Genomic DNA, 225,101 nt, shown 5'->3' on the forward strand with positions numbered 1-225,101 from the left:
GGAGATGGTGACGGCCTGTGAGCATCAGGGCCGAATACTCTGGGAGCGCCTCGGATGACACCACGACGACGGTTCTCGCTGCCATGGACGGCTGCGGCAGTGTCGGCCTGCTCGCTCGTGGTGGTCACCGTGATCGCCGCCGCGATGTGGCTGGGGCGCGAGGACGGGGCGGCGAACACGCGGTGGACGCCGGGCGCACCGATCGACACCCCGACCTCGCGCAAGTACCGCGAGCCGGAGCAAGGGAATTATTGCGAGCTGATGGATCTGGCCGAACTCACGCGTCGCGGCAGCGCCGGGTGGCAGCAGGAGGATGAGGAGCCCCTCGGGTCGACCGGCTACTGCTCCGGCGCTTTCGGTGACCTCACTGTGTCGCTGAGCTTCGATGTCACGCGGGCGGGAGACGACCGGCGAGGGGAGCACGACAGTTTCAAACATCTTGTCGGAGACCGTGTCTCGGATCCGAATACGAGCTTCGAATACCTGGCCGGGCTCGGCGAGGACGCCTTCGTCCAGGAGGAGGCCAACTGGGCCGGGCATCCGGTGACAAAAGTGCGGATCGGCGTGCTCGACGAGAACCTGCACCTGGACACCACACTGACGATCGATGGCAACCGGATCAGCCGCGCCGAGCTGCGACAGCTGACCGAACACCACGTGCGCGTGGTGATGCGCAACCTGCTGGCCTGACAACGGCGAACGCCGGGCGGATCGTGATGATCCACCCGGCGTTCGCTGTTGTGCCGGAAGAACTTACGCGGTCGGCTCGAAGGCCTCGGCGATGATCTCGGCCTGCTCCACGGCGTGGACCTTCGACGAACCCGAGGACGGGGCCGACATGGCGCGACGCGAGATGCGGCGCAGTTTGCCCAGGCGGTCGGGGAGGACCTCGGGGAGGTTCAGGCCGAAGAAGGGCCAGGCGCCCTGGTTGGCCGGTTCCTCCTGGACCCAGGCGATGTCGGTCGCGTTGGGGTACTTGGCCAGGGCCTCGTTGAGGCGGTAGGTCGGGATCGGGTAGAGCTGTTCGACCCGGACGATGGCCACGTCCTCGCGCTTGTGCTTGGCCTTCTCGGCGGCGAGCTCGTAGTAGAGCTTGCCCGAGGTCAGCAGGATGCGCTTGACCTTGGCGGTGTCGCCGACGCCCGACTCGTAGGTCGGCTCGTCGAACACCGAACGGAACTTCGACTCGGTGAAGTCCTTGATGTCGGACACCACGGCCTTGTTGCGCAGCATCGACTTCGGGGTGAAGACGATCAGCGGACGACGGATGCCGTCGAGGGCGTGGCGGCGCAGCAGGTGGAAGTAGTTCGCCGGGGTGGACGGCACCGCGACGGTCATCGAACCCTCGGCGCACAACTGCAGGAACCGCTCGATGCGGCCCGAGGTGTGGTCGGGACCCTGACCCTCGTGGCCGTGCGGCAGCAGCAGCACCACATCGGAGAGCTGACCCCACTTGGCCTCACCGGAGGAGATGAACTCGTCGATGATCGACTGCGCGCCGTTGACGAAGTCACCGAACTGCGCCTCCCACAACACCAGTGCGTTGGGGTTGCCCAGCGAGTAGCCGTATTCGAAACCGACAGCGGCGAATTCGCTCAGCGCCGAGTCGTGCACCGCGAACCAGCCCGGGTTCTCCGAACCGATGTTGTGCAGCGGGGTGTACTCCCGCGCGTTGATCCGGTCGATGATGACCGCGTGGCGCTGGGTGAACGTGCCGCGACGCGAGTCCTGACCGGTCAGGCGCACGTCGTGGCCCTCGTCGATCAGGGTGCCGAAGGCCAGCAGCTCGGCGAAGGCCCAGTCGACCTTGCCCTCGTAGGCCATCTCGCGACGCTTCTCGAGCACCGGCTTCACGCGCGGGTGCACGTTGAAACCGTCCGGCGGGGAGTTGAAGGCGTCGCCGATGCGCTGCAGAACCGACTTGTCGACCGCGGTCTGCACGGTGGCAGGCACCTTCTGGTCGTCCTCGACGGACTCCGACGGCTCCGGAACGTACTTCTCCAGCTCGCGGACCTCGTTGAACACGCGCTCCAGCTGACCCTGGTAGTCGCGCAGCGCGTCCTCGGCCTCCTTCATGGAGATGTCGCCACGGCCGATCAGCGATTCGGTGTAGGCCTTGCGGACCGAACGCTTGGTGTCGATGACGTCGTACATCTCCGGCTGGGTCATCGAGGGGTCGTCGCCCTCGTTGTGCCCGCGGCGGCGGTAGCAGACGAGGTCGATGACGACGTCCTTGCGGAACTTCTGGCGGAAGTCGACCGCCAGGCGCGCGACCCAGTCACAGGCCTCGGGGTCGTCACCGTTGACGTGGAAGATCGGCGCGCCGATGAACTTCGCGATGTCGGTGGAGTACTCGGTGGAGCGGCTGTTCTCCGGCGCGGTGGTGAAGCCGATCTGGTTGTTCACCACGATGTGGATGGTGCCGCCCACGCGGTAACCGCGCAGACCCGACAGGTTCAGCGTCTCGGCGACCACGCCCTGACCGGCGAACGCGGCGTCACCGTGCAGCATCAGCGGCATCACCGAGAAGCCCTCGGGGCCGTCGCCCTTGTTCAGCAGGTCCTGCTTGGCGCGCACGAGGCCCTCGAGCACGGGGTCGACCGCCTCCAGGTGCGAGGGGTTCGCGGTGAGCGACACCTCGATCTCGTTGTCGCCGAACATCTGCAGGTACTGGCCGTGCGCACCGAGGTGGTACTTCACGTCGCCCGAGCCGTGGGTGGCGGCCGGGTTCATGTTGCCCTCGAACTCGGTGAAGATCTTCGAGTACGGCTTACCGACGATATTGGCCAGCACGTTGAGGCGGCCACGGTGCGGCATGCCGATGACGACCTCGTCGAGCCCGTGCTCGGCGCACTGGTCGATGGTGGCGTCCATCATCGGGATGACGGCCTCGGCGCCCTCGAGCGAGAACCGCTTCTGACCGACGTACTTGGTCTGCAGGAAGGTCTCGAACGCCTCGGCGGCGTTGAGCCGGTTCAGGATGTACTTCTGCTGGGCGACCGTCGGCTTGACGTGCTTCTGCTCGACCCGGTCCTGGATCCACTTCAGCTGGTCGGTCTCGAGGATGTGGGTGTACTCCACACCGACGTGGCGGCAGTAGGCGTCGCGCAGGATCGACAGCACATCGCGCAGCTTCATTCGCTCCTGGCCGTGGAAACCGCCCACGTCGAAGGTGCGGTCCAGGTCCCACAGGGTGAGGCCGTGCGAGGTGACGTCGAGGTCGGGGTGGCTGCGGAACTTGTCCTTGACCAGGCGCAGCGGGTCGGTGTCGGCCATCAGGTGGCCGCGGTTGCGGTAGGCCGCGATCAGCTCGAGCACGCGGGCGCTCTTGTCGACGCCGCGCTCGCTGATGTCCTTGCGCCAGCGGATCGGCTCGTACGGCACGCCGAGGCCGTGGAAGATCTCGTCGTAGAACTCGTCGGAGATCAGCAGGTTGTGGATGGTGCGCAGGAAGTCGCCGGACTCGGCGCCCTGGATGATGCGGTGATCGTAGGTGGAGGTCAGCGTCATCAGTTTGCCGACGCCGATCTCGGCCAAGCGCTCGTCGCTCATGCCCTGGAACTCGGCCGGGTACTCCATGGCGCCGGCACCGATGATCGCGCCCTGGCCCGGCATGAGGCGTGGCACCGAGTGGACGGTGCCGATGGTGCCGGGGTTGGTCAGCGAGATGGTGACACCGGAGAAGTCCTCGGCGCCGAGCTTGCCTTCACGGGCGCGCCGGACGATGTCCTCGTAGGCGGCGTGGAACTGGCCGAAGCTCATCTCCTCGGTGCCCTTGATGGCGGCGACGACCAGCGTGCGGTTGCCGTCCTTGCCCACGAGGTCGATGGCCAGGCCGAGGTTGGTGTGGGCGGGGGTGACCGCGTTCGGCTTGCCGTCGATCTCGGCGAAGTGCCGGTTCAGGTTCGGGAACGACTTCACGGCCTGCACGATCGCGTATCCGAGCAGATGGGTGAAGGAGATCTTGCCGCCGCGGGTGCGCGCCAGGTGGTTGTTGATCACGAGGCGGTTGTCGATCATCAGCTTGGCCGGGATCGCGCGCACCGACGTGGCGGTGGGGATGGTCAGCGAGGCCGACATGTTCTTGGCGATGGCCGCGGCGGGGCCGCGCAGCACCTTGGACTCGTCGGTGCCCGCGCCCGTGCTCGTCTTGGCGGGCGCGGTGGCCGGGGCGTTCGACACCGGGGCGGGCGTGGTCTGCGGTGCGCGCACGTTCTCCCGCTTCGGGGCCGGGGCGGGTGCCGGAGCCGGAGCGGGTGCCGGCTTGGGCGCCGTCGCGACGGCGGTCTTGGAGGCCTGCGGTGCGGCCTTCGGAGCCTGCTGCGGCGCCGCTTGCGCGGTGGCGGCGGGAGCCTGCTCGTTAGCGGAGTCGGTGGCCTCGGGGGTGTAGTCGGCGAGGAACTCGTGCCAACTCGCGTCGACCGAGGAGGGGTCCTGTTTGAACTTCTGATACATCTCGTCGACTAGCCACTGGTTCTGTCCGAACTGGGAAGTTGAGCTGCTCACAGCTGGTGTTCGCCTCATTTCGTTCTTCGCGCTGCGACGTTTGTGACGTGCCCGGCAGGGGTATCAGCGGATGGCTGCCGATGCGCCCTCACCGAGCATATGCCCCGTGGCATGTCGGCGTAGCTAGTGGCCCGAGACTATTCGCTCCTCGTGCAGTCCCGCCGACCAGAGTCGCGCGTAACTCCCGCCTCGGGCGAGCAGTTCCCGGTGGCTACCGAATTCGACGATACGTCCTTGTTCGACCACGCCGACGAGATCGGCGCGGGCCGCGGTGGCCAGCCGGTGGGCGACCACGACGGTCGTGCGGCCCCGGGCCAGCGAACGGCTCGCTACCAGCACCGATGCCTCGGTCTCCGGGTCGAGGGTGGAGGTCGCCTCGTCGAGAAGCAGCAGGTCGGGGTCGACGAGGTCGGCGCGGGCGAGGGCGACGAGCTGACGTTGTCCGGCGGATAACCCACGCCCTCTTTCACCGACCGGTTGGTTCATTTTCCGGGGTAATCCGGCGATCATTTCGGCCGCACCGACGTTGCTCGCCGCCTGTGCGATGTCCACCGATGTGGCGAAAGGTTGTCCGAATGCAATGTTGCTGGCGACGTCACCGCTGAACAGGTGAGCTTCCTGGGGCACAATTCCCAGCCGCGAGCGGTACTCGGTGAGCACAAATTTACGTAAATCGACGCCGTCGACCCGAATCTCACCCGCCGCCGGCTCGGCGGGCAGATCGTAGAGCCGGGCGAGCAGTTTCACGATCGTCGATTTGCCCGCGCCGGTCGGCCCCACGAGCGCGAGGGTTCGCCCGGCCGGGAGGGTGAAGGACACGCCGTCCAGCGCCGGGAAGTTCGCTCCCGGATAGCGGAAGTGGACATCGTCGAAGACGACCTCACCGCGCAACCGGTCGATGTGCACCGCGTCGGGTGGGTCGGCCGCGATCGACGACTGAGTGCGCAGCAGGTCACCGATGCGGCGCAGCCCGACCCTGGCCTGCTGGTAGCCGTCGAACACCTGCGACAGTTCCTGGATCGGGCTGAACAGCAGGCCGAGGTAGAGGACGAAGGCGACGAGCGTGCCGGTGGTGGTTCGTCCGTCGGCCACCGCGTTGGCGCCCAGATAGACGACGACGGCCAGGGCGAGGTCGGCCCAGGCCATGCCGAAGGAGAAGTAGCAGGCGATCGCGCGCTGGGCGCGGATGCGGGCCTCGCGGTAGCGGTGGGAGTACTCGGCGAAGCGGCGCGCGGCCACCGGTTCGTTGCGGGCGGCCTGCACGGCCCGCAGGCCCGCGATGTTCTCCTGGAAGTCGGCGTTCACGGCGGAGACCCGTTCGCGCGAGACGGTGTAGGCCGCGGTCGACACGCGCCGGAACAGCAGGGTCGCGATGAGCATCGGCGGCACGGTGGCGAGCACGACCAGCGCGAGCCCCGCATCGATGACGACCAGGCCGACAGCCACGCCGACCAGGGTGATGACCGCGACCAGGCCGGTGGCGACACCGGTCTGCAGGAAGGTCGACAGCGCGTCGACATCGGTGGTCATCCTCGTCATGATCCGGCCGGACAGTTCGCGCTCGTAGAAGTCGAGGCCGAGCCGCTGCAACTGGGCGTAGCTGCGCACCCGGAGCTCGAACAGCACGCGTTCGCCGGTGCGCGCGGTGAGCACCGTGACGGCGGCGCCGACGATCAGGCTCGCCAGCACCAGCCCGATCCCGATCACCGCCGACACCGCGAGCGCCGAGTTCTGTCCGCCGGTGACACCGGTGTCGATGGCGTAGCGGACCAGCGGCGGGAAGGCGATGCCGATCATGGCGTCGAGGATCAGCAGCCCGACGACCAGTCCGACCAGGCCGCGGACCGGACGCAGCAGTGCGCGCAGACCGAAGTCGGGCTGGGGAGCACGCGGGTCACCGGGTAGATCGGGTGTCTCGGTCGCCGGAGGGAGGGCGTCGACGGCGGCGCGCAGCTCGGGTGTTTCGCTGAGGTCGGCGGAGGCCGACGCCATGGAGCGCGGCCGGTCGCCGGTCGGTCGCTTGCCGAGGCGCACGGTGGCCGGGGCGGTCGCGTCGGCCGGGACGACCGAGCCGGTCGGGGCAGGCAACCGGATCACCCGGTCGGCCTGGGCCAGGGTCGACTCGCGGTGGGCAAGGATCAGCGTGGTGCGCCCGCCGGGGTCGGGCAGCCGCCGGAAGATCTCCGCCTCGGTCACGGCATCGACGGCGGAGGTGGCGTCGTCGAGGACGAGTACGCGCGGCCGGGTGAGCAGCGCGCGGGCCAGCGCGATCCGCTGCCGTTGCCCGCCGGAGAGGGTGAGGCCGCGTTCGCCGATGACGGTGTCGTACCCGTCGGGCAGTTCGGCGATGAACTCGTCGGCGACGGCCGCGGTGGCCGCCGCCCGGATCTCGGCGTCGGTGGCCTCCGGGCGGCCGAGGGCGATATTGGCCGCGATGGTGTCGGAGAACAGGAACGGGTCGTCGAAGACCACGCCGAGGGCGCCGCGCAGATCCTCGGCGCGCAGGTCGGCCAGGTCCACCCGGGTGCCGTCGGTGCCGACGAGGCTGATGGTGCCCGCGTCGGGTGCGTAGAAGCGGGGTAGCAGCAGTGACAGCGTCGACTTGCCGGACCCGGCCGGGCCGATGATCGCAACCGTCTCACCGGGCCGGATCGTGAGGTCTAGTTCCGAGAGCACCGGTTCGTCTGGGGTGAAACCGAAACCAACACCCTGGAATTCGATGCCGAGCGGGCCGGGTGGCAGCTCGGTCGGCTTGTCGGGGTCGACGAGGACCGGCGCCGCGTCGATCACCTGGAACACCCGGTCGGCGGCGGATTTGGTGAGCTGGCTCATGATGACCACCGAGGTGATCGTGCGCGCCGAGGACGTCATCGTGGCCAGGTAGGCGGTGAAGGCGAGGAAGGTGCCGATCCCGATCGCGCCGCGCGAGGCGAGCAAACCGCCGACGATGATGACGGCGACCAGCCCGGCCTGCGGCAGCGCCGACACGACGGGGGCGAAGCGGGCGTTGATCCGCGCGGCGCGCAGGCGTTCGGCGTAGAGGGCGCGGCCGTGGTCCTCGAGCTGGTCGACCATCCGGGCCTCCTGCCCGAAGCCCTTCACCACACGCACGCCGGTGACCGTCTGCTCGACGTGTTCGGCCAGCTCGGCGGCCCGCTGCTGCGCCGACCAGGTGGCCGCGTACAGCCGGGGCCGCATCCGTAGCACCACCACCGCCATCACCGGCGCGACGAGCAGCGCGGCGAGTGCGAGCGGCGGGCTGAGCCACACCATCACCACCGCCGAGGCGACGAACTGCAGCACGGCGAGGCCCGACCACGGCACCATCGCCAGCAAGCCCTGCACCAGTTGCAGGTCGGTGATGGAACGCGACACCACCTGGCCGGTGCGGATGGCGTCCTGGCCCGCTCCGTCGAGGCGCTGCAGCGCGGCGAGCAGGGAAACACGCAGGTCGTGTTGCACTTCCAGCGACAGTTGACCAGCCCACAACCGCCGGGCGAAGGTCACCGCGAACCGGCAGACCGCGAGGACCGCGAGCAGGGCGGCGGCACTGCCGATCACCGAGGTATCGCCCGCTTCGGCGGCGTCGACGGCGCGCTTGGTGGCCAGCGGTGCTGCGATCGAGACGGCCGCGCCCGCCAGCACCGCCCCCGCGATGACGGCGAGCAGCCGCGGATGCCGCAGGCACAGCCGCCACAGCCTGCGGATCCAGCCGGGTCGGTCGGCGCGCCGCGTCATCACAGCGGGCTGTGTCATCGCAACGGGCTCGGGCACTACAGGTCGCGGTTGCGCAGGTCCCACCACCCGGCGGCGCCCACGGCGATGGTCCACAGGAGCAGAACGACGAGCGCGGCGGGCGTCGGCGCGAACACCTCGGCCTCGTCGAACGAACCGGCGCTCACCCCGGCAACGGTCGAGGACACCGGCAGCACGGCCGTGAGACCACCGGCCCCGAAACCCTTGGCCACCAACCAGATCAGCGGCTCGAGCACGAATGCCCAGCCGAGCACCAGCCACACCGCCGCACCGGTCGTGCGCAGCAGTAGCCCGATGCCCGCACCGAGCACCGCCCAACACATCGCGACGAGCAACCCGGCGCCGAGCACTTCCAGCAGCGGCCAGCCGAACTCGAACTTGCCACGGCCCGCGGCGGCGAGCACGAGCATCGCGACCACCTCGGCGATGACGGCGACCACCAGCGCGATACCGGCCACCGCGGCGTATTTCGCGATGACCAGCCGGTCGCGATCCGGGGCGAACAGGGCCGTGAGCGCCATGGTCTTGCGCTTGTACTCGCCACCGGTCACGCCGATGCCGAGCAGTGCCGCGGCCACGAACACCGCGACGAGCGCCAGGTACAGGCCGATGGTGGCCGCCCCCGTCACGGGTTGTCCGGTCGGGTCGTAGCGGCCCGACATCAGCGCCGTGATCAACGTCGCGACCAGTGCCACCGCGATCGGGCCGACGAGCAGCAACCGAGTGGGCCGCAGCGTGAACACCTTGCGTGTTTCGGCGTCGAGACCGGGAAGCAGATCCTCGGGCAGCACAGTGGTCATCGAGTGATCCCCTCCGAAGTCATGACCGAAATGGATTCGCGCACCAGCCCCGGTCGGAGTCCGGCTGCCCGGACATCCCTGCGAAGGCCGGAGCCGCACGCGGCGCGCTGAGCCGGCGATAACGGGCGACGGCTTCGGCACGCGGGTCGCACCGGTAGACCTGCGGGCGACGGCGTCATCGGGACACCCCGAACGACGGCGGGGCCGGCGCGAAGGTGGTGTTCGACGGCGTGGGCAGGCGGTGCTGATGCCTGCGGGGTTTGGTCAGGGAGGCCAGGACCCGGTCGGGATGGATGGGGTCGGCGACGATGCTGCCGATCCGCACCGAGGCCGCCTCGGCGATCGAACGGATCGTCGCCTCGTCGGCCTCGGCGACGGCCAGGCGCCCGTCCGGGCGCATCACCGCATCGGTGAAGCCCCGGGTCGCCAGGGCCGTGGCCAGGGCAATCGACGGGGAGGAGGCGACGACGAGCCGGTCGGGATGGCCGCGCCGCAGCTTGGCGGGAGTGCCCTGCCAGACGACGGCGCCCTCGCTCAGCACCACCAGGTGGTCGGCCGCCGACACCACGTCGGCCAGGCTGCCCGCGCTCACCAGCACCGTGCCGCCCCGCCCGACATGACCGCGCAGCACCTCCTGCAACCAGCCGCGTTCCATGCCGTCGGCATCGGCGAACAGGTCGTCCAGGACGAGCAGCGGGGGATCGGCGAGCAGCGCCGTGGCCAGCGCGAGGCGGGTCTGCTGACCCGGGTTCAGCTGGGCTACAACGGTATCGGCGAGAGTGCCGAGACCCGTCGTCTCGAGTACCGCCTCGACCCGCCGACCGCCGACGCCCGCGACCGGGGCGTAGCACGACAGCTGATCGCGCACCGTGCGCGCCGGATGCAGACCGCGCGGATGCAGCACCGCCCCGACCGCCGCCGGTCCGTGCCCCACCGTCACCTCCACCCGGCCGGTGCTCGGCCGCTGCAGCCCGAGCACCATTCGCAGCACGGTGGTCTTGCCCGCCCCGGTGGGCCCGACCAGCGCGGTCACCGCACCGGACGGCACCGCGAAGTCGATGCCGTCGACGGCGCTGACCTGGTCGAAGACTTTTCCGACGCCGCGCACCAGCACGGCGTCGCCCCCGGCTTTCCTCACTGCTTACGGGCCGGGTCGGTACCGATCGCGGGCAGCGGATCGGCGTCGATCACGTTGTGCAGCGGGGTCGGCCACAGTGCGGGCGCGGGCCCGAAGGCCTTGTGCGCGTTCTCGATCGTTGCCTTGCCGAGCGCCCGGTTACCCGCGCCACCGATGGCGGCACCGATACCGGCGGGCAGCACCTTGCCCGCCATCAGCGCGGCCCGCTTGGTGATGAACCGCTTGATGAACTGCTGCAGCAGTTTGCTGTTGATCGCGCCCATGCCGGTCGCCTTGCCCGCCAGCGTGTTCGCCCAGTTCTTCGACTGGGTGCGCAGACCCTTCTGCACGATGGCGATGCCCGCGTCACCGAGGACGACCGCGAGCACCAGCGCGCGCCGGGCCTCCTGGTCATGCGGCTCGATGCCCTGGACGGCGGCCCGTGCCAGCGTGAACAGCGCCGAGGCCTCCATGAAGAACGCCGTCTCCGCGCCGACCGCGCCGAGGGCGGCCACCGTGCCGATGCCCGGCACGGCCGCGGTGGCGCCGACGGCGGCACCGCTGCCGGTCACCGCGAGCAGGTACTGCTTCTCCAGCCGTTCGGCGATCTGGGCCGGGCTCTCCCCGGGATGACGTTCCCGCAGGTACTGGACATAGCGCCGCACGGCAGGGGCCTGCAGCTTGGAACCGGTGTCGAGAACATCGACTACGGCCTTCTCGATCGCACTCTTGAACACGGCGTCGTCCTCCTCTTCGACCGACGAGTCGAACTGTAGGGCACCTGTGGTCCCGACAGCCCATCATGCCAACGACTACCGACACCCCTGTGGTTCCGCGATGTGGGCACGCTCTCCACTCCCACGACCGGTGCCCGGGTTCTACGCTGACCGGATGAGTGAAACGAACCCGACCCGACTGACGCGCGAGTTCACCGAAGCCGGTGCCGAGATCGCCACGATCACCATCGATCATCCGCCGCTCAACCTCTTCGACCGGCCCCTGATCGACGCGCTGATCACCGATCTCGCCGCGCTCACCGCGCAGCCGCCGCGCGCCGTGCTCATCCGCGCCGAGGGCAAAGTGGTCTCCGGCGGTGTCGACGTGCACGTCTTCGAGGGGCGAAGCGCCGAGCAGGGCGCGCAACTGTGGCGCGAACTGTTCGACCGGATCATCCATCCGCTCGAGGCCCTGCCGTGCCCGGTGGTGTTCGCCGCGCACGGGCTCACCCTCACCGCCGCCTTCGAGATGTCGCTGGCCTGCGACATCATCCTGGCCGCGCCGAAGGCGAAGTTCGGGCTGGTGGAAACGGTGGTCGGCCTGACGCCGTCGATGGGCGGCCCGCAGCGGCTGGCCGAGCGCGCGGGGTCGGGCCGGGCCCGCGAGTTCGTGATGACCGGCGACCTCTACGACGCCGCGACCATGGCCGAGTGGGGGGTGGTCAACGCCGTCCACGACGACGTCGACACCGCCGCCCGCGCGCTGGTCACCCGCCTCGCCGACGGACCGACCCGCGCGCACGCCGCGACCAAGCAGATCATCGAGGCATGGCGTTCCGGCGGTGTGGCACACGCGGATTCGGTGACGCCGGAGGTGTCGGGCGCCCTGTTCGAGACCGCCGACCTGCGCGGTGCCGTCCGCAGTTTCCTCGATGTCGGCCCAGGTAAGGCGACCTACAAGGGGGAGTGAAGGCCGAGCGGCTGACAGCGATGTGATCCACGTCATATAGTCGAAGGTGCATGCCGGGCGAGGACGTGGAGGTCTTGATGGGTCAGCCGGAACCGGACACGACCGTCACCGCACACTCGGCGGCCGGTGACCTCGGCCGGGCGACGGGCCACGGCACCGACTCCGCGGTGCCGTTCATGAGCGAACTCGGGTCGGGTTCCTGGCGCAGGGACCGCACCGTCGCGCCGGAGACCACCATCACGGCGGGGCCCGAGTTCCGGGCGTACCGGTCGTCCCCGGTCGGAACCGGCGTTCTCGGCTGCGGACAGCTGCGGCGCGGCCCCGACGGCGTGCTCCGCTACGGCGACCTGCACCCCGCGCTCACCGAACTGCTCGACCTGCGCGTGCACTCCTTCACGAATCGGGAGGCCGTCGTCGAGGTCGGCGGCCCACGCCTGACCTACCGGGAGCTGTGGCACAGCGCTTCCCGCATTGCGGGCGGCCTGCAGGGGCACGGCATCGGCTACGGCGACCGGGTCGCGGTGCACATGCCGACGGGCGCGCGCTGGGTGCAGGCGTTCCTCGGCGCTCTGCTCTCCGGTGCGGTACCGGTCCTGATCCCCGACGGGCTCGGCGCCGACCTGACGGCGCGCGTGATCGCCGACAGCCGCGCCGACTTCGTGCTCGGCCCCGACGGGCCACTGCCCGACAGCACCGCCTACATCGATGACGGTGCGGCACTGGGAGATCCGGCCCTGCTCTGCTACACCGGCGCCGCCGCGCGCGGTCCGGTGCCCGCCGGGGTCGAGCTCACCAACGAGAACCTCTTGTCGGCGGTGTCGTCGATGGTCGGCGCGCTCGGCCTGCCCGCCGACGGCGTGCGCAATCTGGTGCTGCTGCCGCTGGCCCACGCCAGCGGATGCGTCGACCAGTTGCTGCCGACCTTCGCCGTCGGCGGAACCGTCGTCCTCGCACCGGGTGCGCGCAGCCTGGCCGACGTGCTGGTCAGCGAGCGGATCGACACCGTCTCGGCCACCCCGCGCATCTTTGCCGACCTGCTGCCCGCCTTCGCCGAGCGACGCTCGGGTGCGGGTGTGCGGCGCGTGAGCAAGGCCTGTCACCGCTCCGTACGCGCCGCCGCCCCGGCCTCGGCCCCGCTGACCGCCGCCTTGCGCGCGCTGTTCCCCGAGGCGCGGCAGTGGTCGGTGTGGGGCGCCACCGAGACCAGCGGCATCGGCCTGCTCGTGGACGACACCGATCGCACCGAGGCGGCGCTCGGGTTCGCCTTCGGTGGAACGGAATTGGCGCTGTCGGGCCCGCAGGCTCGCCAGGGTCGCGGCGAACTGCTCTGTCGCGGACCGAATGTCAGCCGCCGCTACTGGAACAACCCCGACGCCACTGTCGCCCGGTTCAGCGGAACCTGGTTCCACACGGGCGATTTCGTCCGCATCGACACCGACGGCCTGGTCTACGCCGAGCCGGCCGGCTGACTCACACCAGCTTGGCGCGCAACGCCGCGCGCAGGTCGCCCGTGAGGCCGATCTCGGTCAGGTAGCCCTCGGTGTCGCCGTAGCGTTCGCGCACGGTGGCATCGGCGGTGCGCAGGTACTCCTCGCGCACGCCGAGGATGTCGACCGACAGTGCCTCGCCACCGCCGATCTTCGGTTCCAGCAGGACGCGCAGGGGTTCCACCGCCGCATTGCTGGCCAGGAAGTCGGTGTAGATGTCGTCCTCGTGCACGCCGACCGCGCGCAGCACGGTGGCCACCGCCCAGCCGGTGCGGTCCTTGCCCGCCGCGCAGTGCACGAGCACAGCGCCGTCGCCGTCGACGATCGAGCCGGCCAGCCGGGTGATGGCCTCGCCCGCCTCGGGCAGCAGCGGGAACTGCCGGTACACCTCGACCATGTGCGCGTACGCGCTGACGGTCGCCGCCTCGTGCGGCGGTGCCTCTTCCATCCGCGAGTCGAACGGGGTGACGTGCAGGCGCACGTCCTCGGGCAGGGTGTCGTGGCCGATGTGGTCGATCTCGACCGGGCCGCGCAGATCGTGCACATCGGTGACCCGCAGCTCGCCGAGTGTGGCGAGACCCTGGTCGTCGAGGCCGCTGAGCTGTGCCGAGCGCAGGAGCACGCCGGGGCGGACGGTGCCGCCGTCGACGGTGCGCAGCCCGCCCACATCGCGGAAATTGAAGGTGCCGCTGAGGGCGAACTGGTCGGCGCGAGGCGAGAGAGTCACCCGTCCAGGTTATCGGCGGTTCGACCGGGCGTTGACGGAGTCGGCCGATCGGTCACGAAGTGTGTGACGTGCGCTTCCCCGCGCGACACGTGTGTGCTCACCCACAGGAACGTGAGTGCGGCTACCACGACTTGTACCATCGACCAGTAAGCGATTACAGCGGGGGCAGCTATTCGAGCGCGAAAACAAAATCGAGCCGTATGGTCGGTTTTTATCAAGGTCGCATTCGGGTAACAAAACAATCTTTCAGTCTGAAAAGGATGGCTGAACCAGTTCGTGAATCCAGAAAACCTTCTAAGATCGTGCTTGCGGGATGTGGTTAACCTCGATGAGGACCCTTCCCGACCAGCTCGCATCGCCGCGGGCAGCGAAATTTGTTGCCGAGGAGTTGTCGTTGAGCGCCAGTCGTGAACTAACCGAAACATCCTTGCGACCCGTCGTTCGCCGGGCCGTGGAAGCAGCCGCCGCGAGTTCGGATACCGCCGGGCTGCGGGCACTGCGAATCTGCCTCCATGCGGGGCTCAGTGCGTATTGGCCGGTGGTGAAGGCCGCCCCGGCGAAAAGCATCAGGTCCTACGAGACCGCGCTGCGGACCCTGCGGGAGCGGTGGATCGAGCCCGGTGACAACGTGGGCGATCCGTCCGCGATCGTGATGTTCCGTGAGATGGATGCCGAGGCGACCGAGTTCCTCGAGCTGTGTGCCGAGCTCTCGGGGACCCAGTGGCTCGAGCCGGTCGACTCCATCGCCAGCTACCTCGTCTCCGTCTTCCACGGCGCGGTGCTGCGCTGGCTCGCCGACGGCAACGACGAGACCATCCTTGTCGTCACCGACGATCTCGTCGGCTGTCTCACCCTCAAGGCCGTCGAAGCCTGAGATTTACTGGACGAGTGACCAGATAGGTGGTTCAGTAGACGGGTGACCGAGACAACAGCGCTGCACCACCTGCACGACGCCACCGCTGAGCTCGACCCGCCGCTGGCGGCACTGGACCTGTCCCGGCTCGACGCCAACGCCGCCGATCTGCGCCGCCGCGCGAACGGCGTCGCCATCCGGGTGGCGAGTAAATCGGTGCGCTGTCGGGCCGTGCTCGAGCGGGTCCTCGGCACCGACCTCACCGCGGCCGACGGCTTCGCGGGCATCATGGCCTACTCCCTGCGCGAAGCCATCTGGCTGGCTCGCCTCGGCGCCCGCGACATCCTGCTCGGCTATCCGACCCTCGACCGTGCCGCGCTGGCCGAACTGGCGGGCGCGCCGACGCTGCTGCGCTCGATCACCCTGATGATCGACGACGTCGCCCAGCTCGACCTGGCCCGCGCCGCCCTCGGCACCGACACCGTCCACCCACGTGTCTGCCTCGACGTCGACGCCTCGCTGCGCATCGGCCCGCTGCACCTGGGCGTTCGCCGTTCCCCGATCCGCACCCCCGGCGAGGCCGCCGTCCTGGCTACGCAGGCGCGCACCCGCGGCTTCGAGGTGGTCGGCGTGATGACCTACGAGGCGCAGATCGCGGGCCTGCCCGACAACAATCCGGCCGTGCGCGTGGTCAAGCGGCTCTCGGCCGCCGAGATCGCCCGTCGCCGCACCCAGGTGCTCGACGCGGTGCGCATGGTGACCGGGCCGCTCGAGATCGTCAACAGCGGCGGCACGGGCTCGATCGAGGTCTCGATCAGCGATCCCGATGTCACCGAGGTGACCGCCGGTTCCGGTCTCTACGTGCCGACCCTCTTCGACCACTATCGGTCCTTCACCCCTCGGCCTGCCCTGTTCTTCGCCACGCCGGTGCTGCGCAAACCCACCCCGAGCATCGCCACCGTCTTCGCGGGCGGCTACATCGCCTCCGGTCCCACCGGTCCCAGCCGGGTACCGCTGCCGGTCTGGCCCGCGGGCCTGAAGCTGCTCGGCGCCGAGGGCGCGGGCGAGGTACAGACCCCGCTCGCCGGCGGGTCCGAGCTCGAGATCGGCGACCGCGTCTGGTTCCGCCACGCCAAGGCGGGCGAGCTGTGCGAACGCTTCGCCGAGATCCACCTCGTCGACGAATCGGGAACCCGCACAACCGTTCCCACCTACCGCGGCGAAGGCCAGTGCTTCGGCTGATCAGCGCAGCAACTCGGTGACCTCGTCGTCGGTGAGCTGGTGGAAGTCGTGGTAGGCGCCGCCGACGCCGCCCAGGTCGTCGGGGGTCCAGAGGCAGACCAGCTCGTCGCATTCGGGGCGGACCCGGTGGGCCGCCTCGGGAGCCGAGACGGGCATCGCCACGATCAAGCGGGCGGGTCGCTGTGCGCGGGCGACGCGGCACGCGGCGGCCACGGTGGCGCCGGTGGCCATTCCGTCGTCGACGATCACCACCGTCCGGTCGGTCATGGAGACCGGCTCGCCGTCGCGGAGCAGGGTTCGCCTGCGGGCCAGTTCGGCGCGTTCCGCGCGCTCGACCTCGGCGAACGCCGCCTCGCTCACCCGTCCGCGTGCCACCACGTCGTCGTTGAGCACCAGCACGTCGTTCTCGCCGAGCGCACCCATCGCCAGCTCCGGATGCTGCGGCAGCCCCAGCTTGCGCACCAGCAGCACATCGAGTTCCCCGTCGATCGCGTCGGCCACGGCGGCCGCCACCGGCACACCGCCGCGCGGCAACCCGAGCACCAGCGGTTGCGTGCCACGCAGATGTTCCAGGGCCGTGCCGAGAGCGCGGCCCGCCGCAGCGCGATCGGGGTACACCATCGCTTCGAACGCTACTCCGCGGCGGCGTCGGCCGAAACTGTGAAGCGGCGCAGCGACAGGCTCGGGTTGGCGGTGCGCACCCTGGCCAGGTGGGCCGGGTCGATCGACGCGGTGAGCACTCCCGGCTCGTCGCCGAGTTCGGCGAGCACGGTGCCCGCCGGGTCGACGATCATCGACGCGCCCGCCCCGAGCGGCGCGCACTGATCGGCCGCCGCCACGTAGACGGTGTTCTCGATGGCCCGCGCGCGCAGCAACGTAGTCCATTGATCGACCTTCGCCGGGCCGGGAATCCACTGCGCCGGCAGCAGCAAAACGTGCGCCCCCGCAGCAGCGACACGCCGACATCCCTCCGGAAAACGCAGATCGAAGCAGGTCTGCATGCCGAACATCACACCGTCGACAGTGAATGTGGCGGGCGCCACCAGCGGACCGGCCGCGACGACATCGGATTCCAGGTGCCCGAAAGCGTCGTAGAGATGCACTTTGCGGTAGAGCGCGAGCCGTGATCCGTCGGGCCCGTGCGCCACGAGCGTATTGCTGATCCGTTCCGCGCCCGGTGTCGGCAATTCGACGACACCGGCCACCAGATGCACCCCGAATTCAGCGGCGAGCGCGGCGAGTCCGGTGGTGAACGGCCCGTCGAGCGGCTCGGCGGCGGCCACCACCCGCTCGTCGAGACGGGTCACCGCAAACATCGAGTATTCGGGTGCGACCACGACGCGCGCACCCGATTCGGCAGCGGTTCGCACGTGTTCGCGCAAGGCGGCCAGGTTGGCCGACGTGTCGGTCTGCGGGGCGAATTGGACGACCGCGATCGGCACCGTCGTCGCGGTGTGTTCCTGATGCGATGACCCGTTGTGCAGCTGCATAGGTCACACCGTATTCACCCGGTGGCCCGATCAGCTACCGCCAGGCAGTAAACTCGTGGTCAATGAACACAAATGAGGTCGACAGCGTTCCTGCCGACGACGACAGGCACGACAACGGCCCGACCTTCGCCGATCTCGGGATCGATGACCGTGTCCTCGCGGCCATCGCCGACGTGGGCTACGAGTCGCCGTCGCCGATCCAGGCGGCCACGATTCCCCCACTGCTCTCCGGCGCTGACGTCGTCGGCCTGGCCCAGACGGGCACCGGCAAAACCGCCGCATTCGCGATCCCGATCCTGATGAATCTGGACACCGCGCAGAAGAAGCCGAGTGCGCTGGTGCTCGCGCCGACCCGCGAACTCGCGATCCAGGTCGCCGAGGCGTTCGGTAAGTACTCCTCGCACATCCCCGGTCTCCACGTGCTGCCGATCTACGGCGGCCAGAGCTACGGCGTGCAGCTGTCGGGTCTGCGCCGCGGCGCGCATGTGGTCGTCGGTACGCCCGGCCGCGTCATCGACCACCTGGAGAAGGGCACGCTCGATCTCACCGAGCTGCGCTACCTGGTGCTCGACGAGGCCGACGAGATGCTCAAGATGGGCTTCCAGGAGGACGTCGAGCGCATCCTGCGCGACACTCCGCGCGACAAGCAGGTCGCCCTGTTCTCGGCCACCATGCCGGGCGCGATCCGCAAGATCTCCAAGCAGTACCTCAACGACCCGGTCGAGATCACGGTCAAGTCCAAGACCACGACCAACACCAACATCACCCAGCGCTATGTGCAGGTGTCGCACCAGCGCAAGCTCGACGCGCTCACCCGTGTCCTCGAGGTCGAGGACTTCGAGGCGATGATCATCTTCGTGCGCACCAAGCAGGCCACCGAGGAGCTGGCCGAGAAGCTGCGCTCGCGTGGTTTCTCCGCCGCCGCGATCAACGGTGACATCGCGCAGAACCAGCGTGAACGCACCATCGGTCAGCTGAAGTCGGGTGCGCTCGACATCCTCGTCGCCACCGATGTGGCCGCGCGTGGTCTCGACGTGGACCGCATTTCGCACGTCGTGAACTACGACATCCCGCACGACACCGAGTCGTATGTGCACCGCATCGGCCGCACCGGTCGCGCGGGCCGCTCGGGTCAGGCGCTGCTGTTCGTCGCGCCGCGTGAACGCCATCTGCTCAAGGCGATCGAGCGGGCCACCCGGCATCCGCTCATCGAGATGCAGCTGCCGAGCGTGGACGACGTCAACGCGACCCGTGTCTCGAAGTTCGGCGACATGATCACCGAGAACCTGGCCTCGGACAATGTGGCGCTGTTCCGCAAGCTGATCGAGGACTACGAGGCCGAGCACAACACCCCGCTGGTCGACATCGCGGCGGCGCTGGCCGTCGGTGGTTTCGACGGTGACAACTTCTTCATGGAGCCCGAGCCGGAGCCCGCGCCGCGTCGTGACCGGGATCGGGACCGCGATCGCGAGCGCGCCCCGCGTCGCTACGACGACGAAGACCGTGATCCGCGTCCCCCGTCGTTCTCCCGCGAGAGCGGTGCGGAGCTGGCGACCTACCGGATCAGCGTCGGCAAGCGGCACCGCGTGGTGCCCGGCGCGATCGTCGGCGCCATCGCCAACGAGGGTGGGCTGCGGCGCAGCGACTTCGGGCACATCAGCATCCGGCCCGACTACAGCCTCGTCGAGCTGCCCGCGAACCTGCCGAACGAAACGCTGGAAGCGTTGCGGCGCACCAGGATCAGCGGTGTGCTCATCCAGCTGCAGCCGGATCAGGGCCCGCCGTCGCAGCGGCTCAACGCCCGTGGTCCCCGGCGTGACCGTGAGGCCCGTCCGCGTACCGAACGGCGTAAGCCGCGCACGTAGCGCACCACCGCACGTAGACAAGTCCATGGGTCGCTCCATGGGCTGTCTCGGCGCTGGCTAAGGTGTTGCCGTCGGGTGTGCGTGAACACAGGAGGGCCGCGTTTGTTCGTCTCCGGTGATCGGGTGATCGGTGCTGTCGGCGATCTCGTGCGCGCGGCGGACTGCGAGTTCGCGCTGCTGCGCGCGGTCGACGCCGCCCTCGGCAACCTTCCCGGCACCCGCGACGCCGCCGCGAACCTCGTGCGCGCCGTCGACGTTTCCCCGGAGTTGCTGCGGCACTTCGGGGACGGGTCGATCCACATCCCCACCCCCGATCCCGTCGACGCCACCACCCTCACCGAAGCCGCCGCACGCACCACCGACGCTCTGCGTGCCGGTGCCGAGGCGATCGCCGGTGCGGTCTTCTTCGACGGTCGATTCGTCTGCCAGGCAGACCTTCTCGTGCGCGACGGTGCGCGGTACGTAGTGCACAGTGCCGTCGCACCTGCGCGAGTGGGGGCCTTGGGCGATGGGCCTCGGCATGACGACGGCGGGTCTTCGGGTATCGGCTTGCCCAGGCGTTCACGTGGAAATGACGACGCGCAGGACCGCGACGTGGATGGCGAGTCGCACTGGGACCAGGGCGCCGAGGCTGACCGTGACGCGGACAGTGGCGTGTCGCCCGTGCTCGCTGAGTCCCGTTCTGGTGCCGCGGGGTTCGTTGATGCCGACGACCACAGGGTGTTGCGGCGTGAACTCGCGGCGGGGCGGACGCCGTTCGAGCGGGTTTCGGCGTCGGTGCGGTCGGTGGGGGTCGATCCGGTTCGGCTGGAGCTGTGTGCTCGGGTCGAAGTAGCCGCGTGCGTCGAGGCATCGGCGGCGGCCGGGGTGGATGTCGACCCGGTGGCGCGAATTTCGACGCCGACCGGTGAACGTGGCGTGGTCGCAGCGGAACTCGCGCCGATCTACCGGGCGCGGCGGGCGCGGGTGGAACACGTCGTCGAGGAGAAGCTCACCGAATTGCTGCCCGTGCAGTGGGGTGACCCACGCTATCTCGCGTGTGGACACTGCCCGACGTGCCGTGCGGCGGCCGCGACCGCACGGGACTTGCTGCTGGTAGCGGGGATTCGGCCCACCCAGCGCGCCCGGCTGCGCGAAGCAGGCGTGCTCACCGTCGACCGCCTCGCCGCCACCACCGTTCCCGTCCCCGGCCTCGCCCCGCGCACGGTCACCGAACTGCGCCGCCAAGCCGACATCCAGCTCACCCGCGAACGCACCGCAACCCCCACCTACGCCCTGTGCGACGCCACCGCCCTCGGCGCACTGCCCACCCCGCGCCCCGGCGACCTGGCACTGCTCATCGACCTGGACCGCCGGGGAACCATCACTTCGGTAGAACTCGCCGACGCGACAACCACCGTCTTCCGCCCGGACCCCTCGCCGATCGCGTCGACCGATCCGAGCTACGCGCAGACGAGCGACTACGGACCATTCGCCAGGAACGGTGGGCTCGGGTCCGACGAGGCGAACGGTGGCGCTCTCGGCGCTTTCGCGAGGGGCGCCGAAGGGCTCGGAACCTCAGCGACGGGCGGGGGCGAGTTCGGGCCGTCGACACAGGACGGGTACGGCCCGGACGTGCTCGAGGAACTGCTCGACATCATCGGTGATTATCGGGCCCTGGACCCGGATGTGCGGGTCTATCACTACGGGTCGGCGGTCCGGACGGCGCTGCTCGACTGGTCGGGGCGGTTCGGTGTGGGAGCCGATCAGCTCGACGAACTGCTCGCCGACGGGGCACTGGTCGACCTGGCACCCGTGGTGCGGACCGCATTGCTGATCGGTGAGCAGTCCTACGACGTGGCCGGATTGGCCGCCCTGGTGCCGGGCGCACACGGTCGCGCGGCCACCGTGCTCGGGATCAGGGACTGGTTGCTCGAGCGGGCGGCCGAGGCGGGGATCGAGGTGCCCGGCCCACGGTTCGCGGTGGCCGAGACCGACATCCCGCCGTCGTTGCGCACAGGTTCGCTGGAGGCCGCACTGGCCGAATTCGCCGCCGACGCCCACGGCGACGCGGCACGGGCGGCCGCGCTCACGGCCGCGGTGCTCGGGTACCACCGACGTGAACGGCAGCCCAGATGGTGGGCGCACATCGACCGGCTCGGCCACCCGGTGGGCGAGTGGGCCGACGCACCGGGCGTGTTGGTGGCCGAGTGGGGCACCGTCGACACCAAATGGCATCGCACACCCCAGCTTCCGACGATGCGCCGCTACCTCACCCTCACCGGCCGCCTCGGCACCGGTGCAACGCTGACCCCCGGCACCCAGATGATCACCATCTACGACGGTGCGGCGGCAGCGGGCATGACGCAGACGCTCGGCAGACGCGCCACCGCCACGGCCACCGTCCTCGGCTGCGCGGTGGACGCCGATTTCGACGACACCGTGCGCCTGGAAGAGCTGCTCCCGGCAGGCTGCCCGCCCTACGACGACCTACCCGCCGCCATCGCCCCCGGCCCGCCCGACGGCGAGGCCGACCTCGAGGCGGCCCTGGAAGCCACCGCCCAGGACCTGCTGGTGACGTTGCCGTCCGTGCCCGCGAACGCGGTCTACGACCTGCTGCTGCGCCGCACGCCCCGCGTGCACGAGGGCGCACCGTTACCGCAGGTCGACGGCGATATCGCACACGCCTTGGCCCAGGCGGCGGCCGCACTCGACGCCTCCTACCTGGCTGTGCACGGACCGCCCGGCACCGGTAAGACCGGGACGACGGCCCGTGCCATCGAGCGCCTCGTCACCCGTAAGCGGTGGCGGATCGGGGTGGTCGCACGCTCGCACGAGGTGATCGAGCGGATCTTCGACGCGGTCGTGGAGGCCGGGTTGCTGCCCGAACTCGTCGCGAAGAAGGACGTGGCGTCGGTGGGCCGCGAATGGTCGGCGATCGAGGGCAGCCGGTATCCCCGATTCCTCGACAACGCGGTGAACGGGTGCGTGATCGGCGGCACCACCGCCGATTTCGTCGACGAGACCCTCATCGCCCCCGGCTCGCTCGATCTGCTGGTGATCGCCGACGCGGGCGAATGCTCGCTGGCCGACACCGTCGCCGTCGCGGTGAGCGCACGCAACCTGCTGCTCGTCGGTGATCCCGAACCCGCGCTCGCCCAGGCCGAACACCCTGAGCCGATTCATGTTTCGGCCCTCGAGTGGCTGTGCGACGGCGCGGCCACCTTGCCGCCGGAGTACGGCTACTTCCTCGACCGCACCTGGCGGATGCACCCGGCCGTGTGCGCGCCGGTGTCGGTGAGCTGCTACGACGGCAAGCTCACGGCGGTCGAGGCCGTCACCCTCGGTCGCGATCTCGCCGGGATCGCGCCCGGGGTGAGTACGGTTTTCGTCGAACATCGTGGCAGCGCGACCGAATCCGATGCCGAGGCCCGAGAAGTGGTGCGCCGCGTGCGCGCGCTGCTCGGCGAAACCTGGACCTCCGGTGGACGCACCCGCAAACTGCACCCGCACGACGTCTTCGTGGTCGCCCCTTACGCCGCGCAGGTGGCGCGCATCCGAACCCTGCTGGCGCGCGCCAAGATCGAGGACGTCCTCGTCGGCACCCCCGACCGTTTCCGGGGTCGTGAAGCCGCCGTTGTCGTGCTGTCGATGACCACCTCCACCCCCGACGACGCTCCCTTCGGTATGCGAGCACTCCTCTCGCGCACCGTCATCCACGCCACCCTGTGTCGTGCCATGTGGAAGGCGATCATCATCCGCTCGCCGCTGCTCACCGAGTACCTCCCGGACACTCCGGAAGAACTCGCCGCCCTGCGCGGCTTCCTCCAGCTCGGTTGAAACACCCGGCGGCCCACCACCCGTCGCGCGGCGCAGCCGCCCGCACTCGATCGACAACTCGCCCCACGAGCTGTGATGTGCTACGCCTCGATCCGATGCCGCCCACCAACTCCGACCGATTCACCGCCTGCCCCCTACGAACCCAGCAGCCGCATGGACCGCACCGTCACACGTGGCTGGCGAGGGCCCGGACCGAGCGCTGCGGCTCAAGCGGCCCGCAACAGCCGCCGCAGCCAGTCGGCGGCGGTGTCCGGTGTCGCCGGGGCGACCGACACCTGGTGGCCGGAGTGGATCAGGTACCGGCCGTCGCCGGTGACGTCGATCCAGGACAGGACGCCCGTGGCAGGTTCGTCGGCCCCCGGGGCGACGAGGATCTGGCCGATGCCGGTGCGCGGGCGCTGGAGGAGTTTGCGGATGCGGGCGGCGTCGGAGGGGCCGGCGACGGGGACGGTGACCAGGTCGCGGCTGTCCTCGCGCACGCGCGCCGCCAGTGCGGCGATCCGCGGACCGGTGCCGACCGGTTGGCGCGGCATCCGGGAAAAGACCTGGGGCGCGAAGCGTTTCGTCGCACCGACTTGAACGTGCAGGTCTCCACCTCGGTCGGCCGCAGTGCCGGGCGACTGCACGGCGAGTACCGCCACGTCCCCCGCGACGGCGCCGAGCATGCGCACCGGCGCGGGCGCGTGTCCGCACACCTCCACCCGGATCTCCGGTTTGGCCAGCACGCGCAGCGCCGCCGAGAGGTCGGGGTCGAGAGTGCGGGCGCACCACGCGTCGAGTGCCGGTTGCGCGGCCGCCCGCTCGGCGGTGTCGCGGGCAGACGCGCGAACGGCGAGCGGATACGGGATCCGATCGCCGTCGGTACGCGCCCAGGCCAGCGCGAACTGGTCGGGCGTGAGGTGCCAGTTCACTCCTGCTCGGTCCACTCTCCGAGCACGGCGGGACTGGTCGGTTCCAGCTTCCCGATCAGCGGATTCACCTCGTCGGCGGGTTCGAGGAAGGTGGGTTCTTCCTCGAGGAAGCGCAGGAATTCGTCGTCGTCGTCCTCGATCTCGGGCTGGGCGGGCGGGCGCGGGCCGCCGGGTGCGCGGGTGTGGTCCGCCGCGACCATCGCCCCACCCATGAGCCCACCGATCGCGCCCGCACTCATCCCGGCAGCCGCTTCGCCACCGGCCACCGTGGGATCCTGGCGGACATCCTCCGACGACGCCGATCGCGTGGCGGGAGAACCGGATTCGCCGAGCGAAGCCGCCTGGGTCGACGGAGATCCGGATTCCTTCCGCGAGGCGTTCGCGCGTTTCCCGGTGCGCCCGAGTGTGCCGGCGGGAACAGGACCCGCGACGGGCACCCCACTCGCGGCGACGGACCCACCCGCGCCGGGCACGGCATTCGACGTACCGGCACCGGACGCGGTCGCCGCCGGAGCGACCGCTGCGGAACCGCCTGTGAACAGGGAAGTGCTCGCCGTCGAGCTGCTCACACTCGCCGCTGAAACCACGGCACCGGAGCCGTCGGCTGTCGATCCTGCCACCGCATCGCCAACGGCGCTCCCTGCTGCCGCACCGGTGACCGCGACATCGGACCCCTCGCCGGAAACCGCCGTGACCGCCGACGAAGGCACCGCACCGAACGCACCGCCGACTGCTACATCCGTTGTGCCCGAAGCTATCTCGCCGAACGCGGGCACCCCCGACCCGGTGGGCACGAAAGCCCCCGCGTAGATCGTCTCCATCGCCTGCACCGCGTCCAGCCGGGCGTTCTCGGCTTCCCGCGAAATCGTGGCGTTGTCCGTGGCCTGCTGCGGGTCGAGCAGCGCGCCGTCCGGATCGGGCTGCGCCGCAGCGGGTTCGGCGACAGCGGCCCGAATCGACTCCGCCGCGTCGCCCGCCTGGCACAGCCGGACACCGACAGCGGTCAGTACATCCGCGATCTGCCGACCCACCTGCTCGAACGTGCGAAGGGCATCGACGGCGGACTGCGCCGCCGACCCGCGCCACCCGTCGGCGATCGCGGCCCGGATCTCGGCATGCGCGTTGTCGACCTCGTCGCCCACGGCGGTGGCCGCGGTGAGATACAACTGCCCGCCACTGCTCAAGGCGGCCGGGTCGAGTTGCTGTACCGCCGTGTGGATTTCGGAATGTGACAGGCTGTCGAACACCTCGACGACGGCCACGTAGTCCGGGTCGGTCCCCGGTGCACCGGAAATGCTACGCATGCCCATCACCCGTCTCGATCGCCCGGACCGCGCTCGCCATCGCCTGATCGCTCTCCTGGTAGGCGGCCCCGGCGGCCCGCAGCACGGCGGCCAGCTGACGCGCCGTCGCGGCGTAGGCACGCAACTGGTCGAGGGCATTACCGGTCTTGGTCTCGAAGCCGGTGCGCAGCGCGGCACCCGAGGGCAGCCCGCCGAAACCCGGCAGCGTCGTGGCCTGGGTCAAGGCCTGCACCTGCGCGTCGACGGCGGCGGCGAGACGTTCGTAGCGCAGCGCGCACCGTTCGGTTGCGCCGTCGGCGACGAGCACCCCGTCGACCCACAGTCCGCCCTCCTCGACGGCCTGACCGAGCGCCGCCGTATTCGGCAGCCCCGTGCGATTCGATTGCACCGCTTCCCCCTTCGTCGTTCAGTCCGCCGTGGCGAGTATCCACCGCGCGATATCGTCGGCCACGCGGTCCCGCACCGGCTCGTGCAACAGGTCGTGACCGGCGTCGGCGTACTCGCGCAAATCTACCGATCGATACCGCTGTGTCCATAGCCGCATCGCATCGATCGGTGCCCGGCGGTCGTCGATTCCGTGCACCGCGAGCGTCGGCAGGCGCGGGTCGGGCGCGGTCTCGGTGGCCCGGCGCGGTGTGCCGCACAGGACGAGTCCGCGCAGGTCGGCGGCCTGATCGGCGGCGACGGCGAGCGCGGTGACGGCGCCGAGGGAGTGGCCCATGAGTACCGGCGCGGAGGTGGTTTCGGCGCACACCACCTCGAGCAGGCCCCTGGCATCGGCGACCAGTTCGTCGAGGGTGCCCGGCGCGTGCGGATCGCCTTCGCTCAGGCCCTGTCCCGCGGTGTCGAGGGTCCACAACTCGATGCCGGTGGCGGCCAGCGCGGCACCGAATCGGTGGTAGTGCCCACTGTGCTGACCGGTGCCGGGCAGCAGCACGACGGTCGCGGCGACCAGGCCGGGTGACCTGCGCCGGTAGTGCAGACGGCCACGCGCGCTGTCGAAGTAGGGCACCGGCCGATTATCCGCACCTGCCAAAGCATCGCGCCAGCCGTTACACTTCGCCAGTCCACCCGGTTCAGAGTCGAGGTCGTCCATGTTGTCGTTGCGTCGTTGTGTGGCAAGCATTGTCGTCGGTGCGGCAGGCGTGAGCACCGCGGTCACCGGCGTCGCCGGTGCCGACCCGGTCGCCGCCTGCGGGCGGGCCGGTCAGGAGATCGCGATCCACTCGACGGTCCCGCTACTCGACTGGTCGGAGAATTTCGGCATCGACGAGCGCGGTGACGTGTGGGTGTCGCGCGTGCTGCGCGGTGAAGTACAGCGCTACGACAGCGCCGGAAACCTCACCGCCACGGTGGATATCGCCGCTCCCGGCGCCGTCCGACTCGGTCCAGACGGTCTGCTCTACGTGGTCACCGGCAATTCGCCGCTGTCGGATTCCGGCGGTGTCGTCCGATTCGACCCCACCGCCGCCGACCCGGTGCCCGAACCCTTCGCCACCGGTTTCATCCACCCCAACGGCGCCGCCTTCGACGCCCAGGGCAACCTGTACGTCACCGCCCGCGACGGCGTGCACCGCCTCTTTCCCGACGGCACCGAGGACATGACCTGGTGGTCGAACGCCACCGTCGAGGGACCCAATGGTGTTGTGGTCTCCGGTGATTCGGTCTACGTCACGGCGAACTACGTCGACAGCACAGCCGGTCCGGTCGGCCGAGTGCTCCGCTTGTCGCGCACGAATCCGGCGGTGAGCACAACCATCGCCGATCTGACCTCGTTCGGTTCGCTGCCCGATTTCGTCGACGATCTGGTCCTGCGTGACGGCGCCCTGTACGTGACGACCCTGACCGGACAGTTGGTGCGCGTCGACCTGTCCTCGGGCGGTGCCTGCACGATCGCCGCCACCCAGCCGCTCACCGCCGTCGTCGCCGATCCGGCCGACTCGTCGGCGCTGCTCGCGGGCACCGAAGAGGGAACCGTCCTGCGCATCCGCCCGCGCGGCTGACCGAACCCCTTCGCACGACGAACGGCCGCCGACATCAGTCGACGGCCGTTTCGAATCCTGGCGCCTCGGGCGCCGAATGATCAGCCGCCGACGCTCAGCGCCGAAGGCGGAGCCGGGGGAGCGGGCGCGGGAGCCGGCTGCGGCGCCTCCGCCGGGGCAGGGGCCGGAGCGGGCGTTTCGGGGGCGGGCGCCTGCGACTGGGCAGCACCGGCACCGGGCGCACCCGAACCGGGGGCGGGAGCCTGCGGTTCCGGCGCGGGCGGGGCGGCCGGTGCTTCGGGAGCCGCCACCGGCAGATCGGGAACGACAAACGTGCCGACGGTCGGCGTCATCACGCAGCGCGCGCCGGGGTAGTCGATGGTGCCCCACATGGAGGCGACCACGGTGCCCGCGCCGCTGGTGATCGTCTTCGACAGCGACGGTAGCTGGTATTCGGTGAGGTCGTCGAGGGCGGCGATACCGCTCTGCCCGTTGTTCACATTCACCCAGGCCACACTCAGGCCCGAGGACAGCGGCACACCGGTGTGGGCCGGACTGGCACTGAACCGGACATCGCCCGGGGTCAGGCTGGTTCCGGTGCGCGGGCCGGGGCCCTCGACGGTCGCGGCGGCGATGATGGTGGTGATGGGTCCGTTGCTGCCGCAGCCGAAGGTGGGGGCGGCGTAGCCGAGCGGAATGAATTGGGCCGAGATGTCACGCAGGCGGTCGGCGCCGACCATGCCGGTGAAGTTGGCGACCGCGTCGACACCGGCCTTGGTGCTCACGTCCTCGCCGGCGAGATCGCGCAAGTGGGTGATGGCGTCGTCGAGAGGAGACGCACTCGCGGTCGAGGCGAGCACGACCACAGCACCGATGCTCGCCGCGGTCACCGCCGCCGCCCTACCTGCGATGGATCTGCCGTTCACCCGTAACTCCCTGCTGCTCGCCCACCGGTTCCCCGGTCCGTGTGGCAACGTACCAGTTCGACGGGCCGGTGGCAGCGTGGTGGTGTCGCGGCGTCGCCGTGCGGGGTAGGTTTCTCCAGGACGGCTACTAGAGACGCTGGGAGACCCCGTATGAAGCTAGCCCTGTCCCCGGAAGAGGTCGCCTTCCGCGATGAGCTCCGGCACTTCTATCACACCGAGATCCCCGTCGAGATCCGTGACCGTGTGAAATACGGACACGAGCTTTCCCGCGAAGACATCGTCACCGCCAACAAGATCCTCAACGACCACGGGCTCGCCGTGCCGAACTGGCCGGTGGAGTGGGGCGGCAAGGACTGGACGCCGATGCAGCGTCACCTGTGGCTCGACGAGATGCAGCTGGCCTCGGTGCCCGAACCGCTCACCTTCAACGCCTCCATGGTCGGCCCGGTGATCGCCCAGTTCGGTTCCCAGGAGCTCAAGCAGCGTTTCCTGCCGCCCACCGCCGCCCTCGACATCTGGTGGTGCCAGGGCTTTTCCGAGCCCGACGCCGGTTCCGACCTGGCCTCGCTGCGCACCACCGCCGTCCGCGACGGTGACTCCTACATCGTCAACGGGCAGAAGATCTGGACCACGCTCGGCCAGTACGCCGACTGGATCTTCTGCCTCGTGCGCACCGACCCGTCGGCGCCCAAGAAACAGGCGGGCATCTCCTTCCTGCTCTTCGACGTGAAGTCGCCCGGTGTCACCATGCGCCCGATCAAACTGATCGACGGCAGCTACGAGGTGAACGAGGTGTTCTTCGAGGACGTCCGGGTGCCCGCCGACCAACTGGTCGGCGAGGAGAACCAGGGCTGGACCTACGCCAAGTTCCTGCTCGGCAACGAGCGCACCTCCATCACCGGCGTCGGCAAGACCAAGGTCAAGATCGGGCTGGCCAAGGACCACGCGCGCTCGATCCGCACCGGCCACGGCACCCTGATCGAGGACCCGGTCTTCGCCGCGCGCATCGCCGAACTCGAGAACGAACTGCTCGCCCTGGAGCTCACCCAGCTGCGGGTGGTGTCCAATTCGGCCGACGGCAAACCTAACCCGGCCTCCTCGGTGCTGAAACTGCGTGGCACCGAACTGCAGCAAGCGGCCACCGAGCTGCTGCTCGACATCGCGGGCGCCGACGCCCTTCCCGTCGACGCCGACGACATCGCCTCACCCACCTGGGCCCAGCACACCGGCCCCGGCTACCTGAACTACCGCAAGGTGACCATCTACGGAGGCTCGAGCGAGGTCCAGCGCTCGATCATTTCCTCCACGATCCTCGGATTGTGAGGCGCTGACATGGATCTGGCACTGACCGAAGAACAGACGATGCTGCGTGACACCGTGCGCGAACTGCTGCACCGGTTCTACGACAGCGAGGCCATCACCAAGGCGGGTGACACCGATCCCGGCTGGAGCCGCACGGTCTGGAAGCAACTCGCCGACCTCGGCGTCCTCGGCCTCACCATCCCCGAGGAGGACGGCGGCGTCGGCGCGGGCCCCGTCGAGGCGATGCTCGTGCAGGAGGAACTGGGCCGTGCGCTTGCCCCCGAACCGGTGCTCGACGCCGTGGTCGTTCCGGCCGAGCTGATCCGGCTCACCGGCAGCGCCGATCAGCGCCACCGGCTGCTGCCCGCGCTCGCCGAGGGCACCGTCCTGCTCGCCTTCGCCCATGCCGAACCGGGGCAGCGCTGGCCGTCCACCGAGGTCACCACAACCGCCGAGCAGCAGGGTGATTCGTACACCCTGACCGGTGTGAAGAACCCGGTCCCGCGCGGCGATTGCGCCGATCAGCTGATCGTCAGCGCGGTACTTCCCGGCGGCGGTGTCGGCCTGTTCCTGGTCGACCCCACCGGCTCCGGCGTGCAGCGCCGCACCTACCGCACCTTCGACGGCCGCCGCGGCGCCCAATTCGATTTCGCCTCGGCCCCGGGCGAATTGCTCGGTGACACGGTCGACGCGGCCGAACAGATCGCGCTCGCCCAGGGCTACGCACAGGCGGCGCTGTGCGCGGAATCGGTCGGCGCTATGCAGGTAGCCCTCACCCTGACCACCGACTACCTGAAGTCGCGCAAACAGTTCGGCGTAACCCTGTCGAAGTTCCAGACCCTCACCCAGCGCGCTGCCGACTGCTACGTCTCCCTGGAACTGGCCCGCAGCATGAACCTCTACATCACCGCCGCCCTCGCCGACGGTTCCAACGACCCGATCGTCGCCTCCCGCGCCCGCCTGCAGATCGGCAAATCCGCCGCCCACATCGGCCGCGAGGCCATCCAGATGCACGGCGGAATCGGCGTCACCGCCGAATACCCGGTGAGCCACTACGTCGCCCGCCTCACCGCAATCGGCCAAACCCTCGGCGGCGAACTGGAACACCGGCGGGTGCTCGCCGACCGAGTCGGCAGTTACGATCTGCCGGAGTTGTAGACAGACCGAGAATGGTGCGTGCCCGCATGGGTGAGCACCATTTTCATGTCCGCCTGACCTACTTCGTTTTTTCCGCCTTCGTCGACAATAAGCAGGCTCATTGCCTCTACAGAGAGAGGCTCATCGATTGTTCCCAATCCCTCGCGTCGCGTAGCAGTGGTCCCACCACCGCGCATGCACCGCACAAATAGAACATCCACCGCAATTCTTCACACTTGTAGACCGCTTCTTCATGCGAGTCCACCCAGACGCACACAATATTTCCGAAAACCTTGGTCACGTCCCACCATGCCCACTCGCGCTGGCGTGGATCGAAGGAGAACAACATATCTTGGATCGTCCACTCTTCGTCACCTCGGTGCGCTGCGTAACGTAGGCCGGCTGATTCCCAGGCTTCTCGCATCCACGGCAGGATATCCGCTTCTGAAATGTATTCGGCGTCGAAATCGGCCTTGAGTGATGCGTTGGATCCGGCACTCATGCACTCACGCAGTCGGCGGCCGAATCGATCGATATCTTCAAACGTCACTACCTCCACGTAGAACGCCGACAGCTGTCCGTGGGCGTCCGAAGGACGGTGGAAGATCCTGGTCAACTCCGTCGATGTCATCTGATCACTCTCCCAGATCCAGGGATAACGGCGTCGAGAAGGGCCGAGAAATTCGTGCCGCCGAACAGATCTGCAGGGATACCGTAGAGGTCGGGACCGACTTTGGGGTCATCGATCTGCGGCTTTCCCGAGGACGAGATGTTCCATTCCCTCCGGCTCACCCCGCTAGGTCGACGCTGCCCAATAGCTGTATTGCGGATCTCGTCCAGGAACGAACGCGGCACGTCGAAGGCGACAATCTGGCTTCCTGGTCCTCGGAAGGACTCTGAATGTGCGATGTTGTTACTCATATTCACATGTAGCATGTTGTCGCCAGAGATGCTGATACTCCCGTCGGCGCCGACCTGCACCCGCTCGCTATGGCCCCCCTCCCTCTGGGTCCGATATATGGTGACGCGGCATTCTTCCGCTACAAGCCCTAGAGGGTCTATCCAAGTTAGTGAATTGTGTGGATAGGCAAAGGGGTTCGGTGCAGGCAGGAGGCCGAGCGGGTCTGGCGTCAGATAACGGCCAGTAGCGGGTTCGTAGACTCGGTGGAAATTGTAATATAGTGAACTTTCGGGGTCGTATATTTGACCGGCGAATCGTAGGGGAGTTTGCGCATCTCCGTGCCAAATGGTTGTTCCCCAAAGATCGCTGGTTTTATAGGCGTTCTGTTCAGCGTTCGTCGGGTTTACTAGTTCGAGTGGTGTTCCGACTAGGTCGGTAATGATCGCAACGAATTCGCGGTCGATGGCAACTTGGTCGGTGGTTTGGGTGAGGGGGGTGTGGGTGCCGGGTTGGTAGTGCCAGCGGGTGGTGGATTCGGGGGTGGTTTGTTCGGTGAGGGTGGTTGCGTCCCAGGTGTAGTCGGTGCGGTCGAGGATGGTGCCGTCGGTGGTGCGGTGTTGTTTGGATGTGCGGCGGCCAAGGGGGTCGTAGGTGTAGTGCCACCATCGGTGGTCGGGGGTCCAGACGTCGGTGAGTTGGTCGAAGCTGTTGTAGCGGTAGTGCCAGGTGGCGGGTTTTCGGGAGAGGCGGATGATGGTTTTTCGGATCAGGCGGCCGGCGCTGTCGTAGTGGTAGGTGGTGCGGCCGTTTCGGATCAGGAGGTTGTTGCGGTATTCGCGGCGGCCGGAGTTGGTGGCATGGGCGGGGGCAGTCGTCGAGTCCGGGGTGTCGTTGCTGGTGATGTTGCTGAGAGGGTCGTAGGTGTAGCGCTCGGTGACCTGGTTGTTGCGGGTGAGGGTGGTCACCCGCCCGATCGGGTCGAGTTCGTAGTTGCGGCTGATCGATGCGCTGTCGTGGTGGTGGGTGGTGTGGTTGGTGACGTACCCGTCTGGGCGCCAGGCGTACTCGTCGGCGCGGAGGGTGCTCGGTGGGGTACGGGGGGTGGAATCGAGGCCGATGTTGAACAGGCGGTGTGGGTGGGCGGTGACGGTTCGGCTGGTGGGGAGGCCGATCGGGTTGTAGGTGGTGTCGATGGCGAGTTCGTCGAGTTGCCAACGGGTGAGGCGGCCGGTGAGGTCGTAGGTGAAGTCGATGTTGTGGCCGTCGGCGGTCATCCCGCCGGGGCGGCCTGCGTAGTCGAAGGACCAGTGGGTTTGGGCGCCGCTGGGGGTCGTGCGGCGGGTGCGGCGGCCGAAGTCGTCGTGGTCGAACCGCATCGGCGGTTGGTCGTCCACTTGCTGTGAGGCGAGCAGGCCGGACTCGGTGTAGGTGAACTGAAGTGTGTGAGAGAGGGTTTCGCCGGTGCCGTTGGTCGCGGCGAGTAGACGACCCGACACGTCGTGGGTGTAGTGGATCCAGTCGCGGGAGTCGGTGGTGATCGCGGTCAGGCGGCCGAGGATGTCGTAGGCGTGGTGTCGCGTGATGCCGGTGGCGGGCGTGACCGTGGCGGTGCGCCCGGCTGGGTCGTGGCCGTAGTGGGTGGTCGCGCCCGTGTAGTCGGTTTGGGCGATCAGGTGACCCGCGGGATCGTAGACGTAGCGCCAGGTTTCACCGTTGGGATTCGTGACGGAGGTGAGGCGGCGTTCGGTGTCCCAGGTGTAGGTGGTGGTCGCGCCTGCCGGATCCGTGCGGGCCGCGAGGAGGTCGAAGGCGGTGTAGCTGAATCGGGTGACCCCACCGGCAGGGTCGGTGTGGGTGAGGAGGTTGTCCTCGCCGTCGTAGGTCCAGGTTTCGCGGTGACCGTCCGGGAGGGCGCGTTCGAGTAGTTGACCGGTGGGCGAGAACCGGTGGGTGGTGGTCGCGCCGAGTGCATCCGTGATCCGGTGCGGGCGGCCGAGCCCATCGCGTTCGATGGTAATCACCGATTCCAGCGCGTCGGTGATCCGGATCGGTAGACCCGCCGAGTCCACGTCGATCGTCGTGGTCGCACCGTTCGGTTCGGTGATGGACGCGACGGCGCCGCAGGGGTGGTGGGTGAAGGTGGTGCGGGCGCCGGTGGGGGCGACGACGGCGGTGAGATTGCCGTTGGTGTCGTATTCGCGGCGGAGTTCGGTGCCGTCGACGTCGGTGATGCGGGTCGGGCGGTTGCGGAACAGATATTCCAGACGGATGGTGTTGCCGTCGGGCCGGGTGACGGACGCGACGTCGCCGTCGTCGGTGTAGGTGTAGCGGGTGACCGCGCCGTCGGGGGCGGTGACTGTCAGCGGGTTGCGGTCGGTGTTGTAGTCGGTGTGGGTGCGGGCGCCGTTGGGATCGCGGACGTCGCGCGTGCGCAGGTCGGTGTCGAAGCCGTAGGTTGTCGGTGCGCCGAGGGAATTGGTGTGCGTGGTGACTCGACCGGTTCCGTCGGGGAATGAGGAGTAGTCGAATTCGGCGTCGAGGACTCCCGCGATGCCGCGCTGACGAGTGACTCGGCCGGCCTCGTCGTAGGTAGTGACCATGTAGTTGTCGTTGGAGTCGGTCCACGACGTCATACGGTCGGCGTGATCATAGGTGTACCGGGTGGTCGCACCTACACCATTGGTGACGGCGACCAACTGGCTTGCGGTGTAACCGAATTCGCGGATCGTGGCAAGGTGGCCGCCGGACGGACCGAGGATGTCGAGTCCGGTGACGCGGCCACCGGCGGTGCTGACGGCCACGCGGTAGCCGCCGGTGTGGGTGATCTCGGTCGGCGCACCGTCGCTGTCGTAGTGGAACCGAATGCGGTTGTGGTGGCGGTCGGTGATGGCCGAGATCGCATAGTTGCCGAGGGCGACATCCAGGCCGGCCCGGACGGGTTCGGGGGCGAAATGCCAGATCAGTTCGCGTTCGGGATCCCAGACCCGGTACCCGCCGACGTCGGTCCGGGTCAACGTCCAGCGCGACGCACCGGAGAGCGGCGACACCGGTGCATCGGGTTCGGCGTGGGGATAGAGGAGCGTTACGCCGTCCTCTCCGACGAAGATGACGCCATGGTCGTCGACGATGACTCGCATGTCGAGGGTCGCCGACCAGGACGGGCCGAACCAGCGGCCGAAGCGGTAGTTCGAGCGGTGCCGACGCTTCAGGATCAGCGGCAGGACACCGGGCAGGTTCAGATCGAGTTCGGGGAGGAGGAATTCACCGGTGGCCGCGTCGACGGGGTCGTTGCATTCTTCGATGTCGTCGTCGGTTCGGTTGTGCTCGACCGGATTCTCTGTGGTGGATTCGCGGATCTTCTCGGGATCGTCGACATGTTCGGAAGAGTCCGACTCGTCAGCTTCGGACTTGTCGACTTCTTTGTCGCTCTTGTCGTGGTCGCCGTTCGAGTTATCGGTTCCGCGCTCTCCGGAATCCGGATCGGAGGAGGAATCACCATCGCCGCGCGCGGGAGACGGCGTGGCGGGGGTGTCGTCGTCGGGTCGATGGCTCGTACCGGAGTCGTGGTCGGGCGCCGATCGTGAATCACCGTGCCACTGAGGTGCGTTCGAATCCGGCGTTGCGCGTGGTGAAGGGCTGGGCGTGGCTCTGTCTTGGTCCGGTGCATTGGCGTGCTCGTCCGGCTTCTGCTGGTTCCGGTCGGTTTCGGTATCGCCGGCCTGGCGGTTGTCAGGTGTGGCGGCGGGGCGCGGGTCCGGTGTCCGGGTGGTCGCGGTTGATTCCGGCGCGCGGGTATTCGGCGTCGGAGACAGGGTCGCCACTGGAGTGAACGAATCCCGTTGGGGGCCCGTTGCATCCGAGCGGGCCGGGGTAGCCGGATCGGATCGGTCGTGATTCGATGCCGAGCCCGCGTCACCGCCTGTGTCGGCCCGGGCAGGTGGCTGCCGAGTCGAGTCGGACTCGGGACCGGGTTGGTGCGGAGTCGATGTCGACCCGGTGTCGCCGTCCGCGTCGGTCCGGGCGGGCGGTTGTCGAGTCGAGTCCGAGGCGGGGGTGGAATCGACCGATCCAGGGGCGGGCCGGGTAGTGCCCGGATCCGGCTCGCCGACTCGGGTCGGCGGCTCTGCCCGGGGTGCATCGGCAGTGGTCTGTGTCGGGTTTTGGGTGGTCGGCGGGTCGTTGCCTGGGTTGCCGACCGGAGAATTGGAATCCTGGGCTGGGCGGGTGGGGTTGGGATCGGTGCCGGGTTGGCGGGGTGCCTCGACAGTTTTGGCGTTGTCGTCGGGATCGGGTTCCGGGCCGTCGGTATGGACCGGAGTGCTCGGCCGATCGTCGGCGTCGGTTCGAGCGGGGGTCGGGTTGTCGGAATCTGGTCGTGGCGGCGGGGTTTCGGTGTCAGGGCGTGTGGTCGGCGGAGCCGCACGCGGTTCCGGGGTGTTGTGTAGCGGAGTGCCGGGAGCGTTTTCCTCCGGCGCTTCCTGGCGAGTATCGGGTCGCTGTACCGGCGATTCCGGCCCAGCGTCGGGCCGAGCCCCGGCGTCGACGCCCGATTGCGGACCGGCGTTGGACCCGTCCGGCCCGGCCCGGGGCGCTGGGGCGTGCGAAGAGTTCTCGCCGTCGCGATCCGCGGTTTCGGTACTGCCGGACTGCTCCGGTGTAGCCCCGTCGGGGCTGTCTCGATCACCCCCGGGCAGGCGGCGACCGACGTCGCTGAGCTTGTCGATCGCCGACAACACCGGCTTCGCCGCGCCTCCGCCGCCGGTGGCAACCGTGACCAGAAGATCGCTCGTGATAGAGCCTGCGAACTCGAACGGGTTCGCGCGCGCTTCCGAAAGGATCGCATCGACAGCTGCACCGGGGTCTGCGGCCGCGACCACCAACCCGGTCCCCAGATCCGACATCTTCGACAGGTAGTCGGCGGGATGGGTGATGTTGTAGGCATCTCCTGGATTCACCTGCCGGACGAATTGCACGAGCCCCGTCAGGCCGGTCAGTACGCCGGACTCGAAGCTCAACTTGGCGTGCTCACCGATATCGGCCAGATCCGACAGGTTCGCCGCCATTCGCGACGTGAACGGCGGCGTGGTCGGCGCCTTGCCGGTGGCTTCGGCGATCTTGGCGCTCGCCTCGCTTGCGGCGTTATCGCGTTGGGTTCGAGCGAAATTGAGGATCTGGCGTGCGTTGTCTCGCAGCGCGGTCCAGGTATCGGGCAGCGGGCCGACCTGTTTTTGCTGATCGCCGGTGAGCGAGTTCCACCAGTCCTTCTTGGTGCGTTCCTCGGTCAGGGCCCGTTCCCATTCGGCGATCGCATCCGCGGCACGGGCTTGCGCGGCGGTGACCGCTGCGGACCAGCTGTCGAGGACACCGGCGGTCACGGTGAACGATTCAGCGGCATCCCACCACAACTTCGGCTGCTGGTCGTAGACGGCATTGAACGCGTCCGCGCCCGCCCCGGTCCAGTCCGCGGCGTCGATCGTTTTCAGTGCGTCGCCGGTTTTGGCGATCTGGATCGCCATCTCACGCAGCGTGGTCGCGGCATCGGTGATGACTGTCGGTTCGCCGCGGATCAGTTCCTTCGGATCCTTCGTCTCCCCGAGCGCGCGCTCTTCGACTTCACCACCGGCGGCCGAGACGAGTTGGTCTCCGAGATCGTCGAGTGACTCCGCCAGACTGTCCATGCCGAGCTTCTGCGCACCGGTCGAGGCGACGTCGAGGACGTCGTCGGCGAGTGCCCCGGCTTTCTCGACAGCACTTTCCACCCCCCGGCCGAACAAGTCGCCGAAGCTGTCGAACACCCCCACCGATCAGCCCGAGGGATCCAGAATCGCGCCCGCTTGCTCGGCGGCCCCGGTGTTCCAGCCTGCTTCGGGTAGGCCATTGTCGCCGGGGGCGGCGTAGGAGTACGGGTCGAGCGTCGAGAGATTGGCCATGGCTTGCGGGCCGACGGCCTGCACCACCTGCCAGTTCTTGTCAGCGTGCGCGGCCGCGTCTTCGAAGGACTTGGAGCTGTAGTCGGCGTTGAGCGCCATATTGATCGGATTGTCCGCAAGGGTTTCGCCCCACGTCCGCTCCTTGATCTCCGCGCTGGACAGGTGGGGATTGCCGAGCAGGTGGGTATACATCTGCTTGAACGTGTCGGAGCCCTGCTGCTCCATCATGTAATACCGGCCCGCCGCCAATCCCACCGCTTCGGCGATCGAGTTGCCGGACTGCACCAGATACCGCACGCCCCATGACCAACGCTCGGTGAACTCCTCGAACCCCCTCTGCACCACGGCTTTCCCGGCCTCTAAGCCGGACATGGTGAGCAGCGCGAAGCCGCGCCCCGAGGACGCGGTCTCCTTGACCCCGATCTCCGACAGCTCGCTGATGATCCCGGTGATCCCCTGCGCCGCTTGAATCAGCACTTCCGGTGAGACTTTCAGTTCATTCGCCACGACCGCCCCGCTTCGTCGCCTGACATCCGGGGCTCGCCATCGAAGACGGTTGTGGGAACGCTGCCGGCGCGTTGTCCACCGTGCACGACTCGCATAGAGCGGACGGGTGGCCGAATCCGGCGTAGAACGAGTCGATCGATCATGAAATCCCGCCTCCCCCAATGCTTCTGGCGATCGCGCCCCCCGCGGGCGATCAATCAGCAGCATAGCGAGGTGGGAGCTACTCTGCCAGTGGTGGCATCGCAGCCGCAGAATCCTTCGCCTAGCTACGGCCTCGGCAGCTCTAGTCGAAGCCCCCGCTGAACAAACCGAGGACCCCTTATGGTTGATCGCGACTATCTGTTGTCGCGGGAAGAACTTCCCATTCGTTTCGACTTCAAATTCAGGCCTTGGCGCTACAAACTATCGTTATCGGAACTGGAATTGCGAAGCTTCGACAAAGGTGCAACTCCGGTATTCGTATCCATCAGGTTCCACGCAGTCATCGCCATGCAGTTGAAGACGGTCTTCACTTCGCTCACTCTCTCCAACGCCGATACCTCGCAATCTGCCGAGCTGCGACGAATTGCAGACATCGATGACAGCAGGTGGTCTCGAGTGCGGTGCTTCGCGCTGACCTCTACAGGAGTGGATAGCCTTGTCGCGTGTACCGGCTACGCGGTCCGTATCTACCCGTCCGGGTTCCCGGCAGACGGCCGGGGGAACTTCGGTCGGTGAGCGAGAGTCGGTGGATTCACATCGTGCCGGCCTAGCGGCGGCGCCGAAAATGCATGTGGAAGTTGTCGTGTTCAGTCGCGAGTGCGGCGATTGCGGTTCGTGGTCAGCCGTCGGCCTGGGTGGTTGTTGGTGCGGACGACGTGGGGGAAGGGGCGCGGGTGGTGTTGTCGTGGGCGTTGGTGGTGGGGAAGTCGGAGTCTTCGAACTCGCCCTCGTAGGTGGGGCGGGTGCGTGGCGGGCTCACCGTGCGGGTGGGGGCTGTGGTGCGCGGCGGGCGGGTGGTGGTCGGTGTCGAGTCCTCGGTGGTGGTCTCGGGGGACTCGGTGGTCGTTTCCGGCGGACGGGATTCGGTTGTCGCCTCGGTGGGGTGGCTCTCGCTCGTCGGATCGTCCGGTGCGGGGGTTTCCGAAGGGGAGGTCTCGGTGGAGCTGAGGCTGAAGGGCTTGCGCGGCGACATGTACGGGGCGATACGCCAGGTCGGTGACGGCGGGATCGAGACGCGGACCGTGGTGGAGGTCGGGTCGTCGGCGACCTGGCTCGGTGCCGCGGCCAGTCCGGCCTGCAGCGGTGGCGGCGTCACGTAGACGTCCTGCTGTCCGACGCCGCACGCACCGATCACGATCAGTCCGAGCGACACCGCGCCAACAGCGATTGCCGGACCTACGAGCTTGGCCCTGCTGTCTTCCATCGCCTTGTACTCCTCGTCGGCTTCGGGTCGCCTCACAGTAGTGCAGCCCCGGAAAATCGGCTCATTGTAAACATGAATGATTCAGATATCGGATTGGTCTCGTACGCGTGTCGTGGTGACGTGTCGCGGGCTTTCGTAGCGTGAGGGTCGTAGCGTGTGTGAGCAAAGTTACGCATGAGACGCCCGGACCGAAACCCCTGACGCGCGAGGTTTGCGCGACGCAAGAATCAGATCGGCGTCATCGAGGAGAGTCTGATGGGAGCTTATTCGACACCCCGGCTGGAAACGGCCGAGGCGAACCCCGATCCGGCCACCGAGGCCACCGAGACCCCCGACACCGCAACCCCGCCGGGCAACGGCGCGTTCGCTGTCGTGGCCCGGGTACTCGGCTGGTTGTTCTTCGTCGGCGGACTCGTCGGCGCCGGCCTCGGCATCGCCGGGCTGCACGTGGAGATCACGGTGGCGGGCCTGATCCTGGCCTGCACGGCGGGGCTGATCCTGCTCAAGCTGCGCGCCGATCAGGAGCCGCGCGAAACCGCCTGAGCCACTGCATAATCCGATTCCACCACCGACGGGTAGGCGCTACCGTCGATGTGGTGCGAATCGATATCACCGGTGACGCCGCCCGGTTCCTGCCCGAGGCCGAAACCTTCCTGCGCCGTGATGCCCTGCGCAACACGGTGATCGCGAGCAGCGTCGTCAACCAGATCAACGGCAACTTCTCGGGCACCCGATTCCTGGCGGTGCGCGACGAGGACGTCGTCGGGCTCGCCCAGTGCACCGACGACGGCCGCGCCTACCTGGGCGACCTGCCCGCCGCGAGCATCCCGGCCGTGGTCGACACCCTCGTCGAGCACATCGAGAGCCTGCGCAGCGTCGAGGGTTCCAGCGCCGAAGTCGAGGCATTCCTCGCCCACTGGTCGGCGGCACACCGCGGCACGCACCGCCTGGACTACACCGCGCGGCTCTACCGGCTCGAAACCCTGCACGCACCCGAGGTTCCCGGCCTCGCCCGGCAGGCCACCGCGAACGACGTGGAGCTGTGCCTGGCATGGTTCGCCGACTTCGACCGCGAGATCGGTGCCGTGCGTGCCCTCGACGAAGAACGGGCGCTGCGGCTGATCGGACGCGGGTGGTGGTGGCTGTGGGAGGTCGACGGTGCCCCGCGCAGCTTCGTCGCCCGGCAGACCGGGGTGTTCGGCTGGGCGCGAATCGGGCCGGTCTACACCCCGGCCGCATGGCGCGGCAACGGGTACGCCAGTGCGCTCACCGCGGCGGTATCGGCGGCGATCCGGGCCGAAGGTGCCGACGTGTGCCTGTTCACCGATCTGGACAACCCCACCTCGAACAAGATCTACGAGAGAATCGGATTCCGGCCCGTGCGTGACTTCCTGAACTACGAACTCAGCCGCTGAGCGCGGCGACGATCACCCAGCCGACGGCGACGAAGAGCGCGATCAGCGACAGCCAGCCCATCACCGAGCCCTGCCAGCGCGAGGTCCGCTTCGGGCCGAGATAGGCCTCCGCGACGGACTTCTCCGGCTTCTTCCTCGGCACCTGCTGAGGCGGGGCTTGCCACTGCTGTGGTGGGGGATAGCTGGGCCGATACGCGGCGGGCGTGGGCGCCTGGTGCACCGGAAAACGCGGTGCGGCGACGGGAGCGGTGGGCACTCGGCCGGCGGCGACGGGAGCGGTGAGCGCTCGGGCGGCGGCAGCGGCGAACTCCGCGCAGGTGGCGTACCGGTGTTCGCGGCGCTTGGCCATCGCGCGCGCGAGCACCGCGTCCATCGCCGGTGACAGATCGGGACGCAAGGCGCTCGCACGCGGCGGCGGCTGTTGCAGATGACCCTGGATCACCGACACCGGATTCGGCGCATCGAAGGGGGTGGCCCCGGTGAGCAGCCGGAACAGGGTGCAGGCCAGCGAATACTGGTCGGCGCGACCGTCGAGCGCGACACCGGTGAGCTGCTCGGGCGAGGCGAAAGCCAGGGTGGCGGTGAAGCTTCCGGTCTGAGTGAGCTTCGCGGCATTGTCGTCGTGCAGGCGGGCGATGCCGAAATCGGTGAGATACACCCGCTCGGCGCCGTGCACCGATTCGATCAGGATGTTGGCCGGTTTCACATCGCGGTGCAGCACGCCACGGCTGTGCGCGAAGTCCAGCGCCGCAGCGGTTTCGGTGACGATGTGCACCGCCCGCGCCGGGTCGACCGGATCGGGCAGCGACGCGGCGTCGGCACCGTCGATGTAGCGCATCGAGATCCACAGCTGGTCGTCCTCGACACCCCGGTCGTACACGGTGACGATATTCGGGTGCTCGAGCTGGGCGACCAGATCGGCCTCACGTTCGAACCTGGCCCGGATCTCGTTGTCGAAGAACAGCTCCCGGTTCAGCAACTTCATCGCGGTGCGCCGGGGCAGGCGCGGATGCCTGGCCAGATACACCGAACCCATGCCACCACGGCCGAGTAGCCGCTCGATGGTGTACCCGGCGAAGACACCCGTCGTTTCCCGCATCAGTTCAGCGGGGCCGAACGCCACCAGCGCAGCACGTCCTCGGGCTCGCCGTAACTGTCGGTGAACATCAGGAACTGGGCCCGATCCGGGTCGCCGGTGAACACGGTGATGATCTTGTTGCCGTTGTCGGAGTACTTGTAGTTGGTGTACTGCTTGCCGCCGTTGGTGTCGGTCGACTTGGTGTTGGCGGGCAGGCCGTCGATCACCGCCTGCACGTCGGCGGCCGAGTTGTACACGTAGAAGCGGTAGAACGGGTCGTTGTCCTGCTCGTCACCGCCGCCGTAGCAGCGCCACTGCCACGCCCACGAACCGAACTGCGGATCGCCGTCGTTGTCCGTCGGGGTGTAGCTGGGATCGGTCTCCCAGCAGGTGGCGCCGTTGTAGCCGGTCTCGCTGTCGGCATCGGGCGGAACCATCCGGCTGAACTCGGCGCTGATCGCGGCGGCGTCGGGGGTGACGTGCTTGGCCGCGGTGGTCGAGGTCGTCGACGTGGTCGCCGTGGTGCTCGAATCGCCGCCGCTCGCCGCGACACCGATGCCGATCAGCAGGGCCAGCACCAGCACGACGGCGATCACGATGCCGACGATCAGCCCGGTGTTGGACTTCGACGGCGGCCGCTGCGGGTACTGGGTGTAGTTGCCGCCCGTGGGCTGACGCGGCGCCGCGAACTGCGGGTGCGACTGCTGGCTGTAGGCGCCGCCGGTGTGTGGCGCGGGTGTCTGGTTGCGCATCGGCGGCGCGGTCATCGGGCCCTGGGTGTGCGCGGCCGTACCCATCGGACCGGCCGTCATCGCGTTGCCGGTCATCCCGGCGCCCGTCATCGGGCCCTGTGCCGCAAGGGGATACGGCGAACCGGTGTGCGGGATCGCGCCACCCGTGGTGGGTCGGGGGCCGCCGGTGATCGGCATCCCCGGTCCCGTGCTCGGACGGGCGAGCGGCAGCGCGGGTGAGCTCGGATTGTTCAGCGCGGCGATCGCGGCGGCGGCGAAATCCGAACACGACGCGAACCGGTCGTCGGGGCGCTTGGACATCGCCTTGGCCAGCACGCCGTCGAGCGCGGGCGGCAGCCCCGGACGCACACTGCTCAGCGGCGGCGGCGGTTGCTGTAGATGACCCTGGATCACCGCGGCCGGGTTGGTCGCCGCGAACGGGCCGGACCCGGTGAACAGCCAGAACAGCGTGCAGGCCAGCGAATACTGGTCGGAACGGTGATCGAGGGCGGCGCCGGTGAGCTGCTCGGGGGAGGCGTAGGCGAGGGTGGCGGTGAAGGTGCCGGTCTGGGTGAGATGACCGGTGTCGTCACGCAGGCGGGCGATGCCGAAGTCGGTGAGGTACACGCGTTCGCCACGGCCCGCGCCCGAGCGGGCGAGCAGGATGTTCGCGGGTTTCACGTCGCGGTGCAGCACACCCATGCCGTGCGCGTAGTCCAGCGCGTCGGCGGTCTCCTTCACGATCTGCAGTGCGCGCGCCGGGGGCAGCGACTGCGGTTCCACCGAGGCGGCATCGATACCGTCGATGTACTGCATGGAGATCCAGAGCTGCTCGTCGTCGAGGCCCCGGTCGTACACGGTGACGATGTTCGGGTGATCCAGGCGCGCGACCAGGTCGGCCTCACGTTCGAAACGCGCACGCACTTCCTGGTCGAAGAACATCTCGCGGTTGAGCAGCTTCAGCGCGGTGAGCCTCGGTAGGCGCGGGTGCTTGGCGAGATAGACCGAACCCATGCCACCGCGGCCGAGCTGCCGTTCGATGACATAACCGGCGAAGACATCTCCGTTGGCCAGCATGTCTGCTCCACTTCCCGCCGTGCGCCGGGACCCACCAGCGCACGCGCGTACCGAAAATCATCGAAACCATAGCAGTCGGTGACCACACCGACGGGGCCCGCGAACAGCGGGCACACGATCACGGTGGGCGCCGGTGCTGCGGCGGCACGATGTAACCGGGATGGTTACGGCCACCGGGGAAGTCGATGGTTCCCGGCCGGGTGGCCGGTCGCCGCGGCGGGATCGGATTCCCACCCGTCGACGGGCGCTGGGTATGCGGCTGTGCGACGTGCGGATACGGCTGCGCGGGCGTCGGCGGTCGCGGCGTCGGATAGGGCCGCGGGGTTTCCCTGGCGCGCAGCACCACCCCGCTCGCGGTGTACTGCGGCTGGTGATGCCACGGTCCCGGCACGGCGAACAGCGCCGCCCTGGCCGCCTCGGCGAACTCGGTGCAACTGGCGTACCGGGCCGCCGGGTGCTTGGCGGTCGCCCTGGCCAGCACCGCGTCCAGCGTCGACGGCAGGTCGGGGCGCAGGCTGCGCAGCGGCGGGACCGGGGTGCTCATGTGCGCCTGGATCACCGCCGCCGGGCTCGGCCCGGGGAACGGCACCGAGCCGGTGAGCATCCAGAACAGGGTGCAGGCCAGCGAGTACTGGTCGGCGCGATGGTCCATCGGGCCACCGGCCAGATGTTCGGGCGCGGCGTAGGCGAGGGTGGCGGTGATGGAGCCCGCCGAGGACAGGGTGGTCTCGCTGTCGCGCACCGCCGCGATGCCGAAGTCGGTGAGAACCACTCGCTCCGGTCGGCCGATGGGCGGTTTGGCGAGCAGGATGTTCGCCGGTTTCACGTCGCGGTGCAGGACCCCGCTCGCGTGCGCGAAGTCGAGCGCGGTGGCGGTCTCGGCGGCGATCTGGACGGCGCGCCCGGGGGTCAGCACGTTCACATCGGCGGTCGCCACATCGGTACCCGCGACGAACTGCATGGAGATCCACAGCTGGTCGTCGTCGGTGCCGCGGTCGTAGACGTTGACGATATTGGGGTGTTCGAGCTGGGCGACCAGGTCGGCCTCGCGTTCGAACCGGCGGCGGATCTCCTCGTCGGACGACAGATCGCGGCTGAGCAGCTTCAACGCGGTGAGGCGTGGCAAACGCGGATGCCGGGCCAGATACACCACGCCCATGCCACCGTGGCCGAGCACACGCCGGATCGTGTAGCCGGCGAACACGTCGCCTTTGACCAACACGCGAAGTCACCCCCTCCAGGGCAGAGCACCCGTCGAAATTCTACCGATGTATCTCCTGCCGCCTCCCACACGCAACATCTTCCGACCTTGTCGGTGCCGCGGATTAGGGTGTCAGCTATGCGCATTGGAGCACACGTTCGCGACGAAGGCGATCCGATCGGATTCGGCGAGAAGCTCGGCGCCGAGGTCATCCAGATGTTCGTAGTCGATCCGCAGAGCTGGGACAAACCGCAACCGCACCCGAAGGCGGCCGAGATCCTGGCCAGCCCGATCGACGTGGTCGTGCACTCGTCCTATCAGATCAATGTGGCCAGCCTGAACAACCGGCTGCGGATGCCCTCGCGCAACGCGGTCGCCCAGCAGGCGAAGGCAGCCGCCGAACTCGGCGCGTTCGGCCTGGTCGTGCACGGCGGGCACGTGCGCTCCGACGCCGAGATCGACACCGGAATCGACAACTGGCGCAAGCTGTTCGAACGCCAACAGGACAAGGGCGGTTTCGCCGTGCCGATCCTGATCGAGAACACCGCGGGCGGCAACCACGCGATGGCACGGCACTTCGACTCGATCGCCCGGCTGTGGGACGCCGTCGGCGACTACGGTGCCGGATTCTGTCTCGACACCTGTCACGCCTGGGCCGGTGGTGAGGAACTCGTCGGCGTGGTCGAGCGGATCAAGGCCATCACCGGCCGGATCGACCTGGTGCACCTGAACTCCTCGCGTGACGAGTTCGACTCCGGCGCCGACCGGCACGCCAACTTCGCCGACGGCACCATCGACCCGCAGCTGCTGGCCGAGGTCTGCCGCACCGCGGGCGCCCCCGTCATCCTCGAAACCCCCGTCGACGGTGTCGCCGACGACCTGGCCTACCTGCGGGAAACCCTGGGCTGAGGACGTTTCGGATCAGCCGGAGAGAAAACCTGTCTGTTCGAGTGCGTTCGCGGTGTGCTTGACGCCTACCCCGAATCCACAACAGACAGAGGTGATCCCCCATGACGGTCGACCAGGCCACCCTGACCGTGACCAAGCTCGGCGCCCACATCGGCGCCCAGGTCGACGGTGTGCGCCTCGGCGGTGCGCTGGACGCGGCGACCGTCGCCACGATCCGGCGCGCACTCAACGAGCACAAGGTGATCTTCTTCCGTGGTCAGGACCACCTCACCGAAGACGGTCAGCACGAGTTCGCACAGCTGCTCGGCAGCCCGACCACCCCGCATCCCACGGTGAAGTCGCAGGGTGTGAAGAGCCTGGCCATCGACTCCGAGAACGGGCGCGCCAATTCGTGGCATACCGACGTGACGTTCGTCGACCGGATCCCGAAGGCGTCGATCCTGCGGGCGGAGTACCTGCCCACCTACGGCGGTTCGACGACCTGGGCGTCGACGGTGGCCGCCTACAACTCGCTGCCCGAGCCGCTGAAGCTGCTCGCCGACAACCTGCGCGCGGTGCACACCAATGTGTACGACTACGCGGCGAAGAATGTGGAGCCGCTCCGGCCGAAGTCCGAGCAGTACCGGGCCGAGTTCCAGTCGACGTACTTCGAGACCGAGCATCCGGTGGTGCGCGTGCACCCGGAAACCGGGGAGCGTGCCCTACTGCTCGGGCATTTCGTGAAGAACTTCGTCGGTTTGTCGACCAGCGAATCCCAGGCATTGTTCCGCTTGTTCCAGGATCGGGTGACCCGGCTCGAGAACACCACCCGCTGGAACTGGGCCGACGGCGACGTCGCCATCTGGGACAACCGCGCCACCCAGCACTACGCGATCGACGACTACGACGACCAGCCGCGCCGCCTCACCCGGATAACCCTGGCCGGCGACATTCCGGTCGGTGTCGACGGACAGCCCAGCAAGCCACTGCAGGGCAACGCCGAGCACTACTCGATCATCGAGGAAGTCGAGCTGCTGGCCAGCTGAGCCCGACGGCCGGGCGACACGCTAGAGTCGGCGGGGTGGCGGATAAGTGTATTCGGCCGTTGGACGGTGTTCGGGTCCTGGAACTCGGCAACTACGTGGCCGCTCCCACCGCCGGTCGTATCCTCGGTGATTTCGGTGCCGAGGTCATCAAGGTCGAACGGCCCGGCACCGGCGACGAACTGCGGAATTGGCGGCTCTACGGCGGCGACACCTCCATGCTGTATCGCACGGTGAACCGCAACAAGAAGTCGATCGTGCTCGACCTGCGCACCCAGGCGGGCCGCGACGTCGTGCTCGACCTGCTCGCGCACTGCGATGTGCTGCTCGAGAACTTCCGGCCCGGAATGCTGGAGAAGTGGGGACTCGGGCCCGACGTGCTCGAGCAGGTGAATCCGAACCTGGTCATCACCCGGATCTCGGCCTACGGGCAGACCGGTCCGATGGCATCGCGGCCGGGTTTCGCCGCCGTGGCCGAGGCCGTGGGTGGGCTGCGTGAACTCGTCGGCGATCCCGATCGGCCGCCGGTGCGCGTCGGGGTGTCCATCGGTGACTCCATCGCGGGCATCTACGCCGCGTTCGGCACCGTCATGGCCCTGTTCCAGCGCGAACGCATCGGCCGGGTGCCCCAGGCCGAACGCATCATCGACGTGGCGCTCAACGAGTCGATCCTGTCGGTGATGGAGTCGCTGGTGCCCGACCATCTGGCCTACGGCATCAACCGGGAACGGGTCGGCGGCCGCATGGAAGGCATCGCCCCGAGCAACGCCTACCCGACCAGCGACGGCTTCAGCATCATCATCGGTGGCAACGGCGACGCCATCTTCCAGCGATACATGCAGGTCATCGACCGTCCCGACCTGGCCGCCGACCCGGAACTGGCCGACAACGCGGGCCGCTGGCGCAATCGCGAGCGCCTCGACGCGGCCATCGCCGAATGGACGGTGCGCCACACCAGGGACGAGGCGCTGAAATTGCTCGACGCCGCGGCCATACCGTGCGGTCCCATCTACACCGCGGCCGATATCGTGGCCGACGAGCAGTACCGAGCAAGAAACATGATCCAGTCGTTCCCGGTCGAGGTGGGCGAGCCCGAACCCAAACAGGTGGGTTTCACCGGCATCGTCCCCGTGATCGGGGGTGAGTCGCTGCCGATCCGCAATGTCGGCCCCGACCTCGGCGAGCACACCAGGGAGGTGCTCGGTGGGCTGCTGGGGATGACCGACGATCAGATCGACGCGCTGGAGGCATCGTGACCAGACGAGTACACGGTCGGCGCCGCCCGCCGGTGCGCAGCAAGTGGGAACCGCGCGGCCCGGGCCATGTGCGTCCGACGGTGCACCCGACTCCGGCAAGTGTCGGTGACAAACCGTGCGGCGGGGTGATGTGCGTGCCGACGCAGGAACCGGAGCACCGGCGATGACCGCGCTGCTGCGCGACGTCACCCTGCGTGACGGGTTGCAGCTCACCGGCAAGGTGCTGCCGGTGGAGTACAAGATCGACGTGGTGCGCCGGTTGCTGGCCGCCGGTGTGACCGCGCTCGAGATCGGTTCGATGGCCCGCCCCGATCTGGTCGCGCCGATGGCCAACTCGCTCGAGCTGATCGCCGCCCTCACCCCCGACGAGCTGGCGAAATGCTGGGTGTGGGTGGCCACGCCACGGCATGTGCAGAAGGCCGCCGAGGCGGGGGCACGCAACTTCCAGTACTGCTTCTCGGTGTCGGACGCCCACAACAAGGCCAATATCGGGCGCGACACCGAGACCTCGGTGGCCGCCATGCCCGACGCCATCCGGCTGGCGCAGGAGGCGAACGGCTCGATCCAGCTGTGCCTGGCGACCAGCTTCACCTGCCCGTTCGACGGACCGGTCGATCCCGAACGGGTGCTGGCCATCGCCCGCGACCCACGCACCGAAGGCGCCACCGACATCGTCCTCGCCGACACCCTCGGCCAGGCCGCGCCCGGCCAGGTGAGCGCGCTGGTCGCAGCCGTGCGCGACACCACCCCGCCGCGCCGCATCGTCTTCCACGGGCACGACACCTGGGGCATGGGCGTGGCCAACACCCTCGCCGCGATCGAGGCGGGCGCGGGGATGGTCGACGGTGCCCTCGGAGGCCTCGGCGGGTGCCCGTTCGCACCGGGTGCCAGCGGCAACACCGCCACCGAGGACATCCTGTTCGCCACCCGCCCGTCCTGGTTCGGCCCCGAGAAGCTGGCGCGGCTGGTCGGACTGACCGAGGAGTTGCTCGGCGAACTGGGCGAACCCAACCGCTCGCGCACCGCCGAGGGCGCACGGTCGAAAGCCGACGCCTTCGAGTGGGTCATCCGGTAGGTATCGGGGGGATCCCGGATGGCGCCGGTGACGGTCGGCCGCCAGACTGGACACCATGACTTCACACCCCATGGGGACCGAGGCCGTCGAGTCGGCGGCCGCTACCGAGATCGCCGCTGCAGCACAGGACCTGGTGAAGCTGTACGGCTCGGGAGATACCCAGGTCAAGGCCCTCGACGGGGTGTCGGCCGACTTCGCGCGCGGCGAGTTCACGGCCATCATGGGACCGTCCGGTTCGGGCAAATCGACCCTCATGCACTGCCTGGCCGGCCTCGACAGCGCCAGCGAGGGCGAGGTCCGCATCGGTGACACCGCGCTCACCGGTCTGTCCGACAAACAGATGACCGCGCTGCGCCGCGACCGCATCGGATTCGTCTTCCAGGCGTTCAACCTGGTTCCTACGCTCACCGCGCTGGAGAACATCACCCTCCCGCTCGACATCGCGGGCCGCAAGGCCGACCAGGACTGGCTCGACACGGTGGTGAAGCGGCTCGGGCTCGCCGACCGGCTCACCCATCGGCCGAGCGAACTGTCCGGCGGTCAGCAGCAGCGCGTGGCGTGTGCCCGCGCCCTGGTCGGCAAACCGGAGATCATCTTCGGTGACGAACCGACCGGCAACCTCGACTCGCACTCCTCCGGTGAGGTGCTCTCGATCCTGCGTGCCTCGGTCGACGAGTTCGGCCAGACCGTCGTGATCGTCACCCACGACCCGCGCGCGGCGGCCTACGCCGACCGGGTGGTGTTCCTCGCCGACGGCCGCATCGTCGACGAGCTGCGCGATCCGACGCAGGACTCGATCCTCGACCGGATGAAGGCGCTGGAGACCAAATGAGTAGCCCCATGCGCAAGGTTGCCTTGCGTAATCTTGCCGCGCACAAGGTGCGGTTGGCCTTGACGGTGCTGTCGGTGGTGCTGGGCACCGCGTTCATCTCCGGGTCGTTCGTGTTCACCGACACCCTGCAGCGCACCTTCGACGGAATTTTCGCAGGCCAGGCCCAGGGCGTCGATGTGCGCGTGGGCCCGAAGGACCAGCAGTCGCTCGGCGTGCCGAACAATATCGTCGCCGCGCTGGCCAAGGCCGACGGTGTCGAACGCGTCGCCCCGGCGGTGAACGGCCCGGTCGTGCTGCTGCAACCCGACGGCAAGAAGGCCGTCCAGACCGGTGGCGCACCGAGTTTCGGCCTGTCGTACCTGCCGCCGGACCAGGCCGTCGAGGAACCGGAGAAGTTCGTCGCGGGCGCGCCGCCGTCGCAGACCGGCGAGATCGCGCTCAACACCGGCGGTGCCGAGAAGGCCGGGCTGAAGGTCGGCGACAAGACCAAGGTGCTCGTCCCGTCCAAGGGCGACCCGTTCGAGGTGACGCTCACCGGCATCTACGAGATGCCGGGCGCCGAGGGCGGCGGGGTGGTCGCGGTGATGTTCACCGAACCGCAGGGCCGCAAGCTGTTCACCGACGGCAACTACGTGGCCTACGCCGATATTCGTGCCGCACCGGGTGTTTCGGCCGACGACCTGCGCAATCGGCTCGCCGTCGGCCTGCCGAACCTGAAGGTGCAGAACTCCGACGAGGTCCGCGAGGACATGAAGAAGGAGATCTCCGAGGCGCTCACCTTCATCAACTACTTCCTGCTGGCGTTCGGTGCGATCGCGCTGATCGTCGGCACGTTCATCATCTACAACACCTTCTCGATGATCGTCGCGCAGCGGTTGCGTGAACTCGCGTTGCTGCGCGCGATCGGGGCCAGCCGTCAGCAGGTTGGCCGGTCCGTGGTCGCCGAGGCCGTCGTGATCGGGCTGATCGGCAGTGCGATCGGCTTGGCGGCGGGTATCGCGCTGGCGTTCGGGTTGTCGGCGTTGCTCAATGCCTTCGATCTCGGTCTGCCGACCGGTTCGCTGACGGTGTTGCCGCGCACCGCGATCGTCGCCCTGCTCGTCGGGTTGCTGGTGACGGTGGCCAGTGCCTACGCACCCGCCCGCCGCGCCGCGAAGGTGCCGCCGGTGGAGGCCATGCGGTCCGAATTCGCCAGCGCCGGTGAGTCGTTGCGGGTGCGTACCGTCATCGGTGCGGTGCTCGCCGTGGCGGGCGGTGTGCTGGTGTATCTCGGTGCGCAGGGCACGGGCAAGAGCGCGGCGATCACCGTCGGAGTCGGTGCGCTCGGCTTGATCCTGGCCGTACTGCTCGCCGCGCCCGCGCTGTCGCGGCCCGTGGTGGTGGTGCTCGGTGTGCTGACCCGGCCGTTCGGGCCGATGGGCCGGATGGCGCGCAACAACGCGGTGCGCAACCCGCGCCGCACCGCCGCCACCGCCTTCGCCCTGACGCTGGGTCTGATGCTGGTCTCGGCCATCGGCATCCTCGGCGCGTCGGCGAAGACCAGCGTGGACGTGCTGATCGACAAGGGTGTGAAGGCCGAATACGTGCTGGCCGGTCCGCCGATGATCGGTGCGGCGATCGGCGCGGTCGACGCGGTGCGCCAGCAGGTTCCGCAGGTCAGTGATGTCACCGGCATCCGGGCGGTCGGGTTCCGGCTCGGTGACGAACGGGCCGGGGCGACCACGCTCGACGGGCCGATCGACCCGGTGATGGACATCGAGATGCGGGAAGGCTCGAGCACCATCGCGGAGAAGGGCATGCTGGTCGGCGAAACCGAAGCGGCCGACCGTGGTTGGGAGCTCGGCGAGAAGGTGACCATCACCAGCCTCGACAACACCCAGCTCGAGTTGACCGTCGGCGGCATCTACGCCGACTCGCCCCTGCTCGGTTCGATGGTCGTCGACCCGCGCCTCTACGAGCAGTTGATGCCGCAGAAGTTGCGCACCAACGTGATCGTGCTGGTGAAGGCGGTGCCGGGCGCCGATCTCACCGCCATGCGGGCCAACCTCGAGAAGGCCACCGAGCCGTTCGCCGTGGTTCAGGTGCAGGACCACGAACAGTTCAAGGGCGCACAGGGCCAGCAGATCAATACGCTGCTCGCCATCCTCTACGGTCTGCTCGCCTTGGCGGTGGTGATCGCGGTGCTCGGCATCATCAACACCCTCGCCCTGTCGGTGGTGGAACGTCGCCGGGAGATCGGCATGCTCCGCGCCGTCGGCACCCAGCGTTCGCAGATACGCCGCACGATCTACCTGGAATCCATGTTGATCGCGATCTTCGGCGCCATCGTCGGACTGCTTCTCGGTGTTGCCCTCGGCGTCGGATTCCTGCGCACCTTGCGCGATATGGGCATCGATCAGATCGATATCCCGTGGTCGCAGTTGGTGGCGATGTTGATCGCCTCGGGTGTGGTCGGTGTGCTGGCGGCGGTGTGGCCGGGTGTGCGGGCCGCGCGCACGCCACCGCTGGCGGCTATCGCGGATCTGTAGGAGCAGCAAGCATTTTCGGGCCTTCGGAGACACTTTCCGGAGGCCCGAATGCTGTGGCTGCACGCTCGGCTCCAGGGGACCGGCTCAGTGGCATGCAGGTCGGCGACGCATGCTGGTCTGCACTCCGAGCGGCCGCTGGGGCTCGACCACCGCGTCCGTGCCGAGCCGACGCCGGTGCCGTGTCGTCCGCGATCGCCTGCGGTCAGGCCGGGTAGGTGGTGGACCAGTCGCGGGTGGGCCGGCCGTGTTCGTCTCGTGGTGGGGTGAGGCCGAATTCGGTGCAGTAGTCGGTGGCCAGGCGTTCGAGGACCGGGCGGGCGTCGACCGTGCGCGACCAGCGATGCGGCAGGGCGCCGCGGCCGTAGCGCGCGCCGAGCAGACTGCCCGCGATCGAGCCGGTGGCGTCGCTGTCGCCGGAGTGGTTCACCGACAGCAGCAGCCCGGTGCGGACGATCACGTGCCCGGGTCCGCCGACCGTCTCCGCCGCCAGCATCGCGTACACGGCGATCGCGAGAGCCTCGGGGCCGATCCAGCCCTCGCCCAGGGTCTCGAGGTCTTCGGGCCTCGGCACGCGCGCGGGCCGTGCGGTGCGGGTGGCCAGGGTGATCGCCGCGTCGAGGGCGGCCGTGGTCTCCTCGTGGTGCGGGTAGGTCGCGAGTTCGGCCAGTGCCCGGTCCAGCGCGGCCTTGGTGCCGACTCCCCGGCTCATCTGGTAGACCAGTGCCGCCAGCACGCCTGCGGGCAGCCAGCCACTGGGGTGTCCGTGGGTGAGAGCTGCCGTGTCGCAGCCCAATTCGAAGATGGCGGTGAGGGCGGCACCGGAACGGTCGGCGGCGTAACCGAATCCGCACGGAGCCGACCGCATCAGCGCGCCGCTGCCCTTGGAATTGTTGATCGGCCGGTCGCGGGTGCCCAGCGGGTTCGTCGGCTCCCGCCGCTCGGCCACCGCGCGCAGCGAGGTGTACACCGAATTCGCGACGCCGCGCTGTTCGACCAGCTCGCGATGACCGGCCAGGGAGCTGTGCAGGGCGGTCGGTTGTTCGGGCAGTTCACCCACCTGCCCGCGCAACCACACGAGCATCCCCTGCTGCAGCAGACCGAGCGTCGCACCCCCGATGCCCTTGGCCCGCGCACGCACCGAACCCCGGATGAGGGCCTCCACGGTGAACGCGGTCAGCTGCGTCTCCTCGGAGATCCGGAGCTGGTCGGCCTCGTCGGTCACCCCGAGGTAGCCGTACTCGTCGCGGATCGTGCGCAGGGACATGGTCTCGATCGGCGCACCGAGCGCGTCCCCGATCGCGCCACCGATCAGGCAGCCGTGCACCGCGTTCAGCCATTCGGCCGGACCTTGCGACCGAGCGGTACCGGTGCGCTGCGCGTTGCCACTGTCCGAGTGCGGTTTTTGCTGGGCAGGGGATGCGTGCGATCGCGATGGCGAACCATCGGCGGTGCCGGGGTGGATCACCGGGGACACGATCGGGTTTGCGGTGGGTGTTTCCGTTCCGGTGGCGGGGCGAGCGGCCGCGTGGTGCACGGGCCTGCTGACGGCGGTGGGGTCGCTGCGACGGTGTGTCTGCGGGTAGTCACCGGTGTGCGGCCGCACTGCCGGTTGCTGACCCGTGTGCGGGGGTCGGCGGAGTGCTTCGGTGAGCGCGGTCGCGAAGGCGGTGCAGGTGGGGAAGCGGTGGGCCGGGTTCTTCGCGAGGGCTTTGGCCAGGACCGCGTCGACAGCGGCGGGGAGGCTGGTACGCCGCGAGCTCGCCGACGGTGGTGGGGCGTTGAGGTGGCCGAGCATGACGGTGGCGGGGTTGGGCGCGTCGTAGGGGCCGGCGCCGGTGAGTAGCCGGAAAACGGTGCAGGCCAGGGAGTATTGGTCGCCGCGTCCGTCGAGTGGTTCGCTGCTGAGCTGCTCCGGGGAAGCGTAGGCGATGGTGGCGGTGAACTGGCCGGTGCGGGTCAGGCCGCCGGTGTCGTCGAGGAGCTTGGCGATCCCGAAATCGGTGAGCACCACCCGTTCGTCGAAACCCGCGCCGACGCCCGCCGTGCGTGAGAGCAGGATATTGGCCGGCTTCACATCACGGTGCAGCACACCCTGGCGGTGCGCGTAGTCCAGCGCGCCCGCCGTCTGGGTGACGATCTGGGCGATGCGGTCGGTCCCGAACTCCGCCGCCGGAACCGCCGCCGCGTCCGTTCCGTCGACGAACTGCATGGCGATCCAGCACCGTTCGTCCTCGACGCCACGGTCGTAGACGGTGATGATGTTCGGGTGATCGAGCTGGGCGATCACATCGGCTTCACGCTCGAACCTGGCCCGGATCTCGGTGTCGGCGAACAACTCCCGATGCATGAGCTTGAGCGCGGTGAGGCGTGGCAGCCTGCGGTCCTTCGCCGCGTACACCGAGCCCATCCCGCCGCGCCCCAGCTCTCGTTCGATGACGAAACCGGCGAAAACCGCCCCGCGCCGCACCATCGCTCACCCCGTTCACCGAATCCGATCGTTGGCAGCCTAATCGGTCGCGTGCCTTCGCCGAGTCGTTGTCACACCGCCGGTGCGTGGGTGTGCGCCCACCGGGTGATGTCGCCGCGGTCGAGCGCGGTGGCGAGCAGGTCGGGGAATTTGTCCGGTGTACAGGCGAAAGCCGGGATGCCGAGCGCCGCGAGCGCCGCCGCGTTGTCGTGATCGTAGGCAGGCGCGCCTTCGTCGGAGAGCGCGAGCAGCACCACCACCTGCACGCCCGACTCCTTCATCGCATTGCACCGGCGCAGCATCTCCTCGCGCACCCCGCCCTCGTAGAGGTCGGAGATGAGCACGAACAGGCTGTCGGTGGGCCGGGTGATGAGCGATTGGGAGTAGGCGATGGCGCGATTGATGTCGGTGCCACCGCCGAGCTGGGTGCCGAACAGCACGTCGACCGGGTCGCTGAGTTGCTCGGTGAGATCCACGACCTCGGTGTCGAACACCACCAGGGAGGTCTTCAGCGACCGCATCGAGGCCAGCACCGCGCCGAACACCGAGGCGTAGACCACGCTGGCCGCCATCGACCCCGATTGGTCGATCGCGAGCACCACGTCGCGCTGGATCGCCTGCGACTTGCGGCCGTACCCGACGAGTCGCTCGGGCACGATGGTTCGGTGTTCGGGCAGGTAGTTCGTCAGGTTCTTGCGGATGGTCCGGTCGAAGTCGATATCGCGCAGTTTCGGGCGGTGGGTGCGCGCGGCCCGGTTGACCGCGCCCGACACGGCCGCCACTGTCTTGGCCGCGATGCGTCGCTCGATCTCGCGCACGACCTTCTCCACCACCATGCGGGCGGTCGCCTTGGTGGTCTCGGGCATCACCCGATTGAGACCGAGCAACGTACCGACCAGGTGCACGTCCGGTTCCACCGATTCCAGCAGTTCCGGTTCCAGCAGTAGCTGGGTGAGGTTGAGCCGCTGCACCGCGTCGCGTTGCATCACCTCGACCACGGTGGCGGGAAAGTAGGTGCGGATGTCACCGAGCCAGCGCGCCACCCGGGGCGCCGAACCGCCCAGCCCGCCGGACCTTTTCGCCGACGTGCCGGCCTCACCGGTGTTGTACAGAGCGCTCAGTGCCTGATCCATGGCCTGATCCGCCCCCGACCCCAGTCCGCCGAGTTGTTCCTCGGCGGCCGAGCCGAGCACGAGACGCCAACGGCGCGCATGAGTTTCGTCGTTACCGGTCATGGTTGACGCTCCTGTTGATCGAGCCGGGTTCGTCGGGCGGGGTGAGGGATCGCGCCTCGAGACGCGATGTCCGGAGATCGTGGAGTGGTGGCCGAAGCGACGCGCGTACCCCGCTCGTCGTACGGGCGGCTGTTGCCGGGAAGACGAAGACTGCGCTCATCCGGCGGCGCCGAGAATGGTCGCGGCGGCGCGCAGGGCCAGCTGTCCGCGTGCCGGGTCGACAGCCGTGGCGTTCGCGGCGGTGGCCGGTGCGGGGCCGGTGTCGCGCAGGGCTTGACCGATGGCGCGGCGTTCGCCCGATTCGAAGGAACCGAAGGTGCGGCGCAGCAGGGGCAGGGTGGCGACGAACTGGTCTTCGGGGAGCTCGCGCAGCCAGTCGTCGATGCGGCGCAACAGGTCTCGGTCGTGGACGAGCAGGAGTCCTCGGCCGCCGAGGAACCCGTCGATCCAGGCGGCCTTGGCCGCGGGGGTGTTGCCCACCGACAAGGCGGCCGAGAGCCGGCGCGCCGAATCGGCGTCGTCGATGCGTTCGGCGTCGCACAGCAGCCGAACGGCGCGCCCGCCGATGGCGCCGTGCACGTCGTCGCGATCGGCGATGCGGTGCAGGGTGGCCAGCCACTCGGTGGTCGAGCGGGCGTCGTCGCGGGTGCTGACGGCGGTGTGGGCGGCATCGATCTGACGGCGCAGCGCCTCGGCGGCGTCGGTGTCCAAGCCGGTCACCGCACCGGGGAGACCGGCACAGATGCGCACGAGCAGGCCGTCGGCCACGTGCTCGAGCGCCTTGGTGTCGGTGCCGCGCACGTCGCCGTAGCGCAGGGTGCGGGTCAGGCCGGGCAGGGCGCCGAGCAGGTGGGTGACGTCGTGGTCGAGGGCGGCGGCCGCCTCCAGGCGGGCGATCAGGCCGTCGGTGGCGCCGCCGAGGTCGGCGAGCAGCGCCGTCTCGAGCGCGTCGGCGAGTTCGGTGACCGACACACCGTCGCGGCTCGCGGTGTCGAGGATCTTGGCTTCCGCCGCCGTGCGCAGGGTGGTGCCCCACACGGCGGCTTCCACGATGCGCACCTCGAACTCCGGTTCCCAACGCAGCGACCAGGTTTCGCGGAAGGTGCCGGTGCTGCGCACCTCACCGACGGTCGGGGTGCCCCACTCGATGCCGAGCAGCCGCAGCCGGTGCAGCAGGTGCGAGCGTTCGACGTCGCGTTCCTTGCGCAGATCGAGGTCGACCGTGCGGATGAGGGCTTCCTGCTTGAGCCGAAGGGTTTTGATGCGCGCCCGCAGATCGGCGGCCAGCGGGACGGTCGGCGTGTTCTCCGGCACCGCACCGAGCGTTTCGCCGACGACGAGCTCGTCGACGACCAGCCGCAGCATGGTCTCGTCCCCGCCGCACATCACCGACCGCACGGCCTCGGTGACCTCCGACAATCCGGCCAGCGGTCTGCCGCGCAGCGCGGCGAGCGTGTCGGCCAGGCGAACCGACTCGATGATGTGCGCGCTCGACACCGGCAGATCGTGTGCGCGCAGCACCCCCGCCACCTTCGTCAACCACCGCGCCACCGGCCGCTCGGTCTCGGTGAACAGGTGGTGATACCAGCCGGGTGAGGTGACCCCGGCCCCGTACCCCGAGCCCGATGCCAACCGGGAGTGCGTCCACGGCACCCAGGTCAGAGCGGCTTTCGTCTTCGGAAGTCCCTTCAGCAGACGCATGTCCGGCGCCGCCGGACCCAGCGGCCCTACCAGCGCGGGCGCATGCCATGCCCCGCACACCACCGCCACCCGACGAGCCCCGCCCTTGAGCACCTGCCGCATCGTCTGGCGCATGTACGCCTCGCGTCGCAAGGTGTGCTCGTCGACCACCAGCGGCCCGGCGCCCACCGCTTCGGGCAGCAGGTGCTCGAGCCCCGCACTCTCCACCGATTCCCTTTCCGACGACGTCAGCGGATCGGTCGATGTCGCCAGGTCGTCCGCTTCGGTGCGGGTCGCGGGCTGGTCCGAGCTGATCGGCGTGGCGGGTTCGGTTCGGCCTGTCGGCGTCTCGTGATCGTCCGAATCGGTCCCCGCTGCGCAGTCGATCGGAGGTGTTGATTCGTCTGTGCCTGCCGGTGCATCCTGGTCTGCCGAGCGGGTCGGCGCCGTGGGTGCGGCCGGGTTCGTGCTCGTCGGGGCGTCTTCGCGCAGGGCCGCCATGGCTTCGGTGATGGCGTCGAAAGCAGCGGTGTCGGGGACGGATTCGACGACCGCGTCCCACCAGCGTTCGGCGTCGTCGAAGCCCGCGGCCGAAGCGAGGGCCGCCAGGGGGTCGGTGCGGTCGACGCGGGTGTCGTCCTCGATGGCGAGGACATTGGTGGCGGGCAGATCACAGAAGCGGACCGGGACACCGTTGTCGACGCCGTAGCGCATGGCCTGCCACTCCGGGGAGAACACCGCGAAGGGCCAGAAGGCGGCTCGGGCGGGCGAATCCGGGACGTAGGCCAGCAGGGCGACCGGTGGGCTCATCGTGTCGGCGGCGACGAAACCGACGAGCGGATCGGCGTCGGCGGGCCCCTCGATGAGAATCGTGTCCGGCCGGAACTCCTCGAGCGCCTGCGCCAGCGACCGTGCCGACCCCGGCCCGTGATGACGGATACCGAACACCCGCGTCACGGGTTCACCGGCCGCCGGCTCGTCCCGTGCGTGATCCGGCCGGGTACCGCCTATTTGTTCGCTCATCGAAAACCCCATGTGTGCTGTGTGATCCGTCCTCCCCGTCGCGCGGGTGTCAGCCGGCGATGTCGCGGCAGGCGCGGTAGAAATCGGCCCAGTCGGGGCGTTCACGGACAACGGCCTCGAGGTATTCGGTCCAGATCACCGCATCGGCGACCGGGTCCTTGATGACCGAACCGAGGACGGCGCCCGCGATGTCGGAGGCGCGAAGCACACCGTCACCGAAGTGGGCCGAGAGGGCGAGACCGTTGGTGATCACCGAGATCGCCTCGGCGGTGGACAGCGTGCCCGACGGCGACTTCAGCTTCGTTCGCCCGTCGGCGGTGATGCCCGATCGCAGCTCACGGAACACCCGGACCACGCGCCGCACCTCCTCGGCGGCGGCCGGGACCGTCGGCAACTCCAGTGCCGCACCGAGCTGCTCGACCCGGCGGCTGACGATCGCCACCTCGGAATCCTCGTCGGCGGGCAGCGGAAGCACGACGGTGTTGAAACGACGCCGCAGCGCCGAGGACAGATCGTTGACACCCCGGTCGCGGTCGTTGGCGGTGGCGATCACATTGAAACCCTTGGCCGCCTGCACCTCCGCACCGAGCTCGGGGACGGGCAGCGTCTTCTCGGACAGGATGGTGATGAGCGCGTCCTGCACATCCGAGGGGATGCGGGTCAATTCCTCGATCCGGGCGATCGCGCCGGTACGCATGGCCGTCATCACCGGCGACGCGACCAGCGCCGCATCGCTCGGTCCCTCGGCGAGCAGCCGTGCGTAGTTCCAGCCGTATCGGATGGCTTCCTCCGCCGTGCCCGAGGTGCCCTGCACCAGCAGGGTCGACTCGCCACTGATGGCCGCCGAAAGATGCTCCGACACCCAGGTTTTCGCGGTACCGGGCACACCGAGCAACAGCAGCGCGCGATCGGTGGCCAGCGTCGCCACGGCCACCTCCATCAGCCTGCGGGGACCGACGTACTTGGGGGTGATGACCGTGCCGTCGGCCAGCGTGCCGCCGAGCACATAGGTGACCACCGCCCACGGCGACAACTTCCACGACGGCGGACGCGGCCGGTCGTCGACGCGCGCCAGCGCGGTGAGCTCGTCGGCGAAGGCCTGCTCGGCGTGCGGGCGCAGCAGGGTGGTTGCGGATTCGGTCGTCGTCATGACAGCTCCTCGAGCATGGTGGCGCGTTCGGTGAGATCGGTGGCGAGGGTGCGGAAGGCCTGATGCCAGGCGGGGTCGTCGGTGGCCTCGGCAAGCGCGGTGACGCGCGCGGCGAGGCCGACGGGGAGGTGCACGCCTGCCGCGGTGAGCAGGGCGCGGTCGGTGTAGACACCCGCACCGGAATGCGGGTGACGTGCCGTGGTGCGGGCGCGTTCGCCGAGCAGTCGCAGTATGTGGGTGGCGACCCGGTCCGGCCAGGGATGTTCGAGTCCGGGCAGGATCGCGTGTAGTTCGGTGAGCTGGTGCGCGTCCAGGTCGAGCACGTGCTCGACACGGTCGGCGGGATCGAGCAGCGTGAACAGCTCCCGGCGGCGTAGCACCGCCTGTTCGGTCGGGGTCGCCCCGGCGAAAAGCTCACGCGCCCAGATGGTGTCGCGGGCGGCGAGGGTGGCGTCGACCCAGCCGTCGACGATCGCCTTGGCATAGCGCACAGGCAGTGTGAGTGCGAGTGCCGTCGCGGCGGTGGTCTCGGGGCTGGTGCCAAGGATCCGCGTCCACGCCGACAGCGGTGCCGCGGCGATCACCTGGTGCAGGGTCTGCACCGATGCGTCGGAGGTGTCCCAGCGCAGCTTGGGCTGTTCGGTGCCGTCGGTGATGCCGTCGCGGCGGGCTTGCGCACCCACGTCGGCGGGGACATCCACCTCGAGCCCACCGTCGGAGCCGACCCGGACCCACGCCGTGAGCAGCGCGGTCATCCTGGCGCCGTAGGCGGAATGGGGAAGCCTGACGAGCAGACCGGCGGCAGTCCGGCGTACGTCGCCGCGCCGGTCGTCGAGCGCCCGTTCCAGGAGGTCTTCGTCGGCGGCGGTCGCACCGATGCCGAGCAGGCCGAGGAGTTCGGCTTTGATCGGCCCCGATTCCTTGGGCCACGCGCTGGTCAGCACCTCGAGCCCGCGCGCCGGGTCGACCCGGCGAAGGTTGGCGAACCAGTCCTTGCGCTCACCCGGAGTGCCGAACAGCCACACATCGTCCGAGGCGGCGACCTCGACGGAATCGCCGTCGACCACAGGCGAATCCGCAACGGTTGGATCATCGGTCGACGATTCGTGGCGGGACGCGCCGCTCTCACCGGAAAAGGCTCGGTCGACGGGAAACTCGTCGACCAGCTTCGACCAGGCAGGATTACGCGCCGCCAGCCACCGCCCCCGTCGCCCGGCCAACCGCAGTAGCGGATCCCGCAGCGCGGGATCCGAGGCCGCCGACAAGGCCTGCACACACAGCACCTCGGGCAATCGGAAGTCGAACGGCTCGGCAGCGGCGAACCATTCGGGAAGGAACGCCGACTTCTCCCGGAGCAGGCGGCCGAGCCGATCGGCCGACCGCCGCGGCAGCAGTGGACGCGGATCATCCAGCGCGGGTTCCGGCTTCGGCGCCGTACCGGGTAGGCGCCCACCTCGCAGGTACAGATCCTGCAAGGCGGCAGTCTCGAGGAGTTTGGTCGCGGTATCCCCACCACGCTGCGGCACCGCGCCCGCGACCGCCGGATCGAGATGCACACCGTCGAGTCCACGGCGAGCGGTACCGAGCAAGGCGATCGAAACCAGTTCGGCCAGTTCGGGACTCGCGGCGGAACCGGTGGGGAACTCGGTTTCCAGGTCGTGCACCTCGCCGGCGCTGAACACCGACACCGGGTCGAAACCCTCGGCCGACCATTGACCGGTCACCGTCACCGGATGACCACCCGACACCGCGGCCAACCGCCACGGCCGGACCCCGGTGGGCAGGGGCAGCGCGGTGCCCTCGGCATCGACCAGATGCCAACCGTGCTCATCGATGGCAGGAACCACATCGGTGAGCAGCGCCGGAACAGAACGCACCAGCGGGTCCTCGCTCAGCGCGGTGGCGTAGGCGTCGAGCACATCGCCGATCGTGGTACCGGCGGCCGGGACGGTCGTGAACGGTTCGGGCGCACCGTGGCGGGCGCCCCATTGCACCCGCAGCGGTACAGGGCCGGGGTAGTAGTGCAGTTCCGCGTCGACCTCGTTGCCCGGTGCGGGCACCTCGCCGGTGAAATTCGGTGTGCCGAAGGAGTGTTCGATCAGCAGCGCCCAGCGGCCGCCGGCACGGCCACGCAACCAGGTGCGTCGCGCGTAGAGCCGTTCCTCCTCGCTCACCCGCATGCCGAGCACCTGCCAACGGTCGCGCACCGCCGGTTCGGCGAGCACGGTCTCGGCCTGCACCGGATAGCCGATGTGGGAGCGGATGCCGGCCTGCAACGGTTCCGGCAACGCGTCGAGGGTGCGGTGGGCGAGGACGAGCAGATGCAGCCGGGCGTATTCGCGCAGCAGCAGCTCGGGCCAGTGTTCGGTGGTGGCCACCGCCGTGGGCAGCCTGCGCAGTGCCTCCGCGATCCGGGGTGCCTGGGCATCGACCATGCGCGCCGCCACGGCCTCGTAGGCGGCATAGGAGCGGTCGGTCTGGGCGAGGCCGGTGCGAATCTGGTCGGTGAGCCACACCTGCAGCTCGGCCAGCCCCGCCGACACCCGACCGCGCCGCTGCTCGACAGCCGCGGCCGACGGCGCCGACTTGGCCTTCGGCGCTGCGGTGGCTTTGGCGGCCCGGCCCGCGAGCCACTCGGCCGCGAAGTCGGCGGGCGCGTCCCGCGTGGGCACCGCGCCGCTCGACCACGCCAGCAGCAACGACAGGGCGTGCTTGCAGGGAAACTTCCGGCTCGGGCACGAACACTTGTACGCGGGGCCGGAGAGATCGACGATCGTCTGGTAGGGCTTGGCCCCGCTGCCCTGGCACAGCCCCCACACCGCGTTCCCCTCGGCGCCGGTGTCGCGCCAGCGACTCGCCAGCTTGCGCGCGGCAGCCACCGAGCTCGCATCGGGTGCGAGCGCACGGACCTGGTCCTCGGTCCACAGCGCGGATGTGTCGGTCATCGGTTCCCCCGTTCTCTGTCGCGGAAATATCTACCCGAGCCCACCGACAACTTCGCCCGTTCACGGTGAAGGACCTGGAAAACCCTGGTGCCGTGGAAAATTCGCGCCTCACCTCTTGCTGTGTGGGGTGAACTCTGGCATTCTGACCTGTTCGGCTCGACCGGACCGCCCGGGCCGCTCAACGCAGCGTAGCGCGGGTGAGAGCACCTCATCGAGCTGCCCGCCGGGGTGGGCGAGGGGTGGACATCGAGGGCCGGTCGCGGCGCCACGATGGCCATTCCACTCCCGCGGGCAGATTCGCTGGGGCGCAGCGCATCCCCTGGGCGAACGCCCGGCGATCGGGTAGCGTTTCGGGCACAGTTGCGCTCGGGGCGTGAAGGGGGGTGTCGCCAGTGTGCTCGGACCGCATCACCGAGGTGGTCGCGCGCGAGCTCGCCGCCGACCCGGCTGTGGAGGACCGGGTCGCCGATTGCGTGCTCGCGGCGCTCACCGAGGTCGACGATGCCGCCGACACCGCCGATGCCGGTGACACGGGCGTCTTCCTTCGCGCCGTCACCGTGCACGGCTTCCGCGGCATCGGCCCCACCGCCACCCTCCGGCTGAATCCCGGACCCGGTCTCACCCTGGTGGTCGGCCGCAACGGCAGCGGGAAATCCAGCTTCGCCGAGGCCGCCGAATTCGCGTTGACCGGCGGCAATCGCCGCTGGGACGGCCGCACCAGCGCCTGGCGCGAAGGCTGGCGCAACCTGCACGAACCCGATCTCGCCCGGATCGAGGTCGAGCTGCTCACCGGCGGCGGTGCGGTCACCGTCGCGACGCACTGGGCACCCGGCGCCGAGCTCACCGACGCGCAGTGGACCGAACGGCGCGGTGACGCCCCGCCCGCCGTCGTCGACCCGGCGAGCAGGCGCCAACGCCTCGACCTGTATCGCCCGTTCCTGTCCTACAGCGAGCTCGGCGCCCTCGTCGACGGCAAACCGAGCGACCTGTTCGACGCGCTGCACCGCCTCCTCGGCCTCGACCAGCTCGCCGCGGCGGCCGAGAGCATCCGGCTACGCAAACTGGAACTCGAACGCGCCGTGAAGAACTCGCGGCAGGACCGCGTCGACCTGCTCGACGAACTCGTGCAGGTCGACGACGAACGTGCCGACCGCGTGGCCGAGCTGCTACGTGACCCGGATCCCGACCTCGACGCCATCGCCGCCGAGGTGGCCGGATCGGTCCTCGGCGCCGAAGGACCCGACGGCCTGCGCGCCATCCTTCGCCTGTCCCTGCCCGACTCCGCAGCGGTCGAAGGCGTAGCCGACCGACTCGCTCGTGCGGCCACCGACCTGGCCCGTCATGCGACAACCGACGCCGAGTCCGATCTCCGTGTGCTCGAACTACTCACCCGCGCACGCGAACACGCCACCGCCGCGGGTAGCTGCCCCTGCCCGGTCTGCGGCCGAGGCGATCTCGACGCCGACTGGCTGGCCGCGGCCGACTCGGAGATACTCAGGCGCAGTGCGGATCTCGATGCTCTGCGATCGGCCCGAACGGAACTCGAGTCCGCCCTGGCCGAGGCTCGCGCCCTTCTCCGGCCGGTTCCCGACGAGCTGATCTACACGGAATCCACGTTCGCGCAGGACTCGAACACGGCGTCCGACGACGCACCGATTCCCGCGTCGTCGCTGCCCGTACCCGACCGAGCGCAACGGGCCGACTCGACCGGGGACGGACGTGCTCTCGACGCACCGAGCGCGAGGCCGGGGACTTACGGAGCGCAGGCTCGGGCCGGTTCGTTGAGCGAGCGCCGCCAGGCCGTCCTACGACGGTGGGCCGCGTGGGCCGCACTCGCCACCGTCGACCACGACGAGCTGATCGACCGCCTCCGCACGACCCACCAGGACCTCGCCGCCGAACTCGCTGCCCTGCAACGCGATGCACGCATCGAACTCGAACGCTTGGACGCGGTGTGGTCGCCGCTGGTCCCACGCATACTTGCCTGGCTCGACCCGGCCCGCGCCGTCGCGGCCGACGCGGGCGAGCTGCGAATAGTGCGCAAAGCCGCCGAGTGGCTCAAGTCGGCGACAACCACCATCCGTGGCGAACGGATGCGGCCGCTGGAGGCGACGGCGCGGTGGGTGTGGAGCACCCTGCGTCAGCAGAGCAATGTGGAGCTCGGGGCGATCCGGTTGCAGGGCAGCGCGGGCACGGCGCGGCGGGTACTGCTCGATGTCACCGTCGACGAGGTGGACGGCGCCGCGCTCGGCGTGATGAGCCAGGGCGAGCTGCACGCGCTCGGGCTCTCGCTGTTCCTGCCGCGAGCCACGGTGGCGCACAGCCCCTTCCGGTTCGTGATGATCGACGACCCGGTGCAGGCGATGGACCCGGCCAAGGTCGACGGACTGGCCCGGGTACTCGCCGAGGTCGCCCTCACCAGGCAGGTCGTCGTCTTCACCCACGACGAGCGCCTCGCCGAAGCCGTGCGCCGCATGCAGCTCGACGCCACCGTGCTCGAAGTACAGCGCCGCGAACGCTCCGTCGTCGAGGTCCGGGTGACCGGCGACCCGGTGCGCCGTTACCTCGACGACGCCCGATCCCTGCTGCGTACACCGCAACTACCGCCCGCGATCGCCGACGAACTCGTCGCCACCTGCTGCCGTTCGGCCATCGAGGCCGCCGGGCTGGCCAAAGCGCGCCACGAGCTGCTCGCCGCCGGGCTCGCGCACGGCGAAGTGGAGCGCCGGGTCCGCAACGCGCACACCACGCGCGCCATGATCACCCTGGCCATCATGGGGCCCCGTGCCCGCGTGGACGACCTGAACAAGCACCTCAGCGCTGTCGGTGGGCGCTGGCTCGTCGGGGTGTTGCGTGACGCCACCGCGGGCGCCCACGTGCCGATCGACCGGCCGATGCGCGAATTGATCAGCGATACCGAACGATTCATCGCCTGGCTGCGCGCCCACGAACCGGCGATGGTGCGGTCGTGAACGGGGATCCGGTCCGGCCTGGTCGCGCATTCGACCACCTCCTCGGTGTAGCGATGCGGCTACACCGTGCGCGCCGCCGGGGACGACCCCAGCTCGGGCGCGGCGTCGCCCCCAGGTGCCGGGTGGCCGAGAGTCGTGCGGCAAGGCCGGCCGGGAGGCGTTGTGCGGCAAGGCTGGTCGGGCCGTGGTGAACCGTCGTGGCAGGCCGCGGCGGGCCGAATTCACCCCGCGTCCTTCCGTCGTCGAGCGGTTGGCGGCCGCCGACGACCTGCTGAACGGGTCGGTCTCGGACGCCGGGGGAGTGTGGTCGCGGGCCGTCGCCTGGATCCTGCGGTTGGCATTGGAGCAAGCCGTGGACGAACTGTGGGCCCAGATCGCACCGGAACTCATGCGCTGCCCGATGCGCGCCCAACTGCTCGCCCTTCGGGTCTATGCCGGTCCCGAAACCGCAGGTCAGGTGGGTGCGCTCTGGGCGGCGCTCTCGCGCGCGGCCCACCACCTCGACTACGAGATGGCGCCGAGTGTCACCGACCTGCGCCGCTGGCGCGACCAGACGACCGAACTGTGGCGGGCCCTGGAACTGGTCCCGTTGACGCACCAGACCTTCGGCTGAGCACGGTCGGCGATCGGCCGCCCGCACGCACCCGGCAGGATGACCCCATGGGTGAAGCGAAACCATGTCCGTGCCGGCGCGGCGAACCGTTCGATGCCTGCTGCGGCCCGATCCTGGCCGGTGCGCGCGCGGCGGCGACCGCTGAAGCCCTCATGCGCTCGCGCTACACCGCCTACGTCGTCGGCGACATCGACTACCTGCTGCGGTCCTGGCACCCGGACACCCGCCCGAAGGACCTCGAACTCGATCCCGACCAGCGCTGGTTGTTCCTCGAGATCGTGCGCACCGAACGCGGCGGACCGTTCGACGACAACGGCATCGTCGAGTTCATCGCCCACTACCGGCTCGACGGCACACGCGACAGCATGCACGAGGTGAGCACCTTCGTCCGCGTCGACGGCGCCTGGGTGTACCTCGACGGTGTGTTCGCGGCCTGAACCGGGGATACTGCACCGGTGGCCCGCATCGCGATCGAATACTGCACCCAATGCCGCTGGCTGCTGCGCGCGAGCTGGATGGCACAGGAACTGCTGAGCACCTTCGGCACCGACCTCGCCGAGGTGGCGCTCGTGCCGGGGGAGGGCGGCGTCTTCCGGATCACCCTCGACGGCGATCAGCTGTGGGAACGCAAGGCCGACGGCGGCTTTCCCGAGATCGCCGTGCTCAAGCAGCGGGTTCGCGACCGGATCGCACCCGAACGCAACCTCGGGCACGTCGACCGGCGCGACTGATCAGCAGCAGCCGCCCCCACCACAGCATCCGCCACCCGCGGGCTGTGCCGCGGGCATCGGCGCGGCGCCGCGGCTCACGGTGGCGAAGGTGGTCAGCAGTTTGACGGTGTCGTCGTGGCCCGCCGGGCAGGACGCCGGATCCGAGGACTGCGCCATCGGCCGGTTCACCTCGAACGTGTCGCCGCAGGAGCGACACCGGAAGCTGTAGTTCGGCATGCGGCAAGTGTAGGTCGCCACGGCCGCACCGACACCCGCCCGGTCAGCACACTCCCAGCTATCGAATTCCGGTGCGGTGCGGTTCGCCGCGCACCGCACCGACATCGATCGAAGGCATGCTGCCCGAACGCGGCTCCGGCAGCCCGGATCGCCCGGCGACGACACCGTGAGGAGCCCGAAGCTGTACCGCCGAGTAACTGTAACCTGCGGAAATGGTGCGTTGGCGCCGTGCCAGTGGCCTGCCGACGTACTCTCGTAAGGAGTCACCAGGTGCTGCGGCCCACGGGAGCAAATGCACAGGCACTCGTGGATCGCGCCGGCTAGGAGGTGTGCGATGAGCATTCAGCCCGATCTCGACCAAGGCACGTGGACCCACGAAGCCGAACCACTGGCGCACACCGAGTACGGCACGGTCAGCGGAATCTGGGAGGGGCCGGTCGCCGTGTGGCGCAGCGTGCCCTACGCGAAAGCACCCGCCGGCCCGGCTCGATTCCGCCTCCCCGAGCCGCCGAAGCCCTGGGAGGGCGTGCGCGACTGCGCGGTCTTCGGTGAGATCGCACCGCAGGCGATGGGCGCGATGGTGCCCGTCGACTCGGATCTGCGGATGGGTGAGGACTGTCTGTGGGTGAACGTGTGGTCGCCCCGGCCCCAGCCGAGCGAGGACGAACCGCGCCCCGTGATGGTGTGGCTGCACGGCGGCGCCTACTGCCTCGGCACCGCCGCGCAGACCATCTACAACGGGCGCAGACTCGCCGAAGCGGGCGACGTGGTGGTCGTGACAGTGAACTACCGGCTCGGGGTCCTCGGTTTCCTCGACCTGTCGTCCTTCGGCGACCAGTTCACCCCGAACCTCGGCCTGCACGATCAGCTGGCCGCCCTGGCCTGGGTTCGCGACAATATCGCCGCGTTCGGCGGCGACCCCGACAACGTGACGGTCTTCGGGGAATCCTCCGGCGCGGGCTGCGTCACCGCGCTGCTCACCGCCCCGGCCGCCGACGGGTTGTTCCACAAGGCGATCGCCCAGAGTCCGCCCGCCACTACGGTTTTCGGGCAGGAACGCGCCGCCGTCGTCGCCCAGCGGTACCTGGAACTGCTGGAACTCGGTGCGGGCGAGACGGATCGGCTGCTCGAGCTGCCGATCGAGCAGCTCGTGGAGGTCGGCGCGGTTCTGCTCGACGAGGTGCCGACCAAGGAACCGGGCAGGCTGGCCGCCGCTCCGGTCGTCGACGGGGACCTGTTGCCCGCCTATCCGATCGACCGTTTCCAACAGGGCCTTTCCCATCGGGTGCCGTTGCTGATCGGCAGCAACAAGGACGAGGCCTCCCTGTTCCGGGTGCTCAAGTCCCCGATCATGCCGGTGACGCCCGACGCCGTGAACGCCATGCTGCAGGACGTCGCCGCCTCGCACCCGGAGATGTCGCCGGAACGGATCGCCGAGATCACCTCCGCCTACCCGGATCTCACCAAGATCCGTGGCGCGCTCGCCATGTCGACCGACGCCGCGTTCCGTATGCCCGCCGCGTGGGTCGCCGAAGGACACGCCCAGCACTCACCGACCTGGAAGTACCGGTTCGACTACGCGACACCGATGTTGAAGGCGGCCCGGGTCGGTGCCGGCCACGCCACCGAATTGCCCTATGTGTTCGGCAATTTCGGCACGCTCAACCACGACCCCACCTTCTGGCTCGGCGGTCGCAAGGTCTCGCTCGCGGTCTCGGGCCGGATGCAGCGGCGCTGGCTGGCCTTCGCCGAACACGGCGTGCCAGCGGCACTGGACGGTTCCAAGCACTGGCCGCGCTATCTGCCCACCGACCGGACCACTTTGCTCATCGACACCATCGACCGGGTCGTCGACAATCCCGACGCCGAACTGCACACCGCCTGGGGCGACCACGCCGTCGGCTTCAGCTGAGCAGTCCTGTCACACGTCGGTGGAGAACCGGATGCCACCGTCGGGGATCTCCACGCCCGGCCACACCCTGGCCCCGCGCAGCAGTTCGCAGCGGGCACCGACCTGGGCGCCGTCACCGATCACACCGTCACGCACCAGCGCACGCGGACCGATCCGGGCGCCGAAACCGACGATCGACCGTTCCACGGTCGCGCCCGCCTCGACGACCGCGCCGTCGAAGATCACCGCACCGTCGAGTCGCGCACCCGCGCCGATCTCGGCACCACGCCCGACCACGGTGCCGCCGATGAGCAGCGCGCCGGGAGCCACGCCCGCACTGGGGTGCACCAGCGACTCACCGCGCTGACCCGGCAGGGCGGGGGAGGGAGCGATGCCGCGGACCAGGTCGGCCGAACCGCGAACGAAGTCCTCCGGGGTGCCCATATCGCGCCAGTAGGAGGCATCGACGTGACCCTGCACGCGGGCACCCTCGGCCAGCAGCGCGGGGAACACCTCGCGCTCCACCGACACCGGGCGACCGGTCGGGATCTTCTCGATGTACTCGCGGCGGAACACGTAGCAACCGGCGTTGATCTGGTCGGTCGGCGGGTCCTGTGTCTTCTCGAGGAACGCCGTGACCCGGCCTTCCTCGTCGGTCGGCACACAGCCGAAGGCGCGCGGATCGCTCACCCGGACCAGGTGCAGGGTCACATCGGCGTTGGTCGACTCGTGGGTGTCGAGGATCGCGCCGAGGTCGGTGCCGCCGAGCACGTCGCCGTTGAAGACCATCACATTGTCGGCGCGCAGCTTGGGCAGCACGTTGCGGATGCCGCCGCCGGTGCCGAGCGGTTCGGTCTCGGTGACGTACTCCAGGTCGAGTCCCAGCTCCGAACCGTCAGCGAAGTGCTCCTCGAACACCTCCGCCTTGAAGGAGGTGCCGAGCACGACGTGGGTGATCCCGGCCTCGGCGATGCGGGCCAGCAGGTGGGTCAGGAACGGCAGCCCGGCCGTCGGCAGCATCGGCTTGGGCGCCGAGAGGGTGAGCGGACGCAGCCGCGTGCCCTGTCCGCCGACGAGGATGACCGCGTCGGTGCCTGCATTGCCTGCCATCGAGTTTCCCCTGTTCACAGTGGACCGCCGCCTACTCAGGCGCCGGTTCGCGCTTTCTCACGCAGCGCCGATCGAACCGCAATCCGGGAGCGAACCGCAAGTCCGGCCCGCAAGGCGAGCCGCAGCGGCGCCTGCCACCAGTGCGGATGCCGGTCGGCCTGGAAGCGGTAGGCGCTGGCGTGGTGGGCGGGCAGCATCAATTCCGGGTGCTTGCCCGCGGCGTGGCCCTTGGCGTGGGTCACCTCGGCGTCCGGGACGAACACATTGTGCCAGCCCGCCTTGCCCATGCGGTCGCCGAAGTCGACGTCCTCCATGTACATGAAGTAGCGCGAGTCGAAGCCGTCGATGGTGTCGAACGCGGCGCGACGCACCAGCAGGCACGAGCCCGACAGCCAGCCGACCACCCGCTCCGACAGCTCCTCGTTCTCCTGCCGGTAGCGCACCGACCAGGGGTTCTTCGGCCAGATCGCGCCGAGGATCGCGTGTCCCGCACCGTCGGCCAGGCCGGGCACCCGCCGCGCCGAGGGGTAGACACTGCCGTCGGGTTCGCGGACCATCGGCCCGAAGGCGCCCGCGCGCGGCCAGCGCTGCGCGGCCTCGAGCAGCTTGTCGATGGAGTCGACACCCCAGCGGATGTCCGGGTTGGCCAGGATCACGAATTCGATCGACGGATCGATCTCGGCGACGGCCCGGTTGATGGCGCCGCCGTAGCCGATATTGCCGCCGGTACGCAGCAGCCGCACGTGCGCGTTGGCCTCGGCCACCAGCTCGGGCACGCCGTCGGTCGACCCGTTGTCGGCCAGGATCACCTGCGGCTTCTCGCTGGTCGCGTCGGCGAGGGTGGTGATGAAGTGCTCGAGGTGCTCGCCCGGTGAATAGGTCACCGTGACGACGGCCAGACCGGCGGGGGCGGGGGATTCGGCTGCGTTCACGAGTGCGCAGCCTAGTCGGACAACCGGCGAAGTGTGTCGGTGAGTGCGGAACGCCAGGGCCGCATCGGGGTCAGGCCCGCGTCGTTCCAAACGCGGGGTGAGAGCACCGAATAGGGCGGGCGCGGCGCGGGTCTGGGGAACGCGCTCGAATCGCACGGCAGCACCCGGGCCGGGTCGGCGCCGAGCTCGGTGAAAACGGCGACGGCCAGGTCGAACCAGGTGGCGGTGCCGGAGTTGGTCGCGTGCAGCACCCGGGGCGCGTCGGGGCGGTCGGCGAGCTCGAGCAGGGCGGCGGCCAGGTCGATCGCGCTGGTCGGTGACCCGAGCTGGTCGTTCACCACGGTGACGGTGTCGCGTTCGCGCTCGAGCCTGCGCATGGTCGCGACGAAATCCCCCTCGACACCGGCGTACACCCATGCCGTGCGAACGACCTGCGCGTCGGAGCAGCCGTCGAGCACGGCCCGCTCACCCGCCAGTTTCGACTGGCCGTAGACCGTCGCCGGCCCGGTGGGGTCGTCCGGTTCGTAGGGTGTGCTCGCGGTGCCGGGGAACACATAGTCGGTCGACACGTGGATGAGCCGCGCGCCGGTGGCGGTACAGGCGGCGGCGAGTACGGCCGGACCGGTGGCATTGGCGGCGAACGCGGCGTCGCGGTCGGTTTCGGCGGCGTCGACGGCGGTGTAGGCCGCGCAGTTGAGCACCACCGCGCCGGGTGTGAGCATCGCCTCCACCGCCGCGCGGTCGGTGATGTCGACCTGAGACCGGCCGAGGCCGCGTGCGTGCGGGGCCAGACGCAGGATTTCCCGCCCCAGCAGCCCACCGGCGCCGGTTACGATCAGGGAAGCTCGAGTGGGGAAATCGGCATTCACGCGGCCAGTCTGGCACGCCGCAACACCTGCGGGTCGGCCCGACTGTGGTAACTGTTGGTTAGCCTGTGTTCACGACAGTGGGGTTTGCGGGGAGGCGTGCAGGGCGGGGCGCCGCGAGGTCGAGAGGAAGCACGAGTGCGAGAGTCGACAGGATCACCGTCGGCCACCACGCCTGCGGGACCGGCGAAGGTGATGGTGGCGATCGCGGCGGTCCTGGTGCTCGCGATCACCGGGTTCGCCTGGCGCAGCGTCGACAATCTGATCGCCAATATCGAACGCATCGGTGGGCTCGGTCTGGGCGGCGGCCGCGACGGCGCCGTCGACATCCTGCTCGTGGGTGTCGACAGCCGCACCGACGCCCACGGCAATCCGCTCACCAGCGCCGAACGCGCCATGCTGCACGCCGGCGACGAAGTGGGCACCAACACCGACACCATCGTGCTGGTCCGCGTCCCCAACGACGGCCGCTCCGCCACCGCCATCTCCATCCCCCGCGACTCCTATGTCGATATCCCCGGTCAGGGCAAGGCCAAGATCAACTCCGCCTACGGCGCGACGAAAGAGACCGAACGCGCCAAGATGCTCGCCGACGGCGACGCCGAGGTCGACGCCGAACGCGACTCGACCAAGGCGGGCAGGCAGGCGTTGATCAAGTCGGTGGCCAATCTCACCGGTGTCACCGTCGACCACTACGCCGAGGTGAGCCTGCTCGGATTCGTGCTGCTCACCGATGCCGTCGGCGGGGTGGAGGTGTGCCTGAACAACGCGGTCGACGAATACATGTCCGGTGCGCAGTTCCCGGCGGGCAATCAGCGTCTCGACGGTGCGCAGGCATTGAGTTTCGTGCGGCAGCGCCACGATCTGCCGCGCGGTGACATCGACCGGATCGTGCGTCAGCAGGTGTTCATGGCCCAGCTGGTGGGTCAGCTGCTCAATGCCAGGACGCTGGCCGATCCCGGCAAGCTCAGCGAGATCAGCGAAGCCGTCGGGCGCACGGTCGTCCTCGACGACGACTGGGACGTGCTCGCCTTCCTGCAGCAGCTCAAGGACCTCTCCGGTGGCCAGGTCGAGTTCGACACCATTCCCGTCGCCGACCTCAACAGCATGACGGCCGACGGCGAATCGGTGGTTCGGGTGGAACCGAAGGCCGTGCAGGACTATGTGGGCGCGCTGGTCGGCGAGGAGAAACCGGCCGAGGAGAAGAAGGTCGACCCATCCACGGTGACGGTGAGCGTGTTCAACGCCGGTGGCGCGACGGGCCTGGCGGCCAAGGTCGCGGCCGCGTTGACGGGTAAGGGTTTCCGCGAGGGTCTGGTCGGGAACTATTCCGGGGGGAGTGTGAGCTCGAGCCGGGTGCTCGCCGCCGACAGCGCCGATCCCAAGGCCGTCGCGGTGGCCGAGGAACTCGGCGGCCTGACCGTGGTCGCGGATCCGTCGCTGTCGGCGGATTCGGTGAGCGTGGTGTTGGCGAGCGACTACTCTGGTCCCGGCTCGGCCGCGGCAGGCATGTTCGATTTCGACGGAACATCCTCGGCGACCGCCACGCCAGTACCGCCCGCCCCGCCGATCGACGCAGGCCAGAACGGACCGAAATGCGTGAATTGACCTATGCGTGAGCCCCATTCGACACTGACCGACGCCCTCCTCGACCCGATCCTCGAACGCGATCCCGCCGGACCGCGCGTCACCTGGTACGACGACGCCACCGGCGCCCGCATCGAACTGTCCGGGCTGACGCTGGCCAACTGGGCGGCCAAGACCGCCAACCTGATCCGCGACGAGTTCGCGCTCACCCCCGGCGCGCGGGTCGCGGTGCTGCTGCCCGCGCACTGGCAGACGGCCGCGGTGCTGCTCGGCTGCTGGTGGGCCGGAACCGAAGTGGTGCTCAGCCCCGATCCGGACGCCGACCTCGCCCTGGTGACGCCCGACCGGCTCGACGACGCCGACGGCGTCGGCGAGGTCGCGGTGCTGTCGCTGGACGCCATGGGCACACCCGTGCGCGACCTGCCGGTCGGTGTCACCGATTTCGCCACCGCGGTGCGCGTGCACGGCGACCAGTTCCTGCCCGGTGGTTTCCGGGCCGCCCTCGACGGTATGTCGGTGGGCGAGGTACTCGACGCGGCGAAGAAATCCGCGGCGCTGCAGGGCATTTCCGCCGGTGACCGGGTGCTGTCGAGCGCGCCGTGGGATACCGCGGCCGAGCTGATCGACGGGTATCTCGCCGTTCTCGGCGCCGGTGCGTCGCTGGTGCAGGTGGTCAATCCCGACGCGACCGCCACCGAGCACCGCGCCGAGACCGAACGGGTGACCGTACGGCGCTGAGTCGCTCGTCTCCTACCTGGGTATAGGTAGGTCTCCGCCCGAGGAACGTGGTTTCTGTCACACCCCGTCCGTACTGTGGAAGACATCTTCTGCAGTACGGCGCAAAGGGGCGGCTATGAACGTCGGGTACTGGATCCGCTGGTCGGCACAGCACGGAATTCCCCGTGCCTTCCTGCGCTGGCGTGCGCGGCGTGGCGATACCTTCGCCACCCTGCTCGCCGGCGAGCGGGGACTGCACGATCCGTACCCGCTCATCGAGGAATTGCGCGGCCCCGGTCTGCGACGCACGCCGTTGGCGTACGCGTGCTTCGAGCACGCGAAGGTGCGAAGCATCCTGCGCGACAACAGATTCGGTGTCTTCCCGGCATTGGGTCCCGAGGTGCCACCGCCGTTGCGCAAGTTGGCCGAACGAGTGGTTCCGCCGCCGAGCCCGGTCGAGCCGCCGTCGATGCTCGTGCTCAATCCGCCCGAGCACACCAGGATGCGCAAGCCGGTGGCGTCGGCCTTCACCCCGCGTGCCATCGGCAGGCTGCGCGACCGGGTCGAAACCGTCACCACCGAACTGCTCGACGCGATGCCCGCGCACGGCTCGATCGACCTCGTCACCGATTTCGCGGCCCAGGTGCCGATCGCGATCATCGCCGAGATGCTCGGGTTCCCCGCCGCCGACCGCGAGCTGTTCCTGCGCTGGGGCGACCGCGTCACCCCGCTGCTCGACATCGGCACCTCCTGGCGCTCCTACCGGGAGGCGATGGCCGCCACCGACACCCTGGCCGACTATCTGGCCGAGCACATCGAGAACCTGCGCGACGAACCGGGCGACGACATCCTCTCCAGCCTGGTCACCTCCGGCGACCTCACGATGCGCGAACTGCAGGCAGGCGCGGGACTGCTGATGGGCGCGGGCTTCGAGACCACGGTCAACCTCATCGGGAACGCGGTGGCCGCGCTGTCGGCCAACCCCGACCAGCTCGCCATCGCCCAGAACGACCCCGACCGCTGGCCCGACGTGGTGGAGGAGACGCTGCGGTTCGACCCGCCGGTGCAGACCACCGCCCGGGTGGCGCTCGAGGACGTCGAGGTCGACGGGATGACGGTGAAGGCGGGCGCCACCGTCATCCTGTCGCTGGCCGGTGCCAACCGCGATCCCTCGGTCTTCGCCGATCCGGACCGCTTCGACATCGACCGCCCGAATGCCAAGGAGCACGTGGCCTTCAGCAGCGGCATCCACGCCTGCCTCGGCGCGAGCCTGGCCAGGATGGAAGCGGTACACGCCCTGCGCGCGCTCTACGCCCGCTACCCGGATCTGCGCTTACGCGGAGAACCGGTGCGCCGCAACCTGTTCACCCTGCACGGGTTCGAGCACATGCCGGTCGATCTCGGTCCGGTGGCGCGTACCGGGGCGCCCGACAATCTGGCGGGCGCCACCACCCAGGGCTGAGCTAGGTCGAAACCCGCCAGCGGTAGCGGGTTTTCGGCCGCCCGGCCCGGCCGTAGTCGGCCCGGCGTTCGGCGAGGCCGTCGTCGGCGAGTTTCTCGAGATACCGCCACGCGGTGATCCGGGAAACGCCGACGGCAGCGGCGGCATCGGTGGCGGTGATGCCCGCCTCGGCCGCGCGCACCGCCCGCGACACTTCCTCGAGGGTGTGCTGCACAACGCCCTTCGGGGCGCCGGCGCGCTGGTCGGCGGTGCGCAGCGCGCCGAGGGCCCGGTCGATGTCGTACTGCGACAGCGCCGCTTCGCCTGCGGGCAGGGCGGTGTCGAAATCCCGGTAGCGTTCCAGCTTCTCGCGAAAGGCGGCGAAGGTGAACGGCTTGAGCAGATACAGCACCACCCCGTGGGCGACGGCGCTGCGCACCATGGTCAGCTCGCGCGCCGAGGTGATCGCGATGACATCGGGACGCGGGGAGAGTCCGTTGAGCGCGGCGGCCACCTCGAGGCCGTTGATGTCGGGCAGCCCGATATCCATCAGCACCAGGTGGAACGGATTGCCGTCGGCGATCGCCGACGCGGCGAGATTGAGCGCGTCATGACCGGTATGGGCGACGCCGCCGGTGACGAACCCGTCGAGCCGTTCGAGATAGGCCCGGTGTGCCTGGGCGATCAACGGTTCGTCCTCGACGATCAGGACGCGGATCATGGGTTCTCCCTCAACGGAATTCGGACGGTGACCGCGCTGTGTGGTGCGGCCGTTGTGGTGATGGCACCGCCGTGTCGATCGACGAGACGGTGCACGAGTGCCAGGCCGAGGCCGGCATGATCGGATTTGGTCGTGTAGCCGCGTTCGGCGGCGCGCTCGAACATCTGCGCCGACATACCGGGGCCGCTGTCGGCGACCCGCACGCACAGGTGCCCGTCGCGGTGACTCACCGACACCTCGACCCGCTTGTCGATGGTGCCCGCCGCCGCGTCGATGGCGTTGTCGACCAGGTTGCCGACCAGTGTCACGGTTTCCTGCGCCGAGAGCGGGTCGGTGGAATCGAGCGCGGTGTCCTCGCTGATGGCGAGACTCACCCCGCGCTCGGCGGCCTGGTCCACCTTGCCGAGCAGCAACGCCGCCAGCGCCGCGTCACCGACGGCCGCCAGCAGCCGGTCGATGAGCACCTGCGAGAGCGCGAGCTCGTCGGTGGCGAACGCCACCGCCTCGTCGGGCCTGCCGAGCTCGACCATCGTGACCACGGTGTGCAGTTTGTTGGCCGCCTCGTGCGCCTGGGCGCGCAGCGACTCGGCGAAATTGCGCACCGTGTCGAGCTCGCCGAGCACCGCGCGCAGTTCGGTCTGGTCGCGGATGGTGAGGACGGTGCCGATCTGCTCGCCCTCCCAGGTCACCACATCCTGGTTCACCAGCAGCACGCGGTCGGTGGTCACATGCGTTTCGTCGCGCACCACGCCCGGGCGCTCCTGGCGCAACGAGACGGGCAGGTCGTCGCGATACACCGGACCCTGCGGCAGATCGAGCAGGGTGCGCGCCTGATCGTTGACCACCTCCGCGGGCCCCTGGCCGGTGCCGAACACCACAAGACCCTCGTGGACCGAATGCAGCACCGCGTCGTGGTGCTCGTAGAGCGCGCGCAGTTCGTCGGGCGCCAGGCCGTGGGTCTGCCTGCGCAGCCGCCTGCTGAGCAGGAACGAGGAGAACGCGGCGAGCGCGAGCCCCGCCGCGCTCACCCCGAGGATCAGCGGCAGCTGCGAGGCCACCTGGGTGCCGATCCTGGCCCTGGTGACCCCGGCCGACACCAGGGCGACCACCCGGCCGCGGTCGTAGACCGGCGTCACCGCCCGGATCGACGGGCCGAGCGTGCCGGTGAACGTCTCGGTGAACGTCTGCCCGGCCAGCGCCCGGTCGATGCTGCCGGAGAACGGCTTGCCGATCATCTCCGGATTCGTGTGGGTGTAGCGGGTGCGGTCCGGCGCCATCACGACGATGAAGTCCATTCCGGTATCGGCCCGGATCCGCTCGGTGGTGGGTTGCAGCAGCCCACTCGGATACGGCGAGCTCACTGCCGCCAGCGTCGACGGCGCCCTGGCCACCGACACGGCGACGTCCCTGACCTGAAGTTCCGTGGCCACATCGTGGTCGCGTCTGGCGTCGAGCACGGCGAGCACCGTACCCGTGCCGATCATCAGCGCCAGCACCACCAGCTGCCACACGAAGGCCTGTCCGGCAAGCGACAGTCGTCCTCGTCGCATCCTGCCCTCCGACCTCGAACTGAACGTTATGTACCTAAAGCACGTTATGTACCAAACGTGACGGCGATCACACTAGCGGTGCATGCTCGCTGCCATGAGCACAACCACCGCGCGAAAACGAGACCATACCCACTGGCTGTACATCGCGGTGATTATCGCGGTGCTCGCGGGCATTCTCGTCGGCAGGCTGGCACCGGAGTTCGGTCAGTCACTGGCGCCGCTGGGCACGCTGTTCGTGAATCTGATCAAGATGATGATCGCGCCGGTCATCTTCTGCACCATCGTGCTCGGCATCGGTTCAGTGCGGGCGGCGGCCACCGTCGGCAAGGTGGGCGGCCTGGCCATCGCCTACTTCCTCGCCATGTCGACCGCCGCGCTCGGTATCGGTCTGGTGGTCGGCAACCTGATCGAACCCGGCTCCGGACTCGGCGAGGCCAAGCCAGGTGCGGGCGCCAAGTATGCCGAGCAGGCGCACGGTGCGGGTGGTACCTGGGACTTCATCCAGAACATCGTGCCGACCACGCTGGTGTCCTCGCTGACGGCGGGCAGCGTGCTGCAGGCGCTGTTCGTCGCCCTGCTCGTCGGATTCGCGGTGCAGGCGATGGGCGCGGCGGGCGAGCCGATCCTGCGGGCGGTCTCGCTCGGGCAGAAGCTGGTGTTCCGGATCCTGTCGATGATCCTGTGGCTGGCGCCGATCGGTGCCTTCGGTGCGATCGCCAATGTCGTCGGGCGCACGGGCTGGTCGGCGGTCGTGGAGCTGGCGACGCTGATGATCGCGTTCTACCTGACCTGCCTGGTGTTCGTCTTCGGTGTGCTCGGCGCGGTACTGCGGATCGTGTCGGGTGTGTCGATCCTGAAGCTGTGCCGGTACCTGGCCCGGGAGTACCTGCTGATCGTGGCGACCTCGTCGTCGGAGTCGGCGCTGCCGCGGCTGATCGCCAAAATGGAGCACGCCGGTGTGGAGAAGACCACGGTCGGTGTCGTCGTGCCGACCGGGTACTCGTTCAACCTCGACGGCACGGCCATCTACCTGACGATGGCCTCGATCTTCATCGCCGACGCCCTCGGTCAGCCGCTGAGTATCGGCGAGCAGATCGGCCTGCTGCTGTTCATGATCATCGCGTCCAAGGGCGCGGCGGGCGTCACCGGCGCGGGCCTGGCAACGTTGGCGGGCGGTCTGCAGAGCCACCGCCCCGAACTCCTCGACGGTGTCGGCCTGATCGTCGGCATCGACCGGTTCATGTCCGAAGCGCGTGCGCTGACCAACTTCTCGGGCAACGCCGTCGCCACCCTGCTCATCGGCACCTGGACCAAAACCGTCGACGCCGACCGCACCCGCCGCGTCCTCGACCGCGAACTTCCCTTCGACGAGGAGACCATGGTCGACGACGAACACGGCGCCCCCGAACCCAAGCCCGCCACCGACCCTGCCCCTGTCGCGGTGCAGTAGAACAGCGGACCGGCCCCGTCTCGCTCGGGACCGGTCCACTGTTCCGGTGTTCAGGCGCGGGCCCACTTCCCCGGGTTGAGGTGGAACTGCACCAGCGCGGTCGCGTGCCCGTGCCCGAGGCCGTGCTCGGACTTCAGCCAGTTCACCAGCACGCTGTGGGAGCCGTCGGTGGCGGCGAGCATCGTGAGCCATTCGTCCACGGGCCGACCGTATTTGGTCTCGATGGTGGGGAAGTAGGACGCGGGGCCGTGCGGTGCGTTTGCCATGAATCTCTCCTCGTGCTCGTTACCGGTGAAGACGGCGTGCACCTTCCGAAATCATCGCCGTGTGCGCGGCATCACACCCGGGGACCGGGGCACACCGACGGGCCCCGGTCCGGCCCGGGACGTGACGCGCCACTCGCCCGCAGGCGCGGATTCGCCGCGTAGGTTGGAGAGAAAGTCGGTCGGCGAAGGGACGGCGATGGCCGAAGTCGTAGTAGTCGGTTCGGGGCCGAACGGGCTCGCCGCGGCGGTGATCGCCGCGCGTGCCGGGCTGTCGGTGCGGGTGCTCGAGGCACAGGAGCAGCCGGGTGGCGGTTCACGTACCGCCGAGCTGACCCTGCCGGGCTTCCACCACGATGTGTGCGCTGGCGCGCATCCCATGGCCTTGGCCTCACCGTTCTTCCGTGCGTTCGACCTCGCCGCGCAAGGCGTGGAACTACTCGCCCCCACCGTCTCCTACGCGCATCCACTCGACGGCGGCGTCGCCGGACTGGCCTGGCGCAATCTCGAATCCACGGTGGCCGATCTCGGCCGCGACGGTCCGGCGTGGCGTTCGCTGTTCGCCCCGCTGGTCGAACACTGGCCCGCGGTGGTGGAGCTGGCGATGTCGGACCTGCGGCACCCGCCGCTGAACGTCCCGACGGGTGTGCGATTCGGGCTGCGGGTACTCGAACAGGCATCACCGCTGTGGAACAACCGTTTTCACGAGGACGCGGCCCCCGCCATGCTCACCGGGGTGGCCACCCACGCCATCACCCAGCCGCGCGCCATTCCCGCCGTCGGCGCCGGACTGCTGCTCGGCACCCTCGCCCACGCGGGTGGCTGGGTGATCCCGCGCGGCGGCAGCCAGGCCATCCCCGACGCGCTGATCGCGGAGCTGGAACGCCTCGGCGGCGAGGTGGTCACCGGTCATCGCGTCGACGATTTCGCCGAACTCGCCACCGCCCGCGCCGTCCTGTTCGACACCTCACCCGCCGAACTGCTGCGCATCGCGGGTGACCGCCTGCCCGAGCGCTACCGCAACAGCCTCGGCCGTTTCCGCTACGGCGGGGCGGCGTGCAAAGTCGACTTCGCCCTGTCGGGCCCGGTGCCGTGGACCGCACCCGGCGCCGACCTGGCAGGCACCCTGCACCTGATCGGCACCCGAGCCGAGGCGATGCGGGCCGAAAAGCAGATCGCCGCAGGGCGATTCGCCGACCGCCCGTATGTGCTCGCCATTCAGCCCGGCGTCGTCGACAGCACCCGCGCCCCCGAGGGCAAGCACACCTTCTACACCTACGCCCACGTCCCCAACGGATCCGATCGCGATATCAGCGAGGACGTGATCGCCCAGGTGGAACGCTTCGCTCCCGGCTTCCGCGACCTCATCCTCGCCAAGCATGTGCGCCCCGCCGCGTTCATGCCCGCCCACAATGCCAACTACATCGGCGGCGATATCTCCGCGGGCGCGATGACCCTGCGCCAGACCGTGTTCCGGCCCCTGGCCCGCTGGAACCCGTACGCCACCCCGATTCCCGGCACCTACCTGTGTTCGTCGTCGACCTCTCCCGGCCCCGGCGTGCACGGCATGTCCGGACTACACGCGACACACCACATGTTGCGCACCCGGTTCGGCATCGTCACCGATCCGCTCGACCTGTTGCGCGGTGAGGAACCCGCCTATCGGTGACTGCCGGTGGCACCGGCCTTCTCGGGCCGGAACACGTCGGGCTCGAGATAGACCGTGCGCACACTCGGCGCCGCCTCGCGGATGCGGGCGTCGGCGGCGTCGATCGCGGCACCGACGCGGCTGATGTCGAGTTCGGGCTGCATGGCGATCTTGGCGTTCACCAGCAGGTCCTCCGGACCGAGGTACTGCGTCTGCAGGCGAAGCACCCGCACGATGCGCGGATCGGCGAGCAGCGCGTCGCGGATGGCCCGGTCTTCGGCGGCGGTGGCGCCCTCACCGATGATCAGGCTCTTGGTCTCCACGATCAGCACGATGGCGTTGAAGCCGAGCAGCAGGCCGATGAGCAGCGTGCCGATGCCGTCCCACACCCCGTTGCCGGTGAGCACTGTCAGGCCCACACCCGCCAGCGCGAACATCAACCCGACCAGCGCGCCGAGGTCTTCGAGCAGCACCACCGGCAGCTCGGGATTGCGGCTGTTGCGGATGAAATGCCACCAGGAGTGCTTGCCTTTCAACGGCTCCGATTCCCGGCGCGCGGTGCGGAAACTGAAGCCCTCGAGCAGCATCGACACCAGCAGGATCGCGATCGCGACCCCGGGCGACTCGAGTTCGTGCGGGAACCGGATCTTGTGCACCGCCTCGTTCAGTGCGAACAGGCAGCCCATCGTGAACAGCACAAGCGCAACGACGAACGAATAGAAGTACCGGTTGCGCGTGTAACCGAAGGGGTGCAGCACGTCCGGCGCCTGCTCGGCCCGATTACGTCCGACCAGCAGCAGCGCCTCGTTGCCGGTGTCGGCCACCGAGTGCACGGCCTCGGCAAGCATGGACGACGAGCCCGTGATGAACGCGCCGATGAACTTCGCGACCATGATCCCGGCGTTCGCGCCGAGCGCGGCCAGGATCGCGATCTTGCTGTCTCCACCTTCAGCGGCCATACCGGGGCACGCTACCGTCCCCGCCCACCAACCCGCGCGACCCGCGACGTCATGTTGCCGGCGGGCCGAGCACCGGGTCGGCTGCCGCTAGGACACCGACTGCCGGTACAGGTCGGGCTCGAGGTAGATCAGGCGGGCGAACGGGACGGCGGTGCGCACGCGCGTCTCGGCGGCATCAATGGCCTCGGCGACATCGGAGATCCCGAGGCCGGGCGCGATGGCCACCTTCGCGGCGACGAGCATTTCCTCCGGACCGATGTACTCGGACTTGAGGTGGATGACGGAGGTGATCTTCTCGCCGTCGATCAGGTTGTCGCGGATCGCGCGATCCTGTTCGGGGGTGGCGGCCTCGCCGATGAGCAGGCTCTTCATCTCGATGATGAGCACCACCGCGATGATGCCGAGCAGCACGCCGATGCACAGGGTGCCGATGCCGTCGTAGACGGGATCGTCGGTGAGCATGGTGAGTCCGACCGCGCCGAAGGCCAGGATCAGACCGATCAGGGCGCCGGTGTCCTCGAGCAGCACCACGGGCAGCTCCGGGCTGCGGGAGGTGCGGATGAACCGCCACCAGCTGGCGTCACCCTTGAGGGGGCGCGACTCGCGCACCGCGGTGAGGAAACTGTACGTCTCGAGGCCGATCGCGATACCGAGGATGACGATCGCGACGATCGGCTGACTCAGCTCCTCGGGATGCTGGATCTTGTGGATGCCCTCGTAGATCGCGTACACCGAGCCGAGGGTGAACAGCACCAGCGCCACGACGAACGAATAGAAGTACCGGTTGCGCCCGTAGCCGAACTGGTGCAGCTCGTCGGCGTCCTGCGCCGCGGCACGCTGACCGAACAGCAGCAGACCCTGATTGGAGGTGTCGGCCACCGAGTGCACCGCCTCGGCCAGCATCGACGCCGATCCGGTGATCGCCGCGCCGACGAACTTGGCCACCGCGATCCCCGCATTGGCCGTCAATGCGGCGATGATCGCCTTCTTGCCGCCACCAGCCGACATCTTGTCCCCGTCCTCCCGCTTCGCCGAACACGCTTTGCTCGCAACAGCCTAAGGGGAGTGGCGCGAAAAGTTCGCCCCGACGCTAGTTCCCGTCGCCCACGCAGGCGCTGAACAGCTGCGCGGCACCGCCGAGTGCTCGCGCGCGGATGTCGGTGTCGGCCGCCGAGATCCAGGCGGCGCTGCCCGGCGCCAAGGTGAGTTCGCGCCCGTCGTGACGCAATTCGATCGTTCCGTGCGTGCACAGCACGATGCCGGGTCCGGCGTCGGCGAGGGCGACGGGTTCGGCGTCGGGCGCCAGATCGAACCGGCACAGCGCGAATTCGGGAGCCGGGGTCTGGTAGCGGACGCTGCCGTCGGGGCCGGGTTCGGGTTCGATCACCGGCAGGTCGATCGGTTCGAAGTCGAGCACGCGCAGCAACTCCGGCACGTCGACATGCTTGGGGGTGAGCCCGCCGCGCAGCACATTGTCGGAGTTGGCCATGATCTCCACGCCGACGCCGCGCAGGTAGGCGTGCAGATTTCCGGCGGCGAGGAACAGGCCCTGGCCGGGTTCGAGGGTGAGCCGGTTCAGCAGCAGCGCGGCGAGCACCCCCGCGTCACCGGGGTACACCTCGGCCAGTTCCAGTGCGGTGCGAACCTCGGCGGTGAACTCGCGTGGTCCGGTGCCCGACAGGTACCGCACGCATCCCTCGAGCACCGTGGGCAGCAGGGTCGCGAGGGCGGCGGGCGGCAGGGTGATCCAGGTGGTGAACAGCGTGCGCAGGCCCGCCGAATCGGGTTGGGCGGCAAGCAGTTCGGCGTACACGCTGAGACCGGGCACGTTCAGGGCGCGCAGCAGGTCGACGGTGCGCTGCGGGTCGCGGAAACCGGCAAGCGCCTCGAAACGCTCCAGCGCGACGACGAGTTCGGGTTTGTGGCTGTCATCGCGGTAGTTGCGCAGCGGCGAGTCGAGCGGCACACCGACCCGGTTCTCCCGCTGGAAACCGGCAAGCGCCTGCGCCGAACTCGGATGCGCCTGCAGCGACAGCGGTTCCTCCGCCGCGAGGATCTTCAGCAGGAACGGCAGCCGAGGACCGAAACCCTCGGCGACCGGGCCCAATTCGCGCACCGGATCGGCGGCCAATACCTCGAGCAACGAACGCGAACTGCCGTTGGACTTCACGTGCGCCGGGTCGGCGGGGTGCGCGCCGAACCACAGTTCGGCCTCCGGATGCGCCGAGGGCACCGGCCTGCCACACAACCGAGCGAGCGCGGTGCGCGATCCCCATGCGTAAGAACGCAGCGCACCAACGAGTTCCTGCACTAGTAGCGTCCCCCGTCGTGATATCGGTCCTGGTCGCTCGCGGCGCCGCCGTGCGAGCCGAGGCGAAGGTAGGCCGCGGCCATATCGAGCCGCAGTGCGAGCACCGCCAGTTGCACGAGCTCACTGCCGTGCCCGCCCCCTGCGGCGGACGTGGCGGTAGCGCTTTCGGACGAAGGTTCCGAGCCGGGTTCGGCGAGCTGGGACTGGAGTACGTCGACATCGGCGTGCACGAGATCGGCGTCGACGAGCCCGCCGCCCGCACCCTCGAACACGGCCAGCTTGCGGCGCGCGGCCGCCTGATCGGGGTGCACGCTGAGGGCGAGCACACGCACCCGGTCGACCGGGGCCGGACCGTCGAGTTCCTCGTCGTGGAACAGCGGGTCGAAACCGGGCGCGGCGCCACCGGCTGCCTGGGCGAGCCTGCCGACGGCGGCGACCGTGTCGGCCAGATCCGCGGCCGAGGCCAGCTTGCCCGCCGACTGCAACAGCACCTCGGTGCCGTGCCCCGCCAGTTCGACCGCGGCGGGAGAGTCACCGGCCAGGACGACGCCGACGCCGTGCATGCGGGTCGCGAGGGTCTTGGCCGGGTTGTGGAACACCTCGTTGTGCGGTCCGTCGCGCAGGGCCTCGGCGTCGAGCACGTCGGCGAGCGCGGTCAGATCGGGGGTGGCGGGGACGCTGCGCTGGGCGTCGATCCCGCGCAGCACCGCGATGCCGACGGCGAGGAAACGCAGCAGCCGGTTGTGGTCGAGCACGGGCACGCGGGGTTCGAGCACGATCGCGCGACCGGCGGCGACCGCCCGCAGCGGGCCCTCGTTGGGGGCGGCGATCACCACTTCGGCACTGCGGCGCACGGCGCGGTCGACGGCGTCGATCAGGCGCGGGTCGCCCGCGTCGTCACCGGCGACGAGCACCACGTCCAGCGGCCCGACCCACGGCGGCAGTGCGGTGACGGGCACGATCGGCAGTCCGGCACGGTCACCGAGGGTGGCGACCAGCAGTCCGGCGGCCCGTGCGGCGCGGCCCGATCCGGTGACGAGCACCAGGCTGCGCGCCCGCAATTCCGACAGCCGTTCGATCAGTGAGGTCTCGGCGACCGCGGCGGCGGTGGCCCGTACCTGGGCCCCACCCGAGGCCGCCGACCGTAAGAAGCCGCCGGTGTCGGCCGCCTCGAGCGACGCGGCATCATCGAGGTCGAAAACCGGTGTTCCAGCGATCATCGCCGAGTCCACCTCCCCTCATCGCGCTGTGTGCTCCACGGCCGTCTGGTTTCCATGTTCCCAGTCAGGCGCGGACGATGCTCAGGATCGTTCTGCCGGTCCCCGATCATGTGGTTCCGCATCCTGGTTTCCATGTTCCCAGTCAGGCGCGGACGATGCTCAGGATCTCGGTCACGAGTGCGTTTACTTCGGCCTGCGATCCGGCCTCGACGTTGAGTCGGAGCAGGGGTTCGGTGTTGGAGGCGCGCAGATTGAACCAGGTGTGGTCGCCCAGGTCGACGGTGACGCCGTCGAGGCGGTCCACCGACACGGTGCGGTCGGCGAACGCCGCGAGCACGGCAGCGGTGCGGTCGGCGGCGTCGGCGACGGTCGAGTTGATCTCGCCCGAGGCCGCGTACACGTCGTAGGCGGCCATCAGTTCCGACACCGGCCGGTCGCCCTCACCGAGTGCGGCGAGCACGTGCAGCGCGGCGAGCATGCCCGAGTCGGCACCCCAGAAGTCGCGGAAGTAGTAGTGCGCGGAGTGTTCGCCACCGAATACCGCGCCGGTGGCGGCCATCTCCTGCTTGATGAACGAATGACCCACCCGCGTGCGCACCGGCTTGCCACCGAGTTCCTCGACCAGCTCGGGCACCGCACGGGAGGTGATGAGGTTGTGGATGACGGTCGACCCCGGCTCCTTGGCCAGCTCCCGCTGCGCGACCAAAGCCGTGATCGCCGACGGCGACACCGGCTCGCCCCGCTCGTCGACGACGAAGCAGCGGTCGGCGTCACCGTCGAAGGCCAGGCCGATGTCGGCGCCGCTCGAGCGCACCAGCGCCTGTAGGTCGACCAGGTTCTTCGGGTCGAGGGGATTGGCCTCGTGGTTGGGGAAGGAGCCGTCGAGCTCGAAGTACAGCGGCACGATGGTGACGGGCCCGAGCGTTCCGAGCACAGCGGGGACGGTGTGCCCACCCATGCCGTTGCCCGCGTCGACCGCGATGGTGAGCGGACGGACCTCGTCGAGATCCACCAGTTCGCGCAGGAAGCTCGCGTAGTCGGCGAGCAGATCGACGGTCGAGGCGGAACCGGTCGCACCGTCGTACGCGGGCACACCCGACACGACCTCGGCCGCGATGGTGGCGAGACCGCTGTCCTGCCCGACCGGCAGCGCGTTGGCCCGGCACAGCTTGATGCCGTTGTACTTGGCGGGATTATGGCTGGCGGTGAACATGGCGCCCGGACAGCCGAGCCTGCCGGAGGCGAAGTACAGCTGATCGGTGGAGGCGAGCCCGATGTGCACCACATCCAGACCCTGACCCTGCACGCCCTGGGCGAACGCCTCGGCCAGCTCGGGGGAGGACTCCCGCATGTCATGGCCGATGACGACGCGCGCGGCGCCTTCGGCACGCATCAACCGGGCGAAAGAGGCACCCACATCGCGCACGAACCCGGCGTCGATCTGCTCGCCCACCACCCCGCGGACGTCATAAGCCTTGATCACGGCGTTCACGAGTTCGCCAGAGCGCGCGAGGGTCGTCATGCCGCAAAGCCTAGCTCACCCGCCTCGCTCCTCCGCTTCCCCGCGACTCTGGCCAGACTCGTGCACGGGGAGATTTGGGAACGCGGCAAGCTTAGGAAATGTGGGCAGGTCAGCCCGTTCCCGGTGAGTTACCCATGTGCTTGCGAGATCAGGCTTTGCCGAACTGCCCCTACGGGGCTTTGGCCGGACTCGGGCACGGCGGGGGCGTCGGCGGGTACACCGAGTGGTGCTTGGCCCGAATTCACAACGCCGGGATCTCGCAAGCACATGGGTAACTCCCCGGGCACGGGCTCCGGTGACCCGGCACGTAAGTCTGGCCGCCAACGCAGGTCTCTCCGCGCTCGAGTCTGGCCTCAAGTCGCGGGGAGGCGGTGGAGCTTATGGGTCGGGGAGGACTCGTAGGTGGCCTCGGCGGCCGGTGCGGGTTTGGCGGGGGGCCGGGGTGGCGGTGTCGCGGTAGCCGGGCTGGTCGGGTTCGGCGGGGCGGCGGCGTAGGCCTGCTTCGCGAACGGCTTCGGCCAGGGCGGTGAGATCGTCGTCGTCGGGGGTGCTGGAGGAGAAGCCGCCCTCGTGGCGCACCAGTTCCCAGCCTTTGGGGGCGGTGATGCGGCAGGCGTGGGTTTCGCACAGATCCCAGGAATGCGGTTCGGCGACGGTGGCCAGGGGTCCGACGACGGCGGTCGAGTCGGAGTACACATACGTCAGCGTCGCTACAGCCGGGTTCTTGCAGCCGGGTCGGCAGCAACGACGCATAGGGATCACGACGTCGAGATTAACCCTCCCGCCCACAAAAGTGGATACGGACACGCGGTGACGAGGGCGTCGTTCTACTCCGGTTCCGGATCGATCAGGTCGGGATCGACACCCAAATAGGTCGCGATCTGCTGCACCAGTACCTCGCGCAACAGCTCGACCAGATCGTCGGGATCGGCGGCGCGCAGTTCCAGCGGCTTGCGGAACAGCACCACACGCGCGCGGGTGGCGGCACCGTGGCGGTCGACGCCGGCGGGGATGAGCCGGGAGAGCGGGACCGGCCCGTCGGCGACGACCTCGTCCGGCCAGGTGACCGAATCGGGATGCAGTGGACGGATTTTCGGCACATCGTCGACGGCGATGTCGAGTTTGGTGAGCCGGTCGTGCCAGCGGGTGTCCAACGGTGCGAAGGCCTCGAGCACCAGCCGGTCGAATTTCTGCCCGCGCGTGCGCCAGGCGGGCACCGTCGGCGGGAGCATGGGGCCACGGACACCGCGACCGCGGCGGGTCACCGAACGAGCGGTCGGCGCCGGAAGATGTCGCCGGGAACGTGCCATGGGTACTTCGCCTCTCTCGCCTGACCGGTAAACGGGCGTTCGCCCGGAGACACCGACGTACTGCGCCTGCGTGGCTCCGGGCCAGGCCTGGAGAGTCTACTTTCGAACAGTCACTTATCCGATTCCGCGCTTCAGCCTGCGACGCTCTCGTTCCGAGAGACCGCCCCAGATGCCGAAACGTTCGTCATGCGCCAGCGCGTATTCCAGGCACTGGTCACGTACTTCACAGCCCAAGCAGATGCGCTTGGCCTCACGGGTCGAGCCGCCCTTCTCCGGGAAGAACGCCTCGGGGTCGGTCTGAGCGCAGAGGGCACGTTCCTGCCACTGCTCTTCGATCGACTCGAACATTTCGTCGAAGCCCGTGACGACCAGACTCAGCCGGGGGGCCGCGACTTCGCTTGCCGCGTCCGGTTCCGGCCAGCTCGTTTCAGCGCAGACAGCGTGAGCTGCGCCTGCTGTGGAATCGGTCGGCGAGACCAGGTTTTCGGTCATCGTTCCGCCTCCTCACTATGTGTTAGCGCAGAATGATTTCCGTCGGACCAACTAGAACCCCGACGGCCCAACACCGCGACGTAGTCTCGCGGGCTTCCCCGAGCCTGCCTTCCGGCGCGCCGGCACCCTCCTGCAAACGCCCCCGCGCTATGTCTTCTCGCGGTGACCGGAATGACATGTCTGTGATTAGACACGCCGCACTTGCCGGTGGTCAACCCGCCGTCACCCTTCCGTTACACTCCGGACCCGCCTTTCGTGTTGATCTTGTTATGTGCCGTGGCAAATGACCAGCAACTTTGTTCTTCAGCACGGGGAAACAACCCGGCAACCGGCACCACATAGGCTGTGTCCCTGTGACTGCACAACACGCGGTGCGCGAGCCCAAGATCGCCGTTCTCGTCGGTGGTGTCGGGGGTGCACGGTTCCTCCTCGGCATCAGGCAGCTGCTGCCCGACGCTGATATCTCGGCCATCGTCAACGTCGGTGACGACGTCTGGATGCACGGCCTTCGCATCTGTCCCGACCTCGACACCTGCATGTACACCCTCGGTGGTGGCATCGATCCCGAACGTGGCTGGGGCCACGCGAACGAGACCTGGCACGCCAAGGAGGAACTGGCGAAATACAACGCCAAGCCCGATTGGTTCGGGCTCGGCGATCGCGATATCGCCACTCACCTCATTCGCACCGAGATGTTGCGCGCCGGATTTCCGCTGTCCGCGGTCACCGAAGCGCTGTGCAATCGGTGGCAGCCGGGCGTGAAACTCATTCCGGCAACCGACGACCGCTGCGAAACACACGTGGTGGTCAGCGATCCCGACAATGCTGGCGAACGTCGCGCGATCCACTTCCAGGAATGGTGGGTGCGGTACCGCGCGGCGCTTCCGACACACGGATTTGCCTCGATCGGCGCCGAACAAGCCTCTCCCGCACCAAATGTGACCGATATCATAGCGTCGGCTGACGCCGTGTTGCTCGCCCCCTCGAACCCCGTCGTGAGCATCGGATCGATCCTCGCCGTGCCCGGTATCCGTGGCGCGTTGCGCACCACCGAAGCCAAGGTCGTCGGCCTGTCTCCGGTGATCGACGGAAAGCCGTTGCGCGGCATGGCCGATGAGTGCCTGAAGGTGATCGGGGTGGATTCGACGGCCGAAGGAGTCGGCAGGCATTACGGCGCCCGCTCGGCCACCGGCATCCTCGACGGCTGGCTCGTCCACTCCACCGACACCGCCGAGGTGCCCGGTGTGGAGGTGCGCAGCGTGCCGCTGCTCATGTCCGATCCCGAGGCAACGGCCGAAATGGCCCGTGCCGCACTCGAACTGGCGGGGGTGAAGGCGTGAGCACGCCGACCGACCACGCGGCGGGCGAACTGCGGATCCTGCCGGTCACCGGTCTGCCGGAGTTCCGGCCCGGCGACGACATCGCCGAACACCTTGTGGCACAGGCGCCCTGGCTCGCCGACGGCGACATCCTCGTGGTGACGAGCAAGATCGTCTCCAAGGCCGAGGGCCGCATCGTCGCCGCCCCGACCGACCCCGAGGAACGCGACGCCGCCCGCCGCGAGCTCGTCGACGCCGAGGCGGTGCGGGTACTCGCGCGCAAAGGCCGCACCCTCATCACCGAGAACCGGCTCGGCATCGTGCAGGCCGCCTCCGGTGTCGACGGCTCCAATGTCGCCGAGGGCGAATTGGTGCTGCTCCCGGTAGATCCCGACGCCAGCGCCAAAGCGCTGCGCACGGCCGTCGCCCAGCGGCTCGGCGTCGACGTGGCCGTGGTCGTCACCGACACGATGGGCCGCGCCTGGCGCAACGGCCAGATCGACGCGGCCATCGGCTCGGCCGGCCTGCGCGTGCTGCACGACTACGCGGGCGCGGTCGACGGGCAGGGCAACGAACTGCAGGTCACCCAGGTGGCCGTCGCCGACGAACTCGCCGCCGCCGCCGACCTGGTGAAGGGCAAGCTCGGCGCGGTGCCGATCGCGGTGGTCCGCGGCCTGCCGACCGTGGACGACGGCTCCACCGCGGCGTCGCTGCTGCGCGGCGGGGTGGACGACCTGTTCTGGCTCGGCACCGCGGAGGCGATCGAACTCGGCCGCAAACAAGCTGTGCCCCTTCGCCGTTCGGTGCGCGCGTTCAGCGACTCGCCGGTCGACCCGGCACGGCTCAGGGCCGCCGTCGCCGCCGGTCTCACCGCCCCGGCCCCGCATCACACCCGGCCGGTGCGCTTCGTCTGGCTGCGCGATCGGGACGTGCGTGCCCGGCTACTCGCCGCCATGGCCGACAAGTGGCGCGCCGATCTCGCGGCCGACGGCCTCGACCCGGAGCGGATCGAACGTCGCGTCGCGCGCGGGCGGATCCTGGCCGACGCGCCGGAGGTGGTGATCCCGTTCTGCGTGCCCGACGGTGCGCACGACTACCCGGACGCGCGTCGTCAGGCGGCCGAGCAGACGATGTTCACCGTCGCCGTCGGTGCCGCCGTGCAGGGTCTGCTCGTGGCGCTGGCCGCCGACGGTCTCGGCAGCTGCTGGATCGGCTCGACGATCTTCGCACCGGAGGTCACCCGCGAGGTCCTCGGTCTCGCCGCGGACTGGAATCCGTTGGGCGCCATCGCGATCGGTCATCCGCAGGAGACACCCGAGCCGCGGACGGTCGGAGACCCCGGCCCCGGTCTGGTCGAACTGTGAACCGCACATCGACGGCGCGCGGCCACGGTCAGCGACGCCGGCCCGTATCGGGTCGAACTGTTAGCCGTTCGGCGGCGGCACGCGGCCACGGTCAGCCACGGCGGCCCGTATCGGGTCGAACTGTGAGCCGTTCGGGGGCGGCACGCAGCTATGGTCGGCGCGCTGTCGCCCGCCCGACCGTGAGCAGGCCGGTGACGGCGCGGCGCCCGGTGCGACCCGGTGCGGTCGGCTCGACGGGGCGCCGGGCCGGTGCGGAGACGCCGTCATGAGCGCCGAATCGCTGCACGCCTCCGCGACCGAACTGCTCACCTCCTGGAAACCACCCACCGACGCGGATTCCGCACTGCGCGAAGCGATGCTGGCGTTTCTCGGGTCGGCACCGCGCGGCTGTCTGCGCGAACACGCGCCCGGCCACATCACCGCTTCGGCGATCGTGCTGTCGCACGACCGCCGCGAGGTGCTCCTCACCCTGCATCCGCGCGTTGGACGCTGGATCCAGTTGGGCGGCCACTGCGAGCCCGGCGACGACACCGTCGCCGACGCCGCGCTGCGCGAGGCCGTCGAGGAATCCGGTATCCCCGACCTGTCGCTGGTGGCCGGTCTCTACGGCGCGCAGGCGCATCCGATCACCTGTTCGCTCGGTGTGCCGACGCGTCATCTGGACCTGTTGTTCGAGGTCATCGCGCCGCCCGGTGCGGTCCCGGTGCGCAGCGCCGAATCCACCGATCTGCGGTGGTGGCCGGTCGACGGGCTACCACCTGGCGCCGACGTGGCGCTGAAAGCCTGACCCCTCGCTGACCGGCGATCGTGGCGGCCGCATCCGAACGGATGTGGCCGCCTTTTCCGTTACCTCCCCGTTATCCACTTTACAAATTCACGAATTTGTCTAGACACCGACCGGTGGAGCGGCCTATCGTCTGTGACAGAGAGTTACGCACATCACAGGTGTGAGATGTGCCTCAGGATGGAGACAACGATGTCCACCGACGCCAACCCGTCCGAACGGACGGCAGCGCCACCGCAGTGGCGCGATTCCAAGCGATATCTCTGGCTGTGGGGCCTGTTCGCCCCCACCGGGCTGTTCACGATCGCGATTCCGATGATCTGGGGAATCAACCAGCTCGGCTGGCATCGTCTGGCCGAAGTGCCGTTCTGGCTCGGCCCGATCCTGATCTACATCGTGATCCCGCTGGCCGACCTGCTGTTCGGCCCCGACGGCGACAACCCGCCCGACGAGGTCATGGAACAGCTGGAGAACGACAAGTACTACCGCTACCTGACCTACCTGTACCTGCCGTTCCAGTACGCCTCGCTGATCTTCGCCTGCTACATCATCACCGCCGACAACCTGCACTGGCTCGGCTTTCCCGGCGGCGCCAATGTGGTCGACAAGATCGGCATCGCGATCAGCGTCGGCATGATCGGCGGCATCGGGATCAACACCGCGCACGAATTGGGCCACAAGAAGGTCGAATTGGAGCGCTGGCTCTCGCGTATCGCGCTGGCCCAGTCGTTCTACGGGCACTTCTACATCGAGCACAACCGTGGTCACCACGTGCGGGTCGCCACCCCCGAGGACCCGGCGAGTTCGCGTCTCGGCGAGACCTTCTGGGCCTTCTGGCCGCGCACCGTCTTGGGCAGCCTGCGCTCGGCCTGGCACCTCGAGAAGGAACGGCTCGCCCGCCTGGACAAGGGCCCGTGGACGCTGCGCAACGACGTGCTCAACGCCTGGGCCATGTCGGTGGTGCTGTGGCTCGGCCTGATCCTGGTCTTCGGTATCGAGGTGCTGCCGTACCTGATCCTGCAGGCGGTGATCGGATTCAGCCTGCTCGAGTCGGTGAACTACCTCGAGCACTACGGCCTGGTCCGGCAGAAGACGCCGAGCGGGCGCTACGAGCGGCCCGCCCCCGAGCACAGCTGGAACAGCGACCACCTGGTCACCAACATCTTCCTCTACCACCTGCAGCGTCACAGCGACCATCACGCCTACCCGACCCGTCGCTACCAGACGCTGCGCAGCTGGGACGGCGCGCCGAACCTGCCGAGCGGTTACGCCAGCATGATCCTGCTGAGCTACTTCCCGCCGATCTGGCGCAAGGTGATGGACAAGCGGTTGCTCGCGCACTACGGCGGTGATGTCACCTTGGCCAATATCGAGCCCAAGCGCCGCGAGCAGGTGCTGGCGAAGTATGGAACGGAGGCGCCGTGAGTGCGTACAAATGCCCCGTCTGTGATTATGTCTACGACGAAGCCGAAGGCGCTCCGCGCGAAGGTTTTCCGGCGGGTACCCCGTGGTCGGCGGTGCCGGACGACTGGTGCTGTCCGGACTGCGGAGTGCGGGAGAAGATCGATTTCGAGGCGGTAGGAGTAGCGCGATGACCGAATACAAGCTCTACCAGTGCGCCCAGTGCGGATTCGAATACGACGAAGCGCAGGGCTGGCCCGACGACGGCATCGCCCCCGGCACCCGCTGGGACGACATCCCCGACGACTGGACCTGCCCGGACTGTGGTGCCCGTAAATCCGATTTCTTCATGGTCGAGATCGAACGTTCGTGAGCGCGACGCGCTCACGTGCGCGTCCGCCGTACCAGGAGGCCGCGCGCGATCTACTGCGCACCTCGGTCCTGGATTCCATGCGCGAGCTGCTCACCGAACGGGACTGGTCCAAGATCACCCTCGGTGACGTGGCCGCCAGGGCCGGGGTGAGCAGGCAGACGCTCTACAACGAGTTCGGGTCGCGCGCGGGCCTTTCCCAGTCCTACGCGCTTCGCCTGGCCGACTCCCTCGTCGACCAGGTGCGCGACGCGATCCACCGGCACGTCGGCGACGCGCACGAGGCCATCCGCGACGGCATGACCGGCTTCTTCTTCGCCGCCGCGGCCGACCCGCTGGTCCGATCGCTGCTCGCCGGGGAGATGAAGCCCGATCTGCTGCGGCTCATCACCCTCGACGCGGGCCCCCTGCTCGAACACGCCACCGCGCGCCTTGCCGACGTCTTCCAGCACAGCTGGGTGAATGCCACCGACACCGAGGCCGATGTCCTCGCGCACGCGCTGGTGCGTATCGCGCTGAGTTACATCCCCAATCCGCCGGTCCCCGAGCGCGACGCACCGGCCGAGATGGCGGCGTTGCTGAGTCCCTATGTGGAGGCGATTGTTCAGGCACGCGGTATTCGCCCCTAGACGGAGTGGGACGGATCACTATAAGGGGTGATCAGCTCTTATTCGCGGTGATGTAACCATCACCACGTTTGAGGAGCGGCCGCTGTGTAACGTGCCCCTGGTCTGTCAGTATTCACATCCGTCGGCAGTTGGTCTTTTTGTAGCGGAGCGGGTGTGCAAACGGTTGGCAAACCGGGGGGTTTTCGTGATCCCAAACGGTATCTCTGGGCTCTCGGGCTGATCGCGCCGGCGTGCGCGCTGCTGCCCTCCCAGCTCGTGTACCGCACCGGCGCCGAAGCGTTCTGGTGGATCGGTCCGGTCATCGTGCTGATCGCGATTCCCGTCCTGGACTGGATCGTCGGCGAGGACGGCAACAACCCGCGCGACGAGGACTACGAAGCGCTCTCGCGTGACCGCTACTACCGCTGGTGCACCTATCTGTTCCTGCCCATCCAGCTCATCGGCCTGCTGCTGGCCTGCGCGATGTGGGCGGGCAACGACCTCGATGTCGTCGACAAGCTCGGCCTGGCCACCACGGTCGGCTTCGTCAGCGGCATCGGCATCAACGCCGCCCACGAATTGGGCCACCGCGTGGAGCGTGCTGAAAGATTGCTGTCGAAGATCGCGCTCGCCCAGTCGGGGTACGGCCACTTCTTCGTCGAACACAACCGGGGCCACCACGCGCGGGTCGCGACACCCGAGGATCCGGCGAGCGCTCGCATGGGTGAGTCGCTGTGGGAGTTCTTGCCGCGCAGTGTGATCGGTGGCTTCCGCTCCGCCGTCCAGCTGGAGCGCGCACGCCTGGCCAGGAAGGGCCTCGGCTGGTGGAACCCCGGCAACCAGATCCTGCAGGCGTGGTCGATGTCGGTGCTGCTGTTCGGTTCGCTGGTGCTGGTCTTCGGCCCCGCGATCGTGCCCTGGCTGGCGCTGCAGGCGGTGATCGGGGTGATGCTGCTCGAGACCGTGAACTACGTCGAGCACTACGGACTGCTGCGCGCGCGCAAGCCCAACGGGCGCTACGAACGCTGCTCCCCGCGTGACAGCTGGAACTCCGATCGCCTGGTCACCAACATCTTCCTGTTCCATCTGCAGCGCCACAGCGACCACCACGCCAACCCCGGCCGCCGCTATCAGACCCTGCGCAGCACCAGTGAGTCACCGCAGCTGCCCGCCGGGTACGCGACCATGATTCTGCTCGCGGCCGTGCCACCCCTGTGGCGTGCGGTGATGGACCCCCGGGTGGCCGCCCATTACGGCGGTGATCTCAGCCTGGCGAACGTGGCGCCGGTCAAACAGCGACGGTTGCTGGCCAGATACCGCGCCCCCGCCTGACTCCGACCTGGGCGGAGGCGGGAACAGGGGCGGCCGCAGACGGTAGCCTTGCCTGCGTGACGACCTCAGAACTCTCCCCGCGCACCGAGCTCACCGCTGACGTCCGCAACGGCATCGATTACAAGGTGGCAGATCTGTCGCAGGCCGAATTCGGCCGCAAAGAGATCCGCCTGGCCGAGCACGAGATGCCGGGCCTGATGGCGCTGCGCCGTGAATACCACGACGTGCAGCCGCTGAAGGGCGCCCGTATCTCCGGTTCCCTGCACATGACGGTGCAGACCGCTGTCCTGATCGAAACGCTTGTCGACCTCGGCGCGCAGGTTCGCTGGGCGTCGTGCAACATCTTCTCCACTCAGGACCACGCCGCCGCCGCGGTCGTCGTCGGCCCGCACGGCACCGTCGACGAGCCCAAGGGTGTGCCGGTCTTCGCGTGGAAGGGCGAGACCCTCGAGGAGTACTGGTGGGCCGCCGAGCAGATGCTCACCTGGCCGGGCGAGCCCGCCAACATGATCCTCGACGACGGTGGTGACGCCACCATGCTCGTGCTGCGCGGCGCGCAGTTCGAGAAGGCCGGGGTCGTCCCGCCCGCCGACGAGGACCACTCCGCCGAGTACACGGTGTTTTTGAACCTGCTGCGCGAGAGCCTCGAGCGCGACAAGACCAAGTGGGGCACCATCGCCGACTCGGTCAAGGGCGTCACCGAGGAGACCACCACGGGTGTGCTGCGCCTGTACCAGTTCGCGGCCGCGGGTGAGCTGGTGTTCCCGGCGATCAACGTCAACGACTCGGTCACCAAGTCCAAGTTCGACAACAAGTACGGCACCCGCCACTCGCTCATCGACGGCATCAACCGCGGCACCGATGTGCTCATCGGCGGCAAGAAGGTGCTGATCTGCGGTTACGGCGACGTCGGCAAGGGCTGTGCGGAGTCGCTGGCCGGTCAGGGTGCGCGCGTGCAGGTCACCGAGATCGACCCGATCAACGCCCTGCAGGCGCTGATGGACGGCTACGACGTGGTCACCGTGGAGCAGGCGATCGGCGACGCCGACATCGTCATCACCTCCACCGGCAACAAGGACATCATCACCCTCGACCACATGAAGGCGATGAAGGATCACGCGATCCTCGGCAATATCGGCCACTTCGACAACGAGATCGATATGGCCGCCCTCGAGCGTTCGGGCGCCACCCGGATCAACATCAAGCCGCAGGTCGACGAGTGGACCTTCGAATCGGGTAAGTCGATCATCGTGCTGTCCGAAGGCCGCCTGCTCAACCTGGGCAACGCCACCGGCCACCCGTCGTTCGTCATGTCGAACAGCTTCTCCAACCAGGTCATCGCCCAGATCGAGCTGTGGACCAAGCCGGAGGAATACGACAACGAGGTCTACCGCCTGCCCAAGCACCTCGACGAGAAGGTCGCCAAGATCCACGTCGAGGCCCTCGGCGGCACCCTGACCAAGCTCACCAAGGACCAGGCCGAGTACATCGGCGTGGACGTGGAAGGCCCGTACAAGCCGGACCACTACCGCTACTGAGTCGACACGCGGTGGCCCGTCGACCGTTCCGGTCGGCGGGCCACCGTCGTCTCTACCCCAGCGGTGGGGTGTTGCAGATATGGATGCCGTCGGCGTCGCTGATGCTGATCAGGCCGCACAGCAGGGCGCCGGCGAGGTCGCTGGATCCGGTCGAGGCGGCGGTGTCGTTGCTGCCGGTCGACAGGGCAGGGCCGGAACCCGTGGTGACCAGGCCGGTGACCAGCCGACTCAGGTCGGTCGAGCCGACGGCGTCGCCGGCGATCGGTGCGGCGGTGGCGGGCCCGCACGTTACGGCGGTTACAGCGGCGAAGACTCCCGCTGCGAGGGCAAGTGTGCGTGTGTTCATGATTGGCCGTTCGATCGCTGGTCGGTTGATTCGTCGACTGTCGTAGTCGGGTGAGCGTCGCGACAGACCGCAGTTTCGGGGGGTGCGGCCTGCGTGAGCCACGGGCCGCACCCGAAAGGTCAGCTCAGCAGCAAGCAGAGGGGCAGTGGTACGACGACTTCCAGCAGGAGGCAGCCTGCCAGTTCGGCCGAGCCGCGGGCGGCCGACCCCGCGGCGGCGGAGCCCGCGGATGCGGAGCCGGAGAGCAGACCTGGGTTGTTGTGGTGACCGTGGCGGATCGGGTCGACGGGGGCGGCCGAGGCGGTGCCCGCGCCGGCGAGGGCGAGTCCGAAAGCAGTGGCGGCGACGGCGGTGTGCAGGGCGATGCGTGAGCGCATGGTGACTCCTGGGTAGAACAGACTCTGAAATGAAAACACCTCACAATCTCGGAATGGGCCGGAATCGCCGGAGCGGCTCGTGTCGAAGGGCGTGGCAGGCGGCGCGGTAATCTCACGGCATGGGTGTGTTGATCGCGGTGGAAGGGCTCGACGGAGCGGGTAAACGCACGCTCATCGACGGGCTCGTCGACGAACTGTCCGCGAAAGGACTTCGCGCGGGCAGTCTCGCCTTCCCGCGATACGGCCGATCGATACACGCCGACCTCGCGGCCGAGGCATTGCGCGGGGCGCACGGCGATCTCGCCGGTTCGATCAACGCCATGGCGATCATGTTCGCCCTGGATCGCGCCGACGCGAGCGCGGAGCTGTCGAACCTGTTGGACGCCAACGACATCGTGATCCTCGATCGCTGGGTCGCCTCCAACGCCGCCTATTCCGCTGCCCGCGCCGTGCAGGACGCCGACGGCGAAATCGTCGCCTGGGTGGGCGATCTGGAATACGGCAGGCTCGGGCTCCCGGTGCCCGACCTCACCGTGCTCATCGATGTCGGCACCGACGTGGCCGCCGAACGTGCCCGTCGCCGTGGCGAACTCGACACCGCGCGTGCCCTCGACGCCTACGAGAAGGACAGCGGTCTACAGCAGCGCACCGGCGAGGTCTATCGTGAACTGGCCGACCGCGATTGGTTCGGCCGGTGGTGGACATACCGATCCGAACACGACCGGCCCGCCCTGCTCACTGTGTGCACGGAAATTCTTGCCGGATAAGGTTGGATAAGCGACGGGTTCACACCATTAATGGCGTGGCGGCCCGATCCTGGCCTGGAAGATGACAACATAGGATTATGAAGCCCAAGATTCTGGTCGTCGACGACGATATGGCACTCGCTGAGATGCTGACCATCGTCTTGCGCGGGGAAGGGTTCGACCCGCACGTGGTCGGCGACGGCACGCAGGCCCTGTCGGCGGTGCGGGAGATCCGCCCCGACCTGGTTTTGCTGGACCTGATGCTGCCCGGCATGAACGGCATCGACGTATGCCGCGTGCTGCGGGCCGATTCCGGCGTTCCGATCGTGATGCTCACCGCCAAGACCGACACCGTCGATGTGGTCCTCGGTCTCGAGTCCGGTGCCGACGATTACATCGTCAAGCCGTTCAAGCCCAAGGAACTCGTCGCCCGCGTGCGTGCGCGCCTGCGTCGCACCGAGGACGAACCGGCCGAGCTGCTCTCGATCGCCGACATCGTCATCGACGTGCCCGCGCACAAGGTGACCCGCGGTGGCACACAGATCTCGCTCACCCCACTGGAGTTCGACCTGCTGGTGGCGCTCGCGCGCAAACCGCGTCAGGTGTTCACCCGCGAGGTGCTGCTCGAACAGGTGTGGGGTTACCGGCACGCCGCCGACACCCGCCTGGTGAACGTGCACGTGCAGCGGCTGCGCGCCAAGGTCGAGAAGGATCCGGAGAACCCCGAGATCGTGCTCACTGTGCGCGGCGTCGGATACAAGGCCGGACCGCCGTGATCGGTCGCTGTGAGGCGCCGCGGTGACCGACGGGCTCATCGCGCGGCTGCGGCGGTGGGCGACCCCGGTGCTCGACTGGTTCCAGACCATCGGCACCGCGCTGGGTCACCTGTGGCGTCGGTCGCTGCAATTGCGGGTCATCGTTTCCACGCTGACTCTCTCCCTCATCGTGATCACGATCCTCGGGGTCGTGCTGACCGGTCAGATCACCGACCGGCTCCTCGAAGCCAAGATCAACGCGGCGGTCGAGGAGATGGATCGTGCCCGCAGCACGATCGAGAACGAACTGAGCGGTGTCGAGGGCGCCAACAGCCGCCAGCAGCAGCTGGCCGACGCGCGCAGTGCGCTGTCCAGCCGGGGCGGCACGGGGCAATCCACGGGCGCCGCCGGTAGTTTCGACTCCGCGCTGGCCATGGTCGGTGGTACCCCGCCGCAGGAGATCACCACCGATCTCATCTCCGAGGTGCCACAGGAACTGCGCCGTTTCGTGCAGCGCAGCCAGGTGTCCTACCAGTTCACCACCGTCGCCGACCCGGACGGCTACCGTGGCCGCGCGCTGATCATCGGCAGCCCGAGCGCCGAGATCGCGACCCTCGAGATCTACCTGATCTTCCCGCTGGCCAGCGAGGAGTCGAGCCTGTCGCTGATGCGCGGCACGATGCTCATCGGTGGCGTGGTGCTGCTGGTATTGCTCGCCGCGATCACCGCCCTGGTCACCCGGCAGGTGGTGCTGCCGATCCGTTCGGCCGCGCGCATCGCCGGCCGCTTCGCCGACGGCAGGCTGAAGGAACGCATGCTGGTGCGCGGCGAGGACGACATGGCGCGGCTGGCGCAGGCGTTCAACGAGATGGCCGAGAGCCTGTCGAACCAGATCACCCAGCTCGAGGAATTCGGCAATCTGCAGCGCCGGTTCACCTCCGATGTCAGCCACGAGCTGCGCACCCCACTCACCACGGTGCGCATGGCCGCCGACCTCATCCACGGTTCCAGCGACGATCTCGATCCCGCGCTCGCGCGCAGCTCCGAACTGCTCGTCAACGAACTCGACCGGTTCGAAGGCCTGCTCAACGACCTCCTGGAGATCTCCCGGCACGACGCCGGTGTGGCCGAACTGCAGGTGGAGTCCCTCGACGTGCGGATGTGCGCGCGGGCCGCGATCACGACCGTGCGGCATCTGGCCAAGGACGCCGGGGTCGAGCTGGTCGTCGACCTGCCGGAGGAACCGGTGGTCGCCGAGGTCGATCCGCGCCGCGTGGAGCGGGTGCTGCGCAATCTGCTCGCCAACGCGATCGACCACTCCGAGGGCAAACCGGTCCTGATCCGGATGCGCGGCGACGCCGAGGCCAATGCCGTGGCGACGGTCGTGCGCGATCAGGGTGTCGGTCTGCGACCGGGCGAGGAGAAGCTGGTGTTCAACCGGTTCTGGCGCTCGGACCCCTCGCGGGTGCGCCGCTCCGGCGGCACCGGTCTCGGCCTGTCGATCAGTGTCGAGGACGCCAATCTGCACGAGGGCCGACTGGAGGCCTGGGGCGATCCGGGTGTCGGCGCCAGCTTCCGGTTGCTGCTGCCGATGGTGCGCGGCCGCAAACTCGGCCCGAGCCCGCTGGCGCTGGAACCGATGCTGCGCAAGGTGCCCGCGTTACCCGAGGCCGAGCCGGAACCCGAGGTCCTCGACATCCAGCGCGACAACGCCGCCGACGACAACGAGGAAGCCGCAGCGACCGAGACCGGAGACCGAGAGTCATGAGCAACGCGGGTGGTGTTCGCAAGGGTGTTGGGCTGTTCGCCCTCGTCTGCCTGCTCGTCCTCACCGGGTGTGCGAGCCTGCCCGAATCGTCGGCGCCGCAGGCCCTCGGCACCATCGAGCGCGAACCCACGTCGGCGGGTCCGCCGCCGCCGGAGCCCGGCCGCGATCCCGACCTGCTGGTCGGCGATTTCCTCGGTGCCAGCGCCGACCCGGCCAACCGGCACGCCGCCGCCCGCCAGTACATGCGCGACGACACGGCGGGGGAGTGGAACGACGAGGCGAGCATCACCATCGTCGATCGGCCCGACACGCTGCGCGAATCGCGCACCGGCGACCGGGCGACGTATGTGGTGCGCGCCCGCAAGGTCGGCGAGCTGAGCCGCGACGGGGTCTACCGCGCCACCGACGGCATGCTCGAGAACAAGATCGAGATGAGCAAGGTCGACGGGGAATGGCGCATCACCGACCTGCCCGACGGTGTCGTGATGGCTTCGGCGTCGTTCGCGAGCACCTACCAGCGCTACATCCTGTATTACTTCGACAGCACCGCCCAGCTGCTCGTGCCGGATCCGCGCTGGCTCTCGGTGCCACGAGGTCAGCTCACCGAGCGGCTCGTCGGCCTGCTCAGCGGCGGCCCACAGTCGGCCATCGCCGGGGTGGTCCGCAATCTGCTCGCCCCGCCGACCGCCGTGCGCAGCCCGATCGCCAAGGCGGAGAACGACCCCGGCGAGGTGGGTGTCGGAATCGGCGGGGTGCGTATCGATTTCGGCGGGCTCGGCACGCTCGATCAACGTGGTCGCGAACTGCTGGCCGCCCAGGTGGTGACGACGCTGTCGCGCGCCGACATCCTCGGCCCGTATGTGTTGCTCGCCGACGGCAAACCCCTCGACGAACGCTTCGCGAGCGGATGGTCGGTCGCCGATGTCGACCAGTTCAGTGCGGCGGCGCCCGGCAACAAGATCGGGCTGCACGCACTGCGCAACGGCACCCTGGTCCAGGTGACACCGGACGGGATCGTCGCGCCCAGTGGGGCCTTCGGTGAGGCGACCAACCTGCAGTCGGTCGGCATCTCGTCGGACGGCCAGTTCGTGGCCGCCGTCGCCGACACCGGACGGCCCGCACCGGAGCCGGGCCGCACCCTGCTGATCGGCAACTACGGCGCGGGCGCGTTCGGTGTGGTCGAGGCGGCGAGTATCGCCCGGCCGTCCTGGACCATGGACGGTGGCGCCGCATGGACCGTGCTCGACGAGCAACGCGTGGTGCGCGCGGTCACCGATCGAGCCACCGGCAATGTGTCGCTGCAGGACGTGGACACCTCGGCGCTGTTCGGGGGCGCGGGTGCGCCGCGACTGCCGATCACCGAGGTGGTCGTCTCGCGGACCGGTGTGCGGGCCGCGCTGATCGCCGACGGCAAAGTGTACGTGGCGGTGATCGAACGCAGGCCGGACGGCAAGTACGCGCTCACCTCCGCGCTGCCGGTGGCGATCGGGCTGAGCACGCCCGCGGTGTCGCTGAGCTGGATCACCGGCGACACCCTCATGGTCGCCCGGGAAGGCAATGTCGACCCGGTGTTCACCGTGTCCATCGACGGCTCCCAGTTCACACCGGTGACCTCGCAGAACCTGACTCCGCCGGTCCGGGTGGTCACGGCGACGCAGTCGACCCAGTACGTCGCCGATTCCCGCGCGGTGCTGCAACTGCAGACCGCCGACCCCACCCGGACCGACCGCTTCTGGCGCGAGGTGCCCGGGCTCACCGGCGAAGGCGTGGTCCCGGTCCTGCCGACCTGAATCTGTCGGTACCCGCTGTCATGCTCACCGGCTATGAAGGCTCTGCTCGATCTCGTGCTGCCGGTCCGCTGCGGCGGCTGTGCGCTGGCAGGCACGCCCTGGTGCGGCGCGTGCGCGGCCGAGTTGACGGCGGGTCCGGTGCGGGTACGCCCACGAACCGACCCCGGTGTTCCGTGCTGGGCGCTTCGCCCCTATCGCGGTCCGGCCAAGCGCGCGGTGCTGGCGGCCAAGGAGCACGGCCGACGAGACCTGGCCGACCCGCTCGGCGCCGCACTCGCCACGGCATTGGCACGGTTACGGTGCGCTGACCGCCCGCTGGTGCTGATCCCGGCGCCCACCCGGACGTCGGCAGCCCGCAGCCGCGGCGGCGATCCCGTAGCCCGTTCCGCGGCCTGCGCGGCAGGGTGGCTGATCGATTGCCGGACGGTCGGTCTGCTTCGTCTGCGGCCCGGTGTCCGCGACTCCGTCGGGCTCGGCTCGCGCGAGCGCGCGCACAATCTCGCGCACAAGATCATCGTCGTGACCCCGGCCACCGCGCGGGCGCGAATTCCGGCGAATGCCGAGGTAGTGCTGGTCGACGACGTGTTGACCACCGGCGCCACCGCCACCGAATCGATACGTGTTCTTAGCCGGATCGGCATACATCCGTGCGCTGTTTTGGTGACCTGTGCGGCTTGACTCAGCGAAATTTGCGTGAACAGTGGCGGACTCGTCTGTGGCGGACTAGCGTCGCGAACACACACCGAACCACAGCTTCTGGGAGGTGGCGCCGCGAACTCTGGTGTCGAGCGATTCCCGATCGGCACAGCTCAATCCCGCCGCACTCGCTCTGGTGTGCGGCCATATCCGGGAGGTACTCGCGTGACGACTTCTGCACGGGCATCAGTGCACGATGCTGACCCTTCGGCACTGGAGGACAGTGCCACCGACTCGACTCGGACACCCCACTCGGAAGTGGTGGTCTCCGGTCGCAATGTCGAAGTACCCGACCACTATCGAATCTATGTCTCGGAGAAGCTCTCCCGGCTGGAGCGCTTCGATCCGTCGATCTTCCTCTTCGATGTGGAGCTGTTCCACGAGCGCAACCGTCGTCAACGCAAGGCCTGCCAGCGCGTCGAGATCACCGCACGCGGGCGTGGCCCGATCGTGCGGGCCGAGGCGTGCGCCGACAGCTTCTATGCCGCGTTCGAGTCGGCAACACAGAAGATCGAGAGCAGGCTGCGCAGGTCCAAGGACAAGCGCCGGGTGGTGCACTACGGAGACAAGACGCCCGTCTCGGTAGCTCAGGCCACCGCGTCCCTGGTCGACGATTCGCTGTTCGCCCAGGCCAACGGGCACGTGGCGCACGAACACGACGAGGAACCCCAGGACGAGGGTCCCGGCCACATCGTGCGCACGAAGGACCATCCGGCTACGCCGATGACGGTCGACGACGCCCTGTACCAGATGGAACTGGTCGGGCACGACTTCTTCCTCTTCCACGACAAGGAAACCGACCGGCCGTCGGTGGTCTATCGCAGACACGCCTTCGACTACGGTCTGATCCGGCTGGTCTGACCCATCCGGAACTCCGGGCACCCGCGGGCGCGGGTGCCCGGATCGCGTTCAGCCACCGAACTTTTCGTAGTGCACGGCCTCGGTGAGCGCCCGCCGGGCCCGCCAGCCGAGGCGTTCGAGATCCGGCACTTCCTGGAACTCGCGTACAGGTCCGACGCACAGCCAGGCGATGGGTGTGATGCCCTCGGGCAGGCCGACGAGATCGCGCAGGAACCCGGGTTCGTAGAACGACACCCAGCCGACACCGACCCGTTCGGCAGTCGCCGCCAGCCACAGGTTCTGGATGGCGAGCACGGTCGAATACACACCCGTCTCGGGGACACTGGCCCGGCCGAGTACCTGCGGTCCGCCGCGCCGGTCGTCGTGGGTGACCACGATCCCGGTACCGCTCTCGACGATCCCTTCGATCTTGATCGGGTCGAAGGTCGCGGCCCGGTCGGCGGGCAGCACGTCACGGAACTCGACGCGCTTGCCGGCCACGTGGTCGGCGAAGCGGCGCAAGGTCGCCGCTTCGCGGACCACGACGAAGTCCCACGGCTGGGAATTGCCGACGCTCGGCGCCCGGTGGGCAGCGGACAGAATCCGCCACAACGTGTCGTCGTCGACGAGTTCGCCGGTGAATTCGGCGCGCACATCGCGACGCAGACGGATCGCGTCGTAGACGCTCAGTTGCTCAGCACACACCGGTGCAGTGTGGCATTGCGGCTGGCGCCACAGTTCTCGGCCCTGTTCCCCGCCTCTTCCCTCCCTGCGGGCACTCCTTCGTCGCGCCCTCCGGTCGGTCCAGAGGCGGGCGGGCCGAGAACTGTGGCATTGCGAGGTCAGGCCGACCTACGCGCCATCCGTCGTCCGGCGGCCAGCGCGGTGCGCAACCCACGCCTGCGACCGGTCACCGGATCGATCGTCGGCACGGCCTTACCCTCGAACAGGCGCTCCGACTTGGTTTCCGGTGCGTCGTCGGCGGTGTGGCGCAGGTACTTGTTGGGCAGCGACAGCTTGAGGATCGTGCGCCACGACTTGAAGTACTGCACCGGCAGCGACCCGGTGGTGTAGGGCAGGTCGTACTTGTCGGCCAGCTCGCGCACCCGCACCGCGATCGCGGCGTAGCGGTTGCTCGGCAGGTCGGGGAACAGGTGGTGTTCGATCTGGTGGCTGAGGTTGCCGGTCATGAAGTGCATGACAGGGCCGCCGCTGATGTTGGCGCTGCCGAGCATCTGGCGCAGGTACCACTCGCCCTTGGTCTCGTTCTCGATGTCGGCCTTGGTGAACTTCTCGGCACCGTCGGGGAAGTGCCCGCAGAAGATCACCGCGTTGGTCCACACATTGCGCACCACATTGGCGGCGAGGTTGGCGGTGAGCGTGGAGAAGAACGACGGACCGGTGAGCAGCGGGAAGATCACGTAGTCCTTGGCGGCCTGCTTACCGATCTTCTTGAGAACCAACTTGCGGTCGGCGTCGAACTGCTTCCACTCCGGGGAGTCCTTGTCCCACTTCTTCTTCGCCACCTTGCCCAGCTCGAGGTGCTGGATCGCGACGCCGTACTCGAACAGCGCCTGCAGCAGGAAGTTGTAGATCGGGTTGCCCAGGTAGAACGGCATCCAACGCTGGTCGCGGGTGACGCGCAGCAGGCCGTAGCCGATGTCGTCGTCCATGCCGAGGACGTTGGTGTACTTGTGGTGCAGGAAGTTGTGGGTGATCTTCCAGTGCGCCGACGGGCCCGCGTTGTCCCACTCCCAGGACGTGGAGTGGATCTCCGGATCGTTCATCCAGTCCCACTGCCCGTGCATGACGTTGTGCCCGATCTCCATGTTCTCGATGATCTTGGCAGTGCCGAGCAGGGCGACGCCGGCCAGCCAGGCCGGGGGCAGGAAGCTGGCGAACAGGACAGTGCGGCCGCTGATCTCCAGGGCTCGCTGTAACCGGATGACGTTGCGGATATACCGGGCGTCGGCTTCGCCTCGCGAAGATTCGATTTCGCGGCGGATCGCGTCGAACTCCGCACCGAGAGCTTCGACATCCGCGGCGGTGAGGTGCGCGTATTCCTTGACATCCGAGATCGCCATGGCGGTTACAGTACCGTAGGTTACGAGAGCGTAGGTTGGTGATTTCCGCGATGGATTGTGGGATGTGTCCTATTGCGCAATCGAGACACAGATGTTATCTGAGACCGCGCGCCCTCTTCCGGAGGGCGGCCTTCTCCTGCCGCGCCCGCTTCTTCAGCGCCACCTTGGCCTCGCGCAGTACTTCCTTCTCGTGCCGCGCCTTCGCCTCGAGGCTCACCTTCGCGTCGTGCAGCGCCGAACGCAGGCCGAGGCGCTTGCCGGTCTCCGGGTCCACGCGCAGCGCCTCCGGCAACGAGATGCCGTGGAACTTGCGCTCCGACGACGTCTCGGGTGCGTCGTCGGCGGTGCGCTTGAGGAACCGGTCGGGCAGAGCGAGCTTGTGGATGGTGCGGAAGGCCAGCAGGTACTGCTTGCCGAGCGAACCGGTGGTGTAGGGCAGGTCGTACTTGTCGCAGAGCTGACGCACCTGCGCGGCGACCTCCGGGTACCGGTTGCTCGGCAGGTCGGGGAACAGGTGATGTTCGATCTGGTAGCAGAGGTTGCCGCTCATGAACGCCATGACCGGGCCCGCCTTGAAGTTGGCGCTACCGAGCATCTGCCGCAGATACCACTCGCCCTGGGTCTCCCCGTCGAGCTGTTCGATGGTGAATTTCTCGGCGCCGTCGGGGAAGTGCCCGCAGAAGATCACGGCGTAGGCCCACAGATTGCGCACCAGGTTGGCGGTGGTGTTGGCCTTGAGCGTCGACTTCCAGGCCGGGCCGGTGAGCGCGGGGAACAGGACGAAGTCCTTGACCACCTGGCGGCCGGCCTTACGCGCGAAGTCCTTGTTGGGTTCGGAGAACACCTGCTTGGTCGGGATACCCGCCAGTTCCTTCTCGATGCCCAGATCGTGCAGGGCGATGCCCCACTCGAAGGTGGCGGCGAGCAGCAGGTTGGCGGCCGGCTGCACCAGGTGCTTGGGATGCCAGGCTTCGTCGCGTGTCATCCGCAGAATGCCGAAACCCAGGTCCTCGTCCTTGCCGAGCACGTTGGTGTAGGTGTGATGGGAGTAGTTGTGCGCGCGCCGCCACTGCGCCGACGGACCCGTCTGATCCCACTCCCAGGTGGTGGAGTGGATTTCGGGGTCGTTCATCCAATCCCACTGCCCGTGGCTGACGTTGTGCCCGAGCTCCATGTTCTCGATGATCTTGGCGACCGACAGCAACGCGGTGCCACCGAGCCACGCCCAGCGGTTGCGGCTGCCGAACAGCACCGCGCGGCCCGCGACCTCGAGGGCGCGCTGGGCGGCGATGGTGCGGCGGATGTATTTGGCGTCGCGCTCACCGCGCGAGGTTTCGACAGATCGTCGGATCGAGTCGAGTTCTTTGCCCAGGGTCTCGATGTCGGCCGCCGTCAGATGGGCGAAGGCCTGGATATCGGTGATGGCCACCGGGGTCCTCTCTTGTTCGGTTGACGGCCTGCACGCTCGGTCCACACACGAGGGGCCCGGCGGTGACGCTACGGCGTCACTGCCGAGACCAGCCGCTGCCGGTCAGCCATATGACCGGCGCATGATTCGAGGATACCCGTAACCGAAGCGTGACGGTGGGATCAGATGTCGAGTGTGCAGTCACCGGCCGCGGCGGAGATGCAGGTCTGAACCTTGTCGCCCGGCTGGCGTTCGTCACCGTTGCGCAGGTCGCGGGCGTGCCCGGCCGACAGCGTGACCACGCAGGTCTGGCAGATTCCCATCCGGCAGCCGAACGGCAGCTGCACGCCAACCGACTCGCCTGCCTCGAGCAGGCTCGTCGCGCCGTCGACGGTCAGGGTGCGTCCGGTGGTACCGAAGGTCACCGTGCCGCCCTCGCCGACCGCGGAGCGTTCCACCTCGAAACGCTCGACGTGCAGCTTCTCCGGGATGCCGGCAGCCTTCCAGTGCGCTTCGATGGCGTCGAGCATGGGCGCGGGACCGCACGCCCACGTCTCGCGCTCGCGCCAGTCGGGGTAGAGCTCGTCGAGGCTCGACAGCGCGAACAGGCCCTGTTCGTCGGTGAGTTGCAGGTGCGAGACGAAGCTCGGGTGCTTGTCGTGCAGGGCGCGCAGTTCGGCGCCGAACATCACGTCGGCATCGGTCGGCGCCGAGTGCACGTGCACCACGTCGTGCACACCGTCGCGGCGGTCCATGGTGCGCAGCATCGACATCACCGGGGTGATGCCACTGCCCGCGGTGAGGAAGAGCACCTTCTCAGGGACCGGCTGGGGCAGCACGAACCCGCCCTGCGGTGCGGCGAGCCGGACGATGGTGCCCGCGGCGACCCCGTTGACGAGGTGGCTGGACAGCTTGCCCTCTGGCATGGCCTTCACGGCGATGGAGATGAGCCGCTTGCCGCCCTCGCCGGTCCAGTCCGGCGGGCAGGTCAGCGAGTAGGAACGCCAGTTCCAGCGGCCGTCGATGAGGATGCCGATGCCGATGTACTGACCCGGCTGATACTTGAAGTCGAAACCCCAGCCCGGTTTGATGACCAGCGTCGCCGAGTCGGCGGTCTCCTTGCGCACGTCGACGATGCGCCCACGCAGTTCCCGCGCCGACCACAGCGGATTGGCCAGGTGCAGATAGTCGTCGGGCAGCAGGGGTGTGGTCACCCGGGCGACCGCGCCGCGTAGCACGTTCAGCTTGCCGCCGCGATCGGCGACCTGCGCCGCCGGTGCCTCGAGCCATTCCCGGAACTTGTTCAGGACCATTGCTTCGCCGTTACTCCCTGTCGCGCATCCCAGCCACCCGCGGTGGCTCACTCGCAGCAAGGTTACGGCATCGTAGGTTCGGCGCCAGCCGAAGGACTGGGCGTTCTCGGCGCGCCTCCGTCGCTGGACTGACCGGAGGGTGCGACGAAGGAGTGCCCGGAGGGAGGGAAGCGACGGAGTCAAGCGCCGAGAACCGCGGCGCCAGCCGCCAGTGTTACAGCAGATCCAGGAGGAACGGCAGTTCTTGGGTGGCGTACCAGGCCAGCTGGTGGTCTTCGGCGTCGCCGAGGACGAACTCGGCGTCCGGGTCGCCCATGTCGGCGACATCGATCACGTCGACGGCCTTGGCCACCTGAGGTTCGGCTTCGGCCAGGTCGACGTGCACCGAGGCCACCTGGTCGTAGGTGATCGGCCCGGCCAGCTTCACCACCGCGTCGTCGAGGTCGGGGCGCAGTTTCGCGCCGGTGACGTCGGCGGCGATCACGCAGCGCCGGTAGGTCGGGCTGCCCGGGGTGGCGACCTCGTCCGGCGCGGTGGTGTCGTCGTCGGCGTCGTCGAGACCGTCGCGTTCGGCGGCGATCAGCCGCAGCGAGGCACGCGCGGCCTCCGACATCGCCACCTCGGCGAGTTCGTCGTCGTCACCCGCGGCGTAGGCCTCGCGCAGCGCGGGCGTCACCGCGAACGCGGTCGCGCCGAGCGGGAACAGTTCGCGCTCGTCGACCAGTTGCCGCAGCATCGGGATCGTCGCCGGGATGTAGACGCGCATCTTGGCGTTCTCAGAGACAGGCACCGAGCAACTCCTCCATCGATTCGTGCACCGACGCCGCGAGGACGTCGAGATCGGCCATGGCGTCGCGGTCGGCGTTGAGTCCGTAGAAAACCTGACCGTCGTACGAGGTGAGCCCGAAGCTCAGGGTCTGATTGCGCAGCAGCGGCGACACCGGATACATCTCCAGCATGCGCGCACCGCCGATGTACATCGCGGTCTGGGGCCCCGGCGCGTTGGTGATCACCAGGTTGAAGGTGTTGTCGGCGAAGGTACTCGCCGCCCGCACACTCATCGCGTGCAGGCTGGCCGGTGCGAAACCGGCCAGGTGCACGAGGGTGCGCGCCCGCACACCGCGGCGCTGCCTGCCCGCGGCCTCGGTGGCGTGCGAGATGTGCGAGAGCCGCATCGTCGGATTCGGTTCGCCCACCGGCAGATCGATGAGGAACGAGGACACCTCGCTGGCCGGTGTCAGCTGGTTGTCGCCGTCGACGTACACCGACATCGGCACCACCGCACGCAGATTCGTCGATTCGACGAGGGCCTCGTTGCGCGAGAGCAGCCAATTGCGCAGGGCGCCGGTGACGACCGCGAGCACGGTGTCGTTGATCGAGCAGTCGAAATGTCTGCGGATCTTGCGGTAGTCCTCGAGGTCCGTGCGCACCACATCGAAGCGGCGGCTGCGCGAGGTGCGGGCGTTGAGCGGGCTGTCGGGTGCGCCCGAGGTGGCCGCGCGGACGGCATTGGCCGCGGCGTGCACCGCCATCCGGGCGCCGCGTACCACCCCGAACGCGTTCGAGCCCGCGTCGCGCACCGCCGAGTAGGCCTCGCGTGGTTGCGCGGCCAGTTGCGACAGCGCGCCTGCGAGCAGTTCCACATCGGTCGGTTCGCGTGGTGCGCGCCAGGCGTCGTCGGCCAGTTCGCGTGGCAGGGGGCTGTTGTCGAGGATCACGTGCCCGATCTCGAGCGCGGTGTCACCGTCGACGAGCGCCGAATGCGATTTGGTGAACACCGCGCTTCGCCCGTCGGACAGCCCTTCGATGAGGTACATCTCCCACAGCGGCCTGCCCTGGTCCAGCGGCCGGGAGGCGAGCCGGGCGACCAGGTCGTAGAGCTGTTCGTCGGTGCCGGGGGCGGGCAGCGCGGAGCGGCGGATGTGATAACTGATGTCGAAGCGGCTGTCCTCCACCCACACCGGACGGCCGAGCGCGAGCGGGATCTCGCGGACTTTGCGGCGGTAGCGGGGAACCAGCGGCAACCGGGATTCGACCAGCTCGATGAGCTGTTCGTAGTCGAGGACCTGGCCGGAGCCGTCGCCGGAGGAGTTCTGGAGGATCGCGAGAGAGCCGATATGAATCGGATTACTGCTCGACTCGAGCCGGTAGAACGCCGCGTCTTGCGGCGTCAATCTCGTGATCACGCGCTCCGATGCTCCTTCCGTTGCACGCTTCGCGCGCCTTGGAGGCGCAGATCGGGCACCGGCTACATCCTACGGCACAGTAGGTGAATCGTGATGCCGGGCAAGGCGCCTCACCGGATGCCGTGACCTGGGCGGATGTGAGCACCCGGTACACCGGGCATCGGTACGCGCGGCCGGGTACGGTGGTCTGCGGACTACCATTGCCACAACACTGTGGCTCACTAGCCCGAACCCGACTCCGACCAGAGGACTGACGAGACCCGTGCCTGCGCTGACACTGACGAGGTTGCTACGGATTGGTGAAGGCCGCATGGTCAAGCGGCTGTCGAACCTCGCCGATGAGGTCATCGCGTACGGCGACGAGATCGAGGCGTTGACCGACGAGGAACTGCGCGCCAAGACCGACGAGTTCCGTGAGCGCTACGCCGCGGGGGAAACCCTCGACGACCTGCTGCTCGAGGCGTTCGCGGTGGCCCGTGAGGCCTCGTGGCGCGTGCTGAACCAGAAGCACTACAAGGTGCAGATCATGGGTGGCGCGTCGCTGCACCTGGGCAACATCTCGGAGATGAAGACCGGTGAGGGCAAGACCCTCACCTGTGTGCTGCCCGCCTACCTGAACGCCATTTCCGGCGACGGCGTGCACGTGGTCACCGTCAACGACTACCTCGCCAAGCGCGACGCCGAGTGGATGGGCCGTGTGCACCGCTTCCTCGGCCTCGAGGTCGGCGTGATCCTCGGTGGCATGACCCCGGCCGAGCGCCGCGTGGCCTACGCCGCCGACATCACCTATGGCACGAACAACGAGTTCGGCTTCGACTACCTGCGTGACAACATGACCCACTCGCTGGACGATCTGGTCCAGCGCGGGCACAACTTCGCCGTGGTCGACGAGGTCGACTCCATCCTCATCGACGAGGCGCGCACCCCGCTCATCATCTCGGGTCCGGCCGACGCCTCCTCCAAGTGGTACGCCGAGTTCGCGCGCATCGCGCCGCTGCTGAAGAAGGACGTCCACTACGAGGTGGACATCAAGAAGCGCACCATCGGTGTGCACGAGGCGGGTGTGGAGTTCGTCGAGGACCAGCTCGGCATCGACAACCTCTACGAGGCCGCGAACTCGCCGCTGGTGAGCTACCTGAACAACGCCATCAAGGCCAAGGAGCTCTACCAGCGCGACAAGGACTACATCGTGCGCGACGGTGAGGTCATCATCGTCGACGAGTTCACCGGCCGCATCCTGGTCGGGCGCCGCTACAACGAGGGCATGCACCAGGCGATCGAGGCCAAGGAGAAGGTCGAGATCCAGCCGGAGAACCAGACCCTGGCCACGATCACCCTGCAGAACTACTTCCGCCTCTACAACAAGCTGTCCGGTATGACCGGTACCGCCGAGACCGAGGCCGCCGAGCTGCACTCGATCTACGGCCTCGGCGTGGTGCCGATTCCGACGAACAAGCCGATGGTCCGCAAGGACCAGGCCGACCTGATCTACAAGTCGGAAGAGGCCAAGTTCAACGCCGTCGTCGACGACGTGGTGGAGCGTCACGAGAAGGGCCAGCCGGTCCTGATCGGTACCACCAGCGTGGAGCGCTCGGAGTACCTGTCCAAGCAGTTCACCAAACGCGGTGTGGCACACAGCGTTCTGAACGCGAAGTTCCACGAGCAGGAAGCCCAGATCATCGCCGAGGCCGGTCGGCCCGGCGCGGTCACCGTGGCGACCAACATGGCCGGTCGTGGTACCGACATCGTGCTCGGCGGCAACGCCGACATCATCGCCGACATCCTGCTGCGCAAGCAGGGCCTCGACCCGGTCACCACCCCCGACGAGTACGAGGCCGCCTGGCATTCCGCGCTCGAGCAGGTGAAGAAGCAGACCGAGGAAGACGCCGAGACGGTGCGCGAGGCCGGTGGCCTGTACGTGCTCGGCACCGAGCGTCACGAGTCGCGCCGTATCGACAACCAGCTGCGTGGTCGTTCCGGTCGTCAGGGCGACCCGGGCGAGTCGCGGTTCTACCTGTCGCTGGGTGACGAGCTGATGCGCCGCTTCAACGGCGCCGCGCTCGAGGCGATCATGAACCGCCTGAACCTGCCCGACGACGTGCCGATCGAGGCGAAGATGGTCTCCAAGGCCATCAAGAGCGCCCAGACCCAGGTCGAGCAGCAGAACTTCGAGATCCGCAAGAACGTTCTGAAGTACGACGAGGTGATGAACCAGCAGCGCACCGTCATCTACGGCGAGCGCAACCGGATCCTGCGTGGCGAGGACATGGAGGGCCAGGTCCAGAACATGATCACCGACGTGATCACCGCCTACGTCGACGGCGCGACCGCCGAGGGTTACGTCGAGGACTGGGACCTGGAGAAGCTGTGGACCGCGTTGAAGACGCTGTACCCGGTGAGCCTGGACCACAAGGAGCTGGCAGGCGAGACCGCCACCGGCGAGGCGGGCGAACTGACCCGTGACGAACTGCGTGAAGCTCTGCTCGAAGACGCGCACAACGCCTACGAGAAGCGCGAACAGGAAATCGACGGTCTCGCCGGCGAGGGCGCCATGCGCAACCTGGAACGCCAGGTCCTGCTCTCGGTCCTCGACCGCAAGTGGCGCGAGCACCTCTACGAGATGGACTACCTCAAGGAGGGCATCGGCCTGCGCGCGATGGCCCAGCGCGACCCGCTGGTCGAGTACCAGCGCGAGGGTTTCGACATGTTCGCGGCCATGCTCGAGGGCCTGAAAGAGGAGTCGGTCGGCTTCCTGTTCAACCTGCAGGTCGAGGTCCAACAGCCGCAGCCCGAAGGCGTCTCCATCGACAAGGGCCTGCGTTCCCCGGTCGGCGCCCCCCGCCCCCAGGACGCCGCCCCGCAGAACCAGGCCCCGCCCGCCCTGCGCGCCAAGGGAATCGACGAGTCCACCCCGCGCGGCCTGAACTACTCGGGCCCCGCCGAGGACGGCCGCGCCGAATCCCACTCCGACGCCCAGGAATACGGCGGCCGCCAGTCCACCGGCACCCGCCGCGAACGCCGCGAGGCCGCCCGCACCGAAACCAAGGGCAAGCGGCGCCGCTGACCTCTTGAACAACGAAGGCTCCCACGGTTATTAGTGGGAGCCTTCGTTGCTTCCGGGACGCGTTGCCCGGCTGTCCGCGCCGTCAGGAGGGTGGGGCGGCGGTAGTAACGGTTGACGTGGTGGTCGTCGGCTTGCGGGTCGTGCTCGTCGGGATCGGGGCGGTTGTTGTGGTGGTCTTCTTCGAGGTGGTGGTCGGCACCGGTCCCACCGTCAGCGACCTGGCCCGCCCCTGCCATTCCTCGGGCAGATTCCCCTTGGTCGACACCGCGATGGTGTAGCTGTCGCCTTCGTGTCCTGCGGTGTCGAACAGGGTGACCGTCTTGCCGGTGCGGTTGAACACCGAGACGGTGGCGGCGTCGATGTGCTGGCCGCTCAGGTCGGGGGAGCCGATCTTGAACAGCGACATCTTGCCCGCGCCGTCGTGTCCGGTGAACACGCACACATACGAGGTGGGGCAACGCTCGAAGCCGGTGCAGCCGCCGGTCTTGTTGCACCAGTCCTCGGTGACACTGGTGAACGTCTTGGCACTGACTGTCGTTGTCTCGCTACCGTTTCCGCTTTCGAGCTCGACGGTGTGTTCCTCGTCGGGCGCCGCGCCGAGCCGGTCGATCACATACTCACAGGCCGCGCTCAGCGCGATCCCGGTAGCCGCCGTCACCAGCGCCGCCGTCACCGTCACACCCGCCCGCAGTTTCAGCGCGATGACCTCGACGACCGGAACCACCATCTCGCACACGACATCCTGTGTCGTCTCGGTCGCCTTCTCGTGGTCACACGCCACCGCACCGAACCCGACAAGCATCGCGAGTATCACCGTGAACACTGTCCGCACGGCGTCAGAATGCGCCCGGAAACCACTCTCCCGCAGCCGGTTCCGCCCGCAACGAAACCCGCGCTCGGGCGTGGTTCCGATTGCTCAGCACAACGAACTTCTCGGCTAGGACGGCGGCATGCGCGTCAGCGTCCGTCACGAGCGCATCGCCACAAACCAATCATGCATGTACAATTGCATGCATGGTTGCCTTGCAGATTCGAGACGTTCCCGAGCCTCTGCGGGATCAGTTGGTCGCGTTGGCTCGCCAGCGCGGGCAGTCTTTGCAGGCATTCCTCTTCGACCTGGTGCGCGATGAAGCCCGGCGTCAGGACAACATCGCGGTGCTCAAGCAGTTCAGTCCGGCCACCTGGGATGTCGCGTTCACTGCTCAGGACGTAGTAGTGGCCTTGGACACCGAACGCTTCGAGCGGGACTCGGCGTTGGACGGTCCGGGGGCTCGCGAGTGATCGTGGTCGACGCTTCGGTCTTCGTTCATGCGCTTCTGAATCCCGACCCACTCGGTGCGGTCTGCCGCGATGCCTTGGAAGCCGACAATCGCTGGATCGCCCCGCAGCATTGGACTGTCGAGGTTCTGTCCGTTATCCGCCGTTTCGCCCGCGCGGGCACCATCACCACCGAGCAGGCCGCTCGGGCTGTCACCGCGTTGGAAAAACTTGACCCCGAAGTTCCGGTCACGCGCGTACTCGTCCCGAGAATCTGGGCACTGCACGACAATCTAACCGCCTACGACGCCGCCTATGTCGCCGCGGCCGAGGCTTATGGTTGCGATCTGCTCACCACCGATTCGAGGCTGGCGAACGCGCCGGGCATCACCTGCGCGGTGCGTGTCCTGACGGCCGCGAATACTGCGCCGATCCAGTAGGGCCGTTCAGCTGGCTCGGTGGATGGGGTGGACTCGGGAGAGGGCGCGTTTGGCTTCGGCCAGGGAGATCATGTGGTCTTCGTCGTCGATTTCGGCGACGGCGGCCTCGGCCCATTCGCGCAGTAGCGTCGATACTCCGACGCGCCGTTCGTCGGCCAGATCCTTGAGGCGGGAGTGCAGGCCGAGCGGTAACCGGATCGAGGTGGTCACCATGATGTCCTCGTTGGCCGGCAGTCGGGGTGGCGCGTCGGCAGGCTCGTCGGAGAAACTCAGCCGGTCCATGAAATCGGCGAGTTCCTCTCGGCTGGACGGAAAGTCCTGATCGCTCATGATGGATTCCCACTTTCCCACTGCTCGAATTGCGCCAGCTCCTCGGCACGCATCGTCCGTGCGCCGATGATCACCCACGTCCAGTCGTCGCGCTGCCGTGTGACCACGATCAACGGACGCCCGGCCGTGGTGCGCCCCCACACCGTCAAGACGGTCACCTGGCCGTCGAAGGCCGGGCGCGGCCACCGTCGTGACGCTGCGAGGACCTGCCGAACCTCGCTGGGTTCGATGCCGATCAGGTGAGCGATCGCCCAATCAGGCCACTCGAAACCCATAAGTCCATAATACGCACGTAGTAACGGACCGTGAAAGAGCTGTGTATCGAACCGGCCGCTGTTCGTTAGGCTCGCCGTGACCCGATTTTCCGACGAAGGGTGGGTGCGACGGTGCGCACGGATGCGGTGGAGCGTGCGTTGTCGGCGTCGGAGCGGTGGTTCTGGTTGGTGGATCAGTTGTCGCCCGCGAATTGTGTGGTGCGGATCCGGGTGCGGGGGCCGATCGGGGCTTATCGGCTGGAGTTCGCGGCCGAAGCACTTGTCGCGGAGTTTCCGTTGTTGCGGTCGGTGGTGGGGGAGGGGCCGTGTTTCGTCGCGTCGGCGGACCCGCATCTGCCGGTGTTGCATCGCATCGTCGCCGGCCTCGATGACTGGCGCACCGTGTTCGACACTCAGCTCGCGACGCCTGTCGACTCGGCGACCGCACCGGGCAGGATCGTCGACCTGGCTTTCCAACCGGGCACCGACGACGAGCAGCACGACCTGATCGTGGTGTTCTCGCATGTCTATCTCGACGGGCGTTCGATGGTCGCGCTCGTCTGGCGACTGCTCTCCTACGCCTTCGGTGCCCAACCGGTGGTCACCGCCCGCCCGGCGATTCCGGCGCCGGACGACCTGATCCCGTCCGCGCAGACGCGGATGTGGCGCTGCCTGTGGACGAACGTGTCCGCCCAGCTCACCGCGTTGGCCCGGCGCGCCGTAAGCCTGCCAGGATGCCCGCCACCGCTACCGATTCGCCGCACCCGCACGGTCGTTCGCACGATCGCGGGGGAGAGGCTCACTGCGCTGCGCGCCCGCTGTCAGCGCGAAAGTGTCACCGTCAACGCACTGTTGGCAGCAGCGTTGGCCGAGGCGATCGGCGGCTATGTCCCGAAAGAGACCGGCACGGTGGGCATCGGCATCCCCGCCGACATCCGCTCCCGCCTGAATCCCCCTCCCGCCGAGGACGAACCAGGCATGTTCACCGCCGTAGTCCCCACCTTCGTCCCCTTCGGAACCGATCTACCCGACGCCGCGCGATCCGCAAAAGCGCAGCTGGACAGGGGAATCGCCCGCCACGCCGATCTCCGCTCATTGGCGGCCATCCGCTACGGCTGCCCCCGCACCCTCGAATCAGGCAGGCGCACCATCGAACTCATCGACCGCCGCGCCCCCTGGAATGTCACCCTCAGCAACCTCGGCCTGGTCACCCCGCCGAAAACCCCTGAGCCCCTGTACATCACCGACGTCACGGTGGCGGGAACCAACTCCTGCGCCAGCGCCCTCACCGTCGGCGTAGCCACCTTCGACAACACCATGTCGATCACCTTCTGCTACGTCGACACCATGCTCCCCCGAACAACAATCGAAACCCTGGCCGACACCATGATCGCCGCTGCCGCACCGTAACGGCTGCCTCCCTGTACTCGCCAGGCGTCGAGTTGCTCGATCACTGTCGGGGAATGTGTGGATCGATCACCTAGTGCAGGACAGCGCGCACCATCTCCCGCAGGGCGTTTCGGTCGGGTTTGCTCGTACGCCCGGTTACCGGGATGCGGTCGACGACCACTATGTCGTCCGGCAGGGCGGAGGTGTCGATGAGCTGCGGTAAGACGCTGCGGAGACGGCCGACCACATCGCCCGCGCCGGGCTCGGGGACGATCGCGAGGACGATGCGTTCGTCGCCGATCTCGTCGGGCAGCCCGACCAGCACGGCCTCGCGCACCCCGTCGACGCCGGCGATCGCCGGTTCGTAGAGTCCGGGGTAGATGTTGGTCTTGCCCCGGATCATCATGTCCTTCTTGCGTCCGGTGAGGACGAGGCGGTCGCCGTCGAAGCGGGCGAGGTCGCCGGTCGCGATCTCGGTCAGCGGTGCGGAACCGAGGTAGCCGCGGCACAGGTTCGGTCCGCTCAGGACGAGTTCGCCGTCGTCGGCGATGCGTGCCCGGACGCCGCGAACAGGCGTGCCGAGCAGGTCACCGTCGTGCGCGAGCTTGTCGGCGCCGGTGGCGACCGCGACGGGCAGGATCTCGGTCATGCCGTAGACGGCGAGAAACTCGGTGTCGGGCAACGACTTCTGTGCCCGACGCAGCAGCGCGGCCGTCACCGGCGCACCACCGAGCGCGACCTGACGCAGGTACTGCGGCGAGGCGATCTTCCCCGCCTCCAGGGCATCGAGGGCCACGGCGAGGTCGGCGGGGGTGTAGAAGGCGTGGGTGGCGCTGCGCAGGTCGCGGGTGAACCGCACCGGATCGATGTGGGTGCCGAAGCGGGGATACTTCGGCATGGCCCAGCGCGCACCCGACATCAGCGCGGGCAGACCCATCATGAGCTGTTCGGTGTGCAGGAACGCACCGGGCGCGAGGCTGGTCTGCCCACCCATCGCTGCCAGCCCGGCACTGAGCGAAGCACGGGTATGCACAACGGCTTTCGGCTCGTCGGTGGTGCCCGAGGTGAAGACGATCAACGCTTCCGATTCCGGATCACCCTGAGGCAGAGACGAATCCGGTGCGTCACCGAAAACGCGGCGCAGCGGTAGGGATCGCAAAGGTGTGCCGGGCAACCACACCCCGCTGTGCAGGTGCCGAACCTCGAGCTCGCTGAACCGGGGCAACGCCAACCCACGCTTGCGCCCGAATCCGGCCAGCGGCCCACTCACCGCATAGAGCAGCGATTCCGTTGCCGCCCAGCGTGGTTCGACCAGCGCGATGCGCTTGGCGAACAACTCCGGCCCCACGCCGGGATCCACGAACACAATCGTCCCGCCCGCGGCGATGGTGCCGAAGATCAAACCGACCGAACTCACCGACGGCCGGATCGAGAACAGCATCCGATCACCCGGCCGCAAGCCGGCGACCCGCAGATTGTGTGCCACCCGGCCGATCGTGTCGACCAGCTCGCGATAGGTGAGCGCCCGCTTGCCCACGGTTCCGAGCGCCGAGGCGTCCGGAATGCGGGTGGCATGGGTGGCGAGACGGTCGAGAAAATCGGGAAACAACGAGCTCACCGGATGTCGACCACCTCGGGCCGGTACCGGTGATCGGCGTACCAGGCCAGCGTCTTGCGAATACCCCACGCGCGCACCCGCCGGTTCGACCCGTACACCCGCACGTCACGGCGCAGCCCGTAATCGGTGGTGATGGTGCGCACCGCGTTCACCAGGGCACGGTCCTCGTGCAGGTCCTCGATGGCGGTACGCGGGAATCCGCCTGCGGCCGAATAGAGTTCGGCGGTGATGGCCATATTGCACCCCGGTGTCATCACATACGGCCCGAGATATCTCGGGTCACGATTGCCCGAGCGCACCTTCCCGAACAGCGACGCCACCTCGAGCGCGACGCGGATGATCGTGCGGTCCCGCCACGAAACCCCCTCGTCGGTCCGGGGAATCAGCTGCCCGCTCACCAGGCGCAGACCGGAGTCGAACCCGGCGCGGATCCGCTGCGTCCAGTCCGGCGCGGGCAGGCAGTCGGCGTCGGTGCGGGCCAGCAGTTGCGCGCCCTGTGCGATGGCGTACCGCATACCGGTGTCGGCCGCCGCGCCGGTGCCCTTCTGCGCCTCGTCGATCACCTCGATCACCGGAACGGGGTTCGCCGCGGCGAATTTTCGTACCACCTCGACGGTGCGATCGGTGGAATTGTTGTCGACGACGACCACCGTGAAATCGGTGTCGCGTTGGGCGGCAAGAGCGTCCAGCGTCGCCTCGATCCCGCGTTCCTCGTCGAACGCGGGGATCACCACCCACAGCGGCTTTCTCACGGGCGCCGGTCGGTCATGGCTCGCCCAGGGTCTTCCACCAGGTGGCGCCGAGCAGCATCGTCATCAGCGCGGCCCGGCCTGCCGGGATACCGCGTTCGGCGGCCACCCGCCGCGCGGCCGGGATCTGCGCGGCATGCACGCCGACACTGAGCACCACATCGATCCAGAACGCGACCCGCAGCAGCTTGGTGCGGAAAGGGCGGACCACACCGAGGATCAGGAACAACCACCCGAAAACCGGGATCGCCCGCACGGCGAGCACCGCCTCGCGGCTCGGGGCACGCGGGGGTTCGGCCCGGTGACGGCCCGGTTGGGGCACACTCACCTGCCAGAAATCACCCTCCGTAGAGACCGCATGCAACGGACGACTGCTCACCGCACTCCCTGTCCTCGGTAGGTCACCGCCGCCGCCGTCGGCCCGCCGTCGGCGGCGACGAACAGCAGCGCACGATTGTCGTGTCCCGCCGCTCGCGCGGCGACGTAGGCGCCGGTGAGGGCGGAGGTATGGGCGTCACCGGCGAAGTCGTCGGTCACCACCGCCGCGACGCCGAGTTCGCGCGCCAGTTCGGAGGCGAATTCCGGCGTCGGCTTACCGCACACCAGTACTGTATCGGCCGCGTCGAGGCCGTCGGTGGTCAGTGCGTCGCGCGCCGCGATCACGGCGTGCTCGACGAGTTCGGCTGTGCCGGTGGCGAGTTCGACGGTCAGCGCCGAGCGTCCCTCGGCGCCCATTTCGGCGAGAGCCACGTACCCCTGCGCATCGGGCAGGGTGTCACCGGCGCTCACGTGGACGTCACCGAAACCGGCCACGTCGGCCCGGTTCTCGAGAACGAACGCCGCACCGACGGGCTGGAACGGGAAGTGTGCGTCCGCGCTCATCGACGGATGCGCGTCACCGGAGACGATCACCACGTGCCCGTTGGGCAGGTCGGCCAGCAGCGAGGCGGCCACGCCGATGGCGTTCACCGGCCCGCAGGCGCCGTTCATGAGGTCGAACGACAGGCACGGCACATCGCCGGGCCGGTACTCGAGGCCCACACCGGCGGCCTGCTGGATGAGCGCGGCCACCGCCGGTTCCACCAGGTTGGCGTCGCGGTACACCCCGACATTGATGAGCGCGTCGACCTGCTCGTGCGGACAGCCCGCCGCGTCGAGCGCGGCGCGGGCGGCCTCGGCCGCCTGACCCACCGAGCTGACGCCGCCGGTGCGTGTGATCGCCGCCGAAATGATAATTCCCATACTGTCCTATACCCGAAGATCGCCCAGTGTCACCGACAAAAATCCCGCGACCACCCCGGAGGCGGCGGGCACGAGCAATACCTTCGACCCCGGTGCGATCCGGCCGTCCCGCAGCGCGTCGTGCAGAACGACGAAATGCGAAGTCGAGGCGGTGTTTCCGTACTTGTCGAGCACGGCGAGTTTGGTTGGCATCACCGAGTCGAACTCGCGCTCGGCGATCTTGTCGATCAATTCCACTGCCGGGCCACTGAATTGGTGGTGGATCAGGTAGTCGTAGCCCTCGGCGGCGAAACTCGAGTCGCGTTCGGTGAGGAACCGCTGCTGACGCGAGGTCCACAGCAGGTACCGCGATTCGTTGTGCATCGCCCGGTTGTCGGTGTAGAGCGCCACACCGGCGCTGCGGTCGCTCGGCATACCGAGACACAGCTTCGCGTAGGCGGCGCTGGTATTGAGTTCCACATAGTCCAGGCCGGGCCCGTCGGTGGCCTCGAGCAGCACGGCCGCGCCCGCGTCGCCTACGGTGAGCGAAGCGAATTGCGGGTCGTACTTCTCGGAGATCTCGCGGACCGCGGTGTCGGAGATCGGCGTGATGCACTCACCGGAGACCACCAGGCCGCGTTTCACCGCGCCGGACCGGATCATCCTGTCCAGCACCAGCACTCCGGTCAGCATGCCCGCGCAGGCATTGGAGACGTCGAAATGTATCGCGCGGGTGGCGCCGAGAGTGTTGCGCAGCATCAGCGCGAACGACGGTTCCAGGCAGAAATCGGTGCCACGGGTGCGGGTGATCGAACACGAGATCACCACATCGAGGTCGGCGGCCGCGTAGCGCGAGTTGTCCAGTGCGGTGCGGGCCGCGGCGAGGGCGATGGTGAACGAGTCCTCGTCGTCACCGCGCACCCGGCGGGCCCTGACCCCGCTGACCTTCTCCAGATCCAGCGGCGCCTCGACGGCCAGCCTGCTCATCAGTTCCGTCGTGGTCAGCTCGTCCGGCGGCAGGTACGCGCCGATCGCTTCGATTGTCGATCTCACCATGTGTGTCACTTCCAGCTATCGCGCGAAGGCCGACTCCGCCACCGCGCGTCTCGCCGATCCTAGTCACAGACCTTCACTAATCGGGCCTGGTCAGCTAGATTCTGCCGGGGTGTGGAGTACTGCTCGTCGCCGTGAACTCACCCTACTAGCCGCAGGTCAGCCCTGGTTACCGGGCTTATTGCTGCTGGGACGGGTCGCGCGGCCGGTGCGCAAAGTGCCCGCACTCGGTTGGTTCGTCGCCGATCCCGTGATCGCCCGGCAGATCTACAACGACAGCACCCACTTCAGCATCGTCTCCGAGGGCGCGGCCGGGCACTGGTGGTCGCAGGTGATCGGTGACTGGGTGCAGGACCTGTTCGAAGGCCCCGGGCACACCGAATTGCGTACCAAGGTGCGTGACCTGTTCACCCTCACCCACACCGACGCGCTGGTCCGACGCGTCATCGGCCCCGATCTGCGCGACCTGCGGGAGCGGCTGGCGGCGGGCGAGACCGTCGACATGGCGGCCCGCGCGCAGATCCTCGTCGGCCGCAGCGTCTCCGACCTGGTCGGTATGCGACCCGAGGACATCGCCGCGGCCATCGGCGGCGATCCCGACGCCGACCAGGACGCGCTGTTCCTTCGCCTGTTCCATCATGTGGAGGAGCTGGTCAACCTGGGTTTCGGCACCATGACCTCCACCACCCTCGACCCCGTCGCGGTGGCGCGGGCCAGGGAGCTGGCCACCCGGCTCGCCGTGAATGTTCCCGCCGCCTACGAGCGCGCCGACCCCGACACCACCCTCGGCCGCTGCCGCGAGCTCGGCCTCGCGGTCGAACACGCGGCCGGGCTGGCGATCCTCATGGCGGTCGCGGGCACCGACACCCTGGCCAGCGCCATGACGAGGATGGTCGCGATCATGCACGACAGCGACCAGCACCGCGCCCTGCTCGCCGCCCCCCACCGCCTACCCGACGCGGTCCGCGAAACCCTGCGCGTGACGAGCCCCGCCTACCTCGTCGGCCGCTCCGTCACCGCCGACGTCCGCGTCGCCGACCGCGATCTGAAAGCAGGCGATCACGTCAAGATCCTCACCTGGACCATCAACAACGCTGCGGGCGATTTCGACATCCACCGCGACTACAACCCCGAAACCCGCCAGCTCTGGTTCGGCGGCGGCCGCCACCTGTGCCTGGGCGCGCAACTGGTCCACTCCGAACTCACCGCCCTGCTCGAATCCCTCACCGCCGCAGGCCGGCCCTGGGAAATCGTCGAACGCCGCTACCGCCGCAAAGTCTTCATCCCCACCTACGAATCCCTGCGCATCCGGCTCGCCTGAGTCAGCCGAGGAGACGCAGGCGGCGGGCGAGATCGGAGGCGAAAACACCCTCCGGGTCGATTCGGTTCCGGGTGCGCCGCCACTCGTCGAGGCGGGGGTACATCGCTTCGATCACCCCCGGGGTGGTGCGGGAGTCCTTGGCGAAGTAGAGGCGGCCGCCCGCGGCGAGTACCCGCTCGTCGAGTTCGGCACAGAACCGGCCGAGGCCGTCGGTGAAAGCGAAATCCAGGCTGAGCATGTAACCGGGGTGTGGCCAGGACAAAGGTGCCGGGTTGCTCGCGCCCATGCGTTTGAACACATTGAGGAACGAGTGATTGCCCGATTCGGCGATGGCGCGGACCGCATCGGCCAGGTGTTGTTCGGCGCCGAAGGGCATCGAGAACTGGTATTGCAGGAAACCCCGTTTGCCGTAGGCGCGATTCCATTCCCCGAGCAGATCGAGCGGGTGGTAGAACTGCGTCAGATTCTGGATCCGGCCGCGTGCCCGGCGGGGAAACATCCGGTGCGCCGCCTCCCCGGCGATGCGCGTGGTGACTGCGTTGACCATGCCATTGGGGAAGATGTCGGGCACCGTGAACAGTTGTGGCGCAGCGAAAGTCAGCGGCTTGGCGCGCAATTTCGGAGGTAGCTGATCGAGCGTGGCCAGCGACCCACGACTGAAACCCGCGCGGCCGAGCCTCGCCCCGGTGGAAATGGTGTCGGGCACCGCCATCGAATAGTCGTAGCCGTCGTCGGACCCACCCGTGAGCAATTCCATGGTCTCGTCGAGATCGCGGGTGCGGTCGTTGTCGACGAGGAAGTACGCGGTTTCGGTGTGCTTCAACCGGATTCGCGCACCGGTGACGATTCCGGTGAGTCCCATCCCGCCGACGGTGGCCCAGAACAAATCGCGGTCGTCACCGTCGGGTGCCAGGGTGCGGAGGTCGCCGTCGGCGGTGAGCAGGTCGAGCGAAAGCACGTGGTTGCCGAAGCTGCCCTGCGAATGATGATTCTTCCCATGGATATCCGCGGCGATCGCGCCGCCGACGGTCACCTGGCGCGTGCCGGGCAGCACCGGCACCCACAGGCCGTAGGGCAGGGCCGCGCGCATGAGCGCGTCCAGGCTCACGCCCGCGTCCACGTCGACCATCCCGCTGTCGGGGTCGATGCGATGGATCCGGTCCAGGGCGGTCATATCGACCACCAGGCCGCCGCCGTTCTGGGCGGGGTCTCCGTAGCTGCGGCCGAGCCCGCGGGCGATCACCCCGCGCGCGCCCGCCGTGCGCACCCGTTCGGCGATCAGGTCGAGGTCGGGTGTGCGCAGCACCTCGGCGACGGTCGGCGCGGTGCGCCCCCACCCGCTCAAACGCCGTCGCGTTGCCGTGCATGTCCCCTGCGTCGATGTCACCCGGTCACGCTAAATCGGTTCGCTGAGCCCCGACTGAGGGAGTTGTGGAGAAATTGTGCCCTTGTGCAGGGTGTGCACGCGGGTGCATGCCACCTCGAGGAGGGCGGGGTCGTGGCTGATGAGGAGGACGCCGAGGGTGGTGGCATGTTCGACGACCAGGCGGATGACGGCGGCGGTTGTCGCCGCGTCGAGCATGGCGGTCGGTTCGTCGAGGAGAAGGTAGCGCGGGTTCTGGGCGAGGGCGCGGGCCAGGCAGGCGCGTTGGAGTTGGCCTTCGCTGAGGGTGTGGGGGCGGCGGTCGAGGAGGTCGGGGGTGAGGCCGACAGCGGTCGCCAGGGCGGGGATATCGATGGGGCGGCGGTGGATTCGGGCGGGCTCGGCGATGATCTGTGCCACGGTGAAGTGAGGATTGGTCGCGGCGCGCGGGGATTGGAAGACCATGGCTGTGATGCCGCGTGCGCGTCGGGGTGATACGCCGTCGACGGTGACCCGACCCGCATCGGGCGTGCGCAGTCCCGCCAAGGTGGCGGCGAGAGTTGTTTTGCCCGAACCGGATTCGCCGCCGAGTCCGACGATCTCACCGGGCGAGATAGTCAGCGTCACGTCCTCGAGTACGGGGCTGCCGTAGCCGACAGTGATCGATTCAGCGATGAGCACCATCGAGACCCTTCCGAATCATGCGTTGCCGCTGCGGAACCAGCGCAGTAGGTCCACCCGCGTAGGGGCAGATGTCGGACAGATTCGTCAGCTCGAGCGGTGGATGGGGGAGTGGGTGCAGACCGTTCTCCGGCAGCGCGGCGAGCAGATCGCGCGTGTAGCCGTGCCACGGATCCGCGAACACCTCGGCCGCGGGCCCCACCTCCATCAATCGCGAGGCGTACATGATCGCCACCGTGTCGGCGATCCCCGCCCGCAGCAGATGACTCAGATCGTGGGTGATGAGCAGGACGGCCGCACCCGCGTCGGCGCACTCACGCAGCAGGGCGCCGATCCGATCGGTGTGGTCGCGGTCCAGCCCGGCCGTCGGTTCGTCGGCGACGATCACCGCCGGATCACCGGCCAGCGCCGCCGCGACCGCCGCCCGCTGCGCCATTCCGCCGGACAGCTGGTGTGGATAGAGGTCAAGTGCTGTGGGTTCGAGCCCGGCGCGGCGCAGCAGGTCTGCCGGTGCGTGCGAGGTCCCCAGCACCGCAACGGTTTCCGCGAGTTGCGAGCCGATCGTGCGAACCGGCGTGAAATGTGTGCTCGCGGACTGAGGGACCAGGGCGATATGACGACCACGGTACGGTTCGACCCGGCGACGACGCGCCAACCATCGGGATGCGCTGCCCCTGCCCCTATCTGTGCCGAGTAGCTCCGCAGTCCCCGGAATCGGTGTGCTGTCGGATTGTGAAGGGTCAGGATCAGTTCCATCGCTCGCCGGCGAGCGCGATCCGACGCGATCGCCGACGATGTGCACGCTCCGACCACGAAGATCGAGTTGAACAGACCCACTCACCACCGCCGCCTGCGGCAATACCCCCATCACCGCACTCGCGACAATCGACTTCCCGCAACCGGATTCACCGACGAGCGCCGTGACCGTGCCCGCCGCGACCTCGAGCGACACCTCACTCACCGCATGCACGACACCGCCACGCCGCACGGGAATCCGCACCGTCAGCCCCTCGATCCGCAGCCCCTCACGGGGGCTTACGCCGACCCTGCTCATCGCGGAATCCGGGAAGGCTTGGGCGGCACCAGAAGCCCCCGGAGCGACGACCCGGCCACAGCGACCGCGATGGTCGTCACCACCAGGAATCCCGCCGGGAACACCAATGTCCACCACCCGCCGAGCAACAGCGAACCCCGCGCCTCCTCCAGCAGCGTGCCGAGACTCGGTTCGTGCGGCGGCAACCCGAACCCGAGGAACGACAGCGTCGACTCATGCCAAATCGCGTGCGGCAGAAGCAGAACCACCGCGATCAGCGCCTGCGGGGTCACGGCGGGCAACAGGTGCCGGGTGAACAGATGGGTGCGTCCGGCCCCGGCCAGCACTGCGGCAGCCACATAGTCGCGTTCACGCAGGCTCAGACTCTCCGCCCGCACGATCCGCGCCACCTGAACCCAATGCGTGAGTCCGATGGACAACACCACGGCCACGGTATTGCCCCGGAACAGCGCGACGATCACGATGCCGAGCAGTAGATGCGGCAGGGCATTGGCGGTGTCGGCGAACCGCATCAGCACCCGGTCGACCCGCCCGCCTGCCAGCGCCGATACCGCACCGACCAGCACACCGAGCACCGTCGACACCGCCGCCGCGCACACCGCGACCACCAGCGAGGTGCGCAGCGCCGCCGCGATCCGCACGAACAGCGACCGTCCCGCCGCATCGGTACCGAACCACCACTGCGCCGAGGGCGCCTGCCGGGCCTGGGCGAAATCGGTGAGCCGGTCGTCGACGCCACCGAGCCACGGCACGACCAGCGCGTAGATCAACACGGCGACCAGCACCGCGACCGCGACGACCAGCCGTCGCCGAGCGAGCTCACCCATCGGCTCGCACCCGGGGATCCAGCAGTACCACCGCGATGTCGGCGAGCAGCGAACCGAGCAGCACCGCACCCGTCGTGGCGACCGTCAGTGTGGCCAGCAACGCCATATCCAGGTCCTTCGCCGATTGCACGAAGGCGCCCGCCACGCCCGGCCAGGAGAAGATCTCCTCCACCAGCACCGCACCGACCACCACTTCGGGCAGTCGCGCACCGAGGATCGTGACGAACGGGGCCAGCGAGGAAGGCAGGATGTGGCGGCGGGTGATGGTCGCGGTGTCGATGCCGCGCGTCACCGCGCCCACCACGAAGTCCTCACCGCGATTGGCGGCCACCGTTTCCCGAACCGCGAGCAACAACCACGGCAGCTGCGAGAGCGCCAGGGCGGCGGCGGGCAACACCAGATGACGCGCGACCTGCGCCGCATCGACCTCGGCGCCCGCATCGGTGAGCCCCGCAGGCGGCAACCAGCCGAGCCCCACCGCGAACACCCCGATCACGGCCAGCGACACCACGAACGGCGGCAGCCCCTGCAGGGCGACGCAGACAGCACTCACCACCCGGTCGAGCAGGCCACCGCGGCGCATCCCCGCGACCACCCCGGCCACGAGCGACACGCCGACCGCCACCGTCATGGCGACCACCACCAGCAGCATCGTCCACGGAATGCGCTGGGCGAGAAGCTCACCCACCGGCTGAGCGAAGCTGCGCGACACCCCGAGGTCGCCGGTGCACAGGTCGGCGGCCCACCGCGCGTAGAGCCGGTACCAGGGCACGTCGAGCCCCAACTGCCCGGCGAGCACCGCGCGATCGGCGGCGCCGGTGGTGACGTAGCGGTCGCCGAGGTACCCGACGAGCGGGTCGAACGGTGACACCGCGGCTGCCGCGAACAGCGCCGCCGACACCGCGACCAGCACCGGAATCATCGTCAGCACCCGCCGCCGCGTCATCCGCGCGATGCCACGCCCCCTCACGAGCCGCGCGTCCAGGTCTGCAGCGACCACCACGGCCCCCACGTCACGCCGTGCGCGTGTGGTTCGAGCACCGGTCCCGACATCGTCCACCCCGAATCCTTCACCACATAGGTGTGATCCAGGTGGACGAGGAAAACGTGGCTCGGGTCCTCGGCGTATCGGGCCTGCACCGCACGGTAGGCGGCCGCCCGGTCCGCCAGATCGAGGGTGCGCCTTGCCTTTTCGAGCAGGGCATCGATAGTGGGATCGGAGTGGCGGCTCGCATTGTCGTACGGGCTGCCCGCACCCGGATCGACGGTGTGCAGGGTGTTGTAGGCCTGCGTATCCGGATCGAAGGGCTCGCTGCCGCCGCCGAGCAGAATGCCCGCCCGTTCGATCCGGGGTTCGATCCGATCCCAGGACAACGCTTCGAGGTCGACCTCCACACCGACCCGGCGAGCGTCGGACGCGAACGCCATGGCGAGGTCACGGCGCAAGGTATCGGTGGAGTTGTACATCACCGTGAACCGGGCGCGCACACCCTGTTTCGCGCGCACGCCGTCCGCACCGCGCGGCCAGCCCGCCGCGTCGAGGATCTGCTCGGCACGCGCCCGGTCGAACGCGAAAGTCGCGGAGGGGTCGTGGGATTCGCCGTATACCTCCGGAACGGGGGTGTAAGCGGGCCGCCCGTATCCGCCGAGGATGTTGTCGATCATGGCCTGCCGATCCACGGCGAAATTCAGCGCGAGCCGGACCGCGGGATCACCGGCCACCGGATCACCGGCGGGCAGGGAGACACCGCGCCAATCGGCAGAGGTGTTGGCGTGCACCGACATCGGCGCGCGGTCGGCGAAGGTGGCGGCCAGCAGCGGCGGCAGCGAGGTTCCGTCCAGCTCGCCGCTCGCCATCCGCTGTGCTCGGGTGTTGTCGTCGGGGACGTGGAGCACCGTGAGCCGCTTCAGGGCAGGTGCACCGCCCCAATAGTTCTCGTTCGCCACGAACACGGCTCGGGTCGGTTCGAGGGTCGTCAGCCGGTAGGGCCCCGTGCCGACCGGCTTCGTATTGAGCGTCGACTCGGTGGCGGGTCCCGGTTCGGCCACCGCCTCCGACGGCACGATCCCGATGAGCAGCTTGGTGGGGAACGCGGCATACGGGTGCCGAAGCGTGAAACGCACAGTGGCGGGATCGATGGCCTCGACCCGCTCGATCATCGAGAACGACGAACGGACCTCCGAAGCCGAGGCAGGGTCGAGGATCGCGCGATAGGTGGCGACCACATCGGCCGCGTCGAACGTGGTTCCGTCGCTGAACCGCACGCCCGTGCGCAGCGGCACCGTCCACACGGCGGCACCGGGTTCGGCTCTCGGCAACTCGGTGGCCAGCGCGGGTGCGAAACCGGGCATCCCGGAACCACCGGTGAGCCGGAGCAGACCGTCGTAGATCTTCGCCTCGCCTGCCGCGCCGTAACCGGCGATCGGGTTGTATCCGCCCAGTTCGGCGGCATCCGCTAGGACCAGCGAGTCGGTGGTCGTGGCGGTCGGCGCACCGCAGGCGGTGAGTACCAGCGCGAACGCGGCCCCCGCGACGGTCCGAATTCGCATCATGATGTTCCTAGCTGTTTATCTGAACAGATGGACAGATGATAGTCCGGTGCCGAACCCGGCGACTAAGCTGAGGGCGTTATGGGAGAGCCACGCACACTGGACGGGTCGCCGGTCGAGCTCGGCAGGCGCGCGATCGGTGATGTCGAGATCCGCGCCTGGGCGCAGCGATTCGACCTGCTCTCGGACCCCAACCGACTGGAGATCCTGCTCTGCCTGCACCGCACCCCCGGTATCAGCGTGGGTGAGCTCGCGGCCGCGATCGGGCGCACGGAGAACGCGATCTCCCAGGCGCTGCGCGTGCTGCGGCACGAGGGGTGCGTCGTATCGAGCCGGGAAGGGCGGTCGGTCACCAACCGGCTCGCCGACCCGGTCATCCACGAGATTCTGCACACCATCGGCGCCAAACACACCTGACGTCGATCGGCCCTGCTCGGGAGGCGATGATGGCGAAGATCCTGTTCGTGATGACCGGTGCCGACCGCTGGAGTCTCACCACCGGCGCCAAGCACTACACCGGCTACTGGGCCGCCGAATTCACCATCGCCTACCTGGCCTTCCGTGAGGCGGGACACGAGGTGCTGGTGGCGACGCCCGGCGGGGTGGTGCCGCCCGTCGACCTCGGCAGCCTCGCACCGAATGCCAACGGCGGCAACGACAAAGCGCAGGAAGTCGCCGAAACGATCAAGGGCGCGACGGTTCTCGAAAAGCCCGTCGCACTCGGCGAGATCTCCGCCGCCGACATCGACGCCCTCTACTACCCCGGCGGTTACGGGCCGATGGAAGACCTCGCAGGCAACGCCGATTCCGCCGCGTTGCTCGTCGACGCCCTCCGCGCGGACAAGCCGACGGCGCTGATCAGCCACGGCCCCGCAGCCCTGCTCGCCACCGGCGACGACTTCGCGGGCTACCGCGTGACCGCCTTCAGCAATGCCGAGGAAGCCCTCAACGGGCTGGCCGATCGGGCGCGTTGGCTCCTGCAGGACCGGCTCACCGAACTCGGTGTCGACTACCGCTGCGCCGAACCCTTCGCGCCGCATGTGGAATCGGATCGCTGCCTGCACACCGGCCAGAACCCCGCCTCGACCCCCGACCTCGTCGGCGTCTTCCTCGACGCGCTCAGCCGCCCGGGCGCACGATCATGAGGACGACGACCGCCGTCCACAGCAGGTTGTAGATCCCCGCGAGCATCGACAGCATCCGCAGGCGTTTGCCGTCGTCGGGCTCGTCGAGTGCCTCGCGTTGCATCGGATGGATCTGCACCGCGAGCAGGCCGCCCGCGATGGCGGTGGTGATCATGGCCGAGGTGATCCAGATTTCGTTCATCCGGCCCTGGATGGTGGCCAGGATGATCCCGACCACCGGCACGATGATCGCCAGTTTCGCGTAGTTGCCGGTGATGCGGTGCATCGCGACGGCCACCGACCGGCTGCGCACCGAATCGGGTTCGGGCGCGGCGATCGGCGCGTAGCGGGGGAAAAGACTGGTGGCGACCGCCGAGCCACCGACGAAAACGATGCCCGCGAGCACATGCACCGACAGCAAGAAATGTTCCACTACCGACCTCCAGCCTTCAACATGCTTGAAGCGTAGCGCAACCTTCATGGTTGTTGAAAGTGCTAGGGCGAGGCGCCCGAGAATGCCTCGAGGATCGCCGCGCCCACCTGTCGCTGGATCGGATCCGCCTCGGGGCCGAAGAGCTGAATATCGACCTGCGACACCACTTCTCGTGCCGCCGCCAGCAAGCGGGCCCCGTCTTCGGTGAGTTCGATGGTCGACGCCGACCCCGCCCGCGCGGTCCTGTCCCGCACCAACCCCGCCCCGACCAGCGCCTTCACCGAGGTGTGCACGCTCTGCACGCTCGTCCCCGACATCCGCGCCAGCTCGCTGAACGAGGCCCCCGGCACACCGTTGATATGCCCGAGCAGTCCCAACCGGGCCACCGTCAGATCCAACGGCGCCAGCCCCGCTCCCAGCGCCGCCTCCACCCGCCGGCACAGGGTGATCACCAGGATGCTCGGGCTCATAATCGGCGGTCCGGGTCGCCCGTCGTCAGTGGTCATACCCCGCATTTTCCCGTACGCGCACGGCTCGGTGCCCGGCGGATACCGCCGGGCACCGAGCCGAGTGATCGCTTACTTCAGCGCTACCCGCGCACCGTTGGAAAAGGCCGAGTCGTGGAATTCGACCGCCGCCGGGTCGGTGCCGGTCGGCACGTCGAACACCAGGACCACCGAGATCTTGTTGCCCGGATTGATCTCGGCGACGAGCTCGTCGTTGACATTGATCTCCGCGGAGGTGTCGTTGGCGAACTCGCGACCCTGAGCGTCGATCAGTTTCTGATTCGCCCCGAAGTACTGCTGGGCGACATCGCCGACATTGGCCACCTCGACGTGCACGAGCACGAATTCGCCCTGGGCGGTCTTCTGCAGGTACGGGTTGTCGCCGACCGTGCGGACCGGCGGGTCGACCTGCGTCACCGTGAACGCGAACTTCCCGTCGCGGACCTCGGTTCCCGCGGGTGCGGCCACCGACCGTGCCTGCTCGCTCTTGGCCACCTCGTTGGCGGCCCCGCCGATGAGGGCCACGCAGCCGCCGAAGAGGGCGAGAACCGCGAGCAGGAAGCCGCCGAGCACCCACGGCCAGACCTTGCGCTTCTTCGGCAGCTGCGGGTAGTAGGGCTGCTGCGGGGCACCGGGATTGGTGTGCTGGGGGTGGGACATGGCTGGCTCCTCGTCTGGAAAAGGTCAGGCGTGATCGCGCCGGGACGGACTGTCCGGCGTCATGGGGATGCGGTTGCCCGGCTGGATGCCGAAGCGTGAATGTGTTGCCGCGCAATGGAATTGCGCCTCGGAAGCGGTTCCGGGTCGGTTGCCGCTCCGTTGAGAAGGACGCTACACCGAACATGCGCCCTTGGCAACAGAACAACAATGTTTTCAAGCTTGACGAATCTGGAATGTGTACGACAGAACGGGTAAGTAACCAATCCATGTAAGGTTTGACCTTGACTACCTGGCCGGTAGGGCCGGGGGCCGAGAGGAGACCCATGCCAGACTCGACGCCCACCGTGGCCGCCGCCGAGATCTCGCGGTTGGCAGGCGTCACTCGTGCGACCGTCAGCAATTGGCGACGCCGCCACGCCGACTTCCCCGCGCCCGTGCCGGGAGGCTCGGAGAAACGGCCGCTGTTCGACCTCGCCGAGGTGCAGCAGTGGTTGCGCGGCCATGGCGTCACCGCCGCCGATTCCCCGGTGCAGCGGCTGCGTACCCTCTTGCGCTCCGAGGTCTCTCCCGACGAGGTCGTCGCGCTCATGGCATTCGTCGCCGACAAGCGTGCGAAAGCCGCCGATCCGGTGCGCAAGGCCATCCGCGAGACGATCGACGAAGTCGGCGTCACCCAGACGCTCGCGGTGCTGTTCGAACGTGGCCTCGACGGGCCGAGTACCGGCGTCTACCCGACCGACCAGCCCCTGGCTGCCCTCATGGCCGACCTGCTCGCCGCCGCGACCTCACCCACCCCGAGTTCGGTCCTCGATCCCGCCTGCGGTGGTGGCACCCTCCTGCTCGAAGCCGCGCGAATCGGCGCGACCCAGCTGAACGGGCAGGACATCCTCCCGGTGCAGGCCGGCCGCACCGCGGCCGCGCTCGGCGTCCTCGTCCCGCAGGCGAAGTCCGACATCCGCGCCGGTGACGCCCTGCTCGCCGACGCCTTTCCCGAGACCGAATTCGATGCGGTCATCTCGAACCCGCCCTACTCGCAACGTGATTGGGGTGCCGACGAGCTCGCGCTCGACCCGCGCTGGGTGTATTCGGTGCCCCCGCGCGGTGAATCCGAACTCGCCTGGGCGCAGCACGCCCTCGCCCACCTGCGCCCGGGCGCGACCGCGGTGCTTCTCCTACCGCCCGCCGTCGCGGCACGCTCCTCGGGCCGGCGGATCCGCATGGAACTGTTGCGGGCCGGTGCCCTGCGCGCGGTGATCGCGCTGCCGCCGGGCGCGTCGACGCCGCGTCAGGTGGGGCTGCAACTGTGGGTGCTGCGCCGCCCCGGTGTCGGTAATCCCGGTGACACGTTGCTGTTCGCCGACACCACCCGCCTGCCGAATCGCGGGGACCAACCGGACTGGCAGCACCTGGCGACCACGGTGGTCGAGTCCTGGCGTGCGTTCGACGCCGGTGACGCGCAGGCCGCGACCGTCCCCGATGTCACCGCCGTGGTTCGGGTGATGGACGTCCTCGACGACGATGTGGATCTGACGCCCGCCCGTCAGGTGCGTGCGGCGGTCGACCCGGGCAACGCCTCGGCCGCCGCGCACACCGCGATCGGTGCGCTCGGTGACCACCTCGGCGAGCTGCGAGCGGGGGCCGAGGCTGTCCGCGAATGGGATTCGGCCCCCGGCACGGACTGGCGTTACGTGGCGGTCGGCAACCTGATCGCCGGTAAGGCGGTGCGGATCGTCACCGCGACCACCGACCCGGCCCCCGCCGACGACGCGCGTCCGGTCCTCACGGGCCACGACCTGCTCGGCAGCCGCAACCCGTCGGGCATCGCGACGCCCGGGTCGCCGGTGGGGGAGCCGATCGAAGAAGGCGATGTCCTGGTGTCGCGGCTGCGCGACGACCACGGTGCCGCCCAGGGCGCCCGCGTCGCCGAGGGCGCCGATATCGGTGCTGTTCCCGGGCCGGGCGTGCTCGTCTTCCGCACCGATCCCGCCCGCGTTGACCCCTGGTTCTTCGCCGGCTTCATCGGCAGCCCCGACAACGCGGCCGCCATGTTCGGCACCACCACTATCCGCCTCGATCCCGCCCGCCTGCGCATCCCGCTGCTGCCGATCGCCGAACAGCAACGCTACGGCGCGGCATTCCGCCGGCTGCACCAACTCCGGGTGAGCGCCCGCACCACCGCCGACGCCGCGCGCACCGCCGCGGACCTCATCGCAACCGGCCTGACGGCGGGCGCGCTCGAGCCACCGGCGAAGTAGTCGAGGAGCCGCCGACGACATCGCGACCGGCCCCGGCGGAGTAGTCGAGGCGGTGCCGATCGGTGCCGGGCAGTATCGTGCTGGCGTCCGGTACCGGTATCGAGCTGGGGGTAGTGGTGGGCGAGATCGTCGACGGGCGGTACGAGATCACCGGGGTGCTCGGTGCCGGTGGGATGGGGGAGGTGCTGGCCGGCTACGACACGGTGCTCGACCGCCCTGTCGCCGTGAAACGGATCGCGGTGCGCCAGTTCGCGTCCCGTGCCGATCTGGTCGACGAGTTCGTCGCCCGGTTCCGCCGTGAGGCCAGGGTGACGGCCCGGATCAGGCATCACGGCGTGCCCCAGGTGTTCGACGCCGTGCTCGACGCGCAGGCCGACAGCGTGTATCTGGTGATGGAGCACATCGACGGCGTGACGCTGCGGGACTACCTGGCCGAGATCGGTGAACTGCCGGTCGGCTGGGCCGTCGCGATCGCCGCGCAGATCGCGACGGTGCTGTCGCATGCCCATGTGCTGCCGGTGGTGCACCGGGACCTGAAACCGGCCAATATCGTTGTCGCACACGACGGCACGGTGAAAGTGATCGACTTTGGGATCGCGGCACTGCTCGACGGGAGCACCGGGCGGATCACCAGGACCGGATCGGTTCTCGGCACCGCCGCCTACATGCCGCCCGAACTGGTGAACGGGCAGGAGGCGGGTCCACGCGCCGACTTGTACGCGCTCGGCTGCGTGATGCACGAGATGTTCAGTGGACGAAGGGTTTTCGAGGCTCGATCGGAGTTCGACACCCACAACCGGCACCTGTCCGACCCGCCGACACCGCTGCGCGCGCTGCGCCGGGACGTGCCCGCCCCGATCGAACAGCTCGTCCTCGAGCTGCTGGCCAAGGACCCGGCGCAGCGACCGTCGAGCGCGCAACTCGTCTACGAGCGGCTGCTGGCGTTCCTGCCCGCGCCGGGCGCACCGGAGCACCCCGCCGCGCGGACCCATCCCGACCCGACGCGGCTCTTCCGCCGACCCAACCCGCCCGCCGACACCGTGGTGGAACCGCTGCCGCCCAAGCCTTCCCATGAGCTGCCCGCCGTCGCCGGTCTGTCCGAGGCCGCCGCGCGGTATCGCGAACTGTTCGCGCTCGGCCGGGCCGCGCAGGCGGCCGACGTGCTGCTCGGCGTCGTCGATCAGGCCGAACAACGCTTCGGGCCCGACAGCCCGCAGCTGGGCGACCTGCACCGCGATATCGCCACCGCGCTCGAGCACTCCGGTGAACAACGCCGGGCGCTGGCACAGTGGCAGCGGGTCGAAGCGATCGAGGAGCCCACCGGCACCAGGGGCAGGCGGGCGCGGGTAGCCGCGATCGGTTGCCGCGCCGCGCTCGGCGAGCTCACCGCCGCGGCCGCGGTCGACGAGCTGTACCGAATGCTCGGTGAAATACGTTCGGCAGACAACGAATTCGGTGACGACGCGCTGCTGGTCCGGCTCGCGCTCGCTGAGCACCTGACCGCCGCGGGCGACCACGCCCGGGCCGCGAGGTTCGTCGCCCGGTTACGGGACGACCTCGCGGTGCTACGGCCACCCGAAGACCCGATGCGCCGGAAGATCGAAGCGCTGGCGGCCGAACTCCGCTGCTGAGGTGCGTCCGGGGCATTCCCGGCGGAGTAAGCTGCTCGCATCGCTGACAGGGGACGGTGTCGGCCGTCGGAAGTGGAGATCGTGCCGTGCAGTGGGTCGGCAGAATCGGGTGGGTCGTCGGGCTGCTGGCCGGGGCATTCGGGGTGCTGCTCGGCAGCGTCGGATATTTCACGGGCATCGGCAACAGCAGCCCGTTCGAGATCACCCTGGCTGTGGTGTTCTTCGGCTCCGGGTGCGCGCTCGCGGGAGTGTCGATCTGGCAGCTGGTCGTCGGCGACCGCCATAAAAGGCGCGGCTACCCTGGGCAAACCTGGCACGCCCCGCCTGCAGGCGTCCCGCATGCGGGCGGCTCGGGTTCCTCGCAGGTACGCACCGGCCACCCGCACGTCGGCCCGGTCGCCTCGGGTCCCGCCTATTTCGGGTCGCCACCGGCAGGCCACGCACCCGACGGACAGCCACTCCTCGGGCCCGAACCTCCGGTCACGCCGCCGAAACCGCTCCCGCACGCCGCCTACACCCCGCCTTCGGCGCCGATCGCCGCAACCGTCGCCCAGACGCCCGAGTGGGTGACGAGCACCCGGAGCATCCACCACTGGCTGCCAACCGGAATCCCCTACGCGAGCGCACCGACCAGCGTGCTCGGTTCGCCCGTCGACCTCGACCGCGACAGTGCCGCGACCATCCCCGTCCGGGTGCGTGATGCGGTCCGCGAGCTCATCGCCATCGAGGGCCCGATCGAACGCGGACGCCTGGTGACACTGGTCGCCCAACGCTTCGGCGTGCCGAAACCCTCCGAGAAACAACAGATCTGCGTGCTCGGTCAGGTCCCCGAGGAGCTGGTGCGCGCGACCGCGCTCGGCGTCTTTGTCTGGCCGTCCAACGTGGACCCCGGCACCTGGCGCGGCTTCCGCTTCACCCCACCCGGCACCACCCGCCCCATCGAGACGATCTGCGGCGAGGAGATCGCGAACGCGATAACCCATGTCGCCCAGCACAACCGCCCCACCTTCGACGACCTCGTCTGGTCCACCCTCACCCAGTTCGCCCACGAACGCACCGGCATCGCCGAAGACCGCATCGAAGCCGCCCTCACCTTCGCCATCCGCCGCGGCAGGCTCACCACCGACCCCGACGGCCGCTACCGTCCGCTCACCTGATCAGCGAAGGCTCTCGGTCCCCGCACGGCGGTGGTGACGGGCACGTCGACGGTGGCGATGCCGGACGGCGACGGCTCGTCCCCTAGGCGGGTAAGGCGGGGGCGGTGCGGGTGTGGGTTACCTCGGGGGCGACGGTGACGATGTCGCAGGCGGCGAGGAGGGTGTGGGGGAAGTCGTCACCGAGGTGGGCCAGGCTCGGCATGACGACGGCCGCGGCGGAGGTCGCGGCGACCACGTCGAGCAGGCGGCCGAGCGGATCGGTGGTGCGGTCGCTGAAGGCCACCGTCTTGGTGAAGCGGTAGCCGAGGCGTTCGGCTAGGGATCGGATCTGCGTTTCGTCCCAGGACTGGGCGACACCCGAGATGTCGCGGCGCAGATATCCGATCGCCGGTGGCTTCATGGGCATGACCGTACCGGCGCGGAGTGTCGCAGTCGTGAACGCGAGCGAACGCGAGTCGAATTCGCAATCCGACCGAGACCCATTCGCGCGCTGATCGAGTGCTACCACGCCTCATTGGAGATCAGCGCGGTGAGCAACTGGCGGATCGCGGCGACCCGTCGCTCGACACCGGGCAGCTGATCGAGGGCGCATTCGGGGTCGGCGGGCGGCCCGAGATGGGTGCAGCCGCGCGGGCAGTCCTCGATGGCGTCGGCGAGATCGGTGAACGAGGCGATCACGTCGTCGGGCGTGATGTGGGCCAGACCGAACGACCGCACGCCCGGTGTGTCGATCACCCAGCCACCACCGGGCAGCGGCAGCGCCACCGACTGGGTGGAGGTGTGCTTGCCCTTACCCACGCCGGACACCTCGCCGACCGCCCGATAGGCATCGGGTACAAGGCGATTCACCATCGTCGACTTGCCGACCCCGGAATGCCCGATGAGCGCGGTGAGCCGGTCGCGCAAGATCTCGACCACCGGTTCGATGGGGTCGTCGATCCCCGCGTACAGGATCTTCAGGTCCAAACCCTCGAAGGCCGACGCGAATTCGGACTCGGCCACGAGATCACGCTTGGTGAGCACCAGGATCGGTTCCAGCCCACCGGCATACGCGGCGACCATGGTCCGTTCCACGAAACCCGTGCGCGGCGGCGGATCGGCCAGGGCGACGACGATGAACAACTGCTCGGCATTGGCGACGACGATCCGCTCGAACGGATCGGTGTCGTCGGCGGTGCGCCGCAACACCGTTCGCCGATCGGCGACCCGGACGATCCGGGCAAGACTGTCGGGCTTGCCGGTGAGATCACCGACGACGCCCACCCGGTCGCCGACGACGATCGGCGTGCGGCCGAGCTCACGGGCCCGCATGGCGACGATGCGCCGGTCGGGGTCACCGTCGAGGACACACCCCCACCGGCCCCGGTCGACCGCGACGACCATGGCGTCCTCGGCGTCGTTGTGCTGCGGCCGGGTCTTGGTGCGCGGGCGGGAGGAGGCTTTGCCGGGGCGAACCCGCACATCGGATTCGTCGTAGCTGGCCGCGCTGCGTCCTCGGCGACTCAGCGCGCCACTCCTTCACCCGATAACGCAGGCGCGAGCATCTGCTCCCACAGCGCGACGAAGGTCGGCAGGGTCTTGGCGGTGGTGCCGATGTCCTGGATCTCGATACCGGGCACCCGCAGGCCGAGAATCGCACCGGCGGTGGCCATCCGGTGATCGGCGTAGGAATGCCACTGTCCGCCGTGCAGCGGGGCAGGCACGATCTCGAGCCCGTCGGCGGTCTCGGTGACATTGCCGCCGAGGCGGTTGATCTCGGCGCAAAGCGCTGCGAGACGGTCGGTTTCGTGCCCGCGCAGATGCGCGATGCCACGCAGCACCGACGGCGAATCGGCCAGGGCGGCGAGCGCGGCGACGGTGGGGGTGAGCTCGCCGACGTCGTGCAGGTCGATATCGATGCCCGCCAGCCGTTCCGGCCCGCGCACGGTGAGGATCCCGTCGAAGACGCGGGCCTCGGCACCCATGCGGACCAGGATCTCGCGGATCACGTCACCTGGCTGGGTGGTGCCGCGCGGCCACATCGGCACGCTCACCTCGCCGCCGGTGACCGCGGCCGCCGCCAGGAACGGCGTCGCGTTGGACAGGTCGGGTTCGATCTCCCAGTCGACGGCGCGGATCGGGCCGGGCGCCACCGTCCAGGTCTGCGCGCCGCGCACGTCGCTCGGGGTGGTGACGGCGACATCGGCGCGGCGCAGCATCTCCACCGTCATCTCGATGTGCGGCATCGACGGCAGCACACCACCGCTGTGGTTGACGGTGATGCCCTGCTCGAAACGGGCGGCCGAGAGCAACAGACCCGACACGAACTGCGAGGACCCGGAGGCGTCGATGGTGACCTCACCGCCGCGCAGCGTCCCGGTGCCGTGCACCACGAACGGCAGCGCGTCGCCCTCGATGTCGAGGCCGAGGCTGCGCAGCGCGTCGAGAATGGTCGACAGCGGCCGGTGCCTGGCCTGCTCGTCGCCGAAGAAGGCGACATCGCCGGTGGCCAGGGCGGCGGCGGGCGGCAGGAACCGCATGATGGTTCCCGCGAGGCCGCAATCCACGGCGGCACTGTGCAGCGGTGCGGGGGTGACCTCGAGTGTTTCGGCGTCGCCGACGATCTCGGTGCCGAGGGCGCGCAGGGCGGCGATCATCAGGTCGGTGTCGCGGCTGCGCAGGGCACCGGTGAGGGTGGACGGCCCATCGGCAAGTGCGGCGAGGATGAGCGCGCGATTGGTGATGGATTTCGAACCGGGCAGGGTGACGGTCGCGTGGACGGGGACCTCGATGTGGGGCGCTGGCCAGAAACTCACCTGCCCATCCTCCCTCATGTGCGGACCGAACACACCGGTGGTGCGCGAACTCGCGTCGCCGCGTCGGCCGAACTTGTCGGACGTCGGTGCCACCATGGTTGCTATGTGCGGACGATATGCGACTACGACCAACCCCGGTCGCCTGGCGGCCGAGCTCGACGCGATCGACGAAACCGACCTCGACAACCCCGACGAGACGGTGAGCTACAACGTGGCCCCGACCAGCCAGGTGCTCACCGTGGTCGAACGCCACGAGCACGACCACCCCGACGACGATCCGCGCCTGCGGATCCGCCGGATGCGCTGGGGGCTGATCCCGCACTGGACCAAGGCAGCCGAGCCGGGTGTTCCGGCCAAGGGCAAACCGCTGTTCAACGCCCGCGCCGACAAGATCGTCACGGCACCGTCGTTCCGTGACTCGGCCAAGTCCAAGCGGTGCCTCGTCCCCATGGACGGCTGGTATGAGTGGCTCGTCGAACCAGCTCCGACCGGCAAGGGCAAGGCGGTCAAGAAGCCGTTCTTCATGTCCCACGCCGACGGTTCGCAGATCTACATGGCCGGACTGTGGTCGGTGTGGCGCGACCGGAGCAAGCCCGACGCGCAACCGCTGATGTCGTGCACCATCCTCACCACCGACGCCGTGGGCGAGCTGGCCCGTATCCACGACCGCATGCCCTTACCGATGCCGCGTGAGCACTGGGACGCCTGGCTGGACCCGGACCATCCGGCACCCGCCGAATTGCTCGGGGGGGCTGCGGCGGACGAGGTGGCGAATATCGTCGCGCGACCGGTGTCCACCCTGGTGAACAACGTGCGCAACAACGGTCCCGAACTGCTGGTTCCCGACGAAGAGGCCGGGCAGACCACACTGCTGTGATCGTGCCCGGCCGCCGGGAATGTCAGAGCGGGCAGGGCACCGAATCGGTGGCGATGTTCAGGCCACACTTGATGGCGCCGGTGACCAGGTCGATGATCTCGGTGGCCACTCCGCCGCCGAGGTTCTCGGTCTTCTCGGCCTGTTCGTTCTTCTCGGCTCCCGGCGCGTTCTTCGGGCTGGTGCCCTGGCCGTTGAGCGGGTAGTCGCCGGGCTCGGTCGGCGCGGTCGGCGCCACCGGTGGAATCGCGGCGGCGGGCACGGCGGCCTCCGCGGCGCCGAAGCCGAGTATCAGGGCAAGGGACAGGGTGGCGATCGTCGAGCGAGTGGACATTTTTCGCATCACATCCTCGGGTCGAATCGGTCGTACCGGGCGCGGAATGCGTCGGTAGTGGATTCGGAACGAGACTGTGATCGGATTGCTACGCCGTGATCGGCGCCGTCACCGCGCCCGCAGCGCGCACCAGATCGCCGGGGGCGAGCTCGATCTCCAGACCCCGTTTACCCGCGCTGCACAGCACCCGGTCCCACTCCAGTGCCGAGGCGTCGACGACGGTTGCCAGCCTTTTGCGCTGCCCCAGCGGGGAGACCCCGCCGAGTACGTATCCGGTGGTTCGTTCGGCCTTGGTCTTGTCGGCCATGCTCGCCTTCGGCGCACCGAGCGCGGCCGCGGCGGCTTTGAGCGACAGCTTGGCGGGCACCGGAAGCACCGCCACGGCGAGCGCGCCGGTGGAGAGCTCGATCACCAAGGTCTTGAAGACCTGTGCCGCCAGCACCCCCAGTGCGTCGCCGAGCGCGTCGACAGCTTCCGCGCCGTAGGAGTCCGCACGCGGGTCGTGGGCGTAGGAGTGGACCTCGTGCGCGATTTTCGCAGCGGTGAGCACCTTGATCGCGGGCGTCGACGCGGCAGCCATGAGCACACCCTAAAACCGGCCGATCGGGAACACAGCCGGGGGAGTGCCTGTTGCACAGCAGTGACACCCCCCGAGACAACGTGAGGAGAGATAGTGACACTGCTGCTCGAGGAGCGTCCCCTCGCGTCGGGGGACGTGCGATTGCCCATCGACACCGTGCTGCCGGTAGATTCGGTGGCTACGGCGATCGAAGGGATTGGTGTGACGAGCGACGATGACGTGGTGCCTACCGAGGCGTCCGGCGCGCAAGTCGACGAAGCCGAGCTGGCGGCCCGGTTCGAGCGCGACGCGCTGCCGATGCTCGACCAGCTCTACGGCGCCGCCCTGCGGATGACCAGGAATCCGGCCGACGCCGAAGACCTGGTGCAGGAGACGTACGTCAAGGCGTTCCAGGGTTTCAAGTCCTTCAAGGAGGGCACCAATCTGCGTGCCTGGCTGTACCGGATCCTGACCAACACCTACATCAACTCCTATCGCAAGAAGCAGCGCCAGCCCGCGCAGTACCCGACCGACGAGATCACCGACTGGCAGCTGGCCGCCACCGCCGAGCACAGCTCGACCGGTCTGCGTTCGGCCGAGGTCGAGGCCCTCGACGCCCTGCCCGACGACGAGATCAAGGCCGCGCTGCAGGAGTTGCCTGAGGAGTTCCGGATGGCGGTGTACTACGCCGACGTCGAAGGCTTCCCGTACAAGGAAATCGCCGACATCATGGGCACCCCGATCGGTACCGTGATGTCGCGGCTGCACCGCGGCCGCAAGCAACTCAAGGGTCTGCTCGCCGGGGTGGCGCGCGACCGTGGATTCGACCGTGGGGAACGCCAGGAGGTTTCGAAGTGAGCGACCCCGATATGGAGATGGACTGCACCGCCGTACTCGCGGATGTGTGGCTCATGCTCGACGGCGAATGCGACGAGGCCACGCGCGCGCGGTTGCAGGAACACATGGACCACTGCAGCCCCTGCATCGAGGCCTACGGCATCGAGGAGAAGATCAAGGGCCTGCTCAACCGCAAGTGCGGTGGCGAGCACGCACCCGAGGGTCTGCGTGAACGGCTGAAGGTGGAGATCCACCGCTGCATCACCGTCACCAGGGTCGAGTCGACCGAAGGCTGACGGCAGCAAAAAAGGGGCACCCGACGGGTGCCCCTTTTTCGTGTCCCGAGCCTGGCTCAGGCGTTGGGCCGCTTGCCGTGGTTGGCTGCGTTGCCCTTACGGCTGCGCTTCTTACGTCCGCGCTTACCCATAGGTAGCTCCCTTCTCTGGGTCCTCCCCGCCGCAGCGCGGAGCACAATCTGATCGAGAGCCATTGTTTCACGTGTGGTTGGCTGTAGCTTCGGCGGATACGGCCACGGCCGCGAGCGCGGTGGCCGACACGACTACGAACGGGGTGTCATGGTGGAAGAAGTGCGCGCGGAGATGGTCTCCACCGTGCTCGCTGTCGAGGTGGCGGTGGGTGATCACGTGCACGTCGATCAGACCCTTGTGCTGCTCGAGTCCATGAAGATGGAGATCCCGGTGCTCACCGAGGTGGACGGCGAGGTCACCTCCGTCGACGTCACCCCGGGCCAGGTTCTGCAGGCGGGCGACCTGATCGCCACCATCGCCTGAGTCGCACGAGAAACGAAGCGGTAGATCCAGCGTGGCAACACTGAGCGAGCTCCTGGCCGAACACACCGACCTACCCGGCACCGCCGTGGACCATCTGCAACGAGTGGTCGGCGATTGGCAGTTGCTCGCCGATCTGTCGTTCTCGGATCTGCTGCTGTGGGTGGGTGCGGGCCCGGTCGCCGACGGCGCCGATGTGGTGTGCGTGGCCCAGATCCGGCCCACTACGGCACCGACGGTGCACCTCGACGACAAGGTGGGCACCACCGCGTCGCGCACCGACTTTCCGCAGGTGTTCGAGGCCCTGCTCTCGGGCTCGGCGGTGCGTACCGACACCGAGGTACCGGTGAGCGGTGCCGCGGCGGCCGACACGGTGCACGCGATACGCGAGGCCATTCCGGTGCGCTGCGGGGAGGACGTGATCGCCGTGCTGAGCCGCGACGGCGACCTGCAGCGCTCCCGGGTGCGTTCCACCCTGGAGACGGCCTATGTGTCGGCCGCCGACGACCTGTGCCAGATGATCGCCGACGGCAGCTTCCCCACCCCGGAGGACCGGGCGGCCACCCATTCCAGCCCGCGCGCGGGTGATGGCTTCATCCGACTCGATACCCAGGGCCAGGTGGTCTACGCCAGCCCGAACGCGCTGTCGGCGTATCACCGGATGGGTTTGCAGGCCGACCTGGTCGGCCAGGATCTGGCGGTGACCACGCGCTCACTCATCACCGATCCCTTCGACGCGCAAGAGGTGGTCGCCGATATCCAGGCCGCGCTCGCGGGCCGCACGGGTCGCCGGATGGAGGTCGAGGCGCGGGGTGCCACGGTGTTGCTGCGCACCCTGGTGATGCGGCCGGGTGGGCAGCTGGCCGGGCCCGCGGTGCTGGTGCGCGATGTCACCGAGGTGAAGCGCCGCGACCGCGCCTTGCTCAGCAAGGATGCGACCATCCGTGAGATCCATCACCGGGTGAAGAACAATCTGCAGACCGTCGCGGCGCTGCTGCGGTTGCAGGCACGTCGCACCGAGAACCCGGAAGCCCAAGTGGCACTGACGGAATCGGTGCGGCGGGTCACCTCGATCGCGTCGGTGCACGAGATGCTGTCGATGTCGGTGGACGAGGAAGTCGACCTCGACGAGGTCGTCGACCGGCTGTTGCCGATCATGGCCGACGTGGCCACGGTGCACACCGCACGCATCAAGGTGCGCCGCGCGGGTTCGCTCGGGGTGTTCTCGGCCGAGCGGGCGACCCCGCTGGTGATGGTGCTGACCGAACTGGTCCAGAACGCCATCGAGCACGCCTTCGACGCGGGGCAGAACGGTACCGTGACGATTCGTTCGGAGCGTTCGGCGCGCTGGCTCGACGTGATCATCAGCGACGACGGTCGTGGCCTGCCCACCGGCTTCAGCCTGGAGAGTTCCGACCGCCTCGGCCTGCAGATCGTGCGGACTCTCGTGACCTCGGAACTGGGCGGTTCCATCGGATTGCACCCCGGTGCCGATGTCGGTACCGACGCGGTGCTGCGGGTTCCGCTCGGTCGCCGTTCCGCACGATAAAGCTTCGAAAACTGTTGCAGGGCAACAATAAACCCGGCACCCATGGGTGCCGGGTTCTCACATGCGTTACCGGACCGGGGCTGCTGGCCCGGTAACGCCCGTCTTGTCTACCTAGACGGAGGTACGCGTACGGGTGCGCGCGTTGCGCCGCTTGAGCGCGCGACGCTCGTCTTCGCTCATTCCACCCCACACGCCGGCGTCCTGGCCCGACTTCAGGGCCCACGACAGGCAATCGGCGGTGACGGGGCAGCGGGCGCAGACCAGCTTGGCATCGGCAATCTGCGCGAGCGCAGGACCGCTGTTACCCACCGGGAAGAACAGCTCGGGGTCCTCGTCGCGACAGATGGCCTTGTGGCGCCAGTCCATTCCTCTGCTCCTTTGCGCGGGCGCCACAAAGGGCACCTCTGGTTAGTGGATCGTTCACTTGTGCGACTCGAATGTTTCCGCACGGTTGCTTGTGAATGCTTTCACGATCACCGTAGATGTCAATAGGTCTGCGGCGCACCGTGGGGGAGATCACGCTCTAGGCTGCCCACATGGGGCACCTGCCCGGTCCTTTGTACTCGCGTCTCCGGGTTTTCGCAGCGCAACCCCGAGATTTTTTCGAGAGTTCCTTGCTCAGACGGGCTTCGGGGCTACCACATCGAGCACGCTCGGCACCGATGTGAAATGCACCATCTTGCGTTTCCCGATGAAGTCGCCATCGATTTGCAGGCCGATCTCACCGGGAGAATCGATGCGAACCGAATCGACATCGTCGATCCGAAACAGTGCGTCCGCCTTAGGGTTTCCATTATCGCTCAGCAACTGCCGGGCGAGCAACAGGGTGCGCGTCACACTCATCGACCCCATCGCGAACACCCCGAGACCCGTTTCGAAGGTCGTACCGGGATTCGTACGAACCGGACGATCCTCCAGATAGGTCCACGGGCTCGAATTCGTGACGAAGGCGTAATACACCGACTCCACCGGATCGTGTCCCGGAACGGTAACGGTGACGCTCGGTTCATGCCTGCGCGCGCGGAAGAACTGCCGAACCGTCGTCCGCAGATAGCGCGCCGGAGTGGCCTTGCGACCTTTGGCGCGGGCCGCGTCGATCGCCTCGCACACATCCGCGTCGAGACCGACTCCGGCGCTGAATGTGAACCACCGGTCATCGGCCAGACCGAGCCCGATCCGGCGGTCCGCGTCGCGGCCGAGCAGATCGATGAGCTGGTTGGTAGCTGTCACCGGATCGGGGGAGATGCCGAGGGCGCGGGCGAACACATTGGCCGAGCCGCCGGGAATCACGCCGAGGCGGGGCCGCCACACCTGATCGTCTTCCACCTGGGGCAGCGGCAGGAATCCGTTGATGGTCTCGTTGACCGTCCCATCGCCGCCGTGCACGACGATCAGGTCCATCTCCTGGGTCGATGCCCACTGCGCCAGTTCGGCCGCGTGACCGCGATGCTGGGTGTGCGCAACGGTCAGCTGCGTCCGGCTCTCCAGGGCATGCGCGAGCAGGTCCCGGGTCGCCGGCGTGGTCGAGGTGGCATTCGGATTAACGATGAGCAGCGTCCGCACTGTATCCATCTTGCCGCGCCTGCGGCCCGGCGGGTTCGCGGCCCCTGGAGGGCCCGCCGGTCAGGCACCGCGGCTTGCTCCTTCGTCGCCTACGCCGCGGCACCTGACCGGCGGGCCGGGCCGCGAACGCCCCTCCCTAGGGGTCGGGGGTGCGGGGCCGGGGTCGTACGCTGGGCGCCGTGACGGAGCGCGACATGACCAAGGGTGACGAGCACGACCACGGCGAACGGGCCGACTCGGGAATTCCGACGACGGTGCGGGTGGCCGGTGCGATCGTCACCCTCGAGGGGCTGGCCGGTGTCGGCACGGCGGTCGTGCTGATCGTGCGGGCGCTCACCGGCCACGACCAGTCGGTGGCCAGCGGGGTCGGCACGGCCATGTGGTTCATCGCGCTGTTCGGCGGCGTGCTCGCGGCCGGGATCGCGCTGCTGCGCGGCAAGCGCTGGGGCCGGGCCATCGCGGTCATCGCGCAGATCCTGTTGCTGCCGGTCGCCTGGTCGTTGCTGACCGACTCGCATCAGCCGGTGTACGGCACCCTGCTCGCCATCGTCGCGCTCGGTGGCCTGGCCGCCCTCTTCGCGCCCGCGTCGAGCCGGTGGATGGCGCAGGACTACGGCGAGCTGCCCGAGGAGCGTTAGCCGGTCTTCGCGCGCAGCGCCTGGCGGCACAGGTGGTCGGCGGCGCGAGTCGTTTCCGGTTGCCGGTAAGTCTTCGTGAGCGCGAGCACCTGGGCGCAGGCGGTGTCGAGGTCGACGAGATGACCCACCGAGACGAACAGTGGTTTCACGCCGTCCCTGGTGCGCAGTGCGCGGCCGACGATCTCGCCGTCGATCGTCACCGCACTGCTGTCACCGCGTCGTGGCCCGGGTTCGCCGTATTCGCCCCACACCGATTTGGCGACACCGATCGTCGGAATGCCCGTCAGCAATCCGACATGACAGGCGAGGCCGAATCGGCGCGGATGCGCCCGGCCCTGCGCGTCACATACGAGCAGATCCGGTGTGCGCGTGAGTTTTTCGAGTGCGGCGACGGTGGCGGGAAGTTCCCGGAAAGCGAGCAGACCCGGCACATAGGGAAATGTCGAAACACCGTATGCCACCGCCGTTTCCACGGTTTCCAAGGTGTGCGCGTCGAGAATTACCGCCGCCGTGGCAACGGTGCCGTCCTCGGCGTAGGCGGAATCGATTCCGGCCACTGTCGAGAATTGCGGTGGCACAGGGTTTTCGGCGCGAACCAGCGGGCGTAGCCGATCTTGCAGTGCGATGGCGTCCTCGGGTGTGGCGGGCCAATCGTGCGGTAGAGCTATGCGCATCGGATATCACCGCACCGACGCGGCGAGCGCGGACAGTTCCTTTCCCGCGAGCCGATACCCGATCCATTCGTCTTGCGCTGTGGCGCCGAGGGATCGGTAGAACTCGATCGACGGCGTGTTCCAGGTGAGCACCGACCACGACACCCGGCTGTAGCCGTGCGTGACCGCCTCGGCGGCCAGGGCGGCGACCAGGGCGCGACCGAGCCCCGTGCCGCGCGCTTCGGGGCGCACGTAGAGGTCCTCGAGGTAGATGCCGTGCACGCCGTCCCAGGTGGAGTAGTTCAGGAACCAGATCGCGCACCCGACCACCTCGCCCTCGTGCTCGGCGACGTGGGCGAACACGGCGGGCGACGGCCCGAACAGGGCCGCGCTCAACTGCGCCTCGGTGAGTGTGCACGCCTGGGGAGCCTTCTCGTACTCGGCGAGATCGTGCACGAGCCCGACCATCGCGGGCACGTCTGTCGCGAGGGCGCGGCGCACGGTCAACGGAGGTCTCCTTCGGTGCGATGAGTCAGGTTGTGGGCCCAGATCGTATGCGCCCCATGGTCGTAACCGAGAACGCTCACCGCGCCGGTCGACATCGCGAACCGTCGCCCCTCGCGCACCGCGAACTCGCCCCAGCGGGCGATCAGCACGCGGGAGAAGTGCCCGTGCCCCACCAGCACCACATCGCGGTCGGCCAGGGCAGGCTCGGCCCGGTCGAGGACGTGGTCGGCGCGGGCGCCCACCTGCTCGGCCGTCTCGCCGCCGGGCACCGGATGGGTCCACACGGTCCAGCCGGGGACGGTCTCGCGGATCTCGGCGGTGGTGACGCCCTCGTAGTCGCCGTAATCCCATTCGACCAGTTCGTCGTCGACATGGATATCGGCGAGCCCGGCCAGTTCGGCGGTCCGGCGCGCACGCAGGCGCGGGCTGGTGAAGACGAGCGGATCACGCAGGTCGAGGGACTTCACGACCAACCCGGCCGCGCGGGCCTGCGCCTCGCCGAGCTCGGTCAACGGCAGATCGGTGCGGCTGGTGTGCTTCCGTTGCGCGGACCACGTGGTTTCGCCGTGGCGGAGCAGGACCAAACGGGCGTCGGATGCGGACATGGCTCCATCATGACAGCCCGGCGGGCTCAGCCGAGTGCGTAGAGCCTGCCACCGCGTCGTTCGAAGACGGTGTCGCCGAGCACCGCCGTGCTGATCGGGTCGCCGCTGTAATCGCTGCGCTGCACCGCGATCCGGGCAACGGTCGTCCCGGTGGCGAAATCCACCGCGAGCATGCCGTCGGCGACGGGGACCAGCAGTCTGCCCGCCATCGACGCCGGGGTACCGAGCGCGTCGCGCACCGTCCAGGTGGGCTGTAATGTGGCGGCGCTCAAGGCGATCAAGGTCTTGCCGGTGAACACGTAGATCGCCGAGCCGAGCCGGGTCACGGTGGTGCGGTCGGTCCACGGCTCGGCCAGCGCGGCGGAGGACACCTCGTTGCCGGTGCCGTCGTGCACGGCGATGCGGGCCGGTTGCGCGAGACCCGTCGCGGTGGCCGGGGCCGGCGGATAGTAGACGGCGATCTTGGCATCCGACACCGCGATCACCCGCACCTCGGCGGAGTCGGCACCCGGTGCGGTGAGCAGGCGCGAGCCGTGTTCCTCGGGTGCGGTGGCTTCCTTCGGCGACGGGGCGAGCACCGTCAGCCGGGCGCCCGGATCGTCGGGACACCGTTCGATCACCGCCAGCCGCGACGAACTCGACGCCGCAGACCGGAGCTCACATCCGTTGCGTGGTTGGGTATTCGGGTTCACCGGCGCGTCCACGTAGCCGTACTCGAGCGTGCGCACCAGATCCGAACGCCACATCTCCAGCCGGTCGGCACCGAGGGCCAGCAGATAAGTGCCGTCGCCGGAAAGCCGGACCGCGTCGTCCATGTAACTGCTGCGGGCGATGCTGCGGGCACCGGTGTCCGCGTCGAGCATGGTGGTCTGGCTGCAACCACGCTGATCGCGGTAGGTCGCGATCACCGAACCCCACTGCGCCTCCACCCCGCACAGCGGCATGTCCCGCCGGTACCACCACCGCTGCTCGCCGGTCACCGGATCGCGCCCGCTCACCGTGCCTTCGTCGCCGGTGACAACCACATTTCCGGCGACGAGCGCCCGCGACGCGGCCGAATCCGCCGCGTGCCATCGTTCGCGCAGCGTGCCGGGCAACTGGGTCGCGGCGACGACGGTCGGCGCGGGGGAGTCGGCGGTGACGGAATCGGTGCCGGTGGCGTCCGCACGCGCCCACACGACAGCCGCCGCGACCAGACAGACAACGGCGATCGTTACGGCGGCGATGACATCGGCACGGGTACGCCGCTCCGGAACAACCACGCCAGCGACCCTAGCAGGGCCGCCTCTCCGGGAATTCTGGCCGGACTGAGGTGCGGTGAGGGTTGCGTCGGCGGCCAGACGAGGTAGGGGGCCACCCTAGCCCGTTCCCCGGTGAGTTACCCATGTGCTCGGCTGCTGCTCCAGGGCGGAATCGTGAGACTCTGCCTGCGGCAAGGTGAGGTGGTGGGCACTTATGCCGGTGAGTACGCGAACGGCCCGTCATCTGGTGATGACGGGCCGTTTCGGGTGGTGCTGGGTGCGGTCAGGCGTCGACGGTTTCCTGGGTGTCGGCGGTGGTGTCCGCGGGCTTGCGGCGACGGCGGCGGCGAGCGGGCTTGGGCTCGTCACCGGAATCGGTCGCGTCGGCGGGAGTCGAATCGGCCGGAGCCGACTCGGTGGTGGCCGAATCGGTCGGTGCCGACTCGGAGACCGCCGAATCAGGGGCAGCCGACTCGGTGGTCGCGTCGGTGCCCTCGGCGGGCTTGCGGCGGCGGCGACGGCGGCGGGCCGGCTTGTCGCCGTCGGTGGTGTCGCTCGCGTCCGACGATTCCTCGGTGGTGGTTTCCGAGGAGGTCGTCTCGGCGGACTCGGCCTTGCCGCCACGGGTGCGACGGCGGCTGCGCGTGGTCTTGGGGCGCTCGGTGCGTTCCACGACGACCGCGTCCTCGTCGCGCTCCGGCTTCGGCTTGCGGACCACACCGGTGACGCCCTCGGGGATGCCGAGGTCGGAGTACAGGTGCGGCGAACGCGAGTACGTCTCGGCGGGGTCGGCCATGTTCAGGCCGAGCGCCTTGTTGATCGACTCCCAGCGGTGCAGCTCGTCCCAGTCGATCAGGGTGATCGCCACGCCGGTGCGGCCCGCACGACCGGTGCGCCCGATGCGGTGGACGTAGGTCTTCTCGTCCTCGGGGCACTGGTAGTTGATGACGTGGGTGACGTCGTCGATGTCGATACCGCGCGCGGCGACATCGGTGGCGACCAGCACGTCGATGGTGCCGTTGCGGAACTTGTTGAGCGCCTTCTCCCGGGCCACCTGGTTCAGGTCGCCGTGCACGGCGCCGACAGCGAACCCGCGCTCGGCCAGATCGTCGGCCACCTTCTGCGCGGTGCGCTTGGTACGGGTGAAGATCATCGTCGCGCCGCGGGACTCGGCCTGCAGCACGCGGGCGACCAGTTCGGCCTTGTCCATCGCGTGCGCGCGGTAGACGAACTGCTTGGTGCGGTCGTGCACCGCGGAATCGTTGGCCAGCTCGGCGCGGATATGCGTCGGCTTGGTCAGGAAGGTGCGGGCGAGCGTGATGATCGGCCCGGGCATGGTCGCCGAGAACAGCATCGTCTGACGCTTGTCGGGCACCATCGTGAGGATTCGCTCGATATCGGGCAGGAAGCCCAGGTCGAGCATCTCGTCGGCCTCGTCGAGGACGAGCACGCCGATCTTGCCGAGGATCAGATGGTTCTGGTTCGCCAGGTCCAATAGTCGACCCGGGGTGCCGACGACCACGTCGACGCCCTTGTTCAGGTCGGCGATCTGGGACTCGTAGGGGCGGCCACCGTAGATGGCGGCGACCTTCAGCGGGCCCTGGTGGTTGGTCAGGTACTTGCTCGCGTTCTCCAGGTCCTTGGTCACCTGGATGCACAGCTCGCGCGTGGGCACGATGACCAGCGCACGCGGCGTGCCGTCCAGCGGGGTGGTCCCGGTGTCGGCGGTCGCCACGCGGTGCAGCAGCGGCACACCGAAACCGAAGGTTTTACCCATACCGGTGCGGGCCTGACCGATGAGATCCTCGCCTGCCAGTGCCAGCGGCAGGGTGAGTTCCTGAATCGCGAAGGTGCGTTCGATACCGATCTCGCCGAGCGCGCGCACAATTTCGGAGCGCACCCCCAATTCGGCGAAACTCGGCGGCGTGTGGGTGTCGTCCAGTTCGGCCGTCAGCAGGGTGTCGGCCACACCGGGTTCCTGTTCGACAGTGATCTTGCTCAGGGTTCGTGCCTTCCTCGTCATCGCATCTCGCACGCACGAGGTGGGGCGGGCCGGTCGGCCCGCGACGACCACATATCCGCCTGTGATACTCGCCGGGCCAGCGCCGATCGCGTCTGCGTCATCGGCGCGGCACATCGGTGATACGGATTCGGTGCGCGCACATTTTCCTGGTCAACGCTGCCGGGTGGCGCTGTGCGCCGTGGTGTGACGCGCCCGCGAAGTGTGCCGGGGCTACGAAACTAGCGTTGTCCACAGTGATTGTAGCGTGATATTCTGCGCAATCCGAATTTCACGCCGTCGAGGTGTCGCGTGAAAATCGAAATCGTCGCCGGTCACGCCCGCATACCCGATGCGACGCAGCGCAATTCACTGTTTCCGGTTTTCGCGCGTGTCGCGGATGTAATAGAGGTCACTGTAACCGGCGGTACCGGGATGTGAGACATTTCTTGTCGTGAGCATCACCGACACCGTCACCACCGCCGCGCGCAACGCCTGGGCGCTGAGCTTCGGCGCGGGCATCGAGGCGCCCGACCCCGCGCCCTCGACCGTGCTGTGGGACGAACCGCACCGCTTGTTGCGTCGATACGACACCGAAAACGACTCGGCCACAACCGATTCCGCGGTGCTGCTGATTCCGCCGCTGGCGGCGCCCGCCACCTGCTACGACCTGCGCCCCGACCAGAGCCTGGCCCGCCATCTGGTGTCCACCGGTCGCCCCACCTACCTCATCGACTACGGCGAGATCGGTTTCGCCGACCGCCGCATGGGCTTCGAGGACTGGGTAGCTGACATCCTGCCCGAAGCGATCCGCCGGGTCAGCGCCGATCGCGGTGGCGCGCCCGTCGACCTCGTCGGCTGGTCCATCGGCGGCATCTTCGCCCTGCTCACCACCGCCGCCAACGCCGATCTGCCGATCCGTTCGGTCACCGGATTCGGCCCGCCGCTCGACTACGACAAGATGCTCGGTATGCCGCAGGTGCGCGCGGTCGCCCGGATCACCGGCGGCAAAGCGGTCACCAACGTGGTGCGGGCCGTCGGCGGCATCCCCGCGCCGCTGACCAAATTCGCCTACCGGGTCGCGGCGTTCGACCGCGAACTGGCGCGGCCGATGTTCATCGCGGGCAATATCGCGCGCACCGAGACGCTGGCCAGAATGGAATCCATCGACCGGTTCCAGGCCGCCATGCCCGGCTACCCCGGCCGCTTCTACGGGCAGCTGTGGGGCCGGTTCATCCTGGCCAACGACATCGGCAAGGGCAAGGTGCACCTGCGCGACCTCACCATCGACCTCGCCGATGTGCGGGTGCCGGTGCTGCTGTTCGGCGGCACCGCCGACGTCATCACGCCGAAGGCCGCTGTCGAGGCGGGTTTGCGCACGCTCAGCGGGTCGCCCTCGGTGACCTACGAGGTCGTTCCCGGCAGCCACCTCGGCATTCTCGCCGGACCACAGGCCCGCGACACCACCTGGACGCACCTGGACAAATTCCTGGCCGATCGCGACTGATCCGCGATCGCGACTACGATTGGCGGTCATGGGAGCCCAGACCTCAGCCGCGCCGGAAATTTTCTCGACCGCACCGCTGTCCGCCGATCACCCGGGGGTGACCGAGCTGTTCGCGGTCCTCGCCTACGGCGAGCTGTCCGCGTTCTATCGGCTCGCCGAGGAAGCCAAGCTCGCGCCGTCGGTGCGCGGGCGGGTCGCGGTGGCCAAGATGGCGGCCGCGGAGCTGGCGCACTTCGAGGCCCTCGAGGCGGCCCTGAGCGCGCGTGGGGTCGACGCCGAGCGGGCCATGGACCAGTACCAGGGCGCGCTGGACTCCTACCACGCCTCCACCGACCCGTCGACGTGGCTCGAGTCGATGGTGAAGTTCTACGTGGGTGACGGCCTGGCCGCCGACTTCTACACCGAGATCGCCGGCGCGCTCCCCGCCGAGGTCGCCGATGTGGTGCGCGACGTGCTCGCCGAGACCGGGCACTCGCAGTTCGTGGTCGAGGAGGTCCGCAACGCGGTCACCGCCAGCCGGTCCGAGCGCGACCGGCTCACCCTGTGGGGTCGCAGGCTGCTCGGCGAGGCGATCACCCAGGCGCAGTACGTGATGGCTCAGCGCGACGAACTCGCCGAACTGGTGCTGGCCGCCACGGGCGACCTCAACGGCATCGTCTCCCTGTTCGACCGCATGCAGGAGCGCCACGCCGCCCGCATGGGCCAACTAGGGCTCTGACCGCCTCTCCGCGACTTTTGGCCAGACTCAGGCGCGTGGGGAGTTGTGGAGGCGGCAAGCCTTCTGGAGGCGGCTGGGTTAGCCCGTGCCCGGTGAGTTACCCATGTGCTCACCCGTCTCCCCGCGACTTTTGGCCGGACTCGGGTGCTGGGAGGCTTGCGTCGGGGGCCAGGCTGGGCAATGGGTTGACGTAGCTCGTGGCCGGTGAGTTACCCATGTGCTTGCGTGGTCTGTCAGCCGTTTGCTGCCTGGGGGTGGATCAGGCGTAGTTCCGGTGCGCGGGCGGCGGTTTCGCGGGGGAGCCAGATGACGATCTGCTGATCGTTGTCCGCGGACAGCGTCTGCACGGTGAAGGTGAGGGTGCCCCGGGTCGGGTGTTCGAGGCCGAGTAGGGTCGGCAGGTTTTCGGCGAGGCGGTGTGGTTGCCAGCGGTGCGCGAATTCCGGTTCGGTGCTGAGGAATTCGATGGTCGAGGCGATGCTTTCGTCTTCGGGGCGGCGCAGTCTCGTGCGGGCCAGTTGATCGGCGAGCAGGTCGGCGTATTGCGGCCAGTCGGTGATGGTGGTGCGCGCCAGTGGATGTCGGAACGCCCAGACCGCCAGGTTCACCTGCTCTGGATCGTCGAGCAGGCCGAGGGGGGCGACGAGGTCTTCCCAGGAGTCGTTCCACGCGAGCACATTCACGCGCGGGCCCAGAGCGAAAGCGGGGGTGGGGGTGAGGGCGTCGAGCACGGCGGTGAGCGCGGGCGGCACCTGATCGAGCTTCGGGTCGAAAGCCGTACTGGGGCAGCGCGCTTCCTTGCTGGTGGTCAGTGCCAGCCAGCCGAAATGGGCGCGTTCGGTGTCGTTGAAGCGCAAGGCGGTGGCCAGCGCGTCGACGACGGCCGGGGAGGGATTGCTGTCGCGGCCCTGCTCGAGCCTGGCCAGGTAGTCCGCGCTCACGCCTGCCAGCACCGCGACCTCCTCGCGGCGCAGGCCCGGTGTGCGTCGGCGACCCCCGCCGGGCAGACCGACGTCTTCGGGGCGCAGTTCCGCACGGCGGGCGATGAGCAGTTCGGCGAAGGTCGAGCGGGCTCCAAGCTGGTCGGGCATTGCTCCATCCTCCCTGGTCCTGGCTCCGACAGCCTGGCCCTGACAGGTCCAGGATAACGGCGGTCTGGTTAACGGACCACGGTCCGGTCAGGCTGGACGCATGACTTCTTCGACACAGACACAGCAGCTGAAGGCCGGATCCTGGGCGCTCGACCGCAGCCACTCCTCGGTCTCGTTCACCGTTCGCCATCTCGGCATCGCCAAGGTGCGCGGCGGCTTCACCCGGTTCGAGACCGAGTTCGTTGTCGACGAATCCGGTGCCGCCACCATCGGCGCGACCATCGACCTGGACTCCTTCGACACCGGCAACGCCGACCGCGACGCCCACGTGCGCAATGCCGACTTCCTCGACGTCGCCAACCGTCCGACCCTGAGCTTCCGCGCCACCGAACCGGTCCGGATCGCCGAGACCTTCACCGTCACCGGCGAGGCCACCCTCGGCACCGTCACCAAGCCGCTCACCCTCGAGGTGGAGTGGGGCGGCGTCGGCGACTTCCCCGACGGCTCGCGCCACGCCGGCTTCTCCGCGACCGGTGCCATCAAGCGCACCGATTTCGGTGTCGGCGGCCCCATGCCGGGCATGCTGTCGGACACGGTCAAGATCGAACTCGAGATCGAGCTCGTCGAGCCCTGATCCCCGCTCGTTCGCTCACAGCGCAGGCGGGTGTGTCACCGGGGCCGAACGGCTGCATTAGCCTGGAACTCGACAACACAGGACTCTTACGTTCGGAGGTTGGCCGTGGAGGTCAAGATCGGTATTTCGGATAGCCCTCGGGAGCTCGTCATCAACAGCTCGCAGAGCCCTGACGAGATCGAGGCGCTGGTGACCGATGCCCTCAGCGGCTCCGGTGGCGTCGTCAAGCTCACCGACGACAAGAACCGCAAGTTCCTGATCCAGGCCGCGAAGGTCGCCTACGTGGAGATCGGCTCCCCGGCCGTCGGCCGCGTCGGCTTCGCCACCGTGTAAGACGCGGCAAACGAAACGACCCGCCATCACTGGGATGGCGGGTCGTTTTCGTCTGTGATCTAGCGGTCGCCGGAAAGGCGGAACGGCACGTGCTTCAGGCCGCCCCAGGCCAGGGCAACGGTGGTGTCGACGGCCTCGTCCTTGGGAACCGGACGATCGGCCTCGAGCCAGTAGCGCGCCGAGAACTGGCTCGCGCCGACCAGGCCGACGGCCAGGATGCGCGCCCGGTACGGGTCGAGACCGGAGTCGTGGGCGACCAGGTCGAAGACCGCGTCGACGCAGGCCTCGGTGGCCTGTTCCACCCGGCGCTGCACCTGCGGTTCGCTGGTGAGGTCGGATTCGAAGACGAGGCGGAAACCCTGCATCTCGTTGTCGACGAAATCGAAGTAGGCGGCGACGGCGGCGCGCACACGCTGCTTGTTGTCGGTGGTGGAGCGCAGCGCCTGACGCACGCTCGACACCAGGATGTCCACATAGTTCTGCAGAACAGCCAGATACAGTTCCAGCTTGCTCGCGAAGTGCTGGTAGAGCACCGGCTTGCTGACACCGGCCACCTGCGAGATCTCGTCCATGCCCGCGGCGTGGTAGCCACGCTGGACGAATACCTCGCTCGCCGCGAGGAGCAGTTGCTGACGCCGCTCGTCACGAGGCAGGCGGGTGCCGCGCTTTGCCGGGACCGTCTCCGGCACCGATCGGCGCGAGGTCATGCGGTCCACGAGGTCAGTCATCTCGGCTCTCTTTGTCGACTACACCAGGCAGGCGAATGTGCGCCCGATGTCCCACGAACGATACTCGCACAGTGTTCCCCCAGAGTTTCGCCCTGGAAATGTAGTACCAGGCGGGAACGTTCGCCGGGCCGTAACCGGCGGATCTTCCCCGGCCACCCGCGTCACCGATTTGGCCACTGTGAGAATCTGGTGTGGTGACCGACCGCCCGGAACGACCATCCGGCGGCGGGCGCGATGTCGCTCGCCCCACGCAAACCACCGAGTCCGGTTCAGTGACTTCGGAGTCAGAAGGGCGGGAACTGCAGGTCTACGACCCCCTCGGGCTGTACCAACCGGCCGACCGATCGCGTCAGCCCCTCCGCGCACGCTGGGATCCCACCGAGTCCGACACGGGCAGGCCGCGCAGCCCGCAACGCGACGCCAAGAAGCAGAGCGCCCTCGGCCGTTTCGTGTCCACCTACGGGTGGCGGGCCTACGCGCTGCCGGTGTTGCTGGCGGTGACGGCTTTCGTGATCTTCGACGCGCTGCGCGTGGCCAAGCAGCCGGCTCCCGTGGACCCGGGGTTCGGGGCATTGAGCCCGAACGTCGCCCAGTCCGGCATCATCGGCGCGCCGCCCGGCGACGGGAAGTTCCCCGCCGATCTGCCGCTCGGCGCCCTTCCCGAGGGTGGCGCGTTCGTCGAGCGCGGCGCGGGCACCTGGCATGTGGTGCCGGGCGCGGGCCCACAGGTCGGGGCGGGCACCGAGCGGGTGTTCCGCTACACCGTCGAGGTGGAGGACGGCATCGACACCTCGGCCTACGGTGGTGACGTGGCCGTGGCCAAGATGGTGGAGACCACGCTGGCCAACCCCAAGAGCTGGACCAAGGACCCCAAGTTCGGGTTCCAGCGCATCGACGTCGGCGAACCCGACTTCCGGCTCTCGCTCACCTCCCGCGAAAGCACCCGCGCCGCTTGTGGATTCGAGATCCCCATCGACTCGTCGTGTTACAACGCGAGCATCGACCGGGTGGTGCTGTCGGAGGCCCGCTGGGTGCGCGGCGCGCTCGCCTTCGACGGCGACATCGGTTCCTACCGGCAGTACCTCGTCAACCACGAGGTGGGCCACGCCATCGGCTACCACGGCCACCAGCCGTGCGAGACCGAGGGCGGGCTGGCGCCGATCATGATGCAGCAGACCTTCGGCACCAAGAACAACGACATCGCCCTGCTCGACCCGCACGGTGTGGTCCCACCCGACGGCAAGACCTGCCGCTTCAATCCCTGGCCGTACCCGCGCGGCTGACAGCTCCGCCGGTGCGAGACCATGGGCGGGAAGAACAGTACGGCGGTCAGTGTTGTAGATACACACGGCCATCGGTTTGCGGCCGCCTTGATCTGGACTGACCAGAGGGTGCGACGAAGGAGTGCCCGGCGGGAGGGAAGATCAAGGGAACAGGCCGCAAACCCGCGGCGCCAGCCGCCAAAGAAACGGAGTTCCAACGTGTCTTTCAACGGGTCCCTACCGCCGCTCGTCGAGCCTGCGGCGGAACTGACCAAGGATGAGGTCGCGCGGTACAGCCGCCACCTGATCATCCCCGATCTCGGTGTCGACGGTCAGAAACGGTTGAAGAACGCCAAGGTGCTCGTGATCGGCGCGGGCGGTCTCGGGTCGCCCGCCCTGCTGTATCTGGCCGCTGCGGGCGTCGGCACGCTCGGCATCGTCGAGTTCGACGAGGTCGACATGTCGAACCTGCAGCGCCAGGTCATCCACGGCGAGTCCGACATCGGCCGGTCCAAGGCCGACAGCGCCCGCGATTCGATCCTCGAGATCAATTCGGGAATCGACGTGCGGCTGCACAAGATCCGCCTCGAACCCGACAACGCCGTCGAGCTGTTCGGCGAGTACGACCTGATCGTCGACGGCACCGACAACTTCGCCACCCGCTACCTGGTCAACGACGCCGCCGTCCTCGCGGGCAAGCCCTACGTGTGGGGCTCGATCTACCGCTTCGAGGGTCAGGTGTCGGTGTTCTGGGAGGACGCGCCCGACGGGCGCGGCATCAACTACCGCGACCTGTACCCGGAGGCCCCGCCGCCGGGCATGGTCCCGTCCTGCGCCGAGGGCGGCGTGCTCGGCGTGCTGTGCGCGTCGATCGGTTCGGTGATGGTGACCGAGGCGATCAAGCTCATCACCGGCATCGGTGAGACGCTGCTGGGCCGTCTGATGGTCTACGACGCACTGGACATGAACTACCGCACCATCAAGCTGCGCCGCGATCCGGAACGTCAGCCGATCACCGAACTGATCGACTACGAGGCGTTCTGCGGTGTGGTGTCGGAGGAGGGCCAGGCCGCCGCCGCCGGGTCGACCGTCACCGCCGCCGAGCTGAAGGACCTGCTCGACGCCGACAAGGTCGAACTCATCGACGTGCGTGAGCCGGTCGAGTGGGACATCGTGCACATCGACGGTGCGACGCTGATCCCCAAGGACCGCATCCTGTCCGGTGAGGCGCTCTCGGAGCTACCGCAGAACAAGCCGATCGTGTTGCACTGCAAGACCGGGATCCGCTCGGCCGAGGCGCTGGCCGCGCTCAAGCGCGCCGGTTTCGCCGACGCGACGCACCTGCAGGGTGGCGTGGTGGCCTGGGCCAAGCAGGTCGATCCGTCGCTGCCCGTGTACTGATCCGTACCGGTCCGCCGTTGATTGCGGGGAGGTCGCAATGGGGTCGCGTGCCAGCGTGCCTTCGGGCTGTTGACGCGTCCTCAGGGTTACGGTACGGCCGTGACGTCAGTGACTTCAGTCGAACCACCCGAGCATGTGCGGGCCACATTCGGTCTTCGCGAAGTGACGCCGGTCTCCCTCGGTGACTGGGACGGTGGCTGGCGGCTCGGCGATGTGGTGCTGAGCCCGGTGGCCGATCACGCCCGCGCGGCGTGGTCGGCCAAGGTGCGCGAAACCCTCGCCGTCGACGGTGTGCGCGTCGCGCGCCCGGTGCGTGCCACCGACGGCCGCTACGTGGTGTCGGGCTGGCGTGCCGACACCTTCATCGACGGCGCCCCCGAACCCCGCCACGACGAGGTGGTGTCGGTGTCGCTGCGATTACACAAGGCGACAGCACAATTGGAGCGCCCGCGTTTCCTGGTGCAGCCGCCCGTCGCGCCGTGGGTGGATGTGGATGTGTTCGTCGCCGCCGACCGTGCCGCCTGGGAATCGGTGCCGCTGCGCACCCTGCGCGCGGGCGGCGTACCCCTCACCGCGACCCCCGACGGCCAACGCAGCCTGGAATTGATCGGCCAACTGGCCACTCTGCGCAAACCGGTCCGCAGCCCCGACCAGCTCGTCCACGGCGACCTGTTCGGCACGGTCCTGTTCTCCGGCACCCACGCCCCCGGCCTCACCGACATCACCCCGTACTGGCGCCCCGCCTCCTGGGCGGCGGGCGTGGTCGTCGTCGACGCCCTGGCCTGGGGCGGTGGTGACGACGGCCTCCTGGAACGCTGGTCCAGCTTGCCCGAATGGCCCCAGATGCTGTTGCGCGCCTTGATCTTCCGCCTCGCCGTGCACGCTCTGCACCCCCGCTCCACCCCGGAAGCCTTTCCGGGCCTTGCCCGCACGGCCGATATGGTCCGCCTGGTGCTGTAGCAGAAATGCCGAAAGCCGCGCCCGGTCGGGGATTCCGGGCGCGGCTTTCGTGGTGTCAGACGTTGGCGTAGGCCAGGGACGGGATTTTGTCGGTGGCGAAGGAGGTGCGCAGGTAGCACCACCAGGTGACGCCCGCCATGACGACGAAGGTGACGGCGTAGGCCCAGAAGGCGGGGGCCATGGAGCCGAAGTTGATGTTGGACAAGCGAAGTGCCTGCTGCAGGATGAATCCGCCGAAGGCGCCGACGGCACCGATCACGCCGATCGCGGCGCCGGCCTGACGACGTGCCGATGCCTGGGCCTCGGTGAGCTGCATGCCGTGTTCGGCGGCGTACTTCTTGGCGGTGGCGCCGAAGATCGACGGGATCATCCGGTAGGTCGAGCCGTTGCCGACACCGGTGAGCACGAACAGCAGCAGGAACGCGGCGAGGTAGAGCGGGAAGCTCTTCATCGACAGCGCGGTCATGATCAACGCGACCGCCACAGCCATTCCGGTGAAGACGATCACCGTGATGCGCGCGCCGCCGACCTTGTCGGAGATCCACCCGCCGACCGGGCGGCTGAACGACCCGACGAGGGCGCCGAGGAAGGCGAGGTTACCGACCATGCTGATCCAGCCGATCTGGGTCAGGTGCGGGAAGTTGGCCTTGATCAGGGTCGGGAAGGCGAACGAGAAGCCGATGAACGAACCGAAGGTGCCGATGTAGAGGAACGACATGATCCAGGTGTGCGGATTGGTGAGCGCCAGCTTGTAGGACCTGCCGTCGGCCTTGGCCGAGGCGATCGAGTCCATGTAGCGCAGCGCGCCGAACGCGGCGACCAGGATGAACGGCACCCAGACCAGGATGGCGAGGGTGAGGCCGAACCGGTAGCCCGCGGCGTCCTTGGCCAGCAGGTGCGTGCCGAGGGTGATCAGCAACGGTGCGGCCAATTGTGTCTGTGCCACACCGAGATTGCCGCCCGCGGCGTTGATGCCGAGCGCGGCGCCCTTCTTGCCCTCGGGGAAGAAGAACGAGATGTTGGCCATCGACGACGAGAAGTTGCCGCCGCCCACACCGGCGAGCGCGGCCAGCAGCAGGAACACCCACATCGGGGTGCCCGGCTGGTTGACGAAGTACGCCAGGCCGAGCGTCGGGAACAGCAGCATGCCCGCGCTGAAGGCGGTGAAGGCCCGACCGCCGAACTTGGGGACGGCGAAGGTGTAGGGGATGCGCAGGGTGGCGCCGACCAGGGTGGGCACCGAGGTCAGCAACAAGGCGTTGGCGACGGCGGTCGGGTTGCCCTTGCCGAGGCCGTCCAGGAACGTGAAGCCCGCGGCGCCCATGGCGGTGACGATGGAACCGAACAGGACCCAGACGCTGAAGCCGAGGTTCTCGGCGAACACCGAGAACCACAGGTTCTTCTTGGCGGTCTTCTCACCGCCCGATTCCCAGAACTTCGGATTGTCGGGTTCCCACTGGGTGAGCCAGCGGCCCTTCTTCTCATATTCGAACGACGCGGTGTCTGTCGTCTGGCCGGTGGCGGCGATTGCGGTCATCGGCTTCCTCTCGATCGGGCGCGTGATGCGGTGTCGAGAGAAACGGTAGAAGCCGGTTGTTGCGTGGCAATGGCCTCAGGTGACATTCGAGCCAACTCGGGCTCACCGCGCCGTTCCCGTCGGGGTGACAGCTCGGTTACCCGGCGAAACGCGGGCGATCCGGGTACTCGGCGATGAGCGAGCCGAGGAAGCAGCGCGCCGCCTGCATGGCGCGCTCGGCGTCACCGTCGATGACGGCCTGCACCAGTTCGATGTGCTCGCTGTCGTAGGCGTCGTCGGATTTGGCGGTGCGCGCGTGGATCACCTGCTCGATCACCGGCAGCAGCGAGTCGTAGAACTCCAGATACACGGCGTTGTGGCTGGCGACGACGATCGCGCGGTGCAATTCCACATCGGCGGCGATGGCCACCGGGTCGGGTTTGGTCCAGTCGCGGTCGTTGCGTTCGGCCAGCAGGCGGCGCAGGTTGGCGATATCGGTGTCGTCGCGGCGACGCGCGGCCAAGCCCGCGGCGGTGGTGTCGAGCGCCTGGCGCAATTCGAGGATGTCGCGTTCCTCGGCGTCGGCGAAGTACTTGCCGAGCGTGCCGCCCACCTCGGAGGTGGCGATCACATAGGTGCCCGAACCCTGGCGGCGCTCGAGCATGCCCGCGTGGACCAGGGCCTGCACGGCTTCACGCACGGTATTGCGGCCGGTGCCGGTGAGTTCGGTGAGCTCGGGTTCGGTGGGGATACGGCCGCCGACCGGCCAACGGCCCGACCGGATTTCGGCGCGCAGTTGTTCGGTCACCTGGGCGATGAGGCTGGAGCGCCGGACGGGTTGCACGTGAGCCAGCGTAAGGCAAAGCGCCATGCTGTTACTCGAGCCTGACTTGTCGCTCACATTTGCTGGCGTCGATCATCGGGTCATCCTATGATTTCGTCTGTGACTGTTCCGCCTCCCCGCGAATTCGAGCCAGACTCAGGTGCTGGCGCGACCATGCTCGGCGACCGGCGGGATGTTGGTGGTGCCGTGAGCTCGTCCCCGGCGAGTTACCCATGTCCTCCCGAGATCAGTGGTCGTGGCGACGACAATCCTCGCGCGATCAGGGAGGAGGGAGAACAGCTCACCCGGCGGTCGCTGATCGAGGGACGGCTGCTGGTTCTCGCGGCCATCATCATGTCGGCGCTCACCCTGCGTGCCGCCGTCACCGCGTTCAGCCCGCTGGCCGAGCAGATCGGTGACGACATCGGGTACGGCACCGCCATCGTCGGCGTGTTCGGCATGCTGCCGACCGCGATGTTCGGCGTCGCCGGGCTGGTCACCCCGTTCGCGGTGCGGCGTTTCGGGCTGGAGCGCACGGTTCTGCTGGCGATGCTGCTGGCCGGATTCGGTTCGCTCGCCCGCGTGTTCTCCTCCGGCACCGGCGAGCTGCTCGCCTTGTCCGGGGTGGCGCTGCTCGGCATGGGTATCGGCAATGTGGTGATTCCGCCGCTGGTCAAGCGGTATTTCGCCGATCGGCTGGCGTCGATCTCCTCGCTCTACATCGTGATGGTGCAGCTGAGCACGGTCATCCCCGCGTTCGTCGCGGTGCCGCTGGCCGAGGCGCACGGGTGGCGCATCTCGATGGGCGTGTGGGCGCTCGTCGGTTTCGCCGCGGCGGTGCCGTGGCTGGTCGTCCTGCGTGACCGGCGTGGTCGTGACAAGGCCGACACCACCGCGCTGCCTGCCGAAACACCGACGGCCACTGGCAAAGTGTGGCGTTCGCCGGTCGCGTGGGGCATGGCGGGCATGTTCGGCATGACCTCGCTCACCACCTACGCCATGTTCACCTGGCTACCGACCATCCTGGCCGACGCGGGCGCCAGCGCGGCCTTCGGCGGCAACATGGTCGCGCTGTTCGCGCTGATCGGCCTGATCCCCGCGCTCGGTGCGCCGACCGTCGTCTCGCGCATGCGCAATCCGTTCCCGGTCGTCGTCGCGTGCATGGTGCTGTTCGTCATCGCTTTCGCGGGTCTGCTGATCGCGCCGATGGGCGCGCCGCTGCTGTGGGTGGTGCTGCTCGGCCTCGGCCCGAGCACCTTCCCGATGGCGCTCACGCTCATCAACCTGCGTACGCGCACACCGCAGGGCTCGGCGGCGCTGTCCGGGTTCACCCAGGGCGTCGGTTACGTCGTCGCCTGTGTGGGTCCGCTGTTGTTCGGCATTCTGCACACCGCCACCGGTGGCTGGCTGGCACCGTTCGGTCTGCTGCTCGTCGCGCTCGGTGTGTTGCTCACCGGCGCCTGGCAGGCCTGCAAACCGCGCATGCTCGAAGACACCTGGAATTGAGCGGAAGAAAACTCACCGTTCGAGTTGCGTAATGGTGCGTTCGGGTCGATGCTACCTACATCACACCCTCACGGGCGTTTCGAATGATTTCCGGCCGCCTTCTTACGTGCGGAAACCGTTGTGTCACATGCCCGAAACAAAAGGGCTGATCTCACCCCTGTGACCGGGGCAGCGTGAGAAACCGTTGATTCAAGCGCAATTTCCCGCAGCATTTCGGCAATACCCATTTCCTACCGTTGGGCCATCGCACTTTTGGGAGGCCCAACTTGAGCACGCTGAAGCGTAACCACGACATCGAGCACTGGGATGCCGAAGATGTCGCGGCCTGGGAGGCCGGCGGCAAGGACGTTGCCAAGCGCAACCTGATCTGGTCGGTCATCGCCGAGCACGTCGGGTTCTCGGTGTGGTCGATCTGGTCGGTGATGGTGCTGTTCATGCCGACCGACAAGTTCGGCATCGATGCGGCGGGCAAGTTCTTCCTCGTCGCCATGCCGACGCTGGTCGGCGGATTCCTGCGGATCCCCTACACCGTGGCCACCGCCCGCTTCGGCGGCCGCAACTGGACGATTTTCAGCGCGCTGCTGCTGCTGGTGCCGCTGGTGCTGACCCTGTACTTCGTCACCCAGCCGGACACCTCGTACACGACCTTCTTGATCGTGGCCGCGTTCGCCGGTGTCGGTGGTGGCAACTTCGCCTCGTCGATGACCAATATCAACGCCTTCTACCCTCAGCGACTCAAGGGCTGGGCGCTCGGCATGAACGCCGGTGGCGGCAATATCGGCGTCCCGGTGATCCAGCTGCTCGGTCTGCTGGTGCTGGTCATCCTCGGCGGCGACTACGCCTACCTCGTCTGCGCGATCTACCTGGTCCTCGTCGGTCTGACCGCGGTCGGCGCCGCCCTGTACATGGACAACCTGCGCAACCAGCAGGCCGACCTGTCCTACATGGTCAAGGCGCTGCGGGTGCCGCAGTCCTACGCCATCGCCTTCCTTTACATCGGCACGTTCGGTTCGTTCATCGGCTACAGCTTCGCCTTCGGCCAGATCCTGCAGATCAGCTTCAAGGCCGGTGGCGACACCGCCACCCAGGCCGCGATCCACGCCGCCTCGATCGCGTTCATCGGCCCGCTGCTCGGTTCGCTGTCGCGCCCCTACGGCGGCAAGCTGGCCGACCGCATCGGCGGCAGCAGGGTTGCGCTCGGCACGTTCGGCGCCATGATGGCCGCCGCGCTGATCGTGATCGCCGCTTCGACGATGGCCGACCGCAACAACGGGGTCGCCTCCGGCGCCACCATGACCTTCCTGGTCATCGGCTTCATCGCCCTGTTCGTCCTGTCCGGTTTCGGCAACGGTGCCGTCACCAAGATTATCCCGTCGGTGTTCGAGGCCAAGTCCAAGAGCCTGCCGGGCTCGCGGGCCGAGCAGGCCGCCTGGTCGCAGAACGCCGGCGGCGCCCTGATCGGCTTCGTCGGCGCGATCGGCACCCTGGGTGGTGTCGGCATCAACATGGTGCTGCGCAGCTCCTATGCCAGCACCGCCTCGGCCACCACCGCGTTCTGGGTGTTCCTCGCCTTCTACGTGGTCTGCGCGGTCGTCACCTGGGCCGTGTTCCTGCGCCGTCCCCGCTCCACGTCCCTGGTCTCCGACTCCGATGTCGTGGTCGAAGCCGAAAACCTGGTCCTCGAGGCCGAATCCACCGCTTCGTCGGCCAAGTCGTCGGCTCGCTGACAACCGACCACTACCAAGGAGGTCACTCTCATGAACAGCACTCGCAAGACAGTGGTCGTGGTCGGCCACGGCATGGTCGGACACCGCTTCGTCGAGGCCCTTCGCTCGCGCGACGACGCCGGACAGTGGCGCGTGGTCGTGCTGTCCGAGGAGAAGCTGCCCGCCTACGACCGCGTCGGCCTGTCCTACTACGTCGGCAACTGGAACGCCGACGACCTGGCGCTACCGGGCAACATGTACGACGGCGACGAGTTGGTGGAGCTGCGGCTCGGCCAGCGCGGCGAGTCCATCGACCGCGCGGCCAAGACTGTCACCACCTCCAGCGGTGACGTCATCGCCTACAACGCGCTGGTGATGGCCACCGGTTCCTACGCCTTCGTGCCGCCGGTGCCCGGCCACGACCTGCCCGAGTGCTTCGTCTACCGCACCATCGAAGACCTCGACGGCATCCGCGCCGCGGCCGAGAAGGCCGGACCCGGCGCGCACGGTGTGGTGATCGGCGGTGGTCTGCTGGGCCTGGAGGCGGCCAACGCGCTGCGCCTGATGGGCATGACCCCGCACGTCATCGAGTACAACGACCGCCTGATGCCTGCCCAGGTCGACGCCGGTGGTGGCGCGATCCTGGAGAAGCTGGTCTCCGACATCGGCCTGAACGTGCACACCGGGGTCGGCACCGCCAAGATCGAGTCGATCGAGGAGGAGACCGGCGGGGTCAAGTTGCACCTGTCCGACGAGTCCGAGATCCACGCCTCGCTGGTGGTGTTCTCCGCCGGTATCCGCCCGCACGACTCCGTCGCCAAGGAGGCCGGGCTCGAAATCGGCCCGCGCGGAGGCATTCTCACCGATCTCGGCCTTCGGTCCTCGGACCCCGACATCTACGCGATCGGTGAATGTGCCGCCGTCGAGGGCGTCTGCTACGGCCTGGTGGCTCCCGGTTACACCACCGCCGAGATCGTCGCCGACCGCCTGCTGGGCGGTGCGGGCGAGTTCCCCGGTGCCGACATGTCGACCAAGCTGAAGCTGATGGGCGTGGACGTGGCCTCCTTCGGTGACGCGCACGCCACCACCGAGGGCGCGCTGTCGGTGGTGCTGCACGACGCCGCCAAGGGCACCTACGCCAAGCTCGTCGTCTCCGACAACGCCGAGATCCTGCTCGGCGGGATCCTGGTCGGCGACGCGTCGGCCTACGCCGCGCTGCGTCCGCTGGTCGGGCGTCCGCTGCCCGCCGACCCGGCCTCGCTGATCTCCCCGGCCGGCGCCGAACTGGGTGCCGACGCGCTGCCCGACGACGCGCAGATCTGCTCCTGCAACAACGTGAGCAAGGGCGCCATCTGCGGCGCCATCGCCGAGGGTGCCTGCGATATCCCGGCCGTGAAGGGCTGCACCAACGCGGGCACCTCCTGCGGTGGCTGTGTGCCGATGATCAAGAAGCTGCTGGAGCAGTCCGGTGTCGCGCTGTCGAAGGCGCTGTGTGAGCACTTCGAGCAGTCGCGCGCCGAGCTGTTCGACATCGTGAATGTCACCGGTATCCGGACGTTTTCGGAGCTCATCGCCAAGCACGGCAAGGGTTCGGGTTGCGATATCTGCAAGCCGACCGTCGCCTCGATCCTCGCCTCCACCTCGAGCGACCACATCCTCGAGGGCGAGCAGGCCGCCCTGCAGGACACCAACGACCACTTCCTGGCCAACCTGCAGAAGAACGGCACCTACTCGGTGGTGCCGCGCATGCCCGGTGGTGAGGTGACCGCCGAGCAGTTGATCGTGATCGGCGAGGTCGCCAAGGAATTCGACCTGTACGTGAAGGTCACCGGTGGTCAGCGCATCGACCTGTTCGGCGCCCGCGTCGAGCAGCTGCCGCTGATCTGGAAGCGCCTGGTCGACGCGGGCATGGAATCCGGGCACGCCTACGGCAAGTCGCTGCGCACCGTGAAGAGCTGCGTCGGTTCCACCTGGTGCCGCTACGGCCAGCAGGACTCGGTCGGCATGGCCGTGTTGCTCGAGAAGCGCTACCGGGGTCTGCGTTCGCCGCACAAGTTGAAGCTGGCGGTGTCGGGCTGTGCGCGTGAATGCGCCGAAGCCCGTGGCAAGGATGTCGGCGTGATCGCCACCGAGAACGGCTGGAACCTCTATGTCGGCGGCAACGGTGGTCTCACCCCCAAGCACGCCGTGCTGCTGGCAGGCGACCTCGACGACGAGACGCTGATCCGCTACATCGACCGCTACCTGATGTTCTACATCCGCACCGCCGACCGCCTGCAGCGCACCGCGCCCTGGCAGGAGGCCCTCGAAGGCGGCATGGACTACCTCAAGGCCGTCGTGTGCGACGACAGCCTCGGCATCGCCGCCGACCTCGAGGCCGCCATGGCCAAGCATGTCGACGGATACAAGGACGAGTGGGCCGCGGTGCTCGAGGACGAGAACAAGCTGTCGCGCTTCGTCTCCTTCGTCAATGCCCCTGACGAGGCCGATCCGACGATCGCCTTCGACGAGAGCGGGGAACGCAAGGTGCCAGTGCTTCTCGGTCTGCCCGGCATGCCCGCCGGTGTTGGCTCGGACACAGCAGCAGCCGGGAAATAAGCGCTTAACCCTGTGGAAACAGGGCGCCTGTACCAATAGGTAAGGCGTTCGGAGGAGGAACCGATGACCGTTATCGACACACCCACCATCACCACCGAGACCACGACCTGGACCCAGGCGTGCCGACTCGATTTCCTTATTCCGGGACGCGGCGTTGCGGTCCTGCTCGACGGCGGCAAGCAGGCCGCCCTGTTCCTGCTACCCGACGGCACGCTGGCCGCCGTGGGCAATGTCGATCCGTTCGGCCGGGCCGCGGTCATGTCGCGCGGCATCGTCGGCGACCGGGGCGGGGTCCCGGTGGTGGCCTCGCCGCTGCTCAAGCAGGCTTTCTCCCTCATCGACGGCCGCTGCCTCGACGATGAGACCCAGTCGCTGCCGGTGTATGCCGTGCGACTCGACGCAGGCATCGTCTCGGTGTCGAACGAACCGGTGACTTCATGAATTCTGTGCCCGAAGCGGGACCCTGTCTCGCCGGTTTCACCATCGGTATCACCGCTGCTCGTCGCGCCGAGGAATTCGGCACCCTGCTCACCCGCCGTGGCGCAACCGTGGTGAGCGCGCCCGCCATCCGCATCATCCCGCTCGCCGACGACACCGAACTCGAGCGGGTCACCGAACAGCTCATCGCCGACCCGCCCGCCATCACCGTGGCCACCACCGGCATCGGTTTCCGGGGCTGGATGGAAGCCGCCGAGGGGTGGGGGCTGGCCGAATCGCTGCGTGACACCCTCGCCGCCACCCGCATGCTCGCCCGTGGGCCCAAGGCCAAGGGCGCCATCCGGGCCGCTGAGCTGCGCGAGGAGTGGTCGCCCGCGTCCGAGTCGTCGGCCGAGGTGCTCGACCACCTGCTCGCCGAGGGTGTCGAGGGTGTGCGCATCGCCGTGCAGCTGCACGGTGCGACCACCGAGTGGGAGCCGGTGCCCGACTTCTGCGAGGTGCTGCGCTGCGCGGGCGCCGACGTGGTTCCGGTGCCCGTGTACCGGTGGGAGCCGCCGGCCGATCGCGGGCCGATGGACTCGATGATCGACGCGATCATCTCCGGCAGCCTCGACTGCGTCACCTTCACCAGCGCTCCCGCCGTGGCCTCACTTCTCATGCGCGCCAAGGAAACCGGGCTGCTCGAGTCGGTGCTGCACGCCCTGCGGGGACGGGTGCTCGCCGCCTGTGTCGGCCCGATCACCGCAGCACCGCTGGAGGAACTGGGCGTGCCGACGACCATGCCCGGCCGGGCACGGCTCGGTGCGCTCGCCCGCCACGTGGCCGAGGAACTGCCGCGCCGGGCCAACCGGATCTACGCGGCCGGGCACCTCATCAGCGTGCGCGGTGGTTGCGTTGTCGTCGACGGTGAGGTGCGTCAGCTCGCACCCGCGCCGATGGCGTTGATGCGGTCGCTGGCGCGTCAGCCCGGGCGAGTGGTGTCGCGCGAGGATCTGCTGTCGGCGCTGCCCGGCGGTGGTGACGACACCCATGCGGTGGAGACCGCGATCGCCCGCCTGCGCGCGGGACTCGGCACACCGAAAGCCATTCAGACCGTGGTGAAGCGCGGTTACCGACTCGCTCTCGACGCGGCCGACTGCTCCGACGCCCCGTCGCGTCCGCCGGTGCAGCCGCCGCACGCCGCCGGCATCGGCACTCCGGCGCGGTCGGCGCGGAGCCAGACGATCGGGGTGTGGTGAGCGTGGCGCGGCCGGGTGAGCCGGCCCTCGTGCTCGTCGCGCACGGCACCCGCAGCGCGCGCGGGGTGGAGATGATCGCCGCCCTCGCCGACGCGGTCGGCGCCGAACTGGGCTGCGGCATGGACACCACCGGCCCGAACCCGTTGCTGCGCACCGCTTTCGTCGATGTACTCGGCCCGTCGCCGTCGGAGGTGCTGCGTGACCTCGACGGACCGGCCGTCGTGGTGCCGGCGTTCCTGGCCTCGGGTTACCACGTGTATCAAGACGTTCCGCGTGAGGTGGCCGAGAGCGGACACGCCGCCGTCGCGGTGACTCCCGCCATGGGTCCTGATCCCGCACTGACCAGGATCATGGCGATGCGTCTGCGCGCGGCCGGCTGGCAGCCCGGTGACGCGGTGGTCTTCGCGGCCGCCGGTTCGTCGGATTCCCGTGCGCGTCAGGATGTTCGGCGCGCGGCGGGGATGCTCGCCGAGCAGCTCGCCGCACCGGTCCGGATCGCCTACGTGGCCACCGGCGCTCCGCGCGTCCCGGAAGTCGTTGCGGCCCTGCGTGAATCGGGCTCGCAGGGGGTGTTCATCGCGTCGTACCTGCTGGCCCACGGCCTGTTCCATCAGCGCCTGCACGACGCGGGCGCCGATGGCGTCGCCGAACCGATCGGCGTCCACCCCGCGGTAGTCCGTCTCATCGCCGACCGCTACCGCACCGCCGCTCACGAACTGGCCCGCGCGAACGTCCACTAGGACTTGTGCTTTCGGGCACGCCGCGAGCGCACGCGCGATCGTCCGCTACTGTGCTGTGCCCGCCGTCGTCTGTCGGCAGTTCCGTACCCGCAGTCGTCCGCTAGGCGTGTCGCACCTGCAGTAGTCCGCTAGGCGTTCCGTACCGGCGGTCGTCCGCTCGGGGTTCCGTACCGACGGTCGTCCGTTACCGTGCCGCTGTCTGGGTCGCAGCTGGTGGCATGGTGCGAACCTCGGCCGCGGCTCGGGCCAGTGCGGCGAGGGCCGGTGCACGGTTGTCGGCAGGCCAGGCGAGGACGGTGGTGATCTCCGGGGCGTCGACGACGGGTACCGCGACATGGTCGGGCCACTGCCAGGCGCGGCTAGAGGCCGGGATGACGAGCAGGGTCTTGCCGAGCGCCACGAGCTGCGCGAGTTGTGACTGGGTGCGCACTTCGGGTCCGGGACCGTCGGGGTAGGAGCCGTCGAGCCGGGGCCATCGCGCGATGGGGAGGCCGGGCACATCGGTCACGTCCGCGAGGGTGAGCTGTGGACGTGCGGCGAGCGGATGTCCCGCCGGGAGGAGGGCGACCTGGCCCTCGGTGCAGATGTCTTCGGTGTCGAACCCGGCGAGGTCATCGACCGGCCGGTGCATCAGGGCCACGTCCGCGCGCCCGTTGCGCAGGAATCGTGCCTGCTCACCGACCTCGCACAGGAGAACTTCCACCGGTGCCGTATCGGTGCGGGCCGCCGACGCGGCGAGAAGCCGTTGCAGCAGCTCGTGCGACGCACCGGCTTTCGTCACCAGCACAAGGGGTCGTTGCCGATCCGCCGCCCGCCGGGTCCGTCGAGCGGCGGACGCGACCGCGTCGAGGGCGAGGCGCGCTTCGTGCAGCAGCACATCGCCCGCCCCGGTCAACGCCACACCCCGCCGGTCCCGGTCGAGAAGCTGGACGCCGAGCCGACGTTCCAGCTGCCGGATCGCCCGCGAGAGCGGCGGCTGCGCGATCCCGAGCCGCTGGGCAGCACGCCCGAAGTGCAGCTCCTCGGCCACCGCCACGAAGTACCGCAGCTCACGGGTCTCCAGGTCGTCCACGCGCCCACTGTATCCACCCCGTGATACCCGCCGGGTATCTCGCGGTACCCGATCAATATTGGACGCGACGGATATCGCGCGCCGAGCATGGAATGCGTGAACAACACCAGGACAGCGCTGGTCACCGGCGCGAACAAGGGCATCGGCTTCGCCATCGCCGAAGGTCTCGGATCACTCGGCTTCACGGTCGCGGTGGGAGCACGCGACGAGGCCCGACGCGGGGAGGCCGTGGCGCGGTTGCGTGCGGGCGGCACAGACGCATTCGGCGTCGCCCTCGATGTCACCTCCGACGAGAGTGTCACCGCCGCGGCCGCGAGCATCGAGGAACAAGCCGGGCGCCTCGACGTGCTCGTCAACAACGCCGGCATCGCAGGCCGGTTCGAGGACGGCGCGCAGGACCCCACCACCCTCGACCTCGATGTACTGCGCACGGTCCTGGAAACGAACGTGCTCGGGGTGATTCGGGTGACGAACGCGATGCTCCCGCTGCTCCGTCGTGCCACCGCGCCCCGGATCGTCAACATGTCGAGCAATATGGGTTCGCTGACCCTGCAGACCGGGCCGGTCATGGCCGCCTACGCACCTTCCAAGTCGATGCTCAACAGCGTCACGGCCCAGTACGCTCGCCGATTCGCCGACACGAACATCATCGTGAACCTGGCCTGCCCCGGCTACGTCGCCACCGACTTCACCGGATTCGCCGGAGAACGCACGCCCGAACAGGGCGCCGCGATCGCCCTGCGCCTGGCCACCCTCCCCGACGACGGTCCCCGAGGCGGCTTCTTCGACGACCAGGGAACCGTCGCCTGGTAGCTGTGCGCAGGTGCGACGGGGCACCGCTTCGAAGACGGCAGTGGGGTGCCGGTCGCGATAGGGTGGTGTGATTTTCCATCGAAGGGGGTACCCGTCCATGTCCGGTTCGGACGACAAGCAGTACGCGCAGGAGCCGAACGAACTGACGTCGTACCCCGCCGACGAAGTGGCCGTCCCGCAGCCGCCTGCCCCGGCCACCGCTCCCTTCGCGCCGGGTCAGCAGCCGTATGTGCCGGGTCAGCCGCAGACTCCGATGCCCGCTCCAGGTCAGCCTGTGTCCGGGCAGGTGATCGGTGCGCAGTTCCCGCCCGGCGCTTCTCCAGGACAGCCTTATGTCGGCGGGCAGCCGGGTGGGCCGGTGTTTCCGCCTGCGCCGTATCCCGCGTATGTGCCCGAGCCGGCGGAGACCGAGCCGCGGGTGGTCCCGGAGAACATCCGGATGGCGTTCATCGTGATGCTGGTCGGGGCGGCGGTGGCGTTTCTCGGCGGGGCGTATTCGCTCACCGATATCGACACCGTTCGCACGACCCTTCTCGACTCCTCCGATGGAATGTTCCGCGGCTCGAGCCTCGATGTCCTCGTGTATGCGACGGTCGGTGCGACGGTGGTCGGGGCACTGATCACGGTGGGGCTGTGGATCTGGATGGCGTTCGCGTGCCGGGCCGGGAAGAACTGGGCGCGGATCACCTCGACCATATTCTTCGGCTTCAACGTCCTCTCGACGCTCTACGCGGTCCTCGGGGTGGTTGCGGACCTGGGCGTCACCCCGGGAGCGCTGGCGTTCACCCTCGCCGGTTTCGCCATCGGGCTCGGAGCCGTGGTGCTGCTCTGGAACCCGAAGTCGGCGCCCTTCTTCGCACCCGCCCGCCCGGCCTACCCGCAGTACCCGCTCGCGGGACCCCGCTGACCAGCGGCGCTGTTAGGCTCGAACAGTGGCGCGCACCAAGGAATTCGACCCCGATGTGGTACTGGGCCGCGCACTGGATCTGTTCTGGGAGCGCGGGTACGAGTCGACCTCGATGGCCGATCTCACCGAGTATCTCGGCATAGCCAGGGGTTCCATCTACGCCACCTTCGGCAACAAGCACGACCTGTTCATGCGGGCACTGCAGCGGCACCTGGAGGTCGTCGACGAACGGGTCACCACGCAGCTGTCCGTGCCCGGCCCGGCGCTGCCCGCCGTGCGCGCGCTGATCGACCAGTTCGTGCGCGAGTCGTGCAGCGAGGACCGCTTTCTCGGCTGCCTGGTCACCACGTCGGCGGTGGAACTGGCCGCCCGCGACCAGGAGGTCGCCCGGGCGGTCGAATCCAGTTGGGCCCGGACCGAAACCGCGCTGACCGGCGCCCTCACCCGAGCCCGCGCCCAGGCCGAACTCGCTCCCGACAGCGACCCCCGCGCCCTGGCCCGCTTCCTGCTCGTCTTCCTCCAGGGCGTCTGGGTCCTCGAACGCACCCCGAACGCCGCCTCCCGCCTGCGCGACGCGAACCGGATCGTCACCGCGCTCCTCAGCTGACACACCGCTTCGACCCGGCGCAGCCGGTTCGCGGTCGGCCTCGCCGTGAGTCCGGATGCCTCAGCGAGCCGTGGCGAAATTGGCGCGGTAGGTGCTCGGCGGCACACCGAGCTGGCGAATCATGTGCTGGCGCAACGACTCCGCCGTCCCCATTCCGCTGTGCCTGGCCACCGACTCGACCGACAGCGTCGTCGATTCGAGCAGTTCGCGCGCACGATGAATGCGCTGATGCAGCAACCACTTCTGTGGGCTGAGCCCGGTTTCCTCGTGGAACCGTCTGGTCAGCGTGCGCACACTGGTCCTGGCGTGTGCGGCGAGATCGCGCAGCGACAGGGGAGTGTCGAGCCGCTGCATGGCCCAGGCGCGAGTCGCCGACAGGGAGAGGTCCTCGTCGGGAGGCAGTGCGGTGTCGACGAATTGGGCTTGGCCGCCCGGTCGTACCGGCGTCACCACCGCGGCGCGCGCGGCCGCGTTGGCGACGGTGGCGCCGTAGTCGGTGCGGATCAGGTGCAGGCACAGGTCGATTCCGGCCGCCGCTCCCGCCGCCGTGGTGACCGGCCCGTCCTCGATGAACAGGGCATCGGTCCGCACCGAGACCAGCGGATGAGCCGTGGCCAGTTCGTCGGCCAGCCCCCAGTGCGTCGTCGCGACGCGTCCCTCGAGCAAGCCCGCCTGCGCGAGAACGAAGGCGCCACTGCAGATCGAGGTGACGTGCACACCCCGCGCGACGGCCGCTCGCAGCGCGGCGAGGGTGACCGGATCGGCACCGGTGCGACTGCCGGTGCTCGGCACGATCACGGTGTCGGCCTCGTCGAGCACCTCGAGCCCGTGCCGGACGACCACATCGAAACCGCCCGGGGTGGAAGGCAGGACACCCGGCTCGGCCGTACACACCACCACCCGGTACCCGGGTTCGCCGTCGACGAGTACCGAACCCATCAGGGTCTCCGGCATGGACAGGTCGAATGCCTTCACCGGCGCGACGGCGACCACCGCGATTGTCTTCATGGCCCGATCCTTGGGATAGCTGGCATTCCGGCCACTAGTGTAGCCCGGCCCCGCACGGCATCGTTGGGCGAAACATCTTGCTGGGAAAGGAAATACCGTGTCCATGAATGTGATCGTCGGTCGAGGCGGCGTCGCGACAGCCACCGCACTGCTGCTCGCCGAAGCGGGGGAGCGGGTGCGCATGGTGAGCCGGGGCGGGCTCGGCCCCGCCCACCCGAACGTGGAGCTGATCGCGCTCGACGCCACCGACACCGCCGCCCTGACCGAACTCGCACGTGGCGCCCGGACCGTCTTCAACTGCGCCATGCCCGCCTATCACACCTGGCCGGAAACCCTTCCGCCCCTGTTCGATTCGATCAGGACGGCGGCCGAAGCCGTCGGGGCCGACCTGGTGCTGCTCGGCAACCACTACGGCTACGGCCCCGTCGACGGCGTGGTGGACGAAACCGCACCGCTCACGGCCGCCGGTGCCAAGGGCCGGGTCCGCGCCAAGGTGTGGATCGAAGCGCTCGACGCCCACCGGGCGGGCCGGGTCCGCGTCACCGAGGTGCGCGCGGGTCAGTTCGTCGGAGTCGGCGCCGCCTCCCTGTTCTCCCTGCTCGTGCAGCCCGCGGTACTGGCGGGTGGACCCGCGAGCGTGCCGCAGGGACTCGATCTCGCGCACGCGTTCACCGCGATCGGCGACGCCGCACGGGCGCTGGTCGCCGTGGCGCGTGACGACCGTGCCTGGGGTCGCGCCTGGCACGCCCCGGTGATCACGACGAGCATCCGCGCACTCGCGACCCGGCTCGCGGAACTCGCGGACGCACCGGCTCCCGTGCTCACCGAGATGACCGACGACGAGATCCTCGAACTCGGCCGCGACGACCCGTTCTGGCCGGAACTGCTGGAGACCGCGCACATGTCGCGCCGCGAATTCCTGGTCGCCGACACGGCTCTGCGCACGACCTTCGGCGTCACCGCGTCGGATGTCGACGATGTCCTCGCCGACGTCGTCCGGGCCGCCAGGGTGCCGGCCGAAACGCCCTAGCCCACCCATACAGGACGACACGGACACCTTCGCCGTCAATGCGCGGTATCTATCGATCGATGCGGCACACTCGTGCGCATGCGTCGGCTGTTGTGCTGTCTGCTCGTCCTGCTCGGCTGCGGTGTGGTCGTCTCACCTGCGGCATCGGCGAATTCATCGATCCTCGAGGTCCGGCCGCTCGGCGGCAGGCAGTTCGAGGTCGTCGTCCATTCGGCGGCGATGAACCGGCCGATCACCCTGTGGATGTCGCATCCCGGTCCGGGCGCGCCCGCGCTGTACCTGCTCAATGCCGTCGACGGCGGGGAGAGCGGCGGGCCCTGGATGCGGCGCACCGATGTGGTCGACTTCTTCGCCGACAAGCCGGTGAATGTGATCGTCCCGATCGGCGGCCGGGCCAGCATGTACACCGACTGGCAACGTGACGATCCGGTTCTCGGCCGCAACAAGTGGACCACCTTCCTCACCAGCGAATTGCCCCCGCTGCTCGACGACCGGTTCGGCATGACCGGCGCCAACGGCGTCGCGGGACTGTCGATGTCGGCCACCTCGGCGCTGAACCTGGCCATCGCCGCCCCGGGCCGCTACCGCGCGGTCGGCGCCTTCAGTGGGTGCACGCAGACCGCGAATCCGCTGGCCCAGACCCTCGTCCGTTCCCAGCTCGCCACCTTCGGCGCCAACGCCGACAACATGTGGGGCGGACCCGGCGACCCGGCGTGGGTGGCCAACGATCCGGTGCTGCACGCGGATCGGTTGCGTGGCACCTCGGTGTACCTGTCCTCAGGCAACGGCGCCCCCGGCCCGCACGAGGCGCTCAACGATCCGAGCATCGCGGGCAATGTCGGTGTGCTGCTCGACCGGGTCCTGGTCGGCGGCACCATGGAAGCCGTCGTCGGCAGCTGCTCGGGACCGCTCGCCGGACGCCTCGGTCAGCTCGGTATCCCCGCCGACGTCCGCTTCCGGGCCGCGGGCACGCACGCCTGGCCGTACTGGCAGGACGACGTGCACGACTCCTGGCCGATGTTCGCCGCCGCCCTCGGCATCTGAACACGCACGACGACGGCCGCCACGCAGCACGTGGCGGCCGTCGTCGTGTGCGCCGGCTAGCTCGCCGAACCGGTGAGCAGTCCGCCCAGATCGGCGGAGCCGGTGCTGCCACCGTCGGGCGGGGTGGTCGGCTTCTCGGAGACCTGCACGGTGACGGTCTTGGAGCTGATGAGTTCCTGCACCGCCTTGATCTCGTGGGCGCCGGGCGTGGTCGGTGTCCAGCTGATGGTCGCCTTGCCGTCCCTGACCGCGACCGGCTCACCGATCTGCGTGCCGTTGTCGGTGAAGGTCACCTTGAACAGGAACGACGTGGCGGTGACGTCGGCCGTCACGGTGTAGGGGGTGCCCACGTAGTGGGTGGTGCCGCTCACCGCGATGCTCTGGACGAGCGCCGAGGCCTGCGGTGCCGTCAGCACGGCCGCCGCCGCGATCGCGGTGAACGCGGTGAGGCCGAAGCCGGTGCGTCGTGCCTGGTTGATCTGCATGGTGTCTCCTGTGTCGAGCTGTGGTGAGCGCGAGATTAGCCAGTCGGTTCGGCCGTGGTCCCGAAAACAGAAAAAGTGGTGTTTTAAATTTTGGCGAAAGCGGAGTGAATCTGTCGGTGCCCCGGCGCATACTCGGCCCATGGCATACGACGAGGAACTCGCCGAGCGGATCCGGGAGATCGTCTACCCTCGGGCCGATCTCGCCGAGAAGAAGATGTTCGGTGGGCTCGCGTTCCTGATCGGCGGCAACATGGCCGTCGCCGCCAGTGGACAGGGTGGGTTGCTGGTGCGCGTGGACCCGGCCGAGGGCGACGCGCTGCTCGACGGATCCGCGGTGTCGCCGATGGTGATGGGTGGCCGCGAGCTCAGCGGCTGGTTACGCGTCACCGCCGAGGCGGTCGATGACGATGCGTCGCTGCGGGACTGGGTGACTCGCGGCGTCGCCTTCGCCGAGGCCCTGCCCAGCAAATAATCGGCCACCGCCGATTTCACCCGCCTCGGGTGAGGTGTGAGCCGGGCGCGAACTGCGAGACTGACACCATGTCCGGGCCGCTGCGCTATCAATTCGTCCTCGAGGGCGAACTGTCCGATCGTGTGCTCGCGGCGTTTCCGGAGCTCATTCCCAGCGATCATGCCGCGGCCGGGACAACGACGCTGTTCGGCACGGTCGCCGACAGCACCGCTGTGCGGGGAATTCTGGCGCGCATCGACACCCTCGGCCTCACGCTGCTCGAGATGTCACGCCTGCCCGACTGAGGCGGCGGGGCGGGCCACGCAAAGAGCCTGCGTCGATCTGGTAACGAGCACGTCGAGATGTCGTCACCAGCAAACTCGTGGCGCCCGTGTGGCCTACCGTCGAACTCGCACACGATGTCGGGGGCAGGTGAGAACTCGAGTTCAGGAGGCTCGTGATGGCACGCTCCGCGATAGCTGTGGCCGGCCGTGGGACCGAGGACCGCGTTCCCGAACTGTCCTTCGCCCCCGTCCGCTGTGACGCGGCGACCGCGGCTTTCGACAGTGCGCGCACCGCGCCGGGGCACGTCGTGCTGGTGTGCGGACCGGCAGGCAGCGGCAAGACCGTGGCCATGGTCGACTGGGTGAACACCGCCCGGCCCGCGCCACGGCTGGCCTGGCTGACGGTGTGCACCAGCCCCGGCGCCGATCTGCTCGCCGCCGTGGCCCGGGCGCTCGACCCGACGGCCGCGGCCGTTCCCGACGGTGTCCTGCGCACGCCCGCCGACCGCGCCGCCGACCTCGTCGCCGCGCTCGCCGACACCGAGGAGACGGTCCTCGTCATCGACGATGTCCACCTGCTCACCGACCCACTGCAACTCGCGGGTCTGGAGTACCTGCTCACCCGGTTGCCGCCGAAGATCACCGCGCTGCTCGGTGGCCGTTTCGAACCGCCGCTGCGCTGGCACGTGCTCGACCTGGCGGGCAGGCTCACCCGCCTCGGCGCGACCGAACTGGCCATGCCACCGGATCGTGTCGCCGAGCTGCTCGCCCAGCACGACTGCCACCTCGACGACACCGACCTCGCCGCCCTGCACGAGCTCACCCGCGGCTGGGCCGCCCTGGTCCGGATCGCCGCCATCTCGCTCGGCACCGACGACCGGAGCACCGCCCTCACCGCGCTGGCCGCACCGACCCACGCGGTCGCCGACTTCCTCGTCGCCGAACTCATCGAGACGCTGCCCCCACGCACCGTCGAATTCCTGCTCACCACAGCCGTTCCCACCCGGTTCTGCCTGCCGATGGCCGAGGAACTGCTCGGCCCGGCCGCGTCGCGCATTCTCGACGAACTACTGCGTGCCAGCTTCCCGTTGCACATGGTCGCCACCGACGGACAGCTCTGGTACACCTACCACCCGATGCTGCGGGCCTACCTGCTGGCCGAGGCCGCGCACACCAGGGCCGAACGCCTGCCCGGGTTGCACCGGCACCTCGCCGAGTGGTTCACCGGCGCCGCACTGCCCGGATGCGCTCTGGACCATGTGCTCGCCGAACCGGGTGCGCCGGGGCTGGCGTCGTTCCTGTGGGAGTGGGGCGTACGGATGGTGCTCGACGGCAAGGGGCACCTGCTCTTGCACGCCCTCGATCAGGTACCCGGCCTGTCGGACGACACGTTCGTCGGGTTGTTGCGCGCCGCCGTCGCGGTGGAAGACGGTGAGATCGCCGCGGCGGAAGTATATTTGGAGGCGGCCCATGTGGGTTCGTGGCCGGGGTCGGCACTGGTTCCGGCCGAGTGGATCGCCGCGCTCGATCACGCGGTGAGCGCGGGGGTGGCCGTGCTGGCCGGTGATTCGGCCTCCATGCGGTGGCCGTTGCCGCCCGTCACCGGGCACACCGATCTCGACTGCTATGTGGCGCTGCACTGCGGCGCGGCCGAAGTGTTCGGCGGCCGGATCGTCAGCGGCACAGTGGCTTTGCGGCATGCGGTGGTCTACGCCGAGGAGGCGGGGCTCGGTCGCGTCGCGGTACGGGCACGTACGGCGGTCGCGGCGGCATCGGGCATCACTGGCCGGGTCGGTGAGCTGCGGGTGCTGGCCGCCCAGGCACTCGAGTGCGCTGATCGCTACGGGCTCACCGGATCGTCGGAGGCCGCGATGGCCCGCGTGACCGCCGCCTACGGCGCGCACCGGCAGGGTTGCGCCTACGGCAAGCCGCTGCCCGACCTGTCGGCCGACGACACGACCACCCCCGCCCTGCTGCGCCAGGCCCGCATCGTCATCGGCGTCCTCACCTTCGACGACACCATCGACCGTGCCGCCGCGGCCACCGCGCTGAGCCGGCGCCTGCACCACCTGCTCGACGACGCCCCGGCGCTGCTCGGTGCCGGAAACCTCGTCACCGAGGTGCTGTGGCTCCTGCTGCGGGTGCATGCCAAGGTCGAGGCGCGCGCCCTCGTCGACCACGCGACCCGGGTACTCGGCAAGACCGTCGACACCCAGCTGGCCGAAGCCGCCCTTGCCCTGCACACCCAGCGCCCGGCCGCCGTCCTGCCGCTGCTGACACCGCTGGTCGGCGAGGTCACCGACGGTCAGGCCGTGGCCGCGTGGCTGCTCATCGCGGTCGCCGCCGACCAGCTCGATCGTCCGCGCAAGGTCGAGGACGCTTTCGAGCAGGCCCTTGCCCACGCGAGTGGCGAACACCTGATCCGCCCGTTCCTCGACGTGCCGGGTGCCGCCGAACTGCTCGACCGGCTGGGTTCGCACTTCGGTCGCTACGACGCCTTCGTCGACCACGTGCGCGCCCACCGTGGCGCCATGGCCGACGCACCACGGCTCACCGACACCGAACTCGTTGTGCTGCGCCGTCTTCCGTCGGGGTTGACCGCCACCAGCATCGCCGCCGACCTGGGGGTCTCGGTGAACACGGTGAAGACGCACCTGCGCGGGATCTATCAGAAGCTCGGTGTGAACGCGCGCGGTGCGGCCATCGCGCAGGCGCGGTGCGTCGGCCTGCTCTGAGTTCACGGGGCGCGCAGCGCGGGGAACCAGACGTCGGTGAGGACTTCGGCGGCCTGTTCGGCGGTCACGTCGATGGTGCCCTGCATTGCCCAGCGGGTGAAGAACCGCTCGAGCTGGGCGACGAGCAGTTCGATCCGTAACCGGGCTTCCTCGCGCCGGTCCTCGGGCCAGCGGGCGAGATAGTCCGGCATGCTGTCGGCCAGCGTCATGATGCCCTCGCGGGCCAGCCTGCGGAATTCCGGCTCCACGGCGGTGGCTTCGTCCCAGGCGGGCAGCATGTCCTTGTTCACGAAGAACCAGTCGATCGCGCGGGCCATCCAGTCCGCGAACGCCGCGCGTGATCCGGTGGTGAGCACGCGGTCGAGGTCGGCGTAGACCATCCGGACGCTGGTGAGTGTGCCCTGGTTGGCGATGGCGCGCAGCACCTCGGGTTTACCGGTGAAGTGAAGGTAGAAGGTGGCCCGGCTGCAGCCCGCCGCGGCGGCGATGTCGTCGACCCGGACCGAGGAGTAGCCGTGGGTCTCGAACAGTGTGCGCGCGGTGTCGACGATGCGTGCCGTGGTCAGGCGCTTGTGTTCCTCGCGCAGCGAGCCTCGCTGGGCGGTGGGTTCCGGCGACATGAGGCCATCGTAGACGGCATGCTCATTCACTGGACGCTGTGTCCAGCGAACCGCTATCGTGTGGTGCGGGTCACGTCGGCGAGCGTGAGTCGATGAGGAGTCGTGCATGAATACACCGGAGCTGCCGAGGGTTTGCGTCATCGGCGCGGGCCCGTCGGGTATCACGGCGGCCAAACGCCTTGCCGAGTACGGCATTCCGTTCGTCTGTTACGAGGCGTCCGACGAGGTCGGCGGCAATTGGTATTACCGCAATCCCAACGGCATGTCGGCCTGCTATCAGAGCCTGCACATCGATACGTCCAAGTACCGCTTGCAGTTCGAGGACTTTCCCGCGCCCGCGGATTGGCCGGACTTTCCGCACCATTCGCAACTGCACCAGTACTTCAAGGACTACGTCGACCATTTCGGCCTGCGCGACCGGATCAGGTTCGACGCGCTGGTCACCGCGGCCGAGCGGACCGACGACGGCCGCTGGCTGGTGACGGCGGACGGTGACACCGAGGTCTTCGACGCGCTGATCGTCTGCAACGGCCACCACTGGGATCCCCGGATGCCGGATTACCCCGGTGATTTCGACGGTGTGCTCATGCACAGCCACGCCTACAACGACCCCTTCGATCCCATCGACATGCGTGGCAAGCGCATCGTGGTGGTCGGCATGGGCAATTCCGGGCTCGATATCGCCTCCGAACTGTCCCAGCGTTTCCTGGCCGAACGGCTGTTCGTGTCGGCTCGGCGCGGGGTGTGGGTGCTGCCGAAATACGTGCGCGGTCAGGTGGGTGACCGCCGGTCGATGCCCAAGTGGATGCCGCCGAAGGTCGCGCTGAAACTCAAGCAGCGCTTCGTGCGCAAGAATCGCGGTCTGATGCAGAACTACGGTCTGCCCGCACCGGATCACGAACCGTTCGAGGCGCACCCGTCGGCGAGTGAGGAATTCCTGCACCGCGCCGGCTGCGGGGATGTGGAATGCAAGCCCGCCATCACCCGGTTCGACGGTGACACCGTCCATTTCGCCGACGGCTCGAGCGAACAGGTCGACGTGGTGCTGTGCGCCACCGGCTATCACATCAGCTTCCCGTTCTTCACCGATCCGTCGCTGGTGCCGGACAGCGACAACCGGTTCCCGCTGTTCCAGATGATGATGCGGCCCTCGGTGGACAATCTGTTCTATCTCGGCCTGGCCCAACCGACTCCGACGCTGGTCAACTTCGCCGAACAGCAGACCAAGCTGGTCGCCGCCTACCTCACCGGCCACTATCACCTGCCCTCGCGGGCCGAGATGGACGCCGAGGTCGACGAGCGGCTCGATGCCCGCGCCGGGCGGTACTACGATTCGCCGCGCCACACCATCCAGGTCGAATTCGAGCCGTACGTCCGCGGCTTGACCAAGGAGCTCGAGCGCGGGGCCAAACGTGCCGCGGCCGCGGGCAATACATTGCCGGTACCCGCCCGCGCCCAGGCCGAGGCCAGCCGATGACGCGCGCAGCGGGCTTCTGCCGGGACGACTTCGCACAGGTGCGAGCGGTATTCGACGAGCAGCTCGCCACGGGCGCCGAGCTCGGCGCGTCGCTGTGCGTGACCCTCGACGGCGATCCGGTCCTCGACCTGTGGGGCGGTCACGCCGACCCCGATCGCACCGTGGCCTGGCAGGCCGACACCCTGGTGAACGTCTTCTCGGTGACCAAGACGATGACCGCCCTGTGCGCCCTGCTGCTCGTGGATCGCGGCGACCTCGACCTCGACGCACCCGTTGCCAGGTACTGGCCCGAATTCGCCGCCGAGGGCAAGGACCGCGTCGAGGTGCGGCACGTGCTGTCGCACACCTCGGGCGTCTCGGGCTGGGAACGGCCCATCGCGCTCGCCGACATCTACGACACCGAAGCCGCCGCCGCCCGGCTCGCCGCTCAGCCACCGTGGTGGGAGCCCGGCACGGCCTCGGGCTATCACGCCCTCAATTACGGGCATCTGGTCGGGGAATTGGTGCGGCGCATCACCGGTCGCACCCTCGGTGAGTTCTTCGCCGCCGAGCTGGCGGGACCACTCGGCGCGGATTTCCACATCGGCACCGGACCCGAGCACGCCGACCGGATCGCCACGCTCGTGGCACCGCCGCACCGCGAATTCGACATGTCCGCGCTCGACCCCGACAGCATTCTCGTCAAAACGCTCACGAGTCCGCTGCTCGACATCGCCGAAACAGCCACTCCCGCTTGGCGTTGCGCCGAGCTCGGGGCCGTCAACGGGCACGGCAACGCGCGGTCGGTCGCTCGCGTGCAGTCCCTGGTTTCGTGCGGTGGTGAGCTCGGTGGCAGGCGGTTCCTCTCGCCTGCCACGATCGAGTCGATCTTCCGCGAGCAGGCAGACGGCCTCGACCTGGCGCTGCTCGCCCCGCTGCGGTTCGGCATCGGGTACGGTCTGCCGCGCCCCGAGACCTACCCACACATTCCCGACGGCCGGGTCTGCTGGTGGGCGGGCTACGGCGGCGCCATGGTGGTCAACGACCTGGATCGCCGAATCACCTTCGCCTACACCATGAATCGGATGGCGCCGGGCGTGATCGGTTCGGATCGCTGCGACAACTATCTGAAGGCGGTCTTCGACGCGGTCGCCGGAACCGACCGTTCTCGAGGGAGGACCTCATGACCGAAGCCGTTGACCCCCAGGTGTTCGTCGCGCAGGTGGCGGCCGGACTCACCGCACCCGGCGCGCCCTTCGAGATGACGGTCGAGGAGGTGCTCGGTGCGCCGATGCCGGTGTTCGCGCGTCGGCGGCGCAGTCTGCGCGAGCTGCTCGAGCACTCGCTGACCTGGGGCGATCGCGACTATCTCGTCACCGAGGACCGCCGGATCGGCTTCGCCGAGCACGCGGCGGCGGTCGGTGCGCTGGCGACCGCGCTGGCCGAACGCCACGGCGTCGGCAAGGGCGACCGGGTCGCGATCCTGGCCGCCAACGGTCCCGACTGGGTGGTCACCTTCTGGGCGGCGCAATGTCTCGGCGCCATCCCGGTGGGCTACAACGCCTGGTGGGCGCCGCCGGAAATCGCCTACGCACTCGGCCACACCACCCCGAAGGTGGTGGTCGCCGACGCGAAAAGATCTGCGCGGCTGGCCGAAACGGGCAGTGAGCTGCCGGTGTTGACCTTCGAGGAAGACCTGCCCGCCCTCATCGGGGAGTACCGGGGTGCCGCGATGCCGGAAACCGCGGTGGCAGAGGACGACCCGGCCGTCATCCTGTACACCAGTGGGACGAGCGGGCGCGCCAAAGGCGTGGTGCATACCCAGCGAAACCTGTTGGCGATCACCGAATATCACCGTTTCACCGATGCCATGCAGGCGGCGTTCACCGGTCAGTCGGTCGGTGACGGGCCGAGCGAGCGTCGGTACCTGGTCACCGCGCCACTGTTCCACATCGCCAGCCTGCACAATCTGGTGATCCCGCGCCTGGCCACCGGTGCGGCGGCGGTGTTCCCGCACGGCGCCTTCGACGTGGACCGGGTGCTGACCCTGGTCCAGCGGGAACGGGTCACCAACTGGGCGGCGGTGCCGACCATGGCGACCCGTCTGCTCGACCACGACGTGTCGGGCTACGACCTGTCGACGCTGGCGGCACTGTCGCTGAATTCCGCGCCCTCGGCGCCCGCCCTGCTCGAGCGGCTGCGCGAACACCTCGCCGGAGTTCCGCTGTCGCTGACCACCAGTTACGGGCTCACCGAGAGCGGCACCGCCGCGACCGTGGCGACACCGCTGGATCTGCTGGCCGACGCGGGGTCGGTCGGCAGGCCGATCATCGGGGTGTCGGTGGAGATCCGTGACCCCGACGGCGCGGTGCTGCCCGACGGGACCGAAGGCGAGATCTTCATCCGCAGCCAGTACGTGATGCTCGGCTACTGGAATAACGAGTCCGCGACGGCAGAGGTTCTCGACGACGGAAGGTGGTTGCGCTCAGGTGATTTCGGGACGATGACCGACGGCAGGCTCACCGTGTCGGGCAGGCGGACCGACCTGATCCTGCGCGGTGGGGAGAACGTCTACCCGACCGAGATCGAGAATGTCCTCGTCGAACATCCGGCGGTCACCGACTGCGCTGTCTTCGGCGTCGCGCACCCCGACCTGGGCCAAGAGGTCGCCGCGGTGGTCGTCGCAGAGCCCGGCGCCGTCGACGAGAACGAACTGCGCGACTACCTCGCCGCCCGTCTGGCCTACTTCAAAGTTCCCGCGCGCTGGCGCATCACGTCCGACCCGCTGCCGCGCAACGCGACCGGCAAGGTCACCCGACGCGATCTCGCGGTGTAGAAGAACGGAGGCCGCTACGTCTTCGGTACGGGCGAGCTCGATCCGCTCGTCGGCACCGAACGGGTAGCGCCTTCCATGCCGGGGAATAGGCGCACCCCCCTGCCGATTCGCATCCGTGACCGCCCGGCGCGCTACGGCACTGTGTCGATCTGCGACGCTGATCGGAATCAGGCGGTCGAGTAGACGCGCACCTGCAGCAGCGAGAGGGCCGATATGTCTGACGCGAGACGGATCAGCTGGGGCAAACCCCGCAAGCCGACCGATGGCGACCGCGACGCTCTGCGCGACGACCTGGCGGCCAAGGCCCGCGCGGTCCGCGCCGACGGCTGGTCGCCCCACCGCACGGAGTGGACCGCGGGCCAGGTCTCGGCCGTCGCCTACCTCCTCGGCGACGCCGACGTCCTCGCCGAACTCGAGGAGTCCGAAGGCACAGTCCTGAGTCGCTACGCCGCCGAACTCTTCGGCTTCCACGGCGGCCGCAAGGACATCGAAGCAGGCCTCACCGCCACCCAATCCTGGTTCGACACTGTCCGCAAAACCCTCGGTTCCTGACGGTGGAGGCACACGCGCCGGACAGGGTCGCCTCGGCCGCGGCGGTCATACCAGTGCGGCGCTTGCGAGGGGCCGGACGGTAGAGGGCTGTCCGCACGGGTTGGGGTGGTGCAGCGCTCAGTTGCCGGCGGGGCGCTTCGCGGGTCGGGTTGCCAGGGCGGAAGGGACGGTGACCGTAGGGGGCCGCCCGCACGGGTTGGGGTGGCGCAGCGCTCAGTTGCCGGTGAGGCGTTTGCACAGGGTTGGGGCGCCCGGCCCGGAGAGGTCGTCGCAGTAGGCGGGTCGGCCCGCCATCGCCATGGTCAAGGCGAGAGTTGTTCCGGTGACGAGTGGTCCGTCGCCGTGAGTGAACGGCCCATCGGTTGCCTCCAACCGCAGACCCTCGGTGAGGGTACGGCTGGGGACGGTGAAGTCGCGGTCGGCGAAGAACTCGGCGACAGCGGTGGTCGCCTCGATCGACGGCGTGGTGGTGAGCCCGAGGGGGCGGCGGATGTCCTGGCCGTGGACCACGACTTCACCGAGCCAGGCGGCGGTGTCGCCGGACGGCGCGGTGGTGGAGTCGACGATCGCCCGGAAGCGTTCGAGAGTCTCGGCCGGGGTCGTGCCCAGGTGGTCGGCTTTGCGGCGCTCGTTGTGCTTGTCGAAGTCGAAGCGTGCGGCGAGCACGCTGCCCAGCCAGCGCAGCCGACCGGTGCTCGCGCCCGCGGTGAGGTGCGCGACCACGTCTTCGACGGTCCAGTCGCCGCACAGCGAGGGCAGGTGCCACTGGTCGTCGTCGAGGTGGGCCAGGTCGTCCGCCAGGACGGCACGTTCGGCATGCGTCATCGTCCACAGTGCGACACGGGTATCGGGCACGAGAAACCTCCGGGGCACCATGGATCGCCGGGAGCCGTGGTGCCGCGCCGGCGTCCCACAGTAGTGACGACGCGAACGCCGCGAAGTGATCGGTGCGCGTTCAGGTTCGCAGCACGCAGCGCGTTGTCGAGTAGATGGTCGGCACACACTCGTTGCAATGCGTGCACAGCGACGGTGTCGCCCGGTCGGACTGCCAGCGGCGGACCAGGTCGGGTTCGCGCAGCAGCGCACGGCCCATGGCGACGAATTCGAAACCCTCGGCGCGGGCCTGTTCGGCGCCGGCCAGGTCGGTGATGCCGCCGAGCAGGATCAGCGGCAGCGACAACTCCGCGCGGAAGCGGCGCGCCTTGTCGAGCAGATAGCCCGGCCGGTAAGGATATTCGCGCAGGAACTTGCCGCCGACGAGCTGGAAACCCCAGCGCACGGGAATCGGCAAGGCGCGCGCGAAGTTCCGGCGTGGTGCATCGCCACGGAAGATGGCCATCGGATTGAGCAGCGAACTACCCGCGGTGAGTTCGATGGCATCGACCGCGCCGTCGTCCTGCAACCAGCGCGCCACCCGCAGCGACTCCTCGATCGAAAAGCCGCCGCGCACACCGTCTTCCATCGTGAGCTTGGCGGTGACGGCCATGCTGTCGCCCACCGCGTCGCGCACCGCACGCACCAGTTCCCGCGCCACCCGCGCCCGGTTCACCAGCGACCCGCCGTAATCGTCGCGACGCCGATTCAGCAGCGGACTCAGAAACGCACTGGCCAGGTAGTTGTGACCCAGATGTACCTCAACGGCATCGAAACCGGACTCCCGAGCCAACCGCGCCGCCCGCGCATGTGCCTCGACGACTTCGGCGATACCGAGTGCGTCGGGCACCTTGGTGAACCGCATCCCGAGCGGATTGAACATCCGGCTCGGCGCCAGCGCGGGCGCCCGATTCGACCGCGCGTTCGCCACCGGCCCCGCGTGCCCGAGCTGCGCACTCACCGCCGCGCCCTCGCCGTGCACGGCATCGGTGAGCCGCCGCAACCCCGGCACCGCCTCCGGCCGCATCCAGATCTGATGCCGATCCGTCCGCCCACCCGGCGCGACCGCGCAGTAGGCGACCGTCGTCATCCCGACCCCACCGGCCGCGACCTCCCGATGGAACTCGATCAGCTCGTCGGTGACCAGCGCATCGGGGGTACGCCCTTCGAACGTGGCGGCCTTGAGCACGCGGTTTCGCAGGGTGAGGGGACCGAGCCGGGCGGGCGCGAGGACATCGCTCATTCCTGAAGTGAAACACGTTTCAATTACGAACCGCAACGGTATCGCCCGCTCACCGGGCGAAAAGGTGACCTACCAGCGATCGGGAGTCACCGGCGCGTCCCAGGCCTTGGCGAAACGGGTCTTGTCCTTGGTGTCCACTTCCTTGCGCCGGTACACGATGTACGGGCGGGTGAGGTAGCCGATGGGCGCGCTGAACATGTGCACCAGCCGGGTGTACGGCCAGGCCGCGACCAGGGCGAGCACCACCAGTCCGTGCAGCTGGAAGGTCCACGGCACGCCGACCATCAGCCCCGGCTCCGGGTCGATGGTGAACAGACTGCGGAACCACGGCGACACGGTGTCGCGGTAGTTGTAGGTGCCCCACAGCAGGTTCGAGCCCCAGGTGTTGAGCAGCCCGGTGACCAGCGCCAACGTGAGCAGCGTGTACATCATGATGTCGTTGCGGCTGGTCGCCTTGCGCACGGCGGGCACGACGATGCGGCGGTAACACAGGATGGCGACGCCGGCCACCACCATCAGGCCCGCGACGGAACCCGCGCCGACCGCCACCAGGTGGTAGGTGTGCTCGGAGATCCCGAGCGCCGCCGTCCACGACTGCGGAATCAGCAGGCCCATCACATGCCCGCCGAACACCCCGAGCATGCCGAAGTGGAACAGCGGACTGCCCAGCTGCAGCAGTTTGGACTCGTAGATCTGCGAGGACCGCGTGGTCCACCCGAACTGGTCGAACCGGTAGCGCCAGACATGGCCGAGCACAAAGGAAGTCGCGGCGATGTAGGGCAGGATCAGCCACAGGCCTTCGGGGAGCGGAATGGTGGCGTTCATCGGCGTCCTTCTGCGGCGTCGAAGAGGGCGGGGTCCATGGCGAAGGGTTCCAGGCCGACCTCTTCCTCGGGCGGGCCCTGGGCGGCGAGTTCGGCGATGCGGCGGCGGTCGGCGGTGGTCACCGGTGGCAGGGTCGCCAGGACGGCCGCGAGGACACCCGAGTACGGGGAGTTGTTGTCTCCCAGTGACAACCGGAGCAGCTCCAGTACCGGCACGTGTTCGCCGAGCAGGCGTTCGCCGCCGATCGGGTCGACGGTGGCGGCGAACTCGAGCAGCACCGGCAGGTGGTCGGGCAGTTCCTCGTCGCCGAGTTCGGCACCGGCCTGGCGGTAGGCGTGCTTGAAACGCAGTAGTGCCATGCCGCGTTTGCGGGTGTCGCCGTAAGCGTAGAACGTCAGGTGCAGGCTGGCGCGGCGGCGCATGTCGAAGGTCTCGACATAGCTCTGGGCGACCTCGATGTCCGGGGTGTCGCGCAGGTAGGCGAGTACCGGATCGAAATGCCCGCGCACTTCGTCGGGCAATTGTGCTGCGGCGGAGGACAGTTGGTCGAGCAGGGCGAGGGTGTGTTCGCCGGGATAGTCCAGCAGCAGCGCGGCCAGGCGCCAGACCATGCGACGCTCGTGCTCGGCCAGAGCGAGGACAGGCTCGGGACGCCGGCGGATCGAGAGCAAACTCATTGCGGCACCCCGCTGACGGCCGGGTCGGTGGTGGCGGCGCCATTGCCTCCACCACCGGATCCGGCGCCGTTGCCGGTGTGACCGTTGCCGTTGCCGTTGCCGTTGCCGTTGTCGGGCAGCAAACCCGCGGTGGAGCGACCGTCCCAGTTGAGCAGGTTGATCCGCCCCGACTTCTCCTCCGGCGCGGCCTGATTCGTGTCGGCGAGGGAGAACTTCTCCACCACCTGGTCGAACGCCGTCATGCCCGGCCCGCCGTCGGTGTCGAGACTGCACCCGGTGGCCAGCGAATCCAGTTCGTGCGCACGGGAAGTCGCGCCGCTGGGAATCACGTAGCGGTGCTCGTACTTGGCGATCGCAAGCAATCGGTACATCGCCTCGATCTCCTCGGGCTCGAGCCCGATCGAGGGCGCGATACCCGAATCGGGTTCCTCACCGAGGTTCACCGACCGCATGAATGCCCGCATCCCGGCCAGCCTTTGCAGCGAGGCGCGCACCGGACCGATCTCACCGGCGGTGAACAGCTCCGCCAGGTAGCCGATCGGAATGCGCAGGGCGTCGATGGCGCCGAACAGGTTGCGCGCGTCCTCGCCGTCGTGGCCGGTCTCGGTGAGCACATCCACCACCGGCGAGAGCGGCGGCACGTACCAGACCATCGGCATGGTGCGGTATTCCGGATGCAGCGGCAGCGCGAGCTGGTAGTCGACGATCAGCTTGTACACCGGCGAATCCTGGGCGGCGGCAATCCATTCCGGTGAGATACCGGCCTTCTCCGCCTCGGCGATCACGCGCGGGTCGTGCGGATTGAGGAATACACCGAGCTGGGAGGTGTACAGATCCTGCGGGTCGGTGACCTGCGCCGCCTCGAGCACCGCGTCGGCGTCGTAGAGCATCACACCGATGTAGCGCAGCCGGCCCACACAGGTTTCCGAGCACACGGTCGGGATGCCGACCTCCACGCGCGGGTAGCAGAAGGTGCACTTCTCCGCCTTGCCCGTCTTGTGGTTGAAGTAGATCTTCTTGTACGGGCAGCCGGTGATGCACTGGCGCCAGCCACGGCATTTGTCCTGGTCGACGAGCACGATGCCGTCTTCCTCGCGCTTGTAGATCGCGCCCGACGGGCACGACGCGGCACACGAAGGATTGAGGCAGTGCTCGCAGATGCGCGGCAGGTAGAACATGAAGGTCTCTTCGAACTCCAGTTTCACCTTGTCCTCGAGCTTGCCGAGCAGGGGGTCCTTGCCGACCTGCTCGGGGCCCGAACCCAGGTCGTCGTCCCAGTTGGCACCCCAGGTGACCTTGGTGTCCTCACCGGTGATCAGCGACTTCGGCCGCGCGACCGGAGTGGTGTCCGTGGGCGGCGACGACAGCAGGTTGTCGTAGTCGTAGCTCCACGGCTCGTAGTAGTCGTCGACCGTCGGCAGATCGGGGTTGGCGAAGATGTTCATCAGCCGCTTGAACCGCGACCCCGACTTCAGGGTGAGCTTGCCGCGTTTGTTGAGCGTCCAGCCACCCTTCCACTTCTCCTGGTCCTCGTACTGGCGCGGATAGCCCTGTCCCGGACGGGTTTCCACATTGTTGAACCAGACGTATTCGGTGCCACCGCGATTGGTCCATGCCTGCTTGCAGGTGACCGAGCAGGTGTGGCAGCCGATGCACTTGTCCAGGTTCATGACCATCGCAAGTTGAGCCATTACGCGCATGCTTAGTACTCCACGTTCTGGTTGCGGCGGCGGATGGTGGTGACTTCGTCGCGCTGGTTTCCGGTGGGGCCGTGGTAGTTCAGCGCGAACGACTGCTGGGCGTAGCCGCCGATCAGGTGCGAGGGCTTGATCAGCACCCGGGTGAGGGCGTTGTGGATACCGCCGCGCTTGCCCTTGGCCTGCGGTGTCGTGTCCTCGGCGCCTTCGATGCGCGGCACGTCGACCGCGCGGTCCTGGGCGTGGTACATGAACACCGTGCCCTCGGGCATGCGGTGCGAGACGATCGCGCGGGCCACGACCACACCGTTGCGGTTGATCGCCTCGATCCAATCGTTGTCGGCGACACCGATCTTCTTGGCATCCACATCCGACATCCAGATCGTCTGACCGCCACGCGAGAGCGTGAGCATGTGCAGGTTGTCCTGGTAGGCCGAGTGGATGGACCACTTGGAGTGCGGGGTCAGGTAGCGCACGGTGAGCCCGTTGCCGCTCACATTGCCGATGCTCGGCTCCGCGAACAGCGCCGACATGTCCAGCGGCGGACGGAAGATCGGCAGTTGCTCACCGAGTTCGATCATCCAGTCGTGGTCGAGGTAGAAGTGCTGACGCCCGGTGAGGGTGTGCCACGGCTTGTTCCGCTCGACATTGATGGTGAACGGCGAGTACCGGCGGCCACCGCTCTCGCTGCCCGACCACTCCGGCGACGTGATGACCGGAACGGGCCGGGCCTGGGTGTCGGCGAAGGTGATCTGCTTGCCCTCGGCCTCGGCGGCGAGGTCGGCAAGTTTCGTACCGGTGCGGCGTTCGAGCTGGTGGAAACCCTCGACGGCGAGACGCCCGTTGGTGGTGCCCGACAGCGCGAGAATGGTCTCGGCGGCGAAGGTGTCCTTGGCCAGCGACGGCCGCCCGGCCGCGATCCCCGACACCACGGTGCCGTTCTTGCCCGCGAGGTAGGCCACCTCTTTGTCCGGGTAGGTCGTGATGCCCTTGGTGGTCACCCCGAGCGTGTCGACCAGCGGGCCGAGCGCCGCGAGCTTCTCGGCGATCTTGGTGTAGTCGCGTTCGATCTCGACGATCTTGGGCATGGTCTTGCCCGGAATCGGTTCGCACTCACCGGCTTTCCAGTCCAGCACCTTGCCGCCCGCCTGCGCCAGCGCATCCGGCGAGTCGTGCTGCAACGGCACCGCGACGATGTCTTTCCTAGTGCCCAGGTGCTTTTCGGCCAGCCACGAGAACCCGCGCGCGATGCGGTGGAACGCCTCGAAGTCGGTCTTGGCCTCCCACGGCGGGGAGATGGCGGGGGAGAAGGCGTGCACGAAGGGGTGCATGTCGGTGGAGGACAGGTCGTGCTTCTCGTACCAGGTGGCGGCGGGCAGCACGATGTCGGCGAACAGGGTGGTGCTGGTCATGCGGAAGTCAAGGGCCAGCAGCAAGTCCAGCTTGCCCTCGGCGCCTTCCTCCCGCCATTCCAGCTCCTGCGGGCGCACGCCGGTGGCGTCGGTGGTCTGCAGGTTGGAGCCGCAGCCGAGCAGGTGCTTCTGGAAGTACTCGTTGCCCTTGCCCGAAGAGCCGAGCAGGTTGGCCCGCCACACGGTGAGCACGCGCGGGAAGTTCTCGGGAGCGTCGGGGTCTTCGCAGGCGAAACGCAGGTCACCGGACTTGAGGCCGTCGACGACGTGCTCACCGGGGGTCTTACCCGCGGCGGCTGCTTCGTCGGCCATGTCCAGTGGGTTGCGGTTGAACGTCGGGTAGCTCGGCATCCAGCCGAGACGACTCGCCAGCGCGATGTTGTCGGCGGCGGTGCGGCCGGCGAACTTGCCCTTGCCGAGCGGAGACGCGAACGAGTCCGAGGTGAACGGGTCGTAGCGCCACTGGTCGTTGGTCAGATACCAGAACACGGTGCCCTGCATCTGACGCGGCGGGCGCTGCCAGTCGCTTGCCGAAGCCAGTGTGGCCCAGCCGGTTACGGGGCGGCACTTCTCCTGGCCGACGTAGTGGGCCCAGCCGCCGCCGTTCTTGCCCTGGCAGCCGGTGAGCAGCGTGAGGGTGAAGAACGCGCGGTAGATCTGATCGGAGTGGAACCAGTGGTTGGTGCCCGCGCCCATCAGGATCATCGAGCGGCCACCGGAACGTTCGGCGTTGTCGGCGAATTCGCGGCCGATGCGCGCGGCCTGCACGGCGGGCACGCCGGTGATGGTTTCCTGCCAGGCCGGGGTGTAAGGCGACTCGGCGTCGTCGTAACCCTTGGCCCATTCGCCGGGCAGGCCGTCACGACCGAGACCGTACTGCGCGAGCAGCAGGTCGAAGACGGTGGTGACCCGTTTGCCCGCAACGGTTTTCGTCGGCACGCCGCGGATGATGGGTGCGGCGGTGTCGGTGTCGAAGCGGGGCAGCGCGATGGTGGTCGGCGCCTCGTCGGAATGGCCGAGCAGGGTGAGCAGCGGGTCGACCCCTTCGAGGTCGAGATTCCACTTGCCCGCGTCGGCCTCGTTGAAGCGGTGGCCCAGAGAACCGTTGGGCACCACCGGGTTTCCGGCCTGATCGAGCAGTACCGGCTTGTGTGCGGCGTTCTCGTCGGTGTGGCCCAGATCGGCCGCCGTCAGGAACTTGCCGGGTAGAGCGCCGCCCTGATCCGCCGCCTCGTCGAGACAGATCAGGTACGGCAAATCGGTGTAGGACTTGATGTAGTCCAGGAACATCGGGGTCTGCTTCTCGAGGAAGAACTCCTTGAGAACCACGTGCCCCATCGCCATCGCCAGCGCCGCGTCGGTACCGGGGCGTGCGGCCACCCACTCGTCGGCGAACTTGGTGTTGTCGGCGTAGTCGGGGGAGACCACCACGACCTTCTGGCCGCGATACCGCGCCTCGGTCATGTAGTGCGCGTCGGGCGTGCGGGTCACCGGGACGTTGGAACCCCACATGATGAGGTAACCCGCGTCGAACCAGTCGGCCGACTCCGGCACGTCGGTCTGGTCACCGAACACCTGCGGCGAGGCCACCGGCAGGTCGGCGTACCAGTCGTAGAACGAGAGCATGTAGCCGCCGAGCAGCGACACGAAACGCGCGCCCGTCGCGTGGCTGACCATCGACATCGCCGGAATCGGCGAGAAACCGGCGACGCGGTCGGGACCGTACTGCTTGATCGTGTAAACGTGTGCGGCGGCGGCGATCTCGGCCGCTTCCCACCACTCGGCGCGGACGAACCCGCCCTTGCCTCGAGCGTTCTTGTACGCCTTGGCCTTGACCGGATCCTCGACGATCGACTCCCAGGCCAGCACCGGGTCCTTCAGCTCGGCCTTGGCCTTTCGGTACAGGTCGAGCAGGGTGCCGCGCACATACGGGTAGCGCACGCGGGCGGGGGAGTAGGTGTACCAGGAGAACGAGGCGCCACGGGGGCAGCCGCGGGGTTCGTACTCGGGCTTGTCCGAACCCACCGAGGGGTAGTCGGTCTGCTGGGACTCCCAGGTGATCACGCCGTCCTTGACGTAGATCTTCCACGAGCACGAACCGGTGCAATTCACGCCGTGGGTGGAGCGCACCACCTTGTCGTGCGACCACCGGTCGCGGTAGAACGCGTCGGCATCGCGCCCACCGACCTTGAACACCGACCGCTGATCCGCGGAAACCTCACCGCGCTGAAAGTATTTTCCGAGCGTCAGCAGACTGTCACCGAAATCGGTGGGCGACGGACCATGAGTGCGCGAATTAACCACGACGCCCCCTTCGAGCTTGTGAAATCGGGCTGTTGAGGCCAACTGTAAGGAGGCGGTCCCGCCGGGCAAAACGAACTTCTCACACCCCGGATCGGGCCTTTGTGCGTTGTGAGGTGGGCGAAATGTGCTGGTCACCCCCGTAATCCGACGCTCACCCACTACACCCGCCACGACCAGGGGAAACCCCCGTCCGACCGGCCTTTACCGACGCTCGCGAGGCGGTTCGGCGCCGCCGCGGTGATGCTTCGGAAACGACAGGTTCTCGGACGGTTTACATTTGTTTACACACCCACAGTGACCTGCGTCGCTTCGATCCGCGCCCGAGAGCGCGGCGGGCAGGCGAACAATATGTACTCAGCTAACCACCGGTTACCGGACATGTGATCATGTCTGACGTCCATCGATGGCTATCAGGGAGTACGAGCGAGTGGCTGAGTTCTTGACCACGATCAACGGTTATATCTGGAGCGACTCGTTGATCTATCTGTGCTTGGCCGCAGGGGTGTACTTCTCGATCCGTTCGAGGTTCGTCCAGGTCCGCCAGATCCCGGAAATGGTGCGGCTGTTGGTGCGCGGCGAGAAGTCCGCCTCCGGAGTGTCGTCGTTCCAGGCGTTGGCGATGTCGCTGTCGGGGCGCATCGGCACCGGCAATATCGCCGGCGTCGCCACCGCCATCGCCTTCGGCGGCCCGGGCGCGCTGTTCTGGATGTGGGCGGTGGCCTTCCTCGGGGCCTCAACGTCCTTCGTCGAGTGCACCCTCGGCCAGATCTACAAGACCCGCGATCCGCTCACCGGTGAGTACCGTGGCGGGCCCGCCTACTACTTCCACCGGGCGATGTCGCACACCAAGGCCGCCCCACTGTTCAAGGTCTACGCGGTGATCTTCGCCGCCGTGACGGTGCTGGCCTGCGGTCTGCTCATGCCGAGCGTGCAGTCCAACTCCATGGCGGCCGCGATGAACCAGGCCTGGGGCGTGTCGGAATGGGTGGTCGCCCTCGGCACCGTGATCGTGCTCGCGTTCGTCATCATCGGCGGCGTCAAGCGCATCGCCGCCTTCGCGGCGGTCGTCGTGCCGTTCATGGCGGTGGGCTACATCCTGATCTCCATGGTCATCGTGTTCGCCAACGCCGGCCAGATCCCGGAGATCCTGTCCCTGGTGGTGCGCAGCGCCCTCGGCGCCGACGCGGCGTTCGGCGCGATCATCGGCGCGGCCGTGATGTGGGGCGTCAAGCGCGGTGTGTATTCCAACGAGGCAGGTCAGGGCACCGGCCCGCACTCGGCGGCCGCCGCCGAGGTGTCCCACCCCGCCAAGCAGGGTCTGGTCCAGGCTTTCGCCGTGTACATCGACACGCTGTTCGTCTGCACCGCCACCGGTCTGCTGATCCTGTCGACCGGCGCCTACCGGGTCTTCGAGGGTGAGTCCGCCGACGGCAAGGTCCTGGCCGACGGTGGAGTGCTGCCCTCGGACGCCGCGGTCGGCCCCGCCTACGCCCAGCACGCGGTCGACACCCTGTGGGGTGGTTTCGGCTCGACCTTCGTCGCGATCTCGCTGGCATTCTTCTGCCTGACCACGATCATCGCCTACTACTACATGGCCGACACCAACCTGCGCTTCCTGCTCGGTAAGCGCGCCGCCACCCCGGTCCCCGTCATCCGGGGCACCCTCGGCAGCAACACCACACTGATCCTGCAGGCCCTCATCCTGATCTCGGTCGCCGTCGGCGCCCTGTCCACGGCCACCGACGCCTGGACCCTCGGCGACATCGGCGTCGGCCTGATGGCCTGGCTCAACATCATCGGCATCATCATCATCCAGCAGCCCGCCTACAAGGCCCTACGGGACTACGAGAAGCAGAAGAAGGAAGGCAAGGACCCGGTCTTCGACCCGAAGGCACTCGGTATCCGCAACGCCACCTTCTGGGAGACCTACGAACCGGAACGCGAACGCGAAAAGGTCACTGTCGCCAAGTGATTCGACGCACCGAGGTCCACACCAGGACCTCGGTGCGTTTCCTTGTGCTCGCCGAGGCCTACTGTTCGGTCATCGCGTCGGGGTCGACCTCCGCGAACGATCCGACCCACTTGTGCGGTGGGCGTGGGGGATTCGGCTCGCCGGGGCGGTGGATGCCGACGACGCGCCAACCGGCGGTGACGGCCGCATCGAGTTCGTCCGGGTGATCGGACAGGAACAAGGTTTCGTGCGGCGCGACCGCGATGCGGGCGGTGATCGTTTCGTAGGAGGCGGGTTCGCGTTTGGGGCCGGCGTTCACCAGGTCGAAGTGATCGGTGATGAGAGGTGAGAGGTCGCCGGAGTCGGCGTAGGTGCACCAATCTCGTTGGTTGCGTTCGGAACCCGAGGAATAGATGTAGAGGGTGTGACCCTCGGCGTGCCAGGCGCGCAGGGCGGGGGCGACGTCGTCGAAGAAGCGGCCGTGCAAGTCGCCTGCGCGGAAGCCCTCCGCGCAGATGGCGCCCTGGGCGGCTTTCAGCGGCTCGGCCTTCACATCCGAATGCAGCCAGCCGGTGAGGATTTCGGCGATCCGTGCGGTATCGGCGGTCGCCTCGCCGGACAGTTCGCGGGTCGCGGCGATCACGGATTCGGCTGCGCCGGTGGCATTCTCGGCCAGCCAGGCGGGCAGATGCTGCTCGGTGTAGCCGTACAGGTCGGTGCGCACCGAATCGGTGGGGCTGGTGGTGCCCTCGATATCGAGGACGATCGCGCGGATCACGCGAGCAGCTCGTCCAGGGTGGGGAAACCGGCACTGATCTTGTCGCCGGTGAAATCACCGATCCAGCCGTCGGCCTCCTCGAAGAAGCGGATGGCGACGAAATCGGGGCGGGGGCCCATGTCGAACCAGTGCAGGGTGCCCGCGGGCACCGAAAGCAGGTCGCCCGCCTCGCACACCGTGGCCAGCACCGCGTCGTCGATGTGCAGGTAGAAGCAGCCGCGACCGGCGGCGAAGAAACGCACCTCGTCCTCGGCGTGCCGGTGCTCGTCGAGGAACTTGGTGCGCGCGCCCGCCGCCGTGGCGGGCCAGTCGGGGTTGTCGTCGTCGGGGTGGATGCGGGCGATATCGATGTGCTCGTAGCGACCCGACGCGTTCAGTCCGGCGATCCGCGGCGCGTAATGGGCGAGCAGGGTGTCGGAGTCGGTGGTCGCGGCGTCGGGGAGCACCTCCCAGCGCGAGAAGGCGATGCCGTGCTTCGACAGCTGGGCACCGATCTCGGCGGTGTCGGTGGTCCGCACCCGGACATCGGCGGCATTGTCGGCCGCCATCACTTGCAGCAGGGTCATCTCGGTCCGATCTCGAAAGGAGTGGCGTCGGTACGTCCGGTGCGGGCGATCAACTCGCACAGTGCTTCCAGACATTCGGCGCGATCACGCGCCTGGGCAAGAGTGTCACCCCAGGCGGTGATGCCGTGCCCGGTGATGAACAGAATCGGTGCGGCACCGGGATTCTCGCGCAGGTAGTACTCGATGTCGGCGCCGATGCGCGCGACGTCGGGCCAGTTCGCGAACACCGGAACATCCACGGTCGACGGATCGTCGAGCCCGAAACCCTTGATGAGTTCGTACCCGCTGACCCGCACGGTGTCACCCGGCCGGGCGGTGGTCGCCAGGGCGGTGGCGAACGGTGAGTGCACGTGCACGACGGCACCGGCATCGCGCGTGCGGTACACGGCGGTGTGAATGCTGGTCTCGGCGGAGGGTTTTCGGTCCTGACCCGGGTACGCGGTGGTGTCGGCCACGCGGACGCGCACCGCATCGCGCTCGGTCAGTTCGCCTTTCGACAATCCGCTGGCGGTGATCAGCGCATCGTCGCTCCCGGATCGCACCGAGATGTTGCCTGCCGTACCGGGCATCCAGCCGCGCTCGTAGAGCTGACGAGCGACGGCGGCGAGCGCGCGTCCGGCCATGTCGCTCTCCGAGCTCGCGGCGCGGCCGTTCCCGTCGAAGGTGTCCGCGTTGCGGTAGACCACACCGTTCTCCGTGACCACCGCGGTGACCAGGTCGGCCGGTGTCACATCGAAGGCCGGATTGAACACGGCGGTGCCTGCCGGTGCGGCCTCGACCCCACCGAACCCGGTGACCTCCGCGGCGGCCCGCTGTTCGACGACGATCTGCGCGCCGGTCGCCATCGCGGTATCGCGGGTGGACTCCGGGGCGACGACGATGAACGGGATGCCGTGATGACGCGCGGCCAGCGCGAGACCGAAGGTGCCGATCTTGTTGGCGACATCGCCGTTGGCGGTGATCCGGTCGGCACCCACGAGCACCGCGTCGACCTGGCCCGTCGCCATCGCCCACGCGGCGGCCGAGTCGATGGTGAGCCGGTGCGGGATGCCCGCTTCGGCGAGCTCCCACGCGGTGAGCCGCGCACCCTGCAGCAGCGGCCTGGTCTCGTCCACGATCACGTCGGTGACCGCGCCGCGCTCGTGCAGCACCCGCAGCGCGCCGATGGCCGTACCCACCGCGCTGGTGGCCAGGCGTCCGGTGTTGCAGTGCGTGAGCAGGCGAAGCGGCCGGTCACCGCAGAGCTGTTGCACCAGGTCGGCGGCGTGGGTGGCGGCGGCCAGGTTGACCCGGCCGTCCTCGGCGAGCATGTCGAGGGTTTCGGCCAGTACGGCGTCGGCACCCTCGGGAATCCGTGCCCGCACCCGCTCGACCGCCCATGCCAGGTTGACGGCGGTGGGTCGCGCCGCCGCGATCCGATCCGCCTCGGCTTCCACCGCCGCCACGTCGACCACTTCGCCGCCCGAAAGACCGACCCGCACCGCTTCGCGCGAGACGGCCGGGGTGGCGGCGTCGACGAGCTTCGTGTGAGCGCGGGTCGCGATGACCACGCCGAACGCCCCCGCGATCCCGATGGCGGGCGCACCTCGGATGGCGAGCGTGGTGATGGCGTCGATCACCTGATCGACGGTCGTCAACCGCAGCTCACGCACCTCGTGCGGCAGCCCGCGCTGGTCGATGGTGACGAGCGCACCGTCGTCCCAGGTCAGGGAACTGTCGTCCATCGGGGTGTCCTCACTGCGAGACTGTCTTTCCGCCGGTAGACGATATCCGACCTGGTCGACCCGCCGGGACCCGATCCCGACCTGGACAGACGCGTGATCAGCCGCCCGGAGCGCGTGCCCGGCTCGGTCCGGACGCTACTCGGCAACGAACTCGGCCTCGCGTTCGACCGCATCGATGGTGGCCTGCGGAACCTGGATCGGGCCTGGTGTGTAGGTGATGGCGCGGAGGGCGCCGGTGTAGCGGAAGGGGCCGCGGCGTTCGCGAAGGTCCCAGGACACCGGGCCGCGGGCGTCGATGCCGACGGAGATGCCGGTCCACGGCGCCATGCCGACGAGCTGGACCTGGTCGGTGATTTCGGCCAGGGGTGTGCCGTCGGCTTCGACGACGAAGTCCCAGCGCAGGTGGGGACGCACGGTGGCGCGGACGGTGACCGAGCGAGTGCCGACCGGCAGCGGTGTGCCCACCGACGCATAGCGGCCGTAACTGTTCACGCCGAGCACCACCTCGCCGTGCTCGATGTAGAGCAGGTAACCGCCGAGCGGGTCACCGTGGGCGACGAGTACGCCTTCGTCGCCGTCCCGGTAACCGGTGGGCACGGATCGGTCACCGGTTCGCGAGGGGGAGGCGGCCGCGCCGAGTTCGGCGGTGATGGTGAAGTCGCGGTAGGCGATCAGCCGTTGCGAACGATAACGCTCGAGGGTCGGGGTGCCGGGAAGCAGGCGCACCGGGTCGGCCAGCCGCGCCTCCTCCGGGCGCCTGCGGAACAAGTCGGCACGGGTGAGGAGCGGGAAAACCGTATTGGCCCAGGCCGATTCGTCCCAGGCGGCGGCGAGTTCGGCGGCCTTGTCCGGATACTGTGTGGAAAGGTCGTGCAGCTCGGTCGGGTCGGCGCGCACGTCGAAGAGCTGCCAGTCGGGTGCGTCCAGGTCGGAGCCGGCTTCGTGGAGCGAGAGCAGTTTCCACCCGTCGCGGTAAAAGCCGCGATGACCGGTCATCTCCGAATACTGCTCGGTGTGCAGGGTCGGTGCCCAGGCGTCGCGGAGCAGGGCGGCGGCGGAGACGCCGTCGAAGTCCTTGGCCGGTAGGCCGTTGCGGACCGAAGGCCGGTCGAGCCCGGCGAATTCCAGCAGGGTCGGCGCCAGGTCGGTGACATAGGCGTACTCGTGCCGGATGCCGGTGTCGTCGTCCTTGCGCGGCAGGCCTTTCGGCCACGACACGATCAGCGGCACCCGCACCCCACCGGCGAAGGTCTGCCCCTTGTAGAAGCGGAACGGCGTGTTGGACGCCTGCCCCCAGCCGCGCGGATAGTGCACGCCGAGCTTCGCGGTGCCGATCAGTTCCTCGTCGTGGGGCACATCGCCCACCCAGTCGGGGTCGTCGATGTGGGCGAATTCGGCGAAATAGGAGCGGGTGCCCTCCGGCCCGCCCTCGGCGGTGCCGCCGTTGTCGGAGGTGAACACGATGACCGTGTTGTCGAGTTCGCCCAGTTCCTCGAGCAGATCGACGATGCGGCCCAGACTCTGGTCGATGCTGTCGACCATGCCCGCGTACACCTCCATGTACCGGGCGTACCGCCGCTGCTCGGCCGCGGACAGCGAATCCCATTCCGCCGCCTCGTAACCCGGCTCGGTATTGCGCGGCTTCTGCTCGGTCCCCGGCGGGAACAGGCCCTGCGCCAACTGCTCGGCGAACCGCTTCCGGCGCAATTCGTCCCAGCCCTCGTCGTATCGCCCGCGGTACTTCGCCTGGTCCTGCGCCTTCGCCTGCAACGGTCCGTGCATGGCGACGTGCGCGAAGTACAGGAAGAACGGTTTCGTCGCGTCGTGCGCGCGCAGGTCCTTGATGTAGGACAGCGCCTTGTCGGTGAGGTCGTCGGTGAGGTAGTAGCCCGGCGGATACTCCTCGACATCCACCACCGAACTGTCGGAAACCAGCTGATTCGGGTAGTAGAAGGAATTGAGGCCTTCCAGCGATCCGTAGTACCGGTCGAATCCGCGCTGCGTCGGCCACGAACTCCGGTGCGCCGCCGGATTCATCGTGGCATCACGCACCAGATGCCATTTGCCCACCGCGTAAGTGGCATATCCGTTGTCCCGCAGAATCTCCGGCAGGGTGAGCACATCGTCGGCCAGTTCCAGGCGCAGCCCGGGATAGCCGGGATCGGCATTGGCCACGAAACCGAATCCCGCGCGGTGCGGATTGATACCGGTGAGCAACGCGGCGCGCGACGGCGAGCACAGGGGAGTGGTGTGGTAATTCGACAAGCGCACACCCGTCGCGGCGAGCCGATCCAGTGTGGGCGTGGCGATCTCGGAACCGTACGGACCGATGTCGCTGTAACCCATATCGTCCACGAGGACGACGACGATATTCGGCGCACCGGCGGGCGCCGTGGCCGGCGAGGTCCAATTCGGCGTGGAATCGGCGGAGGTGCGTCCGATCGAGCCTGCGAAGGATTCGTAACCGCGTGCGTGGGGTGGAACTGGCATTCCCGCAGTGAACTGGACAAAATGGCTGGTCACCAGGGTTAGATGCAGCCTGCGCGGAATCGGTGACCGGTGTCGCGCACATTGTTAGCGTCGCTGTCGTGTCAACGAACAATGCATCGCGTGGCGGTATCCATCGCCGAAATTTCCTGCGCACCAGCGGTATCGCTGCCGCGGCCATCTTCGGTGGGGCCGCACTCGCGGCGTGCACCTCCGCGGTCTCGGAGCAGAAGGCAGGCGGCGACGACGCGACGCCGGTGCGCGGTGGCACCTTGAAGGTCGGCATCCGCGAGGACCTGGTGCCCGCCAACCTGCTCACCAATACCGCCGCCACCCCGGTGCTCGTCGGCCTGGTCTACGAATCGCTGATCCGCTACCCGAACGATTCGCTCGAACCACAGCCGCTGCTGGCCAAGGCCTGGCAACTCGCCGCCGACGGCCGCTCGGTGAGTCTGGACCTACGCGACGACGTGAAATTCCACAGCGGGCGGGTGTTCACGGCCAAGGATGTGGAGTTCTCGATCCGCACCTACGCCGACCCCAAATGGTCGGCGCAATTGCGGTCGACCGCCGCCGCGGTGACCGAATTCGATATCGTCTCGCCCACCCGGATCGTCCTGCGTTTCGCCCATCCGGTGAGCAACATCTTCGATCTGCTCGATACGGTACCTATTCTCGACAGCGAAACCGCCGACAAACTCGGCACCGGTGAAACCTATATCGGCACCGGACCGTTCACCTTCGTACAGCGAATTCCGAATTCACAGCTGATCTTCGCCAAGAACGCCGGGTACTGGATCCCGGATCGTCCCTACCTCGACCGGGTGGAGGTCTCGATCGTCCCCGATCCACAGGCTCTGCTGAACGCGCTGAAGACCGGTCAGATCGCCGCTGCGCGTGAACTGACCTTCCGCGACGCCGAAAACCTGTCCAACGGTGGCGGTTTCACAGTGCACAATCTCGAGGGCGCCGAACTGCAGACCTATGTGGGGGTCAATGTCTCCGAACCGTCGCTGGCGGATGTGCGGGTGCGGCAAGCCATCGCCTACGCGCTGGACCGCGAACGGATCGTCACCGAGGTCTTTCGCGGCGCGGGTTATCCACTGAATGTGCCGTGGCCGAAGAATTCTCCGGCGTTCGACGAGTCGCTCAACACCAGGTACGGCAGAGATATCGGCAAGGCCAAGGCGCTGCTGGCCCAGGTGACCAAGCCACCGCGCCTGCCGTTGACTTTCGCGCCCGGGTTCGAGGCGACCGCCCAGATCGTGCAGGCCAACCTGGCCGAGGTGGGCATCGAGGTGGATCTCGACCCGATCGACAACGCAGCCTTCGTGAAACAACTGACCGGCCAGCAGTTCCGCGGGCTGTGGGTGACCGACCACTCGTGGGCACAGTTCGTGCCGTCGACCCTCACCGTGAGTGCGTACCCGTTCAACGCCCGCCGCAACGCCTCTCGCTACGAGTCACCGGCCTACACCGCGGCCGCCGATGCCGCATGGCAACTGCCGCAGGGCACCGGGCCCGACGCGGTGCGCGCCTACCGGGCCGTGACGGATCAGCTGCTCGAAGGGCTGTTCCTGATCGAAATCGGTGTGCGTTTCCAGCAGTACTCCACCAGCAACACGGTGCACGGATTCGCCTGGACCAAGCGCCGCGAACCCGTACTCACCGACACCTTCCTGTCATGACGCGCTACCTGCTGCACCGCTTGCCCTCGGCGCTGCTCGTCCTGTTCGGCGCGTCCGTGCTGATCTTCCTGCTGCTGCGCCTGGTGCCGGGCGACCCGGCCACCATCCTGGCGGGCAACGACGCGACACCCGAGTCCGTCGCGGCCATCCGGCATCAGCTCGGTCTCGACCGGTCGATTCCCGTGCAATACCTGAGCTGGCTGGGCGATCTGGTCACCCTCGACCTCGGCCGGTCCTACCTCATCGGTGGGCAGATCAGCGACCTGGTCGGTCGCGGGCTCACCAATACCCTCGTGCTCACGGTGACCGCGCTGGTGCTCGCCGTGGTGGTGAGCCTCGCGGTGTCGCTGGCCTCGGTGCTGTGGCCGAGTCGCTGGCTGAATACCGTGGTGGCGGCGGCGAATACGATCGCCGTCGCGTTGCCGACCTTCGTGGTGGGACCACTGCTGGTGCTGGTGTTCGCCGTCGCGATCCCCATCCTGCCCTCGGGCGGGGTGCCGCCGGACGGATTCATCGCCCGGCCGGATATCGCGGTGCAGTATCTGCTGCTGCCCGCGATCTGCCTCGCACTGCCGGTGGCGGCGGCGCTGACCCGGTTCCTCACCGAGTCCCTGCGGACCGAGCTCACCAAACCCTATGTCCTCACGGCACGTTCGCTCGGTGTCGATCACCGCGAGATCGTCACGCGCGGGGCGCTGCGCAACGCACTGCCGACCTCGCTCACCGTGCTCGGCCTGCAGACCGGTCAGCTACTCGGCGGGGCGGTGCTGGTGGAGGCGGCGTTCGTGTGGCCGGGGATCGGCCAGCTCATCGAGCAGGGCATCAGCCGCCGCGACTATCCGGTGGTGCAGGTGCTGTTGCTGCTCGCCGTCGCGGTGTTCGTGGTGATCCAGTTGCTCACCGATCTCGCCCATGCGTGGCTGGACCCGCGAGTCCGGATCGGGGGACGATCGTGACCGTCGCAATCGCGGAAACACGCGCGCGGCGAGCGGCCGCGTTGCGCAGTGGACAGGGACTGGCCGGTGTTCTCCTGGTCGGCGTGATCGCGCTCGCCGGTGTGTTCGCCGCAGTACTGAGCCCCTTCGACCCGCTCGCGCAGATACCGTCCGCCAACCTGCTCGGCCCGAGCGCACAGCACTGGCTGGGCACCGACCACCTCAACCGCGACGTCGCCGCGCGCGTGCTGGCCGGAATCCGCGTCGACCTGCTCATCGTGGCACTCGCGGTGCCACTCGCCGCGGTGATCGGTTCGCTGATCGGGCTCGCCGCCACCGTGCACCCTTTCGCCGATGTCACCGTGCAGCGCCTGTTCGACCTGGTGCTGGCCTTCCCGTCGCTGATCTTCGCGATCGCCCTCGCCGCGATCACCGGGCCGGGCTGGCACGCGGTGGTGATCGTCATCGTGGCCGCCGAGATCCCGATCTTCGGTCGTCAGATCCGCACCGCCGTGCTCGCGGTGCGCGAGCAACCCTTCGTCGAGGCATCCGAGGTGATCGGCGCGGGCACCTGGTGGACGCTGCGCAAACACGTGCTGCCCAACGCGGTCGAACCGCTCGTCGTGCAGTTCGCGCTGTCGCTGTCGGTCGCGGTGTTCCTCGAGGGCGCGATGAGCTTCATCGGGATCGGGGTCCAGCCCCCGAATCCCTCGCTCGGCTCGCTGATCGGCGAATCCATCGGCAACCTCGACGCCAATCCGTGGATGGCGGTCGGGCCGCTGGTCGTCGTCGCCGGGCTGACGCTGGGGTTTCTGTTGATCGCCCAATCACTGGGCAACGCGAGGAGATCGGGATGAGTACGCAAGAGCGCGAGTCCGATGATGTCGTGCTCGACATCATCGATCTGGTCGTCGCCTTCGGGGACAAGACCGTGGTGCACGGGGTGAGCTTGCAGGTGCGGCGCGGGGAAGTCGTCGCGCTGGTCGGCGAATCCGGGTCGGGGAAGTCGCTCACCGCGCGGGCCGCGCTCGGACTGCTGCCGGTGACAGCGCGGGCGCGCGGGTCGGTCACCCTCGCCTCGACCGAGATCGTCGGTGCCGACGAAGCGACCTTGCGCGGCCTGCGCGGCACCCGGGCCGCCATGGTGTTCCAGGAGCCCCAGACCGCGCTCAACCCGGTGCAGAAGATCGGCACCCAGCTCGTGCGGGCCCTGCGCGCGCACGGCGTCACCGACAAGGCCGTGGCCCGTGCCCGCGCGATCGAACTGCTCACCGCCGTCGACATCCCCGAAGCCGCCGAACGCCTCGACTGGTACCCGCATCAGCTCTCGGGCGGGCAGAAGCAGCGCGTGGTCATCGCGCTCGCGCTGTCGGGCGAACCCGACCTGCTCATCGCCGACGAACCGACTACCGCGCTCGACGTCACCGTGCAAGCCGAAATCCTCGACCTGCTGCACACGCTGTGCCGCGACCGCGGCACCTCGGTCCTGTTCATCACCCACAACCTCGGCGTGGTCGCCGAGATCGCCGATCGAGTGGTGGTACTGCGGGCCGGACAGGTGGTCGAACAGCAACCGGTCTTCGACCTGTTCGCCGCACCGCAGGCCGAGTACACCCGCACGCTGCTCGCGTCCGTTCCGCGCTTGCCGGCACGTTCGGCGCGCGGTAGGGCAGCGGTGGCGCCCGACGTCGGCGACCCCGACGGCGTGCCCGAGGTCCAGCCAGTCGAGACGGTGATCCCGACTCGCGGTGCGAACGAGGCCGACGTCGTCCCGAACGCTTCGAGCACCGAAAGCCCCGACCCGGTGCGGTTCGATGCCGGTGCCGACGCGGCCGACCTGGTGGGCACTGGGGACGGTACCGCTCCAGCCCTTCCTGCGGAGTCCGATGGTGTGGCCAGGGAAGCCGGCCTCGATTCCGATGGTGCGGCGGGTCGCGCTACTCGGGGTCTCGAGCGGGCGCTGCGGAGGGTGGTGGCACGGAAACCGGCGGTCGTCGCCGAGAAGGGCGGGGGCGTACCGGGACCGGAGTACCGCGAGGTGTTGCGGATCGACGAGTTGTCCGTGGTCTATCCCGGTCGGCACGGTGGTGCCGCATTCCCCGCGCTGCACGACATCTCGTTGACGCTGAGTCCACGCGAGGTACTCGGCATCGTCGGGCAGTCCGGTTCGGGCAAGAGCACACTCGGGCGGACCGCGCTCGGGCTGGTGCCCGCGACCTCGGGGACCGTGCGGCTACAGGGTGTGTCCCTGACCGGGTTGCCCCGGCGGGAGCTGCGCGGGTTGCGCAGGCACGTGGCGCTGGTGCATCAGGATGTGAGCGCCTCGCTCGACCCGCGACGCAGCATCGCCGACGCGATCGGTGAACCGCTCCAGGTGCATCGAGTCGCTTCGGGGGCGCTGCTGTACTCGAAAGTGGGCGATCTGCTCGAGTCGGTCCGGTTGCCGAGGGACTACGCCGAGCGCAGGCCTGCCGAGTTGTCCGGTGGGCAGCGTCAGCGGGTGGCGTTGGCGCGGGCGCTGGCATTGGCGCCTCGGCTGCTGGTGGCCGACGAACCGACCAGTGCGCTCGATGTCTCGGTGCAGGCGCAGGTGCTCGACCTGTTCGCCGATCTGCGCGCCGAATACGGATTCGCGAGCCTGTTCATCAGTCACGACCTGGCCGTGGTACATCAGGTCGCCGACCGCGTCCTGGTGCTGCGAGAGGGCCGGATCGTGGAAACCGGTGCGGCACGCGCGGTGTTCGCGGCACCAGCGCAGGAATACACCCGTCGCCTGCTCGACGCGGTCCCCGCGCCCGATCCGTCGACGGCTCGCCGGGGACGTGACGCGGCCCTGCCGATCGGGGCCTGACGCGGACGAGCCGCCGGTACCGGTACCGGCGGCTCGTCGACGCGCGTGGATCAGTGGCTGCCTGGGCGGCGCGGCTCGCGCCGATCATCCTGGCCTGCTCGCGTCATCCGCTGCGAGTCCTGCTCCTGCCGCTGCTCCTGCTGCTGGCGGGGCATCTGCTTGGGCATCTTTTTCGGCGTTTTCTTCGACTTCTCAGCCATCTCCACACGGTCCTTTCCGAGGGATGAATACTTCGCCTAATTCGGATGTCCGGCGTAATTCCGCCTTTTTCGAGGCGGGGTACGCCTGACTTGCTCAACGATAGGCATCGAGTCGTCGCAGCGGTAGAGTTGAACGATAAATAGCATTCCTACCAGCGGATATTCGGCGTGTCCTGGCATTTTCGGCAGTCGCCGACGGTAATTCGGGCGACATTGTTTCAACTCGGGAGCGGGAGGAATTCCACGAGGTCGCCGTCTTCGGCCGATGGTCCGACGACGACCAGTCCGTCGCGGTCGACGAGACCGCCCAGGTGAGCGGTGCGGATATTCGGGTCACCGATCCAGCCGCCGCCGGGGGCGTAGCGCGCGGGCGTGATGCGGGTGACGGGGGCGGCGATTTCGGCGGCATTGTGCAGCGGGCCGACAACGGTGCGCGGCGGCGCCGAGGCGGTGCGGGCCGCGACGATCGCCGGGGTGAGGGCGAGTAGTACGGCGATGGCGGCGAAGGGATTACCGGGCAGGCCGAGAACCGTTGGTCCATCGGGCAATTCGGCTACGACGGTCGAACCACCCGGGCGCAGGGCGAGTCTCGGGACGACGATGCGGGCACCGGTGCGCGCCAGCGCGGTACGCAACTGGTCGGCGGCGCCGCCACCGGTGGCACCGACCACGACCAGCAGATCGAGACCGGTTGTGGCGGTGAGCATGTCGTCGAAGCTGTGCGCGGTGTCGCGCAGGTGCACCCGGTCGACCACGCGTACACCGCAGCCGGTGAGCAGGTCCGGCAGGACGGGGCCGATCGAGTCGCGGGTCTGGCCGGTCTGCAGCGGGCCGGTGCTGCGGATCTCGTCACCGGTCATCACTATTCGCGCTCGGACGGGCCCACGGACCGAACCCGTTGTCACCTCCACCGAGGCGGCGGCCGAGCGCAGCGCCGCCGTCACCCGGGTGCCCGCCGGTGCGACCTGATCACCGACCCGCAGGTCCTCGCCGCTGCGCCGCACATCGCCCCGGATCGGGGTGTCGGGCCGCCGTGCCAGGTCGTCGCCGGTGACGACGGCGAATTCGTCGCGCAGCACGGAGGTGGTTCCGTCGGGCACGTGCGCACCGGTCGCGATCCGCACCGCCTCACCGGGCAACAGCCCGAGCGGCCTTGCGCCACCGGCGAATCCGACATCGCGGCGCAGTCGCCACGGGCCGTCACCACACACGGCGTAGCCGTCCATGGCGGAGACGTCGAAGCGCGGTAGCGCGCCCGCCGCGATCACCGGTTCGGCCAGGGCGGCGCCGGGTACGTCGGCGAAAGCGGCGTCGTAGGCGATCAACGGGGTCAGTGCGCCTGCGATGCGATTCCTGGCTTCGGTGAGGTCGAGGCGGGCGTCGTTGTCGACGGACTCGCGGGCCCGGCGCACCTCCTCCTCGGTATCGCAGTCGGTGGTGCCCGGCAGTTCGACCAGTGCCGTCTCGGTGGGGATGATCGCCTTCATCGGCTGGTTCACCAGGGCGTCCAGGCCTGCCAGCGCCGCCGTGAGCGCGGTGCGCCGCCACACGCCGACCAGGTACTGCGGGCGCCCCGACGCATCGATGGCGAACACCGCTTCGGCGGTGGATTCGGCTGCGCGGAGCAATAATTCGCGCACGGTGTCGCGCGTCAGGAACGGCATGTCGGCCGCGAGCACAACGATCCACGGTGCCGACTCGGGCCCGAGCGCGGCCAGCCCGGTGCCGATGGCGGACACCGGCCCCGACCCCGGCGGCACCTCACGCACCTGCTTGATCCGCGCGTCGAGTTCGGGTCGCGGCGGACCGACGACAACCACCTCACCGCAGTCGCTCACCGCCCCGAGCGCCGCCTCGAGCATCGACCGCCCACCGATCACGATCCCGGGCTTGTCGACCCCACCCATCCGGCTGGCCCGTCCTCCCGCCAGCACGATCGCATCGGCATCGGTCATGAGACCAGCGAAGTAGTCGACATGTCGGCCATGCTATCCGCGCCGGCCCCGACCCGATCGTCAGAGGCGGGCGGTGCGCAGGTCGATGCGGCCGTCGGTGATGGAGACTCCTTCCTCGGCGAGGAGGCGGAGCTGGCGGCCTGCGAGGTGGGGGGAGGGGCGGCCGGAGGCGGGGACGACGCGGTGCCAGGGGAGGTCGGAGGAGTCGGTGCGCATGATCCAGCCGACCGTGCGCGGTGAGGACAGGCCGACGGCGGCGGCGAGGTCGCCGTAGGTGGCGACGCGACCGGGTGGGATGGCGGCGACGAGGGCGCGCACCCGCTCCACCTGGTCGTCGGTCGTCGCGGGCACGGGCTACAGCACCGACGCGATGAGCGCGGCCGTCTCGGCGGGACGGGCCTGCGGGACCATGTGGTCGCAATCCCAGTCGTGAGCGGTGAAATCGGCGAGCTCGGCGGCCAGCGCACCACGGAATTCGGCGGTGACGTACGGCGGCTGCACCTTGGCGGCCTGGACCAGCACCGTCGGCACGTCGGCGGGCGGCAGCACGAACGGGCGGGCCAGCTGTCCCCAGTACGAGGTGATCGCCGGCTGGAAGGTGCGCCACCGCACCCGGCCGCCCTCGGCGGGCACCAGGTGCTCGGCGAGCTCGCGCTCGAGTTCGGCGGGGTCGACCTCGTCGGGGCCCCACGCGCTCACCTGCTTGTCCGAACGCGCCTCGTCGACATCGGTGTAATCCGGTGAGGCCAGGTCGGCGGCGGCCACCTGTTCCATCAGCTTCGGGTCGATCCCGATGGCCGGATCCAGCAGCACCAGCGAGCGCACGAGTTCGCGATGGGCCCGCGCCAGATAGATGCCCACCGCGCCACCGAACGAATGCCCGACCACGACGACCGGGCCGTCGGTCTCCGCCCGCACGAGTGCGGCCACATCGGCGGCGAGGGTATCGATATCCCACGGCGGCAAAGAGGTGGAACGACCGTGTCCGCGCAGGTCGGGAGCGATCACCCGGGCCTGCGGCAGATGCCGGGTGGCGAGGGTTTCCCATCGGTTGCCGTGGCCGGTGAGGCCGTGCAGGGCGAGGACGACGGGACCGTCGGCGGGGCCGAAACGTTCTACATGAAGCGACGACACGACAGCCATTGTGGCCGGTCGCGCACTATCGCGCAGCGTGTCCCCTGATGGGGGTGGGCGGGCGTGTCGGTGGGGTCTGTTGCAATAGCCGATGTGGTGCGATCGGATAGCTCGGTGCGACTCGTGCGCCGGACGACGCGAGCGCCCCGGCCGCGGGCCTGGGGCGCGCCTGTGCGCGCGCTGTTCGCCGAACAGGCCCAACCCGCCCCGCCGCGTCCCGGCTGGCTGCCCTGGCAGGTGCTCGGCGGCCCCGGCACGGGCAAGACCTCGCTGCTGGTCGACCTCGTGGCGGCCCGCATCACCGACGGCGCCGACCCGTCCTCGGTCCTCGTCCTCACCCACACCAAACATGCCGCCGCGGCCCTGCGCGACGCCATTACCCACCGGCTCGGCCCGCACACCGGCATCCCCGGCGCCAGCCGCGAACCCATGGTGCGCACCCTGCACTCCTACGCCTTCTCGGTGCTGCGCCGCCACGCCGAACGGCACGGCAACCCGCCGCCGCGTCTGCTCACCGGTGCCGAACAAGACGCGGTCCTGCGCGAGATGTTGCGCGGCGACCTCGAGGACATCGAGCAGGGTGCGGGCGAACTGTGGCCGCCGCGCCTGCAGCCCGCGCTCACTCTCGGCGGGTTCGCCGAACAATTGCGCGACCTGATGTTGCGTGCCACCGAACGCGGGATCGGCCCCGAGGACCTGATGAAGCTGGGCCGTGCACACGACAACGACGCGTGGGAGGCGGCGGGCCGTTTCCTGCAACGCTACGAAGAGGCATCGATGCTGCGCTGGTCGGTCGGTGTGGCCGCGCCGGAAGCCACCGCGCCCGCCCTCGACGCCGCCGAACTGGTCGGTGCCGCCCTCGACGCGCTCGCGGGCGACCGCAATCTCCTTGCCGCCGAACGTGATCGGATCCGGTACCTGCTCGTCGACGACGCCCAGCACCTGGATCCGCAAGCCGCGACCCTGGTGCGCGCGATCGGCAGCGGTAGCGCGAGCACTGTTGTCACCGGCGACCCCGACCAGGCCGTCTTCACCTTCCGTGGCGCCGACTCCCGGTTCCTCGTCGATCTCGACACGACCCCACAGCGCCGGATCATCCTGCGCCACAACCACCGCAGCGGTGGGCCGATCCGCCTGGCCACCGCGCGCATCGCCGCCCGCCTGCCGGGTAGTGCGCGTCATCGGGTGCTGCCGGGGCAGGAGTCGCGCTCTGTCCTGAACGGACCAGAGGCCGAGGTGGAATCGCGCGGTGGCGAGCCCGATGGCCCCGGGCCCGATCTGGCTGCCGAGCGGCGGGGCCATGGCAGATCCGATGAAATTGTGGCGTATGACGATTCGTGGCGAGGTGACCCGGCGGGAAGCGGTCAGCATTCCGAGGCGGCCGATCCGGCCCCGCGCCGGTTGCACGAGGAGGCGCCCGGTTCACTTGCGGCTGATCGGCATCCCGCCGAACAGGCTGTAGCCGGCCATGATCCGGCGCAGCCGATCCGGCTCGGCGGGGAATCGGCAGACGGACCGCCGCCGGACGACGAGACCAGCGTGCGGGTTCGGGTGTTGTCGACGCCTGCCAAGGAAGCGGCGCTGATCGCGGACCATCTGCGGCGCGCGCATCTCACCGACGGCGTGCCGTGGTCGGACATGGCGGTGATCGTGCGATCGGTGCCGTTGTCGCTTGCCCCGTTGCGGCGGGCGCTGCTGGCCGCCGGGGTGCCGGTGCGCAGGCCCGCCGTGGCCGAACCACTGGCGCGTAGGCGGGGCGCGGCGTGGATGGTGCTCGCGCTGCGGGTGCTGCTGGCCGGTGATCGATCGCGGCCGGGTTCGCGCCGGGCCGTCGACTCGGTGTTCTCGCCCGAAGACGCCATGGATCTGCTGTCGGGACCGCTCGGTGGGGCCGATCAGATCGCGCTGCGCAGGTTGCGCCGTGGCATCCGCCGCACCGTGCTCGACCTCGAACGCACCGGCGCCTTGGCGGGCACGCCGCCCGAAGCGGCCGACCAGTTCCTGCTGTGGGACGAACCGCCGCCACCACCGGAGTGGCCGGAGCCCGAACCGGACCCGGTCGACGACGAGTGGCTGCCCCCGCCGCCGGACCCCGACGACCCGTTGCGCCCGGAGCCGGAACCGGACTGGGATGTCGCCGAACGGCTTCCGGACGACATCGACGTCCTCGACGCCGAAACCATGCCGCCCGCACTGGATGTCGTCGCCACGCCGACGCGCCCGGAACCGGCCGAGGTCCCGCTGATCGACCAGTCCTCGGCCGAGGTGCTGCGCGACCTCATCGTCGGTATCGGCGAGCCCCGCCTGCTCGACGGTCTCACCGAGGTGGAGGCGGCCCCGCTGCACCGGGTGCTGCGCGCCGTCGACAAGGCCAGGCAGGCCCAAGCGCGCGACAAGGGCCTCGAAGACGTGCTCTGGACTCTGTGGACCAGTTCGCGACTCGAACGCCGCTGGTTCCGGCAGTCGCGGCGCGGCGGGGCGGCCGGTATGCAGGCCGACCGCGACCTCGACGCCGCCGTCGAATTGTTCGATGCCGCAGCGGCCTACGTGGACCGGCTGCCCAAGGCGGGCATCGAGGGTTTCGTGGAATATCTGCTGCACCAGCAGATCCCACAGCAGGGCAGACCGATGACCGCCGAGACGGAGGCCGTCACGCTGCTCAGCGCGCACGCCGCGGCAGGCCGGGAGTGGGACGTGGTCGCGGTCGCCGCCGTACAGGAGGGCATCTGGCCCAACCCGCGTGCGCGCGGCACGCTGCTGCACACCGAGGACCTGGTCGATCTGGTGGCCGGTGTCGATCCGGCGGCGAAGACGAACCGGGCGGCCCCGATCCTCGCCGAAGAACGCCGACTGCTGCTCGTCGCATGCAGCCGGGCTCGGCGCTCGCTGCTGGTGACCGCCGTCGAATCCGTTGCGGGAGACCAGGATCTGGTGCCGTCGCGGTTCCTCACCGAACTGCTCGGCGACGACGACACCGGCGAACCGGGCGCCCTGCCCGTCGCCGATCCCGGCCGCGCGCTGGTGATGCACGCCCTGGTCGCCGAATTGCGCGGTGTGGTCTGCGATCCCGGCGCCGACCCGCGGCGCCGCGACCGCGCGGCCCGGCAGCTGGCGCGCCTCGCCGATGCCGGTGTGCCGGGTACCGACCCCGACGACTGGTACGGCACCGCGGCCCTGAGCAGCGAACGCGAACTGTGGGACGACGACGATTCGCCCATCGGCCTGTCCCCGTCGACGGTCGAGCTGCTGCGCACCTGCCCGCTGCGCTGGGCGCTGGAACGCCACGGCGGCACCGACGGCGACAACCCGCACGCCGTGAAGGGCAACCTCGTACACACCCTGGTGCAGGCACTGGCGGGCAACGTGCCAGAACACCAGGTGCGCGCCGCCCTCGACCAGGCGTGGAAGGCGATCGACCCGGCCACCGGCTGGCACTCCCGCCAGGAATTGCGCCGCACCGAGGCCATGCTCGAGACCTTCCTCGCCTGGGTGCGCACCACCCGTGGCGAACTCACGCAGGCCGGGGTCGAGGTGCCGGTGGACTGTGTGTTGCCGCCGCGCGCGGAAGGGGAACGGCCCGTGCGTATCCGGGGCCGGGTCGACCGGCTCGAACGCGACGCGCAGGGCCGGTTCGTGATCGTCGACGTGAAGACGGGCAAGACACCGATCAGCGCGAAGACCGTCGCCGACCACGCCCAGCTGGCCACCTACCAGGTCGCCGCCGCCCACGGCGCGCTCGACGAGGAGGACGCCGAACCGGGGGAGCCGGGCGGTGCGCGCCTGGTCTACGTCGCCAAACCCCACAACAAGACCGGGGCGACCGAACGCGCCCAGGACCCCCTCGACGCCGAGGGACTCGAGCAGTGGCGAACCACCATTCACGACGCCGCCGCGGCCACCCGCGGCCCCGGCTACCTCGCGGTGCGCAACGACGGGTGCAGGCACTGCCCGGTCGGCGGCAGCTGTCCCGTGCGTGACACCGGACGGCAGGTGACCGACGAGTGAGCGGCGTGCGCGTCACCCCGCAGCGGCTGGCCGACGCGCTCGGTCTGCCGCCACCGACCGACGAACAGGCGGCCGTCATCGCGGCGCCGCCCGGTCCGACGCTGGTGGTCGCGGGCGCGGGCGCGGGCAAGACCGAGACGATGGCCGCGCGCGTGGTGTGGATGGTCGCCAATCAGCTCGTCGCCCCCGACGAGGTGCTCGGCCTCACGTTCACCCGAAAAGCGGCACAGCAGTTGACTTCTCGCATCCGCACCCGCCTGGCCCGGCTGGCCGGTGCACCGCTGGTCCGCGAGATCGACCCCAGCGGCGCGCTGCGCACCGTCATCGCGGGCGCCGAACCGGAGATCAGCACCTACCACTCCTACGCGGGCAGGCTGCTCACCGCACACGGTCTGCTGCTGCCGGTGGAACCCTCGGCCGCGCTGCTCACCCAGACACAGCTGTGGCAGCTCGCCCACGAGGTGGTCCGCTCCTGGGACGGCGACCTCGATACCGACCGCACCCCCGTCTCGGTCACCGAGGCGGTGCTCGCGCTGTCCGGGCAGCTCGCCGAACACCTGGTGGAGCCGCAGGAACTCGCCGAAGCGCACGCCGAACTGGAAAAACTCGTCTACACCCTGCCCGCCGGACCACGTCAGCGCGGTGGCCCGAGCCAGAAACTTCAGGACGTGGTCAACGCCCAGCGCGAACGTGTCGCCCTGCTTCCGCTGGTCCGTCAGCTCGCCGAGGCACTCGAACGCCGAGGCGCCCTCGACTTCGGCTCGCAGATGTCCCTGGCTGCCCGCCTGGCCGTCGACCACCCCGAGGTCGCCGCCGCTGAACGCGCCCGTTTCAAACTGGTGCTGCTCGACGAGTACCAGGACACCGGCCATGCCCAGCGAGTCCTGCTGTCGGCCTTGTTCGGCAATGCCAGGGCGGTACAACAGAATCGGCGTAGCGAGCCGGTGCGGGTGCGCGCGTCGGCCACGTCTGACCACGCCACGCTGTGGTCCGACGACCCAGCCCCCGGTGAACTCGCGTCCGACGTGCGTCGGGCCGGCCTCCACGGTGGTGCGCGCGATGGCGTCGATGATGGTCGGCGTGGTGAGGGGGGCGATGCTCGGCGCGGCGATTCGCCGAGCTCCGGCTTGCCCGGTGGGAGCAGCCCTGCGTCCGAGGACGGAAGTAGAGCCGGGGAAGCAGGTTCCGGTGCGCTCGCCGTGACGGCGGTGGGTGATCCGATGCAGTCGATCTACGGGTGGCGTGGTGCCTCGGCGGCGAACCTGCCCCGGTTCGCGACGGATTTCCCTGTCGGCGACGGGCTTCCGGCGCCGATTCTGCCGTTGCTCACCAGTTGGCGGAATCCGCCCGAAGCGCTGGCGTTGGCCAACCTCGTGGCCGACCCGTTGCGGTCGCGAGCGCGCGCGGCCGGGGGTGCGACCGTGGACGCCCTGCGTGCCAAGCCCGACGCACATGCGGGCACTGTCGAACTCGCCCTCACGGAAACTGTTGCCCAGGAACGAGATTGGATCGCCGAGCGGATCGCCCGCGAGTGGATCCAGGCGCGGGAAGAGGACAGACCGCCGCCCACCTCGGCGGTACTCATCCGGCGCAACGCGGACGCCGCGCCGCTGGCCGAAGCTCTGCGTGAACAGGGACTTCCTGTCGAAATCGTCGGACTCGGTGGTCTTTTGGCGACCCCCGAGGTGGCCGACATCGTCGCCACCCTGCGGCTGATCGCCGAACCGGGCACCGGGAGCGCGGCGGTGCGCATCCTCACCGGCGCGCGCTGGCGCATCGGTGTCGCCGACCTGGCCGCCCTGGCCAAGCGGGCGCGGATGCTGTCGATCGGGAGCCTGTCCGGAGATGCCTCCACCGCGATCACCGACGCGACCGGCCTGGCATCCGCCCTGCGTGAGGTGGCCCCGGAACCCACCGAACGCGCGGGACTGGCCGACGCCATCGCCGATCCCGGTCCGGCGGAGAACTATTCGGAGGCGGGTTACGCGCGCATCCTCGCCCTCGGTGAGGAACTGGCGGCCCTGCGTGAACGCAGCGGGCAGCCACTGGTCGAACTGGTCGCCGACGTCGAGCGGACGATCGGTGTCGGTGTGGAGACCCAGACCCGCCGCGCCATCGCGGGCGGCGGCGCGGGCCGCGAACACCTGGATGCCTTCGCCGAGGTGGTCGCGGGTTATGCCGCCGACTCGCGCGCCTCACTCAGCGGGCTGCTCGCCTTCTTCACGGCCGCCGAATCCGTCGAGAACGGTTTGGAGCCGGGCGAAGTGGAGGTCGCCCGCGATCGGGTTCAGGTGCTCACGGTGCACGCCGCCAAGGGGCTCGAATGGGAGGTCGTCGCGGTGCCGCACGTGAGCGCCTCGGTCTTCCCCTCCACCACCGCACTGAGCACCTGGCTCGGCGCTCTCACCGAACTCCCCACCACCCTGCGCGGCGACCGCGCCCAGCCCGACGCCGCCGAAGGCGTCCCGGTCCTCGACCTGAGCGGCGTCGGTGACCGCGCCGAACTCGAACAGGCCATCACCGAACACCGCGACGCGCTCAAGAGCCGCCGCCTCGACGAAGAGCGCCGCCTGTTCTACGTCGCCCTCACCAGAACCGAACGGGTACTGCTGGTTTCGGCCTACTACTGGCCCGAAACCGGCACCTCGCAGAAGGGGCCGTCGGAGTTCCTGCTCGAACTCAAAGAGGCCGACGAAGACCCCGACAGCCCCGCCTACGGCGTCGCGACCATCGCCCGCTGGGACGACAAACCACCGGCCGACGCCGTCAACCCCTTCGCCGACAACCCGCCGACCGCCCAGTGGCCCCGCGACCCACTCGGCGACCGCCGCGACCCCATCGAACAGGGCGCCACCCTCGTCCGCGCAGCCCTCGACCAGTTGCGCAGCACGCCGGCCGAATCCGCGCCCGAGGACGACGATCCCGAAGGCTGGGCCAACGACGTCGACGCCCTGCTCGCCGAGTTCACCGCCGCCGAACTCGCCGAACAGCAGGTGGAGCTGCCCGGCCAGCTCCCCGCGACCGCACTGGTCGAACTGCGCGCCGATCCCACCCGCCTGGCCGCCCGCCTACGTCGCCCCCTGCCCTACCCGCCGAACCCGATGGCCCGGCGCGGCACCGCCTTCCACGCCTGGGTGCAGTCCTGGTACAGCACCGACCAACTGCTCGGCCTCGACGAACTGCCCGGTGCCGCCGACACGGCGGGCCGTGCCGATCAGGAACTCGCGACCATGCAGGCCGCCTTCCGTCGCTCACCCTGGGCGCACCGCAACCCCATCGACGTGGAGGTGCCCTTCGAAACCAGCATCGCGGGCACCGTCATCCGCGGCCGGATGGACGCCGTCTTCGCCGAACCGGGCGACCGCTGGATCGTCGTCGACTGGAAGACCGGCGCCGAACCCGGCCCCGCCGACGAACCCGCCGTCGCCATGCAGCTCGCCGTCTACCGCCTGGCCTGGGCCCGCCTGATGGCCGCCCGCACCGGCGAATCCGAGGACGCCATCCTCCAACGAGTCGGCGCCGCTTTCCATTACGTACGCTCCGGCCGCACCATCGCCCCCACCGACCTGGCAGGCCCGGACGAACTGGCCCGCCTCATCCACGACGCCGCCCCGGAAAACAAGGACACCGAACAGCAAGACCCCCACTGAGCCGATACGCTTCCCGCGAAGAGGAAACACAAGACCGGTCTCGGCGTTGCGTACCGAGACTCGCGGCGCCAGCTAGTCTTCCCCGCGAAGAGGAAACCACGATCGGTCTCGGCGCGTCGCCGCCTCTGGACTGACCGAAGGGTGCGACGAAGGAGTGCCCGTAGGGAGGGAAGAGGCGGCGTTTAGCGCCGAGACCCGCGGCGCCAGCCGCCAAAAAAGGAGCGCGACGATGTTCGACAAGCGCCGCCCGCTCGGGCTGAGTAGCAGTCCCGACTACGCGCTGGTCGGTTTGTTGCGCATCCCGGTCGAGCAGATCAGTCCCTGGACCTCGCTCACCCGCCGCGTCCTTTTCGCGATCCTGCTGCTGTTCACCGCCGCGGGCGTGGTGTATCTGGGCCGCCACGGCTACCGCGACAACTCCGGTGACGAGTTGTCGTTCCTCGATGCGATGTATTACGCCACGGTGTCGCTGTCGACCACCGGGTACGGCGATATCGCCCCGATCACCCCATCGGCGCGGCTGGTGAACATCATCGTCATCACACCCCTGCGTGTCCTGTTCCTGATCGTGCTGGTCGGCACCACTCTCAGCGTGCTCACCGAGCGGTCCCGGCAGGCGTTCAAGATTCAGCGATGGAGGCACACCGTGCGCAATCACACCGTTGTCGTCGGTTACGGCACCAAGGGACGCACCGCGATCGATGCCATGCTCGGCGACGGTGTGCAGGCGTCCGACATCGTCGTCGTCGATACCGATCCGATCGCGCTGGAGGCGGCGGCGGGTGCGGGTCTGGTCACCGTGCACGGTTCGGCGACCAAGTCCGATGTGTTGCGCCTGACGGGCGTGCAGCGGGCGTCGTCGGTGATCGTGGCGACCAACCGCGACGACACCGCGGTGCTGGTCACCCTCACCGCCCGCGAACTGAACAAGACCGCCAAGATCTGTGTCGCCATCCGCGAGGCCGAGAACACCCACCTCGTGCGCCAGTCCGGCGCCGACTCGGTGGTGGTGTCGTCGGAGACGGCGGGCCGGTTGCTCGGGATCGCCACCACCACCCCGACGGTCGTGGAGATGATGGAGGATCTGCTCACCCCCGAAGAGGGTTTCGCGGTGGCCGAGCGTGAGGTGGAGCCGAGCGAGGTCGGTGGGTCGCCGCGTCATCTGTCCGACATCGTGCTCGGCGTGGTGCGCGACGGTCAGCTGATCCGCGTCGGCGAGCCCGAGGTCGACGCGCTCGACGCGGGCGACAAGCTGCTCTACATCCGCAACGGCGGCAAATAACGGCAGCGGCTAGGCTCGGCGATGTGTCGTTCCGGCTGAAAAACGTTCCGCTGCTGTCGCGTTCCACCATCGATCGGGCCGAGCACGTGCGGGTCGATCCCGCCGCGCTGCGCGAGGGGTGGGGGAAGGCCCGGGTGCTGCGGGTGGATCCGCGCGGGCGGGTGCGGGTGGACGGCGGCACCATCGTTCTCGACGCGGCCCCCGCGTTCGGTGATTTCCCCGAGGACCGGGCGGTGTTCCTGGGGGTCGCCGAGGGCGCGCACCTGTGGGCGGTGCGGGAGCCGGAACTCGAGGGCACGCTGAAAGATCTGCGCACGCTCGGCGCGGTCGACGACTTCACCGCCGAACTGCTCTCCACGGCCTACGCCCTGCTCAACTGGCACGACCACGCCGGTTTCCACGGCGGTGACGGGACCTCGACCACCCTCGCGCGCGGCGGCTGGTCCCGGTTGACCGGCACCGGCGTCGAGGAATTCCCCCGCATCGACCCCGCCGTGATCGTCCTGGTCCACGACGGTGCCGACCGCGTTCTGCTCGCCCGCCAGCACAGCTGGCCGCCCGCGATGTTCTCGCTGCTCGCCGGCTTCGTCGAAGCGGGTGAATCGCTGGAACGGTGCGTGGAACGCGAGGTCCGCGAGGAGGTCGGCGTCGACCTGCGCGAGATCAACTACCTGGGCAGCCAGCCGTGGCCGTTCCCGCGCTCGCTGATGGTCGGTTTCGCCGCCGTCGGCGATCCCGCGCAGGAACTCGCCTTCTCCGACGGTGAGATCGAAGAAGCCCACTGGTTCACCCGCGACGAGGTCCGTGCCGCCTTGAACCTGGGCGACTGGTCCACCCGCGACACGAACGCCCGTCTACTGGTCCCTGGCTCCATCTCTATAGCCAGAACCATCATCGAGTCCTGGGCTGACTGGTCCTGATCGTCAGGACCACCACGACCCGACCCCGAGGAGGGTCCGCCGCGCAGCGGCGGTTCGCGGCCGTCCCGACGATCAGGTGCCGTTGCGTACGCGACGAAGGAGCAAGCAACGTCCCGGTCGCGCTCGTCATCCCGAGTGTGGT

The 225,101-nt window shown here is 68.7% G+C and carries 196 protein-coding genes (1 of these 196 running past the window's edge); 96 read left to right on the forward strand and 100 right to left on the reverse strand.

The annotated features are described in order from the left end of the window. A protein-coding gene (locus ACWEVR_RS02590) for a serine/threonine-protein kinase (protein WP_452465526.1) crosses the window boundary here: on the forward strand, positions 1-58 show its end. Its footprint begins 1,460 nt before the window's first position; only the last 58 of its 1,518 coding nucleotides appear in the window; its start codon lies beyond the left edge, outside the window; its stop codon occupies positions 56-58. Positions 59-129: 71 nt separating this feature from the next. Next, positions 130-690, forward strand: coding sequence for a hypothetical protein (locus ACWEVR_RS02595; RefSeq protein WP_452465527.1), 561 nt, complete (start codon positions 130-132; stop codon positions 688-690). A gap of 63 nt (positions 691-753) precedes the next feature. Here the strand turns inward: ACWEVR_RS02595 and ACWEVR_RS02600 are convergent, their stop codons facing one another. From ACWEVR_RS02600 to ACWEVR_RS02620, 5 genes are all read right to left on the reverse strand, one after another. After that, the gene (locus tag ACWEVR_RS02600) at positions 754-4,524 is read right to left on the reverse strand and encodes a multifunctional oxoglutarate decarboxylase/oxoglutarate dehydrogenase thiamine pyrophosphate-binding subunit/dihydrolipoyllysine-residue succinyltransferase subunit (RefSeq protein WP_452465528.1); all 3,771 of its coding nucleotides are present in this window, start codon (positions 4,522-4,524) and stop codon (positions 754-756) included. 105 nt (positions 4,525-4,629) lie between these two features. Continuing rightward, the gene (locus ACWEVR_RS02605) at positions 4,630-8,262 is read right to left on the reverse strand and encodes an ABC transporter ATP-binding protein (RefSeq protein ID WP_452465529.1); all 3,633 of its coding nucleotides are present in this window, start codon (positions 8,260-8,262) and stop codon (positions 4,630-4,632) included. Positions 8,263-8,279: 17 nt separating this feature from the next. Next, positions 8,280-9,062, reverse strand: a complete 783-nt coding sequence (locus tag ACWEVR_RS02610) for an ABC transporter permease (RefSeq protein WP_452465530.1) — start codon at positions 9,060-9,062, stop codon at positions 8,280-8,282. A 175-nt stretch (positions 9,063-9,237) separates the two neighbouring features. Then, positions 9,238-10,200, reverse strand: a complete 963-nt coding sequence (locus ACWEVR_RS02615) for an ATP-binding cassette domain-containing protein (protein ID WP_452465531.1) — start codon at positions 10,198-10,200, stop codon at positions 9,238-9,240. Further along, positions 10,197-10,916: a hypothetical protein gene (locus ACWEVR_RS02620; protein WP_243749741.1), complete on the reverse strand. Its 720-nt coding sequence runs from the start codon at positions 10,914-10,916 to the stop codon at positions 10,197-10,199. The genes ACWEVR_RS02615 and ACWEVR_RS02620 overlap by 4 nt, the downstream gene beginning before the upstream one ends. A gap of 154 nt (positions 10,917-11,070) precedes the next feature. Between ACWEVR_RS02620 and ACWEVR_RS02625 the strand changes: the two genes are divergently transcribed. Then, entirely contained in the window at positions 11,071-11,865 is a 795-nt protein-coding gene (locus ACWEVR_RS02625) for an enoyl-CoA hydratase/isomerase family protein (protein ID WP_452465532.1), read from the forward strand. A 50-nt stretch (positions 11,866-11,915) separates the two neighbouring features. Further along, positions 11,916-13,334, forward strand: a complete 1,419-nt coding sequence (locus ACWEVR_RS02630; protein WP_452465533.1) for a class I adenylate-forming enzyme family protein — start codon at positions 11,916-11,918, stop codon at positions 13,332-13,334. 1 nt (position 13,335) lies between these two features. On the opposite strand, the gene ACWEVR_RS02635 is transcribed toward ACWEVR_RS02630, so the two are convergent. Further along, positions 13,336-14,079, reverse strand: coding sequence for a tyrosine-protein phosphatase (locus tag ACWEVR_RS02635; protein WP_452465534.1), 744 nt, complete (start codon positions 14,077-14,079; stop codon positions 13,336-13,338). Positions 14,080-14,473: 394 nt separating this feature from the next. Here ACWEVR_RS02635 and ACWEVR_RS02640 point away from each other — a divergent pair, with 394 nt between their 5' ends. Both ACWEVR_RS02640 and ACWEVR_RS02645 read left to right on the forward strand, forming a co-directional pair. After that, positions 14,474-14,953: a TetR family transcriptional regulator gene (locus ACWEVR_RS02640; RefSeq protein ID WP_225278834.1), complete on the forward strand. Its 480-nt coding sequence runs from the start codon at positions 14,474-14,476 to the stop codon at positions 14,951-14,953. A 42-nt stretch (positions 14,954-14,995) separates the two neighbouring features. After that, positions 14,996-16,174 carry an amino acid deaminase/aldolase gene (locus tag ACWEVR_RS02645; RefSeq protein WP_452465535.1) on the forward strand — a complete coding sequence of 393 codons (1,179 nt, stop codon included), beginning with the start codon at positions 14,996-14,998 and terminating at the stop codon, positions 16,172-16,174. Here the strand turns inward: ACWEVR_RS02645 and ACWEVR_RS02650 are convergent, their stop codons facing one another. Both ACWEVR_RS02650 and ACWEVR_RS02655 read right to left on the reverse strand, forming a co-directional pair. After that, positions 16,175-16,795 (reverse strand): phosphoribosyltransferase, encoded by a 621-nt coding sequence (locus tag ACWEVR_RS02650; RefSeq protein WP_452465536.1) that lies wholly within the window; start codon positions 16,793-16,795, stop codon positions 16,175-16,177. It abuts the gene before it with no gap. 11 nt (positions 16,796-16,806) lie between these two features. Beyond that, positions 16,807-17,664 (reverse strand): carbon-nitrogen hydrolase family protein, encoded by an 858-nt coding sequence (locus tag ACWEVR_RS02655; RefSeq protein WP_452465537.1) that lies wholly within the window; start codon positions 17,662-17,664, stop codon positions 16,807-16,809. A 62-nt stretch (positions 17,665-17,726) separates the two neighbouring features. Between ACWEVR_RS02655 and ACWEVR_RS02660 the strand changes: the two genes are divergently transcribed. Together ACWEVR_RS02660 and ACWEVR_RS02665 are read left to right on the forward strand one after the other, a co-directional pair. Further along, entirely contained in the window at positions 17,727-19,529 is a 1,803-nt protein-coding gene (locus ACWEVR_RS02660; RefSeq protein WP_452465538.1) for a DEAD/DEAH box helicase, read from the forward strand. An 81-nt stretch (positions 19,530-19,610) separates the two neighbouring features. After that, positions 19,611-23,348 (forward strand): AAA domain-containing protein, encoded by a 3,738-nt coding sequence (locus tag ACWEVR_RS02665; RefSeq protein WP_452465539.1) that lies wholly within the window; start codon positions 19,611-19,613, stop codon positions 23,346-23,348. A 206-nt stretch (positions 23,349-23,554) separates the two neighbouring features. Here ACWEVR_RS02665 and ACWEVR_RS02670 read toward each other — a convergent pair whose 3' ends face one another. The 4 genes from ACWEVR_RS02670 to ACWEVR_RS02685 are packed head-to-tail and all read right to left on the reverse strand — an operon-like array spanning position 23,555 to position 26,575. Beyond that, complete coding sequence (locus ACWEVR_RS02670; RefSeq protein WP_452465540.1) at positions 23,555-24,259, reverse strand: ESX secretion-associated protein EspG; 705 nt, start codon at positions 24,257-24,259, stop codon at positions 23,555-23,557. Next, a complete protein-coding gene (locus ACWEVR_RS02675; protein WP_452465541.1) occupies positions 24,256-25,563 on the reverse strand; it encodes a hypothetical protein in 1,308 nt (435 codons plus the stop codon). Before ACWEVR_RS02675 ends, ACWEVR_RS02670 begins: the two co-directional genes overlap by 4 nt. Then, positions 25,556-25,951, reverse strand: coding sequence for a hypothetical protein (locus ACWEVR_RS02680; RefSeq protein ID WP_452465542.1), 396 nt, complete (start codon positions 25,949-25,951; stop codon positions 25,556-25,558). The genes ACWEVR_RS02675 and ACWEVR_RS02680 overlap by 8 nt, the downstream gene beginning before the upstream one ends. A gap of 18 nt (positions 25,952-25,969) precedes the next feature. Further along, entirely contained in the window at positions 25,970-26,575 is a 606-nt protein-coding gene (locus ACWEVR_RS02685; protein WP_452465543.1) for an alpha/beta hydrolase, read from the reverse strand. Between the two features lie 103 nt (positions 26,576-26,678). On the opposite strand from ACWEVR_RS02685, the gene ACWEVR_RS02690 reads away from it, so the two are divergent. Then, entirely contained in the window at positions 26,679-27,566 is an 888-nt protein-coding gene (locus tag ACWEVR_RS02690) for an SMP-30/gluconolactonase/LRE family protein (protein WP_452465544.1), read from the forward strand. 80 nt (positions 27,567-27,646) lie between these two features. Here the strand turns inward: ACWEVR_RS02690 and ACWEVR_RS02695 are convergent, their stop codons facing one another. Continuing rightward, the gene (locus tag ACWEVR_RS02695) at positions 27,647-28,471 is read right to left on the reverse strand and encodes a hypothetical protein (RefSeq protein WP_452465545.1); all 825 of its coding nucleotides are present in this window, start codon (positions 28,469-28,471) and stop codon (positions 27,647-27,649) included. 150 nt (positions 28,472-28,621) lie between these two features. Here ACWEVR_RS02695 and ACWEVR_RS02700 point away from each other — a divergent pair, with 150 nt between their 5' ends. Both ACWEVR_RS02700 and ACWEVR_RS02705 read left to right on the forward strand, forming a co-directional pair. Further along, the gene (locus tag ACWEVR_RS02700; protein WP_452465546.1) at positions 28,622-29,794 is read left to right on the forward strand and encodes an acyl-CoA dehydrogenase family protein; all 1,173 of its coding nucleotides are present in this window, start codon (positions 28,622-28,624) and stop codon (positions 29,792-29,794) included. Positions 29,795-29,803: 9 nt separating this feature from the next. Beyond that, positions 29,804-30,931, forward strand: coding sequence for an acyl-CoA dehydrogenase family protein (locus tag ACWEVR_RS02705; protein ID WP_452465547.1), 1,128 nt, complete (start codon positions 29,804-29,806; stop codon positions 30,929-30,931). Between the two features lie 106 nt (positions 30,932-31,037). Here ACWEVR_RS02705 and ACWEVR_RS02710 read toward each other — a convergent pair whose 3' ends face one another. From ACWEVR_RS02710 to ACWEVR_RS02720, 3 genes are read right to left on the reverse strand one after another with little or no spacing between them, the layout of a single operon-like run. Next, positions 31,038-31,541: a hypothetical protein gene (locus ACWEVR_RS02710; protein WP_452465548.1), complete on the reverse strand. Its 504-nt coding sequence runs from the start codon at positions 31,539-31,541 to the stop codon at positions 31,038-31,040. Then, positions 31,538-37,612, reverse strand: coding sequence for a putative T7SS-secreted protein (locus tag ACWEVR_RS02715; protein WP_452465549.1), 6,075 nt, complete (start codon positions 37,610-37,612; stop codon positions 31,538-31,540). Before ACWEVR_RS02715 ends, ACWEVR_RS02710 begins: the two co-directional genes overlap by 4 nt. 3 nt (positions 37,613-37,615) lie before the next feature. Next, positions 37,616-38,248, reverse strand: a complete 633-nt coding sequence (locus tag ACWEVR_RS02720; protein WP_452465550.1) for a hypothetical protein — start codon at positions 38,246-38,248, stop codon at positions 37,616-37,618. Positions 38,249-38,569: 321 nt separating this feature from the next. On the opposite strand from ACWEVR_RS02720, the gene ACWEVR_RS02725 reads away from it, so the two are divergent. Further along, positions 38,570-38,965 carry a hypothetical protein gene (locus ACWEVR_RS02725; protein ID WP_452465551.1) on the forward strand — a complete coding sequence of 132 codons (396 nt, stop codon included), beginning with the start codon at positions 38,570-38,572 and terminating at the stop codon, positions 38,963-38,965. A 103-nt stretch (positions 38,966-39,068) separates the two neighbouring features. Here ACWEVR_RS02725 and ACWEVR_RS02730 read toward each other — a convergent pair whose 3' ends face one another. Next, positions 39,069-39,653, reverse strand: a complete 585-nt coding sequence (locus tag ACWEVR_RS02730) for a hypothetical protein (protein ID WP_452465552.1) — start codon at positions 39,651-39,653, stop codon at positions 39,069-39,071. A gap of 255 nt (positions 39,654-39,908) precedes the next feature. Here ACWEVR_RS02730 and ACWEVR_RS02735 point away from each other — a divergent pair, with 255 nt between their 5' ends. Beyond that, complete coding sequence (locus tag ACWEVR_RS02735; RefSeq protein WP_452465553.1) at positions 39,909-40,196, forward strand: hypothetical protein; 288 nt, start codon at positions 39,909-39,911, stop codon at positions 40,194-40,196. 53 nt (positions 40,197-40,249) lie between these two features. Continuing rightward, positions 40,250-41,068: a GNAT family N-acetyltransferase gene (locus tag ACWEVR_RS02740; RefSeq protein ID WP_452465554.1), complete on the forward strand. Its 819-nt coding sequence runs from the start codon at positions 40,250-40,252 to the stop codon at positions 41,066-41,068. Here the strand turns inward: ACWEVR_RS02740 and ACWEVR_RS02745 are convergent. The 3 genes from ACWEVR_RS02745 to ACWEVR_RS02755 form a co-directional block, all read right to left on the reverse strand. After that, positions 41,058-42,167 carry a serine/threonine-protein kinase gene (locus ACWEVR_RS02745; protein ID WP_452465555.1) on the reverse strand — a complete coding sequence of 370 codons (1,110 nt, stop codon included), beginning with the start codon at positions 42,165-42,167 and terminating at the stop codon, positions 41,058-41,060. The two genes, ACWEVR_RS02740 and ACWEVR_RS02745, sit on opposite strands and share 11 nt — an antisense overlap. Then, positions 42,167-43,954, reverse strand: a complete 1,788-nt coding sequence (locus ACWEVR_RS02750) for a protein kinase domain-containing protein (RefSeq protein ID WP_452465556.1) — start codon at positions 43,952-43,954, stop codon at positions 42,167-42,169. The genes ACWEVR_RS02745 and ACWEVR_RS02750 overlap by 1 nt, the downstream gene beginning before the upstream one ends. 118 nt (positions 43,955-44,072) lie before the next feature. Next, positions 44,073-45,176 (reverse strand): serine/threonine-protein kinase, encoded by a 1,104-nt coding sequence (locus ACWEVR_RS02755; RefSeq protein WP_452465557.1) that lies wholly within the window; start codon positions 45,174-45,176, stop codon positions 44,073-44,075. A gap of 117 nt (positions 45,177-45,293) precedes the next feature. Here ACWEVR_RS02755 and ACWEVR_RS02760 point away from each other — a divergent pair, with 117 nt between their 5' ends. From ACWEVR_RS02760 to ACWEVR_RS02785, 6 genes are all read left to right on the forward strand, one after another. Beyond that, a complete protein-coding gene (locus tag ACWEVR_RS02760; protein ID WP_067491328.1) occupies positions 45,294-46,064 on the forward strand; it encodes a deoxyribonuclease IV in 771 nt (256 codons plus the stop codon). A 101-nt stretch (positions 46,065-46,165) separates the two neighbouring features. Then, on the forward strand, positions 46,166-47,089 hold the full coding sequence (locus tag ACWEVR_RS02765) for a TauD/TfdA dioxygenase family protein (protein ID WP_452465558.1): 924 nt from the start codon (positions 46,166-46,168) through the stop codon (positions 47,087-47,089). Positions 47,090-47,139: 50 nt separating this feature from the next. Next, positions 47,140-48,342 (forward strand): CaiB/BaiF CoA transferase family protein, encoded by a 1,203-nt coding sequence (locus tag ACWEVR_RS02770; RefSeq protein ID WP_357149375.1) that lies wholly within the window; start codon positions 47,140-47,142, stop codon positions 48,340-48,342. Between the two features lie 163 nt (positions 48,343-48,505). After that, the gene (locus ACWEVR_RS02775; protein ID WP_452465559.1) at positions 48,506-49,417 is read left to right on the forward strand and encodes a hydroxymethylglutaryl-CoA lyase; all 912 of its coding nucleotides are present in this window, start codon (positions 48,506-48,508) and stop codon (positions 49,415-49,417) included. Positions 49,418-49,472: 55 nt separating this feature from the next. Beyond that, positions 49,473-50,249, forward strand: coding sequence for an ABC transporter ATP-binding protein (locus ACWEVR_RS02780; protein WP_452465560.1), 777 nt, complete (start codon positions 49,473-49,475; stop codon positions 50,247-50,249). Between the two features lie 8 nt (positions 50,250-50,257). Beyond that, on the forward strand, positions 50,258-52,777 hold the full coding sequence (locus tag ACWEVR_RS02785) for an ABC transporter permease (protein WP_452465561.1): 2,520 nt from the start codon (positions 50,258-50,260) through the stop codon (positions 52,775-52,777). Between the two features lie 202 nt (positions 52,778-52,979). Here ACWEVR_RS02785 and ACWEVR_RS02790 read toward each other — a convergent pair whose 3' ends face one another. From ACWEVR_RS02790 to ACWEVR_RS02810, 5 genes are all read right to left on the reverse strand, one after another. Beyond that, positions 52,980-55,247 (reverse strand): ADP-ribosylglycohydrolase family protein, encoded by a 2,268-nt coding sequence (locus tag ACWEVR_RS02790; protein ID WP_452465562.1) that lies wholly within the window; start codon positions 55,245-55,247, stop codon positions 52,980-52,982. Between the two features lie 68 nt (positions 55,248-55,315). Further along, positions 55,316-56,479, reverse strand: coding sequence for a VWA domain-containing protein (locus ACWEVR_RS02795; protein WP_452465563.1), 1,164 nt, complete (start codon positions 56,477-56,479; stop codon positions 55,316-55,318). A 156-nt stretch (positions 56,480-56,635) separates the two neighbouring features. Further along, the gene (locus ACWEVR_RS02800; protein WP_452465564.1) at positions 56,636-59,182 is read right to left on the reverse strand and encodes a DUF5682 family protein; all 2,547 of its coding nucleotides are present in this window, start codon (positions 59,180-59,182) and stop codon (positions 56,636-56,638) included. 49 nt (positions 59,183-59,231) lie between these two features. Then, positions 59,232-60,332, reverse strand: a complete 1,101-nt coding sequence (locus ACWEVR_RS02805) for an ATP-binding protein (RefSeq protein ID WP_067637501.1) — start codon at positions 60,330-60,332, stop codon at positions 59,232-59,234. Beyond that, the gene (locus tag ACWEVR_RS02810) at positions 60,329-63,277 is read right to left on the reverse strand and encodes a DUF5691 domain-containing protein (protein WP_452465565.1); all 2,949 of its coding nucleotides are present in this window, start codon (positions 63,275-63,277) and stop codon (positions 60,329-60,331) included. The genes ACWEVR_RS02805 and ACWEVR_RS02810 overlap by 4 nt, the downstream gene beginning before the upstream one ends. A gap of 392 nt (positions 63,278-63,669) precedes the next feature. Between ACWEVR_RS02810 and ACWEVR_RS02815 the strand changes: the two genes are divergently transcribed. The 4 genes from ACWEVR_RS02815 (at position 63,670) to ACWEVR_RS02830 (ending at position 67,593) form a co-directional block, all read left to right on the forward strand. After that, positions 63,670-66,249 (forward strand): AAA family ATPase, encoded by a 2,580-nt coding sequence (locus ACWEVR_RS02815; RefSeq protein ID WP_452465566.1) that lies wholly within the window; start codon positions 63,670-63,672, stop codon positions 66,247-66,249. A gap of 184 nt (positions 66,250-66,433) precedes the next feature. Next, complete coding sequence (locus tag ACWEVR_RS02820) at positions 66,434-66,862, forward strand: hypothetical protein (RefSeq protein WP_452465567.1); 429 nt, start codon at positions 66,434-66,436, stop codon at positions 66,860-66,862. A gap of 47 nt (positions 66,863-66,909) precedes the next feature. After that, positions 66,910-67,299, forward strand: coding sequence for a YchJ family protein (locus ACWEVR_RS02825; protein ID WP_452465568.1), 390 nt, complete (start codon positions 66,910-66,912; stop codon positions 67,297-67,299). Positions 67,300-67,317: 18 nt separating this feature from the next. Continuing rightward, on the forward strand, positions 67,318-67,593 hold the full coding sequence (locus ACWEVR_RS02830) for a SelT/SelW/SelH family protein (protein WP_452465569.1): 276 nt from the start codon (positions 67,318-67,320) through the stop codon (positions 67,591-67,593). On the opposite strand, the gene ACWEVR_RS02835 is transcribed toward ACWEVR_RS02830, so the two are convergent. After that, the gene (locus ACWEVR_RS02835) at positions 67,594-67,809 is read right to left on the reverse strand and encodes an FmdB family zinc ribbon protein (protein WP_452465570.1); all 216 of its coding nucleotides are present in this window, start codon (positions 67,807-67,809) and stop codon (positions 67,594-67,596) included. It abuts the gene before it with no gap. Between the two features lie 334 nt (positions 67,810-68,143). On the opposite strand from ACWEVR_RS02835, the gene ACWEVR_RS02840 reads away from it, so the two are divergent. Then, a complete protein-coding gene (locus ACWEVR_RS02840; protein ID WP_452465571.1) occupies positions 68,144-69,721 on the forward strand; it encodes a carboxylesterase/lipase family protein in 1,578 nt (525 codons plus the stop codon). 9 nt (positions 69,722-69,730) lie between these two features. Here ACWEVR_RS02840 and ACWEVR_RS02845 read toward each other — a convergent pair whose 3' ends face one another. Genes ACWEVR_RS02845 through rfbD form a run of 3 tightly spaced genes read right to left on the reverse strand, consistent with a single transcriptional unit; the run spans position 69,731 to position 72,611 of the window. After that, positions 69,731-70,810, reverse strand: coding sequence for a sugar phosphate nucleotidyltransferase (locus tag ACWEVR_RS02845; RefSeq protein WP_452465572.1), 1,080 nt, complete (start codon positions 70,808-70,810; stop codon positions 69,731-69,733). Between the two features lie 35 nt (positions 70,811-70,845). Beyond that, positions 70,846-71,742, reverse strand: coding sequence for a glycosyltransferase family 2 protein (locus tag ACWEVR_RS02850; protein ID WP_067491354.1), 897 nt, complete (start codon positions 71,740-71,742; stop codon positions 70,846-70,848). An 11-nt stretch (positions 71,743-71,753) separates the two neighbouring features. Next, complete coding sequence (gene rfbD, locus ACWEVR_RS02855; protein WP_452465573.1) at positions 71,754-72,611, reverse strand: dTDP-4-dehydrorhamnose reductase; 858 nt, start codon at positions 72,609-72,611, stop codon at positions 71,754-71,756. 192 nt (positions 72,612-72,803) lie between these two features. On the opposite strand from rfbD, the gene ACWEVR_RS02860 reads away from it, so the two are divergent. The 3 genes from ACWEVR_RS02860 to ACWEVR_RS02870 all read left to right on the forward strand — a co-directional run bounded on the left by ACWEVR_RS02860 (position 72,804) and on the right by ACWEVR_RS02870 (position 76,374). Continuing rightward, complete coding sequence (locus ACWEVR_RS02860; RefSeq protein WP_452465685.1) at positions 72,804-74,216, forward strand: LCP family protein; 1,413 nt, start codon at positions 72,804-72,806, stop codon at positions 74,214-74,216. A 3-nt stretch (positions 74,217-74,219) separates the two neighbouring features. Continuing rightward, complete coding sequence (locus tag ACWEVR_RS02865) at positions 74,220-74,933, forward strand: TIGR03089 family protein (protein WP_452465574.1); 714 nt, start codon at positions 74,220-74,222, stop codon at positions 74,931-74,933. Between the two features lie 115 nt (positions 74,934-75,048). Beyond that, entirely contained in the window at positions 75,049-76,374 is a 1,326-nt protein-coding gene (locus tag ACWEVR_RS02870) for a cytochrome P450 (protein WP_452465575.1), read from the forward strand. Position 76,375: 1 nt separating this feature from the next. Here the strand turns inward: ACWEVR_RS02870 and ACWEVR_RS02875 are convergent, their stop codons facing one another. Both ACWEVR_RS02875 and ACWEVR_RS02880 read right to left on the reverse strand, forming a co-directional pair. Beyond that, on the reverse strand, positions 76,376-77,074 hold the full coding sequence (locus ACWEVR_RS02875; RefSeq protein WP_067491360.1) for a response regulator: 699 nt from the start codon (positions 77,072-77,074) through the stop codon (positions 76,376-76,378). Then, positions 77,071-78,624, reverse strand: a complete 1,554-nt coding sequence (locus ACWEVR_RS02880) for an ATP-binding protein (protein ID WP_452465576.1) — start codon at positions 78,622-78,624, stop codon at positions 77,071-77,073. Before ACWEVR_RS02880 ends, ACWEVR_RS02875 begins: the two co-directional genes overlap by 4 nt. Before the next feature lie 94 nt (positions 78,625-78,718). Between ACWEVR_RS02880 and ACWEVR_RS02885 the strand changes: the two genes are divergently transcribed. Beyond that, positions 78,719-80,074: a cation:dicarboxylate symporter family transporter gene (locus ACWEVR_RS02885; protein ID WP_452465577.1), complete on the forward strand. Its 1,356-nt coding sequence runs from the start codon at positions 78,719-78,721 to the stop codon at positions 80,072-80,074. Between the two features lie 50 nt (positions 80,075-80,124). On the opposite strand, the gene ACWEVR_RS02890 is transcribed toward ACWEVR_RS02885, so the two are convergent. Then, complete coding sequence (locus tag ACWEVR_RS02890; protein WP_067637572.1) at positions 80,125-80,340, reverse strand: DUF4287 domain-containing protein; 216 nt, start codon at positions 80,338-80,340, stop codon at positions 80,125-80,127. 196 nt (positions 80,341-80,536) lie between these two features. Between ACWEVR_RS02890 and ACWEVR_RS02895 the strand changes: the two genes are divergently transcribed. Then, positions 80,537-82,006 carry a phytoene desaturase family protein gene (locus ACWEVR_RS02895; RefSeq protein WP_452465578.1) on the forward strand — a complete coding sequence of 490 codons (1,470 nt, stop codon included), beginning with the start codon at positions 80,537-80,539 and terminating at the stop codon, positions 82,004-82,006. Here the strand turns inward: ACWEVR_RS02895 and ACWEVR_RS02900 are convergent. The 8 genes from ACWEVR_RS02900 to ACWEVR_RS02935 all read right to left on the reverse strand — a co-directional run bounded on the left by ACWEVR_RS02900 (position 81,997) and on the right by ACWEVR_RS02935 (position 89,655). Beyond that, a complete protein-coding gene (locus ACWEVR_RS02900; RefSeq protein ID WP_439264946.1) occupies positions 81,997-82,944 on the reverse strand; it encodes a cation diffusion facilitator family transporter in 948 nt (315 codons plus the stop codon). The genes ACWEVR_RS02895 and ACWEVR_RS02900 overlap by 10 nt on opposite strands. Positions 82,945-83,031: 87 nt before the next feature. Further along, positions 83,032-83,952: a cation diffusion facilitator family transporter gene (locus ACWEVR_RS02905; protein WP_452465579.1), complete on the reverse strand. Its 921-nt coding sequence runs from the start codon at positions 83,950-83,952 to the stop codon at positions 83,032-83,034. A gap of 82 nt (positions 83,953-84,034) precedes the next feature. Further along, a complete protein-coding gene (manA, locus tag ACWEVR_RS02910) occupies positions 84,035-85,255 on the reverse strand; it encodes a mannose-6-phosphate isomerase, class I (RefSeq protein ID WP_067637476.1) in 1,221 nt (406 codons plus the stop codon). Next, a complete protein-coding gene (locus ACWEVR_RS02915) occupies positions 85,255-86,475 on the reverse strand; it encodes a tobH protein (RefSeq protein WP_452465580.1) in 1,221 nt (406 codons plus the stop codon). The genes manA and ACWEVR_RS02915 overlap by 1 nt, the downstream gene beginning before the upstream one ends. 142 nt (positions 86,476-86,617) lie before the next feature. Beyond that, positions 86,618-87,997 (reverse strand): phosphomannomutase/phosphoglucomutase, encoded by a 1,380-nt coding sequence (locus tag ACWEVR_RS02920; RefSeq protein ID WP_452465581.1) that lies wholly within the window; start codon positions 87,995-87,997, stop codon positions 86,618-86,620. Between the two features lie 378 nt (positions 87,998-88,375). Next, entirely contained in the window at positions 88,376-88,750 is a 375-nt protein-coding gene (locus ACWEVR_RS02925; protein ID WP_067491375.1) for a DUF3499 domain-containing protein, read from the reverse strand. A gap of 74 nt (positions 88,751-88,824) precedes the next feature. Next, positions 88,825-89,307 (reverse strand): metallopeptidase family protein, encoded by a 483-nt coding sequence (locus ACWEVR_RS02930; protein ID WP_201449895.1) that lies wholly within the window; start codon positions 89,305-89,307, stop codon positions 88,825-88,827. A 114-nt stretch (positions 89,308-89,421) separates the two neighbouring features. Then, positions 89,422-89,655 (reverse strand): WhiB family transcriptional regulator, encoded by a 234-nt coding sequence (locus tag ACWEVR_RS02935; RefSeq protein ID WP_133733920.1) that lies wholly within the window; start codon positions 89,653-89,655, stop codon positions 89,422-89,424. Between the two features lie 515 nt (positions 89,656-90,170). Between ACWEVR_RS02935 and cofD the strand changes: the two genes are divergently transcribed. From cofD to ahcY, 9 genes are all read left to right on the forward strand, one after another. Next, entirely contained in the window at positions 90,171-91,139 is a 969-nt protein-coding gene (gene cofD / locus ACWEVR_RS02940; RefSeq protein WP_084456725.1) for a 2-phospho-L-lactate transferase, read from the forward strand. Beyond that, a complete protein-coding gene (locus tag ACWEVR_RS02945; RefSeq protein WP_452465582.1) occupies positions 91,136-92,482 on the forward strand; it encodes a coenzyme F420-0:L-glutamate ligase in 1,347 nt (448 codons plus the stop codon). The genes cofD and ACWEVR_RS02945 overlap by 4 nt, the downstream gene beginning before the upstream one ends. A gap of 265 nt (positions 92,483-92,747) precedes the next feature. Next, positions 92,748-93,269 (forward strand): NUDIX hydrolase, encoded by a 522-nt coding sequence (locus ACWEVR_RS02950; RefSeq protein ID WP_452465583.1) that lies wholly within the window; start codon positions 92,748-92,750, stop codon positions 93,267-93,269. Between the two features lie 189 nt (positions 93,270-93,458). Then, positions 93,459-94,691, forward strand: a complete 1,233-nt coding sequence (locus ACWEVR_RS02955; RefSeq protein ID WP_452465584.1) for an alkane 1-monooxygenase — start codon at positions 93,459-93,461, stop codon at positions 94,689-94,691. Next, positions 94,688-94,861 (forward strand): rubredoxin, encoded by a 174-nt coding sequence (locus tag ACWEVR_RS02960; RefSeq protein ID WP_084456705.1) that lies wholly within the window; start codon positions 94,688-94,690, stop codon positions 94,859-94,861. Before ACWEVR_RS02955 ends, ACWEVR_RS02960 begins: the two co-directional genes overlap by 4 nt. Then, complete coding sequence (locus ACWEVR_RS02965; protein WP_067491380.1) at positions 94,858-95,040, forward strand: rubredoxin; 183 nt, start codon at positions 94,858-94,860, stop codon at positions 95,038-95,040. The genes ACWEVR_RS02960 and ACWEVR_RS02965 overlap by 4 nt, the downstream gene beginning before the upstream one ends. Further along, the gene (locus tag ACWEVR_RS02970) at positions 95,037-95,666 is read left to right on the forward strand and encodes a TetR family transcriptional regulator (protein ID WP_452465585.1); all 630 of its coding nucleotides are present in this window, start codon (positions 95,037-95,039) and stop codon (positions 95,664-95,666) included. Before ACWEVR_RS02965 ends, ACWEVR_RS02970 begins: the two co-directional genes overlap by 4 nt. A gap of 153 nt (positions 95,667-95,819) precedes the next feature. Then, positions 95,820-96,977: an alkane 1-monooxygenase gene (locus tag ACWEVR_RS02975; RefSeq protein WP_378669445.1), complete on the forward strand. Its 1,158-nt coding sequence runs from the start codon at positions 95,820-95,822 to the stop codon at positions 96,975-96,977. A gap of 56 nt (positions 96,978-97,033) precedes the next feature. Beyond that, positions 97,034-98,515, forward strand: coding sequence for an adenosylhomocysteinase (gene ahcY / locus ACWEVR_RS02980; protein ID WP_452465586.1), 1,482 nt, complete (start codon positions 97,034-97,036; stop codon positions 98,513-98,515). A 52-nt stretch (positions 98,516-98,567) separates the two neighbouring features. Here ahcY and ACWEVR_RS02985 read toward each other — a convergent pair whose 3' ends face one another. Further along, positions 98,568-98,861: a hypothetical protein gene (locus ACWEVR_RS02985; RefSeq protein WP_452465587.1), complete on the reverse strand. Its 294-nt coding sequence runs from the start codon at positions 98,859-98,861 to the stop codon at positions 98,568-98,570. A 119-nt stretch (positions 98,862-98,980) separates the two neighbouring features. Further along, on the reverse strand, positions 98,981-99,238 hold the full coding sequence (locus ACWEVR_RS02990; RefSeq protein ID WP_452465588.1) for a hypothetical protein: 258 nt from the start codon (positions 99,236-99,238) through the stop codon (positions 98,981-98,983). A gap of 119 nt (positions 99,239-99,357) precedes the next feature. On the opposite strand from ACWEVR_RS02990, the gene ACWEVR_RS02995 reads away from it, so the two are divergent. The 6 genes from ACWEVR_RS02995 to hpf all read left to right on the forward strand — a co-directional run bounded on the left by ACWEVR_RS02995 (position 99,358) and on the right by hpf (position 105,854). Further along, complete coding sequence (locus tag ACWEVR_RS02995; protein ID WP_452465589.1) at positions 99,358-100,005, forward strand: dTMP kinase; 648 nt, start codon at positions 99,358-99,360, stop codon at positions 100,003-100,005. 77 nt (positions 100,006-100,082) lie between these two features. Continuing rightward, on the forward strand, positions 100,083-100,760 hold the full coding sequence (gene mtrA / locus ACWEVR_RS03000) for an MtrAB system response regulator MtrA (RefSeq protein ID WP_067491393.1): 678 nt from the start codon (positions 100,083-100,085) through the stop codon (positions 100,758-100,760). Positions 100,761-100,782: 22 nt separating this feature from the next. After that, positions 100,783-102,507, forward strand: coding sequence for an MtrAB system histidine kinase MtrB (mtrB, locus tag ACWEVR_RS03005; RefSeq protein WP_218022654.1), 1,725 nt, complete (start codon positions 100,783-100,785; stop codon positions 102,505-102,507). Further along, positions 102,504-104,297, forward strand: coding sequence for an MtrAB system accessory lipoprotein LpqB (gene lpqB, locus ACWEVR_RS03010; RefSeq protein WP_452465590.1), 1,794 nt, complete (start codon positions 102,504-102,506; stop codon positions 104,295-104,297). The genes mtrB and lpqB overlap by 4 nt, the downstream gene beginning before the upstream one ends. Before the next feature lie 33 nt (positions 104,298-104,330). Beyond that, complete coding sequence (locus ACWEVR_RS03015) at positions 104,331-104,975, forward strand: ComF family protein (RefSeq protein ID WP_452465591.1); 645 nt, start codon at positions 104,331-104,333, stop codon at positions 104,973-104,975. Between the two features lie 183 nt (positions 104,976-105,158). Then, positions 105,159-105,854, forward strand: a complete 696-nt coding sequence (hpf, locus tag ACWEVR_RS03020; protein ID WP_452465592.1) for a ribosome hibernation-promoting factor, HPF/YfiA family — start codon at positions 105,159-105,161, stop codon at positions 105,852-105,854. Positions 105,855-105,902: 48 nt separating this feature from the next. On the opposite strand, the gene bluB is transcribed toward hpf, so the two are convergent. From bluB to ACWEVR_RS03050, 6 genes are all read right to left on the reverse strand, one after another. After that, the gene (gene bluB / locus ACWEVR_RS03025) at positions 105,903-106,538 is read right to left on the reverse strand and encodes a 5,6-dimethylbenzimidazole synthase (protein WP_452465593.1); all 636 of its coding nucleotides are present in this window, start codon (positions 106,536-106,538) and stop codon (positions 105,903-105,905) included. Positions 106,539-106,675: 137 nt separating this feature from the next. Next, complete coding sequence (locus tag ACWEVR_RS03030; protein ID WP_357395813.1) at positions 106,676-107,917, reverse strand: fatty acid desaturase family protein; 1,242 nt, start codon at positions 107,915-107,917, stop codon at positions 106,676-106,678. A 94-nt stretch (positions 107,918-108,011) separates the two neighbouring features. Next, positions 108,012-109,346: a fatty acid desaturase family protein gene (locus tag ACWEVR_RS03035; protein WP_452465594.1), complete on the reverse strand. Its 1,335-nt coding sequence runs from the start codon at positions 109,344-109,346 to the stop codon at positions 108,012-108,014. 161 nt (positions 109,347-109,507) lie between these two features. Continuing rightward, positions 109,508-110,638: a ferredoxin reductase gene (locus ACWEVR_RS03040; protein ID WP_067637443.1), complete on the reverse strand. Its 1,131-nt coding sequence runs from the start codon at positions 110,636-110,638 to the stop codon at positions 109,508-109,510. A gap of 214 nt (positions 110,639-110,852) precedes the next feature. Continuing rightward, on the reverse strand, positions 110,853-111,404 hold the full coding sequence (locus ACWEVR_RS03045) for a DUF6912 family protein (protein ID WP_439265110.1): 552 nt from the start codon (positions 111,402-111,404) through the stop codon (positions 110,853-110,855). Between the two features lie 10 nt (positions 111,405-111,414). Continuing rightward, the gene (locus ACWEVR_RS03050; RefSeq protein ID WP_452465595.1) at positions 111,415-112,824 is read right to left on the reverse strand and encodes a WS/DGAT/MGAT family O-acyltransferase; all 1,410 of its coding nucleotides are present in this window, start codon (positions 112,822-112,824) and stop codon (positions 111,415-111,417) included. A 262-nt stretch (positions 112,825-113,086) separates the two neighbouring features. Between ACWEVR_RS03050 and secA the strand changes: the two genes are divergently transcribed. Continuing rightward, positions 113,087-115,888 carry a preprotein translocase subunit SecA gene (gene secA / locus ACWEVR_RS03055; protein ID WP_452465596.1) on the forward strand — a complete coding sequence of 934 codons (2,802 nt, stop codon included), beginning with the start codon at positions 113,087-113,089 and terminating at the stop codon, positions 115,886-115,888. A gap of 82 nt (positions 115,889-115,970) precedes the next feature. Here secA and ACWEVR_RS03060 read toward each other — a convergent pair whose 3' ends face one another. Next, positions 115,971-116,720, reverse strand: coding sequence for a peptidase inhibitor family I36 protein (locus tag ACWEVR_RS03060; RefSeq protein WP_452465597.1), 750 nt, complete (start codon positions 116,718-116,720; stop codon positions 115,971-115,973). Positions 116,721-116,902: 182 nt separating this feature from the next. Between ACWEVR_RS03060 and ACWEVR_RS03065 the strand changes: the two genes are divergently transcribed. Further along, the gene (locus ACWEVR_RS03065) at positions 116,903-117,169 is read left to right on the forward strand and encodes a hypothetical protein (protein ID WP_452465598.1); all 267 of its coding nucleotides are present in this window, start codon (positions 116,903-116,905) and stop codon (positions 117,167-117,169) included. After that, entirely contained in the window at positions 117,166-117,585 is a 420-nt protein-coding gene (locus tag ACWEVR_RS03070; protein ID WP_452465599.1) for a type II toxin-antitoxin system VapC family toxin, read from the forward strand. Before ACWEVR_RS03065 ends, ACWEVR_RS03070 begins: the two co-directional genes overlap by 4 nt. Positions 117,586-117,591: 6 nt before the next feature. Here ACWEVR_RS03070 and ACWEVR_RS03075 read toward each other — a convergent pair whose 3' ends face one another. Together ACWEVR_RS03075 and ACWEVR_RS03080 are read right to left on the reverse strand one after the other, a co-directional pair. Next, positions 117,592-117,915 carry a hypothetical protein gene (locus tag ACWEVR_RS03075; protein WP_067637425.1) on the reverse strand — a complete coding sequence of 108 codons (324 nt, stop codon included), beginning with the start codon at positions 117,913-117,915 and terminating at the stop codon, positions 117,592-117,594. Then, positions 117,912-118,190 carry a hypothetical protein gene (locus tag ACWEVR_RS03080; protein ID WP_067491422.1) on the reverse strand — a complete coding sequence of 93 codons (279 nt, stop codon included), beginning with the start codon at positions 118,188-118,190 and terminating at the stop codon, positions 117,912-117,914. The genes ACWEVR_RS03075 and ACWEVR_RS03080 overlap by 4 nt, the downstream gene beginning before the upstream one ends. A gap of 111 nt (positions 118,191-118,301) precedes the next feature. On the opposite strand from ACWEVR_RS03080, the gene ACWEVR_RS03085 reads away from it, so the two are divergent. Beyond that, positions 118,302-119,579, forward strand: coding sequence for a phthiocerol/phthiodiolone dimycocerosyl transferase family protein (locus ACWEVR_RS03085; RefSeq protein WP_452465600.1), 1,278 nt, complete (start codon positions 118,302-118,304; stop codon positions 119,577-119,579). A 70-nt stretch (positions 119,580-119,649) separates the two neighbouring features. Here the strand turns inward: ACWEVR_RS03085 and ACWEVR_RS03090 are convergent, their stop codons facing one another. Genes ACWEVR_RS03090 through ACWEVR_RS03110 form a run of 5 tightly spaced genes read right to left on the reverse strand, consistent with a single transcriptional unit; the run spans position 119,650 to position 124,202 of the window. Then, positions 119,650-121,176: a class I adenylate-forming enzyme family protein gene (locus tag ACWEVR_RS03090; RefSeq protein WP_452465601.1), complete on the reverse strand. Its 1,527-nt coding sequence runs from the start codon at positions 121,174-121,176 to the stop codon at positions 119,650-119,652. Then, positions 121,173-121,928: a glycosyltransferase family A protein gene (locus tag ACWEVR_RS03095; protein ID WP_452465602.1), complete on the reverse strand. Its 756-nt coding sequence runs from the start codon at positions 121,926-121,928 to the stop codon at positions 121,173-121,175. The genes ACWEVR_RS03090 and ACWEVR_RS03095 overlap by 4 nt, the downstream gene beginning before the upstream one ends. 13 nt (positions 121,929-121,941) lie before the next feature. Then, entirely contained in the window at positions 121,942-122,304 is a 363-nt protein-coding gene (locus tag ACWEVR_RS03100) for a hypothetical protein (RefSeq protein ID WP_452465603.1), read from the reverse strand. Further along, on the reverse strand, positions 122,301-123,167 hold the full coding sequence (locus ACWEVR_RS03105; protein ID WP_225278893.1) for a beta-ketoacyl-[acyl-carrier-protein] synthase family protein: 867 nt from the start codon (positions 123,165-123,167) through the stop codon (positions 122,301-122,303). The genes ACWEVR_RS03100 and ACWEVR_RS03105 overlap by 4 nt, the downstream gene beginning before the upstream one ends. A gap of 6 nt (positions 123,168-123,173) precedes the next feature. Beyond that, positions 123,174-124,202, reverse strand: coding sequence for a 3-oxoacyl-ACP synthase III family protein (locus ACWEVR_RS03110; RefSeq protein WP_452465604.1), 1,029 nt, complete (start codon positions 124,200-124,202; stop codon positions 123,174-123,176). Between the two features lie 214 nt (positions 124,203-124,416). Between ACWEVR_RS03110 and ACWEVR_RS03115 the strand changes: the two genes are divergently transcribed. Continuing rightward, on the forward strand, positions 124,417-125,520 hold the full coding sequence (locus ACWEVR_RS03115) for a cytochrome P450 (RefSeq protein WP_452465605.1): 1,104 nt from the start codon (positions 124,417-124,419) through the stop codon (positions 125,518-125,520). 1 nt (position 125,521) lies between these two features. On the opposite strand, the gene ACWEVR_RS03120 is transcribed toward ACWEVR_RS03115, so the two are convergent. Genes ACWEVR_RS03120 through ACWEVR_RS03145 form a run of 6 tightly spaced genes read right to left on the reverse strand, consistent with a single transcriptional unit; the run spans position 125,522 to position 131,998 of the window. After that, positions 125,522-126,907: an FAD-binding protein gene (locus tag ACWEVR_RS03120; protein ID WP_452465606.1), complete on the reverse strand. Its 1,386-nt coding sequence runs from the start codon at positions 126,905-126,907 to the stop codon at positions 125,522-125,524. Positions 126,908-126,916: 9 nt separating this feature from the next. Then, positions 126,917-127,567 carry an ABC transporter ATP-binding protein gene (locus tag ACWEVR_RS03125; protein ID WP_452465607.1) on the reverse strand — a complete coding sequence of 217 codons (651 nt, stop codon included), beginning with the start codon at positions 127,565-127,567 and terminating at the stop codon, positions 126,917-126,919. After that, on the reverse strand, positions 127,551-128,618 hold the full coding sequence (locus tag ACWEVR_RS03130) for an ATP-binding cassette domain-containing protein (protein WP_452465608.1): 1,068 nt from the start codon (positions 128,616-128,618) through the stop codon (positions 127,551-127,553). Before ACWEVR_RS03130 ends, ACWEVR_RS03125 begins: the two co-directional genes overlap by 17 nt. Beyond that, positions 128,615-129,445, reverse strand: a complete 831-nt coding sequence (locus ACWEVR_RS03135; RefSeq protein ID WP_452465609.1) for an ABC transporter permease — start codon at positions 129,443-129,445, stop codon at positions 128,615-128,617. Before ACWEVR_RS03135 ends, ACWEVR_RS03130 begins: the two co-directional genes overlap by 4 nt. Continuing rightward, positions 129,438-130,391 carry an ABC transporter permease gene (locus ACWEVR_RS03140; protein WP_452465686.1) on the reverse strand — a complete coding sequence of 318 codons (954 nt, stop codon included), beginning with the start codon at positions 130,389-130,391 and terminating at the stop codon, positions 129,438-129,440. Before ACWEVR_RS03140 ends, ACWEVR_RS03135 begins: the two co-directional genes overlap by 8 nt. Before the next feature lie 20 nt (positions 130,392-130,411). Continuing rightward, a complete protein-coding gene (locus ACWEVR_RS03145; protein ID WP_452465610.1) occupies positions 130,412-131,998 on the reverse strand; it encodes an ABC transporter substrate-binding protein in 1,587 nt (528 codons plus the stop codon). A 78-nt stretch (positions 131,999-132,076) separates the two neighbouring features. On the opposite strand from ACWEVR_RS03145, the gene ACWEVR_RS03150 reads away from it, so the two are divergent. Together ACWEVR_RS03150 and ACWEVR_RS03155 are read left to right on the forward strand one after the other, a co-directional pair. Beyond that, the gene (locus ACWEVR_RS03150; protein ID WP_452465611.1) at positions 132,077-132,412 is read left to right on the forward strand and encodes an ArsR/SmtB family transcription factor; all 336 of its coding nucleotides are present in this window, start codon (positions 132,077-132,079) and stop codon (positions 132,410-132,412) included. Positions 132,413-132,441: 29 nt separating this feature from the next. Further along, the gene (locus ACWEVR_RS03155; protein ID WP_452465612.1) at positions 132,442-133,140 is read left to right on the forward strand and encodes a type 1 glutamine amidotransferase domain-containing protein; all 699 of its coding nucleotides are present in this window, start codon (positions 132,442-132,444) and stop codon (positions 133,138-133,140) included. On the opposite strand, the gene ACWEVR_RS03160 is transcribed toward ACWEVR_RS03155, so the two are convergent. From ACWEVR_RS03160 to ACWEVR_RS03170, 3 genes are all read right to left on the reverse strand, one after another. Further along, positions 133,115-133,552, reverse strand: a complete 438-nt coding sequence (locus ACWEVR_RS03160) for a hypothetical protein (protein WP_181700312.1) — start codon at positions 133,550-133,552, stop codon at positions 133,115-133,117. The genes ACWEVR_RS03155 and ACWEVR_RS03160 overlap by 26 nt on opposite strands. Positions 133,553-133,614: 62 nt before the next feature. Further along, positions 133,615-134,058, reverse strand: a complete 444-nt coding sequence (locus ACWEVR_RS03165; protein WP_452465613.1) for a MarR family winged helix-turn-helix transcriptional regulator — start codon at positions 134,056-134,058, stop codon at positions 133,615-133,617. 72 nt (positions 134,059-134,130) lie between these two features. Beyond that, a complete protein-coding gene (locus tag ACWEVR_RS03170; RefSeq protein WP_452465614.1) occupies positions 134,131-134,718 on the reverse strand; it encodes a DUF4352 domain-containing protein in 588 nt (195 codons plus the stop codon). A gap of 323 nt (positions 134,719-135,041) precedes the next feature. Between ACWEVR_RS03170 and ACWEVR_RS03175 the strand changes: the two genes are divergently transcribed. From ACWEVR_RS03175 to ACWEVR_RS03185, 3 genes are all read left to right on the forward strand, one after another. Continuing rightward, positions 135,042-136,973 carry an N-6 DNA methylase gene (locus ACWEVR_RS03175; RefSeq protein ID WP_452465615.1) on the forward strand — a complete coding sequence of 644 codons (1,932 nt, stop codon included), beginning with the start codon at positions 135,042-135,044 and terminating at the stop codon, positions 136,971-136,973. Positions 136,974-137,035: 62 nt separating this feature from the next. Next, positions 137,036-138,604 carry a protein kinase domain-containing protein gene (locus tag ACWEVR_RS03180; RefSeq protein ID WP_452465616.1) on the forward strand — a complete coding sequence of 523 codons (1,569 nt, stop codon included), beginning with the start codon at positions 137,036-137,038 and terminating at the stop codon, positions 138,602-138,604. Positions 138,605-138,690: 86 nt separating this feature from the next. Next, positions 138,691-139,761 (forward strand): hypothetical protein, encoded by a 1,071-nt coding sequence (locus tag ACWEVR_RS03185; RefSeq protein WP_452465617.1) that lies wholly within the window; start codon positions 138,691-138,693, stop codon positions 139,759-139,761. A gap of 82 nt (positions 139,762-139,843) precedes the next feature. Here ACWEVR_RS03185 and ACWEVR_RS03190 read toward each other — a convergent pair whose 3' ends face one another. From ACWEVR_RS03190 to aroA, 3 genes are all read right to left on the reverse strand, one after another. Beyond that, a complete protein-coding gene (locus ACWEVR_RS03190) occupies positions 139,844-140,161 on the reverse strand; it encodes a hypothetical protein (RefSeq protein ID WP_225278907.1) in 318 nt (105 codons plus the stop codon). Positions 140,162-140,262: 101 nt separating this feature from the next. After that, positions 140,263-141,267 (reverse strand): ribosome small subunit-dependent GTPase A, encoded by a 1,005-nt coding sequence (gene rsgA / locus ACWEVR_RS03195; RefSeq protein ID WP_208115331.1) that lies wholly within the window; start codon positions 141,265-141,267, stop codon positions 140,263-140,265. Continuing rightward, positions 141,264-142,574, reverse strand: a complete 1,311-nt coding sequence (gene aroA, locus ACWEVR_RS03200) for a 3-phosphoshikimate 1-carboxyvinyltransferase (RefSeq protein WP_452465618.1) — start codon at positions 142,572-142,574, stop codon at positions 141,264-141,266. Before aroA ends, rsgA begins: the two co-directional genes overlap by 4 nt. 85 nt (positions 142,575-142,659) lie before the next feature. Between aroA and ACWEVR_RS03205 the strand changes: the two genes are divergently transcribed. After that, positions 142,660-143,433: an SOS response-associated peptidase gene (locus tag ACWEVR_RS03205; RefSeq protein WP_452465619.1), complete on the forward strand. Its 774-nt coding sequence runs from the start codon at positions 142,660-142,662 to the stop codon at positions 143,431-143,433. Positions 143,434-143,455: 22 nt separating this feature from the next. Here ACWEVR_RS03205 and ACWEVR_RS03210 read toward each other — a convergent pair whose 3' ends face one another. Then, on the reverse strand, positions 143,456-143,764 hold the full coding sequence (locus tag ACWEVR_RS03210) for a hypothetical protein (RefSeq protein WP_452465620.1): 309 nt from the start codon (positions 143,762-143,764) through the stop codon (positions 143,456-143,458). Positions 143,765-143,852: 88 nt separating this feature from the next. Continuing rightward, entirely contained in the window at positions 143,853-144,344 is a 492-nt protein-coding gene (gene ybaK / locus ACWEVR_RS03215; RefSeq protein WP_452465621.1) for a Cys-tRNA(Pro) deacylase, read from the reverse strand. Between the two features lie 201 nt (positions 144,345-144,545). On the opposite strand from ybaK, the gene ACWEVR_RS03220 reads away from it, so the two are divergent. Both ACWEVR_RS03220 and rsrA read left to right on the forward strand, forming a co-directional pair. Next, positions 144,546-145,181, forward strand: coding sequence for a sigma-70 family RNA polymerase sigma factor (locus ACWEVR_RS03220; RefSeq protein ID WP_067491716.1), 636 nt, complete (start codon positions 144,546-144,548; stop codon positions 145,179-145,181). An 11-nt stretch (positions 145,182-145,192) separates the two neighbouring features. Continuing rightward, positions 145,193-145,456, forward strand: coding sequence for a mycothiol system anti-sigma-R factor (gene rsrA / locus ACWEVR_RS03225; protein ID WP_067637392.1), 264 nt, complete (start codon positions 145,193-145,195; stop codon positions 145,454-145,456). A gap of 56 nt (positions 145,457-145,512) precedes the next feature. On the opposite strand, the gene ACWEVR_RS03230 is transcribed toward rsrA, so the two are convergent. Beyond that, the gene (locus ACWEVR_RS03230) at positions 145,513-145,587 is read right to left on the reverse strand and encodes a 50S ribosomal protein bL37 (protein ID WP_022597109.1); all 75 of its coding nucleotides are present in this window, start codon (positions 145,585-145,587) and stop codon (positions 145,513-145,515) included. Between the two features lie 148 nt (positions 145,588-145,735). Here ACWEVR_RS03230 and ACWEVR_RS03235 point away from each other — a divergent pair, with 148 nt between their 5' ends. Then, positions 145,736-145,951 (forward strand): biotin/lipoyl-binding carrier protein, encoded by a 216-nt coding sequence (locus ACWEVR_RS03235; protein WP_067491718.1) that lies wholly within the window; start codon positions 145,736-145,738, stop codon positions 145,949-145,951. Between the two features lie 31 nt (positions 145,952-145,982). Then, positions 145,983-147,497 carry a sensor histidine kinase gene (locus tag ACWEVR_RS03240; RefSeq protein WP_452465622.1) on the forward strand — a complete coding sequence of 505 codons (1,515 nt, stop codon included), beginning with the start codon at positions 145,983-145,985 and terminating at the stop codon, positions 147,495-147,497. A 111-nt stretch (positions 147,498-147,608) separates the two neighbouring features. On the opposite strand, the gene ACWEVR_RS03245 is transcribed toward ACWEVR_RS03240, so the two are convergent. Further along, the gene (locus tag ACWEVR_RS03245) at positions 147,609-147,863 is read right to left on the reverse strand and encodes a WhiB family transcriptional regulator (RefSeq protein ID WP_022567051.1); all 255 of its coding nucleotides are present in this window, start codon (positions 147,861-147,863) and stop codon (positions 147,609-147,611) included. A gap of 252 nt (positions 147,864-148,115) precedes the next feature. Further along, the gene (locus ACWEVR_RS03250; RefSeq protein WP_067491720.1) at positions 148,116-149,060 is read right to left on the reverse strand and encodes a diacylglycerol/lipid kinase family protein; all 945 of its coding nucleotides are present in this window, start codon (positions 149,058-149,060) and stop codon (positions 148,116-148,118) included. 194 nt (positions 149,061-149,254) lie between these two features. Between ACWEVR_RS03250 and ACWEVR_RS03255 the strand changes: the two genes are divergently transcribed. Next, positions 149,255-149,698, forward strand: coding sequence for a hypothetical protein (locus tag ACWEVR_RS03255; protein ID WP_452465687.1), 444 nt, complete (start codon positions 149,255-149,257; stop codon positions 149,696-149,698). On the opposite strand, the gene ACWEVR_RS03260 is transcribed toward ACWEVR_RS03255, so the two are convergent. From ACWEVR_RS03260 to ACWEVR_RS03280, 5 genes are all read right to left on the reverse strand, one after another. Continuing rightward, positions 149,695-150,372 (reverse strand): endonuclease V, encoded by a 678-nt coding sequence (locus ACWEVR_RS03260; RefSeq protein WP_452465623.1) that lies wholly within the window; start codon positions 150,370-150,372, stop codon positions 149,695-149,697. The two genes, ACWEVR_RS03255 and ACWEVR_RS03260, sit on opposite strands and share 4 nt — an antisense overlap. A gap of 6 nt (positions 150,373-150,378) precedes the next feature. Further along, positions 150,379-150,819 (reverse strand): GNAT family N-acetyltransferase, encoded by a 441-nt coding sequence (locus tag ACWEVR_RS03265; RefSeq protein ID WP_067491723.1) that lies wholly within the window; start codon positions 150,817-150,819, stop codon positions 150,379-150,381. A 35-nt stretch (positions 150,820-150,854) separates the two neighbouring features. Next, complete coding sequence (locus ACWEVR_RS03270; protein WP_452465624.1) at positions 150,855-151,463, reverse strand: acid phosphatase; 609 nt, start codon at positions 151,461-151,463, stop codon at positions 150,855-150,857. Between the two features lie 26 nt (positions 151,464-151,489). After that, positions 151,490-152,725 (reverse strand): Rv3212 family protein, encoded by a 1,236-nt coding sequence (locus ACWEVR_RS03275; protein ID WP_452465625.1) that lies wholly within the window; start codon positions 152,723-152,725, stop codon positions 151,490-151,492. Positions 152,726-152,987: 262 nt separating this feature from the next. Next, positions 152,988-154,727 carry a DEAD/DEAH box helicase gene (locus tag ACWEVR_RS03280; protein WP_452465626.1) on the reverse strand — a complete coding sequence of 580 codons (1,740 nt, stop codon included), beginning with the start codon at positions 154,725-154,727 and terminating at the stop codon, positions 152,988-152,990. Positions 154,728-155,015: 288 nt separating this feature from the next. Here ACWEVR_RS03280 and ACWEVR_RS03285 point away from each other — a divergent pair, with 288 nt between their 5' ends. From ACWEVR_RS03285 to ACWEVR_RS03295, 3 genes are read left to right on the forward strand one after another with little or no spacing between them, the layout of a single operon-like run. Next, the gene (locus tag ACWEVR_RS03285; protein WP_452465627.1) at positions 155,016-155,144 is read left to right on the forward strand and encodes a hypothetical protein; all 129 of its coding nucleotides are present in this window, start codon (positions 155,016-155,018) and stop codon (positions 155,142-155,144) included. A 13-nt stretch (positions 155,145-155,157) separates the two neighbouring features. After that, positions 155,158-156,210: an alpha/beta fold hydrolase gene (locus ACWEVR_RS03290; RefSeq protein ID WP_452465628.1), complete on the forward strand. Its 1,053-nt coding sequence runs from the start codon at positions 155,158-155,160 to the stop codon at positions 156,208-156,210. Between the two features lie 28 nt (positions 156,211-156,238). Beyond that, positions 156,239-156,928: a ferritin-like fold-containing protein gene (locus ACWEVR_RS03295; protein WP_452465629.1), complete on the forward strand. Its 690-nt coding sequence runs from the start codon at positions 156,239-156,241 to the stop codon at positions 156,926-156,928. A 233-nt stretch (positions 156,929-157,161) separates the two neighbouring features. On the opposite strand, the gene ACWEVR_RS03300 is transcribed toward ACWEVR_RS03295, so the two are convergent. Next, positions 157,162-158,019, reverse strand: a complete 858-nt coding sequence (locus ACWEVR_RS03300) for a helix-turn-helix transcriptional regulator (protein ID WP_452465630.1) — start codon at positions 158,017-158,019, stop codon at positions 157,162-157,164. 100 nt (positions 158,020-158,119) lie between these two features. On the opposite strand from ACWEVR_RS03300, the gene ACWEVR_RS03305 reads away from it, so the two are divergent. Both ACWEVR_RS03305 and ACWEVR_RS03310 read left to right on the forward strand, forming a co-directional pair. Further along, positions 158,120-158,653 (forward strand): YceI family protein, encoded by a 534-nt coding sequence (locus ACWEVR_RS03305; RefSeq protein ID WP_067491480.1) that lies wholly within the window; start codon positions 158,120-158,122, stop codon positions 158,651-158,653. A 105-nt stretch (positions 158,654-158,758) separates the two neighbouring features. Further along, the gene (locus ACWEVR_RS03310; RefSeq protein ID WP_067491482.1) at positions 158,759-158,986 is read left to right on the forward strand and encodes a DUF3107 domain-containing protein; all 228 of its coding nucleotides are present in this window, start codon (positions 158,759-158,761) and stop codon (positions 158,984-158,986) included. 59 nt (positions 158,987-159,045) lie between these two features. Here ACWEVR_RS03310 and ACWEVR_RS03315 read toward each other — a convergent pair whose 3' ends face one another. Further along, positions 159,046-159,714 carry a TetR/AcrR family transcriptional regulator gene (locus tag ACWEVR_RS03315; RefSeq protein ID WP_067491484.1) on the reverse strand — a complete coding sequence of 223 codons (669 nt, stop codon included), beginning with the start codon at positions 159,712-159,714 and terminating at the stop codon, positions 159,046-159,048. A gap of 272 nt (positions 159,715-159,986) precedes the next feature. Here ACWEVR_RS03315 and ACWEVR_RS03320 point away from each other — a divergent pair, with 272 nt between their 5' ends. From ACWEVR_RS03320 to ACWEVR_RS03330, 3 genes are all read left to right on the forward strand, one after another. Next, a complete protein-coding gene (locus ACWEVR_RS03320) occupies positions 159,987-160,997 on the forward strand; it encodes a DUF3152 domain-containing protein (RefSeq protein WP_452465631.1) in 1,011 nt (336 codons plus the stop codon). A 198-nt stretch (positions 160,998-161,195) separates the two neighbouring features. After that, positions 161,196-162,377, forward strand: a complete 1,182-nt coding sequence (gene moeZ / locus ACWEVR_RS03325; RefSeq protein WP_357395777.1) for an adenylyltransferase/sulfurtransferase MoeZ — start codon at positions 161,196-161,198, stop codon at positions 162,375-162,377. 108 nt (positions 162,378-162,485) lie between these two features. Then, positions 162,486-163,337, forward strand: coding sequence for a TIGR02569 family protein (locus ACWEVR_RS03330; protein WP_067491486.1), 852 nt, complete (start codon positions 162,486-162,488; stop codon positions 163,335-163,337). A 55-nt stretch (positions 163,338-163,392) separates the two neighbouring features. On the opposite strand, the gene ACWEVR_RS03335 is transcribed toward ACWEVR_RS03330, so the two are convergent. Then, positions 163,393-164,874, reverse strand: coding sequence for an MFS transporter (locus tag ACWEVR_RS03335; RefSeq protein ID WP_452465632.1), 1,482 nt, complete (start codon positions 164,872-164,874; stop codon positions 163,393-163,395). Between the two features lie 136 nt (positions 164,875-165,010). Then, positions 165,011-165,697 carry an FCD domain-containing protein gene (locus tag ACWEVR_RS03340; RefSeq protein WP_439265044.1) on the reverse strand — a complete coding sequence of 229 codons (687 nt, stop codon included), beginning with the start codon at positions 165,695-165,697 and terminating at the stop codon, positions 165,011-165,013. Positions 165,698-166,030: 333 nt separating this feature from the next. Here ACWEVR_RS03340 and ACWEVR_RS03345 point away from each other — a divergent pair, with 333 nt between their 5' ends. From ACWEVR_RS03345 to ACWEVR_RS03370, 6 genes are all read left to right on the forward strand, one after another. Further along, the gene (locus ACWEVR_RS03345; protein WP_452465688.1) at positions 166,031-167,182 is read left to right on the forward strand and encodes an MFS transporter; all 1,152 of its coding nucleotides are present in this window, start codon (positions 166,031-166,033) and stop codon (positions 167,180-167,182) included. A gap of 266 nt (positions 167,183-167,448) precedes the next feature. After that, positions 167,449-168,909, forward strand: a complete 1,461-nt coding sequence (locus tag ACWEVR_RS03350; protein ID WP_452465633.1) for a nitrate/nitrite transporter — start codon at positions 167,449-167,451, stop codon at positions 168,907-168,909. A gap of 30 nt (positions 168,910-168,939) precedes the next feature. Then, complete coding sequence (gene nirB / locus ACWEVR_RS03355) at positions 168,940-171,486, forward strand: nitrite reductase large subunit NirB (protein ID WP_452465634.1); 2,547 nt, start codon at positions 168,940-168,942, stop codon at positions 171,484-171,486. A 63-nt stretch (positions 171,487-171,549) separates the two neighbouring features. Further along, positions 171,550-171,927 (forward strand): nitrite reductase small subunit NirD, encoded by a 378-nt coding sequence (nirD, locus tag ACWEVR_RS03360; RefSeq protein ID WP_067491499.1) that lies wholly within the window; start codon positions 171,550-171,552, stop codon positions 171,925-171,927. Beyond that, complete coding sequence (locus tag ACWEVR_RS03365) at positions 171,924-173,162, forward strand: uroporphyrinogen-III synthase (protein WP_452465635.1); 1,239 nt, start codon at positions 171,924-171,926, stop codon at positions 173,160-173,162. The genes nirD and ACWEVR_RS03365 overlap by 4 nt, the downstream gene beginning before the upstream one ends. After that, positions 173,156-173,902 (forward strand): sirohydrochlorin chelatase, encoded by a 747-nt coding sequence (locus ACWEVR_RS03370; protein ID WP_452465636.1) that lies wholly within the window; start codon positions 173,156-173,158, stop codon positions 173,900-173,902. The genes ACWEVR_RS03365 and ACWEVR_RS03370 overlap by 7 nt, the downstream gene beginning before the upstream one ends. 184 nt (positions 173,903-174,086) lie before the next feature. On the opposite strand, the gene ACWEVR_RS03375 is transcribed toward ACWEVR_RS03370, so the two are convergent. Further along, a complete protein-coding gene (locus ACWEVR_RS03375; protein WP_452465637.1) occupies positions 174,087-174,974 on the reverse strand; it encodes a LysR family transcriptional regulator in 888 nt (295 codons plus the stop codon). 87 nt (positions 174,975-175,061) lie between these two features. Between ACWEVR_RS03375 and ACWEVR_RS03380 the strand changes: the two genes are divergently transcribed. From ACWEVR_RS03380 to ACWEVR_RS03390, 3 genes are all read left to right on the forward strand, one after another. Then, a complete protein-coding gene (locus tag ACWEVR_RS03380) occupies positions 175,062-175,787 on the forward strand; it encodes an SDR family oxidoreductase (protein WP_452465638.1) in 726 nt (241 codons plus the stop codon). Positions 175,788-175,884: 97 nt separating this feature from the next. Continuing rightward, the gene (locus tag ACWEVR_RS03385; protein ID WP_452465639.1) at positions 175,885-176,694 is read left to right on the forward strand and encodes a hypothetical protein; all 810 of its coding nucleotides are present in this window, start codon (positions 175,885-175,887) and stop codon (positions 176,692-176,694) included. Positions 176,695-176,719: 25 nt separating this feature from the next. After that, positions 176,720-177,301, forward strand: coding sequence for a TetR/AcrR family transcriptional regulator (locus tag ACWEVR_RS03390; RefSeq protein ID WP_452465640.1), 582 nt, complete (start codon positions 176,720-176,722; stop codon positions 177,299-177,301). Positions 177,302-177,361: 60 nt separating this feature from the next. Here ACWEVR_RS03390 and ACWEVR_RS03395 read toward each other — a convergent pair whose 3' ends face one another. Continuing rightward, positions 177,362-178,309 carry a GlxA family transcriptional regulator gene (locus tag ACWEVR_RS03395; RefSeq protein ID WP_452465641.1) on the reverse strand — a complete coding sequence of 316 codons (948 nt, stop codon included), beginning with the start codon at positions 178,307-178,309 and terminating at the stop codon, positions 177,362-177,364. Between the two features lie 97 nt (positions 178,310-178,406). On the opposite strand from ACWEVR_RS03395, the gene ACWEVR_RS03400 reads away from it, so the two are divergent. Together ACWEVR_RS03400 and ACWEVR_RS03405 are read left to right on the forward strand one after the other, a co-directional pair. Beyond that, the gene (locus ACWEVR_RS03400; RefSeq protein WP_452465642.1) at positions 178,407-179,339 is read left to right on the forward strand and encodes an NAD-dependent epimerase; all 933 of its coding nucleotides are present in this window, start codon (positions 178,407-178,409) and stop codon (positions 179,337-179,339) included. Between the two features lie 78 nt (positions 179,340-179,417). Continuing rightward, the gene (locus tag ACWEVR_RS03405; RefSeq protein WP_452465643.1) at positions 179,418-180,383 is read left to right on the forward strand and encodes an alpha/beta hydrolase; all 966 of its coding nucleotides are present in this window, start codon (positions 179,418-179,420) and stop codon (positions 180,381-180,383) included. A gap of 56 nt (positions 180,384-180,439) precedes the next feature. Here ACWEVR_RS03405 and ACWEVR_RS03410 read toward each other — a convergent pair whose 3' ends face one another. Next, entirely contained in the window at positions 180,440-180,868 is a 429-nt protein-coding gene (locus ACWEVR_RS03410; RefSeq protein ID WP_452465644.1) for an Ig-like domain-containing protein, read from the reverse strand. A 139-nt stretch (positions 180,869-181,007) separates the two neighbouring features. On the opposite strand from ACWEVR_RS03410, the gene ACWEVR_RS03415 reads away from it, so the two are divergent. The 3 genes from ACWEVR_RS03415 to ACWEVR_RS03425 all read left to right on the forward strand — a co-directional run bounded on the left by ACWEVR_RS03415 (position 181,008) and on the right by ACWEVR_RS03425 (position 184,338). Then, complete coding sequence (locus ACWEVR_RS03415) at positions 181,008-181,340, forward strand: TfoX/Sxy family protein (protein ID WP_181699580.1); 333 nt, start codon at positions 181,008-181,010, stop codon at positions 181,338-181,340. Between the two features lie 68 nt (positions 181,341-181,408). Continuing rightward, positions 181,409-181,624 carry a hypothetical protein gene (locus ACWEVR_RS03420; protein ID WP_067491732.1) on the forward strand — a complete coding sequence of 72 codons (216 nt, stop codon included), beginning with the start codon at positions 181,409-181,411 and terminating at the stop codon, positions 181,622-181,624. Between the two features lie 155 nt (positions 181,625-181,779). Beyond that, the gene (locus tag ACWEVR_RS03425; protein ID WP_452465645.1) at positions 181,780-184,338 is read left to right on the forward strand and encodes a LuxR C-terminal-related transcriptional regulator; all 2,559 of its coding nucleotides are present in this window, start codon (positions 181,780-181,782) and stop codon (positions 184,336-184,338) included. Positions 184,339-184,340: 2 nt separating this feature from the next. Here ACWEVR_RS03425 and ACWEVR_RS03430 read toward each other — a convergent pair whose 3' ends face one another. Next, positions 184,341-184,958: a TetR/AcrR family transcriptional regulator gene (locus ACWEVR_RS03430; RefSeq protein ID WP_452465646.1), complete on the reverse strand. Its 618-nt coding sequence runs from the start codon at positions 184,956-184,958 to the stop codon at positions 184,341-184,343. Positions 184,959-185,064: 106 nt separating this feature from the next. Here ACWEVR_RS03430 and ACWEVR_RS03435 point away from each other — a divergent pair, with 106 nt between their 5' ends. The 4 genes from ACWEVR_RS03435 to ACWEVR_RS03450 all read left to right on the forward strand — a co-directional run bounded on the left by ACWEVR_RS03435 (position 185,065) and on the right by ACWEVR_RS03450 (position 189,802). Continuing rightward, positions 185,065-186,435 (forward strand): flavin-containing monooxygenase, encoded by a 1,371-nt coding sequence (locus ACWEVR_RS03435; RefSeq protein WP_452465647.1) that lies wholly within the window; start codon positions 185,065-185,067, stop codon positions 186,433-186,435. Further along, positions 186,432-187,601, forward strand: a complete 1,170-nt coding sequence (locus ACWEVR_RS03440; RefSeq protein WP_452465648.1) for a serine hydrolase domain-containing protein — start codon at positions 186,432-186,434, stop codon at positions 187,599-187,601. The genes ACWEVR_RS03435 and ACWEVR_RS03440 overlap by 4 nt, the downstream gene beginning before the upstream one ends. Continuing rightward, positions 187,598-189,250 carry a class I adenylate-forming enzyme family protein gene (locus ACWEVR_RS03445; RefSeq protein ID WP_452465649.1) on the forward strand — a complete coding sequence of 551 codons (1,653 nt, stop codon included), beginning with the start codon at positions 187,598-187,600 and terminating at the stop codon, positions 189,248-189,250. The genes ACWEVR_RS03440 and ACWEVR_RS03445 overlap by 4 nt, the downstream gene beginning before the upstream one ends. Positions 189,251-189,463: 213 nt before the next feature. Next, on the forward strand, positions 189,464-189,802 hold the full coding sequence (locus ACWEVR_RS03450; protein ID WP_452465650.1) for a hypothetical protein: 339 nt from the start codon (positions 189,464-189,466) through the stop codon (positions 189,800-189,802). 213 nt (positions 189,803-190,015) lie between these two features. Here ACWEVR_RS03450 and ACWEVR_RS03455 read toward each other — a convergent pair whose 3' ends face one another. The 6 genes from ACWEVR_RS03455 to ACWEVR_RS03480 all read right to left on the reverse strand — a co-directional run bounded on the left by ACWEVR_RS03455 (position 190,016) and on the right by ACWEVR_RS03480 (position 198,833). Next, complete coding sequence (locus ACWEVR_RS03455) at positions 190,016-190,657, reverse strand: maleylpyruvate isomerase family mycothiol-dependent enzyme (protein ID WP_452465651.1); 642 nt, start codon at positions 190,655-190,657, stop codon at positions 190,016-190,018. A gap of 100 nt (positions 190,658-190,757) precedes the next feature. Next, positions 190,758-191,918 (reverse strand): NADH:flavin oxidoreductase, encoded by a 1,161-nt coding sequence (locus ACWEVR_RS03460; protein ID WP_452465652.1) that lies wholly within the window; start codon positions 191,916-191,918, stop codon positions 190,758-190,760. Between the two features lie 69 nt (positions 191,919-191,987). Beyond that, on the reverse strand, positions 191,988-192,743 hold the full coding sequence (gene narI / locus ACWEVR_RS03465) for a respiratory nitrate reductase subunit gamma (RefSeq protein ID WP_067491549.1): 756 nt from the start codon (positions 192,741-192,743) through the stop codon (positions 191,988-191,990). Next, complete coding sequence (gene narJ, locus ACWEVR_RS03470; RefSeq protein WP_452465653.1) at positions 192,740-193,420, reverse strand: nitrate reductase molybdenum cofactor assembly chaperone; 681 nt, start codon at positions 193,418-193,420, stop codon at positions 192,740-192,742. Before narJ ends, narI begins: the two co-directional genes overlap by 4 nt. Continuing rightward, on the reverse strand, positions 193,417-195,111 hold the full coding sequence (gene narH / locus ACWEVR_RS03475) for a nitrate reductase subunit beta (RefSeq protein ID WP_452465654.1): 1,695 nt from the start codon (positions 195,109-195,111) through the stop codon (positions 193,417-193,419). Before narH ends, narJ begins: the two co-directional genes overlap by 4 nt. 11 nt (positions 195,112-195,122) lie before the next feature. After that, positions 195,123-198,833 carry a nitrate reductase subunit alpha gene (locus tag ACWEVR_RS03480; RefSeq protein ID WP_452465655.1) on the reverse strand — a complete coding sequence of 1,237 codons (3,711 nt, stop codon included), beginning with the start codon at positions 198,831-198,833 and terminating at the stop codon, positions 195,123-195,125. A 427-nt stretch (positions 198,834-199,260) separates the two neighbouring features. Between ACWEVR_RS03480 and ACWEVR_RS03485 the strand changes: the two genes are divergently transcribed. Further along, a complete protein-coding gene (locus ACWEVR_RS03485; protein WP_452465656.1) occupies positions 199,261-200,805 on the forward strand; it encodes an alanine/glycine:cation symporter family protein in 1,545 nt (514 codons plus the stop codon). Between the two features lie 58 nt (positions 200,806-200,863). Here the strand turns inward: ACWEVR_RS03485 and mtnC are convergent, their stop codons facing one another. The 4 genes from mtnC to ACWEVR_RS03505 all read right to left on the reverse strand — a co-directional run bounded on the left by mtnC (position 200,864) and on the right by ACWEVR_RS03505 (position 206,342). Further along, positions 200,864-201,562 carry an acireductone synthase gene (mtnC, locus tag ACWEVR_RS03490; RefSeq protein ID WP_452465657.1) on the reverse strand — a complete coding sequence of 233 codons (699 nt, stop codon included), beginning with the start codon at positions 201,560-201,562 and terminating at the stop codon, positions 200,864-200,866. After that, complete coding sequence (locus ACWEVR_RS03495) at positions 201,559-202,128, reverse strand: 1,2-dihydroxy-3-keto-5-methylthiopentene dioxygenase (RefSeq protein ID WP_452465658.1); 570 nt, start codon at positions 202,126-202,128, stop codon at positions 201,559-201,561. The genes mtnC and ACWEVR_RS03495 overlap by 4 nt, the downstream gene beginning before the upstream one ends. Continuing rightward, the gene (mtnA, locus tag ACWEVR_RS03500) at positions 202,125-203,852 is read right to left on the reverse strand and encodes an S-methyl-5-thioribose-1-phosphate isomerase (RefSeq protein WP_452465659.1); all 1,728 of its coding nucleotides are present in this window, start codon (positions 203,850-203,852) and stop codon (positions 202,125-202,127) included. Before mtnA ends, ACWEVR_RS03495 begins: the two co-directional genes overlap by 4 nt. Positions 203,853-203,987: 135 nt before the next feature. Next, complete coding sequence (locus tag ACWEVR_RS03505) at positions 203,988-206,342, reverse strand: arylsulfatase (RefSeq protein WP_452465660.1); 2,355 nt, start codon at positions 206,340-206,342, stop codon at positions 203,988-203,990. 98 nt (positions 206,343-206,440) lie between these two features. Here ACWEVR_RS03505 and ACWEVR_RS03510 point away from each other — a divergent pair, with 98 nt between their 5' ends. From ACWEVR_RS03510 to ACWEVR_RS03525, 4 genes are read left to right on the forward strand one after another with little or no spacing between them, the layout of a single operon-like run. Continuing rightward, positions 206,441-208,027, forward strand: a complete 1,587-nt coding sequence (locus tag ACWEVR_RS03510) for an ABC transporter substrate-binding protein (RefSeq protein ID WP_452465661.1) — start codon at positions 206,441-206,443, stop codon at positions 208,025-208,027. Next, positions 208,024-208,983 carry an ABC transporter permease gene (locus tag ACWEVR_RS03515; RefSeq protein ID WP_357151196.1) on the forward strand — a complete coding sequence of 320 codons (960 nt, stop codon included), beginning with the start codon at positions 208,024-208,026 and terminating at the stop codon, positions 208,981-208,983. The genes ACWEVR_RS03510 and ACWEVR_RS03515 overlap by 4 nt, the downstream gene beginning before the upstream one ends. Next, positions 208,980-209,819, forward strand: a complete 840-nt coding sequence (locus ACWEVR_RS03520) for an ABC transporter permease (RefSeq protein WP_452465662.1) — start codon at positions 208,980-208,982, stop codon at positions 209,817-209,819. Before ACWEVR_RS03515 ends, ACWEVR_RS03520 begins: the two co-directional genes overlap by 4 nt. Then, entirely contained in the window at positions 209,816-211,813 is a 1,998-nt protein-coding gene (locus ACWEVR_RS03525) for a dipeptide ABC transporter ATP-binding protein (RefSeq protein ID WP_452465663.1), read from the forward strand. Before ACWEVR_RS03520 ends, ACWEVR_RS03525 begins: the two co-directional genes overlap by 4 nt. Positions 211,814-211,863: 50 nt before the next feature. On the opposite strand, the gene ACWEVR_RS03530 is transcribed toward ACWEVR_RS03525, so the two are convergent. The 4 genes from ACWEVR_RS03530 to ACWEVR_RS03545 form a co-directional block, all read right to left on the reverse strand. After that, positions 211,864-212,013: a hypothetical protein gene (locus tag ACWEVR_RS03530; protein ID WP_157104805.1), complete on the reverse strand. Its 150-nt coding sequence runs from the start codon at positions 212,011-212,013 to the stop codon at positions 211,864-211,866. Positions 212,014-212,231: 218 nt separating this feature from the next. After that, on the reverse strand, positions 212,232-213,968 hold the full coding sequence (locus tag ACWEVR_RS03535) for an NTP transferase domain-containing protein (protein WP_452465664.1): 1,737 nt from the start codon (positions 213,966-213,968) through the stop codon (positions 212,232-212,234). 60 nt (positions 213,969-214,028) lie between these two features. Beyond that, a complete protein-coding gene (locus tag ACWEVR_RS03540) occupies positions 214,029-214,319 on the reverse strand; it encodes an MGMT family protein (RefSeq protein WP_452465665.1) in 291 nt (96 codons plus the stop codon). Positions 214,320-214,322: 3 nt separating this feature from the next. Continuing rightward, positions 214,323-215,111, reverse strand: a complete 789-nt coding sequence (locus tag ACWEVR_RS03545) for an alpha/beta fold hydrolase (RefSeq protein ID WP_452465666.1) — start codon at positions 215,109-215,111, stop codon at positions 214,323-214,325. A 114-nt stretch (positions 215,112-215,225) separates the two neighbouring features. Between ACWEVR_RS03545 and ACWEVR_RS03550 the strand changes: the two genes are divergently transcribed. From ACWEVR_RS03550 to nudC, 4 genes are all read left to right on the forward strand, one after another. After that, positions 215,226-219,107 carry an ATP-dependent helicase gene (locus tag ACWEVR_RS03550; RefSeq protein WP_452465689.1) on the forward strand — a complete coding sequence of 1,294 codons (3,882 nt, stop codon included), beginning with the start codon at positions 215,226-215,228 and terminating at the stop codon, positions 219,105-219,107. Beyond that, positions 219,104-222,757 carry a UvrD-helicase domain-containing protein gene (locus ACWEVR_RS03555; RefSeq protein WP_452465667.1) on the forward strand — a complete coding sequence of 1,218 codons (3,654 nt, stop codon included), beginning with the start codon at positions 219,104-219,106 and terminating at the stop codon, positions 222,755-222,757. Before ACWEVR_RS03550 ends, ACWEVR_RS03555 begins: the two co-directional genes overlap by 4 nt. A 229-nt stretch (positions 222,758-222,986) precedes the next feature. After that, on the forward strand, positions 222,987-224,039 hold the full coding sequence (locus tag ACWEVR_RS03560; protein ID WP_067491584.1) for a potassium channel family protein: 1,053 nt from the start codon (positions 222,987-222,989) through the stop codon (positions 224,037-224,039). 23 nt (positions 224,040-224,062) lie between these two features. Next, entirely contained in the window at positions 224,063-224,959 is an 897-nt protein-coding gene (nudC, locus tag ACWEVR_RS03565) for an NAD(+) diphosphatase (protein ID WP_452465668.1), read from the forward strand. The last annotated feature ends 142 nt before the right edge of the window (positions 224,960-225,101 follow it).

The organism is Nocardia sp. NPDC003979, assembly GCF_053605015.1.

Bases quoted from the DNA above. Each gene is read 5' to 3' on its own strand.
- ACWEVR_RS02600 (WP_452465528.1), bottom strand. From the start codon at position 4,524: ATGAGGCGAACACCAGCTGTGAGCAGCTCAACTTCCCAGTTCGGACAG.
- ACWEVR_RS02605 (WP_452465529.1), bottom strand. From the start codon at position 8,262: ATGACACAGCCCGCTGTGATGACGCGGCGCGCCGACCGACCCGGCTGG.
- ACWEVR_RS02610 (WP_452465530.1), bottom strand. From the start codon at position 9,062: ATGACCACTGTGCTGCCCGAGGATCTGCTTCCCGGTCTCGACGCCGAA.
- ACWEVR_RS02625 (WP_452465532.1), top strand. From the start codon at position 11,071: ATGAGTGAAACGAACCCGACCCGACTGACGCGCGAGTTCACCGAAGCC.
- ACWEVR_RS02630 (WP_452465533.1), top strand. From the start codon at position 11,916: ATGCCGGGCGAGGACGTGGAGGTCTTGATGGGTCAGCCGGAACCGGAC.
- ACWEVR_RS02650 (WP_452465536.1), bottom strand. From the start codon at position 16,795: ATGGTGTACCCCGATCGCGCTGCGGCGGGCCGCGCTCTCGGCACGGCC.
- ACWEVR_RS02655 (WP_452465537.1), bottom strand. From the start codon at position 17,664: ATGCAGCTGCACAACGGGTCATCGCATCAGGAACACACCGCGACGACG.
- ACWEVR_RS02660 (WP_452465538.1), top strand. From the start codon at position 17,727: ATGAACACAAATGAGGTCGACAGCGTTCCTGCCGACGACGACAGGCAC.
- ACWEVR_RS02675 (WP_452465541.1), bottom strand. From the start codon at position 25,563: ATGCGTAGCATTTCCGGTGCACCGGGGACCGACCCGGACTACGTGGCC.
- ACWEVR_RS02700 (WP_452465546.1), top strand. From the start codon at position 28,622: ATGAAGCTAGCCCTGTCCCCGGAAGAGGTCGCCTTCCGCGATGAGCTC.
- ACWEVR_RS02705 (WP_452465547.1), top strand. From the start codon at position 29,804: ATGGATCTGGCACTGACCGAAGAACAGACGATGCTGCGTGACACCGTG.
- ACWEVR_RS02710 (WP_452465548.1), bottom strand. From the start codon at position 31,541: ATGACATCGACGGAGTTGACCAGGATCTTCCACCGTCCTTCGGACGCC.
- ACWEVR_RS02725 (WP_452465551.1), top strand. From the start codon at position 38,570: ATGGTTGATCGCGACTATCTGTTGTCGCGGGAAGAACTTCCCATTCGT.
- ACWEVR_RS02730 (WP_452465552.1), bottom strand. From the start codon at position 39,653: ATGGAAGACAGCAGGGCCAAGCTCGTAGGTCCGGCAATCGCTGTTGGC.
- ACWEVR_RS02735 (WP_452465553.1), top strand. From the start codon at position 39,909: ATGGGAGCTTATTCGACACCCCGGCTGGAAACGGCCGAGGCGAACCCC.
- ACWEVR_RS02745 (WP_452465555.1), bottom strand. From the start codon at position 42,167: ATGCGGGAAACGACGGGTGTCTTCGCCGGGTACACCATCGAGCGGCTA.
- ACWEVR_RS02750 (WP_452465556.1), bottom strand. From the start codon at position 43,954: ATGCTGGCCAACGGAGATGTCTTCGCCGGTTATGTCATCGAACGGCAG.
- ACWEVR_RS02760 (WP_067491328.1), top strand. From the start codon at position 45,294: ATGCGCATTGGAGCACACGTTCGCGACGAAGGCGATCCGATCGGATTC.
- ACWEVR_RS02765 (WP_452465558.1), top strand. From the start codon at position 46,166: ATGACGGTCGACCAGGCCACCCTGACCGTGACCAAGCTCGGCGCCCAC.
- ACWEVR_RS02775 (WP_452465559.1), top strand. From the start codon at position 48,506: ATGACCGCGCTGCTGCGCGACGTCACCCTGCGTGACGGGTTGCAGCTC.
- ACWEVR_RS02780 (WP_452465560.1), top strand. From the start codon at position 49,473: ATGACTTCACACCCCATGGGGACCGAGGCCGTCGAGTCGGCGGCCGCT.
- ACWEVR_RS02785 (WP_452465561.1), top strand. From the start codon at position 50,258: ATGCGCAAGGTTGCCTTGCGTAATCTTGCCGCGCACAAGGTGCGGTTG.
- ACWEVR_RS02790 (WP_452465562.1), bottom strand. From the start codon at position 55,247: ATGGTGCGGCGCGGGGCGGTTTTCGCCGGTTTCGTCATCGAACGAGAG.
- ACWEVR_RS02795 (WP_452465563.1), bottom strand. From the start codon at position 56,479: ATGACCGGTAACGACGAAACTCATGCGCGCCGTTGGCGTCTCGTGCTC.
- ACWEVR_RS02800 (WP_452465564.1), bottom strand. From the start codon at position 59,182: ATGAGCGAACAAATAGGCGGTACCCGGCCGGATCACGCACGGGACGAG.
- ACWEVR_RS02805 (WP_067637501.1), bottom strand. From the start codon at position 60,332: ATGACGACGACCGAATCCGCAACCACCCTGCTGCGCCCGCACGCCGAG.
- ACWEVR_RS02810 (WP_452465565.1), bottom strand. From the start codon at position 63,277: ATGACCGACACATCCGCGCTGTGGACCGAGGACCAGGTCCGTGCGCTC.
- ACWEVR_RS02825 (WP_452465568.1), top strand. From the start codon at position 66,910: ATGGGTGAAGCGAAACCATGTCCGTGCCGGCGCGGCGAACCGTTCGAT.
- ACWEVR_RS02835 (WP_452465570.1), bottom strand. From the start codon at position 67,809: ATGCCGAACTACAGCTTCCGGTGTCGCTCCTGCGGCGACACGTTCGAG.
- ACWEVR_RS02840 (WP_452465571.1), top strand. From the start codon at position 68,144: ATGAGCATTCAGCCCGATCTCGACCAAGGCACGTGGACCCACGAAGCC.
- ACWEVR_RS02845 (WP_452465572.1), bottom strand. From the start codon at position 70,810: ATGGCAGGCAATGCAGGCACCGACGCGGTCATCCTCGTCGGCGGACAG.
- ACWEVR_RS02860 (WP_452465685.1), top strand. From the start codon at position 72,804: ATGGTGGCGATCGCGGCGGTCCTGGTGCTCGCGATCACCGGGTTCGCC.
- ACWEVR_RS02865 (WP_452465574.1), top strand. From the start codon at position 74,220: ATGCGTGAGCCCCATTCGACACTGACCGACGCCCTCCTCGACCCGATC.
- ACWEVR_RS02870 (WP_452465575.1), top strand. From the start codon at position 75,049: ATGAACGTCGGGTACTGGATCCGCTGGTCGGCACAGCACGGAATTCCC.
- ACWEVR_RS02875 (WP_067491360.1), bottom strand. From the start codon at position 77,074: ATGATCCGCGTCCTGATCGTCGAGGACGAACCGTTGATCGCCCAGGCA.
- ACWEVR_RS02880 (WP_452465576.1), bottom strand. From the start codon at position 78,624: ATGCGACGAGGACGACTGTCGCTTGCCGGACAGGCCTTCGTGTGGCAG.
- ACWEVR_RS02885 (WP_452465577.1), top strand. From the start codon at position 78,719: ATGAGCACAACCACCGCGCGAAAACGAGACCATACCCACTGGCTGTAC.
- ACWEVR_RS02890 (WP_067637572.1), bottom strand. From the start codon at position 80,340: ATGGCAAACGCACCGCACGGCCCCGCGTCCTACTTCCCCACCATCGAG.
- ACWEVR_RS02895 (WP_452465578.1), top strand. From the start codon at position 80,537: ATGGCCGAAGTCGTAGTAGTCGGTTCGGGGCCGAACGGGCTCGCCGCG.
- ACWEVR_RS02900 (WP_439264946.1), bottom strand. From the start codon at position 82,944: ATGGCCGCTGAAGGTGGAGACAGCAAGATCGCGATCCTGGCCGCGCTC.
- ACWEVR_RS02905 (WP_452465579.1), bottom strand. From the start codon at position 83,952: ATGTCGGCTGGTGGCGGCAAGAAGGCGATCATCGCCGCATTGACGGCC.
- ACWEVR_RS02915 (WP_452465580.1), bottom strand. From the start codon at position 86,475: ATGATCGCTGGAACACCGGTTTTCGACCTCGATGATGCCGCGTCGCTC.
- ACWEVR_RS02920 (WP_452465581.1), bottom strand. From the start codon at position 87,997: ATGACGACCCTCGCGCGCTCTGGCGAACTCGTGAACGCCGTGATCAAG.
- ACWEVR_RS02925 (WP_067491375.1), bottom strand. From the start codon at position 88,750: ATGCGTCGTTGCTGCCGACCCGGCTGCAAGAACCCGGCTGTAGCGACG.
- ACWEVR_RS02930 (WP_201449895.1), bottom strand. From the start codon at position 89,307: ATGGCACGTTCCCGGCGACATCTTCCGGCGCCGACCGCTCGTTCGGTG.
- ACWEVR_RS02935 (WP_133733920.1), bottom strand. From the start codon at position 89,655: ATGTTCGAGTCGATCGAAGAGCAGTGGCAGGAACGTGCCCTCTGCGCT.
- ACWEVR_RS02950 (WP_452465583.1), top strand. From the start codon at position 92,748: ATGAGCGCCGAATCGCTGCACGCCTCCGCGACCGAACTGCTCACCTCC.
- ACWEVR_RS02955 (WP_452465584.1), top strand. From the start codon at position 93,459: ATGTCCACCGACGCCAACCCGTCCGAACGGACGGCAGCGCCACCGCAG.
- ACWEVR_RS02965 (WP_067491380.1), top strand. From the start codon at position 94,858: ATGACCGAATACAAGCTCTACCAGTGCGCCCAGTGCGGATTCGAATAC.
- ACWEVR_RS02985 (WP_452465587.1), bottom strand. From the start codon at position 98,861: ATGAACACACGCACACTTGCCCTCGCAGCGGGAGTCTTCGCCGCTGTA.
- ACWEVR_RS02990 (WP_452465588.1), bottom strand. From the start codon at position 99,238: ATGCGCTCACGCATCGCCCTGCACACCGCCGTCGCCGCCACTGCTTTC.
- ACWEVR_RS02995 (WP_452465589.1), top strand. From the start codon at position 99,358: ATGGGTGTGTTGATCGCGGTGGAAGGGCTCGACGGAGCGGGTAAACGC.
- mtrA (WP_067491393.1), top strand. From the start codon at position 100,083: ATGAAGCCCAAGATTCTGGTCGTCGACGACGATATGGCACTCGCTGAG.
- lpqB (WP_452465590.1), top strand. From the start codon at position 102,504: ATGAGCAACGCGGGTGGTGTTCGCAAGGGTGTTGGGCTGTTCGCCCTC.
- ACWEVR_RS03015 (WP_452465591.1), top strand. From the start codon at position 104,331: ATGAAGGCTCTGCTCGATCTCGTGCTGCCGGTCCGCTGCGGCGGCTGT.
- ACWEVR_RS03030 (WP_357395813.1), bottom strand. From the start codon at position 107,917: ATGGCGATCTCGGATGTCAAGGAATACGCGCACCTCACCGCCGCGGAT.
- ACWEVR_RS03040 (WP_067637443.1), bottom strand. From the start codon at position 110,638: ATGGTCCTGAACAAGTTCCGGGAATGGCTCGAGGCACCGGCGGCGCAG.
- ACWEVR_RS03045 (WP_439265110.1), bottom strand. From the start codon at position 111,404: ATGCGCGTCTACATCCCGGCGACGATCCCGATGCTGCGGCAACTGGTC.
- ACWEVR_RS03065 (WP_452465598.1), top strand. From the start codon at position 116,903: ATGGTTGCCTTGCAGATTCGAGACGTTCCCGAGCCTCTGCGGGATCAG.
- ACWEVR_RS03075 (WP_067637425.1), bottom strand. From the start codon at position 117,915: ATGAGCGATCAGGACTTTCCGTCCAGCCGAGAGGAACTCGCCGATTTC.
- ACWEVR_RS03080 (WP_067491422.1), bottom strand. From the start codon at position 118,190: ATGGGTTTCGAGTGGCCTGATTGGGCGATCGCTCACCTGATCGGCATC.
- ACWEVR_RS03105 (WP_225278893.1), bottom strand. From the start codon at position 123,167: ATGGGAATTATCATTTCGGCGGCGATCACACGCACCGGCGGCGTCAGC.
- ACWEVR_RS03110 (WP_452465604.1), bottom strand. From the start codon at position 124,202: ATGGTGAGATCGACAATCGAAGCGATCGGCGCGTACCTGCCGCCGGAC.
- ACWEVR_RS03125 (WP_452465607.1), bottom strand. From the start codon at position 127,567: ATGGTGCTCATCGCTGAATCGATCACTGTCGGCTACGGCAGCCCCGTA.
- ACWEVR_RS03130 (WP_452465608.1), bottom strand. From the start codon at position 128,618: ATGAGCAGGGTCGGCGTAAGCCCCCGTGAGGGGCTGCGGATCGAGGGG.
- ACWEVR_RS03135 (WP_452465609.1), bottom strand. From the start codon at position 129,445: ATGGGTGAGCTCGCTCGGCGACGGCTGGTCGTCGCGGTCGCGGTGCTG.
- ACWEVR_RS03140 (WP_452465686.1), bottom strand. From the start codon at position 130,391: ATGACGCGGCGGCGGGTGCTGACGATGATTCCGGTGCTGGTCGCGGTG.
- ACWEVR_RS03145 (WP_452465610.1), bottom strand. From the start codon at position 131,998: ATGATGCGAATTCGGACCGTCGCGGGGGCCGCGTTCGCGCTGGTACTC.
- ACWEVR_RS03150 (WP_452465611.1), top strand. From the start codon at position 132,077: ATGGGAGAGCCACGCACACTGGACGGGTCGCCGGTCGAGCTCGGCAGG.
- ACWEVR_RS03155 (WP_452465612.1), top strand. From the start codon at position 132,442: ATGGCGAAGATCCTGTTCGTGATGACCGGTGCCGACCGCTGGAGTCTC.
- ACWEVR_RS03165 (WP_452465613.1), bottom strand. From the start codon at position 134,058: ATGACCACTGACGACGGGCGACCCGGACCGCCGATTATGAGCCCGAGC.
- ACWEVR_RS03170 (WP_452465614.1), bottom strand. From the start codon at position 134,718: ATGTCCCACCCCCAGCACACCAATCCCGGTGCCCCGCAGCAGCCCTAC.
- ACWEVR_RS03175 (WP_452465615.1), top strand. From the start codon at position 135,042: ATGCCAGACTCGACGCCCACCGTGGCCGCCGCCGAGATCTCGCGGTTG.
- ACWEVR_RS03190 (WP_225278907.1), bottom strand. From the start codon at position 140,161: ATGAAGCCACCGGCGATCGGATATCTGCGCCGCGACATCTCGGGTGTC.
- aroA (WP_452465618.1), bottom strand. From the start codon at position 142,574: ATGAGGGAGGATGGGCAGGTGAGTTTCTGGCCAGCGCCCCACATCGAG.
- ACWEVR_RS03205 (WP_452465619.1), top strand. From the start codon at position 142,660: ATGTGCGGACGATATGCGACTACGACCAACCCCGGTCGCCTGGCGGCC.
- ACWEVR_RS03210 (WP_452465620.1), bottom strand. From the start codon at position 143,764: ATGTCCACTCGCTCGACGATCGCCACCCTGTCCCTTGCCCTGATACTC.
- ybaK (WP_452465621.1), bottom strand. From the start codon at position 144,344: ATGGCTGCCGCGTCGACGCCCGCGATCAAGGTGCTCACCGCTGCGAAA.
- rsrA (WP_067637392.1), top strand. From the start codon at position 145,193: ATGGAGATGGACTGCACCGCCGTACTCGCGGATGTGTGGCTCATGCTC.
- ACWEVR_RS03235 (WP_067491718.1), top strand. From the start codon at position 145,736: ATGGTGGAAGAAGTGCGCGCGGAGATGGTCTCCACCGTGCTCGCTGTC.
- ACWEVR_RS03245 (WP_022567051.1), bottom strand. From the start codon at position 147,863: ATGGACTGGCGCCACAAGGCCATCTGTCGCGACGAGGACCCCGAGCTG.
- ACWEVR_RS03255 (WP_452465687.1), top strand. From the start codon at position 149,255: ATGACCAAGGGTGACGAGCACGACCACGGCGAACGGGCCGACTCGGGA.
- ACWEVR_RS03260 (WP_452465623.1), bottom strand. From the start codon at position 150,372: ATGCGCATAGCTCTACCGCACGATTGGCCCGCCACACCCGAGGACGCC.
- ACWEVR_RS03265 (WP_067491723.1), bottom strand. From the start codon at position 150,819: ATGGTCGGGCTCGTGCACGATCTCGCCGAGTACGAGAAGGCTCCCCAG.
- ACWEVR_RS03270 (WP_452465624.1), bottom strand. From the start codon at position 151,463: ATGTCCGCATCCGACGCCCGTTTGGTCCTGCTCCGCCACGGCGAAACC.
- ACWEVR_RS03280 (WP_452465626.1), bottom strand. From the start codon at position 154,727: ATGACGAGGAAGGCACGAACCCTGAGCAAGATCACTGTCGAACAGGAA.
- ACWEVR_RS03295 (WP_452465629.1), top strand. From the start codon at position 156,239: ATGGGAGCCCAGACCTCAGCCGCGCCGGAAATTTTCTCGACCGCACCG.
- ACWEVR_RS03300 (WP_452465630.1), bottom strand. From the start codon at position 158,019: ATGCCCGACCAGCTTGGAGCCCGCTCGACCTTCGCCGAACTGCTCATC.
- ACWEVR_RS03305 (WP_067491480.1), top strand. From the start codon at position 158,120: ATGACTTCTTCGACACAGACACAGCAGCTGAAGGCCGGATCCTGGGCG.
- ACWEVR_RS03315 (WP_067491484.1), bottom strand. From the start codon at position 159,714: ATGACTGACCTCGTGGACCGCATGACCTCGCGCCGATCGGTGCCGGAG.
- ACWEVR_RS03335 (WP_452465632.1), bottom strand. From the start codon at position 164,874: ATGACCGCAATCGCCGCCACCGGCCAGACGACAGACACCGCGTCGTTC.
- ACWEVR_RS03345 (WP_452465688.1), top strand. From the start codon at position 166,031: ATGTCGGCGCTCACCCTGCGTGCCGCCGTCACCGCGTTCAGCCCGCTG.
- nirB (WP_452465634.1), top strand. From the start codon at position 168,940: ATGAACAGCACTCGCAAGACAGTGGTCGTGGTCGGCCACGGCATGGTC.
- nirD (WP_067491499.1), top strand. From the start codon at position 171,550: ATGACCGTTATCGACACACCCACCATCACCACCGAGACCACGACCTGG.
- ACWEVR_RS03365 (WP_452465635.1), top strand. From the start codon at position 171,924: ATGAATTCTGTGCCCGAAGCGGGACCCTGTCTCGCCGGTTTCACCATC.
- ACWEVR_RS03380 (WP_452465638.1), top strand. From the start codon at position 175,062: ATGGAATGCGTGAACAACACCAGGACAGCGCTGGTCACCGGCGCGAAC.
- ACWEVR_RS03385 (WP_452465639.1), top strand. From the start codon at position 175,885: ATGTCCGGTTCGGACGACAAGCAGTACGCGCAGGAGCCGAACGAACTG.
- ACWEVR_RS03395 (WP_452465641.1), bottom strand. From the start codon at position 178,309: ATGAAGACAATCGCGGTGGTCGCCGTCGCGCCGGTGAAGGCATTCGAC.
- ACWEVR_RS03405 (WP_452465643.1), top strand. From the start codon at position 179,418: ATGCGTCGGCTGTTGTGCTGTCTGCTCGTCCTGCTCGGCTGCGGTGTG.
- ACWEVR_RS03410 (WP_452465644.1), bottom strand. From the start codon at position 180,868: ATGCAGATCAACCAGGCACGACGCACCGGCTTCGGCCTCACCGCGTTC.
- ACWEVR_RS03415 (WP_181699580.1), top strand. From the start codon at position 181,008: ATGGCATACGACGAGGAACTCGCCGAGCGGATCCGGGAGATCGTCTAC.
- ACWEVR_RS03420 (WP_067491732.1), top strand. From the start codon at position 181,409: ATGTCCGGGCCGCTGCGCTATCAATTCGTCCTCGAGGGCGAACTGTCC.
- ACWEVR_RS03425 (WP_452465645.1), top strand. From the start codon at position 181,780: ATGGCACGCTCCGCGATAGCTGTGGCCGGCCGTGGGACCGAGGACCGC.
- ACWEVR_RS03430 (WP_452465646.1), bottom strand. From the start codon at position 184,958: ATGTCGCCGGAACCCACCGCCCAGCGAGGCTCGCTGCGCGAGGAACAC.
- ACWEVR_RS03435 (WP_452465647.1), top strand. From the start codon at position 185,065: ATGAATACACCGGAGCTGCCGAGGGTTTGCGTCATCGGCGCGGGCCCG.
- ACWEVR_RS03440 (WP_452465648.1), top strand. From the start codon at position 186,432: ATGACGCGCGCAGCGGGCTTCTGCCGGGACGACTTCGCACAGGTGCGA.
- ACWEVR_RS03445 (WP_452465649.1), top strand. From the start codon at position 187,598: ATGACCGAAGCCGTTGACCCCCAGGTGTTCGTCGCGCAGGTGGCGGCC.
- ACWEVR_RS03450 (WP_452465650.1), top strand. From the start codon at position 189,464: ATGTCTGACGCGAGACGGATCAGCTGGGGCAAACCCCGCAAGCCGACC.
- ACWEVR_RS03460 (WP_452465652.1), bottom strand. From the start codon at position 191,918: ATGAGCGATGTCCTCGCGCCCGCCCGGCTCGGTCCCCTCACCCTGCGA.
- narI (WP_067491549.1), bottom strand. From the start codon at position 192,743: ATGAACGCCACCATTCCGCTCCCCGAAGGCCTGTGGCTGATCCTGCCC.
- narJ (WP_452465653.1), bottom strand. From the start codon at position 193,420: ATGAGTTTGCTCTCGATCCGCCGGCGTCCCGAGCCTGTCCTCGCTCTG.
- narH (WP_452465654.1), bottom strand. From the start codon at position 195,111: ATGGCTCAACTTGCGATGGTCATGAACCTGGACAAGTGCATCGGCTGC.
- ACWEVR_RS03495 (WP_452465658.1), bottom strand. From the start codon at position 202,128: ATGACCCTGCTGCAAGTGATGGCGGCCGACAATGCCGCCGATGTCCGG.
- mtnA (WP_452465659.1), bottom strand. From the start codon at position 203,852: ATGGACGACAGTTCCCTGACCTGGGACGACGGTGCGCTCGTCACCATC.
- ACWEVR_RS03505 (WP_452465660.1), bottom strand. From the start codon at position 206,342: ATGCCAGTTCCACCCCACGCACGCGGTTACGAATCCTTCGCAGGCTCG.
- ACWEVR_RS03515 (WP_357151196.1), top strand. From the start codon at position 208,024: ATGACGCGCTACCTGCTGCACCGCTTGCCCTCGGCGCTGCTCGTCCTG.
- ACWEVR_RS03525 (WP_452465663.1), top strand. From the start codon at position 209,816: ATGAGTACGCAAGAGCGCGAGTCCGATGATGTCGTGCTCGACATCATC.
- ACWEVR_RS03530 (WP_157104805.1), bottom strand. From the start codon at position 212,013: ATGGCTGAGAAGTCGAAGAAAACGCCGAAAAAGATGCCCAAGCAGATG.
- ACWEVR_RS03535 (WP_452465664.1), bottom strand. From the start codon at position 213,968: ATGACCGATGCCGATGCGATCGTGCTGGCGGGAGGACGGGCCAGCCGG.
- ACWEVR_RS03545 (WP_452465666.1), bottom strand. From the start codon at position 215,111: ATGGCTGTCGTGTCGTCGCTTCATGTAGAACGTTTCGGCCCCGCCGAC.
- ACWEVR_RS03560 (WP_067491584.1), top strand. From the start codon at position 222,987: ATGTTCGACAAGCGCCGCCCGCTCGGGCTGAGTAGCAGTCCCGACTAC.